The sequence below is a fragment of the Halorussus marinus genome (assembly GCF_004521895.1).
Lineage (GTDB): Archaea > Halobacteriota > Halobacteria > Halobacteriales > Haladaptataceae > Halorussus > Halorussus marinus.
Genome location: NZ_SBIR01000008.1, coordinates 1 through 198,932, shown reverse-complemented (window position 1 = coordinate 198,932; position 198,932 = coordinate 1). Strand labels below are relative to the sequence as shown.

193 protein-coding genes, 2 rRNA genes and 2 pseudogenes are annotated in these 198,932 nt (G+C 69.1%); 102 read left to right on the top strand and 95 right to left on the bottom strand.

Annotated features, from left to right (window positions below; translation table 11 throughout):
* Together EPL04_RS12195 and EPL04_RS12190 are read right to left on the bottom strand one after the other, a co-directional pair.
* A pseudogene (locus EPL04_RS12195) lies at positions 1-380 on the bottom strand (Fe-S cluster assembly protein SufB); the annotation flags it as partial.
* 94 nt (positions 381-474) lie between these two features.
* Positions 475-732 carry a Sec-independent protein translocase subunit TatA/TatB gene (locus tag EPL04_RS12190; RefSeq protein ID WP_134671626.1) on the bottom strand — a complete coding sequence of 86 codons (258 nt, stop codon included), beginning with the start codon at positions 730-732 and terminating at the stop codon, positions 475-477.
* Between the two features lie 106 nt (positions 733-838).
* Between EPL04_RS12190 and EPL04_RS12185 the strand changes: the two genes are divergently transcribed.
* Entirely contained in the window at positions 839-1,582 is a 744-nt protein-coding gene (locus EPL04_RS12185) for a CPBP family intramembrane glutamic endopeptidase (RefSeq protein ID WP_134671625.1), read from the top strand.
* On the opposite strand, the gene EPL04_RS12180 is transcribed toward EPL04_RS12185, so the two are convergent.
* Complete coding sequence (locus EPL04_RS12180) at positions 1,579-1,866, bottom strand: hypothetical protein (RefSeq protein ID WP_134671624.1); 288 nt, start codon at positions 1,864-1,866, stop codon at positions 1,579-1,581. The genes EPL04_RS12185 and EPL04_RS12180 overlap by 4 nt on opposite strands.
* Before the next feature lie 61 nt (positions 1,867-1,927).
* Positions 1,928-2,893: a transcription initiation factor IIB gene (locus EPL04_RS12175; protein WP_134671623.1), complete on the bottom strand. Its 966-nt coding sequence runs from the start codon at positions 2,891-2,893 to the stop codon at positions 1,928-1,930.
* A 145-nt stretch (positions 2,894-3,038) separates the two neighbouring features.
* On the opposite strand from EPL04_RS12175, the gene EPL04_RS12170 reads away from it, so the two are divergent.
* From EPL04_RS12170 to EPL04_RS12155, 4 genes are read left to right on the top strand one after another with little or no spacing between them, the layout of a single operon-like run.
* Complete coding sequence (locus EPL04_RS12170; protein ID WP_134671622.1) at positions 3,039-3,326, top strand: hypothetical protein; 288 nt, start codon at positions 3,039-3,041, stop codon at positions 3,324-3,326.
* Between the two features lie 28 nt (positions 3,327-3,354).
* Positions 3,355-4,491 (top strand): aminopeptidase P family protein, encoded by a 1,137-nt coding sequence (locus EPL04_RS12165; protein ID WP_134671621.1) that lies wholly within the window; start codon positions 3,355-3,357, stop codon positions 4,489-4,491.
* 4 nt (positions 4,492-4,495) lie between these two features.
* On the top strand, positions 4,496-4,756 hold the full coding sequence (locus tag EPL04_RS12160) for a hypothetical protein (RefSeq protein ID WP_167599468.1): 261 nt from the start codon (positions 4,496-4,498) through the stop codon (positions 4,754-4,756).
* Positions 4,757-4,812: 56 nt separating this feature from the next.
* Positions 4,813-5,937: a hypothetical protein gene (locus EPL04_RS12155; protein WP_134671619.1), complete on the top strand. Its 1,125-nt coding sequence runs from the start codon at positions 4,813-4,815 to the stop codon at positions 5,935-5,937.
* A gap of 81 nt (positions 5,938-6,018) precedes the next feature.
* Here the strand turns inward: EPL04_RS12155 and EPL04_RS12150 are convergent, their stop codons facing one another.
* Positions 6,019-6,495, bottom strand: a complete 477-nt coding sequence (locus EPL04_RS12150; protein ID WP_134671618.1) for a cupin domain-containing protein — start codon at positions 6,493-6,495, stop codon at positions 6,019-6,021.
* Between the two features lie 193 nt (positions 6,496-6,688).
* Here EPL04_RS12150 and EPL04_RS12145 point away from each other — a divergent pair, with 193 nt between their 5' ends.
* Positions 6,689-7,363: a CPBP family intramembrane glutamic endopeptidase gene (locus EPL04_RS12145; RefSeq protein ID WP_134671617.1), complete on the top strand. Its 675-nt coding sequence runs from the start codon at positions 6,689-6,691 to the stop codon at positions 7,361-7,363.
* Between the two features lie 2 nt (positions 7,364-7,365).
* On the opposite strand, the gene EPL04_RS12140 is transcribed toward EPL04_RS12145, so the two are convergent.
* Entirely contained in the window at positions 7,366-8,334 is a 969-nt protein-coding gene (locus EPL04_RS12140) for an NAD-dependent epimerase/dehydratase family protein (protein WP_134671616.1), read from the bottom strand.
* A 95-nt stretch (positions 8,335-8,429) separates the two neighbouring features.
* On the opposite strand from EPL04_RS12140, the gene EPL04_RS12135 reads away from it, so the two are divergent.
* Positions 8,430-9,737: an MFS transporter gene (locus EPL04_RS12135; RefSeq protein WP_134671615.1), complete on the top strand. Its 1,308-nt coding sequence runs from the start codon at positions 8,430-8,432 to the stop codon at positions 9,735-9,737.
* A 16-nt stretch (positions 9,738-9,753) separates the two neighbouring features.
* Here EPL04_RS12135 and EPL04_RS12130 read toward each other — a convergent pair whose 3' ends face one another.
* From EPL04_RS12130 to EPL04_RS12120, 3 genes are all read right to left on the bottom strand, one after another.
* A complete protein-coding gene (locus EPL04_RS12130; protein WP_134671614.1) occupies positions 9,754-10,206 on the bottom strand; it encodes a hypothetical protein in 453 nt (150 codons plus the stop codon).
* 49 nt (positions 10,207-10,255) lie between these two features.
* Entirely contained in the window at positions 10,256-11,971 is a 1,716-nt protein-coding gene (locus EPL04_RS12125; protein WP_134671613.1) for a thiamine pyrophosphate-binding protein, read from the bottom strand.
* A 129-nt stretch (positions 11,972-12,100) separates the two neighbouring features.
* Complete coding sequence (locus EPL04_RS12120; protein ID WP_134671612.1) at positions 12,101-13,453, bottom strand: M28 family metallopeptidase; 1,353 nt, start codon at positions 13,451-13,453, stop codon at positions 12,101-12,103.
* Between the two features lie 299 nt (positions 13,454-13,752).
* On the opposite strand from EPL04_RS12120, the gene EPL04_RS12115 reads away from it, so the two are divergent.
* From EPL04_RS12115 to EPL04_RS12095, 5 genes are all read left to right on the top strand, one after another.
* A complete protein-coding gene (locus tag EPL04_RS12115) occupies positions 13,753-15,471 on the top strand; it encodes an ABC transporter substrate-binding protein (protein WP_209019616.1) in 1,719 nt (572 codons plus the stop codon).
* 67 nt (positions 15,472-15,538) lie between these two features.
* The gene (locus EPL04_RS12110) at positions 15,539-16,516 is read left to right on the top strand and encodes an ABC transporter permease (RefSeq protein ID WP_134671611.1); all 978 of its coding nucleotides are present in this window, start codon (positions 15,539-15,541) and stop codon (positions 16,514-16,516) included.
* Between the two features lie 4 nt (positions 16,517-16,520).
* Complete coding sequence (locus EPL04_RS12105; RefSeq protein ID WP_134671610.1) at positions 16,521-17,501, top strand: ABC transporter permease; 981 nt, start codon at positions 16,521-16,523, stop codon at positions 17,499-17,501.
* The gene (locus tag EPL04_RS12100; protein ID WP_134671609.1) at positions 17,498-18,535 is read left to right on the top strand and encodes an ABC transporter ATP-binding protein; all 1,038 of its coding nucleotides are present in this window, start codon (positions 17,498-17,500) and stop codon (positions 18,533-18,535) included. The genes EPL04_RS12105 and EPL04_RS12100 overlap by 4 nt, the downstream gene beginning before the upstream one ends.
* 1 nt (position 18,536) lies before the next feature.
* Positions 18,537-19,634, top strand: a complete 1,098-nt coding sequence (locus tag EPL04_RS12095; RefSeq protein WP_134671608.1) for an ABC transporter ATP-binding protein — start codon at positions 18,537-18,539, stop codon at positions 19,632-19,634.
* Here EPL04_RS12095 and EPL04_RS12090 read toward each other — a convergent pair.
* From EPL04_RS12090 to arsN2, 3 genes are all read right to left on the bottom strand, one after another.
* Positions 19,631-21,091 (bottom strand): metallopeptidase TldD-related protein, encoded by a 1,461-nt coding sequence (locus EPL04_RS12090; RefSeq protein ID WP_134671607.1) that lies wholly within the window; start codon positions 21,089-21,091, stop codon positions 19,631-19,633. The two genes, EPL04_RS12095 and EPL04_RS12090, sit on opposite strands and share 4 nt — an antisense overlap.
* Before the next feature lie 64 nt (positions 21,092-21,155).
* Positions 21,156-21,758: a GNAT family N-acetyltransferase gene (locus EPL04_RS12085; RefSeq protein ID WP_134671606.1), complete on the bottom strand. Its 603-nt coding sequence runs from the start codon at positions 21,756-21,758 to the stop codon at positions 21,156-21,158.
* The gene (arsN2, locus tag EPL04_RS12080) at positions 21,755-22,201 is read right to left on the bottom strand and encodes an arsenic resistance N-acetyltransferase ArsN2 (protein WP_134671605.1); all 447 of its coding nucleotides are present in this window, start codon (positions 22,199-22,201) and stop codon (positions 21,755-21,757) included. The genes EPL04_RS12085 and arsN2 overlap by 4 nt, the downstream gene beginning before the upstream one ends.
* Before the next feature lie 132 nt (positions 22,202-22,333).
* Here arsN2 and EPL04_RS12075 point away from each other — a divergent pair, with 132 nt between their 5' ends.
* The 4 genes from EPL04_RS12075 to EPL04_RS12060 all read left to right on the top strand — a co-directional run bounded on the left by EPL04_RS12075 (position 22,334) and on the right by EPL04_RS12060 (position 26,169).
* Positions 22,334-22,723 (top strand): ArsR/SmtB family transcription factor, encoded by a 390-nt coding sequence (locus tag EPL04_RS12075; RefSeq protein ID WP_134671604.1) that lies wholly within the window; start codon positions 22,334-22,336, stop codon positions 22,721-22,723.
* Positions 22,720-23,703 (top strand): permease, encoded by a 984-nt coding sequence (locus tag EPL04_RS12070; protein WP_134671603.1) that lies wholly within the window; start codon positions 22,720-22,722, stop codon positions 23,701-23,703. The genes EPL04_RS12075 and EPL04_RS12070 overlap by 4 nt, the downstream gene beginning before the upstream one ends.
* Before the next feature lie 100 nt (positions 23,704-23,803).
* Positions 23,804-24,832, top strand: a complete 1,029-nt coding sequence (locus tag EPL04_RS12065) for a threonine ammonia-lyase (RefSeq protein WP_134671602.1) — start codon at positions 23,804-23,806, stop codon at positions 24,830-24,832.
* Positions 24,829-26,169, top strand: a complete 1,341-nt coding sequence (locus tag EPL04_RS12060; protein ID WP_134671601.1) for an amidohydrolase — start codon at positions 24,829-24,831, stop codon at positions 26,167-26,169. Before EPL04_RS12065 ends, EPL04_RS12060 begins: the two co-directional genes overlap by 4 nt.
* A gap of 42 nt (positions 26,170-26,211) precedes the next feature.
* On the opposite strand, the gene EPL04_RS12055 is transcribed toward EPL04_RS12060, so the two are convergent.
* On the bottom strand, positions 26,212-26,454 hold the full coding sequence (locus tag EPL04_RS12055) for a hypothetical protein (protein WP_134671600.1): 243 nt from the start codon (positions 26,452-26,454) through the stop codon (positions 26,212-26,214).
* 78 nt (positions 26,455-26,532) lie between these two features.
* On the opposite strand from EPL04_RS12055, the gene EPL04_RS12050 reads away from it, so the two are divergent.
* The gene (locus tag EPL04_RS12050; protein ID WP_134671599.1) at positions 26,533-28,065 is read left to right on the top strand and encodes a M81 family metallopeptidase; all 1,533 of its coding nucleotides are present in this window, start codon (positions 26,533-26,535) and stop codon (positions 28,063-28,065) included.
* Positions 28,066-28,099: 34 nt separating this feature from the next.
* Here EPL04_RS12050 and EPL04_RS12045 read toward each other — a convergent pair whose 3' ends face one another.
* Both EPL04_RS12045 and EPL04_RS12040 read right to left on the bottom strand, forming a co-directional pair.
* Positions 28,100-28,678, bottom strand: coding sequence for a hypothetical protein (locus tag EPL04_RS12045; protein WP_134671630.1), 579 nt, complete (start codon positions 28,676-28,678; stop codon positions 28,100-28,102).
* Positions 28,679-28,728: 50 nt separating this feature from the next.
* Positions 28,729-29,367 carry a hypothetical protein gene (locus EPL04_RS12040; RefSeq protein ID WP_134671598.1) on the bottom strand — a complete coding sequence of 213 codons (639 nt, stop codon included), beginning with the start codon at positions 29,365-29,367 and terminating at the stop codon, positions 28,729-28,731.
* Positions 29,368-29,611: 244 nt separating this feature from the next.
* Here EPL04_RS12040 and EPL04_RS12035 point away from each other — a divergent pair, with 244 nt between their 5' ends.
* Positions 29,612-30,895, top strand: a complete 1,284-nt coding sequence (locus EPL04_RS12035; protein ID WP_134671597.1) for a hypothetical protein — start codon at positions 29,612-29,614, stop codon at positions 30,893-30,895.
* Positions 30,896-30,991: 96 nt separating this feature from the next.
* On the top strand, positions 30,992-31,675 hold the full coding sequence (locus tag EPL04_RS12030; protein ID WP_134671596.1) for a haloacid dehalogenase type II: 684 nt from the start codon (positions 30,992-30,994) through the stop codon (positions 31,673-31,675).
* Between the two features lie 103 nt (positions 31,676-31,778).
* Here EPL04_RS12030 and EPL04_RS12025 read toward each other — a convergent pair whose 3' ends face one another.
* From EPL04_RS12025 to EPL04_RS12015, 3 genes are all read right to left on the bottom strand, one after another.
* Positions 31,779-32,576 (bottom strand): bacteriorhodopsin, encoded by a 798-nt coding sequence (locus EPL04_RS12025; protein WP_394345875.1) that lies wholly within the window; start codon positions 32,574-32,576, stop codon positions 31,779-31,781.
* Between the two features lie 90 nt (positions 32,577-32,666).
* Positions 32,667-33,173: a cupin domain-containing protein gene (locus EPL04_RS12020; RefSeq protein WP_134671594.1), complete on the bottom strand. Its 507-nt coding sequence runs from the start codon at positions 33,171-33,173 to the stop codon at positions 32,667-32,669.
* A gap of 103 nt (positions 33,174-33,276) precedes the next feature.
* Entirely contained in the window at positions 33,277-34,710 is a 1,434-nt protein-coding gene (locus EPL04_RS12015; RefSeq protein ID WP_134671593.1) for a dihydrolipoyl dehydrogenase, read from the bottom strand.
* A 340-nt stretch (positions 34,711-35,050) separates the two neighbouring features.
* Between EPL04_RS12015 and EPL04_RS12010 the strand changes: the two genes are divergently transcribed.
* Positions 35,051-36,676: a homing endonuclease associated repeat-containing protein gene (locus EPL04_RS12010; protein ID WP_134671592.1), complete on the top strand. Its 1,626-nt coding sequence runs from the start codon at positions 35,051-35,053 to the stop codon at positions 36,674-36,676.
* A gap of 278 nt (positions 36,677-36,954) precedes the next feature.
* Here the strand turns inward: EPL04_RS12010 and EPL04_RS12005 are convergent, their stop codons facing one another.
* The gene (locus tag EPL04_RS12005; protein ID WP_134671591.1) at positions 36,955-38,019 is read right to left on the bottom strand and encodes an outer membrane protein assembly factor BamB family protein; all 1,065 of its coding nucleotides are present in this window, start codon (positions 38,017-38,019) and stop codon (positions 36,955-36,957) included.
* Between the two features lie 419 nt (positions 38,020-38,438).
* Here EPL04_RS12005 and EPL04_RS12000 point away from each other — a divergent pair, with 419 nt between their 5' ends.
* From EPL04_RS12000 to EPL04_RS11985, 4 genes are all read left to right on the top strand, one after another.
* Positions 38,439-39,716: a tyrosine-type recombinase/integrase gene (locus tag EPL04_RS12000; RefSeq protein ID WP_134671590.1), complete on the top strand. Its 1,278-nt coding sequence runs from the start codon at positions 38,439-38,441 to the stop codon at positions 39,714-39,716.
* Positions 39,717-39,886: 170 nt separating this feature from the next.
* Complete coding sequence (gene rdfA / locus EPL04_RS11995; protein ID WP_134671589.1) at positions 39,887-40,513, top strand: rod-determining factor RdfA; 627 nt, start codon at positions 39,887-39,889, stop codon at positions 40,511-40,513.
* 184 nt (positions 40,514-40,697) lie between these two features.
* Complete coding sequence (locus EPL04_RS11990; protein ID WP_134671588.1) at positions 40,698-41,465, top strand: IclR family transcriptional regulator; 768 nt, start codon at positions 40,698-40,700, stop codon at positions 41,463-41,465.
* A 112-nt stretch (positions 41,466-41,577) separates the two neighbouring features.
* Entirely contained in the window at positions 41,578-42,837 is a 1,260-nt protein-coding gene (locus tag EPL04_RS11985) for a CaiB/BaiF CoA transferase family protein (protein ID WP_134671587.1), read from the top strand.
* Positions 42,838-42,932: 95 nt separating this feature from the next.
* Here the strand turns inward: EPL04_RS11985 and EPL04_RS11980 are convergent, their stop codons facing one another.
* From EPL04_RS11980 to EPL04_RS11955, 6 genes are all read right to left on the bottom strand, one after another.
* Positions 42,933-44,732 carry an ABC transporter substrate-binding protein gene (locus EPL04_RS11980; RefSeq protein ID WP_134671586.1) on the bottom strand — a complete coding sequence of 600 codons (1,800 nt, stop codon included), beginning with the start codon at positions 44,730-44,732 and terminating at the stop codon, positions 42,933-42,935.
* 255 nt (positions 44,733-44,987) lie between these two features.
* Complete coding sequence (locus tag EPL04_RS11975) at positions 44,988-45,989, bottom strand: ABC transporter permease (protein WP_134671585.1); 1,002 nt, start codon at positions 45,987-45,989, stop codon at positions 44,988-44,990.
* Positions 45,986-47,047 (bottom strand): ABC transporter ATP-binding protein, encoded by a 1,062-nt coding sequence (locus EPL04_RS11970; protein ID WP_134671584.1) that lies wholly within the window; start codon positions 47,045-47,047, stop codon positions 45,986-45,988. The genes EPL04_RS11975 and EPL04_RS11970 overlap by 4 nt, the downstream gene beginning before the upstream one ends.
* The gene (locus tag EPL04_RS11965; protein ID WP_134671583.1) at positions 47,044-48,084 is read right to left on the bottom strand and encodes an ABC transporter ATP-binding protein; all 1,041 of its coding nucleotides are present in this window, start codon (positions 48,082-48,084) and stop codon (positions 47,044-47,046) included. The genes EPL04_RS11970 and EPL04_RS11965 overlap by 4 nt, the downstream gene beginning before the upstream one ends.
* Before the next feature lies 1 nt (position 48,085).
* Positions 48,086-48,988, bottom strand: a complete 903-nt coding sequence (locus EPL04_RS11960) for an ABC transporter permease (RefSeq protein ID WP_134671582.1) — start codon at positions 48,986-48,988, stop codon at positions 48,086-48,088.
* A 156-nt stretch (positions 48,989-49,144) separates the two neighbouring features.
* The gene (locus tag EPL04_RS11955) at positions 49,145-49,807 is read right to left on the bottom strand and encodes a hypothetical protein (RefSeq protein ID WP_134671581.1); all 663 of its coding nucleotides are present in this window, start codon (positions 49,805-49,807) and stop codon (positions 49,145-49,147) included.
* 184 nt (positions 49,808-49,991) lie between these two features.
* On the opposite strand from EPL04_RS11955, the gene EPL04_RS11950 reads away from it, so the two are divergent.
* Positions 49,992-50,810, top strand: a complete 819-nt coding sequence (locus tag EPL04_RS11950) for an aldo/keto reductase (RefSeq protein ID WP_134671580.1) — start codon at positions 49,992-49,994, stop codon at positions 50,808-50,810.
* Between the two features lie 49 nt (positions 50,811-50,859).
* Here the strand turns inward: EPL04_RS11950 and EPL04_RS11945 are convergent, their stop codons facing one another.
* Positions 50,860-51,648 carry an HpcH/HpaI aldolase family protein gene (locus EPL04_RS11945; RefSeq protein ID WP_134671579.1) on the bottom strand — a complete coding sequence of 263 codons (789 nt, stop codon included), beginning with the start codon at positions 51,646-51,648 and terminating at the stop codon, positions 50,860-50,862.
* A gap of 223 nt (positions 51,649-51,871) precedes the next feature.
* On the opposite strand from EPL04_RS11945, the gene EPL04_RS11940 reads away from it, so the two are divergent.
* On the top strand, positions 51,872-52,645 hold the full coding sequence (locus EPL04_RS11940) for a fumarylacetoacetate hydrolase family protein (RefSeq protein WP_134671578.1): 774 nt from the start codon (positions 51,872-51,874) through the stop codon (positions 52,643-52,645).
* A 355-nt stretch (positions 52,646-53,000) separates the two neighbouring features.
* Here EPL04_RS11940 and EPL04_RS11935 read toward each other — a convergent pair whose 3' ends face one another.
* Positions 53,001-54,536 carry an amidase gene (locus tag EPL04_RS11935; protein ID WP_245154560.1) on the bottom strand — a complete coding sequence of 512 codons (1,536 nt, stop codon included), beginning with the start codon at positions 54,534-54,536 and terminating at the stop codon, positions 53,001-53,003.
* A 214-nt stretch (positions 54,537-54,750) separates the two neighbouring features.
* On the opposite strand from EPL04_RS11935, the gene EPL04_RS11930 reads away from it, so the two are divergent.
* Positions 54,751-55,950 (top strand): ABC transporter substrate-binding protein, encoded by a 1,200-nt coding sequence (locus tag EPL04_RS11930; RefSeq protein WP_134671577.1) that lies wholly within the window; start codon positions 54,751-54,753, stop codon positions 55,948-55,950.
* Between the two features lie 620 nt (positions 55,951-56,570).
* On the opposite strand, the gene EPL04_RS11920 is transcribed toward EPL04_RS11930, so the two are convergent.
* Positions 56,571-56,993: a VOC family protein gene (locus EPL04_RS11920; protein WP_134671575.1), complete on the bottom strand. Its 423-nt coding sequence runs from the start codon at positions 56,991-56,993 to the stop codon at positions 56,571-56,573.
* 166 nt (positions 56,994-57,159) lie between these two features.
* Between EPL04_RS11920 and EPL04_RS11915 the strand changes: the two genes are divergently transcribed.
* From EPL04_RS11915 to EPL04_RS11890, 6 genes are all read left to right on the top strand, one after another.
* Positions 57,160-58,488 (top strand): amidase, encoded by a 1,329-nt coding sequence (locus EPL04_RS11915; protein WP_134671574.1) that lies wholly within the window; start codon positions 57,160-57,162, stop codon positions 58,486-58,488.
* Positions 58,489-58,581: 93 nt separating this feature from the next.
* Positions 58,582-60,000 carry an amidohydrolase gene (locus EPL04_RS11910; RefSeq protein ID WP_134671573.1) on the top strand — a complete coding sequence of 473 codons (1,419 nt, stop codon included), beginning with the start codon at positions 58,582-58,584 and terminating at the stop codon, positions 59,998-60,000.
* A gap of 152 nt (positions 60,001-60,152) precedes the next feature.
* Positions 60,153-60,521 carry a response regulator transcription factor gene (locus tag EPL04_RS11905; protein ID WP_134671572.1) on the top strand — a complete coding sequence of 123 codons (369 nt, stop codon included), beginning with the start codon at positions 60,153-60,155 and terminating at the stop codon, positions 60,519-60,521.
* Positions 60,518-61,609 carry a HEAT repeat domain-containing protein gene (locus tag EPL04_RS11900; RefSeq protein WP_134671571.1) on the top strand — a complete coding sequence of 364 codons (1,092 nt, stop codon included), beginning with the start codon at positions 60,518-60,520 and terminating at the stop codon, positions 61,607-61,609. The genes EPL04_RS11905 and EPL04_RS11900 overlap by 4 nt, the downstream gene beginning before the upstream one ends.
* Positions 61,606-63,015 carry a glycosyltransferase family 2 protein gene (locus EPL04_RS11895; protein WP_134671570.1) on the top strand — a complete coding sequence of 470 codons (1,410 nt, stop codon included), beginning with the start codon at positions 61,606-61,608 and terminating at the stop codon, positions 63,013-63,015. Before EPL04_RS11900 ends, EPL04_RS11895 begins: the two co-directional genes overlap by 4 nt.
* Positions 63,016-63,115: 100 nt before the next feature.
* Complete coding sequence (locus EPL04_RS11890; RefSeq protein WP_134671569.1) at positions 63,116-67,021, top strand: PAS domain-containing protein; 3,906 nt, start codon at positions 63,116-63,118, stop codon at positions 67,019-67,021.
* A gap of 19 nt (positions 67,022-67,040) precedes the next feature.
* Here the strand turns inward: EPL04_RS11890 and EPL04_RS11885 are convergent, their stop codons facing one another.
* Entirely contained in the window at positions 67,041-67,811 is a 771-nt protein-coding gene (locus EPL04_RS11885) for an alpha/beta hydrolase (RefSeq protein WP_245154559.1), read from the bottom strand.
* 84 nt (positions 67,812-67,895) lie between these two features.
* Between EPL04_RS11885 and EPL04_RS11880 the strand changes: the two genes are divergently transcribed.
* Positions 67,896-69,632 (top strand): aldehyde ferredoxin oxidoreductase family protein, encoded by a 1,737-nt coding sequence (locus tag EPL04_RS11880; RefSeq protein WP_134671568.1) that lies wholly within the window; start codon positions 67,896-67,898, stop codon positions 69,630-69,632.
* Positions 69,633-69,650: 18 nt separating this feature from the next.
* Here EPL04_RS11880 and yqeC read toward each other — a convergent pair whose 3' ends face one another.
* From yqeC to fdhF, 3 genes are all read right to left on the bottom strand, one after another.
* Positions 69,651-70,412, bottom strand: coding sequence for a selenium cofactor biosynthesis protein YqeC (gene yqeC, locus EPL04_RS11875; protein WP_134671567.1), 762 nt, complete (start codon positions 70,410-70,412; stop codon positions 69,651-69,653).
* A 40-nt stretch (positions 70,413-70,452) separates the two neighbouring features.
* Positions 70,453-72,168: a formate--tetrahydrofolate ligase gene (locus EPL04_RS11870; protein WP_134671566.1), complete on the bottom strand. Its 1,716-nt coding sequence runs from the start codon at positions 72,166-72,168 to the stop codon at positions 70,453-70,455.
* A gap of 93 nt (positions 72,169-72,261) precedes the next feature.
* On the bottom strand, positions 72,262-74,370 hold the full coding sequence (gene fdhF / locus EPL04_RS11865; protein ID WP_134671565.1) for a formate dehydrogenase subunit alpha: 2,109 nt from the start codon (positions 74,368-74,370) through the stop codon (positions 72,262-72,264).
* Between the two features lie 159 nt (positions 74,371-74,529).
* On the opposite strand from fdhF, the gene EPL04_RS11860 reads away from it, so the two are divergent.
* Together EPL04_RS11860 and EPL04_RS11855 are read left to right on the top strand one after the other, a co-directional pair.
* Positions 74,530-75,090: a hypothetical protein gene (locus tag EPL04_RS11860; protein WP_134671564.1), complete on the top strand. Its 561-nt coding sequence runs from the start codon at positions 74,530-74,532 to the stop codon at positions 75,088-75,090.
* Between the two features lie 611 nt (positions 75,091-75,701).
* Complete coding sequence (locus EPL04_RS11855; RefSeq protein WP_134671563.1) at positions 75,702-76,106, top strand: helix-turn-helix domain-containing protein; 405 nt, start codon at positions 75,702-75,704, stop codon at positions 76,104-76,106.
* Positions 76,107-76,142: 36 nt separating this feature from the next.
* On the opposite strand, the gene EPL04_RS11850 is transcribed toward EPL04_RS11855, so the two are convergent.
* Positions 76,143-77,141: a glutathione S-transferase family protein gene (locus EPL04_RS11850; protein ID WP_134671562.1), complete on the bottom strand. Its 999-nt coding sequence runs from the start codon at positions 77,139-77,141 to the stop codon at positions 76,143-76,145.
* A 56-nt stretch (positions 77,142-77,197) separates the two neighbouring features.
* Complete coding sequence (locus EPL04_RS11845) at positions 77,198-77,911, bottom strand: helix-turn-helix domain-containing protein (RefSeq protein ID WP_167599467.1); 714 nt, start codon at positions 77,909-77,911, stop codon at positions 77,198-77,200.
* Positions 77,912-78,116: 205 nt separating this feature from the next.
* Here EPL04_RS11845 and ctaD point away from each other — a divergent pair, with 205 nt between their 5' ends.
* Complete coding sequence (ctaD, locus tag EPL04_RS11840) at positions 78,117-79,877, top strand: cytochrome c oxidase subunit I (RefSeq protein WP_134671560.1); 1,761 nt, start codon at positions 78,117-78,119, stop codon at positions 79,875-79,877.
* A gap of 1 nt (position 79,878) precedes the next feature.
* Here the strand turns inward: ctaD and EPL04_RS11835 are convergent, their stop codons facing one another.
* Positions 79,879-80,307: a CopG family ribbon-helix-helix protein gene (locus EPL04_RS11835; RefSeq protein ID WP_134671559.1), complete on the bottom strand. Its 429-nt coding sequence runs from the start codon at positions 80,305-80,307 to the stop codon at positions 79,879-79,881.
* A gap of 152 nt (positions 80,308-80,459) precedes the next feature.
* On the opposite strand from EPL04_RS11835, the gene EPL04_RS11830 reads away from it, so the two are divergent.
* Positions 80,460-81,203 (top strand): hypothetical protein, encoded by a 744-nt coding sequence (locus tag EPL04_RS11830; protein ID WP_134671558.1) that lies wholly within the window; start codon positions 80,460-80,462, stop codon positions 81,201-81,203.
* 338 nt (positions 81,204-81,541) lie between these two features.
* Positions 81,542-82,105: a response regulator gene (locus tag EPL04_RS11825; RefSeq protein ID WP_134671557.1), complete on the top strand. Its 564-nt coding sequence runs from the start codon at positions 81,542-81,544 to the stop codon at positions 82,103-82,105.
* 10 nt (positions 82,106-82,115) lie between these two features.
* Here the strand turns inward: EPL04_RS11825 and EPL04_RS11820 are convergent, their stop codons facing one another.
* The 3 genes from EPL04_RS11820 to EPL04_RS11810 all read right to left on the bottom strand — a co-directional run bounded on the left by EPL04_RS11820 (position 82,116) and on the right by EPL04_RS11810 (position 84,016).
* Positions 82,116-82,754: a pyroglutamyl-peptidase I family protein gene (locus tag EPL04_RS11820; RefSeq protein WP_134671556.1), complete on the bottom strand. Its 639-nt coding sequence runs from the start codon at positions 82,752-82,754 to the stop codon at positions 82,116-82,118.
* A 196-nt stretch (positions 82,755-82,950) separates the two neighbouring features.
* Complete coding sequence (locus tag EPL04_RS11815) at positions 82,951-83,502, bottom strand: DUF192 domain-containing protein (protein WP_134671555.1); 552 nt, start codon at positions 83,500-83,502, stop codon at positions 82,951-82,953.
* A gap of 37 nt (positions 83,503-83,539) precedes the next feature.
* Entirely contained in the window at positions 83,540-84,016 is a 477-nt protein-coding gene (locus tag EPL04_RS11810) for a DUF456 domain-containing protein (protein WP_134671554.1), read from the bottom strand.
* Between the two features lie 160 nt (positions 84,017-84,176).
* On the opposite strand from EPL04_RS11810, the gene EPL04_RS11805 reads away from it, so the two are divergent.
* The 4 genes from EPL04_RS11805 (at position 84,177) to EPL04_RS11790 (ending at position 86,758) form a co-directional block, all read left to right on the top strand.
* A complete protein-coding gene (locus EPL04_RS11805; RefSeq protein WP_134671553.1) occupies positions 84,177-85,064 on the top strand; it encodes a ParA family protein in 888 nt (295 codons plus the stop codon).
* On the top strand, positions 85,061-85,447 hold the full coding sequence (locus EPL04_RS11800) for a hypothetical protein (RefSeq protein WP_134671552.1): 387 nt from the start codon (positions 85,061-85,063) through the stop codon (positions 85,445-85,447). Before EPL04_RS11805 ends, EPL04_RS11800 begins: the two co-directional genes overlap by 4 nt.
* A gap of 209 nt (positions 85,448-85,656) precedes the next feature.
* A complete protein-coding gene (locus tag EPL04_RS11795) occupies positions 85,657-86,043 on the top strand; it encodes a hypothetical protein (protein ID WP_134671551.1) in 387 nt (128 codons plus the stop codon).
* Between the two features lie 43 nt (positions 86,044-86,086).
* Positions 86,087-86,758 (top strand): hypothetical protein, encoded by a 672-nt coding sequence (locus tag EPL04_RS11790; RefSeq protein WP_134671550.1) that lies wholly within the window; start codon positions 86,087-86,089, stop codon positions 86,756-86,758.
* On the opposite strand, the gene EPL04_RS11785 is transcribed toward EPL04_RS11790, so the two are convergent.
* Both EPL04_RS11785 and EPL04_RS11780 read right to left on the bottom strand, forming a co-directional pair.
* Positions 86,755-87,057, bottom strand: coding sequence for a PadR family transcriptional regulator (locus EPL04_RS11785; protein ID WP_134671549.1), 303 nt, complete (start codon positions 87,055-87,057; stop codon positions 86,755-86,757). The genes EPL04_RS11790 and EPL04_RS11785 overlap by 4 nt on opposite strands.
* A 102-nt stretch (positions 87,058-87,159) precedes the next feature.
* Positions 87,160-87,894, bottom strand: coding sequence for a minichromosome maintenance protein MCM (locus tag EPL04_RS11780; protein ID WP_134671548.1), 735 nt, complete (start codon positions 87,892-87,894; stop codon positions 87,160-87,162).
* A 202-nt stretch (positions 87,895-88,096) separates the two neighbouring features.
* Here EPL04_RS11780 and EPL04_RS11775 point away from each other — a divergent pair, with 202 nt between their 5' ends.
* Positions 88,097-88,420: a tRNA-binding protein gene (locus tag EPL04_RS11775; protein ID WP_134671547.1), complete on the top strand. Its 324-nt coding sequence runs from the start codon at positions 88,097-88,099 to the stop codon at positions 88,418-88,420.
* A gap of 157 nt (positions 88,421-88,577) precedes the next feature.
* Here the strand turns inward: EPL04_RS11775 and EPL04_RS11770 are convergent, their stop codons facing one another.
* Complete coding sequence (locus EPL04_RS11770; protein WP_134671546.1) at positions 88,578-89,981, bottom strand: NAD-dependent succinate-semialdehyde dehydrogenase; 1,404 nt, start codon at positions 89,979-89,981, stop codon at positions 88,578-88,580.
* Positions 89,982-90,139: 158 nt separating this feature from the next.
* On the opposite strand from EPL04_RS11770, the gene EPL04_RS11765 reads away from it, so the two are divergent.
* Both EPL04_RS11765 and EPL04_RS11760 read left to right on the top strand, forming a co-directional pair.
* Positions 90,140-91,402: an ABC transporter permease gene (locus EPL04_RS11765; protein WP_134671545.1), complete on the top strand. Its 1,263-nt coding sequence runs from the start codon at positions 90,140-90,142 to the stop codon at positions 91,400-91,402.
* Positions 91,403-91,535: 133 nt separating this feature from the next.
* The gene (locus EPL04_RS11760) at positions 91,536-93,137 is read left to right on the top strand and encodes an ArnT family glycosyltransferase (RefSeq protein WP_134671544.1); all 1,602 of its coding nucleotides are present in this window, start codon (positions 91,536-91,538) and stop codon (positions 93,135-93,137) included.
* 19 nt (positions 93,138-93,156) lie between these two features.
* Here the strand turns inward: EPL04_RS11760 and EPL04_RS11755 are convergent, their stop codons facing one another.
* Together EPL04_RS11755 and EPL04_RS11750 are read right to left on the bottom strand one after the other, a co-directional pair.
* A complete protein-coding gene (locus EPL04_RS11755; protein WP_134671543.1) occupies positions 93,157-94,320 on the bottom strand; it encodes a tubulin/FtsZ family protein in 1,164 nt (387 codons plus the stop codon).
* A 303-nt stretch (positions 94,321-94,623) separates the two neighbouring features.
* Entirely contained in the window at positions 94,624-95,157 is a 534-nt protein-coding gene (locus EPL04_RS11750; RefSeq protein ID WP_134671542.1) for a 20S proteasome subunit A/B, read from the bottom strand.
* A 177-nt stretch (positions 95,158-95,334) separates the two neighbouring features.
* Here EPL04_RS11750 and EPL04_RS11745 point away from each other — a divergent pair, with 177 nt between their 5' ends.
* Positions 95,335-96,093, top strand: coding sequence for a hypothetical protein (locus EPL04_RS11745; RefSeq protein ID WP_134671541.1), 759 nt, complete (start codon positions 95,335-95,337; stop codon positions 96,091-96,093).
* Between the two features lie 17 nt (positions 96,094-96,110).
* Here EPL04_RS11745 and EPL04_RS11740 read toward each other — a convergent pair whose 3' ends face one another.
* Positions 96,111-96,413 (bottom strand): hypothetical protein, encoded by a 303-nt coding sequence (locus EPL04_RS11740; RefSeq protein WP_134671540.1) that lies wholly within the window; start codon positions 96,411-96,413, stop codon positions 96,111-96,113.
* Positions 96,414-96,510: 97 nt separating this feature from the next.
* Between EPL04_RS11740 and EPL04_RS11735 the strand changes: the two genes are divergently transcribed.
* Positions 96,511-97,791: a DUF7405 family protein gene (locus tag EPL04_RS11735; protein WP_134671539.1), complete on the top strand. Its 1,281-nt coding sequence runs from the start codon at positions 96,511-96,513 to the stop codon at positions 97,789-97,791.
* 78 nt (positions 97,792-97,869) lie between these two features.
* Complete coding sequence (locus EPL04_RS11730) at positions 97,870-98,601, top strand: fumarylacetoacetate hydrolase family protein (RefSeq protein WP_134671538.1); 732 nt, start codon at positions 97,870-97,872, stop codon at positions 98,599-98,601.
* A gap of 22 nt (positions 98,602-98,623) precedes the next feature.
* Here the strand turns inward: EPL04_RS11730 and EPL04_RS11725 are convergent, their stop codons facing one another.
* A complete protein-coding gene (locus tag EPL04_RS11725; protein ID WP_134671537.1) occupies positions 98,624-99,391 on the bottom strand; it encodes a hypothetical protein in 768 nt (255 codons plus the stop codon).
* Between the two features lie 103 nt (positions 99,392-99,494).
* On the opposite strand from EPL04_RS11725, the gene EPL04_RS11720 reads away from it, so the two are divergent.
* The 5 genes from EPL04_RS11720 to phnE (EPL04_RS11700) all read left to right on the top strand — a co-directional run bounded on the left by EPL04_RS11720 (position 99,495) and on the right by phnE (EPL04_RS11700) (position 104,411).
* Complete coding sequence (locus EPL04_RS11720) at positions 99,495-100,559, top strand: iron transporter (protein ID WP_134671536.1); 1,065 nt, start codon at positions 99,495-99,497, stop codon at positions 100,557-100,559.
* Positions 100,560-100,744: 185 nt separating this feature from the next.
* On the top strand, positions 100,745-101,860 hold the full coding sequence (gene phnD / locus EPL04_RS11715) for a phosphate/phosphite/phosphonate ABC transporter substrate-binding protein (protein WP_134671535.1): 1,116 nt from the start codon (positions 100,745-100,747) through the stop codon (positions 101,858-101,860).
* Positions 101,861-101,984: 124 nt separating this feature from the next.
* Positions 101,985-102,788 (top strand): phosphonate ABC transporter ATP-binding protein, encoded by an 804-nt coding sequence (gene phnC / locus EPL04_RS11710; protein ID WP_134671534.1) that lies wholly within the window; start codon positions 101,985-101,987, stop codon positions 102,786-102,788.
* A gap of 4 nt (positions 102,789-102,792) precedes the next feature.
* A complete protein-coding gene (gene phnE / locus EPL04_RS11705; protein ID WP_134671533.1) occupies positions 102,793-103,611 on the top strand; it encodes a phosphonate ABC transporter, permease protein PhnE in 819 nt (272 codons plus the stop codon).
* Positions 103,611-104,411: a phosphonate ABC transporter, permease protein PhnE gene (phnE, locus tag EPL04_RS11700; protein ID WP_134671532.1), complete on the top strand. Its 801-nt coding sequence runs from the start codon at positions 103,611-103,613 to the stop codon at positions 104,409-104,411. The genes phnE (EPL04_RS11705) and phnE (EPL04_RS11700) overlap by 1 nt, the downstream gene beginning before the upstream one ends.
* Before the next feature lie 48 nt (positions 104,412-104,459).
* Here phnE (EPL04_RS11700) and EPL04_RS11695 read toward each other — a convergent pair whose 3' ends face one another.
* Positions 104,460-105,464 (bottom strand): glycerophosphodiester phosphodiesterase, encoded by a 1,005-nt coding sequence (locus EPL04_RS11695; RefSeq protein WP_134671531.1) that lies wholly within the window; start codon positions 105,462-105,464, stop codon positions 104,460-104,462.
* Positions 105,465-105,646: 182 nt separating this feature from the next.
* On the opposite strand from EPL04_RS11695, the gene EPL04_RS11690 reads away from it, so the two are divergent.
* Positions 105,647-106,420, top strand: a complete 774-nt coding sequence (locus EPL04_RS11690; RefSeq protein ID WP_134671530.1) for an HAD-IIA family hydrolase — start codon at positions 105,647-105,649, stop codon at positions 106,418-106,420.
* 16 nt (positions 106,421-106,436) lie between these two features.
* On the opposite strand, the gene EPL04_RS11685 is transcribed toward EPL04_RS11690, so the two are convergent.
* Positions 106,437-106,865: a universal stress protein gene (locus EPL04_RS11685; RefSeq protein WP_134671529.1), complete on the bottom strand. Its 429-nt coding sequence runs from the start codon at positions 106,863-106,865 to the stop codon at positions 106,437-106,439.
* A gap of 56 nt (positions 106,866-106,921) precedes the next feature.
* Positions 106,922-107,317, bottom strand: coding sequence for a DUF2267 domain-containing protein (locus EPL04_RS11680; protein ID WP_134671528.1), 396 nt, complete (start codon positions 107,315-107,317; stop codon positions 106,922-106,924).
* A 147-nt stretch (positions 107,318-107,464) separates the two neighbouring features.
* Here EPL04_RS11680 and EPL04_RS11675 point away from each other — a divergent pair, with 147 nt between their 5' ends.
* Positions 107,465-107,905: a universal stress protein gene (locus EPL04_RS11675; protein ID WP_134671527.1), complete on the top strand. Its 441-nt coding sequence runs from the start codon at positions 107,465-107,467 to the stop codon at positions 107,903-107,905.
* Positions 107,906-107,939: 34 nt separating this feature from the next.
* On the opposite strand, the gene EPL04_RS11670 is transcribed toward EPL04_RS11675, so the two are convergent.
* The 4 genes from EPL04_RS11670 to EPL04_RS11655 all read right to left on the bottom strand — a co-directional run bounded on the left by EPL04_RS11670 (position 107,940) and on the right by EPL04_RS11655 (position 111,430).
* Positions 107,940-108,542 (bottom strand): DJ-1/PfpI family protein, encoded by a 603-nt coding sequence (locus EPL04_RS11670; protein ID WP_134671526.1) that lies wholly within the window; start codon positions 108,540-108,542, stop codon positions 107,940-107,942.
* Between the two features lie 44 nt (positions 108,543-108,586).
* On the bottom strand, positions 108,587-109,435 hold the full coding sequence (locus tag EPL04_RS11665) for an SDR family NAD(P)-dependent oxidoreductase (protein ID WP_134671525.1): 849 nt from the start codon (positions 109,433-109,435) through the stop codon (positions 108,587-108,589).
* Between the two features lie 117 nt (positions 109,436-109,552).
* Positions 109,553-110,542, bottom strand: a complete 990-nt coding sequence (locus EPL04_RS11660; RefSeq protein WP_134671524.1) for a transcription initiation factor IIB — start codon at positions 110,540-110,542, stop codon at positions 109,553-109,555.
* 258 nt (positions 110,543-110,800) lie between these two features.
* Complete coding sequence (locus EPL04_RS11655; RefSeq protein ID WP_134671523.1) at positions 110,801-111,430, bottom strand: phosphoribosyltransferase; 630 nt, start codon at positions 111,428-111,430, stop codon at positions 110,801-110,803.
* Positions 111,431-111,539: 109 nt separating this feature from the next.
* On the opposite strand from EPL04_RS11655, the gene EPL04_RS11650 reads away from it, so the two are divergent.
* Positions 111,540-112,958: an aryl-sulfate sulfotransferase gene (locus tag EPL04_RS11650; protein ID WP_134671522.1), complete on the top strand. Its 1,419-nt coding sequence runs from the start codon at positions 111,540-111,542 to the stop codon at positions 112,956-112,958.
* A gap of 18 nt (positions 112,959-112,976) precedes the next feature.
* Here EPL04_RS11650 and EPL04_RS11645 read toward each other — a convergent pair whose 3' ends face one another.
* The 3 genes from EPL04_RS11645 to hflX all read right to left on the bottom strand — a co-directional run bounded on the left by EPL04_RS11645 (position 112,977) and on the right by hflX (position 116,115).
* The gene (locus EPL04_RS11645; RefSeq protein WP_134671521.1) at positions 112,977-113,189 is read right to left on the bottom strand and encodes a DUF7576 family protein; all 213 of its coding nucleotides are present in this window, start codon (positions 113,187-113,189) and stop codon (positions 112,977-112,979) included.
* Positions 113,190-113,245: 56 nt separating this feature from the next.
* Positions 113,246-114,577: a cation:proton antiporter gene (locus EPL04_RS11640; protein ID WP_134671520.1), complete on the bottom strand. Its 1,332-nt coding sequence runs from the start codon at positions 114,575-114,577 to the stop codon at positions 113,246-113,248.
* A gap of 239 nt (positions 114,578-114,816) precedes the next feature.
* Positions 114,817-116,115, bottom strand: coding sequence for a GTPase HflX (gene hflX / locus EPL04_RS11635; RefSeq protein ID WP_134671519.1), 1,299 nt, complete (start codon positions 116,113-116,115; stop codon positions 114,817-114,819).
* Between the two features lie 440 nt (positions 116,116-116,555).
* On the opposite strand from hflX, the gene EPL04_RS18800 reads away from it, so the two are divergent.
* The 3 genes from EPL04_RS18800 to EPL04_RS11620 all read left to right on the top strand — a co-directional run bounded on the left by EPL04_RS18800 (position 116,556) and on the right by EPL04_RS11620 (position 119,685).
* The gene (locus EPL04_RS18800; RefSeq protein ID WP_167599466.1) at positions 116,556-118,697 is read left to right on the top strand and encodes a DUF7827 domain-containing protein; all 2,142 of its coding nucleotides are present in this window, start codon (positions 116,556-116,558) and stop codon (positions 118,695-118,697) included.
* Positions 118,698-118,777: 80 nt separating this feature from the next.
* On the top strand, positions 118,778-119,296 hold the full coding sequence (locus EPL04_RS11625; protein WP_134671518.1) for a helix-turn-helix domain-containing protein: 519 nt from the start codon (positions 118,778-118,780) through the stop codon (positions 119,294-119,296).
* Positions 119,297-119,376: 80 nt separating this feature from the next.
* Positions 119,377-119,685 carry a CGCGG family putative rSAM-modified RiPP protein gene (locus tag EPL04_RS11620; protein WP_134671517.1) on the top strand — a complete coding sequence of 103 codons (309 nt, stop codon included), beginning with the start codon at positions 119,377-119,379 and terminating at the stop codon, positions 119,683-119,685.
* Positions 119,686-119,687: 2 nt separating this feature from the next.
* Here EPL04_RS11620 and EPL04_RS18795 read toward each other — a convergent pair whose 3' ends face one another.
* Both EPL04_RS18795 and EPL04_RS11615 read right to left on the bottom strand, forming a co-directional pair.
* Positions 119,688-119,831 (bottom strand): hypothetical protein, encoded by a 144-nt coding sequence (locus EPL04_RS18795; RefSeq protein WP_167599465.1) that lies wholly within the window; start codon positions 119,829-119,831, stop codon positions 119,688-119,690.
* 60 nt (positions 119,832-119,891) lie between these two features.
* Positions 119,892-120,185 (bottom strand): PadR family transcriptional regulator, encoded by a 294-nt coding sequence (locus EPL04_RS11615; protein WP_134671516.1) that lies wholly within the window; start codon positions 120,183-120,185, stop codon positions 119,892-119,894.
* A 232-nt stretch (positions 120,186-120,417) separates the two neighbouring features.
* On the opposite strand from EPL04_RS11615, the gene EPL04_RS11610 reads away from it, so the two are divergent.
* The 8 genes from EPL04_RS11610 to EPL04_RS11575 all read left to right on the top strand — a co-directional run bounded on the left by EPL04_RS11610 (position 120,418) and on the right by EPL04_RS11575 (position 127,882).
* On the top strand, positions 120,418-121,575 hold the full coding sequence (locus tag EPL04_RS11610; protein ID WP_134671515.1) for a DUF354 domain-containing protein: 1,158 nt from the start codon (positions 120,418-120,420) through the stop codon (positions 121,573-121,575).
* Positions 121,572-122,498, top strand: coding sequence for a glycosyltransferase (locus tag EPL04_RS11605; protein WP_134671514.1), 927 nt, complete (start codon positions 121,572-121,574; stop codon positions 122,496-122,498). The genes EPL04_RS11610 and EPL04_RS11605 overlap by 4 nt, the downstream gene beginning before the upstream one ends.
* A gap of 152 nt (positions 122,499-122,650) precedes the next feature.
* Positions 122,651-123,268 (top strand): hypothetical protein, encoded by a 618-nt coding sequence (locus EPL04_RS11600; protein WP_134671513.1) that lies wholly within the window; start codon positions 122,651-122,653, stop codon positions 123,266-123,268.
* The gene (locus EPL04_RS11595; protein ID WP_134671512.1) at positions 123,261-124,775 is read left to right on the top strand and encodes a response regulator; all 1,515 of its coding nucleotides are present in this window, start codon (positions 123,261-123,263) and stop codon (positions 124,773-124,775) included. Before EPL04_RS11600 ends, EPL04_RS11595 begins: the two co-directional genes overlap by 8 nt.
* A 207-nt stretch (positions 124,776-124,982) precedes the next feature.
* Complete coding sequence (locus tag EPL04_RS11590; protein WP_134671511.1) at positions 124,983-125,759, top strand: glycosyltransferase family 2 protein; 777 nt, start codon at positions 124,983-124,985, stop codon at positions 125,757-125,759.
* Positions 125,760-125,763: 4 nt separating this feature from the next.
* Positions 125,764-125,979 carry a hypothetical protein gene (locus EPL04_RS11585; RefSeq protein ID WP_134671510.1) on the top strand — a complete coding sequence of 72 codons (216 nt, stop codon included), beginning with the start codon at positions 125,764-125,766 and terminating at the stop codon, positions 125,977-125,979.
* A complete protein-coding gene (locus EPL04_RS11580) occupies positions 125,976-127,613 on the top strand; it encodes an alkaline phosphatase family protein (protein WP_134671509.1) in 1,638 nt (545 codons plus the stop codon). The genes EPL04_RS11585 and EPL04_RS11580 overlap by 4 nt, the downstream gene beginning before the upstream one ends.
* Positions 127,614-127,678: 65 nt before the next feature.
* The gene (locus tag EPL04_RS11575) at positions 127,679-127,882 is read left to right on the top strand and encodes a hypothetical protein (RefSeq protein ID WP_134671508.1); all 204 of its coding nucleotides are present in this window, start codon (positions 127,679-127,681) and stop codon (positions 127,880-127,882) included.
* Between the two features lie 24 nt (positions 127,883-127,906).
* On the opposite strand, the gene EPL04_RS11570 is transcribed toward EPL04_RS11575, so the two are convergent.
* The 4 genes from EPL04_RS11570 to EPL04_RS18785 all read right to left on the bottom strand — a co-directional run bounded on the left by EPL04_RS11570 (position 127,907) and on the right by EPL04_RS18785 (position 130,081).
* Positions 127,907-128,914: a Gfo/Idh/MocA family protein gene (locus EPL04_RS11570; RefSeq protein ID WP_134671507.1), complete on the bottom strand. Its 1,008-nt coding sequence runs from the start codon at positions 128,912-128,914 to the stop codon at positions 127,907-127,909.
* Between the two features lie 85 nt (positions 128,915-128,999).
* Positions 129,000-129,509 (bottom strand): winged helix-turn-helix transcriptional regulator, encoded by a 510-nt coding sequence (locus tag EPL04_RS11565; protein WP_134671627.1) that lies wholly within the window; start codon positions 129,507-129,509, stop codon positions 129,000-129,002.
* On the bottom strand, positions 129,506-129,871 hold the full coding sequence (locus EPL04_RS18790) for a DUF7471 family protein (protein ID WP_135806574.1): 366 nt from the start codon (positions 129,869-129,871) through the stop codon (positions 129,506-129,508). The genes EPL04_RS11565 and EPL04_RS18790 overlap by 4 nt, the downstream gene beginning before the upstream one ends.
* A gap of 69 nt (positions 129,872-129,940) precedes the next feature.
* Entirely contained in the window at positions 129,941-130,081 is a 141-nt protein-coding gene (locus EPL04_RS18785; RefSeq protein ID WP_167599464.1) for a hypothetical protein, read from the bottom strand.
* Between the two features lie 174 nt (positions 130,082-130,255).
* Here EPL04_RS18785 and EPL04_RS11560 point away from each other — a divergent pair, with 174 nt between their 5' ends.
* The gene (locus EPL04_RS11560; protein ID WP_134671506.1) at positions 130,256-130,813 is read left to right on the top strand and encodes an NAD(P)/FAD-dependent oxidoreductase; all 558 of its coding nucleotides are present in this window, start codon (positions 130,256-130,258) and stop codon (positions 130,811-130,813) included.
* A 22-nt stretch (positions 130,814-130,835) separates the two neighbouring features.
* Here the strand turns inward: EPL04_RS11560 and EPL04_RS11555 are convergent, their stop codons facing one another.
* From EPL04_RS11555 to EPL04_RS11545, 3 genes are all read right to left on the bottom strand, one after another.
* Positions 130,836-132,203 carry a hypothetical protein gene (locus EPL04_RS11555; RefSeq protein WP_134671505.1) on the bottom strand — a complete coding sequence of 456 codons (1,368 nt, stop codon included), beginning with the start codon at positions 132,201-132,203 and terminating at the stop codon, positions 130,836-130,838.
* Entirely contained in the window at positions 132,200-132,898 is a 699-nt protein-coding gene (locus EPL04_RS11550; RefSeq protein WP_134671504.1) for a hypothetical protein, read from the bottom strand. Before EPL04_RS11550 ends, EPL04_RS11555 begins: the two co-directional genes overlap by 4 nt.
* Positions 132,899-132,975: 77 nt before the next feature.
* Positions 132,976-133,506, bottom strand: a complete 531-nt coding sequence (locus EPL04_RS11545) for a DUF6789 family protein (RefSeq protein ID WP_134671503.1) — start codon at positions 133,504-133,506, stop codon at positions 132,976-132,978.
* Positions 133,507-133,602: 96 nt separating this feature from the next.
* Between EPL04_RS11545 and coxB the strand changes: the two genes are divergently transcribed.
* From coxB to EPL04_RS11530, 3 genes are read left to right on the top strand one after another with little or no spacing between them, the layout of a single operon-like run.
* On the top strand, positions 133,603-134,409 hold the full coding sequence (gene coxB, locus EPL04_RS11540) for a cytochrome c oxidase subunit II (protein WP_134671502.1): 807 nt from the start codon (positions 133,603-133,605) through the stop codon (positions 134,407-134,409).
* Complete coding sequence (locus tag EPL04_RS11535) at positions 134,406-136,910, top strand: cbb3-type cytochrome c oxidase subunit I (RefSeq protein ID WP_134671501.1); 2,505 nt, start codon at positions 134,406-134,408, stop codon at positions 136,908-136,910. The genes coxB and EPL04_RS11535 overlap by 4 nt, the downstream gene beginning before the upstream one ends.
* A 2-nt stretch (positions 136,911-136,912) precedes the next feature.
* Positions 136,913-137,173, top strand: a complete 261-nt coding sequence (locus tag EPL04_RS11530; RefSeq protein ID WP_134671500.1) for a cytochrome C oxidase subunit IV family protein — start codon at positions 136,913-136,915, stop codon at positions 137,171-137,173.
* Positions 137,174-137,185: 12 nt separating this feature from the next.
* On the opposite strand, the gene EPL04_RS11525 is transcribed toward EPL04_RS11530, so the two are convergent.
* Positions 137,186-137,479, bottom strand: a complete 294-nt coding sequence (locus EPL04_RS11525; RefSeq protein WP_245154558.1) for a DUF7410 domain-containing protein — start codon at positions 137,477-137,479, stop codon at positions 137,186-137,188.
* Complete coding sequence (locus EPL04_RS11520; RefSeq protein ID WP_134671498.1) at positions 137,476-137,907, bottom strand: hypothetical protein; 432 nt, start codon at positions 137,905-137,907, stop codon at positions 137,476-137,478. The genes EPL04_RS11525 and EPL04_RS11520 overlap by 4 nt, the downstream gene beginning before the upstream one ends.
* Before the next feature lie 164 nt (positions 137,908-138,071).
* On the opposite strand from EPL04_RS11520, the gene EPL04_RS18780 reads away from it, so the two are divergent.
* The 4 genes from EPL04_RS18780 to EPL04_RS11505 all read left to right on the top strand — a co-directional run bounded on the left by EPL04_RS18780 (position 138,072) and on the right by EPL04_RS11505 (position 139,463).
* Positions 138,072-138,221 (top strand): hypothetical protein, encoded by a 150-nt coding sequence (locus EPL04_RS18780; RefSeq protein WP_167599463.1) that lies wholly within the window; start codon positions 138,072-138,074, stop codon positions 138,219-138,221.
* 229 nt (positions 138,222-138,450) lie between these two features.
* Complete coding sequence (locus EPL04_RS11515; RefSeq protein WP_134671497.1) at positions 138,451-138,753, top strand: hypothetical protein; 303 nt, start codon at positions 138,451-138,453, stop codon at positions 138,751-138,753.
* 78 nt (positions 138,754-138,831) lie between these two features.
* The gene (locus tag EPL04_RS11510) at positions 138,832-139,110 is read left to right on the top strand and encodes a hypothetical protein (RefSeq protein ID WP_134671496.1); all 279 of its coding nucleotides are present in this window, start codon (positions 138,832-138,834) and stop codon (positions 139,108-139,110) included.
* 101 nt (positions 139,111-139,211) lie between these two features.
* On the top strand, positions 139,212-139,463 hold the full coding sequence (locus tag EPL04_RS11505) for a hypothetical protein (RefSeq protein WP_134671495.1): 252 nt from the start codon (positions 139,212-139,214) through the stop codon (positions 139,461-139,463).
* A 20-nt stretch (positions 139,464-139,483) separates the two neighbouring features.
* Here EPL04_RS11505 and EPL04_RS11500 read toward each other — a convergent pair whose 3' ends face one another.
* Together EPL04_RS11500 and EPL04_RS11495 are read right to left on the bottom strand one after the other, a co-directional pair.
* Positions 139,484-140,860 (bottom strand): glycerate kinase type-2 family protein, encoded by a 1,377-nt coding sequence (locus EPL04_RS11500; protein WP_134671494.1) that lies wholly within the window; start codon positions 140,858-140,860, stop codon positions 139,484-139,486.
* A 39-nt stretch (positions 140,861-140,899) separates the two neighbouring features.
* Positions 140,900-142,531 carry a potassium channel family protein gene (locus EPL04_RS11495; RefSeq protein WP_134671493.1) on the bottom strand — a complete coding sequence of 544 codons (1,632 nt, stop codon included), beginning with the start codon at positions 142,529-142,531 and terminating at the stop codon, positions 140,900-140,902.
* 91 nt (positions 142,532-142,622) lie between these two features.
* Between EPL04_RS11495 and thiC the strand changes: the two genes are divergently transcribed.
* Positions 142,623-144,035 (top strand): phosphomethylpyrimidine synthase ThiC, encoded by a 1,413-nt coding sequence (gene thiC, locus EPL04_RS11490; protein ID WP_134671492.1) that lies wholly within the window; start codon positions 142,623-142,625, stop codon positions 144,033-144,035.
* A 37-nt stretch (positions 144,036-144,072) separates the two neighbouring features.
* On the opposite strand, the gene EPL04_RS11485 is transcribed toward thiC, so the two are convergent.
* On the bottom strand, positions 144,073-144,354 hold the full coding sequence (locus EPL04_RS11485) for a winged helix-turn-helix domain-containing protein (protein ID WP_134671491.1): 282 nt from the start codon (positions 144,352-144,354) through the stop codon (positions 144,073-144,075).
* A gap of 168 nt (positions 144,355-144,522) precedes the next feature.
* On the opposite strand from EPL04_RS11485, the gene EPL04_RS11480 reads away from it, so the two are divergent.
* Positions 144,523-145,317: a creatininase family protein gene (locus EPL04_RS11480; RefSeq protein WP_134671490.1), complete on the top strand. Its 795-nt coding sequence runs from the start codon at positions 144,523-144,525 to the stop codon at positions 145,315-145,317.
* A gap of 50 nt (positions 145,318-145,367) precedes the next feature.
* Positions 145,368-145,619, top strand: coding sequence for a hypothetical protein (locus EPL04_RS11475; protein WP_134671489.1), 252 nt, complete (start codon positions 145,368-145,370; stop codon positions 145,617-145,619).
* A gap of 66 nt (positions 145,620-145,685) precedes the next feature.
* Here EPL04_RS11475 and EPL04_RS11470 read toward each other — a convergent pair whose 3' ends face one another.
* The 3 genes from EPL04_RS11470 to EPL04_RS11460 all read right to left on the bottom strand — a co-directional run bounded on the left by EPL04_RS11470 (position 145,686) and on the right by EPL04_RS11460 (position 148,395).
* A complete protein-coding gene (locus tag EPL04_RS11470) occupies positions 145,686-146,354 on the bottom strand; it encodes an O-methyltransferase (RefSeq protein WP_134671488.1) in 669 nt (222 codons plus the stop codon).
* A gap of 62 nt (positions 146,355-146,416) precedes the next feature.
* Entirely contained in the window at positions 146,417-147,028 is a 612-nt protein-coding gene (locus EPL04_RS11465) for a DUF7282 domain-containing protein (RefSeq protein WP_134671487.1), read from the bottom strand.
* Positions 147,029-147,141: 113 nt separating this feature from the next.
* Positions 147,142-148,395 carry a M20 family metallo-hydrolase gene (locus EPL04_RS11460; RefSeq protein WP_134671486.1) on the bottom strand — a complete coding sequence of 418 codons (1,254 nt, stop codon included), beginning with the start codon at positions 148,393-148,395 and terminating at the stop codon, positions 147,142-147,144.
* A gap of 125 nt (positions 148,396-148,520) precedes the next feature.
* Between EPL04_RS11460 and EPL04_RS11455 the strand changes: the two genes are divergently transcribed.
* A complete protein-coding gene (locus EPL04_RS11455; RefSeq protein WP_134671485.1) occupies positions 148,521-149,771 on the top strand; it encodes an arginine deiminase family protein in 1,251 nt (416 codons plus the stop codon).
* A 195-nt stretch (positions 149,772-149,966) separates the two neighbouring features.
* Complete coding sequence (locus EPL04_RS11450) at positions 149,967-151,316, top strand: tryptophanase (protein ID WP_134671484.1); 1,350 nt, start codon at positions 149,967-149,969, stop codon at positions 151,314-151,316.
* Positions 151,317-151,361: 45 nt separating this feature from the next.
* Here the strand turns inward: EPL04_RS11450 and EPL04_RS11445 are convergent, their stop codons facing one another.
* On the bottom strand, positions 151,362-153,458 hold the full coding sequence (locus tag EPL04_RS11445) for a histidine kinase N-terminal 7TM domain-containing protein (protein ID WP_134671483.1): 2,097 nt from the start codon (positions 153,456-153,458) through the stop codon (positions 151,362-151,364).
* A 151-nt stretch (positions 153,459-153,609) separates the two neighbouring features.
* Positions 153,610-153,888 carry a DUF7553 family protein gene (locus EPL04_RS11440; RefSeq protein ID WP_134671482.1) on the bottom strand — a complete coding sequence of 93 codons (279 nt, stop codon included), beginning with the start codon at positions 153,886-153,888 and terminating at the stop codon, positions 153,610-153,612.
* 97 nt (positions 153,889-153,985) lie between these two features.
* On the opposite strand from EPL04_RS11440, the gene EPL04_RS18775 reads away from it, so the two are divergent.
* Positions 153,986-154,141, top strand: coding sequence for a hypothetical protein (locus EPL04_RS18775; RefSeq protein ID WP_167599462.1), 156 nt, complete (start codon positions 153,986-153,988; stop codon positions 154,139-154,141).
* Between the two features lie 71 nt (positions 154,142-154,212).
* Here the strand turns inward: EPL04_RS18775 and EPL04_RS11435 are convergent, their stop codons facing one another.
* The 3 genes from EPL04_RS11435 to EPL04_RS11425 form a co-directional block, all read right to left on the bottom strand.
* Entirely contained in the window at positions 154,213-155,298 is a 1,086-nt protein-coding gene (locus EPL04_RS11435) for an SDR family oxidoreductase (RefSeq protein ID WP_134671481.1), read from the bottom strand.
* Complete coding sequence (locus EPL04_RS11430) at positions 155,298-156,872, bottom strand: succinic semialdehyde dehydrogenase (protein ID WP_134671480.1); 1,575 nt, start codon at positions 156,870-156,872, stop codon at positions 155,298-155,300. The genes EPL04_RS11435 and EPL04_RS11430 overlap by 1 nt, the downstream gene beginning before the upstream one ends.
* A 67-nt stretch (positions 156,873-156,939) precedes the next feature.
* Positions 156,940-157,914: an aldo/keto reductase gene (locus tag EPL04_RS11425; RefSeq protein ID WP_134671479.1), complete on the bottom strand. Its 975-nt coding sequence runs from the start codon at positions 157,912-157,914 to the stop codon at positions 156,940-156,942.
* A 117-nt stretch (positions 157,915-158,031) separates the two neighbouring features.
* On the opposite strand from EPL04_RS11425, the gene EPL04_RS11420 reads away from it, so the two are divergent.
* Together EPL04_RS11420 and EPL04_RS11415 are read left to right on the top strand one after the other, a co-directional pair.
* Positions 158,032-159,252, top strand: a complete 1,221-nt coding sequence (locus EPL04_RS11420; protein ID WP_134671478.1) for an ABC transporter substrate-binding protein — start codon at positions 158,032-158,034, stop codon at positions 159,250-159,252.
* 94 nt (positions 159,253-159,346) lie between these two features.
* Entirely contained in the window at positions 159,347-159,730 is a 384-nt protein-coding gene (locus EPL04_RS11415) for a DUF4112 domain-containing protein (protein WP_134671477.1), read from the top strand.
* 3 nt (positions 159,731-159,733) lie between these two features.
* Here EPL04_RS11415 and EPL04_RS11410 read toward each other — a convergent pair whose 3' ends face one another.
* Both EPL04_RS11410 and EPL04_RS11405 read right to left on the bottom strand, forming a co-directional pair.
* On the bottom strand, positions 159,734-161,389 hold the full coding sequence (locus EPL04_RS11410) for an alpha-amylase family protein (RefSeq protein WP_134671476.1): 1,656 nt from the start codon (positions 161,387-161,389) through the stop codon (positions 159,734-159,736).
* 75 nt (positions 161,390-161,464) lie between these two features.
* The gene (locus EPL04_RS11405; protein ID WP_134671475.1) at positions 161,465-161,764 is read right to left on the bottom strand and encodes a hypothetical protein; all 300 of its coding nucleotides are present in this window, start codon (positions 161,762-161,764) and stop codon (positions 161,465-161,467) included.
* A 156-nt stretch (positions 161,765-161,920) separates the two neighbouring features.
* On the opposite strand from EPL04_RS11405, the gene EPL04_RS11400 reads away from it, so the two are divergent.
* Entirely contained in the window at positions 161,921-162,961 is a 1,041-nt protein-coding gene (locus EPL04_RS11400) for an ABC transporter ATP-binding protein (protein ID WP_134671474.1), read from the top strand.
* Entirely contained in the window at positions 162,958-163,800 is an 843-nt protein-coding gene (locus EPL04_RS11395) for an ABC transporter permease (protein ID WP_134671473.1), read from the top strand. The genes EPL04_RS11400 and EPL04_RS11395 overlap by 4 nt, the downstream gene beginning before the upstream one ends.
* 19 nt (positions 163,801-163,819) lie before the next feature.
* On the opposite strand, the gene EPL04_RS11390 is transcribed toward EPL04_RS11395, so the two are convergent.
* Positions 163,820-165,157: a cytochrome P450 gene (locus tag EPL04_RS11390; RefSeq protein ID WP_134671472.1), complete on the bottom strand. Its 1,338-nt coding sequence runs from the start codon at positions 165,155-165,157 to the stop codon at positions 163,820-163,822.
* A gap of 83 nt (positions 165,158-165,240) precedes the next feature.
* Here EPL04_RS11390 and thrC point away from each other — a divergent pair, with 83 nt between their 5' ends.
* Positions 165,241-166,464, top strand: coding sequence for a threonine synthase (gene thrC / locus EPL04_RS11385; protein ID WP_134671471.1), 1,224 nt, complete (start codon positions 165,241-165,243; stop codon positions 166,462-166,464).
* Positions 166,465-166,503: 39 nt separating this feature from the next.
* Here the strand turns inward: thrC and EPL04_RS11380 are convergent, their stop codons facing one another.
* From EPL04_RS11380 to EPL04_RS11370, 3 genes are all read right to left on the bottom strand, one after another.
* Positions 166,504-166,737, bottom strand: coding sequence for a DUF7385 family protein (locus EPL04_RS11380; RefSeq protein ID WP_134671470.1), 234 nt, complete (start codon positions 166,735-166,737; stop codon positions 166,504-166,506).
* Positions 166,738-166,843: 106 nt separating this feature from the next.
* Complete coding sequence (locus EPL04_RS11375; RefSeq protein WP_134671469.1) at positions 166,844-169,936, bottom strand: FAD-binding and (Fe-S)-binding domain-containing protein; 3,093 nt, start codon at positions 169,934-169,936, stop codon at positions 166,844-166,846.
* An 87-nt stretch (positions 169,937-170,023) separates the two neighbouring features.
* Positions 170,024-171,721 (bottom strand): L-lactate permease, encoded by a 1,698-nt coding sequence (locus EPL04_RS11370; protein WP_134671468.1) that lies wholly within the window; start codon positions 171,719-171,721, stop codon positions 170,024-170,026.
* Positions 171,722-171,894: 173 nt separating this feature from the next.
* Between EPL04_RS11370 and EPL04_RS11365 the strand changes: the two genes are divergently transcribed.
* The 6 genes from EPL04_RS11365 (at position 171,895) to EPL04_RS11340 (ending at position 177,685) form a co-directional block, all read left to right on the top strand.
* Entirely contained in the window at positions 171,895-172,404 is a 510-nt protein-coding gene (locus EPL04_RS11365) for an LUD domain-containing protein (protein WP_134671467.1), read from the top strand.
* On the top strand, positions 172,401-174,611 hold the full coding sequence (locus EPL04_RS11360) for an LUD domain-containing protein (protein ID WP_134671466.1): 2,211 nt from the start codon (positions 172,401-172,403) through the stop codon (positions 174,609-174,611). The genes EPL04_RS11365 and EPL04_RS11360 overlap by 4 nt, the downstream gene beginning before the upstream one ends.
* Positions 174,612-174,692: 81 nt before the next feature.
* Positions 174,693-175,244 (top strand): GNAT family N-acetyltransferase, encoded by a 552-nt coding sequence (locus tag EPL04_RS11355; RefSeq protein ID WP_134671465.1) that lies wholly within the window; start codon positions 174,693-174,695, stop codon positions 175,242-175,244.
* Between the two features lie 37 nt (positions 175,245-175,281).
* Entirely contained in the window at positions 175,282-175,839 is a 558-nt protein-coding gene (locus tag EPL04_RS11350; RefSeq protein WP_134671464.1) for a thioredoxin family protein, read from the top strand.
* 172 nt (positions 175,840-176,011) lie between these two features.
* Positions 176,012-177,334 carry an oxidoreductase gene (locus tag EPL04_RS11345; RefSeq protein ID WP_134671463.1) on the top strand — a complete coding sequence of 441 codons (1,323 nt, stop codon included), beginning with the start codon at positions 176,012-176,014 and terminating at the stop codon, positions 177,332-177,334.
* A 111-nt stretch (positions 177,335-177,445) separates the two neighbouring features.
* Positions 177,446-177,685 (top strand): CDGSH iron-sulfur domain-containing protein, encoded by a 240-nt coding sequence (locus tag EPL04_RS11340; RefSeq protein WP_134671462.1) that lies wholly within the window; start codon positions 177,446-177,448, stop codon positions 177,683-177,685.
* Between the two features lie 30 nt (positions 177,686-177,715).
* Here the strand turns inward: EPL04_RS11340 and EPL04_RS11335 are convergent, their stop codons facing one another.
* From EPL04_RS11335 to EPL04_RS11320, 4 genes are all read right to left on the bottom strand, one after another.
* On the bottom strand, positions 177,716-178,936 hold the full coding sequence (locus tag EPL04_RS11335) for a threonine synthase (protein ID WP_134671461.1): 1,221 nt from the start codon (positions 178,934-178,936) through the stop codon (positions 177,716-177,718).
* Positions 178,933-179,703, bottom strand: coding sequence for an HpcH/HpaI aldolase family protein (locus tag EPL04_RS11330; RefSeq protein WP_134671460.1), 771 nt, complete (start codon positions 179,701-179,703; stop codon positions 178,933-178,935). Before EPL04_RS11330 ends, EPL04_RS11335 begins: the two co-directional genes overlap by 4 nt.
* Positions 179,704-179,760: 57 nt before the next feature.
* Complete coding sequence (locus EPL04_RS11325; protein ID WP_134671459.1) at positions 179,761-180,039, bottom strand: DUF7521 family protein; 279 nt, start codon at positions 180,037-180,039, stop codon at positions 179,761-179,763.
* A gap of 63 nt (positions 180,040-180,102) precedes the next feature.
* Positions 180,103-183,111, bottom strand: a complete 3,009-nt coding sequence (locus EPL04_RS11320; protein ID WP_134671458.1) for an FAD-binding and (Fe-S)-binding domain-containing protein — start codon at positions 183,109-183,111, stop codon at positions 180,103-180,105.
* A 151-nt stretch (positions 183,112-183,262) separates the two neighbouring features.
* Between EPL04_RS11320 and EPL04_RS11315 the strand changes: the two genes are divergently transcribed.
* Positions 183,263-183,967: a hypothetical protein gene (locus EPL04_RS11315; protein ID WP_134671457.1), complete on the top strand. Its 705-nt coding sequence runs from the start codon at positions 183,263-183,265 to the stop codon at positions 183,965-183,967.
* Positions 183,968-184,349: 382 nt separating this feature from the next.
* Positions 184,350-185,846 carry a PAS domain S-box protein gene (locus tag EPL04_RS11310; RefSeq protein ID WP_167599461.1) on the top strand — a complete coding sequence of 499 codons (1,497 nt, stop codon included), beginning with the start codon at positions 184,350-184,352 and terminating at the stop codon, positions 185,844-185,846.
* Here EPL04_RS11310 and EPL04_RS11305 read toward each other — a convergent pair whose 3' ends face one another.
* The 3 genes from EPL04_RS11305 to EPL04_RS11295 form a co-directional block, all read right to left on the bottom strand.
* The gene (locus EPL04_RS11305; RefSeq protein ID WP_134671455.1) at positions 185,847-186,872 is read right to left on the bottom strand and encodes a hypothetical protein; all 1,026 of its coding nucleotides are present in this window, start codon (positions 186,870-186,872) and stop codon (positions 185,847-185,849) included.
* A 42-nt stretch (positions 186,873-186,914) separates the two neighbouring features.
* Complete coding sequence (locus EPL04_RS11300; protein ID WP_134671454.1) at positions 186,915-187,361, bottom strand: universal stress protein; 447 nt, start codon at positions 187,359-187,361, stop codon at positions 186,915-186,917.
* A 133-nt stretch (positions 187,362-187,494) separates the two neighbouring features.
* Positions 187,495-189,282, bottom strand: a complete 1,788-nt coding sequence (locus EPL04_RS11295) for an ABC transporter substrate-binding protein (RefSeq protein WP_134671453.1) — start codon at positions 189,280-189,282, stop codon at positions 187,495-187,497.
* Between the two features lie 322 nt (positions 189,283-189,604).
* On the opposite strand from EPL04_RS11295, the gene EPL04_RS11290 reads away from it, so the two are divergent.
* Positions 189,605-190,054 carry a type IV pilin gene (locus EPL04_RS11290; protein ID WP_134671452.1) on the top strand — a complete coding sequence of 150 codons (450 nt, stop codon included), beginning with the start codon at positions 189,605-189,607 and terminating at the stop codon, positions 190,052-190,054.
* Positions 190,055-190,075: 21 nt separating this feature from the next.
* On the opposite strand, the gene EPL04_RS11285 is transcribed toward EPL04_RS11290, so the two are convergent.
* Together EPL04_RS11285 and EPL04_RS11280 are read right to left on the bottom strand one after the other, a co-directional pair.
* Entirely contained in the window at positions 190,076-190,366 is a 291-nt protein-coding gene (locus EPL04_RS11285; RefSeq protein WP_134671451.1) for a DUF7521 family protein, read from the bottom strand.
* Complete coding sequence (locus EPL04_RS11280; RefSeq protein WP_134671450.1) at positions 190,363-190,740, bottom strand: winged helix-turn-helix domain-containing protein; 378 nt, start codon at positions 190,738-190,740, stop codon at positions 190,363-190,365. Before EPL04_RS11280 ends, EPL04_RS11285 begins: the two co-directional genes overlap by 4 nt.
* Before the next feature lie 182 nt (positions 190,741-190,922).
* On the opposite strand from EPL04_RS11280, the gene EPL04_RS11275 reads away from it, so the two are divergent.
* Positions 190,923-192,068, top strand: a complete 1,146-nt coding sequence (locus EPL04_RS11275) for a multicopper oxidase domain-containing protein (RefSeq protein WP_134671449.1) — start codon at positions 190,923-190,925, stop codon at positions 192,066-192,068.
* A gap of 6 nt (positions 192,069-192,074) precedes the next feature.
* Positions 192,075-192,545: pseudogene (locus EPL04_RS11270) on the top strand (halocyanin domain-containing protein); the annotation flags it as partial.
* Positions 192,546-192,711: 166 nt separating this feature from the next.
* On the opposite strand, the gene EPL04_RS11265 reads toward EPL04_RS11270, so the two are convergent.
* Positions 192,712-193,788 carry a M48 family metallopeptidase gene (locus EPL04_RS11265; protein WP_134671447.1) on the bottom strand — a complete coding sequence of 359 codons (1,077 nt, stop codon included), beginning with the start codon at positions 193,786-193,788 and terminating at the stop codon, positions 192,712-192,714.
* Between the two features lie 69 nt (positions 193,789-193,857).
* Between EPL04_RS11265 and EPL04_RS11260 the strand changes: the two genes are divergently transcribed.
* The 4 genes from EPL04_RS11260 to EPL04_RS11245 are packed head-to-tail and all read left to right on the top strand — an operon-like array spanning position 193,858 to position 198,429.
* Complete coding sequence (locus EPL04_RS11260) at positions 193,858-194,913, top strand: DUF4129 domain-containing protein (protein ID WP_167599460.1); 1,056 nt, start codon at positions 193,858-193,860, stop codon at positions 194,911-194,913.
* A complete protein-coding gene (locus EPL04_RS11255) occupies positions 194,910-195,560 on the top strand; it encodes a DUF7269 family protein (RefSeq protein ID WP_134671445.1) in 651 nt (216 codons plus the stop codon). Before EPL04_RS11260 ends, EPL04_RS11255 begins: the two co-directional genes overlap by 4 nt.
* A complete protein-coding gene (locus EPL04_RS11250; RefSeq protein ID WP_134671444.1) occupies positions 195,557-196,966 on the top strand; it encodes a DUF58 domain-containing protein in 1,410 nt (469 codons plus the stop codon). The genes EPL04_RS11255 and EPL04_RS11250 overlap by 4 nt, the downstream gene beginning before the upstream one ends.
* On the top strand, positions 196,963-198,429 hold the full coding sequence (locus tag EPL04_RS11245; protein WP_134671443.1) for a hypothetical protein: 1,467 nt from the start codon (positions 196,963-196,965) through the stop codon (positions 198,427-198,429). The genes EPL04_RS11250 and EPL04_RS11245 overlap by 4 nt, the downstream gene beginning before the upstream one ends.
* A gap of 127 nt (positions 198,430-198,556) precedes the next feature.
* On the opposite strand, the gene rrf is transcribed toward EPL04_RS11245, so the two are convergent.
* Together rrf and EPL04_RS19035 are read right to left on the bottom strand one after the other, a co-directional pair.
* Positions 198,557-198,678: ribosomal RNA gene (rrf, locus tag EPL04_RS11240) — 5S ribosomal RNA — on the bottom strand.
* Positions 198,679-198,811: 133 nt separating this feature from the next.
* Positions 198,812-198,932: ribosomal RNA gene (locus EPL04_RS19035) — 23S ribosomal RNA — on the bottom strand; the annotation flags it as partial.

Genomic DNA, 198,932 nt, shown 5'->3' with positions numbered 1-198,932 from the left:
CCGGAGAGGGCCTTGCGCTCGGCCTCGGGAATGCCGAGTTTTTCGAAGGTGTCCTGGATGTCCTCGGGGAGGTCGTCCCAGCTGTCGGCGCCCTCGCGCTTGTCGACATCGGGGCGGATGTAAGGGACGATCTCTTCGATGTCGAGTTGGGTGAGGTCGGGCTGGCCGGGCCAGTCGGTGGGCAACGGCATGTTCTGGTAGTGCTCGAGCGCACGCAGGCGCCGGTCGAGCATCCAGTCGGGCTCGTCTTTGTCCTCGCTGATCAGCCGCACGACCTCCTCGGTGAGGCCCTTGCCGGACTTGAGCGCGGAGCTCTCCTCTTTTTTGAACTCGAAGCGCTCCTCGGTGTTGGTCTCCTGAAGCTCCTCGTCGGTACTCATACGCGTAACTGCGTACCGAAGCCTCTTAACTTCGTGGCCGAATACGGGCGCGAAGAAACCGAAATCAGTTACGAACGCCGCGAAACGTATGGAACTACGATTCCGTTTCGACGTTGGCGTTGGCGTCGGTGGCGGTCGGGTCGGCGTCGGGTTCGACGTCCGGGTCTTTCATCTCGTCGAGCTCGTCTTCGATCTCCTGGCGGCCCTTCTTGAACTCGCCCATCGCCTCGCCGGTCGAGCGGGCGAGCTTCGGGATCTTGTTGGCCCCGAACAGCAGGACGGCGATGAGGAGGATCACCATCATCTCCATCCCGCCGGGAATCGGGCCGAACAGCGGAATCAGTTGCGTCATCTCTACCTCAACGTTTCCGGCCTCACTTGTAGGCTTTTCCCCTGTCGCGCCCGGCTCGGACCGTACGAGTGGCCTTCAAGTGAGTGGGGTTCGTACTCCCGGCCGAATGGACGTAGCATCCTCCAAGGGCCGGACGATTCTGGCGGCGACCGGCCTCGGGGTCGGCGGCTTCGCGTTCGCGTCGGTCCTAGTCACGGTCGCCTCGCTGGCGCTGATCGTCGCTGGTATTCCGCTGATGGAGCGCCCGACGCTCCTGCTCGGGCTCTCGACCGTCATGGGCCAAGGCGTCGCGTTCGGCACGTTCGCGCTCGCGTACCTCCGGTACACCGACCGCGGACTCGGGTTCGTCCGCGCCCGCGTCCCGACGCTACGGGACGTGGCGTGGTCGATCGGCGGGCTCCTCGCGCTGTTGGGCGGGCTGGTCGCCATCTCGGCGGTGTTCGCGTCGCTCGGCGTCGAATCGGCGTCGAACACGGTCGAACAGTACGCCGAGCAGGACCCCCGGGTCTACCTGTTCTTGATCCCGATGTCGTTCCTGTTCATCGGTCCCGGCGAGGAACTGCTCTATCGGGGCGTGGTGCAGGGCCGGCTCCGGGAGGTGTTCGGCCCCGCGCTCGCCATCGGCGCGGCCAGCGTGATCTTCGCCGGCATCCACATCTTCTCGTTGCAGGGGCAGGGCAAACTGGCGTACCTCGCCATCCTGCTGGTCCTCTCGCCGATCCTCGGGTTCGCCTACGAGGCGACCGACAATCTGGTTGTGCCGTCGCTCATTCACGGCGCGTTCAACGCGGTCCAGTTCTACGGCGCGTACGTGGCCGCCACCGGCGGGGTCGGACTCGCCGTCCTCTAGGCGCCGGCCCACCGGACGACCCGAAACCGATCGTAGCCGCCGTACGCGAGTTCGAGCGCACCCATCCACCAGTTCCACCGTTCGGGAAGCGAGAGCCCGTCGGGCGCGTCGTCGAGGTTCTCGACGACCTCGCCCGCGGTCAGCTCTCGACCCGCGTCAGCTCGGAACTGCCCCGAGTCCGCCAGATCGCGGGCCTGTCGCGCGACCACCCGCGTGCCCGGTGCGTCGGTCCCGAAGGCTTCGCCAAGCAGTCGTTCGAATCGCTCGTCTGTCTCTGTGTTCATCGTTTGGTGTCGTCGACCCCGTCCCGTCGGAGACGGCCGGGCCCACGGTGGCTACGGTCGCTCAGTTGTAAAGTCCGATGGCCTTAATCTGCTCTTGATACCGATTGCGGATGGTGACCTCGGTCACCTGCGCGACGTCGGCGACCTCCCGCTGGGTCTTTTTCTCGTTGCACAAAAGCGAGGCGGCGTAGATGGCGGCGGCGGCGTAGCCGGTCGGGGATTTGCCCGAGAGCAGTCCCTTCTCGGAGGTCACGTCGATGATCTCGTTGGCCTTGCTCTCGACCTCCTCGGTCAGTTCGAGCTCCGAGCAAAAACGGGGGACGTACTTTTTGGGGTCGACCGGCTCCATCCCGAGCGCGAGCTCCTGGGAGATGTACCGATAGGTGCGGCCGATCTCCTTGCGTTCGACCCGCGACACCTCGGCGACTTCCTCGAGGCTTCGCGGGATGCCTTCCTTCCGGCAGGCGGCGTACAGCGCGGCGGTGGCGACCCCTTCGATCGAGCGCCCCCGAATCAGGTCCTCCTTGAGCGCGCGCCGGTAGATCACCGACGCGACCTCCTGAACCGACCGGGGAACGCCGAGCGCCGAGCACATCCGATTGAGTTCGCTCAGGGCGAACTGGAGGTTGCGCTCGCCGGCGTCTTTGGTGCGGATGCGCTCTTGCCACTTTCGGAGTCGGTGCATCTGACTCCGCTTTTTCGAGGAGATCGACCGGCCGTAGGCGTCTTTGTCCTTCCAGTCGATGGTGGTCGTCAACCCCTTGTCGTGCATCGTATTGGTGGTCGGGGCACCGACCCGGGACTTCTCCTGGCGTTCGGAGTGGTTGAACGCCCGCCACTCGGGCCCCCGGTCGACGTTGTTCTCCTCGACGACGAGCCCGCAGTCCTCGCAGACGACCTCGCTCCCCCCGGCGTCGGCCACGAGCGATTTCGACTCACACTCCGGACACGTTTCGACCCCCTCCGACTCCTCTGCGGTGGTCTCGGCGGCTTGCTCTCGCTCGCGCTGGCGAATGGGCCCCGTCATGAGTCTATAACCGTACGCGACTTTGATAGATAAACCCTCCGCGAACTCCGATACCGGTTTCGTGGTTCTCGGGGCCGCGTCGTCGGACCGTTGGTCTCGGCGGTCGAGCCCGGGATTTATACGTGTTCCCGACGCCCTCACGCACATGGCATCGTCACGACCGACCGTCTACGCGGTAGACGAGTACGACCCCCTCGAATTCGACGCGGTCCTCGTCCGGGAGGACGCGCTGGTCTGTCTCGACGGCACCGACTCCGTCCGAGTCGTCCCGATGGACAAGGTCAACCACGTCGAGGCCGACCCCGACTCGATGCTCGTCGAGCGCGAACTCCCCGAGACGTTCTACGGCGGCGGCGAGTACGGCTTCGTCGACGTCGAGGCGTACCCCGACCTCGAACAGCACCTCGAAGAGCTCGAAGCCGAGCAGTACTGATAAGCCGGGCCCCGACCAACGCCCGGCCATGAACGTCTTCGAAGACCGCACCCGACGCTGTCAGCGCCGGCTTGCGGCGGTCGGCGCCGACGCGGCCGTCCTGTTCCCGAGCGCGAACCTCTTTTACGCCGCGGGGTTCCGCGAGGAGCCGATGGAGCGCCACCTGTTCCTGTTCGTGCCGAGCGCCGACGAGGACGACCCGGCGACACCCGGCGACGATCCCGTCTTCCTCGCGCCCGAGATGTACGACGAGCAGATCCGGGACGCCTCGTGGGTCCCGGACGTCCGGCTGTGGGCCGACGGCGAGGACCCCGCCGAACTGACCGCGGAGATCGCCGACGAGCTCGGGCTCCGCGGGGGTCGCCTGCTGGTCGACGACACCATGTGGGCGCGGTTCACACAGGACCTCCGGGCCGCGCTCCCGGACGCGACGTTCGGGCTCGCCAGCGAGGTGTTCGACGACCTCCGGATCCGGAAAGACGAGGCCGAACTCGACGCCCTCCGGCGGGCCGCCGCCCTCGCCGACGAGGTCAGCGTCGCGGTCCGAGAACTGGGCGCCGAGGCGGTCGGGATGACCGAGTCGGCGCTCGCCGACGAGATCGGCCGCATGCTCGCCGATCGGGGCGGCGACGGCGTCGCCTTCGAGACCGTGGTCGGCGCCGGGCCGAACGGCGCCAAGCCCCACCACCGCCACGGCGACCGCGAGATCCGGCGCGGCGACCCGGTGGTCCTCGATTTCGGCGCGTACGTCGACGGCTACCCGGGCGACCAGACCCGGACCGTGGTGTTCGACGGCGAGCCCCCGGCCGAGTACGAGACGGTCCACGAGACGGTCCGGGCGGCCCAGCGGGCCGCCGTCGAAGCCGTCGAGCCCGGCGTCCCCGCGGAGGCGGTCGATCGGGCCGCCCGCGAGGTCATCGAGGAGGCGGGCTACGGCGACCGGTTCGTCCACCGCACCGGCCACGGCGTGGGGCTCGACGTCCACGAGGCGCCGTACGTCGTCGACGGTAACGACGCCGAACTGGAGCCCGGGATGGTGTTCAGCGTCGAGCCGGGGATCTACCTCGACGGGGCGTTCGGCGTCCGGATCGAGGACCTCGTGGTCGTGACCGAGGACGGCTGTGAGCGACTCAACGACTCGCCCCGGACGTGGGAGCCGCTCTGAGCCGATGGCGTACGTGAGCCACGCTGTCCGGTCGATCCGCGAGGAGCCGATTCCGGGCGAGACGGTCCGGCTCGTGGTGACCGCCGCCGACGACGCCGACATCGCCGACCTCCGTGCGGCGCTCGACCCGCTCGGCGAGGTGGTGGACGAACTCCCGTTCGACCGCCTGCTCGTCGCGGTCGACCACGACCGGGTCGGGGCGGTCTGTACCCTCGACGCCGCGAGCGCGGTCGAGACCGACGCCACCATCGGCTTCCCGTCCTAACGCCCGGCAGGCAGTTTGAAGTGACCGTCCGGTGTACGGTGTTGGGGGACCGGGGGATGCACGCAGAGAGCACACCACGAACGGGGGGAATCCACGACGAGCGGGTGTCGACGATGGGGCGACGGCGGTTCATGGACACGCTACGGACGCTCGGGTTCGGCCTGCTGTCGTCGCTGTTTCTGACGACCGAGGACGTACTGGCGGCCGACGACGACGAGGTACCGGTCGTCTACGGGCTGACCCGCGACGACGGCGAGCTCCGACCGCGGCACAAGACCGTCCCGGCCGACTGGTACGACGACTTCCGGGAGGCGTTGGCGGCCCACGACCGACTCGGCGCGATCGCCACGGAGGGCGTGGCGAACTCGGCGGTCGAGCCGGGCGAGTACGGCGGCGCGAACGCCGCCATCCGGGTCGAGGTCACCGCCGAGGAGGCCCGGGGTGCGGTCCCGGAGGCGATCGATCAGGTGCCCGTGGAGGTGACCCGCGTCGACTCCCGGAGCCGGAAGACCGACCCCGAGGAGCTGTCGAACCCGAGCGCGCCGACCGACCCGGGCGTCCCGGGGAGCGTCGCGGTGAGCAACGGCGAGATGTTCGGCACGCTCGCGCCCGCGTTGCGGGACCCCGCGGACGGCTCGACGTACTTTGCGACGGCGAACCACGTCTTCGGCGGGTCGGACAATCAGGGCGAGCCGTTCTACCTCCTCGACGGCGACCGGACCCGGATCGGGACGGTCTCGGCGGGGTTCCCGAAGGCCGATCTGGTCTGTGCCACCCCGGAGGAGGAGTTCGAGCCCCTCCACCGAATTCGGGACGTGTCGCCGGGTCGGGTGCTCGGGCAGTTCACCCGGGCCGGGCTCGCCGATCTAAAGGCCGAGGGCGAACCTCTCCAGAAGATCGGGGTGAAGACCGGCCACTCCGCCGGACAGATTCAGGCCGTCGACGGGCTTACCTGCGCGTACGGCGCCATCTGCAAGAACGGCCAGATCAAGTGGGGTCGCGAGTCGGGGTTCTCGGACGGCGACAGCGGCTCTGTGAACTTCCACCCCGACCCCGAGAACCCCGACGCGGGCGTGCTTGTCGGCGGGCTCAACAACGCTCGGACGTGGTGGCCCGGCGAGAACTACATCTGGGGCACGGGCGCGTATCACATCACCGAGAAACACGGCTACACGTTCTGATAGCGCTCCTCGCGGACGTCGGGTGTCCGGACTGCGGCCGAGGGCTCACCCGCGAGGACGCCGTCAGGGAGGCCGGCCCGATCAGCCCTGCGTGGTCCCGCAGTCGGTACAGGTCAGCTCGAACGCGCCGTCCGCGAGCGCGACGTCGTGGGTCCGTTCGGCCTCGCACTCGGGGCAGTAGGCCCGCGACTGGAGCGCGTCCCAGTCGTGGGTCGGGCCGGGCGCGCCGATCGCCCACCCCTCGACGGTCGCCTCGCCGTCGTTGTACCCCTTCTGGAACTCGCCGGGCCGGAACCGGATCAGCTCGCCGGCCGCGACGGTGACCGATTCGCGGTCGATCCCGACGTCGAACGTCGCGGTGCCCGACTCGACGTAGAACACCTCCTCCTGATCGTTGTGACGGTGGAGCCCGCCCGAAAACGACTCGCCGGCGTCGAGCTCGAAGTAGTTCATCGCGACGTGATCGGTGCCGAGCGCGCGCGAGACGGGCTTTCGCATCCGGTGGACGTTCATCGGATTGGGCTCGTTGTCGACCGCGTCGATCGCGACTTTCTCCATACGCGTTCGTTGGTCGACGCTCGGAAAAAACTGTCCGGTCGACGCGCCTGCGCCCGAAGAGTCCGACGAGCGCGACCGAGAGCGGGGCCGACGGCCGCCGCGTCCGCGACGTCCCACTTAAAAACACGGGGCGGTCGCAGGGCCGGCGACTCGCGTCCCCGCTTTAGGTAGTCGCCGACCCACGGTCGAAGCGATGACAACCGACGTTCGAACGTCGCTCTCGAAGGTCGCACAGGTCCCGCCCGTGACGCTCGCCACCCTCGGGGTCTCGCTCCTCGCCCTGCCGGGATACGCGTGGGCGTCGACCGTCCTCGGACTGAACGCCCCGCCGCTCGTCACCGTGGCCGTCCAGTGGACCGTCGCGGTCGGCGTGGTCGCGGTCGCGGTCGGCGTCGAGGGCAGGTCGCTCGCCAGCGTCGGGTTCCGCCGCGCGAGGCGGGGAGACGCGCTCGCGCTCGCGGGTGCGGCCGCCGCGGCGATGCTCGTCTTCGCGGCCACCGACCCGCTCGTCGCGGCGCTCGGACTTCCGGTTCGAGGCGACTCGGGGACGCTCTCTACGGGCGTCGGTCTCTCGGTCGCGCTCGTACGCGCGGTCACGACCGGCGTCGTCGAGGAGGTTCTCTTCCGGGGGTACCCCATCGAACGGCTCGTAGAGTACGCCGAGAGCCCGCTTCTCGCCGGCGTCGTGACGTGGGGCGCCTTCACCGCCGCCCACGCCGTCGCGTGGCCGCTCGGGAATCTCGTCCAGATCTCGGCCGTGGCGGCGGTGTTCACCGTGATCTATCTCCGCCGCCGGTCGCTGGTCCCGGTCGTCGGGGCGCACGTCGCGGTCTGGGCGCTCTCGGTCCTCGGTCGAGTTTACGGCTGAGACTACGCCACCGGCTCCAGCCCGCGCTCCTCGCGCAACACGCGGACGTACTCCCGGAACCCGGCTTCGAGGTCGTACTCGGGCTCGTAGCCCAGATCCTCTCGTGCGGCGGTCATATCGAGCGTCTGGGTCCACGGGAGTTCGCCCTCGTCGCTCACTTCGAGGTCGGCGTCGGGCACGATGCGCTCGACGGTCTCGGCGGCCTCCCGGATCGTCGCCACCTCGCCCCGGACGTTGTAGACGCGCCGACCGAGCGCCGACTCGGGGGCGAACGCCGCCTTCCGGAACGCCTGGGCGATGTCTTCGACGTACTGCCAGTCGATAACCTGATCGCCGTACTCGACCGCGAACGGCTCGCCGACCGCCGGCTTCTCGACGATGTTCGCGAGGAACGCCGAGCCGCCCGTCTCGCGGTACGGGCCGTACGCGACCGTCGGCCGGAGCCCGACGTGGCTGACGTCGTGGTCCTCGAAGTACACCTTCGCCTGGTGTTCGTTGTACTCTTTGGTCGCGCCGTAGAGGGTGTCAGGGTACACCAGCTCGTCCTCGTCGACCCATTCGCCGTCGTAGTTGGCCGGGGGCGCGTACACCGCCGCCGACGACGCCCACGCCACGCGCTCGATCTGGTCGTCGAGCGTCCGGGCGGCCTCGAACACGTTGTTCGTGCCGAGCACGTTCACCCGGGCGGCGTCCCGCGGGTTCTCGCGCGCCAGCGAGGTCAAAAGCGCCGCGAGGTGGACGACGCGGGTCGCGCCGGTCTCTCGGATCGCCCGGATCACGCTCGTCGGGTCGGTCACGTCGCCGCGGACGACCTCGACGGCGTCGGCGACCCCGAGCTTCTCAAGGATCCGCACGTCGGTCGCGAGGTCGTACGCGACCACGTCGTGGCCCGCGTCCGCGAGGTCTCGTGCAACGTACGACCCGATGAACCCGGTCCCGCCGGTGACCAGCACCGTCTCTGGATCGGCCATGTCTCGACCCACCACCGGCAGCCCCAAAAGCGTGTGCGACGGATTACCGCGAGCGCAGGATACTTGGCTCGGCTCCTCCCAGATTCAGGGAGTCGATGGATCGACTCCCGTCGCTGGCCGACGTGCCCCGCGAGACCGCCGTCGTCGTCGGACTCGTCGGCGGCGCCGAGTTCGTCAACCACACCTACCTCGTGCTGTTTCCGCCCATCCTCGGTATCCTGTCGGCGGAGTTCGACGCGTCGCTCGCACTGCTCGGGGTCGCGATGGGAGTGCAGGGGTTCACCAACACCGCGTTCCAGCTCCCGTGGGGGTATCTCTCGGACAACTACGACCGGCGGCTCACGCTCGGGCTGTCGCTCGGACTCGCGACCGCGAGCGTGTTCGTGGTCGCGGCCGCGCCCACCTTCGAGATACTGCTCGTGGGCCAAGCCCTGCTCGGGATCGGCATCGCGGGCCACCACCCGGTCCACTTCCCGTTACTGGCGGCGGCCTCCCCCGAGCGCCACCGCGGCCGGGCGTTCTCGATCCGGGCGTTCCTCGGGAACCTCGGGTTCGCCGCGCCGCCGGTCGCGCTCACGGCGGTCATCGCACTCCCGGGGCTGACGTGGCGCCACGCGGTCGGGCTTGTCGGGGCGTTCGGCGCCGTCTACGCCGTCTCGATGCTGTTCGTCCTCTACCGGTACGTCGATCCGGCGGTGACCGCGCCGGACGTCGACGACACCGAGGACGCACACGAGTCCGCCGACGGCGAGCGCACGCTGGGAGCGATCCGGGCCGCGGCCCGCCGGGAGGTCCGGGCGATCCTCGGCTCGCCCGCCATCCTCGCGCTGGCGGTGCTCGCGCTCGTGGTCTCGACCGCCAGCTGGGGCATCACCTCCTACGCCGCCGTCCTGTTGCAGGACGGCTACGGGGTCGGCCTCGACGTGGCGAACCTCACGCTCTCGGCGATGTTCGCGGTCGGCGCCGTGATGGTGCTGGTCGGCGGCGACCTCTCGGACCGGTTCTCGCCCGGGCCGGTCATCGTCGCCAGCTACGGCGCGGTCGTCGTCTTCGTGGCGCTGGTCGCGACCATGACACTGCCGCCGCTGGCCGCGGTGGCCTGCATGCTCGTGGTCGGCGGGGTCCGGAGCCTCGGCGGCCCGGCCCGGTCGAAGCTCGCCGACGCGGTGTCGGCCCGGTCGGACCTCGGGCGCAACTTCGCGCTCATCACCGTCGGCATCATGACCGGAAGCTCGATCGCGCCGCCGGTGTTCGGCGCGCTCATCGAGAACCGGGGGCTCGGCGCGACCTTCTGGGCCATCGCGGCGGTCGCGGCGCTCGGGGTCGGGGTGACGCTGTTCGTGCTCCGGCGCCACGGCGACGGGACCGACCCCGCGGCGGCCGGCGCGGTCGAGGCCGAGTGAGAGCGCGCCGGCCGACTCACTCCGATTCGGCGAACAGGAGGTAGGTCAACACGATTGCGAGCCCGACCTCCGAGACGATGGCGAGAAACTCCAGCGGTCCGGCGAACAGGTGCTCGACGACGAACGGAACGACCGCCACGTCGTGGGTCGAGCCCTGTCCGAGGAAAAAGAGCGGCCGGTGGCCGCTCAGATGCCAGCCGAAGTAGCCGAGCACGTACACCACCATCAGGCCGATGCCCCCGAGGTACAGCGGCCGGCGGGGCCACCCCTGGGCGGCGAGGACCATTCCGGCGACGATCGCGATCCCGGACACCGCAAACAGCGGCCACCGGAGATCGCGCGGGAGCAGAAAGCCCGCCCGCGCCCACCGGAACCAGTTGTACAGCCCGAGCGAGACGTGGATCACCGCCGTCACGAGCGCGAGGTGTCCCGCGACGAGGTGGATCGGCGAGGGGAACTCCGAGTCCATTACTCCGATCCGAGACAGGGCGTGGTGAAGGGACTGACGGTTTCGGGCGTCACTCGTGGAGGCCGCCGACCTCCTCGTAGAACGACGACCGGAGCCGGTCGGCCATCTCGACCTCGCGGTCGATCCGAACGTCGACGACCGTCGGCACGTCGTTCGCCTTCGCGTCGCGGAGCGCCGTCGCCAGTTCCTCGGGCGTGGTCGCCCGGATCCCGTCCGCACCGAACCCCGCCGCGACCGTCACGAAGTCGGTGTCGTGGAACTCCACGCCCGCGATGTCGCCCTCGGCGGCCTGCATCTGGCGGACCATCCCGAGGCTGGTGTCGTTGAGCACGACGAACGTTGGCGCGACCCCCTGTTCGACCGCGACCTCGACGTTCGTCATCGTCATCGCGAACCCGCCGTCGCCCGCGACGCCGATCACGTCCCGGTCGGTCGTGATCGCGGCCGAGACGGCCGCGGGCGTCGCCCACCCCATCCCGCCGACTCCGCCCGACCCGAAGTACGTCCGGACGCCGGGCGTCTGGAGGTAGTTCAACAGCCAGAACCGGTTGTTGCCCGAGTCGGCGGTCACGATGGTCTCCTCGTCGACCACCGCCTCGATCTCCTTGACGGCGCGCTGGGGCTTGATCGGCGAGGCGTCGCTCTCGCAGGCCGGCGCCGAGAACGACTCGCGGGCCGTCGCGGCCCGTTCGCGCGCCCAGCCGTCGCCGCCCACCGCTACGCCTTCGCGCCCGCACGCGTTCGCGAGCGCGCGAAGACTTTCGGAGGCGTCGCCGATGAGTCCGACGTCCGCGGGGTAGACCCACCCGGCGTTGCGGGTGTCGACGTCGGCGTGGACGATGGTCTGCTCGTCGGGCCGGACGAACGACGGCGCCTGCCAGTTCGTATCCATCGGGTTCAACCGACAGCCGACCACGAGCAGGGCGTCGGCGTCGCTCACCACTCGGTTCGCCCCCTCGTGGCCGAACGAGCCGATGACCCCAGCCGCGAGGTCGTGTGTCTCCGGGATCGTCGACTTGCCGAGATAGGAAGTGACGACCGGGGCGCCGTAGGCCGCCGCCGCGGCCCGGAGTTCGTCGTACGCCTGTGCGGCGTGAACGCCGTTGCCCGACACGATCACCGGCCGGTCGGCGTCGGCGAGCGCGCGCGCCGCGGTCGTTACGTCGCCGTCGGTCGGCGCGGCGTCCCAGTTGCGGACCTGCTCGTCGGCGTCCCAGACGGGCGGGACCGGATCCTCGGGTACCTCCTCGGTGATCGCGGTGCCGTCGAGGATCACCGCGGTCGGCCCGGGTCGGCCCGCGGTGGCGTGCTTGAACGCCAACTGGACGCTCCGGAGCGTCTCGGTCGGCGACCGGGGGAACCAGTGTTCTTTGGTCACGCCGTCGAGGATCTTCGGGAGGTTCAGCCCGCCGTAGTCGCCGCGGGCCTGCTGGTAGGGCGCCAGCGTCGAGTAGTCTCCGCGCTCGGAGGCCTCGGTCAGCACGACCATCGGCGACGACGACAGCCGGGCCTCCATCTGGCCGATGGCGCCGAGACTCCCGATCCACGGCCCCTGGCCCGCGAGTACGCCCGGCCGCTGGGTGAGCCGGCCGTACATCTCCGCCATCACGCTGGCCTCGCGCTCGTCGCGCGGCCGGACCACGTCCACGTCGGTCTCGGGGAGCGCGTCGAACAGTTCGATGACCCGGCCGCCGGGGTAGCCAAAGACGTACTCGACGCCGAGCGATTCGAGGTGGGCGACCAGCGCCTCGCTGGTCTCGGTCACCGGCGACGCCTCCCGGCTCGCGGGCCCGTTCGCGATGGCGTGGGCATCGGTATCACTGCTGAAACCGACAGGTCCCGGCAACTTTTGCTTGTCGGTCGTTCCAGAACGAGTGAGTCGGCGAGTGCGGGCCTACGCCGCGTCGTCGAACGGCCAGTCGCCGGTGTTTCGCATCCCCTCCTCGTAGCCCTGTTCGATCGTCGCCTCCCGAATCTCCGAGACGGGCTTGTGGTCGACCTCGCGGTCTGCCTCCGCGAGCTTGCAGACGCCGCCCGCGAGCCCGACCGCGAGGTCTCGGAGGTCCCGCAGATCGAGCTTATCGAGGGTGTCGCCGTGGGTGTGGCCCCACCCGCGCCCGCTTCCCTCGGAGGTCGAGCGGGCCTGCGAGCCCGCGATTCCCTCCTGCACGAACGGCCAGTGATCGCTGTGGGGTCGGATGTCGTCGTGGACCTCGATCGGCACCGCGAGCTCGTCGCTGACCTCCCGGAAGGCCTCGCCGATGGGGTCGAAGCCGTGGGTGTACACCGCGAGGTTCCGGGAGTAGCCCGCGCCGTCGACGTTGACGATGCACTTCACCCGGTCGGCGTCGTGGGTCTCGACCCAGTGGTAGGCGCCGAACAGTCCGACTTCCTCGGCGCCGAAGACCAGGAGCCTGACCTTGGTTTCGAGGTCGTCTTCGATCCGGGAGAGGAGCCGGCCGACCTCCGAGACGAGGACCGTGCCGACGCCGTTGTCGTTCGCGCCCTCGCCCACGTCGTGGGCGTCGACGTGCGCGGTGAAAAGCACCTCCTCGTCGGTGTCCGGGCCGATCACCGCTTCGACGTTCCGCGACTGGGCGGGCTCGTTTCGACACTCGACGGAGAGGCTGGCCTCGATCGGGCCGTCCTCGCAGTACCGGACGAGCCGGTCGCCGACCTCCTTCGAGACGCCGACCGCCGGGATCGGGCCGGGACCGTCGTCCTCGCCGATCGAACCGGTCGGCGGGAGACACCCCTCGATGTGGTTCCTGAAGAGGAAGCCGGCGGCGCCGGCCTCGGCGGCCGCGTAGTACTTCTCGGCCCGGTGGATCCACCGGTCGTGGTCGTCCGGCGTCAGACTCGACGCCATCGCGATCTTCCCTTCGAGGTCCGCCTCCGCGAAGTCCGCGGGGAGGCCGTGGCCCACGTCGACGATCTCGGCTTCGATCTCGCCGCTGGGCGTACCGGGGAGTTCGACCAACTGGTAGCGCTCGTCGAAGGTGTGGGTCCGGTCGGGTTCGGCGGTGAGCGAACACTCCCCGCGCCACCATCCCGGAATGTCGAACTCGGTTATCTCGGCCTCGCGGAGGCCGTGGCTCTCGAAGGCGTCCCGGACGAGTTCGGCTCCCTCCGCCTCGCCTCGCTGTCCGGCCATCCTGTTGTCGATGTCGACGAGATCACAGAGCAGGTCCCACGAGTGGGTGCTTGTGTACGCGTCGCCGACGAGATCTGTGGGTACTGTTGGCATCGTGTGAGTTCAATCGCCGATTTGCGGACCATCTACATGGGGGTTTGGTTTCCGGAAGCCCGACCCGGGTAGCGACCGGGGCGGCCGAGCCCCCGCATAAGAATCCCCGCCGCCTGTCGGCGAACCGAACTGTGTCCGGATTGTCACCCGGTCGGAACGCACTCGATTAAACCGGTCCCCGCTATCGGAATTTACGACCGATATGTCATAGAGACTGCAAGTTCCGTTTCCATTAAACAGCCTCAATCTGGGATTAACAGTAGTTTTATATACTCGCTTGTTTAACGATGCCATGTTCCATGGCGAAGCCAGGCAATGATGTGAAACGGCGCGACTTCCTGAAGGCAACGACCGGGGCCGGCGTGGTCGGTATGACCGCGCTCGCGGGCTGTTCCGGCGGCGGTCAGGAAGAGACCACGACCGAAGAGACCACCGAAGACTCCGGCGGGATGGACACCGAGACCACCGAGGAATCCGGTGGCGGCGAAGGCGAGACCCTCCCCACGTACACGTACGTCAACAACGCTCAGGCGTACAATCCCCCGAGACACGACGCGATCAACCTCATCGCGAGCCAGTTCGGCGACGAGCTCGGGCTGGACATGGAGGTCGACGTGCTCGAGTGGGGGACGCTGTACAGCCGCGTCTCCGAGGAGTACGATTACAGCTTCGCGACGTGGCACACCTTCTTCGTCTCGGAGCCGGTGACCGAGCTGAACAACCTGTTCAACTCCAGCAACACCGATCCGGGTCAGGGCAACTACTCGGGCTACGAGAACTCCGAGCTCGACGACATGATGGCGAGCTACCTCGCCGAGCCCGACGCCGACACCCGGATCGACCAGGCACACGAGATCCAGAAGACGCTGATGGACGACGTGCCGACGATGCCCATCACCCACATGCCCCAGGCGGCGATTTACAACAACAACCAGGTGGGCAACTGGCAGGCCGACCTCGCCAACGGCTTCAACTCCTACTGGACGATGATCAACCTGGAGATGAAGAACGGCGAGGACACCCTCAAGGGCTACTGGCCCGAGACGCTCTCGACGATGAACGTGCTTGGTCACAACGACGAGAGCAAGCACGTCTACCAGTTCAACATGATGTACGACTACCTGGTCCAACTCAACAACAACGCCGAGCCTGACCCCGAGGTCAGCCTGGCGACGGACTGGGAGCGCGTCGACGAGACCACGATGGAGTACACCATCCGGACGGACCACTCGTGGCACGACGGCGAGGACCTCACCGCCGAGGACGTCGCGTTCACGTACAACTACATCAACGACAACGAGGTGCCGCTGTACTCCACGCAGTCCCAGTACATCGACAACGCCGAGGTCGTCGACGAGGAGACGGTCCGGATCAACATGTCCGAGCCGCTCGGTCCGTTCAACCTCGCGGTCGCGAATCTCGTCCCGATCATCCCCAAGCACAAGTGGGAGGGCCGGGAGAACCCGAGTCAGGCGAACATTCAGGAGCCGGTCGGCAGCGGTCCCATGAAGTTCGACTACTGGGAGCAAGGCAGCGAGTTCGGGCTCGCGAAGTTCGACGACCACTTCGCGCCCGTCAGCTTCGAGAAGCGCTTCTGGCGGGTCATCCCCGAGGCGTCGACGGTGTGGGAGAACCTCATCAACGGCGACCTCAACTACGAGCCGTTCGGCCGGATCGACCGCAGTCTCAACGAGAACCAGGACAACGAGAACATCGGGACCACGTTCCAGGTCGCCCCGACGTTCTGGATGTTCACGTCGAACGTGCGCCAAGAGGGTCTCGACGACAAGCAGATGCGGAAGGCGCTGGTCGAGGCTATCCCGCGGACGCCCATCGTCGAGCAGATCCTGTTTGGCTTCCCGGACGTCGGCTTCAACATCGTCTCCGAGGCGTTCGGTCCGCTCCACACCGAGGACGTGACCCGCTACGAGGAGAGCACCGACGCCGCGCGGAGTCGACTCGAAGAGGCCGGCTACACCTGGAACGACGACGGCCTCATCCAGGCGCCCAGCGAATAACCGAGGAGCACCGCGCTCCCGATAGAGTTTTTAAGCAGAAACACAGAGAATAACGTGACTTAGTAACATGGGAAAAGCTAGCTTTGTTATACGGCGCTCGCTCCAGCTCGTCGTGACGTTCTGGGCGGTCGGGACGGTGCTGTTTAGCCTGTTCCGGCTGATGCCCGGGGACCCGACGTCGTACGTTGTCTCGTCACAGATGACTCAGGAAGCTCGCCAGAAAATCATCGCGAGCTACGGGCTCGACGAGCCGATGCACATCCAGTACATCAAGTTCATGGAGAACTTGGTCCAACTGGAGTTCGGCCAGTCGTTCCACTCGAACCAGCCGGTCAAGCAGGTCATCGCGACGTATCTTCCGAACACGCTCGTGCTCATGCTCACGGCGTTCATCGTCGCCTACGCCATCGGTATCACCCTCGGCGTGTTGTCGGGCTGGTACCGCGGCTCCCGGTTCGAACGCAGTACCGTCATCACCGCGCTGACCGCCCGGAGCGTCCCGACGTTCTACGTCGGACTGATCGTGCTCTGGATCTTCGGGGCGGGCCTGGGCGTCATCCCGATGAGCGGGATGACCAGCCTCGGGACGCAAAACGCCGGCTTCTGGCAGATGGTGTTCTCGCTGGACTTCCTCCATCACCTCGCGGCACCGGCCGCAGTGCTCGGATTCTACTACATGGGCTACCCGCTGTTGATCATGCGGTCGAGCATGCTCGAAGTCCTCTCGGAGGACTTCATCGACGTGTGCCGGGCCAAGGGGCTCAAAGAACGCACCATCATGTTCAAGCACGCCGCGCGCAACGCCCTGCTTCCGATCGTGACCGCCGCGGCCATCGCGCTGGGCTACGCGGTCGGCGGGAGCGTCCTGATCGAGACGGTGTTCGCGTGGCCCGGGATCGGCCGCGAGATGGTCCGGGCGGTCCTGCGCCGGGACTTCCCGGTCGCCCAGGGGACGTTCATGGTGCTGGCGGCGACCATCATCATCCTGAACTTCCTCGCGGACCTGGCCTACGGCTACCTCGATCCGCGGGTGACCTACGACTAGAACAATGGCACAAGAAGAACAAACCGGTCGGTCGATATTCACCGACCTCGACGACGGCACGTCCGACGAGGAGATCAACAAGTGGCAACGCACGTTTCGGCTCTGGCGCGAGACGCTTCGCGACCACTGGGGGAAACTGACCGACGAGCTGTCGGTCAAGCTCTCGCTGATTACCGTCGCGGCGTTCGTGCTCATCGGCATCTTCGCGCCGTTCATCGCGACTCACGAACCGCTCACCCGCCAGTACCAGGGCGAGGCCGAGATCCTCATCGACAAGTGGGCCGAGCCGTCGATCCTCGGGGCCGATAGCGGCTACATCCTCGGGACGACCGCCGAAGGGTTCGACATCTTCAGCCAGCTCGTCTACGGGACGCGCGCGGCGCTGATGGTCGGACTCATCGCGGCGGTGTTCACCGCGGGCATCGGGACGCTCGTCGGGCTGGTCGCGGGCTACTACGGCGGGAAGGTCGACGACGCGCTGATGCGGCTGGTCGACTTCCTGTACGGGATGCCCCTGCTCCCGACGGTCATCGTGCTCGTCGCGGTGCTGGGCCCGAACCTCTGGAACATCATCTTCGCGCTGATCATCCTCCAGTGGCGCTCGACCGCCCGCGTCATCCGGTCCCAATCGCTGTCGCTTCGCGAACGGCCGTTCGTGAAGGCCGCAGAAGTCGCGGGCGCGGGCGACTGGCACATCATCAGCAGGCATCTGGCGCCCAACGTCCTGCCGCTGACGTTCCTCTACGGTTCGTTCGGCATCGCGTGGGCGATCCTGGCGGAGGCGGGCGTCTCGTTCATCGGACTTGGCGACCCCAACACGGTCTCGTGGGGCACGATGCTCCAGGCCTCGCGGGCGTACTCGGCGCTGCAGTTTGGCGCCTGGTGGTGGTTCGTGCCGCCGGGCATCTGCATCGGACTGCTGGTGATTAGCGGCTTCCTCATCGGCCGCGGCTACGAAGAGATAACCAACCCCAAGCTACAATGAGTCAACTCGAAGTCGAAGACCTCGAAGTCTACTACGAAACCGAAGACGGTCCGGCACAGGCAGTCGACGGCGTCTCGTTCGAACTCGAACAGGGCGAGAACCTCGGCATCGTCGGCGAGTCCGGGTGCGGGAAGACCACCCTCGCCAAGGCGATCATCGGCATCCTGCCCGACGCCGGCTACGTCAACGGCGGCAGCATCAACTTCAAGGGCGACGACCTCACGGAGCTGTCCGGTCCGGAGCGTCGCCGCCTCAAGTGGGAGGAGATCTCGATGATCGCCCAGTCGGCGATGAACTCGCTCGACCCGGTGTACACCATCCGCGAGCAGATCGTGGAGGCCATCGAGACCCACCGGCCCGGCACCGGCCGGGTCGAGTCCAACGAGATCGTGACCGAGATGTTCGAACTCGTGGGACTGGACCCCGACCGGGCCGACGACTACCCCCACCAGTTCTCGGGCGGGATGCGCCAGCGCGCCATGATCGCGATGGCGCTCGCGCTCGAACCGTCGCTGATGCTGGCCGACGAGCCGACGACCGCCCTCGACGTGATCATGCAGGACCAGATCCTCAAGCGTATCGGCTCGATCCAAGAGGAGATCAACTCCTCGATGCTGGTCATCACCCACGACGTGAGCGTCGTCGCCGAGACGTGCGACCGCGTCATCGTGATGTACGCCGGGAAGATCGCCGAGGAGGGTCCGGTCGAGGAGATCTTCAATCAGCCGTACCACCCCTACACCATCGGGCTCAAGCGGGCGTTCCCCAACATCCGGATGCAGGATCAGGACCTGCTGTCGATCTCGGGCTACCCGCCCGAACTGATCGACCCGCCCCAGGGCTGTCGGTTCGCCGAACGGTGTCCGATGGCGACCGACAAGTGCCGCGAGGAAGAGCCCGAGGCCCACCACAACAACGGTCTCCGCTCGTACTGCCACTACGCCGACGAGATCGACAGCGAGCTCCGGCCGTACGCCGACGATCCCAAGACGTGGAACCAGACCGCCGCGGCACAGGAGGCCGGAGGTGACTGAGATGAGCGACGACGTGCTCCTCGAGGTCGACAACCTCAAGAAACACTTCAAGGTCAACGAGGGCTGGATCGCGAGCCTGCTCCAGTCGGTCTCGGGCGGCGAGCCCGACTACGTCCACGCGGTCGACGGCGTCAGCTTCGAGCTCCGAGAGGGCGAGACCCTCGGACTGGCCGGCGAGTCGGGCTGTGGCAAGACCACGACCGGCATGTCGCTGGTGAAGCTCCACGAGCCGACTGCCGGCGACATCGAGTACGACGACAAGCGGCTCTCGGAGGCCAGCGACGCGGAGCTCAAGGAGTTCCGACAGAACGCCCAGATGATCTTCCAGGACCCGTTCGAGAGCCTGAATCCTCGGATGACGGTGTACGACATCGTCGCCGAGCCGCTCCGGATCCACGACATCCGCAACGAGACCGCCCGGGTCCAGCGCGCCCTCGAGTTCGCGGAGCTCGAACCCGCCGAGCAGTACTTCGACCAGTACCCCCACGAGCTGTCGGGCGGCCAGCGCCAGCGGGTCGCGATCGCTCGGGCGCTCGTGCTCGATCCCGACTTCATCGTCGCCGACGAGCCGGTGTCGATGCTCGACGTGAGCCTCCGGGCGGGCGTGCTGTCGCTGCTCGACCGGATGACCGAGGAGTTCGGCCTCTCGGTCGTCTACATCAGCCACGACCTCTCGTTGCTCCGGCACATGTGCGACCGGCTCGCGATCATGTACATGGGCAAGATCGTCGAGAAGGGGCCGACCGATCAGATCATCGAGAACCCCCAACACCCCTACACGCAGGCGCTCATCAATGCGGTGCCGGTCCCGGACCCGGACGTGGGCCGCGAGCGCGTCGAGCTTCAGGGCGAGGTCGGCGACGTGATCGACATTCCGACCGGCTGTCGGTTCAAAGACCGGTGTCCCAAGCACATGGGCGAGGTCTGTGACAAGGTCGTCCCGCCGCTCGAACAGAAGGCCGACGTCGACGCCGATCAGGACATCGCCTGTCATCTCTTCGAGAGCGCGGAAGGCTACGACCCCTACGAGGAGTTAGAGGGCCGCTCGGCGGCGACAGACGCGAGCGACGACACCGAGTCGGCGCCCGCCGACGACTAGTTCTTCTCCCCGACCGTCGCTTCCAGCCGGACCCCCGGCGCCGTCACCGAGAACGGAAGCTGGGACTTGTGTTTCTCACAGACTCCGGTGACCGTCTCCCGGGCCGCGCCGAGCGCCGAGATCGTTTCGAGCGCCTCGGGGACGTAGTCGAGCGCCGCGCTCTCGATCCGCCCGGCGCGGTCGCCGTCTTCGAGCCGGTAGGCCTCCGCGAGCGGGAACTCCGCGGAGCCACAGTCGGGCCGTTCGTCGACTTTCCGCTCGACGTCTCTGGCGTACGAGACGCTCGCGGGGAACACCCCCGACCGCTGGACGCGCTCGTACTCGTCGCGCAGGTACGGGGCGCCGAACCGCTCTACGTACACGTCCGCGTCGGCTCGCAACTGCGCCGGGTCGGCGTCGCCGGCCCCGACTTCGAGGTGGCGGGCGTGGATGCGAGGGGGCTGTTGGCGACCCAGACTCGGGACCGCGTTGCCGGTCGGGTACGTCTCCTGTTCGGCCGCGCTGGTCGTGTTGTGGAGTCGGCGCTCGACTCGGCCGTCCCGCACGAGTCGGGTCGGCGTGGTGGGCCGGACCTCGGCGTCGTAGGCCCGCGAGCCCCACCCGCCGGCGTGGACGGTGTCCTCGATGTCGAGGCCTTCCGGCCCGATTTCGTCGCCGACCGCGTAGGGACTCATCCCCATGTAGTCGGTGTCGGCTTCGAGGTAGTGAGAGACGAAGTGGAACAGCTGGCCGGCGGCCTGCGGGCTCAGCGCGAGCGTCGTCTGGCCGGTCGGCGGATCGGCCGGCTCGGCGACTGCCAGCGCCCGGGCGTCGTCGGCGGCCGCCGCGAACACCTCGGGGAGTTCGTCGAGGAACGCCGTGCCGTCGGTCGAGCCGGCGTGGCGGCGTACCTTCGGTCCGTCTTCGAGCGTGAGGCTGGCGGTCACCTGCGCTCGGTCGAGGGTCGTCCGGATCGTGCTCCCGGTGGTGGTGCCGACCGACTCCTCGAGGTGGGCGTCGGCGTAGTTGACCCACGTCCGGCTGAGATCGAGGTCGTCGGTGGCCGCCAGCCCGTCCTGAACGACGCCGACCTTGGTGTCGAGGTCGACGCCGCCGATTCCCTCGGTCGCCCAGCCGCCGTGAACGCCCCGATGGGTCGTGTAGGCGTCGAAGCGGCCGGGGTCCTCTTGGGCGAGCACCTCGCCGCTCCGGATCGCGCGGTCGGCCTCGTCCTGTAGGCTCTCCTCGTCGAGGCTCGTCGTGTACCGGTAGTCGGCCGCGCCGTCGGCGAACACCCGGACCCACGCGCCGGTCTCGGTGAACGCGACGGTTTCCCGGGGGCCGTCGCCGGTCACGACGGCGTCGGTCTTCTCCTTGTAGACGCCCCCGACCTCGGCGTACGCCACTCGCTCGTCGCTTTCGAGGTAGTCCAACAGCCAGTCCATCGCGTCCAACGCGGCTTCCCGTTCGTCGGTCATGGACGCGTGGTACGGAACCACCACACATGAAACCCCCGCTACGGGGCGACGATATCGGTCGGGCTCACCGGTCGACGCTCGCGGCGCCGCGGTCGAGCGCGGCCCCGACCCGGTCGACGTCGCACACCGCCGACACCGGACGCGGCTCGTCGGGGTCGGCCGGCCGGTCGGCGAGCGACAGTTGCCACAACCCCACGTCGCGCCACTCTCCGCGCTTGTACCCGACCGCTTCGAAGGTCCCGACTCGCTCGAACCCCTTCGACTCGTGGAGTCCGACGCTCGCGGGGTTCGGGAGCGCGATCACCGCCACCGCGAGGTGGAACCGCTGGGCGGCCAGCGTCTCTAACAGCGCCTCGTAGAGTCCAGTCCCGACGCCCCGACCGCGCCAGCCCTCCTGGACGTACGCAGAGACGTCGACCGCCCACCGGTAGGCCGCCCTGTCTTTGTGCGGGCCGGCCTTGGCGAACCCGACCACGGCGTTCGGCTCGGCGTCGCCTTCCTCGGCTTCGCAGACCAGCCACGGGTACCGATCGCCCGCGATCTGCGCTCGGAGGTCGGCGACGCTCGGGGGCGTCTCGGCGAACGAAATCGCGGTCTCGCGGACGACGGGGGCGTAGATCGCCCGGACCGCCGCCGCGTCGTCGGGGGTCGCGAACCGGAGTCTCACGGGTCGACCTCCCGGCGCATGCAGACCGCGGCGTCGGGACAGAGATCGGCGAACTCGGAGGTCTCTCTCAGCGACTCGGGCGCCGACTCGCGTTCGACGCGCTCGAAACCCAGCGACGAGAAAAACCCCGACGCCGTGGTCGTGAGCAAGTAGACGCTCTCGACGCCCTCGTCGGCGGCCTCGGCGAGCAGTCGGTCCCAGAGCGCGCGGCCGTACCCCTCGCCGCGGGCCGACTCCGCGATCGCCACCGAGCGCACCAGCGCGTGGTCGCCCCGACGCTGGAGGCCGCCGACGCCGACGCGCTCGCCGTCGACCTCACAGCAGTAGAGCCACTCGAGGTCTTCGGGGAGGTCTTCGACTGGCAGGTCGTTGGCCGCCAGCAGCGACTCGGCGTACCCGCGCTCGGCGGGGTCGGCCGGCCGGATGCAGATGTCGGTCGCCATGCAGAACGAATCGATCTGATACGATGTAAAAGTTTGGCGTGTAACAGCGTTTCTAGGACCGAAATCAGAATATAGGAACTAGAACGTGGTCGTGGCAAACCTTTATCCGAATACGAATCGTGCTAGCTCGATATGAGTGGAACCGGCGACTCGGCGCCGACCGGCGAAGCCCGCGAGACGCTCGAACGGCTGTACGACGACCCCGACGAAGAGATCCGAGCGCTGTTGGCGAACGGTCCCGACGAGGCCGCCGTCGAGGCCCAGTACCCCGTGTTCCGGGCGCTCGCCAACGAGGACCGACTCCGGATCCTCGATGCGCTCCGGGACGGCGAGCGGTGTGGCTGCGAGCTGATGGTGCTGGTCGAGGCGCCCCAGTCGACGGTCGCGACTCACCTCCGGAAGCTCCGGGACGCCGGGCTGGTCACGAGTCGCAAGAAGGGCAAGTGGAACTACTACCGCATCGCCGACGCCGCGGTGATGGACGTGCTCGATCTGGCGGTCGCGCTCCGGGGTGAGGGATGACCGGGGCGCTCGCGGGCGACCTCGCGGCCGCGTGGGACTTTTTCGTCCACCTCGGGGTGATGCTCGTCCCGCTGTTCGTCGGCGGCGCGTTTCTGGTCGGCCTGCTACAGGAGTACCTGCCCCCCGAGCGAGTCGAGGCCATCCTCGGGCGCCACGACGGCGGGGCGGGGAACGTCGCGGCGGCCGGCATCGGCGCGGTCACGCCGTTCTGTTCGTGTTCGACGGTGCCGGTACTCGCCGGCCTGCTGAGCGCGGGCGCGCCGCTCGGGCTGGCGTTCTCCTTTCTGCTCGCCTCGCCGCTCGTCAACGAACTCGCGGTCCTGCTGTTGGTCGGGCTGTTCGGACTCCGGATCGCGGCCGTCTACGTCGCGGTCACGCTGGTCGCGGCGATCGTCTTCGGGCTCGCAATCGGTCGTCTCGGGCTCGAGGACCACCTCAAGGACGTCGATCTGCTCGCGGCCGACTCCCCGCGGGCCGCGACCGACGGTGGGGTCTCGACGGGCGAGGCGGCCGCCGACTGCGAGACCTGTGGCTGTGGCGCCGACCGGCCCGCCCCGGCGTCTCACCGCGAGCGGGTCCGGCGGGCCGCGACCGGCGCCCGGGAGTTCTTCGTCGACCTGCTCCCGTACCTCCTGCTCGGGATGACGCTCGGAGCCATCGTCCACGGGTTCGTGCCGGCCGAACTCCTCCGGAGCGTCATCGGCCCCGACAACCCCGTGGCGGTCCCCATCGCGGCGGTCGCGGGGGCGCCGATCTACGTGAGCATGAGCGCGATGCTCCCGATCGCGGCGTCGTTCGCCGCGCAGGGCATCCCCATCGGCACCGTGCTGGCGTTCGTGGTCGGGAGCGCGGGCGTCAGCGTCCCGAACCTCGTGTTGCTCAACAAGCTGTTCGACCGGACCCTGCTGGCCGCCTACGCCGCGACGGTCGTCGCCACCGGGATCGGGGTCGGGCTGTTGTTCAACGCAGTCGGGCTCTGAGACCGTCGATCGCGATCCTCCGGCCGGACGGGACGGCGGGCCCCGGCAGTCCGGGCCCCCAAGGTCAACCTTCATGGCCCCGTGCGACAGATGTGGTACTATGACACAGGCCGCATACGAACCCGTCGAATCGCCCGACGCCACGACGGTGTTTCCGTACCACGACCTCACGCCGCCGACGACGAGAGACGTCTACGAGGCCCGCCCGACCGTGCGAGACCACCTGCCGAAGACGCCGCTGGTCCGCAGCGAGTACCTCTCGGCGGAGCTCGACGCCGACGTGTACCTCAAGCGCGAGGACACCCTCCCGACCGGCGCGTTCAAGGTCCGGGGCGGGGTGACGCTCGGCGCCCGCCTCGACGAGGAGTTTCGCGAGCGCGGGCTCATCGCGGCCAGCACGGGCAACCACGGCCAGTCGGTCGCCTACGCCGGCCGGACCTTCGACGTGCCGGTCACCATCGCGGTCCCCGACGACCCCAACCCGGGCAAGGTCCGGTCGATGGAGCGGCTCGGCGCGACCGTCCTTGAGCGGGGCGCGAGCTACGACGTCGCCCGCGAGTGGGCCGAACAGCGAGCCGCCGAGGAGGGCTACCGCTACGTTCACTCGGCGAACGAGCCCGACCTGATCGCGGGCGTCGGCACCGCCGGCCTCGAAGTGCTCGACGAACTCCCCGACGTCGACGCGGTGTACTGCCCGGTCGGCGGCGGGAGCGGCGCGGCTGGCTACTGTCTCACGCTCGGCGCGATCGCCGACGCTCGAATCGTGGGCGTGCAGGCCGCGGGCGCCGACGCGGTCTACCGTGGGTTCCACGAGGGCCACCTCGAACCCGGCGACGGCACCGACACGACCGCCGAGGGGATCGCCTCCCACGTCCCGTTCGCGCTCACGATGGACGTGATGTGCGACCGACTCGACGACCTCGAAACCGTCACCGACGAGGAGATCTGGGACGCCGTGAGGGCGACGTTCCGCGAGGACAACCTCACCGTCGAGGGCGCGACGGGCGCGGGCATCGCCGCCGCGCTCCGGGCCGGCGAGGATCTCGCGGGCCAGACGGTCGTGATCCCGGTCACGGGCCGGAACGTCGCGGCGGACAAACTGGTCGCGGCGCTGGAGGGGGATCGATGAGCGACGCCGCCGACCCCGACTCCGCGGCCGGCCGGACGCCCGTCCGCGAGCGCCTCTCGGCGCTCCGACGGGAGTTTCACCGCTACCCCGAGCCCGCGTGGCGGGAGTTTCACACCACCTGCAAGCTCGTCGAGGAGATCGAGGGGATCGGCGTCGACGACCTGTTCGTCGGCCGCGACGCGATGGCGCCCGACGAGCGCATCGCGGTCCCCGACGACGACGAACTCGTCGAGTGGCGCGAGGCGGCCCGCGACCGGGGCGCGGACCCCGACCGCCTCGACCGGCTGGACGACTGTACCGGCGCGGTCGCGGTGCTCGATCGGGGCGAGGGCCCGACGGTCGCGCTCCGGGTCGACATCGACGGGCTGATCCGGGCCGAATCGACCGCCGACGACCACGTCCCGGCCGCCGAGGGGTTCCGATCGGAGAACGAGGGCGTGATGCACGCCTGCGGTCACGACGCCCACATGACGGTCGGGCTCGCGGTGCTCGAAGCGATCAAAGACAGCGACTTTTCGGGGACGTTCAAGGTGTTCTTCCAGCCCGCCGAGGAGAAGGCCGGCGGCGCGCGCCCGATGGCCAAAGGCCCCCATATCGCGGACGTCGACTACCTGTTCGCGCTCCACGTCGGGCTCAACCACCCCACCGGCGAGGTGGTGGCCGGGATGGTCGAGCCGCTCGCGGTCACCAGTTTCGACCTCGAATTCCGGGGCGAGTCGGCCCACGCCGGTCTCGCGCCAAACGAGGGCCGCAACGCGATGCAGGCGCTCGGCACCGCCATCGAGAACGCCTACGCGATCCCGCGCCACGAGGACGGCGCGACCCGGGTGAACATCGGGAAGGTCGCGGGCGGGACCGCCTCGAACATCGTCGCCGAGCGCGTCGACGCCGAGGCCGAGGTCCGCGGGGAGACCACCGAACTGATGGAGTACACCCGCGAGCGCTTCGAGCGGGCGGTTCGGGGCGCCGCCGAGATGCACGACTGCGAGGTCGAGATCACCGTCGAGGGACAGGCGCCCCGGGCCGACAGCGACCCCGAACTCGCGGGGCTGGTCCACGAGGCCGCGTCGGGCCACGCCGACGTCACCGACCCGATCGAGTCGGCCCCCTTCGGCGCGAGCGAGGACGCCACCTTCCTGATGGACGCGGTCCAGCAGAACGGCGGGGCGGCCGCCTACGCCATCGTGGGCACCGACCACCCGACCGGTCACCACACCGCGACGTTCGACGTCGACGAGGCCACCATCCCGATCGCTGTCGACGTGCTGACCGACGCGGTGCTGGCGGCGTTCGAACGCGATCCCCTCGGACGCGCCGGCCCCGACGGCTCGGCGTAACGTCTCCGGCCGCTTCGGTCGCCGTCGCGCGGTGACCCGGCTCTACCGCTGGTTCTTTCGGCGCTGCTCTTCGGCCTCGGCCTCGTACTTGCGGGCGGTCCGCTCGTCCTGAAGCTTTCGCTTGTACTCCCAGTAGCCGGCCACGATGACGAGCACCCCGAGGGCCGCGCCTCTGAGCGGCGTCCCGGCCAGCGAGAAGTAGGCGAACGCGCCGACGGCGAACAGAATCGAGAGCCCGAGCGTCATCTTCGCCCATCCCTGCCGGGGCACCCGACGGTCGTCCATACCCCGGGCTTCCGGGGCCTCGCGTATCAAAGTTCGCCTTTCTCCGGACTTATGTCGCCGCCCGTCTAACTGACGTGCATGACCGACGAGACGGTCGTCGTGGGGGAGTTCTCCCACGAGACCAACACGTTCGCGGCCCGGCCGACCGACCGGGCGGCGTTCGCCGACCGCCGAGAGTACGTCGGCGCGGCGCTACTCGACGCGCTTCGGGGGACCAACACGACGGTCGGCGGCGTCGTGGACGCCGCCGAGGATCGCGATCTCGACCTCGTGGCGAGCGTCGCGGCGGCCGCCACGCCGGGCGGGATCGTCACCGCCGACGCCTACGACTTCTACGTCGAGGAGATCCTCTCGACGGTCCGGTCGAACGCCGCGGACCTCGACGGCGTCGTGCTCTCGCTCCACGGCGCGATGGTCCCCGAGGACGGCACCGACGGCGAGGGGCCGCTCCTCTCGGCGGTCCGGGAGGCGGTCGGCCCCGACGTGCCGGTGGTCGCCACCCTCGACCTCCACGCCAACGTCACCGACGAGATGGTGGCCGCCGCCGACGCGCTGGTCGCGTTCGAGACCTACCCCCACGTCGACACCGCCGAGACCGGCCGGCGCGCGACCGAACTGCTCGTCGACCTGCTTCGGGACGACCGCGAGCTCTCGATGCGGATCGAGCGCCCCCCGATGTTGCCGTACGGCCCGCTCCAGAACACCCGGTCGGGGCCGATGGCGGAGGTGATGGCGACCGCCCGCCGATTCGAGGGCCGGGACGGCGTCGCGAAGGTCAACGTCTTCCCCGGCTTCCACAAGGCCGACGTGCCCGCGATGGGGTGTTCGGTCGTGTCGGTCGCCGACGACGCCTCGGCCGCCGAGTGGGCCGCCCGCGACCTCGCGGCCGAGCTCTGGGAGATGCGCGAGGCGTTCGTCGGCGAGTTCCCCGACCCCCACGACGCGGTCGGACGGGCGCTCCGGAGCGAGGCGGTCGCCGACCCCGAGGCCGGCCCGGTCGTGCTCGCGGACAGCGGCGACAACCCCGGCGGCGGCGGGACCGGCGACGAGACCGCGATCCTGCGCGAACTCGTCGACCGCGGCGCGACCAACGCCGGCATGGCGCTGCTGGCCGACCCCGAGGCGGTCGCGGCCTGCCTCGACGCGGGCGTCGGCGAGCGAGTCACCGTCTCGCTCGGGGGCCGGGCCGACGGCTCGTTCACCCCGCCGATCGGCGACGTCGACGGCTACGTCGCGGCGATCACCGACGGCGAGTTCCGCAACACCGGCCCGATGGCGACCGGCACCGAGAACCACCTCGGGCGGACCGTGCTGTTCCGGTGTGGCCGCGAGGACGGCGTCTCGGTCGTCCTGACCGAAAAGCGGATCCAGCCCCTCGACGCCGAAATCTGGCGCCACGTCGGGGTCGCGCCTGAGCGCCTCGACGTGATCGCGGTCAAGTCGAACAACCACTACCGGGCGAGCTACGAGCCGTTCGCGAGCGAGATCATCACGGTCAACAGCCCGGGCGTGGCGGCGTTCGACCCCCACCAGTACGACTACCGGCGCATCGACCGGCCGGTGTTCCCCCTCGACGAGATGGCCGCCGACGACTACCCCGACTGGTACTGAGTCCGTCGGCGGGTCGACCTCGCCGGTCGTCGGTCTACCGGTCGCCCGCGAAAAACCGCTCGCGAACCGACTCGGCGACCCCGGTCAGGTGGGCCTGTCCGAAGACCGCGACCAGCAGGGCGCCGAGCGAGTTGAACATCGCGTCCCGAACCGTATCGTCGAGCCCGTGCTGGGCCAGCGGCATGGTGCGCCCGGTCGCGTCGGCGAGGGCGTCGAGGCCGAACTCGAACAGCTCCCAGGCGACGCCGAACGAAAGCACCACCACGAAGATGTAGACCGAGAAGAACCGCCGCGGGATGTGGATGTCGTCGCTGTGGAGGTCGATGGCTCTGGCGGTCGTGTACCCGACCGCCGCGAGGAGCGAGGCCGACATCGCGTGGGTGAGGTGGTCCCACCAGCCGATCCGGGCGTAGAAGCCGGCCGACCCGAGCGTGTGCAACAGCACCGCGGTCGTGATCCAGAGGCCGAGCCACGGGTCCAGCGGGAGATCGTAGTTGCGCTCGAACGCCGCGGGCAGGAACGTGACCACCAGGGCGAGGAGGCCGTTGACGATCGGCTTGGGCTGGCCGGTCAGGCCGCCGTAGCCGACGAGTCCGACCAGCACGACCTGCATCCCGCGAGTGAGTCGCCGCTGGTTCCGGAGCGACGGTCGCGGTAACGGGGTCACCGTCTCACCGTCCGTTTGATCGCCCGCCAGAGCCGGCGGTCGCGCCGTCTGAAGTAGCCGTCGAACAGCACGCCCGCGGCGACGCCGGCCAGCGTGACGTACAGCCACTCGGTCATCAGCGCCTCGTTGTCGGCGAGGTACGCCGTCCTGAGAAACCGGTCTGCGTTCCACCGGAACACCGTCCAGGCCGCGACTGCCGCCATCGTGGTCATAACCACGAGCACGACGGCGAACCAGTGGGTGACCTCCAGCGCGGTGAACATGTGGAGTTCGACGATGACGAGCAACGCGAGCGCCGCGAGCGCGAGGTAGGTGGCGAAGGTACCGACGCTCCCGCCGACGAGCCCGCGGACCAGAATCGGCAGCGTCGCGACCACGAGCAGTTCCCACGGGAGCATCACCCGCCAGTCGCGGTACGCGACCGGCGGCAAGAGGACGACGGCCCCGACGAAGCCGACGAACAGTATCCACTGGTAGTCGACTTCGAGCACGCTGTCGGCGAACACGACCGCGAGGACGCAGACTACAACCCACGCGAGCGCGGCGTTGATCGTCCCGTCCCGAAAGAGCCCCTGGAGCGCGTCCTCGAGGTCGGCTCGCGGGCTGTCCTCGGCTTCCCGCCCCCGATCGCTCATTGCTTTCGAGTAGAGACGGAATCGAGCCATAAGTCCGGCGATGTGCCCACCGCGGCGGCGCCGGACTCGGTCGACGCGCTCGGTCCGGGGATCACATTTTTTGCCCGACCCACCATACATGTGAGCGTGCGACACGATTCGCCGTCCGAACGACTCTCCCGGCTCCGAGCGAGTCCGCGATGGAGCCGTCCACGGGCACCGAGACGGCGGGTGATCCCGAGATGACCGACGACTCGATACCACGATGAGCGACGACACCGACGACGAGGCACTCTACCCGAACCGCGGCCGAGCGACGCGACCGACCGGGGTGTCCCGGCGACGGCTCCTCTCGGGGTCGGCGGCCGCCGGCGCGGCGGTGACGGCGGGCTGTATGGGCTCTACGACCGACGATTCGGGCGGCGACGGCGACGCCGAGGGGACGATCTTCGTGTTCAACACAGACGAGAAGACGGTCAGCGTCATCGACGCCGCGACCCACGAGGTGGTCGCGACGCCCCACCTCGGCGCGACCGCGTCGTTCCCCTCGAACCAGTACGCGCCGGGGCTGACCGACGAGCCGACCAACCCGCTGTGGCTCAACGTCGACCGGGGCGTGCGGGCGATCGAGGTCGGCTCGCTCTCGTCGGTCGCCGCGGTCGAGACCGGCTCGGGCGCCAACTGGCAGGAGCTGACTCCCGACGGCGCCCACCTCGTGGTGAGCGCCCGGGAGCCGGCCCACACCCAGTACCGCATCGACGCCGACCGCGAGTCGGGGTCGTTCGGCGAGGTCACCGCCGAGATCGACCGGGCCGACGAGGGCGGAATCGGCGACCGGGACGGCCCCGGTCCCTGCGACGTGACGATCCACCCCGACGGCGCGTACGCCTACGTCCCCGACATCTTCGGCGACACCCTCTCGGTGATCGACGTCGAGGCGTTCGAACTCGCCGAACAGGTCGCGGTGTCGCCGACCGACGGCGCCGACGCCGCCCGGCCGTGGATGGGGACCGCGGCCCCCGACGGCGAGACTCTGCTCGTCGAGCACGACGAAGGTGCGACCGGGACCGAGAGCGTCTGGGACGTGAGCGACCCGGCCGCCCCCGTCGAGCGCGCTCGGCTGACCGCCGACGACGGGCTCGGTCGCCGGCCGCTCACCAGCGAGATCGGTCCCGACTCGGCGTTCGGCTACGTGTTCACCCCCGGCTCGAACGACGTCACGGTGCTCGACCTCGACGCCCGGGCGGTGGCCGACCGGCTCGACGTCGGCGGGTCGGCGTTCGTCGGGACGTGGGGTCCGAGCCGCGAGCGCCTCTACGTCCCCGTCCAGACGGCCGACGAGGTGGCGGTGATCGACCACGCCGACCGCGAGGTCGTCGAGACGATCCCGGTCGGCTCCAGGCCCTACGGCGCGACCGCCGCGACGGCCCGGCCCGACGGCGACGCCGCGGCGAACGTCCGGGGTACGATGGCGTCGCTCGGGATCGACCTCGACGACGGCGGGACGACCTACTGCATCGGTAACTGCGCGTGTGGCCACCGGCTGTGATCGCCGGCCGTTCTCCCGCTCGCCCTCGCCCGCGCGAACGAGCCCGCTCTCCCGGTGCCCGGAGGGTTATGCGTTCGGGCGTGGTACCGTCGACCGATGACGTTCGACTCCGACGCCGTGAGGACGGTCACGTTTGACTCTTACAGCACGCTGGTCGACGTCGACGCGGCCGAGCGCGCGCTCGACGCTCGCGTCGAGGACCCCGAACCGGTCTCGAAGCTGTGGCGCTCGCGCTCGCTCGAATACACCTTCGTCGCCAACCACGTCGACGCCTACCAGCCGTTCTACAAGATGAACCGCGACGCCCTCCAGTACGCGCTCGACGCCCACGGCGTCGACCTCCCGCCCGACGAGCGCGACGAGATACTCGCGGTGTACCACGAACTCGACGTGTTCGACGACGTCCGAGACGGTATCGAGCGACTCCGCGACGCCGGCTACGACTGCTACGTCGTCTCGAACGGGAACCCCGAGATGCTGTCCTCGATGGTCGAACACGCGGGACTCGGCGACCTGCTCGCCGACACCATCAGCGCCGACGAGGTCCGGACGTTCAAGCCCGACGCGGCGCTCTACCGCCACGCGGCCGGCCGGACCGGGACCCCGATCGACGAGATCGCCCACGTCACCGCCGGGTGGTTCGACGTTCTCGGCGCCAAACACGCCGGCATGCAGGGGGTCTGGGCCGACCGGAAGGGGTCGCCGTGGGAGCCGTTCGACGGCCGGCCGGACCTCGTCGTCGAGACGTTCCACGATCTCGCCGACGAACTCGGCGCCTGACGCCGGCGGCTCTCGCGATCGAGACCGACCGTCTGGCGGGCCCGGTCGGGCGTCGCGACCGGACGGCTCCGGGAGTCGGCGTTCGGGGCCACTCGCGGCCCGGTCAGTCGTCGGCGGGCGCGGCGGCTTCGGCGCCCGTCCGCGTCGCCACCGTCCGTTCGTTCTCGGCGACCCACCGCAGGAGCAGGAACGAGAACACGTACTTTGCGAACACGTCGAGAAGCGAGTACCCCCACGAGGTGACCCCGACCGACTCGATCAGGGCGAACCCCTCGATGCCGACGGCCCAGATGATCGGATAGCCGAGCCACAACACGAGCGTCAGCGCCCGGAGCGTCCCGAATATCTCGTCGGTCCCCGCCTCGGTCGCCGACGCGGGCCACTCGCTGGCAAGCGCGTAGATGACCACCACGAAGAACGCGCAACTGATGAGGTAGAACACCCACCGAAACAGGTACGAGGAGGTCGTGAGAGCGGCCGCGAGCCCGGTCACGCACATCCCGATGTCGGCCGCGACGACGGTGAACAGGCTCCCGGTGTCGACGTCCGCGAGCAGGCCGAGCGCGAGCAGGATCATCGGCGTCGAGAGCGCCCACGTCAGATACCGTCCCCACTGGCTCATGACCTCCTCTCCGGCCAGCGCGTGGCCCGCCGGCATCTCGACGAACCCGACTGTCAGTCCCGAGAGCAGGCCGACGTAGCTCGAAATCGACACCAGCGGGATCATGAGCGTCGCGCCCCAGATGAGTCGCGCGCGCCGATCGACGACGTTCCGTCCCATGTACACGAACAGCAGGATCGCGACGCCCGCGAGCGCGATGTTGATCCACAGCGACGAACTCAACAGGACGTCGTCCTGTATCTGCGAGTACGCGTCCGCCTGTGACACCTGAAACAGCATCTCGAACGAAGCCATGCTAACTCCTCCCATGTTCGAGTGTTAGTTCTCCTACCATAAATAAGTAGAATCGCGCGGTTCCCGGCGCCGGCTCTACGGGACCTCTCCCGGCGTCGAGCCCCGAGTCCACTCGCCCGTCTCCGTCCCGCACGCCGCGCAGATCGCGACCACCGCCTCGTCGCTCGACGACGCTCCGGCGCGCCGCGTGAGATCGTGGTCGGTCCGCTCGCCACACTCCGGGCACTCGCGAAGGGTCGTCTGCTCGCCGTACGAGAGGGGCGCGCCGAGCGCGAGCGCGACCACTCGCTCGTCGCCGCGGTTCCAGCCCCGCTGGAGTTCGCCCGGCGGGAACCGGACGATCTCGCCGGCCTCGACCGCGATGTCGCCCGATTCGGTCTCGAAGGTGGCGGTCCCCGACTGGACGTAGAACAGTTCCTCTTGGATCTCGTGGCTGTGGTACGCGAAGGCGAAGCTGTCGCCGGGTTCGAGTTCGTAGTAGTTGATCGCGAGGTCGGTCGCGCCGAGCGGTTCGGTCAGGCCTCGCATCACCGCGGCGGGCTGGACGTCGTTGTCGACGTCGTCGATCCGGACTTTCTCCATACCCTCCGTGGTGGGCGGGGGATGAAAAAGCCGACCCCGGGCGCGTCCCGACTCCGGGCGAGCGCTTCGACGCCGATCGGGGCGCCGAGAGGTGACCGACGCGTCAGTGGTGGTGATGGTGGTGGCCGTCGCCTCCGCGGGAGAACTGCCCCGCGAACGCGCGCTGGACGACCTCGGGGAGCGCGGGGTGGACGTGGACCGATTCGCGGATGTCCCCGACGGTCCCGGACCCGGCTTTCATCGCCACCACGACCTCCTGAATCAGGGCCGAGGCGTCGGGTCCGAGGATGTGACACCCCAGAATCTCGGCGTCGAGGTCGACGATCGCCTTCACGAACCCCTCGGCGTGCATCGCGTCGCCTCGGGCGGTCTCCTCGTACCGGTAGGTGTTCGTCGCGTACTCGCGGTCGGCCGCCCGAAGGTCGGCCTCGCGGGCGCCGACGCCGGCGACCTCCGGCGATCCGAACACCGCGAACGGTATCGCGTCGTAGTCGACCGGTTCGAGCCCCTCGCCAAACGCGTTCCGGGCGACCGCCCGGGCCTCGTGGTTGGCGGCGTGTTTCAGGAGGTACTCGCCGACGATGTCCCCGAGCGCCCACACGCCGTCGGCGGTGGTCCGCAGGTACTCGTCGGTCTCGACGAAGCCGTCGGCGTCGGTCTCGACCCCCGCGGCGTCGAGGTTCAGGGTGTCGGAGTTCGGGCGCCGTCCCGCCGCGACTAGCAGTTCGTCGCCGGTGACGGTCACGGTCGCGGCGTCCTCCTCGACCGTCCCCTCGTCCGAGTACGGGTCGGCCTCGACGGTGAGTCGGCCGTCGGCCTCCGAGACCGCGGTCGCTTCGTACCCGGTGTGGACCTCGAAGCGGTCCCGGTACCGGTCGGTGAACGCCTCGGCGACCGCCTCGTCGGCCGCCGGGAGCAGATTCGGCCGTCGGCCGACGACCGCGACCTCGCTCCCGAACGTCCCGAAGAAGTGGCTCAACTCCGCCGCGATGTACCCGCCGCCGACCACGACGAGGCGGTTCGGGGGCGATTCGAGTCGGAGGGCCTCTCTGCTGGTGAGATACTCGACCGCGTCGATCCCGTCGATCGGCGGGATCGCGGGTCTGGAGCCGGCCGCGATCAGCACGGTGTCGGCCCGGAGCCGGGCGCCGTCGTCGTCACCGCCCGAGATCTCGACCGTCCGTTCGCCCACAAATCGGGCCTCGCCGTCGTACAGGTCGTGGCGCGACGACGATTCCAGCCCCCCGCGAATCGATTCGGCGTCGGTTCGGACGTCCTCGGTGACCGTCCGGACGATGTCGGCGAACGCCACGTCGGTGATCTCCGCCGAGATACCGAACTCCTCGGCGCGTTCGATCGTCTCGACCACGTCGGCGCGGTAGAGCAACTGCTTCGACGGGATACACCCCCGATTCAGACAGGTCCCGCCGAGTCGGCCCTTCTCGACCACCGCGACCGACTTCTCTCGGTCGGCCGCCACGTTCGCCACGTCGAGCCCCGACCCCGAGCCGACGACGAGAAAATCGTACTCCTCCATACGGCCCGTACCGCGCCGACGGTGATGAACGCTGTTGCCGCCCACGCCCGTCCAGATCGACGGTCTCCGGGCGATCGTGCACCGCCGTCGGTCGATCGCGAGTCACGCTCCGGTAAGTTCTGCTTACCATCGGGACACGTCGCCTTACACATAAATAAACTTATAACAACTATCAACTCCGAGTCACTCGAAACATCCGGCAAGTATCGGTGTATGGCTAAGAGTAAATGCAGTAGGTTGTGAACTAATGGCATAGATACTATAACGCTGTAAACACGTATGCACGGTTCAATTAGGGCGCGGATACGGCGAGACGGCGGGGCGCTCGATCGGGTGGGCCATGTCCTCTGATTCGCCTCGGAACGGGACGGATCCGACTATCTCGAAGTCGGAGCTACTCGCGGAGCTCCGGCGTCTGGCCGACGAGCTCGATACGTCGCCGAGCGTCGATCAGATGGACGAACACGGCGCGTACTCCTCGCGGACGTACCGCAAGCGCTTCGACTCCTGGAACGAGGCGAAAGCCGAGGCGGGCATCGAGCCGACCCGGACCGTCCGGTACTCGAAAGCGGAGTTGCTCGACCGACTGTGCGCGTTCGGCGACGAGATCGACGCCACGCCGTCGAAGGCCCAGATGCGAGAGCACGGCCCTCACGCGCCGTCGACGTACGCCTCCCGGTTCGGATCGTGGACCGCGGCGCTCGAAGCCGCGGGCTTCGAACCCGAGACGGCCGCCACCGGCATCTCGGTGGAGGACCTCTTGGCCGACCTCCGACGGGTCGCCGACCGACTCGACCGCCGGCCCACCTCCGAGGAGTACGACGAGCACGGTCGGTTCAGCGACTCGACGTACTTCCGGCGGTTCGACTCGTGGGACGACGCGCTCGAGCGGGCCGGCGTCGCCGATCGGTACGAGTCGGCGCCGTCGACCCAGCACGCGACCGCGGAACTCCTCGAAGAGCTCTCGCGACTCGGCGAAGTGCTTGGCCGGGCCCCGACCCACACCGAGATGGAACGGCTCGGCGAGTACAGTCCCGGGACCTATCGCCGACGCTTCGGGTCGTGGCGCGACGCCCTCGCGGAGGCCGGCTTCGATCCGGACGCCGGCGAGCGAGCCACGGCGAAACGCCGGATCTCCGAGGAGCTGTTGCTCGCGGAGATTCGTCGGCTCGCCGACGAGAACGGCCGGCCGCCGACCTATCAGGAGGTCGAGTCCGACGGACGCTACGCCGGCGCGACGTACCTCGATCGGTTCGGAACGTGGAACGACGCGCTCGAGGCCGCCGGCTACGACCGTCGGACCTCCCGGCGCGAGAAGATCCCGACGCGCGAGCTGGTCCGAGAGCTCCGGGCGCTCGCGGCCGAGGTCGGCTCGCGGCCGTACCGCAAGACCATGGACGACCGGGGACCCTACTCCGGGATGACCTACTACAACCGCTTCGGGTCGTGGCAGAGCGCCCTCGACGCGGCAGGTCTCGTCGCCGACGACGGCGTAGCCGTCCTGGTCGCGCGATGTGACGCGTGTGCGACTCGCCTGCGCGAGTCGGTGGCCGACGTCTCGGCGGCTGACGGCGTCTTCTGTGATTCGACGTGTCACACCGGCTGGCGACAGCCGGTCGTCCGCGTCGACGCCGACGTGTTCGACGGGACCGACCCCGACGCCCTCGATCGACTGGCGGCGGCGCTTCGCGACGACGTCCTCGTCTCGGAGGTCCTGTACGCGCTCGACCACGCGCTGTCGTTCTTCGAGAGCGGGTTCGAAGCCGCCGAGTTCCCGGACCACCGGATCGCGGCCGACGGCGACGCGGTCGCGATCACCCGGTTCGGCGAGACGCCGCCCGAAGAGATTCGATTCGAGCGCTCGACGCTCCGGGCGCTCGCCGACCGGATCGAGGCGGCTCCCGAAAGCGAGTCCCACGATGCCACACCGGCCGATCCGACGTTGGGTCAGTCCGAGTCCGCTTGACCCGACCGCTTTCGGCCGTCCGGGTCGGATCACCGGCGCCCGGACGGTGACCTCGCGTTCGGACCGGTTCGGTGGCGATTCGTCTGTTCACCGTCTTGGTGGACGAGTTCGTCACCCGCCCTTTCGGGAGCGATCCAAAGCTATCCGATTTAGGATGTCGACGGAAGGGGTGTAGTGGGCGTCCTCGGGCGAGCGTCCGCACTCGGTAGGATCGCTGATAGGATCGGGACGCGTTGCTACACATCGGAAGCGTCTGGGGCAAATGGCTGTCCACGTAGTCAGTCTTTCTCCACGAGCGCGTACAGCTTGCCCGTATCTGTCCCGACGTACACGGTCCCCGACCCGACTGCCGGCGCTGATCGGACGACGCCGTTGGTGTCGAACGTCCATCGCTCCGTGCCCTCGATAAAGTTAACCGAGGATATCCGTCCACTTTCGTCCCCGATGTAGATCGCGCCGTGCGTAACCATCCCCGAAATCTGTGATGAGACTTCAGCGGTCAGCTCGTACGGCCACGCTCCGTCCTCCTTACTGATGTTGTACAGATTAGTCCCGTCTCCCGCCACGTAGACGTAGCCGTCCATATATATCGGATACTGGTTCGGGACGTCGATCGCGCGCTCCCAGTCTCGTTGCCCGGTTCTCAAGTTTATCGCGAATACCGACGACTCTGTCGCACCCACCAGCCCCTCCTCCGGCTTCACGTTCGGCGTGAGTGATACGGGTCCCTCCGTCTCGTGCGTCCACGTTTCGCTTCCCTCACCGGTGTCGACCGCGTAGATGTTTCCTTCGGTGCTCCCGGCGTAGACGGTATTCGTAGCTCCGAGGGCTGGCGACGAGTCGATCGAGGCGTCGCCGGAGAACGTCCACCGCTCGGTGCCATCCGTCGCATCGACCGCGTACAATTCCTTCGCGCCGACGTACACGGTTTTGCCACGCGCTACTGGCGATGACGAAACGGGACCGGCGGTGGAGTACGTCCACTTCTCGTCGCCTGTCTCCGCGTCCACCGCGTACAGGGTTCGTTCGGTATCTCCTACAAAGACGGTTTTCTCGCCGACGGCCGGCGTCGACTGTATCGGTCCACCGGTCTCGAACGTCCACTGTTCGGAGCCCGATTCCACCGCATAGAGCGTACCTGAAGTACTCCCGGCATAGACGGTCGAGTCGGCCGATGCCGGGAACAGTGTCGCGTCGGTGTCGGTCGCGAACGTCCAGAGGTCGCTACCTCGGCCCGCCAACTCCCGTTGGACGCTTATCAGCGAGGAACACCCGGCGAGTCCCGCTATCCCAGCCGTCCCGAGGGTACCGAGATAGGCCCTCCGTGTGTGTTCATTACCCACAAATATCGAAATACGTTAGTATCCGATATGAATTTCGAAACACTCCACGCGCCCGCGTACCCGATCTCTACACGAGGACACCGAGGCTTCGGCCAGAGACAAGACGCGATCGCCGGATCTGTCTGGTCGAGCGGAGTCGGTCGATCTGGGCGGTGTAGACTCGCCGATGTCGAACGATCCCTGTTGTGATCCCGAACTGCCAATTTCTGGCTCGAACTCGGGGGCATTTTGTATAGCAATATTTGATTTATAGATTCTCGCGCTCAGAACCCGCGTCAGGCTTGGAGTTGAGGTGACTCAAACAGTCACCCAAACATCAAGACTTATACGATTGCTGAGTAAACGGCCCTACTGTCCGAGTATGAACGGCTTGAAATCGGTGTTCGACACGGCGACCGTCCTTCCCCCGGCAATCCGGCATGGCTGAGGCGCACCTCGAGCCCGAAAACTGGTCGGCGCCCGACGACGTCCCGTGGACGCTACTGGGCCTCGACGGGCTCGTCGACGCCTACCGGGCGGTCCTCGCGCCCGCGATGCGCGCGGACGGACTCGATCCCGAAGCCGGCCCGCCGAGCTACGAGTGGCTCCGCGAACACGGCTTTCGACAGCTGATCTACGCTCTTCGCGAGCACCACGACCGGACGGTCGGGGAGTTCTGGCACGGGGAACTCGGCGTCGACTCCGGGACCGACGGCTACGACTGGGGAATCGACCACGAACCCACGATCGCGGCGCTGGAGGGGTTTCTCGACTCGAAGCGGTCCCGCGGGGGCCTCTCGGAGTCGTCGATCGACACGCTCCGCTACCGGCTCGCGACGTACGTCCGGGCATACACCAAAGAGCGCGATACGGATGATCTCTTGGCGCCGGTCGCTCGCGACGGCGACGTGGCCCCCCACGAGGCCGTCGATGCGTGCTGGGCGGCCTTCGACCGCATCCACACGGACTTCGACAGCGGCCGGACCAAGCGTCGGATCCACCGAGTGGTCGACGGCTGGTACGCCCACCTGCTCAGGCGCAAGCGCGCCGCGGTCAACCCCGCGGACGGCCTCGACGAGGAGTACCGCTGGGAGGTTTCGGACGGCGATCCCTCGCGGCTGTCTGCCGACCACGTCCGCGCACTCTACGACGCCGCGGACGCCGAGCGCGACCGCCTGCTCGTGGTCGCGCTGTGTGCGTGGGGACTCCGTTCGGGCGAAGTGGCCGCGCTCCACCGGTCGAACGCGGTGCTCGACGACGACGCCGCGGAGGTTCCGTACCTCGACTTCGACGACCGGAAGAACGGGCCCGGGCAGGTGTCGTTGCTGTTCGGCGTCGCGTCGCTCCGGACCCGGATCGCGACCCTCGCCGACCGCCCCGAGTGGAACGGCTACCTCTTCCCGTCTGACCAGTCCGAGACGGGCCATGTGAGCACCCAGACCGTCCGCAACCGATTCGACGCGCTCGCGTCGAGGGCGTCGCTTCCCGACGAGATCGACGGCCGGAAGCCGATCCCTCAGATGGGTCGTCGGTTCTGGTACGACGCCTACTCGTCGTCGCTCGAAATCGTCACCGACGGGCTCGAAGCCGTCGCGGCCGAACAGGGAAGTTCGAGCCCCGAGGTCGTCCTCCGGAACTACCTCTCTGCGGAGCGGGCCCGCAAGCTCCGGCGCGAACACATGCGCGAGCGACTGGCCGACGCGTTCCCGTCGCGATAGCCCCACGAGCGGCTCGAAACGGCGTGGCTGACCCGGACTTCGTGGAACGCTCTCTCGGTCGCGCTACCGCGGCGGTCGCATATATAACATAGTATCATCTGTTATCGACTCGGGGCGTGTCGGCCACCTGATCGCGGGGATTTATCAGGTCGAACCCCCCAATACCGGGTATGAGCGAAGAACCCCTGAACGAGTCTCTCTCGCGGACGAAGGTGGGGCGGCTCATCGCGGAGTACGACCTGCCCGCGGAGTTCGGCGCCCGACTCGAAGCCCGCTGGACCGGCGATGAGACCGAGCGCCTGAGCCTCCGGGACCTCGCGGACCTGTTCAACCGCCGGCTCCTGGAGGCGGCGATGGCCGACGCGGACGTGTCGTCGGTCGCGGGCGAGGTCGAGAACCTCTACGCGCTGTTGACCGGCGACGACGCGAGCGCGGGCGACCGGACCGAGGCCGAGAACCGCCTCGAACGCGCCGGGATCGACGTCGAGGCGCTCCGCGAGGACTTCGTCACCTATCAGGCGATCCGAACTTACCTACAGCGCCGAGGTGCGGAGTACGAACAGCCGACCGACGAGGAACAGGTCCGGAAGGACCGCGACCGAATCCGCGGGCTCCGGACCAAGACGGCGACGATCACGGAGGATCGGATCGCGTCGCTCCGGAACACCGGCCGACTCGACCTCGACGAGTTTCGGGTCTTCGTCGACGTGAACGTCCTCTGTGAGTCGTGTCTCACTCGATACTCGATCGAGGAGCTGTTCGAGCAGGGCGGCTGTTCGTGCCGACAGGAGTCGTAAGGCCGCCGGGGTCGGCTCGCTCGTGTCGGTCCGGAATGTTCGGACCACTCGGCTCAGCTCCGGGCCTCTCGCGCGCTTCCGACCCTTGCGGTCGGGCTGTATCCGGTCGAGACGGCGTCTTTCGGATGTCGGAAACACTGTCCGAATATCCGGGATTTAAGCCGTCGGGCGGCGACCGGGACGTATGGAACGCGACCCCAAATCGGTGGCGACGACCACCGAAACGTCGTTCGCGGTCGTCGAGGCGATCCGGACGCTCGACGGGGCCACGGCCGAGGAGCTCTCCGAGCATCTCGAACTGGCGCCGAGCACGGTCCACCGCCATCTCGCGACCCTGCGCAAACACAGCTACGTCACCAGAGACGCGGGCGAGTACCGCGTCGGCTTTCAGTTCCTCACGCTCGGGGGTTACGCCCAGCGCCGAGTCACCGCGTACCCGATGATCAAGGAGAAAGTCGACGCGCTCGCCGAGGAGACCGGCGAGCGAGCCCAGTTCATCGTCGAGGAGCACGGCTGGCGGGTGTACCTCTACACCGAGGTCGGCCAGAGCTCGGTCCAGACCGGCGCGCACGTCGGCAAGCGGGGCGTGCTCCACGCGAGCGCCGCGGGCAAGGCGATCCTCGCGAACCTCGGTCGCGAGCGCGTCGAGGAGATCGTCGACTGTCGCGGACTCCCCGAACCCGGGACGAACACCATCGCCGACCGCGAGTCGCTGTTCGACGAGCTCGACCGGGTCCGCGATCGGGGGTACGCGTTCAATCGGGAGGAGACGACCGCCGGCGTCCACGCCGTCGGCGCGGCGGTCACGGACGGTGCGGGCGAGGTCGTGGGCGCGCTCAGCGTCTCGGGGCCTGCCAATCGACTGACCGGCGAGGCCTTCACCGAGGCGCTCCCCGAGCGCATCCTCGAAGCCGTCAACGAGCTGGAACTACACATCGAACACTCGATGTGACTCGCCTCTCGGCCCGAACGGTCGGCCGACCGGCCAAGATCCCGCGACGGGGGTCGCGCGCTCGGTCCCGAGTGACCAGTAGACTTATCAAGTAATCCGCGAAGCGTTGGATATGAAGACCGACGAAACGGGACGACACCGACCGCTCGAAGACGTCCTCGTCGTCGATCTGACCACGTTCGTCACCGGCGGGTTCGCGACCATGATGTTGGCCAATCAGGGCGCGGACGTGATCAAGGTCGAGCGCCCGGGGGTCGGCGACGCCTCCCGCTACGCCGGACCGCCGTTCGTCGACGCCGAGGACTACGACGGGCCCGGGCGGGCCGCGGCCGACGAGGGAGAGTCGCCGTACTTCTGGACGGTCAACTACGGCAAGCGGAGCATCGAACTCGACCTCACGGACGCCGACGGCCGCGGGGCGCTGTACGACCTCGTCTCGGAGGCCGACGTGGTCGTGGAGAACTTCCGGCCCGGGACCGCCGCGAAACTCGGCGTCGACTACGAGACGCTCCGCGAGCGCAACGAGGGGCTCGTCTACTGCTCGATCTCGGCGTTCGGCGAGACGGGGCCGTGGCGCGACCGCGCCGGCTACGATCTGCTGGTCCAGGGGCTCAGCGGGATCATGAGCGTGACCGGCGAGGCCGACGGCCCGCCGGCCAAGGTCGGGCTCCCACAGACCGACCTCATCACCGCGATGTGGGCGGCGTTCGGCACGGTCACCGCGCTGTACGACCGCGAACGGACCGGCGAGGGCGAACGCGTCGAACTCGGGATGCTCGACGCCGCGCTCCCGTGGCTCACCAAGCAGGCCGGCAAGACGTTCGTCGGCGAGGAGCCCGAACGCATGGGGACCAAAGACCCCGTGCTCGCCCCGTACCAGATGTTCCCCACCGCCGACGGTCACGTCACCGTCGCCTGCGGCAACCAGAGCCTCTGGGAGGAGTTCTGCGAGGCGATCGACCGCGAGGACCTGCTCGACGACGACCGGTTCGCCACCAACGCAGACCGGGTGGCGCACATGGACGAACTCGAAGCCGAACTCTCGGCGGTGCTCGAACGGCGCCCAACCGACGAGTGGGTCGACCTGCTCGCCGAGGAGCGCGGCCTCCCGGTCGGCCCGGTCTTCGACGTCGGGGCGGCGCTCGACAACGAGCAGGTCGAGGCTCGCGGCGTCGTCGACGCGGTCGAGCACCCCGCGGTCGGCGAGATTCCCGTCGTCGAACACCCGCTCAACTACGACCGGGCCGACGCCGGCTTCGACCGGGCGCCGCCCCTGCTCGGCGAGCACACCGTCGACGTGTTGCTCGGACTCGGCTACGACGAGTCCCGAATCGTCGAACTCATCGAAGACGGCGTCATTCCCGAACCGTAACGGATCGTCCACGATGGGGTGTCGGTCGGCGCGGCTCTCGCCGACCGGTCGTCCGCAGTCGCCGTCCAGGAGAGATCGGAAAGAGAGCGAAGTCCTCAGAAGTTCTCCGGGTTGGGCGTCTCCCCTTCCGGCCAGGCCTCCAGCTCGGCGCCCGGCGGGTAGTGGAGCCTGCCCTGGTCGTCCCAGCCCCAGCCCGCGTCCGAGAGGGCCTGGCGGGCGGCCTCGACGTTGCGAGTCTCCTCGCCCACTTCGGTTAGGTACTGTTCGTCGTACCAGGGGTGTTGCTGGGAGTTGAAGGTGCAGTAGGTGACCTCTTCGGACTCGCCGAATGCGTAGGTCTCGTTGAGGCCCTGGCGGTCGACCGCGTACGACAGCGCCTGACGGAACTCTCGGAACATCCCGGGCGCGAACGACATCTGGGGCATCATCCCGAACGGGAGGAACGCCGCCCCGTTGACGATCTGGGCGGTGTCGCCCATGCTGTCGGCGATCTGGCGGCCCGCGTCCGGAGTCAGCGTCACCGCGATGCTCAGTTCGCCGTTCTCGAACGCTCGGCGGACCGCGGAGACGCTGTCGTAGATCTGCATGACGATCGGCGTCTCCACCTGGAACTGGGGATTCCCGTCGTGGGGCTCCAGCGCGATGTTCTCCTGATTGTTGTACGTCGAGATCCGGTACGGGCCGGCCCCGATCATCGGATCCTCGAAGTCGGTCGGGTTCTCCTCGATGCCCGCCTCGACGTAGGGATCGCGCGGTAGCACGCCGAACGTCGGCAGCTGGGCCGTCACCAGCGTCGGGGCCGGGTCCGGCGTGACGAACCGTGCCGTGCTGTCGTCGACGGCCTCGACGGTCAGCTCCTCGGGCAGCGCCGTCCACTGGTAGTTGCCCGCGTGGTACTGTTCGCTCAGGAACTCGTAGGTCCACTTCACGTCCCCGGCCGTCACCGGGTCGCCGTTGTGGAAGGTCGCGTCACGGAGGTTGAACGTCACCTCCGTCCCGTCGTCGGACACCTCCCAGTCCTCGGCCAGCACGGGCACCCGCTCGTAGTCGGAGTTGTACAGCATCAGCGGCGAGTGGGTCAGTTGCGTGTACAGCCCCAGCGAGTCGGTGTCGCCGACCGTCGGGTAGAAGCTGCTGGTGAGGAACTCGCCGGGCAGGTTCGCCAGGATGGTGTCGGTCCCCGACTGGGTCTGGGCCCCGCTCTCGACCAGCGCCGACCAGTTGACGGCCGAGAGCCCGGCGCCGCCGGCTTCGATCGGCTGGACCATGTCGGTGTTGAGCGCGGCGGTCGTCGGCCGTTCGATCGTCGGCACGAACGGCATGTCCTCCGAGTAGATGCTCATCGCCTCGCCGACGACCTGCCGGCGCTCCTCCGGGACCCCGATCGTGGCCTGCTGGTCCACCAGCTCCGAGAACTCCGCGTTGGCGTAGTTCGAGGGGTTGTACTCACCGTTCGCCCCCGCCCGGTCGATGCTGTACGACTGCAGGAGGTTGTTGGGATCGAGCCGGCCCGGGTCCGGGCCGTGGCTGTTGACCGCGACGTGAAAGTCGCGCACGTCGTCGCCGACCGCGGTGATCCCTTGGGCCGTGGTCATCGGCTGGGTCTCGATCTGGATACCGAGGTCGGAGGCCACCGACTGGATGTTCGAGATGGTCTCCTCGAACAGGACCGTCGGCGGCCCCTGGTCGGACCAGTACTGGAACGTTAGCGTCGGTACCCGTTCGCCTAGTTCGCCGTCATCCGCCGCCGTCCCGGTCTCCTGACCGCCCCCCTCGGTCGTCGTCTCCTGGCGACCGCTGCCGCTACAGCCCGCCAGCCCCGCGGCCGAGGCGGCGCCGATCGCCTGCAGGACTCTCCGTCTGTCGACACTCTCCCGTTTGCCATCTGTTGGCATGGGGCGTAAGTCTCCACGGATGGCTAAAAGAATACCGGTGACATTGAACATATCTCCTCGCTTATTTTCCGGGGACGGTAGAAACTACATTCTGTTTAATTATCAATTATATAGTTAATTTCGATCTTTTCCAAAGTAACTCCGACGCTCGGCGGTCCGTGCCGGCCCGTCTCGATGGCGATCGCGATCTCGGCGGTCTCCCCAGTCGCGTCTCCCGGACCGAAGGCGACCGGAACCGGGAGGTCTCGGACGGGGCTACTCGCCGTCGCTGCCGCTGACCGAGACCCGCGGGTCGAGCACCCCGTAGAGCAGGTCGACGAGGAAGTTCCCGAGGATCACCCAGACGGCGGCGACGAGGAACACGAACTGGATGACCGGGAAGTCCCGCGCGAGGACCGAACTGACCAGAAGCGAGCCGATTCCGGGCCAGTTGAACACGATCTCGATCAGGACGAGCCCGCTGATCGAGGCCGCGAGCGAGATGGGGTAGAGCGTGACGACCGGGAGGGAGGCGTGGCGAATGATCTTGCGCAGCAGCGTCGACTCCGGCAGGCCCTTCAATCGGTGGTAGTGGAGAAACTCCTGGTCGCTGACCTCGACGACGCTGTTGCGCATGATCAGGGCGGGGTACTGCATGAAGTACAGCATCACCGTCGCGAACGGGAGCGCGTAGTGCTTCCAGAACTCCGGCAGGAGGAACCGGCGCCAGTAGGGCTGGTCCTGGATCATGATCGACGTCGGCGTCGAGAGCATCCCCGACGTGGGGAAGATCCCCAGCGTCGAGGAGAACACCGCGATCAGGATGATACCCAGGAAGAAGTCGGGGATCGAGTGGAACGCCGAGACGGTGATGATCCCCGATTTCTCGAGGTAGCCGCCGCGGCGCCGGCCCATGATCGCGCCGAACAGCCCGCCGATGATGTACGTCGCGGTGATCGCGGGCGCGACAAGCACGAACGAGTTGAGGATCCGGGGCGCGACCAGATCCCAGACCGGCTCCCCGTAGCGAAACGACTGGCCGACGTCGGCCGTCAGGAGGTTCACGATGTACCGGACGTACTGGACGTGAAGCGGCGCGGCGAGTCCCCACTTGCGTCGCAGGGCCTCGATCTGCTGGGGATCCATCCCTTGCTGGATCAAAAGCGAGGTGTAATCGCCCGGCATCAGCCGGAAGAACAGGAACAGCGCGGAGGCGACGAGGAAGATCAGCACCGCCGTCACCGCCGTCCGCCGGGCGAAGTACCGCAGGCGGCTCACGGGCGCTCACCCCCGTCGCTCGCGGCCGGCTTGGGTTCGGCGCCCGCCCGATCCTCGTGGTCGTAGTAGAGGTGACAGGCGACCTCGCGGTCCCCGTCGCCGTCCGGCGCGACGTCGAGGGGCGTCTCGTCGCAGACGTCCATCCGTTCGGGACACCGGTTCTTGAACCGGCACCCTTCCGGCATGTCTATCGGGTCACCGGGCTCGCCGCCGATGGTCGCCTGCTCGCGGTCGTAGTGCGGGTCGGGAATCGGAATAGATCGGATCAGCGCCTGCGTGTAGGGGTGTTTCGGGTCGGCGAGCAGCGCCCTGGTCGGGGCCTTCTCGACGATCCGCCCGAGGTACATCACGTTGATGTGGTCGCAGATGTACGACACCGTCGACAGATCGTGAGAAATGTACACCATCGACACCCCGAACTCGTCTGTCAGCTCGTTCAGCAGGTTCAGGATCTCGGCCTGGGTCGACACGTCGAGCATCGACGCGGGCTCGTCGGCGAGGATCACGTCGGGCTCGGTGATCAGCGCCCGCGCGATGGCGACCCGCTGTTTCTCCCCGCCCGAGAGCTGGTTCGGGAACTGCTGGATGTACTGGCTCGCGGGCGTCAGTCCGACGCTCTCTAGCATCTCCTCGATGTCGGTCCGGTCGTAGTCGATGCCGTGGATCTCCAGGGGCTCTGCCAGCGTGCGGCGCACGCTGAACTTCGGGTCGAGCGAGTTGAACGGGTCCTGGAAGACGATCTGGACGTGCCGGCGGAACTCCTTCCACTCGTCTTTGGTGAACTCCGAGGTCGGTCGGCCGTGGAACCGCATCTCGCCGCCGGTCGGATCGTAGAGCCCGATGATCGTCCGCAGCAGCGTCGTCTTCCCACAGCCGCTCTCGCCGATCACGCCCTGGACCTGATTTTCCGCCAGCGTCAGGTTCAGGTCGTCGACCGCCCGCACCAGCTTGGGCCCCTCGCCGACGAGCCGATTTCTGATGGTCTCGGTGATCCCCGAGGTCGTGTCGAAGTGCTTTTCGAGCGACCGCAGTTCGAGGACCGGCGCCCCGTCGCTCACTGTCCTCCCTCCAGAATGCTCGTCGACTCGGTCGAGCGTTCGAGGTGGTTCGCGGCGAGCTCCGACATCTCGCCGGCTCGGACGCACCACGCGAGGTGGTCGTCGTCGCCGGCGACCGGGGTGGCCGGCGGCGCGCCCTCCCGGCAGGCGGGCTCGGCCCACGGACACCGATCGGCGAACGTACAGAAGTCAACTTCGTCGCGCAGTTGGGGCGGGTGGCCGTCGATCACGGCCAGCTCTCGGTCCGGGAAGCGCACGTCGGGAAACGCGTTCTGGAGCAAGATCGCGTACGGGTGGCGCGGCCGGTCGAACACGTCGTCGACGGTGCCGGTCTCGGCGATCTGGCCCCCGTGCATCACCGCCATCGAGTCGCAGTTCTCGAACACCAGCGAGATGTCGTGGGTGATCAACAGCATGCTGACGTCCCAGTCGTCTTTCAGGCCGTTGATATAGTCCATGATCTGATCCTGCATGATCACGTCGAGCGCGGTCGTCGGCTCGTCGGCGATGATCAGACTCGGCTGCAGAAACAGCGCGAACGCGATGATCGCCCGCTGTTGCATCCCGCCGGAGAACTGGTGGGGGTAGTCGCTTATCCGGGACTCCGAGAGCCCGACCACGTCGAACAGCTCCCGGAGGCGGTCGAGCGCCGCCGGCTTCGAGAGGTCGGTGTGGTACTTCGCCATCTCGACGGCCTGCTCGCTCAGTTTCATCACGGGATCGAGGCTGTTCATCGACGACTGGGGGATCACCGAGACCTCCTTCCAGCGGACGTTCTCGTTGAACTCCGACTCGGAGTAGTCCTGAATCTGCTCGCCCTTGAACCGGATCTCCCCGGAGACGACTTCCCCGTTGTCGTCGAGGCCGCCGACGATCGAGTCGGCGATGGTGCTCTTGCCGCACCCGCTCTCGCCGACCAGCCCGAAGTAGTCGCCCTCGTCGATCGCGAACGAGGCGCCGTTGACCGCGCGGACGTCGTCGCCGTCGGTCCGGTAGCGGATGTCGACGTCGTCGAATTCGAGTATGGGTTCGGCCATCTCAGACCACCACCTCGTCGTCGCCGCCGCCCTCGTAGCCCCGCCCGAGCAGGTACAGCGACAGGACGGTCAGCGCGATCATGATTCCCGGCGGGAACGACCACCACCACGCGTCCGCGACCCGCCCGGCCTGATTGGCGTTGCGGATCATGATCCCCCACGTCGGCGTGAACGGGTCGGTGACGCCGATGAACGACAGGCCCGCCTGCTCTAGGATCGCCAACCCGACGCCCATCGCGAAAAACAGCGCGGCCATGTTGGCGATGTTCGGCAGGATGTGCTTGCGCATGATCCACGGCGTACTCGCGCCGGAGGCCCGCGCGGCCATGATGTATGGCCGCTGTTTGATCTGGAGCACCTGCGAGCGTATCACCCGAGCGATGAACCGCCAGAGCACGAGCCCGAGGATCGCGATCGTGGTGTAAAAGCCCGCGCCGAAGAACGTGATGAGGACGATCGCGAACGGGATGAACGGGATACCGTACATGAAGTCGACCAGCCGCATGAGGAGGCTCTCGGTCTTCCCCCCGACGTAGCCGGCGGTCATTCCCACCGACAGCCCGACCGTCATCATCAGCCCCCCCGCGAGAAGCCCGGTGATCAGAGTCGTCCGGGCCCCGATCAGAAGCCGCGAGAGCACGTCTTCTCCCCGATCGTTGGTCCCCAGCGGGTGTTCGAGCGACGGCGGCTCGTACCGCATCAGCTCCCCGCTCGCGGTCGTCTGTTGCTCGTTGTACGGGTACGGCGCGATCATCGGTCCGATCACCCCGAGGATCAGGATCGCCACCAGCACCCCGAACGCGAACCGGGTGATGCGCTCGGAGAGGAGGTTCCGCATCGTGCGCCGAGCGATGATCGCGAAGTCGCTGTTCCGGTACGCTCGGACCCGCTCCGCGACGCTCATCGGTACCCCCACGGCCCCACGGCGCAGTAATCACACTCTCCGTCGACGGTCATGATTTGCCATGTGTAAACACACCGCAACTGGTAAAAAGATTGTGCTGGGGCCGTCCCCGTCCGGATTCCCCACGGGAGTCGGTCCCGATCCGCGCCCGGGGGTTCATGCGCGGTGGCGCTCCAGCTCCGCCTCGACCGTGGCGGGCCCGTGAGCGCCGTAGAGGCGCGCCTCGACCGCCCCGTCGCGCACGAACAGCAGTGCCGGTCCCGCTGTGAGGTCGTACTCCCGGTCGAGGAACTCCCGGTCGGCCGGCCCGTACACGGCGAACGGCATCACGCCCCGGGGCTCCTCGAAAACCGCTTCGAGGTCCCGCCGGGCCAGTTCACAGCTCTCCGAGTCGTCCAGCCAGACGTAGACCACCGCCGGCGAGTACACCCGCGTCAGGTGCGACAGATGAGTCGCCGGCACCGGGACGAACGCCGCCGGGACCCCGTCGGTCCTGACGTCGTAGTCGTCGCCCCGAAACAGCCACAGCGGGGGGAGCAACTGGAGCCACTCGTCGTCGGCCGCCGGCTCCAGGCGGTCGGCGAGCGCGCACAGCTCGGCCACCGTCCGTGGATCGGTCGCGCCGAGCGCCGCGAGCGGCTCGACCACCGTCTCCTCGTCGACCCGGCGGCGAACCGCGGGGAGGAGGTCGTCGGCGTCCCGACCCGCGAACTCGGCGGTGTAATCTGTGACAGCCTCCTCGAACTCCCCTGTCGTTGTCGCGGCTTCGCCGTCGACGGTCAGTACGCCGGCGTCGAATAGCACGCTTTTTGCTGGCATCTCACACACCTATCGGCGGTCTGCACGGTGATAAAACCTCCGCGGCCGGCGTGGGGGCCGTGCGGTTCCGGCGGTCCCGGCTGACCGTTTAGACCGCGAACCCCGGTCGCGCGCTTCGCTGTGCCCCGCCGCCGAGGCCGCGGCGGGGAAACGCTTTTTTGACCTGTTACCGATTACCACGGCCATGACCGCGCGCACACAGATCCCGGCGCTCGGGCTGGGCACGTACCGGAACACCGACCCCGAGCGGTGCCGGGACAACGTCCGAACCGCGCTGGACGTGGGATACAGGCACGTCGACACCGCAGAGGCGTACGGCAACGAGGAGGCGGTCGGTGAAGGAATCGCGGCGGCCGACGTCGACCGCGAGGACGTGTTCCTCGCGACGAAAGTGCTCCACCCGAAGTTCGCCGACGGGTACGCAACCGACGACGTCCTCGACAGCGCGCGAGACTGCCTCGACCGGCTCGGCCTCGAGCGGGTCGACCTGCTCTACGGCGTCCACTGGCCGGGCGGCGACTACGACCCCGAGGCGACGTTCGAGGCGTGCGCGGAGCTCCGCGAGGAGGGCGTCGTCGACCACATCGGGGTCTGCAACCTCACCCCCGAGCTGTTGGACGAGGCCCGGGCGGCCTCCGAGGCGCCGATCCAGGCGTTGCAGGTCGAGATGCATCCGCTCCTACAGCAAGAACGGCTCCGGGAGTACTGCGAGACCCACGACATCACGCTCGTGGCGTACGCCCCGCTCGGCTACGGCGCGGTGTTCGAGAATCGGGTGATCGGGGAGATCGCCGAGGAGCGCGGCGTCAGCGAGGCGCGGGTGAGCCTGGCGTGGCTCCGCGAGAAGGGCGTCGCGACGATCCCGAAGGCGAGCACCGACGAGCACATTCGCGACAACTGGTCGTCCCTGGAGTTCGACCTCGACGAGCCCGAGATCGCGGCGATCGACGGCATCGAGCAGGAAGACCGCCAGTACGATCCGGACTACGCGCCGGCGTGGTGACCGTCCGATCGCTCGATCTCGGTCGGTCTCTCAGATCGCTCGATGGCGATCACTCCGAGCCGGCGCGCAGCGAGTCGAGCCGCGACCCCAGCACGGCCCGCGCCGACGCGACCTCGTCGCCGAGTCGGAGCAGTCGGTACCCCCGATCGATCGCGGCCTCGGCGTCCGCCGCGTCGTCGGTGACCCACCCGAGGGGGACGCCGGCGTCGAGACACGCCTCCCGTATCTCCGCGATCGCCCGCCGAACGTCGGGATGATCCTTCTCGAATGGACGACCGATCGAAACCGAGAGGTCCGCGGGCCCGACGAACGCGAAGCCGAGCTCCGGCACCGCCGCGATGGCGCCGAGGTTCTCGACCGCGGTCCGTGTCTCGATCATACAGCCCACCGACACCGCCTCGTCGTGGGCGGACGGATCGATCGACGAGGCGTCGCCCCACCCGCTGTCGCGTCCGGCGCCGGCGCCGTAACTGCCCGGACGACCGTCGTAGGCGAACCGGGCGGCCTCGATCGCCTGCCTGATCTCGTCGGCCGACTCTACGCGCGGAATCAGGAGCGTCTTGACGCCGGTGTCGAGCACCTTCCGGACGGCCGCGGGATCGCCGGACGGGAGCCGTACCACGAGGTCGATCTCGGCCGCGTCGGCCGCCCTCGCCAGTCGGTCGAGGACTCGGCTGTCGAACGGGCTCGCCCCGGCGTGTTCGAGGTCGATCCACGCGAAGTCCAGTCCCATCTCGCCGTACACTTCGACGACCGACGGTGACGTCGTCGCGGCTCGGGCGCCGAGGATCGGCCCCTGTTCGTCGAGCAGGTGACTCACGCGACGCTGTTTGCCCATAGGTGTCACACATCACCGAGAGTATTCAGTATTCGGGACGGACCGGACGATCACACGTTCGGTCCGTGAGGCCGCTCGCGGCCGGCGGGAGCTGACTGCTTTGCTCGTCCGTCTCGGTCTGAAATCTGCGAGAGAATTACACTCACCGGCGCGTCAGTCGCTGACCGCCACGGTTTCCGGAGCAAAAATCTTTTTACGTATTCCCGCACCACTTCATGTCGCTATGCAACGAGTTCGATTCCGCGACCCGGCCGGCTCCGTGCGGGTCGGCGAGTGGACCGACGAGGGGGTCGCCTTCGCCACCCGGCAGTTCGACCTCGACGAGGTGACGGTACTGTCGCCGGTCGAGCCGAGCAAGATCGTCTGCGTCGGGCTGAACTACGCCGACCACGCCGAGGAGACCGACTCCGAGATTCCGGAACGCCCGCTGTTGTTCCTGAAAGCGCCGAACACGCTCGCGGCCCACGGCGACACCATCGCGCTCCCGGACGACAAAGAGCGCATCGACCACGAGGCCGAACTGGGGGTCGTCATCGGCGAGCAGTGTCGGAACGTCCCGGCCGACCGGGCCGAGGAGGTCATCGCGGGCTACACCTGCGTCAACGACCTCTCGAACCGGGACGACCAGCGCCAAGAGCAAAACTGGGTTCGGGGGAAGTCGTTCGACAACGCCGCCCCGATCGGGCCGGTGGTCGCGTCGCCTGACCGCGTCCCCGAGGACGCCTCGATCAGGCTCCGGAAGAACGGCGAGATCCAACAAGAGTCGACCATCGACAACCTCATCTTCTCGGTCCCGGAACTGATCGAAGAGATCACCACGCTGGTGACCTTAGAGGAGGGCGACGTGATCGCGACCGGGACGACCTCGGGCGTGAGTCCGATCAGCGACGGCGATTCTGTCGAGATCGAGATCGAGGGCGTGGGGACGCTCCGCAACGAGTTCGTCGCCGAGGAGTTCTCCGGGGAGGTCGAACACGACTTCATGCCGGACCACTGAGTAGACGGTCGAGTTCGGCGCCCGCTCGACCCGGCGCGTCTCGGTTTGCCTGACTGAAGCCTCTCGTCGGGCGATAGTATAATTGTGTATTATTGTGTGTATGAAACAATACTATATGCTTACCATCTACTTACTCTGTGTGCGATACGACTCGCGGATCTATCGACTAATTTAACTATGTTGTTGAAGGTGCCAAAAATAGAAACAATCGTATTTTAAACTCTTTCTTGCGAATTATCGGGTGCAATATATACTGTCTCTTGGCTACCGCCCGTCTTGTTTGGTTCACTACCGCCGCCGTGACGGGATATAGAATTGTTCAAATAACAAAATACTACCCGCCCGCCTGCCCCGGCTACTCCGAGTCGAGCGCGCCGAACCCGGCCGGCGGTCGCCGGTGGTCGGTCGCCTGCTCGTACGCGTAGGCGAGTTCGAAGAGTCGCGGCTCGGCGAACTCCCGGCCGAGCAGTTCGACGCCCACCGGGAGACCGTCGTCGGTGAACCCGGCCGGCACGACCATCGAGGGCAGACCCGTGTGGGCCGACAGCTCGCAGTTCAGCTCCTCGAACGGCTGGTGGTCGGGAATCTCGACCGGCGGGATCGTCGACGGCGGGTACAGCAGGGCGTCGAGGTCCCGTTCGACCATCCGGCGCTCGGTGTCGATCTTGAGCCGGCGCCGCCGGTCGAGTCGCCGGAGGTAGCCGAGGTTTCGGTCGAGCGACTCCACGTCGGTGTCGAGGATGTCGCTACCCTCCAGTCGGGAGGCGACCGCCGGTGCGACCTCCCCGGACGCGACGATCTCCGCGAGCGAGTCGTACGCCACCGCGTCGTCGAGCCCCGCCAGATACGCGTCGAAGTCGCGTTTGAACTCGTACGGGATGACGCGAGCCGACCCGAGTTCGTCCGTGTCGGCGACCGCCACGGAGTCGACGATCGTCGCGCCCGCCGCCGCCATCTCCGCGATCGCGGAGTCGACGATCTCGGTCACTTTCTCGGCCGCTTCGGCGGGTGCGCTCTCCTCGTCTTGTAGACCGAAGAACTCCCGAACGACGCCGATCCGAGCGCCGTCGAGGCCGTCCGCGTCGAGGTGCGAGACGTAGCCGCCGTCGGGGACGCGGCCGACGCCCCGCGCGGTGACGGGGTCCTCGGGGTCGTAGCCGGCCATCGCGTCGAGCAGTCGGGCGGCGTCGGCGACGCGCCGGGCGATGGGCCCCGCGGTGTCCTGGGACTCGCTCAGCGGGACGACGCCGGTGCGGCTGACCAGCCCGCGGGTCGGTCGGACTCCGACCAGATCATTGAACGCGGGCGGAGACCTGACCGACGAGCAGGTGTCCGAGCCGGTCCCGACCGCCCCGAGGTTCGCGGCGACCGCCGCGGCGGTCCCCCCGCTGGAGCCAGACGGCCGCCGGTCGAGGTCGTAGGCGTTGTGAGTCTCCCCGCCGAGCGAGCTGATGGTGTCGACGCCGTACGAGAACTCCTGGAGGTTCGTCTTCCCGACGATCACGCCGCCGGCCTCCCGGAGCCGGCGGACGACGAACGCGTCCTCGTCGGGGACCGACTCCGCCAGCGCGGTCGACCCCGCGGTGGTCGGCATGTCGCGGGTGTCGTGGTTGTCCTTCAGCAGGATCGGGACGCCGTGGAGCGGGCCGACGAACCCCGAGTCCTCGAACTGGGCGTCGAGTTCCCGGGCGCGCTCGCGGGCGGCGTCGTTCAGCGTCAGTATCGCGTTCAGGTCGCCGTCGTACTCGTCGATCCGGGCCCGGTAGCGTTCGACGAGCTCTGCGGCGGTGACCTCGCCCGCCTCGATGGCGGCGCGGATGTCGCCGATCGTCGCTTCGAGCACGTCGAACGAGTCGGCGTCGCCAGTCGAATCCATGTCTTGGAAGCGCATACCAATTCCAACACCTAACAACCATCGGTGTGACGGGTGCGTCGCCGGACCGAACGGTCGCGAGCCGACCGTCGCTTGCTCCCGGTGGCTGGCAGTCGTATCACCCTATCGATCTCGGTCTGACGTGAGTCAAATCGCTCCCGTCGCTGGTGGTACTACGAATCAACCGCTGCGTTCCGAAACCCTTTTCAATTTTTAGGCTGGCCTAAACAATATGGCAGACGAAGTCAACGAACGACGATCTACCACGCGGCGTAACTACATGAAGTATGGCGGCGCTCTCGTTGGTAGCGGGTTGCTTGCCGGTTGTACCGGTGGAGACGATTCCCAAAACACCGTAACAGAATCGGATTCCACGCCGACTGCGACGGAGACGACGACCGCCACACCGACCGAGACAACCACGGAAGACAGTTCGTACTCCGTGACGATAGAACCTGTTGGCGACGTCACCTTCGAGTCTGTTCCCCAAACGTGGGTCGCAGAAAATGCCAGTTGGGGGGACATGGGTGTTTCACTCGGATTGGAGAAGCCGAGTGCAATCGTCCTCACAGGCGAGTACCGGACGTGGGCATACGAGGACATTCCGGGGCTCTCCACTGGCAAGGAGGATATGATTTCGCTCTGGCAAGACGGGATTTCCAAGGAGACCTTGTTAGAAATTGACGCCGACGTACACTTTATCGACCCGAACTATATGACCAACCTCATCCCCAACTGGAAGCGCGCGGATGTCACGGAGATGGCCGAGCGTCTCTCTCCGTTCTGTGGCAACACGAGCTTCTCGACGTATTCGTGGCACGAGGACTACCCGTACTACTCGCTGTACGAGGCCACCGAGAAGGTCGCACAGGTATTCCAGCGAATGGACCGTTTCGAGGCGCTTCAGGCGCTCCACGACGAGACCGTTTCGAGCATACAGGAACGACTGCCACCCGAGAGCGAGCGCCCGGCAATCGGGCTTCTCTCGCCAGCATCGACGCAACCGGAAAAGTACTACCCCTATCGGCTCGGTGAGACGACTGCGTACAAACACTGGCACGACCTCGGTGTAAGCGATGCGTTTGAAGGCTCAGACATCCAGAGCTTTACGTCCGATCGCGGCACTATCGATTACGAGACGCTGCTGGACGTCGATCCCGAGATCATACTGTTCTACACCGACGAGCACTGGACGCGCTCAGAGTTCCGCGAGACGTACCTCACGTTCCTCCAAGACCACGACGTAGCGAGCCAACTACGCGCAGTTCAGAACGGTGAGGTTTATCCGGCAGGCGGGATGTACCAAGGCCCGATTATCAACCTCGCAAAGACCGAACGTGCCGCGAAGCAGTTGTTCCCCGACGTTTTCGGCCAAGACGAGCAACTGTACAGTCGCCAACGAATCGCCGATATTCGGGACGGAGACGTGTGAACTACCCCACCCTACTCGCTCACGGCTGACACCGCTCGCCCCTTGAGTGTGGGACGTCCTGTTTCCACGACGCGCTTTACAAACACCGAATCGGTATTCGGAGTGCGTCCAGAAGTCTAAGTACTCGCGGAGGCTACGGTTTACGATAAGTTCCCGGTCAGCATAGGCGCCGCTACCCCTCTAACCCGTTGGTGCAGGATCGTCAGAGACCGCGCGTTTCGCTACTCGTAGGAGTCGATTCGTGATATTCTCTACAGCGTCTACGACCTCCGTTTCAGCATAGCACACGAAGTGTCGCGACGTGTACACGGCGCGAATTGAACACTGTCGCCGATTCACTGGCCCCCAACGAAGTCGGAGGTGAGTTCTACGACGATCCACAACGGAAGGAGATACATTAGCAGGAGGGAGCCGATCTCGATTGCGCTAAATATCGGATTATCAGCCCCGGGAGCTGTAACAATAAAGGTCATAACTACGAACCAGAGCGTGAGGACTTGGACCAATTCGCTTCTATCCATCGTCACGCGCATGATGAAAGTGTGAACAAGAGTGCTTTCTGGTTAGTCGACGATCCGTACTTGCCGCTCGGCCCGCGGGACCGTATAAATAGACGCCCGCTACGCTTCGATCAGTTCGATCAGATTGCCCTCCGGATCGCGAACGAACAGGATCGTGGCTCCGCTCTCGGTCGTTCGTGGGTCGCTGATCGTCTCGATGTCGCTCGGGAGCCCCTCGTGGAACGCCTCGACGTCCTCGACCGCGAGCCCGAGGTGCGTGGCGCCCGGCCGATTGACGGCGCCGGCGTCGGCGTCGTCGCCTTCCGGCTCGTACTCGACGAGTTCGACGCGGGCCGATCCGGCGTCGAGGTGCGCGAACCCGCCGGTCGCGCCGTCGACGCCGACCGCGTCGGCGAACGCCGGTCCCGAGACGGCGAATCGGTCGAGCACGTCGAGTCCGAGGACGTCCCGGTAGAACTCGATCGCGCGGTCGAGGTCGGCGACGGTGATTCCGTAGTGGTGGGCCGTTAGATTCGAACTCACGTCCGTGGCTGTGCGCCCCGGCCACAAGCCGGTTTCGCTCGAATCGGCGACGGCGCCGGCGGGCGAGTCCGATTGTCCCTCGCGGCGGGCCGCCCCGGCGGCTCCTGACACCCGGTAGCACAACCTTCAATTCGGTCGTCCGCGTTGTGGCTCCCACGACGAACCCATGAGCGACGAATCCGCCGAGCCGACTCTGACAGCGACCGACGCCGCGGGCCTGACCGACGCCGCGAGCGCGTTGCGAACCGGCGATCGCGACCCGCTGGCGTACGTCGACGGGCTGGTCGACCGCGCCGAGGCCGTCGAGCCGACGGTTCGGGCGCTGGTGGCCGAGTCCGACCGCCGCGAGCGCGTGACCGCCGCCGCCGCGGCGCTCCGCGATCGGTACCCCGATCCGAACGACCGGCCGCCGCTGTACGGCGTCCCGGTCGGGGTCAAAGACATCTTCCACGTCGACGGGTTCCCGACGCGCGCGGGCTCGGAGCTCCCGATCGCCGAGCTGACCGGCGCGGAGGCCGGCGTCGTCTCCGCGCTCCGGGACGCCGGCGCGATCGTGCTGGGGAAGACGGTGACGACGGAGTTCGCCCACTTCGAGCCGGGGCCGACCCGGAACCCCCACGACCCCGACCGAACGCCCGGCGGCTCCAGCAGCGGCTCGGCGGCCGCGGTCGCGGCGGGCGAGACGCCGCTCGCGCTCGGGAGCCAGACCATCGGCTCGGTGATCCGTCCCGCCGCGTTCTGCGGGATCGTCGGGTTCAAGCCGAGCTACGGCCGCGTCCCGATCGACGGCGTGATCCCGCTGGCCGAGTCGGTCGACCACGTCGGCGCGTTCGCCCGCGACGTGGCCGACGTCCGGGCGGCCGCGCCGGTGCTGTGCGAGACGTGGGAGCCCGTCGAGACCCCCGACGAGCCGGTCCTCGGGGTCCCGGGCGACCCGTACCTCGCGCAGGCGTCGACGGTCGGCCGCGAGCGATTCGACGCGCAGGTCGACACGCTCGAACGGGCTGGATACGAGGTCAGACGCGCCGACCCGTTCGAGGATATCGACGCGCTCAACGAGCGCCACGAGCGGCTCGTCGCCGCGGAGGCCGCGCTCGCGCACGCCGAGTGGTTCCGCGACTACGAGGACAGGTACGCCGAGGGCACCGCCGAACTCGTCCGCGAGGGCCGGTCGGTCGGGGTCGGCAAACTGGCCGACGCCCGAGCGAGTCGGCGCGACCTCCGGGCACGGCTGGCGGACGTGATGAACGAGGAAGGGATCGACGTCTGGCTCAGTCCGTCCGCGCCCGGGCCGGCGCCGGCGGGGATCGGCGACACGGGCGACCCGGTTATGAACCTCCCGTGGACTCACGCCGGGGTGCCCGCGATTTCGCTCCCGGGCGACCGCGCGGACGGCCTGCCGGTCGGGCTCCAGTGCGCGACGGCGTTCGGGGACGACGAGCGCCTGCTCGCGTGGGCCGAGTCGCTCGCGGCGGTACTCGCGGACGCGCGCTGACCGACCGCGTCGTCCGGTGGGGGTCGCCGGCGGAACCGGCGAGCGCGGTCGGTGAGCCGAACGTTGATGGTCGGGCCCTGCGACTCCACGACCGTGTCAAAAGATACCGTGTTTCAGGACGTGGCCGAACAGCGCGACCGGCTGACCTCGATGGCCCGCCGGATCTGGGAGACGCCCGAACTCGGGCTCCACGAGGAAGAGTCCTCGCAGGTCCTGATCGACCGCCTCGAGGAGGCGGGGTTCGACGTCGAGGTCGGCGTCGGCGGGATGCCGACCGCGTTCGTGGCGTCGTACGGCGAGGGCGATCCGACGATCGGAATTCTGGGCGAGTACGACGCGCTTCCGGACCTCTCCCAGACCACGACCGCCGAGCGCGACCCCGTCGAGGAGGGCGGCCCGGGCCACGGCTGTGGACACAACCTCTTCGGAGTCGCGGGCGTCGGCGGCGCGATCGCGGTCAAGTGCGCCATCGAGCGCGGCGACGTCGAGGGGACGATCGAGTTCTTCGGCTGTCCGGCCGAGGAGACGCTGGTCGGGAAGGTGTTTATGGCCCGCGACGGCGCGTTCGACCACCTCGACGCCGCGATTACGTGGCACCCCGCCGACCACACCACGCCCACGCTCAAGCGGTCGCTCGCGCTCGACTCGATGCAGTTCACCTTCGAGGGCGTCTCGGCTCACGCCGCCGCCTCCCCCGAATCGGGTCGGTCGGCGCTCGACGCGGTCGAACTCCTCAACGCCGGGGTCGAGTACATGCGCGAGCACGTCCCCGAGGAGGCCCGGATCCACTACGTCATCACCGACGGCGGCGAGGCGCCGAACGTGGTGCCCGCGGAGGCGACCGTCTGGTACTACGTCCGGGCGCCCACCCGCCCCGAGGTCGAGCGCATCAGCGACTGGGTGAGCGACATCGCAGGTGCGGCCGCCGCGATGACCCGGACCGAGGTCGACCGGCGGTACGTCACCGGCTGTTACGACTACCTCCCGAACCGGACGGTAACCGACGCGATCTGGGAGACGATGGAGGAACTCGGCGCGGTCGGCTACGACGAGGCCGACCGCTCGTTCGCCGCCGACCTCCGCGAGACGCTCGACCCCGAGCAGATCGAGGCGAGCGTCGAGGGGATGCCGACCGACCACGCCGACGCGATGCGCGAGGCGAGCCTCTACGACGAGCCGATCCCGCCCCACGGCGAGGGCGAGGTCGGCGGCGGCTCGACCGAGGTGGGCGACGTGAGCTGGATCGCGCCGACCGGCCAGTTCCGCGGGGCGACGTGGGCGGTCGGCACGCCCGCCCACACCTGGCAGGCGACCGCCGCCAACGGCGACTTCGGCGAGGAGGGCGCGGTGTACGCCGCGAAGGTGCTCGGCGGGACCGCGTACGCGTTGCTCGACGATCCGAGCATCGCCGAGCGCGCGAACGAGGAGTTCGACGAGGTGACCGGCGACCGGAGCTACGAGACGCCGCTCCCGTCCGACGCCGAACCGCCGTTCGACATCACCGGCGAGTGAGCCTCGGGGGTCACCGCTCTGGCCGAAGTCGAACGCCGGTCGGCCGCGGTTCTCGGGGCTCCGGGTCGGGTCGACGCGTCGCGTCCGAGGTCGTCACGAACTATCCAAACGCATTTCATCGGCGAGTAACTACCTTCAGAAATACACTACGGATGCATTCTGTCCTGATCGCCGACGACGACGAGGAGATGCGCGAACTTCTCACCTTCAAACTGCAGAACGGATACGACGTGACGGCCGTCTCCGACGGCGCCGAGTGCTGGAACCGGCTGGATACGGCCGCCGACGACCTCCCCGATCTGGTGGTGCTCGACGTCATGATGCCCGGACTGAACGGGTATCGGGTCCTCGACCGGATGGACGGCGACGATCGGTTCGACGACCTCGAAGTCATCATGCTCACCTCCCGCGGGAAAGAAGACGACATCGTCCGCGCGCTCGAAGCCGGCGCGACCGACTACATGACGAAACCGTTCTCGGCGAACGAACTCCTCGCGCGAATAAAGAGAGTACTCGAATGAACGGTACCCCGGCCGTCTCCGTCGAGACGCTCTCTCTGATCGGCGCCGTCGTGACCAGCCTCCTCGCCGTCGTCGGCCTGATCACGATCGGTCGATCCGTCCTGACCGCTCGACGCGACCGACGAACCGCGCAAGCGCGCGGGCAGATTCGTCGGGCGTTCCTCGAACGGATGGAGGCGACCGACCCGGCGTGGGACGACTGGGTGACAGAGCTGAACGAGACCGAACGACGCGTCGCACAGGATCTCTTACGGGAGTACCTCGAACGGGTACGCGGGCGCGATCGGCAGTCGCTTCAGCGCCTCGGCTACGCGCTCGGCCTCGATCGGCGGGCCCGGCGCAAACTCCGCGAGGGAGACCGGTTCGAACGGCGGTGGGCGCTCAACTGGATCGCCCGCCTCGACGTCGACGTCCCGACGGCGTCGCTCGAACGGACGTGTGAGGAGCATCCGGACGCGAGCGCCCCGGTGGCCCGGGTGCTCTACGAACAGGACCGCCCGGAGGCGGCGCGCATCGGGACAGAGCTGTTGCTACGCGGGTCCCGGCCGCTGTCAGTGCTCGGCGTGGACTCGCTCTACCAGCTCAACAAGCTCTCGCCCGCGCCGCTGTTCGAACGCGCGACGAGTTCGTACGACGAGTGGTCCGAGTCGCGACTCATCCAGGTACTCAGGGTGATCGGCGAAGCGGGCCCGGCGAACCCCGACACGTCGCTGGGGTGGATCGGCTTTCTGTTCGTGAGCAGTTCACCGGCCGTCAGAGCGGCGGCGGCCGAGTCGCTCGTCGGATACGGCTGGCACGAGGACGTTCGGGCCGCGGTCGACGTCGAGCGGATCCGAACCGACGAGTCGCCGCGGGTCCGAGGGGCGATCTACCGGATGCTCGGCACCTGGCAGGACGAGGCGTCGACGGCGGCGCTCCTCGCGGCCATCGGCACCGAGACGGACCCGCGGTCGGCGATCGACGCGATTTCGGCGCTGGGCGAGCGTGCGAGAGACCTCGACGAGACCGAACTGAGCGCCGCCAGCGCCGCCGCCAGAGAGTGGGTGCTGGCGTCGACCGAACCGACAAAGACCGAGGCGGTGCGATGACGTCCGTCGGCGACGCGCTACTCCTGATCGGGTGGGTGGTTCTGGGGTACTACCTGGTGGTCAACGGCGTCTATCTGATCGTGCATATCGCGGCGCTGTACGGCGTCCGGACCGACCTAAAAAAGCGTGCCGCGGGGACGATGTACCAGCGGTTCGCCTCGCCTTTCTTCCCCGGCGTGACCGTCGTCGTTCCGGCGTACAACGAGGAGGCAGTCATCGTCGAGAACGTCCAGTCGCTGTTGAACCTCAACTACCCGGAGCTCGAGATCGTGGTCGTCAACGACGGCTCGGACGACGCGACGCTCTCGGAGCTCCGTTCGGCGTTCGACCTCCGGCGGATCGACGCCCCGGTCCCGTTCGACGTCCCCAGCGAGCCGATCGAAGCGGTGTATCGGTCCGACGACGCCCCCACCCTCCGGGTCGTCGATAAGGTAAACGGCGGTCGGGCCGACGCGGTGAACGCGGGAATCTGGCTCGCCGACCAGCCGCTGTTCTGTACGATCGACGCCGACTCGATCATCGACAGGGACGGGCTCTTGCAGGCGGTCGAACCGTTCTTGGATCGCCCGGAGGAGACCGTCGCGACCGGCGGGACGATCCGCGTCGCGAACGGCTGTTCGATCGATAACGGGACGATCGAATCGGTCGACCTCCCGGAAAGCAGGCTGGCGGGCCTTCAGACGATGGAGTACCTGCGGGCGTTTTACTCCGGGCGACTGGGGCTCGATCGGCTGAACGCCCTGATGTTGATTTCGGGCGCGTTCGGCGTGTTCCGGACCGACCTCGTCCGCGAGGTCGGCGGGTACGAGACCGCGAGCGTGACCGAGGACTTCGAGCTGACCCTGCGTCTGCACCGGTATCTCCGGGAGCGAGACCGGGAGTACAACGTCGAGTTCGTGCCCGAGCCGGTCGTCTGGACCGAAGTCCCAGAGTCGCGGGCCGCGTTCAGCCGACAGCGACGCCGGTGGTATCGAGGACTCCTCGACACGATGGCTCGCCACCGGCGGATGCTCGGTCGTCGACGGTACGGCTCGCCCGGCGTGTTCGGCTACCCCGCCTTCCTGCTCGCGGAGGTCTTCGGACCGCTGGTCGAGGGGTTCGGGTACGTGATCGTGCCCCTGGCGTTCGCGGTCGGGGCCGCGGACGCGTCGTTCATGCTCCTGTACTTCGGGCTCACGGTCGGGGTGGGCGTGCTCCTGTCGTGGTTCGGAATCCTCAGCGAAGTCTGGAGCTTCAGGCGGTACGACCGACCGATGCAGGTCCTCCGTCTGCTTGGCCACGGCGTTCTGGAGAACTTCGGGTTCAGACAGTGGAAGACCCTGATCGCGTGGCGGGGGCTCTACGAGTATCTCCGCGGCGAGACGTCGTGGGGTGAGATGCGCCGCTCCGGGTTCGACGCCGACTGAGCCGATTCATCCGGGACGACGACAACCGAAATTCAGCCGTCTTGTCACCGAACAGAACTAAGACAAACGATTGATAACACTCGGCTCTTTACTCGGGGTAATGGCTCGTACAGATGTCGGGATCCCTGACTCCATTCACGTTCTGTACGTGAACGACGACGAGGGGTTCGCGGAGTTGACCGAGACGAAACTCCTGAGTCTCTCGTCGTCCTTCGAAGTCACGACCGTCGACACCGCGGCCGCGGCCATCGACCGGGTCGACTCGGCCGCAGTCGACTGCGTGGTGACCTCTTACTCGCTGGCGGACGGGACAGGGATCGACCTCCTCGAACGACTGGGAGCCGACGGCTACGAGCTTCCGACGATCCTGTTTACCGGTCGTGGAAGCGAGCGGATCGCGGGCGAGGCGACACAGGCGGGCGTCTCCGATTACATCCCGATCCGGTCCGACCACGACAGCTTCGAGTTGCTCGCGCGCCGCGTCCGGACGCTCGTCGAGGCCGCCCGGAAGGAAGCGGTCGCCGAACGGATCTCCGACCGCTTCGAGCGGACGCTCGAACGCGCGACCGACGCGATCTACGCCGTCGACGACGAGTGGCGCATCGAGTACATGAACGAGAAGATGGCCGACCGCGTCGACTGCGACCCGGACGCCGTCGTCGGGACGACGCTCTGGGAGTCGTTCCCGTCGATCGTGGGCACGGAGCTCGAACGCCGATACCGAACCGCGATGCAGACCGGCGAATCCCGGACGTTCGAACACCGGATCGGAGCCCCGTTCGACTACTGGGTCGAGATACGGGTGTTTCCCGACGACGACGGCCTGACCGTCTTCTCCCGGGAGATAACGGCCGAGCGCGAGCGAGAACTCGATCTGGAGCGGAGCGAGACGATCCTCCGGAACATCCACGACGCCGTGCTCGTCCTCGACGACGAGGGGGTCGTGCAGTTCACGAACGCGGCCGCCGAACGGCTTGTCACCGGCGAGCAGTCGACCCAACTCGAGGGCCGAGCGCTCGAGGCGGTCGTCGGCGACCGGCTGGCTGAGTCGGACGCCGAGCGGTTCTCGGCCGCCGTCGAGTCGACGCTGAACGAGATCGAGAGCGACGGCGGGGTCACCGGCCTGTACGATTCGGACCTCAAACTCGACCTCGAAGTCGGCGGCCGCGACCGCTCGTTCGACGTCCGCTTTACGCCGTTCCGGAGCCGAGAGACCAAACGCGTGCTCGTCGTCGCCCGAGACGTCACCGAACAGCGCGAGGCCAACCGACGGTTAGAGCGCGAACGCGACTCGCTCAGGGAACTCCAGTCGGTCATGGCCGAGACCGACGTCGCCGCCGAGACCCGCCTCCGCAGGCTGTTGGAAGTCGGCTGTCGGACCCTCGATCTCGAAATCGGGATCGTCTCGCACGTCCGGGGCGACGACTACGCGGTCAGGGCGGCTCACGCGCCCGACGCCGAGATCGAGGCCGGGGATCGGTTCGACCTCGAATCGACGTACTGCGAGGAGGTCGTCGGGACCGACGCGGTCTGTTCGTTCGCCGACGCGGTCGCAGACGGAAAGGAGACCCATCCCGCCTATCGCGAGTTCGAACTGGCGTCGTACATCGGCGCGCCCCTCGTCGTCGACGGCGAGCGCTACGGGACGGTCAACTTCTCGAGTCCGACCGTGCGGGACGCCGAGTTCGGGCGGCTCGAACGGACGTTCGTCGAACTGCTGTCCGAACTCGTCAGCGCGGAGATCTCTCGGGGGCGGGACCGCACCGAACTCGAACGCCAGGAGTTCCTGTTCGAACGCGTCCAGGACATCGCGGACATCGGCGTCTGGGAGTACTTCCCGTCGACGGGCGACGTCCGGTGGTCGGCGGGCGTCCGAGAGATCCACGGCGTCGACCCCGAGTACGAGCCCACGCTGGACGACGCCATCGAGTTCTACCACCCCGCCGACAGGGAGACGATATCGGCGGCGGTCGACCGGGCGATCGAGGAGGGCGAGTCGTACGATCTCGACCTCCGGGTGGTCCGGACCGACGGCGAGGTGCGCGACGTCCGCGCGTGGGGCGAGTGTGTCGATGCCACCGCACGCGGCGACGTCGTGCTTCGCGGAGTGTTTCAAGACATCACCGAGCGAAAGGCCCGCAAGCGCGGCCATCAGGAACTCGCCGAGGAGTACGAGGCACTGCTCGACACCTCCGGGGACGCGATCTTCCTGCTCGACGTCGACGAGACCGAGGGGGACCCGTCCTTTGAGTTCGCTCGGCTCAGTCCGGGCTACGAGACCCAGACCGGGCTCACGACCGAGCAGGTCCGGGGCCAGTCGCCCCGAGAGGTGTTCGGCGACGAACGGGGCGCCGAGCTCGCGTCGAACTACACCGCGTGTGTCGAACAGGGCGGCCCGATCTCGTATCGCGAAGAGCTCGACATCGACGACGACGCGCGGTTCTGGGACACCAGCCTCGCGCCGGTCGTCGTCGACGGCGAGATCGTCCGTATCGTCGGCATCGCTCGGAACGTGACCGAACAGGTCGAGCGAGAGCGCGACCTCGAGACGACCAACGAGCGACTGGAGTCGCTCATCGAGGCGACGCCGCTGACCGTGATGGAGATCGACACCGACGGAACCGTCGTCCGGTGGAACGACGAGGCCGAGCAGATGTTCGGCTGGTCGCGCGAGGAGGTGCTCGGCGAACTCAATCCGATCGTCCCGGACGAGCGCCAAGCGGAGTTCGCGTCCCACCGACAGCGCGCCCTGAACGGCGAGCGAATTCGGGGCAAAGAGATACGACGGGAGACCAAAGACGGCGAGGAGCTTAATCTGCTCCTGTCGGTCGCCCCGATCACCGACCCGGACGGCGAGATTTCGAGCATCCTCGCGGTCCTCGAAGACATCACCGAACAGAAGCAACTAGAAGCGAAGCTCCGCTCGCTTCAGGAGACCGCCCAGCGGCTCAGCGGCGCCCAGTCGAGCGACGAGATCGGCGCCATCGCCATCGACGCCGCCGTCGAGATTCTCGGATTCGACCTCACCGCGATCTGGGAGTCGGCCGACCAGTCGGACGCGCTCGTCCCGCTGGCGGCCAGCGACGCCACGGAAGACGCGATCGACGAGTTGCCGCGATTGGAGGCCGGCGAGAGCCTCGCGTGGGACGCGTTCGAGCAGTCCGATCTCCGGGTGTACGACGACCTGCAGGCCGAGCCCGCCCTCGATGAGTCCGCTTCGGATCTCGTGAGCGGCCTGTTCGTTCCCCTCGGCGAGTTCGGGCTCCTCGGGGTCGGGACGCCGGAGAAAGACGCGTTCTCCGAGACCGACGCCGATCTCTTCCGGATACTGGGCGCGACCGTCGAGGCGGCGTTCGCGCGGGCGAGCCGGGAGGTCCAACTCCAGCGCCAGAACGAACGGCTCGACGAGTTCGCGAGCGTCGTGGCCCACGACCTCCGAAACCCCCTGTCGGTCGCCAAGGGCTTTCTCGACGTGGTCGGCGAGACGGGCGAGCTGGAGCATCTCGATCGGATCGAATCGGCACACGACCGCATGGAGCGGCTCATCGAGGACCTCCTCACGCTGGCTCGCGGCGAGTCGACGGTCACGGACCCCGAGCGCGTCGACCTCCGGAGCGTGACGACCGAGGCGTGGGGGTACGTCGACACCGACGAAGCGACGCTCACGGTCGCAGATGGCGTTCCCACGGTGGTCGGGGACGGCAGTCGGCTGACACAGCTGTTCGAGAACCTCTTCAGAAACGCGGTCGAACACGGCGGGGCGGCCGTCACGATCACCGTGGGCCCGCTCGACGCGGCGGAGGGGTTCTACGTCGAGGACGACGGCGAGGGGATCGCGCCAGAGAAACGCGACGAGATATTCGACTACGGCGTCACGTCCACCGAGGGCGGGACCGGCTTCGGGCTCTCGATCGTCGCCGACATCGCGGCGGCCCACGGCTGGACGGTGTCGGTGACAGACGGCTCGGACGGCGGCGCCCGCTTCGAGTTCGTCGCGGCCGAGTGACCCGTCGGCTCGCCGGCGCTCACGCCGCCGCCGCCGACGTGTCGGGGCGGGGCGTCTCGGCCGTGGCGTTCGCGAACCACGGGACGACGACCTCGGCCAGCCGCCGATGGGCCGCCTCGTACGAGAGCGGGGCGGACGCGTCGCCGCGCTGGCCCCGATAGGCGCCGAACTGCGTGTGGTTGATCCCCGGAACCTCCCGGACGGTCGCGTCGGGCGGCAGGCGGCTCCGGGCCGCGCGGTACGCGTCGCGGTCGAGGACGGCGTCGGCGCTCCCGGTCACGCTGAGGACCGCCAGCCCGCGGTCGCTCACGTCGCCGTCGCAGTACGAGGCGAACAGGACGAGCCCCCGGACGTCGTGGGACGCGGCGTACCGACACGCCGCGACGCCGCCAAGCGAGTGCCCGCCGACGACCCACGTCCGAACGTCCGGGTTCCGGGCCCGGATCTCGCCCGCGGCGTCGGCGTCGAGGAGCGCGACGTTGAGCGGCATCTTCGGGACGAACACCACGGCCCCGGTCCGGGCCACCAGCGGCGCGAGCGTCTCGAAGTAGGCGTCGGGCGCGACCCGGGCGCCGGGGTAGAAGACGACGCCGACGCTCGCGTTTCGGTCGGCCGGGGCCAACACCGCCACGTCGCCGTCGGTCGAGACCGACACCCGCGGGTCGTCCTCGACCGACTGGATCGAGGCGGGCGTCGCGTGGAACGGCGTCGAGAGGTAGGCGACCGCGCCGACGGCGCCGACGAGTACCACCGCCAGCACCACGACGACCGCCAGTTTCAGTCGGCGCATACAGACGCTGGGCGGGGCTCGCTCAAAGCGCTGTCCGTTCGCCCTCGGGAAACGTTTTTGTCCCGGCCTCGCTTCCTTCCGGTGATGTCACGTCGCCCTCCGGATCGACTGCTCCGCGTCGACCTCTCGGCCGGAAGCGTCGTCTCCGAGCCGATCCCCGACCGGTGGCGCCGCCGGTATCTCGGCGGAAAGGGGCTGGGCGCGCGGTATCTCTACGAGGAACTCGACCCGGGGGTCGATCCCCTCGGGCCCGACAACGCCTTGCTTTTCGTGCTCGGGCCGCTCACCGGCCTCCTCCCCGGAGAGCAACGCTACGCCGCGATCACCAAGTCCCCGCTCACCGGAACGTTTCTCGATTCGTACGCCGGCGGGGCGTTTCCGGGGGCGCTGGCGGGCGCACTCGGCGACCACCTCGGCGTGCTCGTCGTCGGTCGGGCCCCGGAGCCGGTCCGGCTCGTCGTCGAGGACGGCGACGCCCGCATCGAGCCGGCCGAGACGTGGGGCGAGGACGCGGTCGAGACCGCCCGGGCGTTCCCCGACGCCGCCGTCGCGTGCGTCGGTCCCGCGGGCGAGCACCGCGTCTCGTACGCGACCGTCGCCTCCGACGAGGCAGACCACCACGCCGGTCGCGGCGGCGCGGGCGCAGTGATGGGCTCAAAGCGCCTGAAGGCGGTCCTCGCACGGGGAGACCCGCCGTCTTCCGACGGAGCCCTCGCGGCGCTCCGCGAGCGCGACGAGCGCCGCCACGCCGCGGGCGACACCGGCCGGTGGCTCGCGGCCTCCGGGACGCTCGAAACGGTCGAATTCGCCGACGAGACGGGGGTGCTGGCCGCGCGCGGGTGGCGCGAGCGGGGCTTCGAGGGCGCCGAGGAGGTCGGCGTCGAGGCGGCCCGCGAGGCCGCCGCCGGCCGCGAGAACGACGGGCCGCTCCCCGGCGGGTTCCGTGTCGAGACCGACGAGGGCGAGACTGTCCCCCGAGGCGCGACCGGCATGAGCCTCGGCGCGGGGCTGGGGATCGAGGACTTCGACGCGGTCGCCGCGCTCGGCGAGCGGTGCAACCGGCTCGGACTCGATCTCATCGGGGCGGGCAACGCCGTCTCGCTGGCGATCCGGGCGGCCGACGACGCCACGCTCGACCGCGAGCTATCGTTCGGCGACCCCGACGGCGCCCGACGGCTCCTCGACGAGATCGCGACCCGGGAGACCGCCCTCGGCGACGCGCTGGCCGACGGCGTCGAGGCCGGCGCCGACCGGCTCGACGCCGACCGACTCGTCCCGGCGGTCAAGGCGCTGTCGCTCCCCGCCTACGACCCCCGGGGCGCCCCGAGCATGGCGCTGGCCTACGCGACCAGCGACCGGGGCGGGTGTCACCGCCGGGCCCGGCCGGTCGAACGCGAGGTCTTCGACGGGGAGTGGCGCCCCGAGCGCGCCGCCGCGGCGGTCGCGGCGGCCCAGAACGCCCGGTCGGTCCGGTGGAGTCTCGTCGCCGACGACTTCGCCGGTGAGTCGGTCGCGGTCGGAGCGTGGCTCGACGCCGCGGGCGTCGACCACGACGACCTCGACACCGCCGGCGAGCGCGTCTGGAACCTCGTCCGGCTGTTCAACGTCCGGGAGGGGCTCGATCGGGACGACGACGCGCTCCCGCCGGCGCTCGCCGGCCCGGACGGGGTGTCGTCCGATCGGTTCGAGGCGATGCTCGACGCCTACTACGCCCGCCGCGGGTGGAGCCCGGCGGGACGGCCGACCCCCGAGACGCTCGATCGGCTCGGGCTCGGGTCGGTCCGAGACGCGGCGACGCCCGCCGGCGACCCCCGACACTGACCGGGCGGCTGGCGGGGGTCACTCGACGACATCGACCACCGGGTCCGGGGCGTTCATCCGGGCGAGCACCACCCGCGAGACGGCGTCGGTCCGGTCGAGGACGCCCGCCGCGATCTCCTCGCCGACCGCCCGGAGCGACTCGTCGTCGACCATGTTGACCAGCGGGACCGGGGTCGCGCCGTCGGGGACGCCGCTCAGTCCGCCCCGCCGGCTCGCGAGGACGCTCGCGACGTCGTCGGCCCGGATGCGGTCGCCGGGTCGCAGGCCCGTGAGCTCCGCGACGCGCTCGGGCCGGTGGACGTGGTCGTCGGCCAGCGGTTTCCCGACGGCTCTCGCGCTCGCGATCGGGACCACGGTGTCCGCGCAGGTCGGAAGCTGGGGCTCGCGGTCGCCGGGAGCCTTGAACAGTCTGGTCCGGGCCCCGTCGGCCTTGACGAGGACCGGACCGACGCCGTCAACGTCGGCGACCTCGCCGACGACGCTCGGGTCGTAGCCCCGGTAGCGGTCCGAGCCCTCGCGCTCGGGCACCACGCCGAGCGGGCCGGTGTCGCCGGCACTCGCGGCCGCCTCGACGGCCGCGGCCGGGTCCTCGGTCACCTCGACGCGGTCGACCTGCGGATCGAAGATCGGGATCCGGACCGTCGCGGTCACCACCGGCAGGGTCCCGTCGCGCCGGTCCGCGGCGCGGTCGGCGAGCGCGTAGAGTGTGGTTTTCTTCCCGCCGGCCCCGACCGCACAGACGACGCCCGAGTCGGCCCGCAGCGCGGTGAGAACGTCCATGCCGGGTGATGTCGCCCCGCGAGGCTAATCGTTTCGGTTCCTAAAACAGCCCCGAGACGTTGCCGTCGGCGTCGACGTCCATGTCGGCGGCCGACGGGCGCTCGGGCAGGCCCGGCAGGGTCAGCACGTCGCCGGTCAGCGCGACGAGGAACCCCGCGCCCGCCGACGGGTAGATCTCCCGCACGTCGAGCGTCCAGTCTTCGGGGACGCCCTTCTCGCTCGGATCGTCGCTGAGCGAGTGGAACGTCTTCGAGACGACCACCGGCGTCTTGTCCATCCCGAGCGCCGCCATGCGCTCGATGTCGTCGCGGGCGCTCGCGCTGAACTCGACGCCGTCGGCGCCGTAGATCTCGGTGGCGATGGCCTCGATCTTCTCGTCGATGGGGTCGGACAGCTCGTAGAGGTGCTGGACGTCGGGGTCGTCGTCGGCGGCGTCGACGACCTGCTCGGCGAGGTCGACGCCGCCCGCGCCCCCGTCGGCGAACACGGTCGAGGCGGCCGCCCTGATCCCGCGGTCCTCGCAGTGGTCGAGGACCGCCTGCACCTCGGCGTCGGTGTCCTGCGGGAAGCGGTTGAGCGCGACGACGACCGGGACGCCGAACTTCCGGAGGTTCTCGACGTGTTTGTCGAGGTTCGCGAGCCCGGCCTCGACGGCCGCGACGTCGGGGGCTTCGAGCGCCTCCATCTCGACCGGCCACATCTCCTTGCCGTGGTGTTTGAGCGCCCTGACGGAGGCGACGAGGACGGCCGCCGCGGGCTCGACGTCGCCGAACCGACACACCACGTCGAGGAACTTCTCGGCGCCGAGGTCCGACCCGAACCCGGCCTCGGTGACCACCCAGTCGGCCATGCCGAACGCCGCCTCGTCGGCGATCAGCGAGTTCGTTCCGTGAGCGATGTTGGCGAACGGCCCGCCGTGGACGAGCGCGGGCGTGCCCTCGGTGGTCTGGACCACGTTGGGCTTGAGCGCGTCCCGGAGCAGGGCGCTCGCCGCGCCCGCGGCCTCGATGTCCGCCGCGGTGACGGGGTCGCCGGCGTCGTCGTAGCCGACGATGATCCGGCCGATCCGCTCGCGGAGGTCGGCGAGGTCCTCGGCGAGCGACAGGACCGCCATCAGCTCCGAGGCCGCGGTCAGTCTGAAGCCGTCCTCGCGGGGGACGCCGCCGCCGGCGCCCCCGAGCCCGACCACCGTCTCCCGGAGCGCGCGGTCGTTCATGTCGATGGCACGGGGCCACTCGACGCGGTTGACGTCGATCTCGGGGTCGGCGCCCGTCTTGATGTGGTTGTCGACCATCGCGGCGATCAGGTTGTGGGCGGCGGTCAGCGCGTGGATGTCGCCGGTGAAGTGGAGGTTGATGTCCTCCATCGGAAGCACCTGCGAGTAGCCCCCGCCCGCGGCGCCGCCCTTGACGCCGAACACCGGCCCGAGCGACGGCTCGCGGATCGCGACGATCGCGTCCCGCCCGGTCCGGTTGAACGCCTGCCCGAGCCCGACGGAAGTCACGGTCTTGCCCTCGCCCATCGGGGTCGGCGTCATCCCGGTCACCAGTACGAGCTTCGAATCCCGGTCCCCGCGGTCGGTGAGTCGCTCGACGGCGTCGGTCCCGATCTTGGCCTTGTGGTCGCCGTAGCGTTCGAGGTCCTCGGGGGCGAGGCCGAACGGCTCGACCACTTCCTCGATGGGGTCGAGTTCGATCGAGCGAGCGATCTCGTCGTCGGACGGAATCTCGGGCTCGCCGGTGTCAGACGATGTCATAACGGCTCGGGCTTCGGCGCGACGGCTAATGAAGGATGCGCCGATTGCGGCGGGCTGAGAAGGCCCGCGGGGTCGGTCCGCACCGACGCGGCGTCAGTCGTCGGCGGCGCCGCGATCGGCGGGCTCGATCCCGACGTCTATTTCGGCGGCCGCGGCCTTGTACTCGGGAATCTTCGCGCGCTCGTCGAGCACGTCGTTCGTGAGCCGGTTCGCGGACGCCGCCGCGAAGTGGGGCGTGGTCCAGACGACGCCCTCCTTGATGTCGTCGGTGACCTCCGCCCGGACCTCGATCTCGCCGCGCCGCGACCGGAGCCGCACCGTCTCTCCGTCCTCGATCCCGTAGCGCTCGGCGTCGGCGGGGTGGACGTCGACGAAGTTCTCGGGGTGCTGGCGGTTCAGCGTCGGCGACCGCCGGCTCATCGTCCCCGTGTTGTAGTGTTCTTCGAGCCGGGCGGTCGTCAGCACCAGCGGGTACTCCTCGTCGGGCACCTCCTTCGGGGGCTGGTGGGTCACGCCCTCGATCTTCCCGAGGCCGTTTTCGGTGTCGAACGACTCCTCGTAGAGGAACGGATCGCCTTCGTCGCCGGGCTCGTAGCAGGGCCAGTGGACGCCCTCCTCGCCGAGCACGTCGTAGCTCATCCCGTGGTAGCTCGGACAGACCTGTCGCAGTTCCTCGAAGACGGCCTCGGGGTCCTCGAAGTCGAACCCCTCGCCGAACAGCCGGGTGCCGACCTCCGAGAGGATGTCGAGGTCGTGTTTGGTGTTGTCGTGGACCTTCTGGACCGGCCGCATCCGCTGGACGCGTCGGTCGGTGTTGGTGACGGTGCCGCCCCGTTCGGCCCAACTGGTCGCGGGAAGGACCACGTCGGCGTACTTGGCGGTCTCGGTCATGAAGATGTCCTGAGCGACCATGAACTCGAGCTCTTCGAGGCGCTCCTCGACGCGGTTGCCGTCGGGCTCGGACATCACCGGGTTCTCGCCCATGACGTAGAGGCCGTGGACCGAGTCGCCGGCGGCGTGAGAGATCTCGACGTTCGTCAGCCCCGGCTCGTCGGGGATCTCGAAGCCCCAGACCTCCTCGACGCTCTCGCGGGCCTCGTCGTCGTCGACGAGCTGGTAGCCCGGCAGGACGTTCGGCATCGCGCCCACGTCGCAGGTCCCCTGAACGTTGTTCTGGCCCCGGAGCGGGTTCACGCCGGTCCCGGGTCGGCCGAGGTTGCCGGTCGCGAGCGCGAGGTTGATCTCGTTCTGGACGTTGTCGACCCCGCAGGCGTGCTGGCTCATTCCCATCCCGGTGAAGATGGCGGCGTTGTTCGCCTTCGCGTACTTCCGGGCGGCGAGCTCGATGTCTTCGAGCGGGACGCCACACTCCTCGGCGGCCGCTTCCTTGTCGAAGTCTTCGAGCGTCGCTTCGAGGTGTTCGAAGCCTTCAGTGCGCTCGGCGACGAACTCCTCGTCGACCCAGCCGTTCTCGAGCACCGTCTTGAGGACGACGTTCAACAGCGGGATGTCGGTTCCGGGGTTCAGCTGGAGGTGCATGTGGCGGTCGGTGTCCTCGATCTCGAACGACCGCGTGGTCTTGTTGGCGTGGGGGTCGACCTGGATCACGGTCGCGCCCTCGAGGACGGCCTGCCGGAAGTACTGGCTGTTGGCGATGGGGTGTTGCTCGCCGGGGTTCGCGCCCTGAATCCAGAACACGTCGGCCGCTTGCTCCAGGTCGGCCATGCTGTTGGTCATCGCGCCCGCGCCGAGCGAGGTCCGGAGCGCCCAGACGGTCGAGGCGTGACACATCCGCGTGCAGTTGTCGACGTTGTTGGTGCCGTACCGGCGCGCGAGCTTCTGGAGGAGGTAGTTCTCCTCGTTCATCGTCTTCGACGAGCCGAAAAACCCCATCGCGTCGGGGCCGTGCTCCTCGCGGATCCGCTCCATCTCCTCGACGATCAGCTCGTAGGCCTCCTCCCACGTCGCCTCCCGGAACTCGCCGTCTTCTTTGAGCAGGGGCTCGGTCAGCCGGTCCTCGTGGTCGACGACCTCGGTCGCCGCACCGCCCTTGATGCAGACGCGGCCCTCGTTGACCGGCGCGTCGGCCCACGGTCGGAACTGCATGTCGCCCGGTTCCTCGCCCGGCGCGACCTGAATGCCGCAGCCGACGCCGCAGTACGGGCAGATAGTCTTGACGGGGTCTTTGCTTTCACCTGACATAATTGGATCGCTCGCTCGGTCGCGAGCCTATAGTTGGAGGATGCTCCCGCCACGATAATGTATCTTCCCCCGACAGCGGGGCCTCGCCCCGGCGCCCTCGGCCGAACGCCCGTTCTCGGGGGGAAACTTTCACCTCGGCGGCCGGTCTACTCGCCGGTCATGGAGCTGACCCCCTCGCTCGTCGAGTCGACGGCCGCCGAGTACCGTGACGCCGAGCCGCTGTACGCGGTCGAGCGCGAGCACGTCGAGATGCTCCCCGGGACGTTCCGTGGCGACGAGTACGGCTGGCGCGACGTCGAGTGGGTGGTCCAGTGGTACTTCCGGCGCCACCTCGGGGGCTACCCCGACGCCGAGCGCCGGGCGACCGAGTCGGCGTTTCGGGACAACGACTTTGGGGCGGTCGCCGACGCGCTCGACGCGGTCACCGGAGCCGAGTCGGTCGCCGACCGACTCGATCACCTCACGGCGCTGGCGGGCGTCGACGCGCCGGTCGCCTCTGCGTTCCTGTTCTTTCTGTTCCCCGATACCTGCGTCTCGATCGGCCGCCGGGAGTGGGTCGCGCTCCGGGCGGCCGGCGAGGTCGACCGACCCTATCCGGAGGCGGTTTCGGCCGAGGAGTATCTCGCGTACCACCGGACCACCGCCGATCTGGCCGACCGCTTGGGCGTCGACGCGTGGACGCTCTACCGCGCGCTCTGGCGGCTCGGTGAGACGGCCTGAGACCGACGACGGTCTCGCCCCGCCCGGCCCGCGTCGACCGTATCTTTCGTATTAGTGGGATGAAGGCACAATACATTGCCGGCCGTCCGTCTCGCAGGCACCGGGGAGGCGCCGGTCCCGCCACGGCGCGGCGCGACGATCCCGCTCGGTCGGGATCGGGCGAGTCGCCGACCGGCACTCGGTTCGGAGTCCGACCCGGCGGTCTGTCCCGTCGAGCGAACGATTCGCTCGGGCGAGTCCCTCCCAGATAGGTTTGTAATATTCGGGCAATACCGGTGGGGTCGGCTCCGTCGGCGCTACGCCGCCCGATCGAGGGCCTCGCGGTCTCGGAACGCCGCTCGATTTCGCGCGTTTGGCGTCGAGAACCCGCTCGGTCGCCGAGGTCTGGCGATCGCCGACACGGCCTCCGTGACGCCGGTCGACGCGCCACTCCGGCCGGATCTGACGACCCCGTTCGGCCCGTTCGTTCGCGTTCGGCCCGTTCGGCGCGCCGTCCGACCGACCGTCGGCTCGGTCCGGGTCCGCGCTCGCCGCCGCCCGGACTGGCGCGCGATTGTGCGTTTTCTACACAAGTCTTTTAACCGCGTGGTGTCTACGTTCTGGTGAGACAAATGCCAGACTCGATGTCCGAACAACTCCAGCAAGACATGGAGTGTGAGGGGCTGTTAGAGTGCTTCCACGGCCTCAAACAGCTCGACAAGGAGTGTTTCCAGTCGCTCGTCGACGCCGACGAGCCCCTGACCGTCGACGAGATCGCCGAGGCCGTCGACCGCGAGCGCTCGACCGCCTACCGGGCGGTCCAGCGCCTGCTCCAGACCGGATTCATCCAGAAAGAACAGGTCAACTACGATCAGGGCGGCTACTACCACGTCTACTCGCCGACCGACCCGACCAAGATCGCAAACGACATGCAGCGGATGCTCAACGACTGGTACGCCAAGATGGGCCAGCTCATCCAGGAGTTCGAGACCAAGTACGACCGGACCGACGCGACGGCGCCGTCGGCCGAGAGCTGATCTCGGTCGCGGTCGACTCGCGTTCTCTCTGCGTTCTCAGCGCGCGATAGCGTCGAGTTCCTCGGGCGGACCGCCCGGGAGCGCATCGCGGTCGTGGGCCGCCTCGAAGTCGAGGTCCGGGCCCTTCGGCACGATCCGCTTCGGGTTCAGGTCGGCGTGGCTCCGGTAGTAGTGCTCGGTGATGTGATCCATGTTCACCGTCTCTGCCACGCCGGGCGTCTGATAGAGGTCCCGGAGGTACGGTCCGAGGTTCTCGTAGTCGGCGATCCGGCGCACGTTACACTTGAAGTGCGTGTGATAGACCGCGTCGAACCGGACCAGCGTGGTGAACATCGCCACGTCGGCCTCGGTGACCACCGGTCCACAGAGGTATCGGCGGTCTTCGAGCAGGTCGTCGTAGCGATCGAGCGCGTCGAACAGTTCCGTGACCGCCTCGTCGTAGGCCGCCTGTCCGCCCGCGAACCCCGCGCGATACACCCCGTTGTTGATGGGCTCGTAGATGTCCTCGATGGTCGCGTCGATCTCCTCGCGGTAGCCCTCGGGGTAGAGGGTCGCGCCGTTCCCGATCCCGTGGAACGCGGTGTCGAGCATCCGCATGATCTCCTCGGACTCGTTGTTGACGATCGTCTCACGCTCGCGGTCCCACAGCACCGGCACCGTCACCCGGCCCGTGAACTCGGGGTCGGCCGCGGTGTACACCTCCCGGAGGTAGTCGGAGCCGTGAACGTGGTCCTCGGTACAGCCCTCGCGGTCGGGCGAGAACTCCCAGCCGTCGTTCTCCCGGAACGGGTCGACGACCGACACCGAGATCGCGTCCTCCAGCCCCTTCAGGCTCCGGGTGAGGAGCGTCCGGTGGGCCCACGGACACGCCAGCGAGACGTAGAGGTGGTACCGTCCGGCCTCGGCCGGGAATTGGGCGTCGGGATCGGTCTCGACCCAGTCGCGAAACGACGTCTCCTGGCGATCGAACTCGCCGTCCTCGTTCGTGCTCTCGTACGCGTCGGTCCGCCACTCGCCGTCGACGAGCATGTTCATGGCTCCGAGTAGGCGCGCGCGGCGTAAAGGCCTACGCCTCGCGGTCGACTCGACCGTTACTCCCGGACGAATCCGGTCGCCAGTTCGGCCTCCGCGCGCCGGAGGCGGTACGAGAGCGTCGACCGGGGCACACCGAGTTCCGCGGCTAACTCCTCGACGCTGATCTCCCGGGGCGTCTCGTAGTAGCCCCGCTCGACCGCCGCCCGAAGCGTCTCGTACTGCTCGTACGGCAGGCCGGGCCGACCGCTGTACGCCGTGAGCCACGCCGACGCGTCGGTGACTCGCCGGAGGGTGAGCCCCACGTCGTCGTCGCCGCGGGCTCGCAGGTCGTCGTAGAGTCGACCGAGCGACTCGTCGCTGGGCACCAGAACTCGCCATGTGTACTCGTCGGCCCGTCGCTCCGTCGCGAACAGCACGCCGGGCCCGAGGTGCGCGAGCGCGAGGTGCGGGATCGACACGCACCGGGCGGTCCGGCGCCACGACCTGAACAGGATCCGGCTGGTCGGGTCCCGGTAGAGGACGTCGGTCCGGTAGTCGCGCGCGCAGTCGCCCGGCCCCAGACAGTCGGCGGCGTGGCCGTGGGCGTCGAGCGTGGCGGCCGCCTCCTCGACCGACCCCTTCGGCCCGACCAGCCGGTCCACGCGCCACCAGTGGTCGGGCGTGACCGCACACGCCAGCGAGTGGGCCGAGAGGTCCGGCTCCTCGCGAAAGGCGTCGGCGACCGGATCGACTCCCGGTTCGTAGTCGAGCCTGAGCGCGAACGCGCGCATACGACCGGGTATCGACCTCCACGGAGTTAGTGTCGGCGGCCCGAGGTGCTCGACGGACGCACGACCGACTCCGTCGATCTGTCGCCGAAACTGAACCGAGCGGCGCCTCGCTTGCGGGCGGATTCGCGCCGAACGGTCCCGACAGAGGGGGATTTCGGCGTGCGCCAACCGAGGACACAGGTGCGTTTCCGTCGACGGTCGGGGTATGGTCCAAGTCGGACTGCTCGTGCTCACCGTCGTGATGGGACTGCTCTTGTTGGGCGTGGCCGCGTACATCCTCCGCGCGGAGAACTGGCGGTCGTACGCCGCCGCCGGCGGGGGGTACGGGGCCGGCGAACCGGTCACACACCGGGAGAAACCCGGCGGACTGATCCGGTGGCTGACCACGGTCGACCACAAGGACATCGGGCTCCTCTACGGGCTCTACGGCCTCACCGCGTTCGCGTGGGGCGGGATCAACATCGTACTGATGCGGACCGAACTGCTGACGCCCGAGACCGCGGTCATCGGCGCGAACTTCTACAACTCGCTTCTGACCTCCCACGGGATCACGATGCTGTTCCTGTTCGGAACGCCGATCATCGCGGCGTTCGGCAACTACTTCATTCCGCTCTTGATCGGAGCCGACGACATGGCGTTTCCCCGGATCAACGCCATCGCGTTCTGGTTGCTCCCGCCCGGAGCGATCCTCATCTGGTTCGGATTCTTCGCCGCGCCGCTGGGCATCGGTATCGAGCCCTCCCAGACGAGCTGGACGATGTACACGCCGCTGTCGGTCGAGCAGGCCAACCCCGGGGTCGACCTGATGTTGCTCGGACTCCATCTCACGGGCGTCTCGGCGACGATGGGTGCGATCAACTTCATCGCGACCATCTTCACCGAGCGCGGCGATGAGGTCGGCTGGGAGCGCCTCGACATCTTCTCGTGGACGATGCTGACCCAGTCCGGAATCATTCTGTTCGCGTTCCCGTTGCTGGGGAGCGCGCTGGTGATGTTGCTCCTCGACCGGAACTTCGGGACGATGTTCTTCGCGGTCGAGGGCGGGAGTCCGTTGCTGTGGCAACACCTGTTCTGGTTCTTCGGCCACCCCGAGGTGTACATCCTCGTGTTACCGCCGATGGGACTGGTGAGCCTGATCCTCCCGCGGTTCTCCGGGCGAAAGCTGTTCGGGTTCAAGTTCGTGGTCTACTCGACGCTGGCGATCGGCGTCCTCTCGTTCGGGGTGTGGGCCCACCACATGTTCTCGACCGGGATGGATCCCCGCATTCGCGGGTCGTTCATGGCGGTGTCGTTGGCGATCGCGGTGCCGTCGGCGGTCAAGACCTTCAACTGGATCACCACCATGTGGAACGGAACCCTGCGGTTGACCGCCCCGATGCTGTTCAGTATCGGGTTCGTCCAGAACTTCATCATCGGCGGGGTGACCGGCGTCTTCCTCGCGTCGGTCCCCGTCGACCTGCTCGTTCACGACACCTACTACGTGGTCGGACACTTCCACTTCATCGTGATGGGCGCGATCGCTGTCGCCGGGTTCGCAGGTATCTACTACTGGTTCCCGCTTTTCACCGGCCGGATGTACCAGAAGACCCTCGCGAAGATACACTTCTGGACCACCATGATCGGGACGAACATGGTGTTTTTCGCCCTGATCCTCCTCGGGTACGACGGGATGCCCCGGCGGTACGCCACCTACCTCCCGCAGTTTCAGGACCTCCACGTCGTCGCGGGCGTCGGCACCTTCATCCTCGCGTTCGGCCAGTTGGTCTTCGTCTGGAACCTCGTGACCTCGTGGCTCGAAGGCCCTCGCGTGGAGTCGGGCGACCCGTGGGCCCTCGAAGACGACGGGCTCAAGACCCGCGAGTGGACGTGGTTCGAGCGCAAGCGCGAGACCGCCGTCGCCACCGACGGCGGCGACGACGCGATCGCCGACGGCGGGGAACCCGAGGGCCCAGACGCCGGGGAGTGACTCACTCGTCGGGCGAGAACGGGCCGACCCCGTCGACCGGGATCACGGAGTAATCGACCGTGAGCGTGTCCTGGGTCGCGCGGATCTTACCGACGAACGTCGAGATGTCCTCCAGCGACCCTTCGAGGGTGAAAAGCTCCATGCAGTAGTGGTCGCCGACGTGGTTGTGGACGTTCGAGGCGACGAGTCCCTCGTACTCGTGGCGGAGGTGCATCATCCGCTCTTCGACCGTGGTGTTCTCGTAGTTGAACAGGACGGTCACGACGCCCATCAGCTCGCGGTCTTCGAGCTTCCTGTCCTCGAACTCCCCGAGGAGGTTACGGGCGGCCTCCCGGAACACCTCGCTTCGGCCCGTGTACCCGTGTTCGTCCGCGAACCCGTCCACGCGTTCGAGCAGTTCGTCCGGCATCGAGATACTGACGACGGTCATGTATTAACTCACGCCCCTCGATATATTAGAACTTATTATTCGAGCTCTTCCCGACCCGGTCGTGACGACCGCGTTCGCGTGTCGGCGCCGCTGGAACGCGCCGTGCGCGGTCGCGTTGTTTTAAGTGACCCCGGTGCGATCGGTCCGGACGAATGACTCTCGCCCCGTTCGCGGCCGCCGCGTCGGCCGCCGACACCGTTGTCGTCGACTTCCTCGGGGCGGTTCTGATCGCGGTCGCGGCGTCGTTTTTCGCGTTCTACGCCGGGCTGAACCGCCGACTCAACCGCCTCGAATCCCAAGACGTGTTCTGGGGCTACCTCGTGTTCGCCGGGGCGGCGGCCGCGGTCTACGGGGTGGTCGGCGTCGCCGAGACGATCGTCCGGGCTCGACTCCTGACCGCGTTCGGCCACGGCGCGCTGTTGCTCTGTACGGTCTTTCTGGCGTTCTCGATGCGGGAGGTGTACTACAACTCCGCGCTCGCACCCCCGCCCGGGGAGAGTCGGGTGTCGCTGGGGACCCTGCGTCGGATCGAGGCGGGGTTCGTCGCGGTGGTCGTCGTCGAGTGGGTCGCGGTCGCGCTCCTCGATCAGGTCGCGATCGCCCGGTTCGTCAAGGCCGGCGGGAGCCTCGCGTTCGCGACCTACGGGGCGGTATTCGCCGAGAAACTCGAATCCGTGACCCGCGGGACGCCGCTCGACACCCTCCGGCGCCACCTGCTCCCGGTGGTGGTCTGTCTGGGCGCCATCGGCGTGGTGGACCTCGGGACGGCCGCGGGGGTCCCGCCGGTCGTCGTCGACGGCGTCCGGAGCGTGTTCGTCGTGCTGGTCGCGGGCTTTCTCACCACCGCGACGATCCGGCTCCAGCAGAACGTCGAGGGGCTGTCGACGTCCGAGTAGCTCGACCTATCGAGGGTGATCTGCTCGTCCGGTCGTCGCTCGCGTCCCGCGGCGCCGGCGCTGTCGAGTTCGAATCAGGGCGGCGAGGCGTTGACCGCCCGTCTTGTCAGAGGCACAGTTGTTTCACCGCAACGCCTGCGCGTCGAATGTACGAATCGCCCAGGCGTATATTCAGTGGGACGGAGACACGGATAGAGGTGTTGCATGATAATACGGTTCTTTTAATACTCTCCGTCGTCGACCGCGGCGTCGGTTTCCTACGCTAACCAAAATCTATAAGTGTATCATATCACATGATTCATTCAGCACCAGCGAGGCCACAAGAACGGCGCCTGACCATGTCCCCCAACCAATCGACTGTTCTCGTCGTCGACGACGAGCAAGACGTTGCAGACCTGTACGCGATGTGGCTTCAGGACGACTACCACGTCCAGAACGCCTATCAGGGTCAGGAGGCGCTCGACATCCTCGACGAATCTGTCGACGTCGTCCTCCTCGACCGGCGGATGCCGGGCCAGTCCGGCGACGAAGTCCTCGAACGAATCCGCGAGCGCGAACTCAACTGTCGGGTGGTGATGGTGACGGCGGTAAAGCCCGACTTCGACATCCTCGAAATGGGGTTCGACGACTACCTCGTCAAGCCCGTCTCGGCCGACGAACTCCACGAGACGGTCTCGACGATGCTTGCGCGCGTCGACTACGACTCGAAACTCCAAGAGTACTACTCGCTCGTCTCGAAGAAGGCGGTCCTCGAAGCCGAAAAAGACGAGCAGGCGCTCGAAGCCAACGACGAGTACGTCGAACTCCGCGAGAACGTCGACCAGTTGCGAGAGGAAGTCGACGCCAGCCGCGACGAACTCACCGACCACGACGACTTCGTGGGCGCGTTCGAAGACCTCTGAGCCGCCCGGATCACTCGCCTCGCACGATCTCGAACGTTCGCCGTATCGCCGTTTCCTGTGTTTCCAGCGCCACGCTCGGTTCCACGTCGCCGCCGCTCGGGGCGTCTTCGCGGGCGCGCGCCGCGGCCGCTTCGGGCGTCAGCGGCAGGTGGACGAACCCGGCCGGCACGCGTCTGTCCTCGGCTTCCAGATACGCCCGCGTCCGGTAGAGGACGTTGTTGCAGAGGTGGGTTCCGGCGGTGTTCGATAGCCGGGCGGGGATCCCGTCGGCCACCAGCGCCTCGACCGTCTCGACGACGGGGAGGGTCGCGAAGTACGCCGCCGGCCCGCCGGCCGCCACGCGCTCGTTTCTGGGCGCGGCGTCGGCGTTGTCGGGCACGCCCGCGCAGTCGGCGACGTTGAGGCCCACCCGCTCGACGCTGATCGCCGAGCGCCCCGCGGCCAGCCCCGTCGCGACGATGGCGTCGGGGTCGAGCGTCTCGATCAACTCGATCATCTCGTCGCCGGCGCGGTCGAACGCGACGGGCAGGACCCGACCCGCGATCTCCCGATCGCCGATCCGCTCGCTGTCGAGTCGGCGCGCGATCGCGGCGCTCGGATTCCGATCGTTGTCGCCGAACGGTTCGTACCCGGTGAGCAACAGACACATGCGTTCGCGTGAGCGCCCGACCGCCTTGGAGTTTGCTCCCGGACGCAAACGTTTGCGTTTACGGTTCCGTAGACGTGTTCGTAAACACCGGCGCCCGCGGCGTTCTCTCTGGCGACGTTGCTTCGAAAGAATGTACCTCGTGTACCCCTACCCGAGGTAATTTTAGCCACTCACCCCCTACGTATATGTTTTGTGCTTACCGAGCCGATTGCGGGCCCTCGACGGCCTCGACGGCGGTCTGAGTCGGCCCGTCGAAGACGAACTCGGTCCCGTGCCCGACGCCGGTCTCGTTGGCGAACCCGCGTTCGAGTTCGACTACGTATCGGGCGTCGCCGTCGCTCCGGTACCGATCGAGTTCACCCTCGTCTTCCGGCCCGGGCGTCGCGTGCTCGACGTTCAACACCGTGCCGTCGGGCGCGACGAAGATGATGTCGAGGGCGACGAGCGTGTTTTTCATCCAGAACGAACGTCGGTCGGCGCCGTCGTAGACGAACACCATGCCGTGGCGGTCCGGGAGCGACTCGCGGTTCATGAGCCCCTCGCGGCGCTCTGGCTTCGTGGCGGCGACTTCGAGGCTCACCGTGACGTTCCCGCGGTCGGTGACGAAGGTTCCGGTGACGTTGCCGCCGTCGGTCGTCGTGGCGTCGGGGAGCGACGCCTCGCCCCCGAACGACTCGCCGATCCCGAGACCCAGACAGCCTCCAAGCACCACGAGCGCTCCGAGCGCGACCCCGCCGAGCAGTTTCATACCCACGAATTCGCCCGTGCGACCAAAAAACTGCACCTCAAATCGCGACCAGCGCGAACCCGACGACCAGCGAGACGGTGACGAGCAACTGGACCGCCGCGGAGCCGAGCACGCCCGCGGTCGCGAACAGCCCGGCCCTGACGCTCCGGGTCGGCTCGCGAGTGCGGTAGAACTCGGCGAGAAACACCACGACGGTGATGCCGACGACGAGCCCCGCGGGGCCGGCGACCACCGCGAGCGGGAGGCCGGCGACCGCGGCCAGCACGGTGGTCTTGGTCGAGGCGCCGCCCGCCTTCGCCGCGAACGCGCCGGCGAAGTGATCTGCGACCATCGCGCCGACGCCGACGAGCGTGAACGCGACCAGCGCGAGCGGGCCGGGCGTCGCGTACCCGGTCGACCACCAGTAGAGGTAGATTCCCACCAGCGATAGCCCCGCGCCGGGGACCATCGGGACGACGCTCCCGACCACGCCCGCGAGCAATAGCGCGACCGCCACGACGAGCAGGAAGTCCATGGTGTTACGTAGGAGGTGGCGACCGTTAGCGGTTCCGCAAAACCGCCATCAATCACGCATACGTTTGCGTTTTCGTTTACGCTATCGGAAACTATCATCTTCCGCGGAGATGTCTGACGAAGGATTAAGTGAGGTGTTTGCGTTTGCGCAAACGCAAATCATGTCTCGGTCCATTCGCGCCTGTACCTTCCTCGACAAGGGCGGCACCGGGAAGACGACCACGGCGGCCCACCTCGGGGTCGCGCTCGCCGAACGCGGCAAAGACGTGTTGCTCGTGGATCTCGCGGGCAAGCAGGGCGACCTCGTCAAGCACTTCGGCCGCTGGGCGGCGGTCGAAGATCAGATCGCCGCCGAGGACGACTGGCCGAACATCTCGACGGTGTTCCAGGACCAGTGGGACGCCATCGCCGAGAAACTGGGCGAGGCCGCGGTCGAGGATCTGATCCTCGACACCGAGGAGGGCGTGGACCTGATTCCGGCCCACCCGGGACTCGACAGCCTCGACGCCGAACTGGGCAACGTCGACGACGCACAGGACCGCTACTCCCGGTTCGACGCGTTCCTCGACGAGTACATCGAACCGCTGGGCTACGACGCGATCCTCATCGACCTGCCGGGGCTGACCAACAACGTCAGTTACAACGGCCTCTGGGCCGCCCGGAACGTGATCGTCCCGGTCGAGATGGGACCGTTCGAGTCCGAGCAAGCCGAGGCGCTCCGGGCGGACCTCGACAAGATCGCGACCAACTTCGACGTGGACGTCGACCTCGCGATGGTGCTCCCGAACAAGGTCGACAGCCGGACGAAACTCGCCGAGGAGTACCTCGACGCGTTCGCCGAGGCCTACCCCGACGCGGTCGCGCCGGCCCACGTCCCGGTGAGCCAGGACATCCGGAACGCGGCCGATCGGGGCCAGACGGCGTTCGCCCTCGACGAGCCCTCGACCACGGCCGAGCGTGCCCGCGAGGCGTTCCTCGAAAACGCCGACGCGCTTCTCGAGCGCCTCGACGCCGAGCCCGCGGCGCCCGTCGGGGGTGAGCGCGCGTGAGCGACCCCGACCTCGAAGAGCTCCGCCAGCAGACCCAGCGCACCGACCGCCTCGACCAGTCGACGACCGTCGACGACGGCGATCTGGTCGAGGACCTCGTCGACGCGCTGGCGGCCATCGAGTCGGGCGAGCAGGCCAAGACGTTCGCGGCCCGCGACGAGTCGGTGACCGCGCTGCTCACGATGCTGGCCGACCGCGAGGACGAACTCGCCGACGTCGGCACCTCGCTTCAGGAGGCGCTCGGCCGGGACGTCGACCCCGAGGCGCTCGATCGTAGCGAACTCGTCCGGCTCGCGGTCCGGCTCGGGCTCCGGGAGGCCGCCCCGGAGTACCTCGAACTGCTCGCCGACGCGTCGGCCGAACACGCCCGCCGCACCGTCTGAGTTCTCGACACCGTTCCCAGCCCCGCCCGCGCTCGTTTCTGATCGTCCGTCGGATCAACGCGCTTACAATCCGTCGCAACCACTAAACGAAATCGTAAACGAGAACGCAAACACAAACGCAAACGCAAACGAAAATAATTCTGGAAACGGATTCGTAAACACTGTTCCCCGCGATTAATAACCGATGACGGCGTATCGTTCGACGGCCGATGACCGACGACCCGCCGAGCTTCGACATTCCTCGCCGCCCGGAGCGACGCTTCCCGCAGGAGGGCGGCGTCGAGTACGAGGGCGGGACGGTGTTTCAGCTCACGCCCGACGCCGAGCGCTCGAACGACGAGCTCGCGACGCTGGTCGAGCGGGTGCTGGGCGCCGACCGGTACACGTACGGCGACTGGTTCGAGCTCCCCGCGCCGGTCTATCTGGTCCACGACGAGCGCCACGGGACGGCGTTCCGGGTCGTGGTCCGGTACGGCACCGTGGAGTTTCACGTCCTGCCCGAGACGGCGTCGGCCGCCCTCGAAGCGCTCCACGGCCGGCTCCGGGACGCGAGCGACGTCGGCTGGCGGGTCGACTGCGAGACGTCGTCGGGCTGACCTCGCGGTACCTTTTTGTCGGCTCCCCGGCTGCTCAAACGTAATGAGCCTCCCGACCACCGACGACGACTGCCAGCTCCGGACGGTCGACACCGAGTCGAACATGTGGGACCTCGCCGAGGAGTCGGACGTGTCGACGGCGCGGCGGGCGTACCCGAGCGGCTGGCTCTGGCTGACCGGGCAGGGGACGGTCACCGCGCTGGTCGATGCCCTCGCTGGGGCCGACTCCGACGCCAGATACGGCACCGACGACCTCGCGTCGATGGCCGACTGCGACCCCGACGCGGTCGACGAGGCGGTCGAGTCGCTCATCTCGCTCGGCGTGCTGATCGCCGAGGAGGGGACCTACCGGGTCAACGACTGCGGCGTGGTGTTCGACGCGGTCCGGGCCCTCTCGTCGGCCGTCGAGTCGACCGGCGCCCCCGACGACGAGTCGGGCCTCCGATATCTCGCGGACCGCGACGCGGTCCGGGTGATGGTCGACGCCCTGCTCGGCGCGAGCCCGGACCAGACGCTCACGCAGGAGGACATCCACCGCCTGACCGGCGTCTCGCGGAAGGCGGTGTGGGTACACGTCGAGAAACTGGTCGACCTCACGGTACTGCGCGCGACCGGCGACGAGTACGAACTCGTCACGGACAGCACGGTGCTCCGTCGAGTTCAGGCGCTCGACGCCGCGGTGGTCGGCGCGGCGCTGGCGCCGTCACACCCCTAGTGTTCCGCGGGCGCCTGCTGGCCGTCCGGATCGACGTACTGGGCTTCCCACTCGCGGCGGGCCTCGATCTCCCGGGTCCCCCGGCGGGTGAGCGTGTAGTAGTTGGTGCGGCGATCGCGCTGGCCCTTCTCGACGAACCCCTTGTCGACTAACGTGTCGAGGTTCGGGTAGAGTCGGCCGTGGTGAATCTCCTTCTCGTAGTAGGTTTCGAGTTCGTCTTTGATCGCGAGCCCGTGCGGTTCGTCCAACCCCGCGATGACGTACAGCAGGTCGCGCTGGAACCCTGTGAGGTCGTACATCGTTTCCCCTGCTACATGGAAGTCATCGAACCGACATAATACTGGTGGCCGTTTCGTTCCGCCGAACGTGTCACGGCCGAACAACTCGAAAATCGCGGGACGCTATCGGCTCGGATCGGTTAAGCGTTCCATACTCACGGATTCGATCCAGACGTCGGCGACCGTCGAATCGCCCGACCGGTTCGCCCGAGGGATGCCGACGACCCGGACGGTCTCGCCCGTCGACACCGACCCGGCGAGATCGTGTTCGAGCAGTGCGGTCGTCGTCTCGTCGGGGCGGTCGGGATCGCGGAAGACGACCTCTTGGGCGTCGACGTACTCGCTTGCCTCCGGCGCGAACGAGAGGTAGCCGACCGAGTTACACCGCGGACACTTCTCGTGGGCGCGAAGCCGCCGGCCCGGTTGGGCGACGTGTTTGGTGACCGCCTCGCACTTGCCACATCGGAAGCCCGCCCGGATCACCTTGGGTCGGATCGGCGCCGTCTCGGCGACGATCCCCCGAAGCGTCCGGAGTTCGTTGAGGTGGTCGGCACCGAGGTCCGCGAGCGCGAGTTCGCTCTCGGCGGGGAGATCGGTGAGCCGCAGGTAGACGTCTTCGAGGTCCCGGTCGTGGTCGTGGCCGGCCACGCGGCGGAGCGCCGCCTTCCCCGCGCACAACACCTCGTCGGGGTCGGCCAGCAGCGGCCGGACGAACTGGTAGTCGTGGCCCACACGGTCACAGCTCACCGACAGCGAGCGCCGGTCGGGGTACGCCGACACGAAGCGCCGCACGTCCGACCGGTCGCGGTACGCGTACTCGTACCACTTTTCGGTCAGGTCGCCGCTACGGGCTAACATGAGTGGTCACACTCGCTTGGCGGTCTTTGTTACGCGCCACCTGTTCGGGCGCTCGCGGCGATAGCGCCGGCCTGAAGCCGGGGGCACCGACGGAGACGGGCGTCCGACCGGACTCATTTTCGTTTACGTATACGTTTACGAAAACGAATCCGTCTTCGGAACCGGTCTCGAAGCTTATCACGCCGACCGGCGTACGCCCGGTATGGTCGAGAGTCCCTTCGACACCACGTTCCGGGTCGGCGAAGTGGTCGACGCCGAATCGTTCCCCGAGACGAACAAGCCCGAGATGGCGAAGCTCCGGATCGACCTCGGCGACGAGACGGTGGGGTCGGTCGCCCAGACGGGCTACAACTACGAGCCGGCCGACCTCGTCGGCCGGCAAGTGCTCTGTGCGACCGATCTGGGCTCGGTCCGGATCGCGGGGTTCGAATCGGAGGTGCTGACCGTCGGCGTCCCCGACGCGGACGGCCACCCGGTGCTCGTCGGACCCGACGAGGCGGTTCCGGTCGGCGGGACGCTGTACTGACCTGTCACTCGCCGTGGGCGGGTCATCGGCGAGTCGGGGAGCGCGGTCGTGTGGCGAGCGACCGGCCAGTCGTCCCCGCCCGAACGCCGGCAATCGGGGGTACGGGCCGGGTAGGACTCGCGTAACTCGGGGCGGGCCACCGCCACGCGGTGGGTGTTCACTCGGTCACGTCGTCGACGTCGCCCTCGCTCGCGCCGGCCTCTTGGGCCCAGACCGTCTTCGCGTTGACGAACTCCCGGATGCCGTGTCGGGAGAGCTCTCGACCGTACCCCGAGTCGCCCACGCCGCCGAACGGGAGCCGCGGGTCCGACTTGACCAGTTCGTTGACGAACGTCATCCCGGCCTCGAGGCGGTGGGCGACCCGCTTGCCCCGGTCGAGGTCGTCGGTCCAGACCGAGGCCCCGAGCCCGAGGTGGTGGTCGTTGGCGAGTTCGACCGCCTCGTCCTCGTCGGCGACCTCGAACACCGCCGCCGCCGGGCCGAACACCTCCTCGATCGCGGCCGGCGAGTCGCGGGGGACCTCGGTCAGCACGGTCGGCGGGTAGTAGAACCCCTCGCGGTCGAGCGGCTCGCCCCCCAACTCGAGGGTCGCGCCCGCCTCGACGGTGGCTTCGACCTGCTCGTGGACGCCCGCCATGAGGTCCTCGCGGGCCTGGGGCCCGAGGTCGGTGTCCTCGTCGGTCGGGTCGCCGACCGTCAGCGACTCCATCTCGTCGACGAACCGGTCGACGAACTCGTCGTAGACGTCTGCGTGGACGACGAATCGCTTGGCCGCGATACACGACTGGCCCCCGTTGATGGTCCGGGCGACCGCGGCGGTCTCGGCCGCCCGATCGAGGTCGGCGTCCTCCAGCACGACGAACGGGTCCGAGCCGCCGAGTTCGAGCACCGACTTCTTGAGGTCCGCGCCCGCGGTCTCGGCCACCGATCGGCCCGCGGCGGCGCTCCCGGTCAGCGTCACCGCGACCACGCGGTCGTCCTCGATCACGCCCTCGGCGCGCTCGGAGTCGACGAGCAACGACTGAAAGACCCCCGCGGGGTAGCCCGCTTTCTCGAACACGTCCTGGATCGCCTCGGCACACCCCGGCACGTTCGAGGCGTGCTTGAGCAGGCCGACGTTGCCCGCGGTGAGATGGGGCGCGGCGAACCGGAACACCTGCCAGAACGGAAAGTTCCACGGCATCACCGCCAGAATCGGTCCCAGCGGCTCGTAGGAGACGTACGTCTCGGCGAACGGCTCGCTCCCCAGCCGCTCGTCTTGGAGGTGTTCGGCCGCGCGCTCGGCGTAGTAGTCACAGACCCACGCGCACTTCTGGACCTCCGACCGAGCCGACGCGACGGGCTTTCCCATCTCGGTGGTCATCAGTTCGGCGTACTCGTCGACGTTCTCCCGGAGCACCTCGCCGGCGGCCGCGAGCAACTGCTGGCGCTCGCCGATCGGGACGGTCCGCCACTCCGCGAACGTCTCGACCGCGCGATCGAGGGCGTCGTCGACGGCCTCGGCGTCGTCGTTCGCGACCGGGTCGAGCGCCTCGCCGGTCGCGGGGTTGATTCTGTCCATGAGCCACGGTGGTACGCCTCCCGTCGGCTTGTAGCTTCGGGGCGGGACGCCGACAAACCCCGCCGAGGGCGCCCGAACGACCCCGGTAACGACGCGTTTCGGCTCGTGGGTTTTTGTCGCTGGACGCGGTACTCCGGCCAACGGGGACGGGGCCGTAGATGAACGTCTTGGAGAGCTTTCGAATCAGTTGGCGCAACATCCGCGAGCACAAACTCCGCTCGACGCTGACCACGCTCGGGGTCATCATCGGCGTCGCGGCCGTCATCACGTTCGTCACGCTGGGGGCGAGCCTCCAGCAGGACATCGTGAGCACCGTCGCCGGCGGGAACGCCGCGACGATGTACGTGAGCGCCCAGTCGCCCGGCGACAGTCAGGTGCCCTCGCTCGGGGGCGCCGGACAGGTAGTGTTCACCGAACACGACGTCGAACGGATCTCGTCGCTCGACGGCGTCGCCGTCGCGGTCCCGGAGAGCGGCATCGCGGCCGCCTCGATGAGCTACAACAACTCCTCGGTCGCCCGCCAGTGGGTGACGGTCACCTCGCCGGGCTACTTCCGGGTCCGGGGCCTCGACTTCGTCGCGGGCCGGCCGTTCAGGCGGGGCGAGCGCGAGGTCGTTTTGAACCGCCCCGCCGCCCGGATGTTCGGCGGCGGCAACGTCTCGGTCGGCGAGAACGTCAGCTTCACGCGCGCCGCCAACGGCGAAGTGCTCAACGCGACCGTGGCCGGGATCATCGAGCCGACCGGCGGCGGGAGCGTGCTCGGAATTCAACAGGGGCCCCAGCCCCAGATCTTCGCGCCGAGCGATCCCTACTACATCCGGACGGCGTACAGCCCGAACGTCCGCGACCAACAGCAGGTGTTCGGCCGGATCCTCGTGATGGCCGACTCGACGCGACGCGTCGAGGCCGTTCAGGGACGCGTGTACAGCTACCTCGGCCAGAGCTCCGACGCCCGGAGCCACAAGCCCGACACCTACGAGTTCCGAGTCACGACACAGGACCAGATCATCAAGCAGGTCGAACAGCTCACCAGCACCTTCACCGCCTACATCACCGGGATCGCGCTCATTTCGCTGATCGTCGGCTCGATCGGGATCGCCAACATCATGCTGGTGAGCGTGACCGAGCGGACCCGCGAGATCGGGATCATGAAGGCGGTCGGCGCCCAGAAGCGCGACGTCCTCCAGCTGTTCTTGCTGGAGGCGGTGTTGCTCGGCGTTCTCGGGTCCGCGCTCGGGGCGGCGGTCGGCCTCCTCGGCGGGTATCTGGGCGCGCGCGCCATCGGACTGCCGCTGTCGTTCCAGCCGGTGTGGTTCGCGGCGGCCGTCCTCGTCGGCATCGTCGTCGGCGTGCTCGCCGGGCTCTACCCCGCGTGGGACGCCTCGAAAACAGACCCAATCGACGCGCTCCGCTACGAGTGACCCGACCCCGAACGGTCACCAACCGTTTACGACTCGACGCCGAACGGTCGGCGTAATCACTGGATAACAAAGACCGGCCGCGACCAATCGCCACCGAGAGCGCGCGTCCGACTCGGACGCAGGATCACCTCCCATGACCGAACAGAACCTCGCAGGCGAGACGACGGTGCGAGAGCGCGGCGTCGCGAGCGAGCTGTTCTGGCTCGCGCCCGCGGTGCTGTCGGCGGTCTGTCTCGTCGTCGTCTATCTGGAGACCCACCCGTACCCCTCGTTCGGGGCAGGGCTCTACATGCTCATCGCCGAACGGATCGCCGAGAACGGGTACGCACTGCCCGAGACCATCCCCCACTACACCGACGAGGGCGTCCCGTTCGCGTACCCGCCGCTGATGTTCTACGTGACCGCGGTGATCCGGGAGCTGTCGGGCGCCGGTCCGTTCGCGATCAGCCGGGTGATCCCGGGCGTGGTGACCGTCGCGTACCTCGTGCCGCTGTATCTGCTGGCCCGAGACCTGCTCGAGTCGCGGCCGCAGGCGGCGGTCACCACGCTGATCGTCGCGGTCAGCCCGCCGGTGCTCCGGTGGCACATCTCGGCGGGCGGCATCGTCCGCGCGCCCGCCTTCCTGTTCGCGCTGTCGGGACTCTACGCGGGACTGCGCCTCTACCGCGACCGCGACAGTCGGTGGGCGGTCCCGTCGCTGGCGCTGTTCGCGCTGACCGCGCTGACCCATCCCGTCTACACCGTGTTCTTCGCGCTGTCGTACGTCCTGCTGTACCTGCGGTTCGACCGGACCGCGTGGGGGCTCAAGCGCGGGCTAATCGTCGGAGTCGGCGGCGTCGCCCTCGCCGCCCCGTGGTGGACGCAGGTGATGGCCGCCCACGGCGTCGGGGTGTTCACCGGCGCGGCGGGCACCCACGGCGGCATCGGCGGCGGCCTGCCGACGGTGTCGGACTTCATGAGCGTCGACATATCGCTGGTGGAGATGCTCTGGCAGGCGATTCCGCTCGCGGGGCTCTTCTACCTGCTCCGTGAGCGTCGGTACTTCCTGCCGGCGTGGTTCCTCGGGGTCACCGTGACGCTCGGTAAGCCCCGGTTCTCGTTACTCGTCGGCGCGTTCGTCGTGGCGGTGCTCCTGATCGAGGGCGTCGGCGGATGGCTGGCTCGCGGCTCCGGACCCGCGGTCGGGAGTCGGAGCGTCGTCACGGTCGCGCTCGTCGTGCTCGCGGCGGTCGGGGTCGCGTCCGGCGCGATGTACGTCTCCGGCGAGGTGAACGCTCACTCGGGCAGTCCCTCGCTCCCCCAGTTCGTCGACGGGACCGACGAGGCGGCGATGGCGTGGGTCGAGCGCTCGACGGCTCCCGACGCCACCTTCGTCGTGCAGGGCGACGCCGCCGAGTGGTTCCCCCAGCAGACACACCGGACGATGCTCGTCGGGCCGTGGGGCGTCGAGTGGAAGGGCGACGAGCCTTACACCCGACAGCTGGAGCTGTTTCGGGACATCTCCTCGTGCAACAGCGCCCAGTGTATGACCGCGACGCTGTCGACCGCGGGGGTGAGCCCCGACTACGTCTACCTCCCGAAGGGCCGGTTTACGGTCCGCGGGATGGAGTTCCAGCGAACGAGCCAGCTGGCGATGTCGATGCACCTCTCGCCGCGCTACGAGATCGTCTTCGAGAACGACGGCGTCATCGTCTTCGAGACGCTGGACGACGCCGACGGCGGCGGCCCGGCGTGACGGCGGCGCGCGGCCGCGCTCAGAACAGCGGGTCGAGTTCGCCGTCCTCGTCTTCGATGAGGTCGGTCGTCTGCTCGTCGCTCTCGGCCCGGAGCTCGTCGATGTTGTCCTGGGCCTCGATCGCGACCGACTGGAGTTCGTCGACCCGCGGCACCTCCGAGACGCCCGACAGCAAGACGACGCCCGCGACGTGGTCGGCGTCTCCGACCGGGTAGTCGCCGCCCCGGACCTCCATCGACTCGGTCTCGCGTTCGAGCCACTTGCGGCTCTTCTCGATCCCCTTCCGATTGAGGTACCGAGAGGGGCCGCTGGCGACGAACAGCGACCGCTCGGCGCTCTCGATCTCGCAGGGTAGGGTGAGCCGACCGAGCGCCGCCTTCCGGACGAGGCTGGTGAGCCGGTTGGTGGCGTGGGTCGCGTCGACGCCGTCGTCGCTCGTGAACCGCGAGAGCAGGCCGGTGTCGTTGTCGACCGCCTCGGCGGCGTAGCCGACGGTCGAGACGCCGCCGGTCGAGAGCGTGTTGATGATCTCGCTCGAATCGACGACGCTCTCGCCGACCTCGCCGCCGTCGCCGACTTCGCCCGCGCCGAACAGGATGCCGAACCGTCGGACGATCTCCTCGTTGATCCGGTCGTAGCCCGACCCCATGCTCTCGCCGGACTCGCGCCACGCGTCGTTGTCGAACACCAGCAGATTGTCGACCTCGCGGGTGAACGTCTGGAACGACCGGGCGGCGTTCAGGGTGTAGATGCCGCCCTCGTCGCGGGCCGGCAGGACGCCCAGCCCGTACACCGGTTCGGTGTAGATCCGTTTGAGGTACTTCGCGAGGACGGGCGCGCCGCCCGACCCGGTGCCCCCGCCCATCCCCGCGACGATCAGGAACGCGTCGATGTCGTGGATCGGGACGTTGTCGATGGCGCTCTGGACCTCGTCGATGTCCTCTTCGGCCAGTTCGGCGCCGAGTTCGTTGTCGGCGCCGACGCCGTGGCCTTTCACCCGCGACTGGCCGATCAGGACCTGATTGTCCTCGGGGACGTACTCCAGTCCCATCAGGTCGGCCTTCGCGGTGTTGACCGCGACCGCCGAACGGACGGCCTGACTCCCGGTCCGTCGGTCGTACTCGATGAACTTGTCGACGATCTTCCCGCCGGCCTGCCCGAAGCCGATCATCGCGAGTTTCACGCCGACCACCCCCGCGCGGTCAACGGACTCCTGTCGATCGGGTGGACGCCGCCTGCGGTCGATACACGCGCCCCGTACTGAGTGATACTCATTCCGTAGCCCCCGAACTCCGGGACCACGCCCCGCGGTATAAATCCTCAGTACGGTTTTGCCCCGCGAGCCGGGGCGCCGTCTCACAGGTCCGACGTAACCCGAGTAGGGTCGGCCGACGGTCGACCGACGCCGCGGCTCGCCCCGGCCGCCCGATCGCCGGCTTCGCGTTGCGCCCGCCAGTGGGACCCTCGGATCGGACGTAGGCGGGGCTTATCCGTCGCCGAGCCGGTACGCGTCGACTTCCTCGCCCGTCCCCGTGTCGCGCTCGGCCGCGGTGTCGAGCGCGTCCCGAAGGAGTCGTTCGCCCGCGTCGAGATCGACGTTCCGGTCCGCGCCGTCGAGGATGCCGACCGCGAACTGCGCGCCGCTCCCGAGCGCCGCAGTCGGATCGGTGCGGACGCCGCCGTCGGCGCCGATCGCCCGGATCCGGGGGACGCCGTCCTCGTCGCGGGCCGCGACGACCGCCTCGACGCCGAGTTCGCCGGCGAGGTCGGACGCGACGCTGGCGAGGCGGGTGAGAGCCATGGGGTCGTCGTCCCGGGTCTCGTGGTCGCGTACCTCCGACCGGAGCCGGCGCTCGAACTCCTCGACGTCGCCGCCGTCGCCGACGGCCGCCGCCCCGACCTCGTCGAAGTCGAAGACGTAGCGCTCGTTTTCGGTCTCGACGGTGCCGCCCTCGCTCCGGAGCCGGTCGCCCGCGAGGACCGCGCCCCCGTCCACTTCGACGCCGAGAATCGTAGCCATACAGACCCGTTCGTCGGCGTCGGGCAAGTGCGTTGTTGCCGACCGTCCGGCTTGCGGGACCGTCGTCCGGATCGGGGACCTGCCGGACGGCGATCGATTCGACGCCTGCGGACCCGCGAAGCGGCCTCGCTTGCCGGAAGATACATATCTAAGTTGTAAATACAACTGGTGGGATACATGTCGACGGCGACGATCCGCGGTACCATCTCCGGGCTCGGCCGGCGGGCGAACCCCGCCTTTGCGGTGGCGGTGGTCTTCGTCCCGCTGGCGGCGCTCGGCTACGCCGTGACGGTCGCATCGATCCAACAACACACCTACGTCCACGTCATGACGGGCGTGCTCTGGACCGGCATCGACATCTTCATCGGCGCGGTGCTGGGTCCGGTCGTCGGCGGCCTCGACGACGAGCAAAGCGCCGCGGTGTTCCGGCGGCTCACTCCAAAGACCGCGTTCTTGCTCCCGTCGCTGGCGTTCGTCACCATCGCGGGCGGCATCACGCTGGCCCAGCGCATCGGAATGTTCCCCCACGCCGAGCCGTGGCTCGCGCTGTTCACCGCCGCGAACCTCCTCCCGATCCTGCTACTGCTCGGCCGGCGCCTCGACGCCTACGGCGACCGGCGGTGGCAGGCGGCGTTCGCGCTCGCGGCGGTCGGATCGCTCTCGTGGGTCGGGGTCACCGTCGGCGACCTCCAGATGACCACCCCGACGATCGCGGTCGCGCTCGGCATCGTGACGATCCTCTCGGTTCAGGGCTTTGGCTTCCTGATGCCGGGCGAACTCCGGATGTACCGGGAGATGAAGTCGGCGAACCCCGACCCCTCGATCATCGCCGCCATCGGCAAGCAAAACGCGATGCTCGGGGGCGTCCAGGGGCTCTTCCAGTTGCTTCTCATCCTCGATATGGTGTATCTCCGGTACGGCGGCTTCCCGTTCTGAGGGCGTTGGCGGGCGGGCTACAGCATCGCGCCCGCGACGCCGAGCGCGAACGCGACCGCCGCGAGCGCGACGAGGCGGGCGTTCGCACCGTCGCGCCTCGGCTCGCGGTCGCCGTCCGTCCCGAACGACCGCCACCCGAGCAGGATCCCCGCGCCGACCGCGATCGCGGCGAGCGACCCGACCGCGCCGGCGAGCGCCGCGAGGTCGGCGACCGATCCGACGCCGGTCCCGAGCGCGTCGAGCGCCGACTCGCCCGTCGTCCCGAGGAGCGCGAGGCCGGTGAGGAGGGGCGCGATCCCGACCGCATTTCGTGACTCCATGCTAACACGTTCCCGCCCCGGCGGGGAAAGCGTTGGGGTCGACCTTTCGACGCGCGAACCAGAATCCCCTTTCACCTCCGGTCCCTAGGGTCGGGCGATGGACGACACCGGACGCCTCTCCCGGCGGCAGTTCGCCAAGGCCGCGGTCGCCATCGGCGGCGCGTCGGCGCTCTCGGCGTGTCTGAGCCGTTCGGACTCGCCCGACGTGCCGGCGGGCCCCGAGGACCTCTCGTCGGTGCCCGCCCGCCAGCACGCGTGGAGCGACGCGCTGGCGACCGACGACCACGGCAACGACCGCCCGCCGCGCCACCACGTCCTGTTGTTGCTGGACTACGCCGGCGACGGCCAGCCGACCGACGCCGACCGCGAGACGGCCGCGTCGGCGTTCGAGAGCCTCGAACGCGCCTACGCCCGGCGCCACGACGGCCTGCTTTTCACCGTCGGCTACTCGCCGTCGTACTTCGAGCGGTTCGACGCCGACCTCCCCGAGTCGGTCGACCTCCCCGAACCGGGACCGCTCGCCCCGTTCGAGGACCCCGAACCAGACACCCGCGACGCCGCGGTCCACCTCGCCAGCGACCACCCGTCGGTCGTGCTGGCGGCCGAGGAGGCGCTGGTCGGCGAGGCGTCGTCGGCCAACGGCGTCGAGATGGCCGCCGACCTCTCGGGGGTGTTCGACCGGGGCGACCGCCGGACGGGGTTCGTCGGCGACGGCCTGCCCGCCGACAATCAGGACGTCCGGGGCGTCCCCGACTCCGAGCCGGTGCCCGAGGACTCGCCGCTCTACATGGGGTTCAAGTCGGGGTTCGAGAAGTCTCAGGCCTCCGAGGACCGGGTCACGATCGAGTCCGGGCCGTTCGCCGGCGGGACGACGATGCACGCCTCCCGGATCCGGCTCCAGCTCCAGCAGTGGTACGAGCAAGACAGCCGGGACCAGCGCGTGGGCAAGATGTTCTGCCCGGTCCACGCCGAGGAGGGCCTCGTGGAGGGGCCGGGCGACAACCTCGGTACCTCCGCCGGGATGGACGAGCGGGGCTGTCCCGCCCACGCCACCGACCACGCCCGCGAGAAGGGGATGGTCGGCCACTCCCAGAAGTCCGCCCGCGCCCGTGAGGACGGCGACCCGATCATCCTCCGGCGGGACTTCGACTCGACCGACGACGACGAGGCCGGTCTCCACTTCGTCTCGCTCCACCGCTCGATCGCCGACTTCGTGGACACCCGCGAGGCGATGAACGGCACCGACATCGCCGACGAGTCGGCGGTCGGCCAGAAGAACAACAATGGCATCCTCCAGTACATGGAGGTGCTCCGGCGCGGGAACTACCTCGTCCCGCCCCGACAACTGCGTGCGTTGCCGCCGGCGCGACCGGCGTGAGCCGTCCGGCGTCCCCACCATCCGGACACATTGGCCGCACGCCGAACCTCTTTATCCCCGGACTTCCCACGCACCCTCATGCGCAAAGTGCGATTTCGCGACCCGGCCGGGAGCGTCCGGACCGGCGAGCGGACCGACGACGGCGTCGCGTTCGGAAGCCGAACGTACGACGAGAGCGAGGTCGAGATCCTCCCGCCCTGCGAGCCCTCGAAGATCGTCTGCGTCGGGCTGAACTACCACGACCACGCCGACGAGCGCGGCAAGGACGTGCCCGACCGGCCCCTGCTCTTTCTCAAGCCGCCGAGCGCGCTGTCGGGCCACGGCGACACCGTCTCGCTCCCCGACGGGAAAGAGCGCGTCGACCACGAGGCCGAGCTCGCGGTCGTCGTCGGCGAGCAGGCCCGGAACGTCGACGCCGACGAGGCGATGTCGTACGTCGAGGGATTCACCTGCATGGACGACGTCTCGAACCGCGACGATCAGGACCGCGAGCAAAACTGGGTCCGCGGGAAGGCGTTCGACAACTCCGCGCCGCTCGGCCCCGTCCTCGCGACCCCCGACGAGATACCCGACGACGCGAGCGTCGAGCTCCGGGTGAACGGCGAGACCCGCCAGTCGTCCTCGCGGGCGGAGTTCATCTGGTCGGTCCCGGAACTCCTCGAAGAGATCACGACCTACCTCACGCTCGAACCCGGCGACGTGGTCTCGACCGGGACGCCCGCCGGGGTCGCGCCGCTGTCGGACGGCGACGAGGTCGAGGTCGAAGTCGAGGGCGTCGGGACCTTGCGCCACGGCGTGCGCTCGGAGTGAGCCGGCGACCCACGCCCGTCGGTCAGCGCCGACTCCCCGCGTAGGACATCTCGATTCGTCCCCAGAGCCGGTAGCTCAGAAGCAAGCCGACCAGCGGACCGAGCCACGAGAGCCCGGTCCGGAGCAGTCGCCCGAACGGGTTCGGCTCGGTCGTCCGCGCCCCGTAGACCCGGTAGTAGCGCCCGTTGTCGACCCGGATCGGCGTCTGCGGGACTTCGATCTCACGGGGGGCGACGGCGCGTCCCTCCTGCGCGGCCTCGACCGCGACCGAGGGGGCGTCCGGGCGCTCGGTCGAGGCGTCGATCGAGACGCTCCGGAGCGCCTCCTCGGCTCCGACCGGTTCGAGCGCGAGGTCGAGCCGATACATCCCGTCCTCGTTGCGCGCCGACCGGTTGGCGACGTAGGCGGTCTCGTAGACGACGCCGTCGGCCTGCGCGTAGCCGTATGGCTCTATCGGGACCGAGTGGCTCGTCCCCGGATTGCTGGTGTAGATCTCGGAGGGGACCGTGTTGTTCGACGCGAGGTACTGCTCGAACGCGCAGGGTCGGACCGCCCACGCGGTCGTGCAGGCGATCTCGTCGCTGACAGACGCCCCGAGCGGGACGCCCGTGTCGTTCGCGTACGCGATTCCACTTTCGTCGTCGATCACGACCTCGGCGCGCTCGTAGACGTACGTCTCCGCGCCGAGGCTCGTCGCGGTGAGCCACAGCGGCGCCGTCAGTAACGCGAGCGCGAGGATCGCGAGGAGCGCGTCTCGCTGGAGGGTCGAGAGGCGGCGTTCGGCGGGCACGTTCGAACGACGGTGGTCGGGCGCCCAAGTAACTTCCCGAACTCATCCGGTTTCGACGCGCGTACCAGAATCCGTATTTCCCCGAGGCCGCTACGCTCGGATGATGGACAGACGCGACCTACTGGCCGCCGGCGCGGCGCTCGGGACAGCGGGGCTCGCCGGCTGTGCCGGGCTCTTCGAGACCCAGTCGGCCCGGCGCGGGCAGTTCACGACCGTCGAGGACCGCGGGCCGCAGGTGTATCATCCCACCCACAGCGACGGCATGACGATGATCGGATCGGGCACCGACGGCCGGTATCGGCTCGGGCTGATGTACAGCTACGCCCACGCCTTCTGGACGATTACCGGCTCGGACACCAACCGCGCCGACGTGGGCGACGAGGAGACCGTCCACCTGATGGCGACCGTCTGGGACGACGAGACCGGCACCGTCCTGCCGAGCGCGAACGTCTCCGCGGAGGTGCTGAAGGGGGGCGAGACCGTCGACTCGCGGAGCCTCTGGCCGATGCTCTCGCAGAACATGGGGTATCACTTCGGGGACAACATGGTCCTCGACGGCGACGGCACCTACACCGCCCGGATCGAGGTGGGCGCGATGCAGGCCCGCCGACTGGGCGCGCTCCGGGACGCTTTCGACGAGGGGGCGACGATCGAGGTCGAGTTCGACCACGAGCGCTCGACGATCGGCGACCTGCCCTACGAGGAGTTCCCCGACGAGAAGGGAAACGCCGGGGCGCTCGATCCCGCGGAGATGGACGCCCCGATCGCGCAGGTCCCCGAACCCGACGCGCTCCCCGGAACGGTGCTCGGATCGGCGACCAGCGGCGACGCCGAGTTCGTCGCGTTCCGCCCGGACGACGCCCCCGAGTTCGTCGACGGCGGGGCGTACCTCGCGGTGTCGCCCCGGACGCCGTACAACCGCTATCCGCTGCCGTTCATGGGGTTGGCGGGAACCCTCTCGCGGGGCGGCGAGACCCTGTTCGAGGACAGATTCGAACCCGCGGTCGGTCCCGAGATCGGCTATCACTACGGCGCGGGCGTCGAGGCCGTCGAGTCGGGCGACTCGCTCGCGCTGACGGTCAACACCCCGCCGGGAGTCGCGCGCCACGAGGGCTACGAGACCGCGTTCATCGACATGCCCGAGATGGACCTGACGCTCGAAGCCTGATCGGTAGGCGTTCGGCGTAGTCGTCTCTGGATATGACCGCGTCTCGCGCCGGCGTCGATGGCCGAACCGACCCGGGCGCGGCGACGCCGGCGGTCTCGGCTCGGACGGGCGCCGATAAATAGGCAATATTTGCCTATAAGAAAAGAAGAAATTGCACATTCATTGCAACCCCGGTGGGGGTTCCGATGCCAAACGACACTACGCGCCGCGCGTTCCTCGTGGGGACGGGGACCGCGGCGACGGCGTTTCTGACGGGGCGTGCCGGGGCGACAACGAGCCAAGAGACTACCACGGCCGGGGGCCAAGAGACCACCACCGGCGACGGCGCCGACCAGCAGTTCGACTTCCCGGTGACGACAGACGTGCTTCTCGACGAGGGGTTCGAGACCGGGAACATCGAGGATCTCGAACGGATGGAAGAGCGCGAGGAGCCGCGATACGGCGGGCCGGTCGAGGAGACGCCCGAGTCCGAAGGCGATCTCATCGATCCCGACCGGCTGACGTTCTCGCTCGCGCCGACCGAGGACCCGGCGGTGTATCAGGACACGATGCAACCGCTGCTCGACAACATCGCCGAGGAGACCGGGAAGACCGTCGAGTTCTTCCCGCTGAACTCCTACGCCGCACAGGTGGAGGCGATGCGGTCCGAACGGCTCCACATCGGCGGGTTCTCGACCGGAACGGTGCCGTTCGCGGTGAACCTCGCGGGCGCGGTGCCGTTCTCGATCCAGGTGTCCGACGAGGGCGACTTCGGCTATCGGCTCTGGGCCATCACGCAGGCCGACAACGACGAGATAAACAGCGTCGAGGACTACGCGGGCAACACCATCGCCCACACCGAACCCACATCGAACTCGGGCAACCTCGCGCCGCGGGCGATCTTCGAGGACCAGTTCGGCGTCGTGCCGGGCGAGGACTACGAGGTCGAGTTCTCCGGGGGTCACCAGCAGAGCGCGCTCGGGGTCGCGAACGACGACTACGCCGGCGCGCCGGTGTGTAGCACCTGCTACGCCCGCGTGGTCGACGCCGACCAGATCGATCCGACCCAGATCAAGTGCGTGTTCGCGAGCCGGCCGTTCCCGACCACGGGGTTCTGTTACCGGTACAACCTCACGCCGGAGCTTCAGGAGGGGATCCGGGCGGCGTTCCTCGAGTACGACTACTCCGATACCTCGATCGCCGAGCAGTTCGAGGGCCGGGGCCAGTGGATCGACGTCGACTACGCCAGCGCGTGGGACGTGATCCTCACGATCCAAGAGGCCAACGAGGTCGAGTACGAGGAGGGCGAGATCGGCGAGTGACCGCCGGGCGGTCACCGCGGTCGGGGCCGAGGCCCGGCCGCGACGGATGCAACTTATTTATCATAGAAGAGCATTACGTTTCGGTAGCTGCCGAGAGCCGTATCGGGAGCGGGGGAGTGGACGCATGCTTACTGTCAGTGACTTACACAAGACCTACGAGACCGGCGACGAGGCGCTCGGGGGCGTCTCGATGGAGGTGTCGGGAAACGAGATCGTCGCCATCGTCGGCCCGAGCGGCGCCGGAAAGAGCACGCTCATCAGGTGTATCAACCGTTTGACCGAGCCGACCGCCGGGGAGGTGTGGCTCGACGACACCGAGATCACGGGCCTCGACACCGCCGAACTCCGGAAGGCACGGCGGGACATGGGGATGATCTTTCAGGAGTTCAACCTCGTCGAGCGGCTCACCGTGATGGAGAACGTCCTCTCGGGGCGACTCGGCTACACCAGCAACTGGAAGGCGCTCCGTCGGAAGTTCGCGGGCGAGGACGTCCAGCGCGCCTACGAAATCCTCGATCGAGTCGGGCTCGGGGGGTACGACAACAGCCGCGCCGACGAGCTGTCGGGGGGCCAGCGCCAGCGGGTCGGCATCGCGCGGGCGGTGATCCAGCGCCCCAAGATACTGCTGGTCGACGAGCCCACCAGCAGTCTCGACCCCGAGACCTCCCGGTCGGTGATGGAGCTACTGACCGACATCGCGACCGACGACGACATCCCCGTGCTGATCAACATCCACGAGATCGATCTCGCGATCGACTACGCCAACCGGATCGTCGGGCTCTCGGACGGCGAGGTCGTCTTCGAGGGGCCGCCCGAGGCGCTCGACGAGGAGGGTCGGGACGTGATCTACCGCGGCGGGGAGTCGCGAGTCGGCCGGGCGGCGCCCGACGAGACGACCGACTCGCTCACCACCGAGAAACGGGAGTGATGGGATGTCGCTCGAAGAGCAAACGTCGACCGAGTACGGCTCGTGGGAGCGTCCGAGCGCCTTCTACAACAAGTACATCAAGTGGGTCATCTACGGACTCATCGTGGTGTTCGTGGTCTGGAGCATGTGGGACATCCGGATCTCGTTCGCCCGGTTCGTCGCGGGGATCGACGCCGCGGTGGATCTGGTCCAGAACATGGTGCCGCCCGAGCTCACGCCCCGCAAGCGCGAACTCCTCGTCGAGGGGCTCGTCGAGAGCATCAACATGTCGATCGTGGCGACGGTCATCGGCATCCTGATCAGCCTCCCCGTGGGGTTTCTCGCGGCCGAGAACCTGATGCCGTCGTCGGTGTACTACGCCAGCCGCGGGGTGATCTCGATTTCGCGGTCGTTCCACGAGCTCATCGTCGCCATCGTCGCGGTCAAGGCGGTCGGGTTCGGCCCGCTGGCGGGCGTGATCGCGCTGTCGTTCAAGACCATCGGGTTCTTCGGGAAACTGCTCGCCGAGGAGCTCGAAGACATCGACAGCGGCCAACTCGACGCGATACGGGCGGTCGGCGGGAGCCGGTTTCAGGTGTTGCTGTACGGCGTCCTCCCGCAGGTGTTGCCGCGGATCGTCGGACTCAGCATCTACCGGTGGGACATCAACATCCGCCACAGCACCGTGGTCGGCATCGTCGGGGCGGGCGGGATCGGCGTGACCCTGCTCAACTCCTTCCAGAAGTACGATTACGACTTCAGCCTCACGATCATCCTCGCGATCGTCGCGATCGTTCTCGTGGGCGAGGCCGTCAGCGCGATCGTCCGCAGGAGGGTCCAGTGATGGCCGCAGAATCAGACGATCGCGAGTGGCGGCGGTTCTCGCCGACCCAGCGGGCGCTCCGCGCGCTCGGGGTCGGACTCGCCGTCGCCGCCTTCGCGGTCTCGTGGCGGGCGCTTGACATCAACTACGAGTACGCCGCGACCGCGCCGCGGGAGACCTACGATCTGCTCAGCCGGATGTACCCGCCCGACCTCGGGTACGTCACCGAGATCCTCCCGCCGCTGATCGAGACGATCCACATCTCGATCCTCGGGACCGCGTTCGCGGTCCTGATCTCGCTCCCGATCGCGTTCCTCGCGGCCGAGAACACCTCGCCGAACCGGGCGACCTACTACCTGGGGAAGTTCATCGTGTCGTTCACCCGGTCGGTGAACGTCATCATCTGGGCGCTCATCTTCGTGGTGCTGTTCGGGTCGGGCGCGCTCGCGGGCGTGCTGGCGATCGCGGTCCGGTCGATCGGGTTCACCGCGAAGCTCATCGCAGAGGGAATCGAGGAGATCGACCACGGGCAGGTCGAGGCGATCCGAGCCACCGGCGCGAGCCCGTTTCAGGTGCTGATGTACGCCATCGCGCCCCAGATCAAGCCCGCGTTCGTCGGCGTCTCGACCTACCGGTGGGACATCAACGTCCGGGCCTCGACCATCATCGGGTTCGTGGGCGCCGGCGGCATCGGAGTGGCGCTCACGACCAGCATCAACTCCTTCGCGTGGGACAACGTGCTGACGATCCTGATCGCGATCCTCGGCGTGGTCGTCTTCAGCGAGGTCTTCTCGGCGTACATGCGCCGGAAGGTCCGGTAGCGAGACCGCCCCGGACTCGGTCCCCGGCCCCTCGCGGGCCGGCGGAACTCAGACCGCGCCCGCGCCGTATCGCTGAAGCCCGTCGTAGTCGGCGATGAGCCCGTCGACCCCGGCCTCCTGTAACTGCTCGGCCTGCCGCCACGTCTGGACCGTCCAGACGTTGACCGCCCGGCCGGCGTCGTGGGCCTCCGCGATCAGGTCGACGTCGGCGAACGTCTCGGGTTCCTGACCGTCGTAGTATTCGTTCCCGAAGAAGTCGGTACCTCGGATCATGTTGCGCGGCGGGTGAAGCGCCTCGCAGTCGTACTCCTCGGTGATTGCCAGCCCCTCCTCGATGGAGTCCCAGAACAGAAACGCGATCGGGACGCCGTCGTCGACCTCCCGGACCGCCGCCAGCGCGCCCTCCTGGAACGACGAGACGAGCACCTCGTTGTCGTGGTCCGCGGCGATCGCGAGCGCGTCCTCGGCGAGGTCCATCCACAGTTCCGTCTGGGTCTCGAGCGCCTCGCCGTCGAGGTTCTCCGCGAAGCGGATATCCGCAGAGCCGGGGTTCTTGAACTCGATGTTCACGCCCACCTCCGACGGGATCGCCCGCATCGCCTCCCCGAGTCTGGGGATGGGCTCGTCGGTTCCCAGTACCCGGAGCTCGCGGAGCCGATCGGTCGGGGTCTCCCAGACGTACTGGTCGGCCATCCTCTCGGGGGCGTCGGTGAGCCGCCCGAGCGTGTCGTCGTGAAACACCATCACGTCGCCGTCGGCCGACGGCATGATGTCGATCTCGATCATGTCGGCCTTCACCCGGTCGGCGGTCGGCGGCGACTGGCCGGCGACCGACCCTCGGATCGCCCCGAGGGTGTTCTCCGGGTAGAGCCCGGCGAACCCGCGGTGGGCGACGAGCGACGCGGCGTCCGCGCCGCCTTGGGTCGGCGGCCGTCGCTCGGCGTCCGTCGACTCGTCGGCCCCGCTCGTAGCGCTCGCCGCTCCACCCACGAGAGATGCACCCGTCACTTTGAGGAACGTCCGTCGGGACAGTTCTTGTATTTTCCCCAGCATGACGCCCGAGCTACGCCGTCGCCGATAAAAGTAATTATTAATTCATAGTTTCGTGACCGGGCCGAATCTAACCCCGGACGCGGAGCGCGGTCGGGACCGGCGCGCCGAACGCTTATCCACTCGCGACCCGTACCGGTGGCCCAACGGATGAGCGACTACTCGGGGACGGACGGGAGTTCCCCATGACCTACGACGGTGCGGTGATCGACCTCGACGGCACGGTGTACCGGGGCGGCGACCTGCTCGCCGGGGCCGACGTCGGCATCGAGGCGTTGCGGCGCCGGACCGCCGTCGCGTTCGTCTCGAACAAGGCGATCGAGCGGCGCGCGGACTACGCCCGGAAGCTCACCGACCTCGGCGTCCCGACCGAGCCCGGAGAGGTGCTCAACTCCGGCGCGATGACCGCCGACCTGCTCGCCCGGGAGTACCCCGACCGCGCGGCGCTGGTGGTCGGCGAGGCGCCGCTGGTCGCCGACCTCGAAGCCGCCGGCGTCCGGGTCACCGAGACGCCAGCCGACGCGGGGGTCGTGGTCGCCTCGATGGACCGGTCGTTCGACTACGAGACGCTGACCGCGGCGATGAACGCCCTCGACGGCGACGCCGCGTTCGTCGCGACCAACCCCGACCGGACCTGCCCGGTCGCGGACGGCGAGATCCCGGACGCCGCGGGCATGATCGGCGCGATCGAGGGCGTCACCGGCCGCGAGCTCGACGCGGTCGCGGGCAAACCCTCGCCGACTGCGATGACCGCCGCGACGAACCTGCTCGAGGCCGACCCGGCCGACTGCCTGCTGGTGGGCGACCGGCTCGAAACCGACATCGAGATGGGCGAGCACGCCGGCATGACGACGGTCCTCGTGCTGACCGGCGTGACCGACGAGGCCGACCTCCGGGAGGCGACGGTCGAACCGGACTACGTGCTCGACTCGCTCGCGTCGATCGAGACGGTGCTGTGAGCCCGACCGACCGAACTCACTCGTCGGCCAGCGGCACCGTCAGGACGGGCACGTCGGCGGTCCGAACCACCTTCTCGGTCACGCTCCCGATGAGATACCGCTCGACCCCGCGGCGGCCGTGGGTCCCCATCACGACCAGATCGACGCCGTACTCCTCGATGTAGTCGAGGATCGTCTCGTAGGGGTCGCCCTGCAACACCACGTCCTCGACGTCGACGCCCCGGGCCTGGGCTCGCTCGACGACGTCGCCGACGATGTCCTCGCCTTCCTCGACCAGCACGTCGCGAGCACCGTCGTCGAGCGTGGTCGTGCTGTACTGGTTTGTGTCGGCGACGTACAGCGCGTGGACCGACGCGTCGTACGTCGACGCGATGTTGAGCGCGTTTTCGAGGGCGGCCTCGGTCCCCTCGCTACCGTCGGTCGGGAACAGAACTGTCTCGTACATGGAGGGTCATTCGGGTGATAGCCTTTTGACTGTTTCGCGCCGGTCGGTCCGGACGATCATTCCTCGATTTCCTCGGCGTCGACCAACTGGAACAGATCGTCGTAGTCGTCGGGGAGCTGGGCCCGGACCTGTTCGAGCTCGCTGCGGGCCACGAGCTCGCTCACCAGCCCGACCACCACGCGGCCGTAGTAAGCCGCGTCGGACTCGTCGACGTTCGCGCGGTCGGCGACCCGCTCGACGAACTCGCCGTAGTCGAAGCGCTGGCCCGAGTCGGCGGCTTCGAGGTAGTAGTCGACCTCCATCGGGAGCGGGCCCGCGAGGTCGGTGGCTTCGCCCGGCTGGAGGCGCTCGCCCAGCGTGGTCAGCACGGCTCGCGTCGCCCGAACGGCTCGGCTCTGCTCGGGCAGTTCGAGGCGGTTCTGGACCTGCCCCATGAACTCGTTGTACTGCATGCGTCCCGGTACCACTGTCGGGGTGAAAGGCGTGGCGGCAGGTCGAGGTCGGGACGGCGACGGTAAACCGGTATAAAGCCCGGTTACGGCTCTCGACGACCGAGAACGCCCGAATCGTTTTCCCGAGCGGGAGACGAACGATCTAGTATGTACGAACGCATACTCATTCCGACCGACGGAAGCGATGCGGTCGACCCCGCCGTCGAGCGAGCCATCGACCTCGCGTCGACGTACGACGCGGAGCTCCACGCGGTGAACGTCGTGAACCTCGCGTCGCTGTCGACCGAGATACACACGCCGGCGGTCATCGAGTCGTTCGAAGAACAGGGCGAAGTGGCGGTCGAGGCTATCGCCGAACGGGCGGCCGACGCCGGCGTCGAGGACGTGGCGACCGAAGTGATCCACGGCACGCCACAGCGGACGATCCTCGACTACGCCGACGACCACGACGTCGACATGATCGTGATGGGGACTCACGGCCGGTCGGGGCTGAATCGCTACCTCCTCGGGAGCGTGACCGAGAAGGTGGTTCGGACCGCCGACGTGCCCGTCCTGACGGTGCGAACGAGCGAGTCGACCGAGGAGTAGCCCGCCGTCTCGGCGCCGGGGCCGACCCGCCGGCTCAGTCCTCGGCGGCCTCGGCGACCGCGGGCTCGCCGTGTTCGACGTCGGTGCCGAGCACGTCGAGGAACTGCGAGAGCCACTCGACGTGGTCGCCCCAGTCCCGGCCGGTGACGAGGTTACCGTCGGTGGTCACGCCGTCGTAGTACTCGCCGCCCGCGCCCTCCACGTCGGCTTCGAGCGCGGAGTACGCCGAGCAGGTCCGACCCTCGATCACGTCGGCCGCCGCGAGGATCTGGGCGGCGTGACAGATGGCCGCGACCGGCTTGTCGGCCTCGAAGAAGTGGCGGACGGTCCCCAGCACCTCGTCGTGGGTCCGGAGGTACTCGGGCGCGCGCCCGCCGGGCAACACCAGTCCGTCGTACGCCGCCGGGTCGATCTCGTCCATCGCGGCGGTCACCCGAAAGTCGTGGCCCCGCGACTCGACGTACGTCTGGTCGCCCCGGAAGTCGTGGACCGCGGTCTTGACCGTGTCGCCCGCGTCTTTCTGGGGGCAGACCGCCTCGACCTCGTGGCCGACCGCCTGAAGCGCCTGAAACGGCACCATTATCTCGTAGTCCTCGCCGTAGTCGCCGACGATCATCAGTAGCCGCTTGCCGGACATAGTGACAGGTACTACCACCCACAGGACATAATAGCTATCGCCGGTCACCGCTCGCGTCCGGAGAGCCACCGCGCCAGCCGACCGATCCCCACCGAGAGCCGCCCGAACAGGAGCTTGAGCCGGTCCTCGATCGGATCGGGGAAGTACCGGGCCGAGGCGACGAAGCGCGCGATCGGACCCACGGGGTACCGGGCCCTCGGGTCGGCGTCAGTCGCCGCCCGGAGGATCTCGGCGGCGACCCGCTCGGGGGTCACCGCGAACCGCTCGCTACCGACCCCGACGCCGCGTTCGAGCACGGCGTACGTCCCGGCGTACTCCGCGGTGCGGTCGTCGGGGTCGGGGAGCCGATCGCGGGCGGCCGCCGCGAAGTCGCTCGACACCCACGCCGGTTCGACCGCCGCCACGCCGACCGCGTCGGTCTCCATCCGGAGCGCGTCGGTCAGCCCCCGAAGCCCGAACTTGGCGGCGCTGTACGCGCCGAGCCCGGGGAACGCCGACCGCGAGACCACGCTGGAGACGTTCACGATCGTCCCGCCGGTCGCCCGGAGGTGGGGCAACGCCGCCCGGGCCATCCGGCGCGGGCCGTGGAGCACCACGTCGACCTGCCGGACGGCGGCGGCCTCCAGGACGTCCTCGATCGGCCCCGGCGCGGCGTAGCCCGCGTTGTTGACCAGACAGTCGAGCCGACCGGCGGCCTCGACCACGCGCTCGACGCCGTCGCGACACGCCTCGGGGTCGGAGACGTCGAGCCGGAACGTCTCGCAGTCCGGGAGGCCCGCCAGCCCCTCGGCGTCGACGTCGGTCGCGTACACCCGCCAGCCCGCCTCGCGGAACGCCCGCGCGGTCGCTCGCCCGATGCCCGACGCGGCGCCCGTGATGAGGACCACTCGCATACCCGCGATTCGGGCACGGTCGGTTAGGACCTTCCGGAACGGAGCGGTCGCTCGCGGACTATCGTTCGAAAAAAACGGACAGCGCCGCCGACCGCCGACCACCGTCGAGAGAACAGCTCAGGCCGCCGCGTAGGCGTCGTCGTCGGCTTCGAGCAGTTCGTGGTAGCGGTTTCGGATCGTGACCTCGCTGACCTGCGCGACCTCGCTGACCTCGGCCTGGGTGACCTTCTCGTTGGTCAGGAGCGGCCCCGCGTAGATGGCGGCCGCGGCGAGCCCGACCGGCGACTTCCCGCTGTGGAGCCCCTTTCGCTTCGCGTTGCGCAGGAGCTCGCGGGCCCGGCGCTCGCTCTCGTCGGAGATGCCGAGGTCGCTGGCGAACCGCGCGACGTAGTCTTCGGGGTCGGCCGGCTGGATCTGGAGGTTGAGTTCGCGGACGATGTAGCGGTAGGTCCGCTTGAACTCCATCTCGTCGATCCGGCTGACGTTCGCGACCTCGTCGATCGACCGAGGCGTCCCGGTCTGTCGGGCGGCGGCGTACAGCGACGCGGTGGCGACGCCCTCGATCGAGCGGCCGGGCAGGAGATCCTCGTCGAGCGCGCGCCGGTAGATGACCGAGGCGGTCTCCCGAACGTCCTCGGGAAGGCCGAGCGCGGAAGCCATCCGGTCGATCTCACCGAGCGCCTGCTTGAGGTTGCGCTCTTTGGAGTCGCGGGTCCGGAACCGCTCGTTCCACTTGCGGAGCCGTTGCATCTTCTCGCGCTGGCGCGAACCGAGCGAGTTGCCGTAGGCGTCTTTGTCCTGCCAGCCGATGTTGGTCGACAGCCCCTTGTCGTGCATCATCTTCGTGGTCGGGGCGCCGACCCGGCTCTTCTGGTCTTTCTCGGCCGCGTCGAACGCCCGCCACTCGGGGCCGCGGTCGACGGAGTCCTCTTCGACGACGAGGCCGCAGGCCCCACAGACGGTCTCGCCGTGCTCGCTGTCGGCGACGAGATCGCCGCCACACTCCGGACAGGTTTCCTCGCGCTCGGGGGCCCGCTCCTCGTCGGTTCGTTCCTCGTTCGATACGTCGGTCTGCTCGCTGTAGCTCTGGATGCGTGTACTCGTCATGGTGGTGATGGGTGGGCGGGGACTACCGGGAGGAGGAGAAACCCTGAAGAATCTCCGGGAGTCCTGCTTCCTAACTCTCAGTAAGGGCGACAACTACTTAAAGATTTCGCCCATGTGTGTGAGTGGCGCACAGTATCGGACCCGCGAGACGCCGGCGTCGTGGCGGATTACTTCGGGATTTAGAGGCATTTCAGGCCGGTATCTCTGAGTCGACCGTCCTCGGAAGCCCGAACGCAGTTGTGTTCTTATTATGCAAAACTACCCCTCGTCGCGGAGCGACGCCATCGCGGCCTCGTCCGAGACCTGCTCGAACGACCGGTAGAACCGACCGACGGCGTCGAACTCCGGCGGCGACTCGACGCAGACGACCTCGTCGGCTTCCGCCCGGACCGTCGCCAGCGAGCGCGGCGACGCGACCGGAACCGCGAGGGTCACGCGGTCGGCCCCCGCCGCCCGGACCTGCCCGAGCGCCGCGATCGCGGTCGCCCCCGTCGCGAGGCCGTCGTCGACCACGAGGACGCGCCGGCCGTCCAGATCCGGGAGTTCGTCGGTTCCCCGATAGCGAGAGAGCTTCTCGCGGGCGAGCTCGGCTTCCCGGCGGCGCTCGCGCTCGAAGTACGCGTCGGTCGCGCCGGTCGCCGCCACGAGATCGTCGTTGCGCCACGCCGTGCCGTCGCTCGCCACCGCGCCGAGCGCGACCTCGGGGTCGTCCGGGGCGCCGATCTTCGAGGCGACCACCACATCGAGGGGCGCCCCGAGCGCGTCGGCCACGGCGCGCGCGACCGGGACGCCGCCCCGCGGGATTCCGAGCACCACGTCAGCGGTCACGCCGCGGTCGGCGAGCGCGTCTGCGAGTCGCCGTCCAGCGTCGGTTCGGTTCTGGAACATCCTATCTGTGTGTCGCGGTACCGATTCGCATAAATCTGAGCGTGCTGGCGACGCTGGTGGCCGTCGAGAGGACAAAACCCATATAACCTAATTCGATGTACACGAGTGCATGGCGTCTGACCAGACCGGGTTCTCGCGGGCGTGGTTGGTACGCGGCGTGGTGTTGGTTCTCATCGTGTCGCTGATCGCCCCCTCCGCGGTCTCCGCGTTCACCTACGAACCGACGAACCTCCAGAAAGGAACGATCGAATCGCCGGCCGACGGAACGACCGTCATCTCGATACAGGGATTCAAGTTCGCCGGGCAGTCGAACGGCAAGAAGCCCGCTCGCCTCGTCGGGGTGGGGCCGCAGGGCGACGTCGAGTGGATCCACAACGGGTCGAACAACGACGTGACGTGGTTCTACGACGTCGACCCGCTCGACAACGGGAACCTGCTGGTCACCGGCACCAGAAAGGGCGGAACCACCATCTACGAGTACAACCCCGAGACCGACGAGCGGGTCTGGGCCGAGCGCTTCGACGACGTTCACGACACCCACGACGCCGACCTCATCAACAACGGCACCGAGTTGCTGGTCGCGAACATGCGCAACTACAACACGACCAGCGAGACCAACGAGGATCGGATCTTCATCTACGACCGCGAGCAAGGAGAGATTACGTGGGAGTGGCAGTTCGACGACCACACCGACTGGACCGAAGATCAGGGCGGGACGTACGCCGCCGAGGCCCCGAACAACGACTGGACCCACGTCAACGACGTCGACAAGATCGACGACGGCCGGTATCTGATCTCGCCGCGCAACATGGATCAGGTGATGGTGATCAACCGCTCCACCAAGGCGATCGACATGCGCCTCGGGAGCGACGACGACTACGACGTGATGCACGAACAGCACAACCCCAAGTACCTCGAAAGCGAGAACGGGACGCCGACCATCACCGTCGCCGACAGCGAGAACGACCGGATCGTCGAGTACGCCAAGCGCGACGGCGAGTGGAAAGAGACCTGGAAGCTGGGGTCGAGTCAAGTGTTCAACTGGCCCCGCGACGCCGACCGGCTCCCGAACGGGAACACGCTGGTCGTCGACTCGAACAACCAACGCATCATCGAGGTCACGCCGACCGGCGAGGTCGTCTGGGAGTTCTACGCGCCGTGGGCCCCCTACGACGCCGAGCGCATGCATCTGGGCGACGAGCCCGACGGCCCGACCATCGCCGATCAGGACGCCGAAGGCGAGTACACCGTCAACGGGAGCGCGGGACTGACCCCCGGCACCGGCGACCGGCTGACCTTCTCGCAGTGGATGAGCAGTTCGTTCGCCGGCACCGCCATCAGCGGCCCGGTCGACGCGTTCGCGAACCGCTGGTCGAAGATCGCGCCGTGGATCCGGCCGGTCTGGATGGGACCGTGGGACTTCGTGGGCGTGGTCGGCGCGGCCCTCCTGCTGGTCGGCTGGGGGCTGGCCGAACTGCTCTACAACCGTAATCGCATCACGAACGGCGTTCGCGAGCGGCTCGCGTAGCCGCCCGCCGGCGGGTCGTTACTCCCCCGTATTTCGCTGTCGAAGCCACGAGTCGAGACAGCCGTCGCTACAGAAGTGGTACGTCGTCGCCGTCACGTCGCCGAACTCGTTCACCGCGTCCTCGCGGAACATCGGGTGGGCCTCGAACAGATCGGTGAGTTCGCCGCACCCCACGCAGGCGGCGTACTGCGAATCGGCCTCCCCGTCGAAGGCGCCGTACAGTTCTGGCATGCGACCGCTACGCCGGCCCCGGCCGTAGCTCTGTCGCCCGGGTCGGTCGCCGGCGGTCAGTCGGTCGCGGGCTCGGCCGGCTCCTCGGACGCCGGATCGGACTGGCGCCGGTCGAGAAACTCCATCACGGGGTAGGCCGCGATGCCGTGGACGAACACCGACGTGAGCACGACGAACCCCAGAATCGCCCAGAGCTTCTCCTGGGCGATGAGGAGCTGAATCTCGCCGAACGACGCCTCGTTCAGCGCGTACGCGAGGTAGTAGAACGACCCGATCCCCCGGATGCCGAACGACGAGATGACCAGCCGTTCGCTCCACGGGACCGACGCGCCGAGCAGGCCCACGAGCCCCGCGAGCGGCCGGACCACGAACAGGATCGCCAGCCCGACCCCGGCGTCGGTGAGCGTCAGGGGGTCGAGCAGTCCGCCGACGATCGCCCCGCCGAACAGCACCAACACCACCGCCATCAGCAGTCGCTCGATCATCACGCCGAAGTCGTGGAGATCGACGTAGTAGTCGTGTTCCCACTCGTAGTGGCGCAGTTCGAGGGCCGCGACGAACACCGCGATGAAGCCGTATCCGCCGAGGATCTCGGTGACGCCGTAGGTCACCAGCGTCGCGGTGAGCGCCTCGGCGCCGGCCATCACGTCCGCGAGGTCGGTGGTCGTGGTGAGTTCGAGGTCCGTCTGGGTCCCGAAGACGACCCGGGCCAGTAGCTGTCCCAGCACGTAGCCCATCACGACGCCGACGAGGATCTCGTAGGCGACCGCCAGCACCGCCCAGTCGACCAGCCACCCCAGCGACGCGGTGCCCGATGCGCCCGCCATCGCGATGGCGAGGTAGGTGAACGGGAACGCGAGCCCGTCGTTGAGCCCCGCCTCCGAGGAGAGCGCGAACCGGACCTCGTCTTCTTGGTTCCCCGGATCGATCTCGTCGTCGGTCTCCTCGGTCGGCTCGGTCGCGCCCACGTCGGAGGCCAGCACGGGGTCGGTGGGTGCGACGATCGCCCCGAGCAGGACCGCGGTCGCGGGGAGAGTTCCGACGACCCACAGCCCGAGCGCGGCCGTGACGAAGATCGTCAGCGGCATCACGATCAGGAGGAGCCGCCAGGTCAGCCCCCACGACCGGAAGCTGAACGGCCGATCGAGCTTCAGCCCGGCCCCCATGAGCGCGACGATGACCACGAGTTCGGTGAGCCGCTCGGTCACCGCCGGGTTCGCGACCGGGTCGGGCGCCGGGACCCCGATCGGGAGCGCGAACAGCACCATCCCGGCGATCACGTAGAGGATCGGGAACGACAGCGGCTTGTCGGAGACGAGCCGCGGCAACACGACGGCGCCGAGGACCGCGAGCCCTACGAGTATCTGGACGATTGCGTAGGTGGCCATTTTTCTCTCAGTGTATTACAGATCCGGGTAAAGCTCCGTCGGCCGTTCGAGCCCCGAGCAGGAGGCCCACCGCGGCGAGCACTTCGGCACCCGGATCGCCAACCCCGACTTCCGGACGTTCGCCGAGAGCTTCGGCGTCGAGGCCTACCGCCCCGACGACTGGCCGGGGCTGACCGCGGCCCTCGGAGCCGGGGTCGAGGGCGACGAGACGACCCTGATCGAGGTGCCCTTCGAGTGAGTCAGCGGTCGGCGTCCAGCGCGGCCGCCCGCGACTCGGCGGTCGCGGCGATCGACGCCGGCGCCGTGAACGCGATCCGGACCTCGTCGCCGCGGTAGTCGACGTCGTCGACCGACGCCCGCTCGTAGAGCCACGACACGAGTCGCATCGCGTCGTCGCCGCTCGGCGCCGCGATCTCGACCGATCGGCGCTCGGAGAGCGCTTCGGAGATCCGGGCCCCGAGCGCGTCGAGGTTCTGGCCCTCGATTGCGCTCACCGCGACCGGGTCGGCCGGGAGCGGGGCGTCGGACGCGGCCGCCACCTCGGCGACCGCCTCGCGGCGCGCGGCCAGCTCGTCGGGATCGAGCAGGTCGGCCTTGTTCAGCACCGCGACGAGTTCGCCGTCGGCGTCGGCGAGGCGGTCGCAGGTCGTCGCTAATTTCGTGCGGAGCCGGGCGGGCGGGTCGCCGGCGTCGGCGACGACCGCGACGCACTCGGCGCTCGCGGTCACCGACAGCGTCCCGTGAAACGACTCGACCAGCTCGTGACTCAGTCCCTCGACGAACCCCACGGTGTCGGTCACTAGCGTCGGGCGGCCGTCGATCGTCGCCCGCCGGGTCGTGGTGTCGAGCGTCTCGAACAGCCGGTCTTCGATCTCGGCCGTGGCGTCGAGGTCGGCGTGGTCGGGGTCGCGGGCCGAAAAATCGAGGTCGTCGGCGAGCCGGTGGAACAGCGTCGACTTGCCGGCGTTGGTGTAGCCCGCCAACGCGACGTACTCGAACCCCTCCTCGCGGCGCCGGTCGCGGCGCGCGGCCGCCTCGTCTCCGAGCGCCTCGATCTTCCGGGTCAGTTCGTCGAGTCGGTCGAGCACGTCGTAGTACCGGGTGCCCGACTCGGTGCGTCGGTTCATCGCCTGTTCGTCGCTTCGCTCGCGGATGCGCGGGAGCCGCCACGCCAGTTTGGCGCGCTCGACCTGCAGGGTCGAACGCCTGTCGCCGGCCCGCGCCTCGAAGATGTCGAGCACGAGCCGATGGCGGTCGAGCACCCGCGTGCCCTCGGGGCACAGCGCGGCGAGTTCGACCGTCTGGGTCGGCGTGAGTTCGTTGTCGAAGACGACGGTGTCGGCGCCCGTCGCCGCGACCGTCTCGGCCAACCGCTCGGCCTTGCCGCGCCCGAACTCGTAGGTCGAGTCCGACCCGCGGCGCTGGGTCAGTTCGGCGACGACCGCGTAGCCCGCCGACCGGGCGAGCCCGCGGATCTCGTCGGTGTCGATGGTGCCGGCGTCTGCGCGCTTCGCGACGACTGCGTCTCGTGATTGCATGGATGTGTGGTGTGCGGTGGCGTTCGCTCGTCGCTACCCCGACAGTTCGCTACGACCGACTGGACCTGCGGACTCAGACCGGGGTCCGCGAGGGGAGGCGACGGCGCCACGCGAGCGACTCGACGGAAGTCACGGACGCGGCGCTCGGGCCTCGGAGCCACGGATGAACCCGGTCACCGCGAGAGGAGAACGGTCTTCATACGACCTGTCACGGTGTTGTCGGGTGACCGGGATAAGCGTTGGGGCGACTGCCGGCCGATCGGGAACTGCGGCGGCGTCGGGACCGCGCTCGGTGGCCGACGTTTCTCCGCGGACTCGGGTGATAGGCACTCTTTGTCGGGTCGCAAGCCGTCACTACCGTCAAAAGATACTTAGCCGATTTCGCCGAACGTTCCCACGAGATTCCGCGCGGGGGGTCGCGCGGGGGAGTGGGGAATTTCATGACACGAACACGAACGAGTGTACTGTTGACGGTGCTTCTCGTCGGTGCGTCGCTGACGGCGGGAGTAACGAGTGCCGGAATCGGGTATCAGGCGCAGGACGACGACGCCGACGAGGTGGCCGTCGAATCCGACGAAGTGTTCTGGCAGGGCCAGTTCCTGGAGCTGAGCGCCGGGGAGGCGAACGCCAGCGAAGTGTGGTCCGTGCGGAACGTCGACGACGGCGAGGTCGGCGGACTCGTCACGCAGGTCTTGCTCGACGACTCGGGCTCGGCGACGTTCGGCACCAGCGGGCTCGACGGCCAGTACGTGGTCGTCGACGAGCAGGGCGAGCCCGTCGCCTTCGAGAACGGCACCGCCGTCGGACGGGCGGACGTGAGCGGCGCCGACTGGGAGGTCGCGGTCCAGACGCTCAACGCCACCTTCGACGAGACGACGGTCCGCAACGACGACAGCGACGACGCCAGAGCCGACCTGCAGATCGAGTCCAACCGGGCGGAGTACCCGCTCCGGTTTTTCTCCGAGGACATGAGCGCCGAGGAGCTCGCTGACGTGTTCGCCAACGTCGAAGTGCGGGACGGACAGGCGGTCGCCACCCGGACGGTCGGCGACGACACCGCCTTCGACGCGAACTTCAGCGGCGTCGAGGCCGGCACGTACAACGTGACGGTGGCGGCGGCCGACGCCTCGGCGCGCGACACCGCCGGCATCGTCGTCTCCGAGCCGGTCGAGGGCTCGGCGTCGCTCGCGAACGCGACCGTCGTCGAACAGCGCGGCGACGTGGCCCGGTTCAACGTCACGCTCGACGGTACCGACGAGGCGACCGTCACGGTCGGCTCGCGCGACCTCGGTTACCTCGCTCGGTTCGGCGTCGTCGACGAGGACGACGACGGGGAGGTCGCGGTCGACCTCAACACCTATCTCGCGGGCCAGCAGAACCAGTCTGGCGTCTCGGCGGTCGGCGAAGACAACGTGACCGGCTACGAGCTTCAGACCGATCCGATCCCCGGCCGGCTCGACGCCGCGACGTATCCGATCCGGACGTACGTCGGCGGCCAGCAGACCGGTGTCGGGACGATGATCCTCGAAACCGCGTCGGTCGACGGCGTGCGGGTGTGGACCGCTCCGGACGTGGGCGAGATCGAGAGCGCCTCACAGCTGACCGACGTCGTGGCCGAGGACGACGACATCGCCTATCAGGACTTTGCGATCGTGGAGCTCCGGGCCTCCGGGATCGGGGGGTACGTCGAGAACGTCTCGGAGCTCAACAACGAGGAGACGGGGCTCTCGATGGCGCTCACGCGCGGCGTCGAGATGAACGTCCCCGAGACCGAGGTGTCGCTCGATCGGGCGACCCTGATCCGGGCCGAGGACACCGATCAGCTGTTCCTGGTGTTCGACACGACCCGGCTCGAAGAGGGCGCCAGCTACACGGCGAACTTCACGGTGACCGAGCGGAACCCGTACGTCTCCGCGGAGAACGCGAGTTCGTACACCGCCAACTTCAGCGTCGTCGAGCGAACCGCCTCGTTCGACGAGCCCGTCCGAGTGTCGGCGTCGAGCGACGCCGCCGTCACCGGTAGTAGCACGGTCGCACCGGGCACCGAGCTGACCGTCGCGGTCGAGAGCGTCGGCGCCGAGCCCTTCTTCGACCGCCAGACCGTCGAGGTCGGCCCGGACGGCGCGTGGGAGGCCGCCTTCGATCTCTCGGGGGTCGCGAACGCCACCGAGTTCACCGCGACGATCGACGAGCCGGCCGCAAACGCGACCGGTGTCGTCGTGACCGACGCTGACGCCGACGCCGAGGAGACGACCACCGAGGCCGAAGACGAAGACGCGACGGAGACGACCGCGGCCGACGGTGAGGAAGACGAGACGACCGAAGCAGAGGAAACGACCGAAGCAGAGGAAGCGGAAGACGAGACGACTGAAGCCGACGCCGAAGCTGAGGAGACGACCGAAGCAGAAGAAACGACCGAAGCCGACGCCGAAGCTGAGGAGACGACCGAAGCCGACGCCGCCGAGGAGACGACCACCGAGGAGGAGGTCGCCAGCGCGTCGACGCCCGGGTTCGGTCCCGTGGCCCTCGTGATCGCGGGCGCGCTCGCGCTCGTCGTCGCGGCGCTCGTCGGCCGGCGCTGACCGCCGCGTCTCCGAGCGCCCGATTCACGCGGGGGTCGGCTCACCGAACGGTCTTGTAGGTCCGGACCGAACACCGACCCATGGGGGAGAGTACCACGAACGCGACGGTGTTCGAATGCCGCGAGTGCGGGTCGGTGTCGCTGGGCGACTCGGAGACGACCTGCTGTGGCGCCGAGATGGTCTCGGCCGACGCGACGCCGGTCGAGCACCCGGAGCTCGCGGTCGTGCTCCGGGAGGTGTTCGGCGTCTCGCGGACCGGTCTCACGATCTGTGTCTGCCTGATGGAGGCGGGCGACTCGACCGCCGCCGAACTGGCCGATCGGCTCGATCTCGATCGCAGTACCGTCGCGAGACAGCTCAACCACCTGGTCGAGATCGGCCTGTTGGACAAGCGCCAGCGACTGCTGACCGGCGGCGGCTACGTCCACGTCTACTCGCCGGTCGAGGTCGAGGAGGTGCGAGAGCGCCTCACCGTCGGTCTCTACGCGTGGGTCGCGGAGGCGCTCGATCTGGTCGAGGAGATCGACCGCCGAAAGGTGAAGGCGCTTGCCCGGTCGGACGGCGGCGAGGAGGCCGCCGGCATCTACTGGGACGGGTAGCGCTTTCGCCGGCGGTGCGCCCGCGATCGACCGAACGTGTTCGGGCATGTGCTTTCGGTGACGGCGCTCGTAGGGGACGTATGGGAACGACCGAGCACGACCACGACGGCGTCGAACCGATAACCCAGACGGTCCACGACAACTCGTGGTCGGCCAACTTGGAGCATCCCCGCCACGCCGAGAGCCGGGGCCTGCTCGTCGAGCAGGCGCTGTCGGCGATCGAGCACACCGCGCCGGGCCACCACGTCAACCTCGTGACCCACGGCGACCACGGCCACCCCGAGACGTACCTCTACGAGGCCCTCGACGCGGCCGAGGCCGATCTCGACTGGGAGTACGTCGAGCAGTGTGGTTGTGGCGGCCACGTCACGCGGGTCCACGTCGAGTAACGCTACTGGCGGACGTACAGGATCGCGATCCCGGCCACGAGGAAGAGGAGCCCCCAGTACAGCGAGTCGTACGGGAGCACCTTGAGCAGGAGGGTGACGATGCCCGAGGAGAGCAACGACCAGCCGACCGTCGTCTGATATGCCATACGAGGTAATCGGCCCGGAACACATTAGGCTTCACGGGCGCGCGAACGGATCTGACCGCCCTACGCGGAGACCGACGAGGCGGTTTCGAGGTGGTCGTCTTCCCACTCGCGGCGGGCCTCGATCTCGCGGTGGCCGCGTTCGGTCAGCGCGTAGTAGTTGGTGCGGCGGTCGCGCTGGCCCTTCTCGACCAGTCCCTTGTCGACTAACGTGTCGAGGTTGGGGTAGAGTCGGCCGTGGTGAATTTCTTTCTCGTAGTAGGTCTCGAGTTCCTCTTTGATCGCGAGCCCGTGCGGTTCGTCTTTGCCGACGACGGCGAACAACAGGTCGCGCTGGAAGCCCGTCAGGTCGTACATGATGTCTCAATTCGTATTAGTAATCGTATAATTATAAACCTGACGGCCGTTAAAATCTGTTGTTCGAGTCGGCTCGACGAAGGGGAGCGACGCCGACCGCGGCGCGCGCCCGACGGCCGCGACCGGGAGCGGGCCGAGCGTTCAGGCACCGTATAACAATACCCCGCTGTGGTGTCGTCGCTGGTAGGAACTGTCGGAGCCGGAACGTCCGGCGACCACTCACGAGTCCACCATGAAGTACCTGTTCTTCACGAACACGCCGGCGCAGGTCCACCAGTACCGCAACGCGGTCGCGGAGCTCCGGGACCGCGGTCACGAGGTGCTGGTCCTCGCGCGGGAGTACGGCTGTACCGAATCGCTTCTCGACTACTACGACGTGCCCTACGAGCGCTACGGGAGCGCCGAGACCGCGAAGTTCTCGCTGTTGCGCCAGCTCCCGAAACACTACGCCCGGATCGCGATCGCGGCGCGGCGGTACGACCCCGACTGCGTCTTCGGTCGCGGGTCGTACGCCGCGCTGGCGGGGGCGGTCGCCCGCGCCCCGGTCGTCCTCGTCGACGACTCGGAGACGACCGACCTCGACCACGCCGTCTCGAAGCCGTTCACCGACGCCTTCCTCACGCCCCACACCTTCGAGAAGGACCTCGGCGAGAACCACTACGAGTTCCGCGGGTTCAAAGAGCTCGCCTACCTCCACCCCGAGACCTACGAGGCCCAGACCGACATCCGCGAGGCGCTCGGGGTCGGCGACGACGAGCCGTACGTCCTCGTCCGGCTCAACGCCTTCGGCTCGCACCACGACGTGGGCCGCGAAGGGTTCGGCCCCGACCAGCGCCGGCGACTCGTCGAGGCGCTCGCCGAGCGCGCGACGGTGTTCGTCTCCGACGAGGGCGGCGAGATGGACCTCGCGGAGACTCCGGCCCGCCCGTACGACCTCCACCCGGCCCTGCTCCACGACGCGCTCGCGGAGGCCGACCTGCTGGTCGCCGACACCCAGACGATGGTGACCGAGGCCGCCCTGCTCGGGACGCCGGCGATCCGATCGAACTCCTTCGTCGGCGACGACGACATGGGGAACTTCGTCGACCTCGAACGCCACGGGCTCGTCTACAACCTCCGGGAGTTCGACGCGGTGCTGGCGGCCGCCACCGACCTGCTCGACGACCCCGACACGGGCGCGCGCTGGCGGCGGATCCGCGACGACTACCTCGAAGACAAGGTGAACCTCACCGCGATCGTGGTCGGCGTCGCCGAGAACCTCGATCGGCTCGAGACGGCCGCGGTCGGCGGACTGGAGCGGGTCGGGGACCTGACCCACCGCGGCGGCGCCCGCGAGAGCCCGCTCCCGTTCGACCCCGAGCGGGTCCGAAGCGACGGTGGCGAGCGATGAACGTCCTCAACCTCGTCTCGAACGCCGACGCCCGGTTTTTCGAACAGCAGACCGCGGCGCTCGAAGCCCGGGGCGTCGACTGCGAGGTGACGACGCCGCCGGGCGACCACCGCGCACGCGAGGACGTGACCGAGCGGTCGCCGGCCGACTACCTCCGGTTCGTCCCGCTGGCGGTCCGGGAGTCGCTCGACGGCTACGACCTCGTCCACGCGAACTACGGGCTGACCGCGCCGATGGCGCTCGCGCAGGTCCGTCTCCCGGTGGTGCTCTCGCTGTGGGGCACGGACCTGATGGGCGGGTACGGCTGGCTCTCGAAGGCCTGTGCGCGGTTCTGCGACGCGGTCATCGTGATGACCGACGAGATGGCCCGGGAGCTCGAGGCGCCGTGCTACGTGATCCCCCACGGCGTCGACACCGACCGGTTCGCCCCCGAGCCGACCGCGGCGGCGCGCGAGGCGGTCGGCTGGGACCGGGACGCCCGACACGTCCTCTTCCCGTACCCGCCCTCCGACGACGTGAAGGATCTGCCCCGCGCCGAGCGCGTCGTCGAGCGCGCGAGCGACCGGGTCGACGCCCCCGTGGAGTTGCAGGTGGTGTACGGCGTCCCCCACGCGGAGGTGGCGACCTACATGAACGCCGCCGACGCCCTGCTGTTGACCTCGAAGCGCGAGGGCTCGCCCAACGCGGTCAAGGAGGCGATGAGCTGTAACCTCCCGGTCGTCTCGACCGACGTGGGCGACGTGCGCGAGCGCCTCGACGGCGTCTCGCCGGCGACGGTCAGCGACGCAGACGAGGAACTGATCGCGGGACTGGCCGACGTCCTCGTGGACCCGCGGCCCTCCGACGGCCGGGCGGTGGCGCGCGAGATCAGCCTCGAACGCATGGGCGAGCGCATCGAGACCGTCTACGAGTCGGTGCTGTAGCCGGGCGGACGCCCCCCGGGCCTCGACGAGCGCCGCGGCGACGCCGACGACCGTTCTACCGAACATATTTATACCGTAAATGGTATTCTTGGGACGACTGAAACGAAGCGAGACACGGACCGTTCGCCGACCGACACGCTGTTCGACCCACTATGACCGAGCTACTCGACGACTGGACTCCCGACGAAGCGGCCACGCGCATGGCCGATCAACTCTGTGCGGGGTTTCGGGCGCACGATCGCGGGGACCGCGAGGAGGCGATCGAGGCCTTCTGGACGGTCGACTCGCGGCAGTTCCCGCACCTCGACAGAGAGACCGCCCGCCGCGCCGCGGTCGCGTACGTCGACGCCCTCTGGGCGAAAGACGAGATCGAACGCGCCCACTCAGACGGCGAAGCGATAGACCGGTCGTCGCTGGCCGACGCCGACTGGCAACCGGTCTACTCGCGATTTCGCGATCGGGCCTCGATCGCCGGGATCGACCCGACGTACGCCGACGCGAGCACGCGCGCCTGGAAGAACCACAAGATCGGCGGCGACTACTGGACGCCGATCCAGCGCGCCCAGATGTACGAGCTCCGGGCGGCGATCGGAGACCCCGAGTACCCCCACAAGCCACGCCACGGCCAGTCGGGGTTCGGTCCAGAACCCAGCCGGTACGCGCTGGCTGTCGAACTCCACGACATGCACTCGGCGGACCGCTGGAGACAGGCAAAGCGGACGATGGTGCCGTACTTCGAGCGGATACTGAGGGGCCACGACGATGTCTGAGTTCACGTCCTCGCCGGGCGAGCGCGATACGGACGGCGCCGAGCCGTCGGCCCAGGACGACCCGATCGCGATCCTCGTGGTCGACGACGACGAAGACCTCGCGGAGCTGACCGCGACGTACCTCGAACGCGCCCGAGACGACTTCGACGTCGGGACCGAGACCGGGGTCGCTCCGGCGCTCGATCGACTCGAAGACGACCGGATCGACTGCGTGGTCAGCGACTACGACATGCCCGGGATGGACGGGCTGACGTTCCTCGACGCGGTCCGGGACCGATACCCCGACCTCCCGTTCGTGCTGTTCACGGGCAAGGGAAACGAGGAGATCGCCTCGGAAGCCATCTCGGCCGGCGTGACCGACTACCTCCAGAAGGGGTCTGACACCGGTCAGTACTCGGTGCTGGCGAACCGCATCGCCAACGCCGTCGAGCAGTACCGGGCGAAGCGGGCGGTCGAACACACCCGCAAGCGGTTCGACAAGCTGGTGCACAACTCCACCGACGTCATCTCGATCATCAGCGCCGACGCCCGGTTCGAGTACCTCTCGCCGTCGGCCGAGCGAATCCTGGGCTACGACCCCGAGGAGATGGTCGGCGAGTACATCTTCGACTACGCCCACCCGGAGGACCGCCAGCAGGCGATGGAGCGGTTCTTCGAGTCGGTCCAGGACCCCGACCAGCGCCCGGTGGTCCAGTTTCGGTTCAAACACCCCGACGGCTCGTGGCCGGTGCTCGAATCCCGGGGTCGGAACCTCCTCGACGACCCCCACATCGAGGGGTTCGTGGTCAACAGCCGGGACATCACCGAGCGCAAGCGACGCGAGGAGGAGCTCCAGCGCCACAACGAGCAGTTAGAGGAGATCACGAGCGTCATCTCCCACGACCTCCGCAACCCCCTGAACGTGGCCCAAGGGTCGCTCGACATGGCGCGCGAGACGGGCGACGACGACCACTTCGACCGGATCGACCGATCGCTCCGGCGGATCGACGAGATTATCGACGACGTGCTCACGCTGGCCCGCCAGAGCCGGGACGACCCCGAGACCGAGGCGGTGTCGCTCGCGTTGGTCGCGGAGTCGGCGTGGGAGATGGTCGACACCGGCGACGCCGACCTCCGGATCGAGGAGTCGGCCGGCCTCGAAGCCGACGAGAGCCGGACCCAACAGCTACTCGAAAATCTCTTTTCGAACGCGATCGAGCACGCCGCCGACGACGGCGACGTGACGGTCCGAGTGGGACTGCTCGACGCCGGGGCCGGACGGTGCGACGACGCGCCCGCTCCGGTCGGTCGGGGGTTCTACGTCGCCGACGACGGCCGCGGAATCCCGGCCGACGACCGCGAGGCCGTGTTCGAGTCGGGGTACTCGACCGGCGAGTCGGGCACCGGGTTCGGGCTCGCGATCGTCAAGCAGATCGCCGCGGCTCACGGCTGGGACATCTCGCTGACCGACAGCACCGACGGCGGCGCGCGCTTCGAGTTCTCCGGGGTCGAACCCGCCGACGAGTAGCCGTTAGCCCGGGATTGTGGGCGGCGTACGCGCCACCAACCGCGGTCGACGAACCGACTCCTTTGCTCGACGAGCCGACGCTGTCCCCGTAGGGTGAGCCGTACCCGAGCCGCACGGTCGGCTTATACCGGCACAGACGCCGTCTACCCGACGTATAGGGAATGGAGAACAAAGGGACCGGAAACGGACCAATAACGCGAACAAATCATGAGTTTCCAGGTCCCGGAGGACGGGCGCGCGGCGCCGGCCGCCGACGCCGCCGACTCCCTCGCTACCGACCGAGTGGTCGTCGGCGTGCCGGCGTACAACGAGGAGAACGCGGTCGGAAGCACCGTCCTCGGCGTCCAGCGATACGCCGACGACGTGGTGGTCGTCGACGACGGAAGCACGGATCGGACGCCCGAACTTCTCGACCAGACCGACGCGACGGTGCTCCGCCACGACCGGAATCGCGGGAAGGGAGCCGCGATCCGGACGCTGTTCGAACACGTCGGGTCCCTCGAATGCGACGTGCTGGTCGTGCTCGACGCCGACGGCCAGCACGACCCCGCCGACATCCCGTCGCTCGCCGAGCCGGTGGTCGAGGGCGAGGCCGACATGGTGATCGGGAGCCGGTATCTCGCCCCGGAGGACGTCGACGAGACGCCGGTCTACCGCCGGGTCGGGCAGGTCGTCCTCGACTACTGTACCACGCAGGTGACCGGCACCGAGCTGACCGATACCCAGAGCGGCTTTCGAGCGTTCTCGCCCGAGGCCCTCGAGCGCCTCTCGCTGACGACCGACGGGATGGGCGTCGAGTCCGAGATGATCGACTCCGCGACCAGCGAGGGGCTGGCGATGACCGAGCGCGCGATCGACGCCCGCTACGAGGACCTCGAAGGACAGACGTACAACCCCGTCAAGCACGGCCTCGCCGTGATGGTGTTTCTCGCGCGCCTCGCGCGGCGACGCCGTCCCAGCGCCTCCCGCTCGGGGAGGAACTGATACCATGAGTCTGGAACTTCCCACCGACATCAGCGACCGCTACGAACTGCTCGCCGACGAACTCGATGGCTTCGACGACGCCGAGTCGCTCGCCCGATACGTCCTCGACGGCGCGGCCGCCGAGCTCGAACGGGGCGACGGCGTCGGCGACGCCGCCGACAGCGCCGACGACGGCGTGGTCGAAGACCGCCTCGAACAGCTTGGCTACCTCGAAAAATGACCGGCTCGGTCTACGTCTTCGGGCTCGACGGCGTGCCCCCCGAACTGGTCGAGCGCGGCATCGACGCCGGCCGACTGCCGAGCTTCGCGCGGATGGCCGAAGAGGGCACCGACGGCACCACGCGCTCGACGGTGCCGCCGCTGTCGATGATCGCGTGGAGCTCGTTCGCCACCGGGCGCAACCCCGGCAACCACGGCGTCTACAACTTCATGCTCAAGGGCGAGGGCGAGTACGGCACCGAGTTCGTCAACGCCGACACCCTCCGCGAGCAGTCGGTCCCCGTCTGGGAGTACCTCGACGCCGAGGGCCGACGGTCGGGCGTGATGAACGTGATGCCGGGGTACCCGCCCTCCGAGACCGCCGGGTTCCACATCTCGGACAACATCACCACGCCATCGACGGGGTCGTACGCGTTCCCCGAGGAGTTGCAGACCGACATCGAAGAGCGGGTCGGCGGCTACGACATCGACCCCTACGAGGGGTACGACGACGGCACCGACGAGGACAGCCTCCGGGGACTGCTCGACAACTTCTTCGAGATCGAGCGCAACCGGATCGAGGTGGCGAAGCTACTGGTCGCCGAGTACCCCTGTGAGTTCTACTCGCTGGTGTTTCAGGGCCCGGACAACGTCCTCCACGTCCTCGGCCACGTCCTCGACGAAACCCACCCCAAGCACGATCCCGAACTCGCCGAGCGCTACGGCGACAAGCCGATGGAACTGCTCAAACTGTACGACGAGTTCGTCGGGTGGGTGATGGACCGGATCGACGAGGAGGACGCCCTGATGGTGCTTTCGGACCACGGTCACGGCCCGATCTACCGGACGATCAACCTCAACTCCTGGCTCTATCAGGCCGGCTACCTCGACCTCGAATCGCGACCGTGGACCCGGCTCAAGCAGTTCGGCTACAACCACGTCTACGACGCGGTCGAGTCGGTGATGAGCGACCTCAATCTCTTCTCGAAGCTCAAGATGGGGGTCGCTCGGACCAGCGGCGACGGCGCCGGCCCGGACCTCGCCGAGTTGCTCACCATCTCTCGGAAGGACGTCGACTGGAGCCAGACGGCGGCGTTCACCGTCGCCAGCGGCGGCCAGATCTACCTCAACACCGACGACCACGACGAGGGCGCGATCCCGCCGGGACGGTACGAGGCGGTGCGCGAGCGTCTGCGGGAGGAACTGCTCGCGATCGAACACCCCGAGCGCGGCGACCGGGTGATCGACTCGGTGCTGTACGGCGAGGACGTCTACGGCGACGAGTACGACGCCACCCGGCCCGATCTGGTCTGCATGCCCGCACCGGGCTACCAGATCCAGTATCCCCAGACGATGAAGACCGACCGGGTGTTCGGCGAGCCGCCAAAGACCGGCTCGCACACCTCGATGAACGAGATGCAGGGGATCTTCTACGCGTGGGGCGGGCCCGCCAGAGACGAGTCGGGCGTGACGGTCGAGCTCCCCGACTTCGCGCCGACGGCCTGTTCGCTACTCGACGTGCCGGTCCCCGAGGGGATGGACGGGAGCGTCCGGCGGGACGTCTTCGACGTGCGGGGCGAACGCGGGCGCCTCGGCGGCAGAGTCGAGGCCAAGCGCGCGGTCCGGTCGGTCGTCGGCGACCTCTCGGCCGACTGAATCGGCCGCTTCCCGGGCGGTCGGAAACGTAATGGGTCTCCCCCACAGCCTGAGAGACGAACGACATGTCTGGGCTCTACCGCCGCCTCGACGAGTGGACCCGCGCCCGGTCGCGCCTCGAGTACGCCCTGCTGGCCGGCGTCATCACCGCGATGACGGCGCTGGCGGTCGGCGCGGTGCTCGGCGAACCGACGGCGGTCAAGGCCGTCACGCTGGGCGCGACGATGACCGTCGTCTACTACGCGTTCGATCCGAACCGGACGGGCTGAGCCCCGATCGCGGCCGAAATCGGGTCACTCCAGTTCGACCGCGACGCGTTCGCCCCTCCGCGCCGACTCGTAGGCGGCCTCGGTCAGCGCGGTCACCGCCAGCGCGTCCCGGGCGGTCGCGGGCGGCGTCTCGCCGGTCTCGACGCAGTCGACGAACGCCTCGGCCTTGTCGCGGCGCTGGTCGCGGTCGACGTACGGGAGCACCGTCGTGCTGTCGGACTCGACGCGGCTGATCTCGCGGGGCTCCCACTGGCGGCCTTCGAGGTACACCGCGCCCTCCTCGTCCCAGACGTGGACGTGCTCTCGGACGCAGGGCGCGTCGCTGTGGACCGCGATGGTGCCGTGGGCGCCGTTGTGAAACTCCACGGTCAGGATGGCCCGCTCGTCGATCCGCGAGGCCTCGTCGGCGAACACCATCTCGGCGCTGACCGCCTCGGGGACCAGCCCCGTCGTCCAGAGCACGCCGTCGACGAGGTGGCTTCCGGTGTCGTAGAGGTTCCCGCCGCCCGAGAGGTCCGGATCGGTCCGCCACTCGTCGGCAAATCGGGAGATCCAGTCCTGAGTGATCTCGGCGCTCACGTAGTCGGGGTCGAGATCGCCCGCCCACCGCTCGCGGGCCCGGATGAACGCGGGGTTGAGGTGGCGCTGGTAGCCGACCATCAGCACGCGGTCGCTCGACTCGGCGCGGTCGGCGAGTTCGCGGGCGTCGTCGAGGTCGGTCGCGAGCGGTTTGTCACAGAAGACGTGGAGTCCCCGGTCCATCGCCGCCGTGACCTGCTCGTAGTGGAGCGTGTGGGGCGTGCCGACGAGCACCGCGTCGAGGCGCTCGGTGTCGAGCATCTCGGCGTAGTCGTGGTACTGCGATCCCTCGCCGACGTGGAGGCTCTCGCCCGCGGTGTGGCGGGTCTCCGGGTCGATGTCGGCCAGCGCGGTCACCGCCGCGCGCGGATGCTGATTGAACTGGCGTCCCACCGTGGTGCCGATGTAGCCGCCGCCGATAGCACCGACTCTGAGCACGTCCGAGTTCGACATGGGGACAGCGACAACAACCCGAGTGGTAACTGCTTCGGCGAGGCGGTTCGGCCGGCCGGTCGCCGGCGGGGCCCCGCCTCGGGACTCACTCCTCGACGAAGCCGTCGACCAGACGGGTGAACCGATCGACCAGTCGCTCCGGTAGCGAGGGCGTGATCTCGGCGAGCAGGTCGGCGGTCGCCCCGGGCCGGGCGAGTTCGAGGAACACGCGGCCGTTCTCGCGGCGCTTCTCGACCAGATCGGCCGCGACGAGGTTGTCGAGGTGCCACTCGACGGTGCTCCGGGCGAGGTCGAGGTCGGCCGCGAGGGCCGCGGGCGTCGTCTCGCCCGCCGCGAGCAGGTGCGCGAGCACGTCCCGGGCGGTCTCCCGGCGGAACATCGCGAGCGCGGTCCGCTCCCAGTCGCCGTACCCCGGCGGGTAGTAGTGGGTCCGGCCGTTGATCTCCTCGGCGACGACCGACTCGGCGTCCCGGAGCCGGCGGAGGTGGTACTGGACCTGTCCCGGCGCGAGGTCGAGGCCGCGGACCACCGCGTTGAAGTGGACGCCGGGGTTGGCCCGGACGTGGTCGGCGATCGTCCGGCGGGTCGCGTTCACGACTCCCCACCCCGCGAGCCGTCGTCGCGGGCCGCCTTCCGGACGCTCCGGGCGTCGTACACCGCGGCGATCACGAGCGCGGCCATCGCGGCGTCGAGACCGTGTTCGAGGACGTGGTGGGACTCGGCGCCGACCGCGCCGGCGGCCGACAGCGCGGCCACCCCGGTCCGAGCGAGGAGCGTCGAGAGCGCGAGCGCGACCAGCAGGTACGACCGCGAGCGCCGCCGGACGAGCGCGGCCAGTGCCAGCGCGAGCACCAGCGTCGACCCGAGCGCCGCGAGGCCGAGCAGGACGATCAGTTCCGGCGACGGCCCGCCGCCGGCGTGGGCGACCACGAGCGTCCACTCGTCGGCGAACGTCATGCACGACCGTTCGGACCGCGGTCGTTTACCCGTTCCGGGTCCGGGCGCGAGACAGCGGAAACGCCGGGGTCACGCGAGCCGCGGGTCCGGGGGCTCGATCTCGGTTCCACACCGGGGACAGACGTACCGACGGCCGTCGCCCGCCGCGAACCGCCGGGTCGGACCGACGTACCAGCAGTCGGGACACCGCCGGACTGGGAGTCTGAGCATCCGTCTCCGCCGACGCGGCCGACGCCCAAAACCCCGTCGCCGACCGGGGAAGACACCGGAAACGGCGGTGTGGCTGGAGACGGAAATCGGGGACGCCGGCCGGAGCCTGAGAGAAAGCGGCAGGACCGGCCGGCCCGGCGAACACTTACCTGACTGGTCGGCGAAAGCGGTGGTATGCCGAAAGTCGCAATCATCGGCGGCGGCCCCGCCGGACTGAGCGCCGGACTGTTCACCGCGAAAAACGACCTCGACACCGTCGTGTTCGACACCGACGAGACGTGGATGCACAAGGCCCACCTGTTCAACTACCTCGGGATCGAGTCGATCGACGGCACCGAGTTCACCGAACAGAGCCGCGAGCAGGTCGAGGGCTTCGGCGCGGACCTCCGGGTCGGCGAGGAAGTCACCGCCGTCGAGGCCGACGGCGAGGGCTTTGCGGTCACCACCGACGACGGCGAGTACGACGCCGAGTACGTGATCTTCGCCACCGGAACCGACGCCGACCTGCTCGAAGACCTCGGCGCGGCGTTCACCGACGAGGACCTCGTGGACGTCGACCTCTCGATGGAGACCAGCGTCGAGAACGCCTACGCCACCGGCGCGCTGATCCGGAATCAGGAGTGGCAGGCGGTCATCTCCGCCGGCGACGGTGGCGCGGCCGCGCTCGACATCCTGAGCAACGAGAAGGGCGAACACTACCACGACTTCGACACGCCCGCCGACGCGGAGTGAGAGCGGCCTCCGATCCCGGAACTCAGAGCTCTGACCCGATCGCCTCCGCGACCGTCGCGCTCGCGGCCGGAACTTCGCGGGCCCTCGCCTCGATGGCCACGTAGTAACTGAGGTCCGGGACGAGCCAGTCGACCGGCACTTGATCCCTGTCGGCGTACTCTTCTATCTGGCGGTCCGCATACCCGAAGTCGCCGAGCGACGCCAACAGGCGGCGGTCGAGACGGGAGTGGCGCTCCGAGTCGGCGGCCGCCGCGACGGCGTCGACGGCCGCGTCCCGGATCGTTCGCACGTCCTCGATCGTCTCGACCCTGACGAACTCGCCGTCGGCGACCCGCTCGCGCAACCGTTCGAACGCGCGGACCTGCGCCAGCGTGTCGTGGACCGAGAGGACGACGCTCGCCCGCCGCCCGGTCGCCAGTTCGTCGTCGAGTCCGTCGGCGTACTCCGCGTCCCGGAGCCCCGTCAGCGCCTCGGCGATCGGCGTCCCCTCGACGTCTCGGTCGACCAGCGACGAGGCCTCGGCGTGGGGTTCGCCCGGTAGCGCCTCGCGGCGCTCGTCGAGCGTCTCGACCAGCGACTCGCCGACAGCCCGGAGCCCCTCGCCGATCGGCCGCGGGTCGCCCAGCGACGCCACGTACCGATCGTAGACGTACGCGGCGTCGTCGATCGCGGCCCGGGCGGACTCGACCTCGCCCGCGAACTCGCCGATCGCGAGCGGGTTGTCCGGACGCCGACGATACCGGCGGTGGTGTTCGCCGGCGCCCCGGAGCCGACGGCCCGCGAACCCCACCCGCTCTTCGATCTGGGCGTGGGCGAGCACCGCGCGCACCGGCGCCTGTCCCACGTAGCGCCACCGGAACTGGAACTCCTCGAGGGCCCGACGGACCGTCGGAATCGACGCCCGAACCGCCTCGCGATCGAGGTCGCCGTCGATGGCGGCCCACGCCGCCGCGGCCGCCCTGGCATCCTCGCGGGCGTCCCGGAGCCGGCCCATCGCGTCGGCGGTCGTGGTCGCCTCGGCGGCGTCGGCGAGCGCCTCGTTTGCCTCCTCGTAGAGCCGACTCACCTCCTGTCGTATCACGCCGTTCGGCACGTCGCTCTCGTCGAGCGGCGCCGGCACCGCCGAGAGGTGCTCGCGGGCTGTCGCGGCCGCCTCGTCGAGGTACGACTGCTCGACCTCGACCGGGAACCGCTCGGTCACCGTCGGCGGGTCGGTCGAGGCCACCTCCGAGAGCGCCGCGCCCTCGACCGTCGGCCCCCTGTCGTCCGAGAAGTAGCCGAACCCGTTACAGCCCGCGAGCCCGGCGCTCGCCGCGAGCGCGAGGAATCCCCGCCTCGTCGTCCGGGCGCGAGCGCCTCGCCGGGTCCGGTCGGTGGCCTCGGGGCTCATCGCTCGGCCTCCGTCGTCTCGGTCGCGTTCGTCCGGGTCTTTGGCCCGTAGTCGGGCGCCTCGGTCGTCGTTCGGTCCTCGGCGGGCGGTCGCCGCCTCACCCGACACGGCCCGGAGCCCCACGAGGAGCCGTAGCTGTTGACCTCGTCGGGGTCGAGGGGCTCGGGGATCCGGATCAGCACCGAGACGCCGTCGTGGGCGTCGGCGCGACACGACACGTCGGCGTCGCGGTGGCGGCTCCCGAAGTCGACTTCGACGTCGCGCTCGGACCACGAGACGTTACACAGTTCGAGCGTGAGACACTCCCGGACCGGCCGGGCGAGGACGTACACCGTCGCCTCGCCGAAGTCGGTGTCCGCGACGAACTGCCGGGCCGCCTCGGCGCCCTCCACGTCGGCGTATCGGAGTCGGTCGGCGTCCTCGGTGCCGGCGACGAAGCCGCGTCCGTCGCGGTGGGTCGGCGGGTCGTCGTCCGACGCGGTCTCGGTCGTAGCGTCCACGTCGCGAAACCAGACGGGCGGTCGGTTCTCGGCGTTGCGCACCGTGCGGTGGTCGGGGATCGTTCGATCGCCGTTCTCGGGCGGGACCGACGCGCTGTCGGTCGCGGTGTCGGTCACCGACTCGCCACAGCCGGCGAGTCCGGCCATCGCGGCCGTCGCTCCCTGGAGGAGGCGTCGTCGCGTCAGCGGGACCATGTTCGAGACAGGCGAACAACACTACGTTAATGCTTGGGTTCGGTCGCCGCCGAGTAGCCGGTCCCGATCGGGACGCGCTACACCAGCGTCGACGGCCGGTTCCCGAGGTAGTCGAACACCGCCCCGAGCGTGAACCCGTACGAGAAGTGCGCGCCCAGCGTCACCACGAGGTAAAGCACCAGCGCCAGTCCGGTGTAGCCCTCGTAGAAGGCGGGCGCGAACCCGGTCCAGAGGGCGAACCCGAACGGGACTCCCTTGGTGGCGTACTTCTCGCCCGGCAGGTACGACCCGATGGACGCGAACAACAGCGGCCACATCACCATCCCGGTCAGCAAAAACAGGATGTACCCGACGGCGGTCGGACTCAGCGGCAACAGGAAGTCCAGCCCCGTGAGTTCGGTCAGCGTCCCGAAACTGCTGAGCCGGAACGCGCCGAACGAGGTCGCGATGAGCAACCCCACGGTCAGCGCGCCCGTCCCGACGAGACCGCCCACCGCGCCGATGAGCCCGTCGGTGACGATCCCGCTCAGGTGGTCGAAGTCCGGTTCGGCCGGTTCGGCCCGCTCCTCGGGCATCTCGACTGTGACGTCCCGTTTCTCCCCATCCATGTTTATTGGTACCACTCAACGAGGTAAAAACGTTCGCCACAGCGCCCGGGTAATTCTGCACAACGGATAAGTGTGTGGGCGTTGTTGACGCGTAGCATGAATTGGGGGGTCGAGCAGTTCGCCCGCGCCGTCGGCCTCGCCCAGTCCGGGGGCGGACTCGTCCCGCGGGGCACCCGCGTCGACGTGTTCGAGCAGATCTTCTGGCTGTTTCTCGCGTTGGGGACGCTGGTGGGCGCGGTCGTCATCGGGTACATGCTGTACAACGCCTACAAGTATCGCGACGGCGACGCGCGGGCCGATCCCGACCGGTCGACGCGAGTCGGCGAACTCCCCGGGGGCGGCGACGGCGGGCGGAAGCTGTTCTACTCGTTCGGCGCGAGTACCCTCATCGTGATCTCGCTTGTGGCGTGGTCGTACGGAACGCTGTTGTACGTCGAACAGGACGTTCCCTCCGAGGCGGAGGGCATCGAGGTCGAGGTCGTCGGCTACCGCTTCGGGTGGGACTTCGTCTACCCGAACGGCCACACCGCGAACGCGCTCCGGGTCCCGCGCAACGAGACCGTTCAGTTGTCCGTGACCTCACGGGACGTGTTCCACACGTTCGGGATCCCCGAGCTACGGGTGAAGACCGACAGCATCCCCGGCCAGTACACGAGTTCGTGGTTCCGGGCCGAGGAGACCGCCACCTACCGGGCGCGGTGTTTCGAACTCTGCGGGGCCGGCCACTCGTACATGACCGCCGAGGTGATCGTGATGGAGCCCGCCGAGTACGAGGCGTGGTACGCGAACACGACCGGAGAGGCCGGTAGCGAGGCGATCGGCGCCCGGGACGAAGACCGAATCGGCGCGCCCGCGACGCCCGGCGGGCCCGCGACGGTCGCCGCCCGAGGGGTGGTCGGATGAGCGCCGAAACCGACTCCGGCGGCGATCACGGCCTGCCGGACTCCTCGACGATAACGCGGTGGCTCGTCACGACCAACCACAAGGACGTCGGCATCCTCTATACGGTCACGGCCCTGTTTTTCCTCGTGTTCGGGGGCGTGCTGGCGCTGTTGATGCGGATCCAGCTCTGGACGCCGGGCGCGGGCTTTCTCGAAGCCGTCTCGTACAATCAGGCCGTCTCGGCCCACGGGCTCATCATGGTGTTCTGGTTCCTCTCGCCGTTCGCGTTCGGGTTCGCGAACTACGTCGTCCCGCTCCAGATCGGCGCCCGGGACCTCGCGTTCCCGCGACTCAACGCGCTGTCGTACTGGCTCTATCTCTTCTCGGGGCTGTTGTTCGCGGTGTCGTTCTTCCAGGGCGCCACCTTCGCGGGCGGGTGGACGATGTACGCGCCGCTGAACGTCCCGGTCTACACCCCCGACATCGGCGCGAGCACCGCGGTGCTGGCGCTGGTGCTTTTCGTCGTCTCCGTGACGGTGTCGTCGGTCAACTTCCTCACCTCGATGCACCGGATGCGCGCCGAGGGGCTGACGCTCCGGCGGATGCCGATCTTCTCGTGGACCATCCTGCTCACGGTGTGGATGATGCTGTTCGCGTTCGCGGCGCTGCTGGCCGCCCTGCTCATCCTCTCGTCGGACCGACTGCTCGGCACCCAGTACTTCGCCGCGACGGGCGCGGGCGGGTCGCTACTGTGGGCCCACCTGTTCTGGTTCTTCGGCCACCCGGAGGTGTACATCGTCTTCTTCCCGGCGCTTGGCGTGATGGCCGAGTGCTTCCAGACGTTCACCGGCCAGCGGCTCGTCGGCCGGAAGTGGTTCATCGCGGCGATGGTGCTGGTGGCCCTCCAGAGCTTCGTCGTCTGGATGCACCACATGTTCCTGACCTCGATCAACCTCGAGATCAAGACGCTGTTCATGGCGACCACCATCGGCATCTCCTTGCCGTTCGATCTGATGGTGTTCGCGCTCATCTACACCCTCATCAAGGGTCGGATCCGGTTCACCACTCCCTTCCTGTTTTCGTTCGGCGCGCTGGTGCTTTTCATCATCGGAGGGATCACCGGCGTCTTCCTCGGGGCGGTCGTCCTCGACTACGAGTTCCGGGGGACCTACTGGGTGGTCGCACACTTCCACTACGTGATGGTGGGGGGCGTGACCGCGCTGTTTGGCGGCCTCTACTACTGGTTCCCGAAGATGACCGGGAAGATGTACGACGAGTTTCTGGGCAAACTCCACTTCGGGCTCTACTTCGTCGGGTTCAATCTGCTGTACTTCCCGATGTTCCTCTCGTGGGAGACTCCTCGCCGGGACTTCGTCTACCCCGAGGCGTTCGTCTCGTGGCACCAGCTCTCGACGGTCGGCGGATTCGTGCTCGGGATCTCGTTTCTGGTGATGTTCTACAACCTCGCAAAGAGCCTGGTCGCGGGCGAGGCGGCCGACGACAACCCGTGGGCGTTCTCGACGACCACCGAGTGGGCGCTCCCCTCCCCGCCGCCGATCGAGAACTTCCCCGGCGTCCCGACGTTCGCCAGCGGCGCGTTGGAGTTCCGATCCGCGGAAGCGGGCGACCGGTCGGCCGTCGAGATCGCCGACGGCGGCGGGGAGCCCGCGCCCGACGGCGGGCCGGCCCACGCGGCCGGGACCGACGCCGCCGACCACGAGGAGGACCACGCCAGCCCGTGGCCCCTCGCGGTCGGCGTCGCGTCGTTCGTCCTGTTGCTCGGGCTCTCTGGGCTCCAGCGCGGCGGCTTCCCGTCGGGCGTCGAGGGCGGGTTCTACGTCGCGACGACCGGGGTCGGGCTCGCGGCGCTCGGGTGGACGCTGGTCCGGCTCGCCCGCGAGCGGTTCGTCGGCCCGTCGGGGCCGTTCGGCGAGAGCTGGCCGTTCGAGGCGGTCGAGAACACCAAGCTCGGCGTCTGGATCTTCCTCGCGTCCGACGTGGTGCTGTTCGGGGCGTTCATCGGCTCGTACGTGTTCATCCGGGTCGCCCACGGCTGGACCGACTGGCACGAGCTCGTCCCCGAAGCCCACGTCGTCACGCCCGGACTGGTCAACACCTACCTGCTTCTCACCAGTAGCTTCGCGGTCGTGGTCGCGCTGGTGGCCGCCGAGCGCGAGAGCCGATGGGGGCTGGTCGGGAGCCTCGGGCTCACGTTCGGGCTCGGGGTCGCGTTCCTCGTCAACAAGGCGATGGAGTGGCAACACCTGTTCCACGTCCACGGCGAGACGTTCGCGAACGGCTGGGTGCCCAGCACGAACGTCGCCGCCTCGACGTTCTACCTGACGACCGGGCTCCACGGCCTCCACGTAATCGGCGGGCTGTGTATCGCGCTGTACCTCGTCGCCCGGGCGTGGAACGGGGCGTACCTCGACGACGAGCGCCCCATCGAGTACTTCGGGCTGTACTGGCACTTCGTCGACATCGTGTGGCTGTTCCTGTTCCCGCTGTTCTACATCCTGTGACAATGAGCAAGCTCAGACTCTACACGGCGATCTACGTGGTGCTGTTCGGGCTCGCGACCGCCCAGACGCTCGTGGAGTTCGCGGGCCTCGACTACTGGGTCGGCCTCTGGACGATCGTCGGCCTGTCGTTCCTGAAGGCCGCGATCGTCGCGGGCTACTACCAGCACCTCCGGTGGGAACCCCGGTCGATCTCGTTCGTGTTGCTGGTCGGACTGCTGGCGGCGCTCGCGCTGACGGTCGCGTCGTCGTACTCGATCACGTAGCACGCGGGGCGCTCACCCCGGCGCCTGGACCGCGGCCACCGCCATGTACGAGAACACGAAAAAGGCGTACAGCCCCACCAGCGCGCCGACCACCTTGAGGTGGTAGACGAACAGGTCGTCGGCCTCGGCCTCGCGGGCGGTTTCGTACGCCGCCCGCTCGTCGGCCGAACAGCGTTCGGGATGGGACTCGCCGAGGTGGAGCGCCCGGAGGCGCTCGCTCCGGAAGGGTCGGCCACAGTGGGGACATCTGGCGGGCGTCTCGGCGTCGGGCACCCGGAGGTCGCGTTCGGAGACGGCCACGCTCACCACCCCACCACGAGGTCGGCGACGATCGCCGCGAGGACGAGCGTCCCGAACAGCCACGCGCTCAGGAGCGCGGCCTGGGAACTCCGGAGCCCGCGGACCCGCGCCGACTGGTAGGTCCCCCACAGCAGGTAGCCGACCAGCAACGCGCCGAACAGGCCGACGAACGCGGCCGGACCGATCGCGGCGGGCACCGACACGTCGCTGACCGACGCCACCGCGACGCCGCCGGCGGCGAGCAACAGCCCGAAGAATCCGGCCGCCCACGCCGCGATCGAGTCGCCGTCGGTCGCGTCGCGCTCGTGGTCGTGGTCGTGGTCGCCCCCCACCTCGTACCGGGGGCGTTCGCCCGTCCGTGCCAGCCCCACCCAGACCGCGACGAGGAGGGCGCCGGTCGCGAGCACGCTCGCGACGTATGCGGATTCGACCATCTGAGCCACTCCGTGACGCAGTCGTGTTAGATATTAACAACCATAAAGGTTGGCTCGTCGAGAGTGTGACGAACGGTATCACTGCTCAACCAATTTTAATACTCAACCCGCTGAACGGACGAGTACGTCAGTCGCCCGGCACGACCGGGCGCGAGGTGAACCCCATGAAACGTCCACGCAACCGGTTCGACGCGGTCGGCGCCCAGTCCGACAGCGTCGGCTCCGGGATTTCTGCTCGGTGTGCGCTCGCCGGGCGGGTGGACGCCATGGGTGAGAGTATCTATCACCTCACTCGGACCGCTCCGGCCGCGTAAGGCGTCCGCCGACGCCGACGGGGTTCGCCCCTCGGCGGACGCCGGGGTCGCTCGCTTCCTGCGTGTCACCACACCCGGAAGCCGGCGGCGTGTGCCGGTCGAGGCGGTCCGAGCGACCACTTCTCCGGCGCATCTCCCGGCGAGGCGCGGCGTCTCGCGGTTCGAACCGACCAGCAGACGCTCCGCTCCCGACGCGGGCACCGACCCGCGGGGGGCACCACAGCCACCAATGACGGACTCCACAATCGACGCGACCGCCGACCTCGAACTGCACGTTCCCCGCGGCGGCGACGGCACCTTACAGGAGGGCATCGCCGCCGTCCTCGCCCGAAGCGCCGCGGTCGACCGAACCGAAGTCGTGGCCATCTCGGGCGTTAGGCCCACGCTGAACGACCTCCGGGTCGACGCCTCGGTCCGACTGCGCGTCCGCGCCGACGCCGACGAGGACGCGCGGGCCGCGGTCCGGGACGCCGTCACCGACCAGTTCGGCGTCCGCGAGGTGACCGATATCGAACCCGCGCGCTCGGCCTGAGACGGCCGCGACCCGAACGCACAGCCGACGACCGACGCGAACGGGCGACGACCCACCGTCGCCCACTGAGACCAGACCATGCGACACACCGAATCCACGCGACGCGACGCATCGACCCGACTCACCGCCGAGACCACCCGACGACCGACCGCCAGCGCCGCGGCCGTCATCGGCGCGCTGGCCGGGACGGTCGCGGGTCTGGTCGCGTTCGCCGTCGGCGCCGCCGCGGCGCTCGCCGTTGCCTCCGCTCACCCGCTGGCGGTGGTCGGCCTGACGGCCGCCGGCGTCGTCGCACCGTTCGCGCTCGCGCTGGCCGCGGTTCGGGGTGCGAGCCGAGCGCTCGTCGCGGTCGAGTAAGTCGACCCGCGGCCCGCGGGGCGAGACGACTATAGGCGCTCCGTACGACGCCGAAGGTCCGACATAACAATAGATAGGCCGACCGGACGGTACGGTGACGCATGGACTTCCTGAACGGCATCACCGAGGAACTGGGCGGTCGCGGCGACCGCGAGGCGCCGAACGACACCGACCGGCCGGCTCCCGAATCGGCACCCGACGACCAGCCCCCGACGAGAGACCCCGAACGCGATTCGCACGCGACCGACCGCGACGACGAACACGTCTGTGACTTCTGTGGCTCGGACTTCGAGGCGAGCCGCGGGCGGTGTCCCGACTGTGGCGCCGAGATAATCGTCCGCGGCGCGCGGTAGCGCCGACCGCCGACCGCGGACTACTCCGAGGGCTCGCTCGGGTCCGCGATCGCGAGCACGCGCAGGTCGTTGACGTTCGTTCCGGTCGGGCCGGTCCGGACCGCGCAGTCGGCGGCGTCCAACGCCGCGAGCGCGTCGTTGTCCGCGAGCGCGTCGCGGGCGTCGTCGGCCGAGAGCCGGTCGCCGACCGTCTCGGCGTCGACGATGCCGCCCGCCGCGTCGGTCCCCCCGTCGCGGCCGTCGGTGTCGACGCTGGCGATCGCGACCCCCGAGGCGTCTATCGACGCGGCGGCCGACAGCGCGAACTCGAGGTTCGGCCCGCCCTCGCCGTCGCCGGTGACTGTCACCGTCGTCTCGCCGCCCGAGAGCACGACCGCGGGCGGAGCGACGGGATCGCCGGTCAGGAGGCTCTCCTCGGCGACCGCGACGTGGGTCTTTGCGGCCTCTCGGGCCTCCCCGCGAACCCGCGAGGACAAGATCAGCGGCTCGTAGCCCGCCTCCCGGGCGGTCTCGGCCGCGGCGTCGAGTGCGGTCCGCGCGCTCGCGAGGAGGTGGACCGACACGCGCTCGAAGACCGGATCGCCCACGGAAGGCGTCTCGGCGACCTCGCCGCGCGCGCCCGCGGTCAGCCGATCGCGGACGCTCGCTGGGGCGTCGAGGTCGTACCGGTCCAGCACGCCGAGCGCGTCCTCGTACGTCGAGTCGTCGGCCACGATGGGTCCGCTGGCGACGACGCCGAAGTCGTCGCCGACCACGTCGCTCAGGACCAGTCCGACGACGGTCGCCGGGGCCGCCCGGGCGGCGAGCCGGCCGCCCTTCAGCGCCGAGAGGTGTTTGCGGACGGCGTTTATCTCGCCGATGGCCGCGCCGCTGTCCAGCAGGGCGTCCGTGGTCGCTCGGAGGTCGGCGAGCGAGATTCCGTCGGCGGGCGCGGGCAACAGCGCGCTCGCGCCGCCGGTGATCGGCGCCAGCACGAGGGTCTCGTCGTCGGCGCCGTCGGCGAGTTCGAGCACGCGGCGCGCGCTCTCGACGCCGCGCTCGCTCGGCACGGGGTGGTCGCCGGCGAGCGCGTCGACGCGTTCTAGGGGGTCGGCGTCGTCGGCGCCGTCGGTCACCACCGCGCCCCGGTCGATCCGGTCGCCGAGGGCGGCTTCGAGGGCCGCCGCGACGCCCCGGGCGGCCTTCCCGCCGCCGAGGACGACGAGTTCCTCGTAGTCGCCCAGATCGTAGCGCGTCCCGGCGACCGTCAGGACATCGCCGTCGATCCCGACCGCCTCGCGGACGACTCGACGGGGGTCGGCCGCCGCGATCCCGGCGTCGAGGCACTCGAGCGCGAGCGCTCGGGCGGGCGTTCCCGCGAGCGCCGCCCGGTTCCGAATCGCGGACTCGTCGGTCATACGTCCGCGTTCGACCGAGAGGCTCCTAACTTCTGGGGATCAGTTCGCGAGCGTCGTGAACCTGTTTACCCCCTCGTCGGTGCCCGCCACCACGACGTCGTCGCCGTCCCGCAGACGGAAGTCCGGGTCGAGGTCGGTGATGACCGCGCCGTCGCGCTCGACGGCGACCACCGTACACCCGGTCCGGGCGCGCACGTCGGCCCCCGCGAGGGTCTGGCCGGCGAGCGCGGGCGCGGTGGTCCGGACGACCTCGATCTGTTTGTCCATCGAGATGACCTCCTCTTCTTCGAGGATGGTCGAGGCCAGCATCCGGCCAGAGATCCGCGAGAGCGCGAGGACGTAGTCGGCGCCCGCCCGATAGATCTTCCGGACGCTCTCGGTCTCCTCGGCGCGCGCGAGGATCTCGACGTCGGCGTCGAGGTCCCGGACCACCAGCGTGGCGAAGCTGGTGAGGGTGTCGTCGGCCAGCGACAGCACGACCGTCCGAGCGTTCTCGATGCCGGCCGCCCGAAGCGTCTCGGGGTCGGTCGCGTCGCCGACCACGTCGACGCCGGGGTTGTCCTCGACGTCAACGGTGGTGTAGGGCACGTCGGCGGCGGCCAGTTCGGCGGCGACCGTCGAGCCGACCTCGCCGTAGCCGACCACGAGCACGTTGCCCCGGCGGGACGGTCGGACCGACGAGCGCGTCAGCGCCTTGAGCCGTTCGAGCCTGTCCTCTCGGCCCGCGACCAGCAGGATGGTCCCGGCGTCGATCTCGGCGTCGGGCGGCGGGGGCGTCTCGAACTCCCCGCGGACCCACGCGCCGATCACGTTCGCGCCCGCCCGCTCGCGGATCCCGCTCTCGGCGAGCGTCCGGCCCACGAGATCGCTACCGCGCTGGACCGGGAGTTCGGCCACCTCGAAGTCTTCGCCGATCTCGACGCCGCCGTCGATCTCCGCGTTGACTCCGGTCGTCACCTTGTCGGCGAGGCTCTCGCCGAGGAGTTCGCGGGGCGACAGCACCGCGTCGACGCCGGCGAGTTCGTGGTACGCCGAGAGGTCGGGGTCCTCGACCACGCTGACCACCCGGACGTCGGCGAACGCCTCGCGGGCCGTGAGCACGATCCCGACGTCCTCCTCGTCGCTCGCGTCGGCGACCACCGCGGTCGCCTCCTCGACGCCGGCCGCCCGTAGCGTCTCGACCGATTGGGGGTCGCCGTGGATCACCTCGTAGCCCGACTCGTAGAGGTCGATCGCGCGCTCGCGGTCGGCCTCGATCACGACGTAGTCGACGCCCCACGAGCGAAACTCCTCGACGAGGGTCTCGACTCGCGGGGAGAACGTGCAGACGACGACGTGGTCTTCGAGGTCCTCGACGGCGGTCGGGACCGTTGTCGAGACGGCTTCCTCGAACAGCGGCACGACGAAGACGGGCAACGCCATGAAGATGAGCACGACGCCGGTGAGGTCCATCACCACCACGAGCGCGGTCATCTCCGGGCTCGTCCACGGCGCGTTCGAGCCGTAGCCGGTCGTCGTGAACGTCTCGACGACGACCTGAAGCGAGTGATAGAACGGCTGGGGCCGCCCCTCGAAGGCGGCCATCCCGTAGTCGTACACGACAGCGAAGCTCAGGATGATCACCACGAGCGTGGCGAGATAAGAGGCGGTTCTGCGCTGCCACGAGTTCATCGGGTTTGGGTTTTCAGTCCCCCGTTAAACGTGTTCGGGACGAGACTCGACGCCCACAGAGTTATTACCAAGTAGTATTACTAGGTGATTGATGACGCAACTACGTGCCGCCAGACGCGGAACAGTGACCGAAGCCATGGAGCGGATCGCCGAGCGCGAACGGGTGAGCCCCGAGTTCGTCCGCGAGGCGGTCGCGGACGGGCGGGCCGTGATCCCGGCCAACGTCAACCACGACCGGCTCGATCCGATGGTGATCGGTCGGGAGTTCGCCACGAAGGTCAACGCCAACATCGGCAACAGCGAGACCGACAGCGGGGTCGACGAGGAGGTAGAGAAACTCCACACCGCGGTCCACTACGGCGCCGACACCGTGATGGACCTCTCGACCGGCGGCGACCTCGATCGCATCCGGACGGCCAACGTCGACCGGTCGCCGGTACCGATCGGCACCGTCCCGATCTACGAGGCGGTCAAGCGCGCCGAGAGCGTCGCCGACATCACCCCGGAGTTGCTCCTCGACGTGATCGAAAAGCAGGCCAAACAGGGCGTCGACTATCAGACGATCCACGCCGGCGTGCTGGCCGAACACCTCCCGCTGACCGACGGCCGCAAGACCGGCATCGTCTCGCGGGGCGGGTCGATCCTCGCGGAGTGGATGGAAGAGAACGGCGAGCAGAACCCGCTGTACGTCCACTTCGAGGACATCTGCGAGATTTTCGCGGAGTACGACGTGACGTTCTCGCTCGGCGACGGGCTCCGGCCCGGCTGTCTGGCCGACGCCAGCGACGAGGCGCAGTTCGCCGAACTGGAGACGCTGGGCGAACTCACTCGGGTCGCACAGGACCGCGGCGTGCAGGTGATGGTCGAGGGGCCGGGCCACGTCCCGATGGACCAGATCGCGGCGAACGTCGAGCGCCAACAGGAGGTCTGTGACGGCGCGCCGTTCTACGTGCTCGGGCCGCTGGTGACCGACGTCGCGCCCGGCTACGACCACATCACCAGCGCCATCGGCGCGACCGAAGCCGCCCGGGCGGGCGCGGCGATGCTCTGTTACGTCACGCCGAAAGAACATCTCGGGCTTCCGGACGCCGAGGACGTTCGGGAGGGGCTTGCCGCCTATCGCATCGCGGCCCACGCCGCCGACGTGGCGAACGACCGGCCGGGCGCACGCGACTGGGACGACGCCCTCTCGGAGGCCCGGTACGACTTCGACTGGGAGCGCCAGTTCGAGTTGGCGCTCGACCCCGAGCGCGCCCGGTCGTACCACGACCAGACGCTCCCGGGCGACAACTACAAGGAGGCCCGCTTTTGCTCGATGTGCGGCGCCGAGTTCTGCTCGATGCGCATCGATCAGGACGCCCGCGAGGCCGACGGCGAGATGAACGCGATCAGCGACGAGACCGACCTCGATGGCTCCGGGGCGGCCGAGGCGAACCGGCCGCCGACCGGCGCCCACGAGGTCGATCTGGATCTCGACGTGGAGTACCCCTCGGCCGACGACTGATCGACGGGGCGACCGCGGCACCGACGGTCGGCCGCGATCAGACCGCTTCGACGCCCTCGACGCCGGCCTCGCCGGCCTGCAGGCACTCCTCGACCGATTCGGAGAGGAGATAGAGCTGTTTGCGCGCGTCGGGAATGTAGACGCGCTCCTCGATCACGTCGTCGTCTTTGAGTCGCTTGATCGAACTCCGGACCGTTCGCGGAGAGAGCCGCGTCCGGTCGGCGATCTGTTGCTGTGTCAGCGGATCGTCGGCGTACTCCAGTACCTTGACGATGAGCTTTGCGCTGGGCGGCGCTTCGGGATCGAGACACTCAGTCATTCGTCTCCAACGTGACGCGCCACCCAATTATACGTTTGCTAACCCTGGTGAAACGAGGTTACCGCGAGGTAACCCCGTGACGGCAGTGGCGGGCGAGTTCGCGACGCCCCGAATCGAAGGCAGTTCCGGCTTGAGAAGAACTAAGCGGGTTCGTCCCGGTTATCCGATATGTACCTTGCCGACCAGACGTGGCCCGAGTTGGGCGACTACGTCGCCGAGGAGTCGCTCGCGATCGTCCCGCTTGGCTCGACCGAACAGCACGGCCCGCACCTCCCGCTGTCGACCGACCACCGCATCGCCGAGTCGCTGGCCCGCGAGGCCGCCGACCGGACGGGATATCTCTGCACCCCGACGGTCGACGTCGGAGTCAGCCCCCACCACAAGCAGTTCCACGGCACGATGTGGGCCGACCCGCCAGAGTTCCGCGACTACGTCGAGAGCTTCTCGCGGAACCTCGCGTACCACGGGATCGACCGCATCGTCTACGTCAACGCCCACGGCGGCAACCAGACCCACCTCCGGGAGGTGGGCCGGCGCCTCCGGCGCGAGGAGGTCGCCTACGCGGTCGAGTGGATGTGGGACGAGTCGATTCCGGACCTCGTCGACGAGGTCTTCGAGACCAACGGCCCCCACGGCGGCCCGAAGGAGACCGCGATGATGATGCACATCGACCCCGACCTCGTGCGCGAGGAGAAGCTGACCGACGCCCGCGACGGCGGGGCCGCCGACTGGCCCGACTCCGAGACGTACGTCCACGGTGCGCGCAACTTCTACGACTCGATCGACAACACCGACAACGGCGTGCTCGGCGACCAGACCGACGCCACTCCCGAGAAGGGCGAGCGCCTCTTCGAGGCCGCCAGCGACCAGTTGGCCCAGTTGCTGGCGTGGATCGACGACCGGCAGTTCGAGGACCTGATGGCCAAGCCCCACGTCGACCCCCAGCCCGGGAGCCGGCGGTAGCGCCGGCCTCGGCCCCAACGCATACCCCCTCCGCCGTCGATCGGGTGGGCATGAGCCACGACCCGAACCGCGACCGCGCCGGCGCCGCCGACCGACGGCGCGACGACGAGTTCGACGGGGGCGTGTACGGCGAGGCGGGAACCGCCGACGCCGACGAGAGCTGGTGGGAACGAGAGCTGGCCTCGCTGGCGCTCGTCGTCGGTCTCGTCCTCTTTCTGTTCCCCGAGCCCGCCACCTCGGCGATCGGCATCTTCCTGATGGGCGCGGGCGTCGAGGCGTGGCTGGTCGAGTGGGCGCGGTGAGCCCGACCCGGCCGGCGGTCGCGGGCCGCGTCTCGGCGGCGGCGAGACGGTCGTCGAATCCGAGCGTCACGCCCGCTTGTAGCTGACCGTCAGTCCCTGTCCGAGCGGGACCGCCGCGGTCTCGAAGTCGTCGCTGTCCCGCACCTCGAGGAGGTAGTCGGCGACCCCGCGGGTGTCGGCGTCGAGGGCCTCTTGGTCGGTGCCTTCGACGGCGTCGAGGATCGCCTCGAAGTCCTGCGCGCCGCTCTCCATCGCGTTGTCGGCGATCACCACGCCGCCGTCGGCGACCTTCCCCCGGACCGCGTCGAGGGCGTCGGGGTAGCCGCTCTTGTGGCAGTCGATCAGCACCACGTCGAACGGGCCGTCGTAGCGCTCGACGGTGTCGAGGGCGTCGCCCGACTCGAAGGCCGCGCGGTCGGCGTAGCCGCCGCGTTCGAGGTACTCGCGGGCCGATTCGAGCTCGTCGTCGTCGTGTTCGGTCAGCACGATCTCGCCGTCGGCGGGCAGGGCCTCGGCGAACCAGTAGGCCGAGTAGCCGAACCCCGAGCCGAACTCGAAGATCCGTCGGGCGTCGACCATCCGGGCCGCGAGCCGGAGGAACGCGCCCACCTCCGGTCCCACGGTCGGGAAGCCGATCTCGTCGCCGTGGGCCGCCATCTCGGCGAGGGTCTCGTCGCGGTCGCCGACCATCGCGGTCACGAACCGCTCGGTCTCGTCGGGCAGTAGCTCGAACATGGCGAATCGAACGCACGAGAGGCAGTTAACCGTTGGCGTCGGGGCGGACTCGTCCGAGCCGGCTACGGCCGGACCGCCGACCGATCGGCGGCCGTGGTCTCGGTGGCGTCGGCCTCGACGGTGACGAACGCGATGGCGCTCACCGGGAGATCGTTCTGGGTGTACGGAGCGTCGGTGACGTTGGTCACCGAGACGTCTCCGCCCTCCTCGATCGTGGTGGCGGCCTCCTGGGCGGCGCTCGTGTTGAAGTCGAACGTCTCGTTTTCGTTGGTGTCCATGTGCGGGACCGCGACGACGACCTGCGAGCCGTTCAGCGGCTCGGAGAGGTCGACCGTCACGTTCTGGCTCGTCCCGGGATCGAGGTACGAGGAGTTGCCCAGCACGGTGCCCCCCTGCGAGTAGAGCACGACGAATCCGCCCGAAGAGAGGTTCGCCTCGTCGACGACTACCGTCGATCCGTTCGAGGTCTGATCGCCGAACGCGACCGACGCGGTCCCGGTGGGAGAATCGTCGGACGCGTCGGTCGTCGTCCCGGCGGTCGTCGTCTCCTGGGCGAGCGGCGCTCCGTCGTTCGATTCTGCGACGCCGTCGGCCCCGACGGCGAGCCCGGCCAGCCCGGCCAGCGCGACGAGCAGTGCGACCGCGACGGCGCCGAGCGTCTCGTTTCGTGACATTCTCGGCCGGACAGTCGGTGCGACGCCGGATAAACGAACCAAACCGTTCTGAGCGTTTCACCCGCGTAACGCCCGACAACTGCGGACGTAAGCCCGGCTTATCGGCCCCGTCCTCACCGAGCGCCCGCCAGATCGGCGAGCGCGCCCGCCATCACCCGCGTCGCGGCGGCGCAGTCGTCCCAGTCGGTCCACTCTCGGGGGTTGTGCGAGATACCGTCCCGGGAGGGCGCAAAGAGGAGCGACGCGTCGGTCACGCCCGCGATGCGCTGGGTGTCGTGGGCCGCCCCGGAGTGGAGGTCCATCGTCTCGATACCCGCCCGGTCGCCGGCCTCGTGGGCCGCCCGCCGGGTGCGCTCGGTCATCGGCGAGGGTTCGAGGTCGAACGGCCGGTCGAAGTCGGTCTCGACCCCGCGTTCGCGTTCGAGGCGCGCGAGGCTCCGGCGCGCGCGGGCGACGATCTCCTCCATCGACTCGTACTCGACGTCCCGGACGTCGACGCCCGTCTCGACCCGTCCGGGGACGACGTTGGTCGCGTTCGGCCGGACGTCGAGCTTGCCGACCGTTCCGACCGCGGTGTCGCTGGCGTCGGCGACGACCTCGTTGGCGGCCCGCTCTACGTCGAGGACGAACTCGCTCGCGGCCGCCAGCGCGTCGGTCCGGTCGTCCATCGGGGTCGCGCCGGCGTGGTCGGCCTCGCCCCGGATCGTCACCTCGCAGTGGGTGATGCCCGTGATGGCGGTCACGACGCCCGCCGGGACGCCGGCGTCTTCGAGGCGCTCGCTCTGCTCGACGTGGAGTTCGAACCACGCGTCCCACTCGCGGGCGTCGAGGCGGCCCTCGCCCCGAAAGCCCATCGAGTCCAGCGCAGACTCAAGCGTGGTCCCCGCGTCGTTTTCGAGCGCGAGCGCTTCCTCGACCGACCGGTCGCCGACCGCGACCGACGAGCCGAGCAGTCCGCCCGCGAACTGCTGGCCCTCCTCCTCGGTGAACGAGACGACCTCGATCGGTCGCTCGGGGTCGAGGCCGGCGTCCTGCATCGCCCGGACCGATTCGAGCGCGGCGTACACGCCGAGCGGCCCGTCGAAGATGCCGCCTTCGGGCACCGAGTCGAGGTGGCTCCCGGCCGCGACCGGCGCGGCGTCGGGGTCGGCGCTGTCGGGAGTCCACCGCCCCGAGACGTTTCCGACCGCGTCGATCCGGACGTCCAGCCCGGCGTCTTCGAGTCGCTCGACGAAGTGCTCGCGGGCCCGGCGGTTCGGTTCGGTCCCTGTCAGGACCGTCCGGCCCCGGCCCTCCTCGGCGTCGATGTCGCCGAACTCGGCGTTGGCTTCGATGTCGGCGCGGAGTCGCTCGCTGTCGACGTTCATGCGCAGGCCCACGGAGCCACGGGTAATCAGTGTCGCGGGACCGGCAAGCCGGCGCCGCGTCGATCCGACGGCCGCGACCTGTCGGCCCGACAGCTATTAGTCGGCCGCGGGAGACCCCCGACTCGATGACCGACAACGCCGTGCGCGCCGAGTGGGAGCCCCTAGAGTCCGTCCGGGTCCACACTCCCGGCATCGAACTGTGGAGCGGGAGCCTCGACCCGGGACCGAACCTCTTCGAGAACCACGTCCCGCCGGATCAGGCCCGGGCCGAGCACGAGCGCATCGTCGCCACGCTGGAGGACGCCGGCGTGGAGGTCCACCAGCTCGCGGACGACCTCGCGGCCGCCGACGCGCTCGAGGACCTCGTCCGCGAGTCGGTGTCGGTCCGGACCGACGACGGCGAGGAGCCGGGCGACGTCGAGGGCGTCCTGTCGTCGTTCGACGCCCGCGAGAAGCTCCAGCTCGCGCTCGCGCGGGTCACGATGGAGCCCCACGCCGAGACCGGCGCGCCCGGCGACGGCGTGCCGGGCGGCGCCGCCGACCGCGACCGCAGTCCCGCGACCTCACTGCGGATCGACCGGCCGATCTCGAACGTCTACTTCCAGCGCGACACCACCATCCTCGGCGACCGCGGCCCGATACTCTGTGAGATGTACGAGCCGGTCCGCCGGCCCGAGATCCCCATCGTCCGGGAGGCGTGGGACGGCGTCGGCGCCGACATCCACTACGAGATGACGGGCGAGCCCGTCGAGGGCGGGGAGTTCATGCCCGCCGGCGAGTTCGCGTTGCTCGGCGTCTCCGCGGAGGTCGACGGCGAGGAGAAGGTGATTCGGACGAGCTACGGCGCGGGCGAGCGCCTCATGGCGGACGGCGCCGTGGGCTACGAGGAGTTCGGGCTGGTGCGGGCGCCACTAGAGGCCGACCGCCGGCTCCGCGAAAAGCACGACGCCGGCTCGCGGGTGATGCACCTGCTCGGGTGGTTCAACATCGCCGCCGAGGGGCTGGCGATCCTCGACGAGGACCTCGCGCGGGCGGCCGAGGTCGACGTGTACGCGAGACGCGGCGACGGCTACGAGTTCGACCACTCGACGAACACCCTCGAATACGTCCGCGACGAGAAGGGGTTCGACGTGATCGACGTCTCGTGGGGCGAACGCTGGCCGACCAACTTCCTCGCGGTCGACGACGGCGTCGTCGTCCCGCTGTACGAACCCGACGAGGACGGCGCGTACCGCCCGGAGGACAACCCCACGATCGAGGCGATGAAGGAGGTGGGCGTGACGGTGTTGTCCGACGGCGAGGGCCTGCCCCGGGACGCGCTCACCAACGGCGCCGGCGGCATCCACTGCATGACGACCCCGATCCGGCGGGGGTAGAGCCGCGCCGATCCGGCGAAGCCGGCGTGGCTGGACCGCCCATTTTCGTTTACGTAAACGCAAACGGCGTTCCGAGCGGCCCGCCGACAGCCTCGTCCGTCGCTGTGCAGTTCCGTCCCGAATCCCCCGCGAGCGGCCACCATCCCCCCGAACTGTCGCGACAGCGATATGTCGCGGGGCGCCGACGGTCCGACCATGCGAGCCTACAAGTCGAAAGTCGTCGCGCCGATCCGACTCCCCGACCGCGAGGAGCGGGCGGCCAACCTCGAACGAGCAGGGTACAACGCCTTCGAACTCGACTCGGCCGACGTGTTCGTCGACCTGCTGACCGACAGCGGGACGGGAACGATGAGCCAGGACCAGTGGGCCGCGATGATGCGGGGCGACGAGGCGTACGCCGGCTCCGAGAGCTTCGACGAACTGGAAGCGGCGGTCTCGGACGTGATGGGCTTCGATCGCATCCTCCCCGCCCATCAGGGCCGGGGTGCCGAGAACGTCCTCTACGGCGCGCTGGTCTCGGAGGGCGACTACGTCCCGAACAACACCCACTTCGACACCACGCGGGCCCACATCGCGAACGCGGGCGCCGAGCCAGTCGACTGTCCGGTCGAGGGCGCGCTCTCGGGCGACCGAACGTTCGCGGGGAACCTCGACGTGGGGAAGGTCCGGGATCTCGCCGACGACGTCGGCGCCGACCGGATCCCCGCGATCGTCGTGACGATCACCAACAACTCGCTGGCGGGCCAGCCGGTGAGCGTCGAGAACCTCCGGGCGGCCCGCGACGCGGCCGACGACCTCGACGCGACGCTCGTCGTCGACGCCTGCCGGTTCGCCGAGAACGCCTACTTCGTCCGAGAGCGCGAACCCGAGTTCGCCGACGCCTCGATCGCCGAGATCGCGCGCGAGCAACTCTCGTACGCCGACGCGGTCGTCATGAGCGGCAAGAAAGACGGACTGGTCAACGTCGGCGGGTTCGTCGGCCTGCGACCGGGCGATGACGACCTCTTCGAACGCGCCCGCGAGCGGGCGATCCTCTACGAGGGCTTTACCACCTACGGCGGGATGGCTGGCCGGGACGTGGCCGCGATGGCGGTCGGGCTCCGAGAGGCCGTCGAGTCGTCGTACCTCGACGACCGCATCGGGCAGGTCCGGCGGCTGGGCGACATGCTGGCCGACAGGGACGTGCCGGTCGTCCGACCGACCGGCGGCCACGCGGTGTACGTCGACGCCGGGGCCTTCCTGCCCGAGATTCCCGCCGAGCGGTTCCCCGGGCAGGCGCTGGTCTGTGAACTCTACCGGGAGGGCGGCGTACGCGCGGTCGAACTCGGGAGCCTCGCGTTCCCCGACACCGACCGCCCCGAACTCGTCCGGCTGGCCCTGCCCCGGCGGACCTACGGCGCCGACCACCTCGAACACGTCGCCGAGACGTTCGGGGCGGTCGCCGAGCGCCGCGACGCCGGCGAGATCTCCGGCCTCGAAATCGTCGACGAGCCCGAGATGGCCGAGCTCCGCCACTTCAGCGCGTCGCTCCGGCCGGTCGCGTAGCCGTCACCGACTGCTACGACGGCCGCACGCGACGGCGGTCGACGCTCACACCGCGCCGGGTTGCTTCTCGACCGGCGTCTCGTAACACTCGACCTCGAACCGGGCGCCGCCCTCGTCGCTTTCCGCGACCGAGAGCCGCCAGCCGTGGGCTCTGACGATGTCTTCGACGATGGCGAGGCCGAAACCCGTCCCTTCCTGATTGGTGGTGTACCCCTGTTCGAGCACCTTCTCGCGCTCGTCTTCGGGGATTCCCTCGCCGGTGTCTTCGACGTAGAAGCCGTACTCGTCGGACAGCGCGTCGACCCGGACGGTCAGGTCCGTCGACTCGTTGTGCTCGACGCTGTTTCGATACAGGTTCTCGAAGACGTTGCGCAGTCGGTCGCTGTCGCTTTCGACCCGGAGCGACGCCTCGACGACGAGCGTCGCCTCGCCGGTGTCGACGCTCTCCCAGGCGTCGCGGGCGACGGTTTCGAGCCTGATTTCGGTGGTCTCGGTGATCGTCTCGCCCGACCGGGCCAGCGTGAGGGCGTCCTCGATGATCGCCTCCATCCGTTCGAGCTGGTGGCTGACGTTTTCGACCGACTCCGCGTGCTCGTCGTCGATGCTCGCCTCGAGGAGGTCGGCCCGGCCGATCGCGACGTTCAGGGGGTTCCGGAGGTCGTGGGCGACGATGCCGGCGAACCGATCGAGGCGCTCGTTCTGGTGTTCCAGTCGGCGTTCGCGCCGCCGGCGCTCGGTCACGTCTCGGGAGTTGAGGACGATCCCCTCGACGTACGGGTCGTCGAGCAAGTTCGCCGCGCGGGCCTCCATGATCCGCCAGTCGCCGGCCGCGTCGAGGATCCTCGCGGCGTGGCTCCCCGCGTAGCTGTAGTCGTCGACGTGCTCGGACAGTTCGGCGAGGATGTCCTCCCGGTCGTCGGGGTGGACGTGCTCGACGAGGTTCACGCCGATCAGCTCCTCGGGCTCGTAGCCGAGCACCTTCTCGACCGACGGACTGACGTACGTGATGGTGCCGTCTTCGTCCAGCACGGTCACGAGGTCCGAGGACCGCTCGATGAGTCGCTGGAACCGCTCCTCGACGATGTGGCGGTCGGTCACGTCGCGGTAGATGAGCAGCGATCCGACCGCCGACCCGGCCCGGTCGGTCAGCGTGGTTCGGCTGGAGTCGAAGTAGCGTTCGCCGTCGTCGGTCTCGACGACCACGTCCGAGCCCGACCCGCTCCCGTCGTCCGCGACCGAGCCGTACGACGGGACGACCTCCGAAGCGGGCCGGCCGATCGCGGCCTCCTCGGCGTCGAGCAGGTCGGTCGCGGCCGGGTTCACGTCGACGAGCCGTCCGTCGAGATCGACGACGAAGATCGGGTCTGTGATTTCGTCGACGAGCGTGTGTCTCGCGACGGGCATCAGATCGAGGAGGTCGAACCGGAACAGCGCGATCACGAAGACGATGCCGGAGATCGTAAACGCGAACGACGTCGGGTCCGCCGACCCCCGGGGTGCGACGTCGAGCATCCAGAGGTCGAGCGCATCGAGCGGCGCGAACCCGAACACGAGGAGCAGGCTCGACACCAGCGGCACGAGCCCGCCGATCAGCATCAGCCCGACCTGGACCCGATACCGGCGGTGGCGTCTGATCCCGACGAGCGCGAGGAGGAAGTAGCTCGCGAGTATCATCCCGTACGTGTACGCGAGGTTGAGCCAGAACACCGGGCCGTTCGTGCGGTCGGCGATCGCGAGCGGCGCCGCTCGCGTGAACCCGTCGAGGGTCCACATCAGGTCGTGGGCCGGCGCGGTCAGGACGACCGCGAAGACGACGAGCGGTTCGACGAGCAGGAGGGCGGCGAACCGCCGGTCGAGAAGCGAGTCGCGCCCCGAATACCCGAGCACGAACCACAACTGCGTCGGCGGGAGCCCGAGAAAGCCGACGTAGTTGATGAGAGAGCCGATCCGGTAGGTCGCGAGAGTCGTGCTGCCCGCCCGGACGGCGTTGCCCAGCGCGTACAGCGAGACGCAGATGAGGATCGCCGCGAACGGGATCGCCCCCCGGACCTCGCGACGCCGAACGGCGATGGTCGCGAGTCCCAGATTCAGCACCGAGACCGCGAGCAGGACCCAGGTCGGGACGCCGGGTACGAAAGACACACCGACAGGTTGTCATAATGGATAATGAAACCTTCGAAGCCGGGGGTAGTTTCCGTGACGGCGCCGCCCCGCCGCGTGGTTCTCGATTGTAGCGAATCTGATAGTTCGGCCTCGGGCAGTCGCCGCCCCGGGGCCGGACGACCCCGGACCGCTATACGCCCTCGACGGTCTCGCGGTACGCCCTGACGCGCGCGAGTGCCTCGTCGACCAGCGACGCCGCCTCGGCGTCGAGGCCCTCGCGAACGTCGTGCAGGCCGTGCTCGAAGCGCGCCAGTCGGCCGTGGTCCGGGCCCCGGGCGGCCGCGGCCATCGACTCGACCTGCTCGGCGTAGGTCGCCAACCGCTCGCTCGCCGCCGGGTCGTCGGTCGTCTCGCGGGCCTCGGTGAGCGCGTCGCTCGCTCGCTGGAGCGCGGTGTCGTCGTCGGACATGCGTGCGAGTACGGGAGAGGCTCCCAAATGGTTTCGGTCGCACGCGCGGGTCGGCCGAATCGGTGTCCTCATTTGCCCGTAGCGCGTAGATTCGAGTATGGCCTCCACGCTCAAACGCGGCCTGTACGGTCTCGTCGGACTGCTCGCGGTCGGGTTCGCGGTCCACTACGCCCTGTTCGGATCGCTCCCGCTCGGGAAGCCAGAACTGCTGAAAGACGACGACGCGTCCGAGTGGGACGAGGTCGAAGCGTAGCCGGCCGCCCGCCCGACGCCCGATTCTGCGAGTCGGCGATCCCCGGAGCCGACGGTGCGACCGCCGGCGGCTCAGACCATCGCCTCGGCCGAGACCGACGGGTGTTCGCGGAAGTACGCCACCAGTTCCTCGACGTAGCTCTCGAACGGCGGGCACGCGACCCCCGATCCCCGGAGGTCCCGGACCGCGTTCGCGGCGGTGTAGCTCGTCGGGTGGACGAAGTAGTCGAGCACCGCGGGTTCGACGCCCAGCGCGTCGGCGACCCCCGGGAGCGAGTCGAGCGCCCGGCGGGCGACCCGCCGGGAAGCCGGCACCGTGAGGACGCGTTTGTCGAGCGCCGAGCCGAACGCCCGGAGCATCCCGCCGGCCGTCGGCGGATTCGGGTCACAGAGCTGGTACACCTCGCCCGCCGAGTCCTCGCGGGCGCTCAGGTAGTCGATCGCGTCGATCACGAAGTCTCGCGGGACGACGTTCACCTCCGCGGCGTCGAGGTCGCCGAACCGCGGCACCACCGCGAGGCGGGGCTGGCGCGCCAGCAGTCTCAAGACGTTGTATGGCCCGTCGTACTTTTGGGTCGCGCCGGTCCGGCTGTCGCCGACGGTGATCGCCGGGCGGTAGACCGTGGCCGGGAGCCCCTCGTTCATCCGGCGCTGGACCTCGACCTCCGCGAGGTACTTGGTCTCCTCGTAGCGGTTGTTGAACGACTGGCCCACGTCGAGGTCCTCGTGGGTGAACACGCCGTCGTGGCGGCCGCTGACGTAGCAGGTGCTGACGTAGTGGAACCCATCCAGATCCGGAACGCCCTCGGCGAAGTCGAGGACGTGGCGGGTCCCCGCGACGTTGACCGCCATCCCGACCTCGCGGGCGACCCCGAGGTCGTACACCGCCGCGAGGTGGTACACCTCGGTCGCGTCGGCCCGGAGATCCTCGTAGTCGTCGCCGAGCCCGAGGTCCGGGTCGGTAACGTCGCCCTCGTGGAGGTCGATCCGGTCGGCGTCGTCGCCGGCGATCTCGACCGCCCGGGACTCGGCGGCGGCGCGGTACTTCGGCTGGACCAGACACCGAATCCGGGCGTCCGCGGGGAACCGATCGAGGAGGCGCTCGACCAGCGCCGAGCCCAGAAACCCCGGGAAGCCCGTGAGGAAAACCGACCCCATCACCGGACCCCCGGCAGGCGCGCCATCGCCCGGAGCGCCAGCGTCATCCCCTTGGCGTACCACCCCTTGGGGACGCCCTCGGGCGGGTGGAGCGACCCGGCGCGCTGTTCGGCGACCGTCTGGGACTCGGTGTACCGGAGCAGGCCCTGCCGACCGTGGCGTCGACCGAGTCCCGAGTCCTTCATCCCGCCCATCGGGGCGTCGGTCGAGGCCCACGCCGCGGCGTAGGCGTCGTTGACGTTGACCGTCCCGCAGTCGATCCGGCGGGCCAGCCGCCGGCCGCGCTCGGCGTCCTCGGTCCAGACGCTCGCGTTGAGCCCGTACTCGGAGTCGTTGGCGCGCTCGATCGCCTCGTCGGCCGAGTCGACCGCCGTGACCGCGACCACCGGCCCGAACGTCTCCTCGCGGGCGAGGGCCATCTCCTCGGTCACCCCGGTCAGCACCGTCGGCTCGTAGAAGTACGGCCCGATATCGGGGCGCGCCCGGCCGCCGGTGACCACGTCGGCGCCCTTCTCGACGGCGTCGTCGACGTGGGCCTCGACTTTTTCCAGCTGATCCGACCCGACGAGACTGCCGACGTCCGGCGTCCAGTCGTAGCCCGCCGCGAGGTCGAGCGCGCGGGTCCGCCGGACGAACCGATCGAGAAACGGGTCGCGCACGTCGCGGTGGACGTAGAGGCGCTCCATGGAGAGACAGAGCTGGCCGGCGTTCGCGAAACACCCCCTGACCGCCCCCGTCGCGGCCGCGTCGAGGTCGGCGTCGCCGAGCACGAGGAGGGGGTTCTTGCCGCCGAGTTCGAGCGAGCAGTCGACGAGGTTCTCGCCCGCCCGGCGCGCGACCGCCCTGCCGGTCTCGGTGCTACCGGTGAAACAGACGTAGTCGACCGCGTCGACGAGCGCCCCGCCGGCCTCGCTCCCGGTGCCGGTCACCACCTCGAAGGCGGCCTCGGGGACGCCCGCCGTCCGGAGCAGATCGCGGATCGACAGCGCGGCGAACGGCGTCTCGCTCGCGGGCTTGAGGACGACCGCGTTGCCCGCGAGCAGTGCGGGGATCGCGTCCGACACCGCGAGCGTGAGGGGGTAGTTCCACGGCGAGACGACGCCGACCACCCCGACCGGACGGCGGTGCTCGACGGTGCGAGTCATCAGCGGAAAGGCGCCCTTCCGGCGCTCGGACGCGAGGTACTCGGGCGCCCGGTCGGCGTAGTGGCGCGCGGTCGAGGCCACGTCAGCGACCTCCTCGAAGGCGTCGATCCGGGCCTTGGCGCTTTCGAGTTGGATCACGTCGAGCAGTTCGTCCCGGCGATCCAGCACGAGGTCGTGGAACCGCGAGACGACCTCGGCGCGCTCGGCCGCCGAGCGGTCGGCCCACGACGGCTGGGCGTCGCGAGCGCGCTCGACCGCCGCGTCGACGTCCGCGCGCGAGCAGGCCGGAATCTCGCCGATCGGCGCGCCCGAGTAGGGGGCCTCGACCTCGATTCCGGGCCGGTCGTCGCCGGCGGGGACGGTCCCCGACAGCGCCGAGAGCGAATCCGGGCCGACTCGCGCCGGAAACGCGTCCGCGTGTGGCTTCATGCCGAGGCGTTGGGGCGCCCGACGTATCAGGATTCGCCAACGCGGTCGACCCGATCGGTCGACGTCGCTACTCGTGGCCCGACACCCGAACGGGCTCGTAGGGCTCTTCGAGGTACGCGAGATCGCCCGACGTGAGGTCGATGTCGAGCGCCTCGACCGCGTCTTCGAGGTGCTCGACGCTGGTGGTGCCGACGATCGGCGCGTCGACCCAGTCCTTGTGGAGGAGCCACGACAGCGCGATCTGGGCCATCGTGACCCCCTTGTCGGCCGCGAGCTCCTGGACCCGCTCGTTGATCTCCGTGCCGCCGCCCTCCCGGTAGGGGTGTTCGTACATGTGTTCCTCGGTGTCTCCCCGGGTGGTCGCGTCGATCTCCTCGTGGGGCCGGGTGAGGTACCCCCGCGCGAGCGGGCTCCACGGGATCACCCCGATCCCCTCGTTCTCACAGAGCGGGAGCATCTCGCGTTCTTCCTCGCGGTACGCGAGGTTGTAGTGGTTTTGCATGGTGGCGAACCGTTCGAGCCCGAGCCGATCGCTGGCGTGCAACGCGTCGGCGAACTCGTGGGCCCACATCGACGACGCCCCGACGTACCGGGTCTTGCCGCGGCGGACGGCGTCGTCTAACGCCTTCAACGTCTCCTCGATGGGCGTCTCGTGGTCGAGCCGGTGGATCTGGAGCAGGTCGACGGCGTCCATCCCGAGCCGGTCGAGGGAGTTGTCGAGTTCCTGTTCGATCGCCTTCCGCGAGAGCCCGCCGGAGTTGGGGTCGTCGTCGTCCATCTGGAAGTACACCTTGGTGGCGACGACGTTCTCCTCGCGGCGACCCTCCAGCGCGTCGCCGAGCACGCGCTCGCTCTCGCCGTTCGAGTACATGTTGGCGGTGTCGAAGAAGTTGATCCCCAGTTCGATCGCGCGGTCGATGATCTCTTCGCCCTCCTCGGGGTCGAGCACCCACGGCCGCCAGTCGCTCGATCCGAAGCTCATACAGCCCAGACAGAGCCGGCTCACCGTCGTCCCCGTGTCGCCGAGCGTGGTGTACTCCATGCGCGAACGGTCGCTCGCGGAGCGTATAAAGGTGGGTTCGCCGGCAGGCCGTCGGCGGGCCCCGTCCGCTCGCGGCGTACCGAAAGGAATAACCCATTGTTTAGGTTTGCCTAAAACATGGACGGAGCGAGATTGGATCCGGCGACGCGGCGCGAGTACCTGAAAGGCGGCGCCACGCTCCTCGGGACGGGACTGCTCGCCGGCTGTACGGGCGAGACAGACGCTGAGTCGACCGCGACCGAGTCGGAGGCGACCGAGACGACGACCGACGGGACGACCACGACCGCGGACGAATCGCACTCGGTGACGATGGCGCCGATGGGCGAGGTGACGTTCGACGCGCCGCCCGAGAGCGCGTTCGTCGCGTTCCCCCAGTACGCCGACATGGCGGTGGCGCTCGGCCACGGCGACGCCGTCAACACGGTCTACGTCCCGGAGATGTCCGGGACGACGATGAACCACTACTACCACCACCTCGACGGCGTCTCCTTCGAGTGGGAGGGGCTCGTCGACCCGCTGGCGGACGGGCTGAACAAAGAGGAGCTCTACGACCTCGACAGCGACGTCCACTTCCTCGACCCCGCCTACGCCGTCAGCGACTCGAACTGGGCGGAGAGCGACGTCGAGGACGTCGCCGAGGACGTGGGGCCGTGGTTCGGGAACTTCTACAGCGGGACCCGGGCCGAGCCGCCGGGCTATCGGGACGTCTACGAGTACTACGACCTGTGGGACCTGTTCGAGAAGGTCGCCGCGGTGTTCCGAGAAGGAGAGCGCTATCGGGCGCTCGAATCGGTCCACGCCGACCTGCTGGCGACGATCGAAGAGCGGCTCCCGCCCGAGGACGACCGGCCGACCGCCGTGCGGGTGACGGTGAGCGAGGACCAGTTTTACACCTACCACCTCAACGAGCCGGGGTACTGGCTCGCGGACACCCGGCCGCTCGGCGCGACCGACGCCTTCGCCGACGAGGAGTGGTCGAATCTCTGGGGCACGGTCGGCCACGAGGCGATGGCCGAGGCCGACCCGGACGTCATCCTCCACCTCTGGGGGATGACCCCGCGGTACGCGACCAGCGAGGCCCGCCGGACCTTGCGAGACCACCCTGTGGGGAGCCAGCTCTCGGCGGTCAGGAACGACCGCGTGTACGCCCACGGAATGCGGTATCAGGGCCCGATCATGAACCTCTTCCAGTTGGAGATGACCGCCAAACAGCTCTACCCCGAGGCGTTCGGCGAGTGGCCCGGGTACACCGACGGCGAGCCCTACCCCGAAATCCCCGCCGACGAGCAGTTGTTCGACCGCGACCGCGTCGCCGCCGCGGTAAACGGCGAGGTCTGAGCGCCCACCCGAGCGACCGCCCCGCCGACCGCCCTCGACACCCCCGAGCCGGCGGGCCAGCGACCTTTTGGCCGCCGACGTGCTACGTCGTCGTATGGGTACAGACATCGACGGAGAGCCGGTCGACGTATCGGTCGCGGCCGAACCGCCGGGGATGGAGCGAGTCCGAGCGATCAGCGACCTGCTCGACGAGGCGTTCGAGATCCCGGGGATCGGGTACGAGATCGGACTCGACCCGATTCTGGGGATCCTGCCGGTCGGCGGTGACAGCGTCTCGGCGGCCATCTCGCTGTACATCGTCGCCGAGGCCGCCCAGATGGGCGCCTCCCGGGAGACGCTCGCGAAGATGCTCGTCAACATCGGCGTCGACGCGGCCGTCGGCTCGATCCCGGCGATCGGCACGATCTTCGACGCGGTGTTCAAGGCCAACAAGCGAAACGTCTCGATTCTCGAAGAGGAATTCGGCGCCAGCGAGTGACGCTCAGTCGGGGCGCACCCAGCAGTAACCGTAGCCGTCGAGGTCGAACCGCCACGCGCGCGCTCGTTCGCTCCCGTCGGTCGCGTCGTCGGCCGGCCGGACCGACGCTCCGTCCCGACCGAACGCCACGGTCGGGTCGCCGTCGAGCGCGATCGAGACCGCCGTCGGCGAGTCGTCGAGGTTGTGGACCGCGACGACCGCGCCGTCGTCGCCGGCGATCCGGTGGGCGAACACCGCGGGATCGTCGACGTCGAGCACCTCGCAGGCGCCGGTGCCGATCGCCGGACACGCGTGGCGGGTCCGGATCAGCCGGCCGAACCACCGGAGCAACGAGTCGGGATCGTCGCGCTGGTCGGCGACGTTGACCGCCTCGTAGCCGTACCCGCCGCCGGCGATCACCGGCCGGACGAGGTCGTCGGCGTCGGCCGGCGAGAAGCCGCCGTTGGGCTCGTCGGCCCACTGCATCGGCGTCCGGACGGCGTCCCGACCGGGCAACGAGAGGTCCTCTCCCATCCCGATCTCGTCGCCGTACACCAACAGGGGCGCGCCGGGTAGCGAGAACAGCAGGCTGTACGCGAGTTCGATCCGGTCGCGGTCGCCGAGCATCGGCGCGAGCCGCCGCCGAATCCCCCGGCCGTAGATGCCCATCGCCTCGTCGGGCGCGAACGCCTCGAAGACGGCCTCCCGATCGGCCGTCGGCAGGCGCCCGAGGTTGAGTTCGTCGTAGTTGCGCAGGAAGTTCGCCCACTGGCCCTCCTCGGGGATCGCCGGGAGGAGGTCGAGGACCCGCCGGAGGGGGTCGGCCCGGCGCTCGGCCAGCGCGGCCACGAGGTACGCGTCGAGCAGGAAGTTCAGCAGGACGTTGCACTCGTCGCCGTCGCCGAAGTAGTCGGCGAGCCGATCGGGCTCGTCGTCGGCCTCCGCGAGGAGCACGGCGTCGTCGCCCCGGCGCGCGACGAACCGCCGCAGGTCCCGGATGACGCCGTGAGGGTCGTCGAGCCGCGTCGATTCGAGCCCGCCCTTGTTGTCGATCATGAGCGTGGCGGCGTCGACCCGGAAGCCGTCGACGCCGAGCCGGAGCCAGAAGTCCATGACGTTGCGGATCTCCGTGCGCACGTCGGGGTTGGCGACGTTGAGGTCGGGCTGGAAGTGGTAGAACCGGTGGTAGTAGAACGCCTCGGCCGCCTCGTCGTAGCTCCAGACGGTGTCCTCCTCGCCGGGGAACACCGGGCCGCGGTCGGGGTCGGGCCACTCGGGCGGGTCGTCGACCCAGACGTAGTAGTCTCGGTACGGCGAGTCGGGGTCCTCGCGGGCGCGCCGAAACCACGGGTGCTGGTCGGAGGTGTGGTTGACCACGAGGTCGACGAGGACCCGGATTCCCCGGCGGTCGGCCGCGCGAACGAACGCCACGAAGTCCCCGAGCGTGCCGTGGCGGTCGTCGACGCCGTAGTAGTCGGCCACGTCGTAGCCGTTGTCCCGGTTCGGCGACGGGTAGAACGGGAGGAGCCACACGCAGTCGACCCCGAGGGCGTCGAGGTGGTCGAGTCGGTCGATCAGTCCCGGGAAGTCGCCGACGCCGTCACCGTTCCCGTCTGCGAACGCCTCGACGTCGACGGCGTAGAACACCGCGTCGTCGTACCACCGTTCGTCGGTCGCCATGCGCGGTTGCCCGGGACGACGCCGACGCGGAAAACTCCTCGGGCGGCGGCGCTCGCGGGCCGGGGTCGTCGCGCGCTACTCGGGCACGGTGTCAGCGTACCGCCGGAGGCTCGCGTTCGTTCGGTCGGCCAGATAGCGCCGGATCCGGCGCTCGCGCCAGCCGACCGGCGAGAGCACGTCTCGGCCGCCCGGATGAGTTCGTCGGCGTCGTAGGACGCCGCCTCGTCGGCCAACGCCACCCGGTCGCGCGAGCGCGACAGGGTCGACCTCGCCGGCTCGGAGTCGGTCGAGCGCCCGCCCGAGCCGATCGCAGACCGCCTCGGGCGAGCGAGCCTCGTCGAACGTCGCGATCAGCGCGCGCTGGACGTCGGTCACGAACGCCGGGGTGGGTCGCTGGCGACACTCGATGGCGCGGTACTTGTACGCGTCCTCGCCGGCGACCGCGCCGAAGTACTTCGTCAGCGCGCCGGCCCGACTGTCCGGACGGCGACGGTAGCTGTGTTTTTACGCGTCAAACCCCTACGGCGAGTGATGACTGCCCAGCGACATCGGGAGGGGTCGGGTCGAGCCGACGCGGCCGGCGGCGCGACCGACGACGACGCGCCGCCGGCCGCGATCGCGGTCGACGGGCTGGTCAAGCGGTTCGGGACCGGCCCCGACGCGGTCACCGCGGTCGACGGCCTCTCGTTCGAGATCGAGCCGGGATCTGTCGTCGGACTGCTCGGGCCGAACGGCGCGGGCAAGACGACGACCATCAAGTCGATCCTCGGGATGGTGCTCCCCGACGCGGGCACGGTCCGGATTCACGGCCACGACGTGGCCGAGGCCCCGCGCGAGGCCTACGCCCGCGTCGACGCGATGCTGGAGGGCGCACGCAACGACTACTGGCGGCTCACCGTCCGGGAGAACCTCCGGTACTTCGCGACGATCGGCGGGGTCGATCCCGACTCGGTCGCCGACCGCCACGACCGACTGCTGGAGAAGCTCGACCTCGCGACGAAGGCCGACGAGCCGGTCCGGAGCCTCTCGCGAGGGATGAAACAGAAGGTCTCGCTCGCCAGCGTGCTCGCGAGCGACGCCGACGTGGTCTTTCTCGACGAGCCGACGCTTGGCCTCGACGTCGAGAGCTCCCGGACGCTCCGGCGCGAACTCCGCCGGATCGTCGACGAGCGCGACCTGACCGCGGTCGTCAGCAGTCACGACATGGACGTCATCGAGGCGGTCTGTGACCGAGTGATCATCATGAGCGAGGGCCGGATCGTCGCCGACGACACCGTCCCGGCGCTCCTCGACGGCTTCGAGACGCGGGGCTACCGGCTCGCGAGCCCGGATCTCACCGACGAGGTGGTGGCCGGCGTCCGCGAGCGGTTCGAGGTGACCGACCGCGAGCGCGTCGGCGAGAAGACCGAGATCGAGGTCGCGACCGACAGCGACGGTTTCTACGCGCTGGCCGCCCACCTCCGGGAGCGCGACGTGGCGCTGGATTCGGTCGAGACGGTCGAGCCCGATCTGGAGGAGGCGTTCGTCGAGATGACGGGCGACGCCGGGGCGGCCGGCGGAGGTGAGCCGTGACCGCCCGCCGATCGGACCCGGTCGCGACCGACCCGGGGGAGGCCGGCGACGCGACCGATCGGCGACGCGCGGGCTACCGCCAGCTCGCGAAGGCGGTCCTCTACCGGGAGTATCTGATCTTCGTGCGCTACCCCGCGAACGCGATCGGCGGCATCGTGGTCTCGCTGTTTTTCTTCGGGCTGTTGTTCTACGGCGGCCGGATGCTCGCGGGCCGGGCGCTGACCGACTCGATCGAGGGGATCGTGGTCGGATACTTCCTCTGGACGCTGTCGGTCGGCGCCTACAGCGCCATCTCCAACGACATCGGGAGCGAAGTCCAGTGGGGGACCCTCGAACGCCACGTCATGACGCCGTTCGGGTTCGCGCCCGTCGCCTTCCTCAAGGGCGTCGCGAAGGTGATCCGGACCTTCGTCACCTCCGCGGTCATCCTGGCGGTCATGCTCGTGCTCACCGGGACCACCCTCGAACTGAACGTCCTCACCGTCGTCCCGGTCGCGGTGCTCAGCATCGCCTCGGTGCTGGGGCTCGGCTTCGCGGCCGGCGGGATCACCGTCCTCTACAAGCGGGTGGGCAACTGGCTCAATCTGCTCCAGTTCGGGTTCATCGTGCTCATCTCGGCGCCGGCGTTCGACCTCGGGTGGACGAAGTACCTCCCGCTCGCGCAGGGTAGCGCGCTCCTCCAGCGCGCGATGATCGACGGAACCCGGCTGTGGGAGTTCCCCGCGGCCGATCTGGCGGTGCTGGGCGGGGTCGCGGTCGGCTACGTGGCGCTTGGCTATCTGGTGTTCGAGTACGCGACCCGGCGGGCCCGGCGGCTCGGGGTCCTCGGCGACTACTGATCGGGCGACGGTCGGGCGCTCACCGCTCGCGGACGCGCATCGGCATCCCGTTTCGCGGGTGCATCGTCAGCGACGGCAGGAGGTCGAGACCCTCCTCGCCGGTGTACTCGAGGCTGTACCGCTGGGCGGTGCGTGCGAGGATGAGCTTGGCCTCGAGTTTGGCGAGGTGCTTGCCGATGCAGTGGCGGGGACCGCCCCCGAACGGGAAGTACGCGAACCGCGGGCGGTCGACGTCGCGGTCCCACCGGTCGGGGTCGAACGCGTCCGGTTCGTCCCAGTAGCGCTCCGAGCGGTGCATCGCCCACTGAGAGAGCATGATCGCGGCGTCCTCGGGGACGCGATACCCGCCCAGTTCGACGGCCGACTTCGGCTCGCGGAACATGGTGTACACCGGCGGGTACAGCCGCATCGACTCGTCGACCACCTGCTCGACGAACGCGAGGTCGCCCACGTCGTCTATCGTGGGCCGGTCGTCGCCGAGCACCTCGTCGACCTCGGCGTGGACCCGGCGCTCGGCCTCGGGGTGTTGGGAGAGGAGATACCACGCGTAGGTCAGGGTCAGCGCGGTGGTGTCGTGGCCCGCCAACAGCATCGTCATCACCTCGTCGCGGATCTGGCGGCTCGACTGCTCGCCCCGATCCTGCGCGCGCAGGAGGATCGACAGCAGGTCGTCGGGGCCCTCGTCGGCGGCAGCGTCGCCGTGGGTCCCGCGTCGCTCGGTCACGATGTCGTCGATGACCGACTCCATCGTCCCGACGGCGGCGTCGTACTCGCCGTCGCCGGGCATCGGTAGCCACCGCGGGGCGGCGAACCGGACGGGGTCGGGCTCGAACCGCGCGCCCAGCGGCACCAGCGACTCCCGGATGGTCCGGACCCGCTCGTCGTCGAGGTCGGTGCCGAGCATCAGGTCGACGATGACCGCGAGGGTCACCTGCGTCATCTCCTGTTCGACGTCGACGCCGGCGCCGTCGGCCCAGTCGGCGAGCAGGTCGTCGTGGTGGTCGACGATCCGGTCGGCGAACCCCATCAGCCGACCCATGTCGAACGCGGGGTTGGCGAGCTGGCGCTGTTTCCGCCACGTCTGGCCCTCACTGAGCAACAGCCCCTTCCCGAGCAGGTCGCCGAGCGCGTCGCTCTGGAAGTCGGGCTTGCGGAACTGGTCGGCCTCCGAGACCAGCACCCGCTCGACGTCGGCGGGGTCGGTCAGGAGGTAGGTGTTCAGCGGCCCGAGGTCGAACTGCACGACGCTCCCGTAGGCCCGTTCGCACGCCGAGAGGAAGCGAAACGGATCGCGGGCGTATCGGCGGCTACTGCCGAACAGCGGTTCTCCGCTCGGCCCCGGCGGTGAGGAGCTCATTAGCGGTGCTTAGGAGTCGAACGTCATGAATCCGGCGGCGATCGGGGCGTGCTATTATATCCCGCGAGGCGGAGTGGTCCCACATGGACCACGTCACGGCGCTCGAATGTACGCTGTGCGGCGAGACCTACGACCCCGAACGGGTCGTCTACACCTGCCCGAACCACGAGGGAGTCCGCGGGATCCTCGAAGTGACCTACGACTACGACGTCGTCCGCGAGCGGTTCGACGCCGACCTCGACGGCGCGATTCCCGACCAGTGGAAGTATCGCGCGTTCTTGCCGGTCGCCGACGACGTCGACCCGGTGTCGCTCGGCGAGGGCGGCACCGACCTGCTCGAGGCACCCCGGCTGGGCGCGGAACTGAGCGTCGACCTGCGGATCAAAGACGACGGGCGCAACCCCACGGGCGTGCTGAAAGACCGCGCGACCAGCGTCGCGGTCACGAAGGCGAAGGCCGCCGGCCGCGAGGTCGTCACCTGCGCGTCGACCGGGAACGCGGCGGCGTCGCTCGGCGGGTACGCCGCCCGGGCGGGGCTCGACTGTCGGATCTTCGTCCCCGAGGACGCCCCGGAGGGAAAGCTCGCCCAGCCGCTCGTCTACGGCGCCGACGTGCTCGGGGTCGCGGGAAGCTACGACGAGGCCTACGACCTCTCGCTCGACGCGACCGAGGAGTTCGGGTGGTACAACCGCAACGCCGCGATCAATCCGTTTCAGGTCGAGGGCAAGCGGACGGTCGGCCACGAACTCGCCGAGCAGACTCGGGGCGACTGTCCCGACTGGCTCGTCTTCTCGATGGGCGACGGCTGTACGATCGCCGGCGGCTGGAAGGGGTTCCGGGAGTTCGCGGAGCTCGATCTGGTGGCCGAGACGCCGAAAATGCTCGGCGTCCAGGCCGAGGGCGCAAGCGCCATCCACGACGCGTTCCGCGAGACCGACGACGCCGACGAAGTCGCCGACACGGTGGCCGACAGCATCGCGGTCGGGCGCCCCCGGAACACGGTCAAGGCGTGCCGGGCGCTCGAAGACAGCGGCGGTGACTCGGTGCTCGTGACCGACGAGGAGATACTGGCGGCCGAAGCGACGCTCGGTCGGACCGAGGGCCTGTACGCCGAGCCCGCGGGAGCGGCCCCGATCGCGGGGCTTCGGAAGGCCCGCCGGAAGGGTATCGTCGAGGCCGGCGAGTCGGTGGTGGCGGTCCTCACCGGCAACGGGCTGAAAGACGCCGCGAGCGCGATGCGGGCGGCCGGCGAGATCGAGCGGATCGACGCCGACCTCGACGACGTGATCGCGCGGTACGGCGCGTGACCGCCGGCCGCATCCGACGAGGGCCGGGGCCGAACGCGGTCAGTGCTGGTGGGTGAACAGCAACACGTCGTCGTCGGCGGTCGTCACGCAGAGGTCGAGCACCTGACTCAGTTCGAGGCTGTCGTACTCGCCCTCGCAGACGACCAGATCGTCGAACGGCTCCTCGCAGGCCGGACACGCGATGCTGACCGTGTTCCGGTACGTGTTCACGGTGTCGGCCGACTCGTGGGGCGTCAGCGACGAGAGCAACTCGTCGAGCTCGCTCCGGTTCATGGCTCGCGATTGCGATTGGGCGGCGTCCGGATAACTGTATCGCTCGAACACCCCGAGCCCGGCCCCGCGGTCGGCCGTCCGGCGCGCGACGGCGCCGGTCGCGGAGTCACTCCGCGACGGCCTCGGCGACCTTCTCGATCGGGTGGGGCGGCTCGGGGGCGTCGCCATCCCGGTCGCCGAGCTGGGTCCGACACGACGCGCCGGGCGCGACCACCACGTCGCCGTCGCTGTCCTCGACCTGCTCGAACAGGATCTCGCCGATGGCCTCGCTCATCGAGAAGTGTTCGGCCTCGTAGCCGAAGCTCCCGGCCATCCCGCAACACCCCGAGTCCAGCGGGTCCACCTCGTAGCCCGCCCGCCGGAGGACCCCGACCGCGTGGTGGTCTTTCTTGGTCGCCTTCTGGTGGCAGTGACCGTGGTAGGAAAGCGACTCGCCGGGGGCCTCGAACGCGGCGTTCTCGTCGAGCCCGAACGCGTCGAGATACTCACAGACGCCGTACGCGCTGGCGGCGACGGCGTCGAGGTCCGACCCCGAGACCGCGGGGTCGTCGCCGAGCAGGTCGAAGTAGTCCGACTGGAACATCACGGCGTCGGAGGGCTCGGCGACGACCACGTCCCAGCCGTCCGCGACGCGGGGCGCGAGCGCGGCGACGTTCTCGCGGGCGGTCTCGCGCGCCCGGTCGAGGAGGCTCTTCGAGAACGCGGGGCGACCGCTGTCGGTGACGTCGTCGGGGACGCGGACGTGGACGTTCGCGGCTTCGAGCGCCCGGACCGCCGCCTTCCCGACCTCGGGGTGGCTGTAGTTGGTGTAGGGGTCGGCGACGAGCAGCGCCTTCCGGTCGGCCGCCTCGGGGTCGACCCGCGGGCCGCGGTCGGCGAACCACTCGCGGAACGTCTCGCGCTCGAACGACGGGAGCGTCCGGTCGCGCGCGATGCCCACCGTCTTCTCGACGAGCGTCCGGGCGCCCGGGAGCTTCGTCGCCCAGTTCGAGAGGGGCGCGAACGCGCTCCCCAGCGACAGCAGCGTCTCGGGGTCGCCGAACAGCCGGTCGCGGATCGAGACGCCGTCCCGGCGGTGGTTCTCGTGTTCGATCTCGGCTTTGAGCTTCGCCATGTCGACCCCACTCGGACAGTCGTGTTTACAGCCCTTACAGCCGATGCAGAGGTCCAGCACCTCGTCGGCGAACTCCTCGGAGAACAGTTCCTCGTCGGGCAGGTCGCCGGTCATCGCGCGCCGGAGCATGTTCGCCCGGCCTCGGGTCGAGGTGATCTCCTCGTCGGCGGCCCGGTAAGTCGGACACATCACGCCGCCGGTGGTCTCCTGCTCGCCCCGACAGCCCGCACAGCCGTGACAGAGCTCGACCATCCCCTGAAAGCCGTTCTCGTTGTCCCAGTCGAGCGCCGGGTCGAACGGCGCGTCGAACTCGTAGTCGGGGTCGAATCGCAGATTCTCGGTCATGTCGACGTCGCCACACACCTGCCCGGGGTTGAGAAGCCAGTCGGGGTCGAACGCGGTCTTGAGATCGCGGAACGACTGCCAGAGGCGCTCGCCGTAGAGCTTGCGGTTCCACTGGGTCCGGGCGCGGCCGTCGCCGTGCTCGCCCGAGACGCTCCCGTCGTATTTCACCACGAGGTCGGTCACCGCGTCGGCGATCGAGCGCATCGTCTCGACCCCGTCGTCGGTCTTGGTGTTGACCAGCGGTCGGATGTGGAGCACGCCCGGCCCGGCGTGGGCGTAGTAGCTCGCGAACGTGTCGTGGTCGTCGAGGATCGCCTGAAACTCCGCGACGTACTCCGGGAGGTTCTCGGGCGGGATCGCGGTGTCTTCGAGGAACGCGAAGTGCTTCTCGTCGCCGGTCCGGGACAGCAGGATGGGGAGCCCGGACTTGCGCATCTTCCAGAAGCGGGCGCGCTCGTCGTCGGCGTGGGCCTCCATCGCCGCGACCGCCCGCCGGGCCGCGTCGGTGGTCGCCGCCGCGCCGTCGCTCGGGGCGGCCGCGGTGGTCGCGTCCGGCACCCGATCGGCGACGAGGTCCGCGACCTGCTCGCGGCCGTGGGCGTCGTCCTCGGCGTAGAACTCCACGAGCAACACCGAGTCGGTCCCGTCGGGGAGCATCGCGACCACGTCCGCGAACTCGTCGGTCTCGGCCGCGAGGTCGAGCAACACGTCGTCCATCACCTCGACGGCCGCCGGGTCGTGTTCGAGGATCGGGGCGACGTCCTCCATCGCGTCGATCACGTCGTCGTAGGCGAGGAGCGCGACCGCCTTGGTCTCGGGGACGGGTTCGAGCGAGACCGTCGCCTCGGTGACGATCCCGAGGGTGCCCTCGCTCCCGGCGAGCAGTTTGGCGAGGTTGATCGAGCCACCGTCGCTCGGGGCGCCACCGCTCGCACGTTCCGAGCCGCGCTGGGCCTCGCGGGCCTCCTCGACGAGCACGTCGAGGTTGTACCCCGAGACGTTGCGCTTCATGTCGGGGAACCGGGCCTCGATCTCGTCGGCCTCCTCGTCGATGAGACGGACGAGTTCGGCGTAGATGCGGGCTTGGAGGTCCTCGGCCGCCGGGTCGGCCCGGGCTCGGAGTTCGTCGAGCGAGACCTCGCCGAACGTCGTCACGGTGCCGTCCGCCAAGACGACCTCGCACGACTCGACGTACGCGTCGGTCTTGCCGTACTTCAGCGAGTGAGCCCCCGTCGAGTTGTTCCCGATCGCGCCGCCGAGGACGCTCTTGTCGCCCCACGCCGGGTCGGGCGCGAACTTCAGGCCGTCGGGCGCGAGCGCGGCGTTGAGTTCGCCGAGCGTGATGCCCGGCTGGGCGACCGCGAGCGCCTCGTCGGGGTCGAACGAGACCAGCCCGTCCATGTGGCGGGTGAAATCGAGCACGACCGCCTCGTTGACGGTCTGGCCCGCGAGGCTGGTGCCCCCGCCCCGCGGGAGGACCGGTATCTCCCGCTCGGCGCAGTAAGTCATCACCGCGGCCACGTCGTCGGTCGAGGTCGGGAACACGACGCCGATCGGGGTCTGCTCGTAGATGCTGGCGTCGGTCGCGTACAGCTGGCGGGTGTACGAATCGAAGCGCACGTCGCCCGCCACGCGGGCGTCGAGATCCGAGACCAAGCCGGGGCGATCGACGTCGTCGCTACGGTAGTCGTAGTCCCCGCCGTCTGCGGGGTCGCGGGAGCCGGTCGGTCTGCTGGCCATGTCGGAGTATTGGGAGTTGAGAGGGATAAAACGCCGCGATCCCGAACCGGTTTGCCGGCTCGGGGCCGGCGACGAGGGCCGGCGGGCTCAGAACAGCCCCGGAACGAGCACGTAGGCGAACGCCATCCCGAGCAGGCCGGCGACCACCGCGAAGATCGCGGTCGGGACGACGGTCTTGCGGAGCATGTCGCCCTCCCGGCCCGTGATACCGACGACCCCGCAGATCGCGGCGACGTTCAGCACCGACACCATGTTACCGATGCCGCCGCCGACGTTCTGGAGCGCGACGACGACGACCCGCGAGATGCCCACGTCGCCCGCGGCGTCGAACTGGAGCGCGCTGAACAGGATGTCCGAGGAGGTGTTGCTCCCGGTCATGAACGATCCGAGCGCGCCGATCCACGGCGAGACCATCGGCAGGAGTTCGCCCGCGCCCAGCGCGAGCACCCGCGAGAGCGCCTCCATCATCCCGATCACGCCCTCCGGGTTGGTCGCCGACTGAATCATGACCTGGCTCATCGACACCGCGACCACGAGCGTGACCGCCGCCGAGGAGACCTGCGAGATGGAGTCGCGCCACGCGTCGACCATCTCGTCGGCGTCCATCCGGTGGAGCGCCCCGGTCAGGATCGCGACCGGGATGAACGGCATCGTCCCCGGCAGGTAGAGATACCGGATCGAGAACGAGAGCTCGGTGCCGAGGATGCTGTCGATCCCGACCGTGTACTGCTGGATGGCGTCGAGCAGGCCGAGGCCGGGCCACCGCGTGACGAGCAGGACCCCCGCCACGAGCAGGTAGGGCGTCCACGCGAGCACCACCGACATCTCCTTGCGCGGGCTGTCGGTCTGTATCTCGTCGAGGTCGAGGCCGCCGCGCCACGAGTCGGTCCACGACTCCTCGTCGGGGAACTCCCAGTCGTCGTCGGGCACCAGCACTCCGCGGTTGGCCATGAGCACCCCGACGCCGAGCGCGACGAACCCGGAGGCGATGTCGGGCAGTGCCGGGCCGAGGAACCACGCGACCGCGGCCTGCGAGACGCCTGCGACGACGCCGAGCACGAGCGCGAACGGCACCGCCGGGAGCGCGACTCGGAGCGCGCCCGCGAACGAGCGCTCGTCCTCGTCGCCGAACCAGTAGCCGAGCAACACGACCGCGAGAACGCCCCAGAACGCGAAGGTGAGCCCGGTGACGACGCCGGTCCACGCAGACACCAGATTCAGAAACTCGATCTGGGACATCCCGGCCGGGAGCGACTCCGCGCCGATGACCGACCCGACGCCGCCGAGGACGGGGGTCCCCGCGGCGCCGAACGGCGGACTCGGGGCGTTGAACAGCAGGCCGAACACCGCGGCGGCCAGCGGCGGGAAGCCCAGACCGATGAACAGCGGCGCGGCCAGCGCGCCGGGCGTCCCGAAGCCCGCCGCGCCCTCGATGATCGTCTCGAAGCCGATCCCGATCAGGAGCAACTGGATGCGGCGGTCCTCGGCGATCTGGGTGAAGTACCACCTGATCGTCGAGATGGCCCCGCTCCCGTCGAGGTAGTTCATCAGGAGTATCGCCCCGAAGACGATGAGGATGATGCTGACCGCCTGGAGCGCGCCGTAGATCGCCGACGCGGCCCACCACGTCGGCTCCATCCCCCAGAGGGTCAGACCCAGTACCGTCGCGAGCACCCATCCGACGCCCATCGCCCGGGCCGCCGACCACCTGAGGCCGACGAGCAGGGCGAACGCGGCACCGATGGGCACTGCTCCAGCGAGCGCGAGCACAGCGACGCTTACCATTGGCGTGCCTCCATGTTTTAACCGATCGATAATGTCGGTAAGTAACTTTCTACATAAAGCTAATTAAAAATAATTATTTTCCCGGAGCGTTCCTGCCGTTCGAGCCGTCGAGCCGCCGACGAGGGGCGGTCGGTGACACAATACCTAATTGGATCCCCTCACAAGATCCAGCCATGAGCGCGCAGGCGACCGACGAGTTCGAGGAATCGCTGGATGGACTCGGGGTGACGTGGTCGCGGACGACGGCCGCGGCCTTCGAGGCGACGCTCGCGGACGCCGTCACCGGGCCGGCGGTCGGTGTCGCCCTCCCGTTCGAGGGCGTCTCGCTGGCCGGGACCGACGTGACCAGCGACCCGACGCCGGCCGAACTCGACGCGGCCGCGACGGGCGTGACCGCCGCCGAGTTCGCCATCGCCGACTACGGGTCGGTCGTCCTGCGACCGGACGCGCCCGGCACCGAGCCGGTCGCACTCTACCCCGAGCGCCACGTCGCGGTGCTCGCCGAGAGCGACGTAGTGCCCGACATGGAGACCGCCTTCGGGCGGCTCGCCGACGCGATGACCGACGAGGCCGGCGACGCCATCATCGCGACCGGGCCGAGCGCGACCGCCGACATGGGCTCGCTCGTGAAGGGCGCCCACGGGCCGAAAGACGTCCACGTCGTCGTGCTGGAGGACCGATGAGCTCCGAGTCACGGGCGGCCAAGGCCGCGAAGATCCGCCAGACCCTCGCCGCGGAGGGCGAGGCGGTCGCCGCGAACACCAAGGGGTTCAACGAGGGCCGGTACGAGTCGGTCGGGGGCCTCGACGACTACGAGGGGCTGAAAGAGCGAGCGCGGGCGATCAAGGAGGACGCCATCGAACGGCTCCCGGAGCTGATCGAGCAGGTCCGAGCGAGCGTCGAGGCCAACGGCGGGACGGTCTACCTCGCCGACGACGCCGCGGACGCCAACCGCTACATCGCGGAGGTCGTCGCGGACCGCGACGCCGACACGCTGGTCAAGAGCAAGTCGATGACCACCGAGGAGATCGAGGTCAACGACCACCTCGAAGCGAGGGGGACCGACGTCTGGGAGACCGACCTCGGGGAGTTCGTCCTTCAAGTCGCCGACGAGGCCCCGAGCCACATCGTCGCGCCCGCCATCCACAAGTCCCGGGAGGGGATCGCCGAGCTGTTCAACGCCCACTTCGAGCCCGACGAGCCCCTCGAAACCGCCGAGGAGCTGACCCAGTTCGCCCGCGAGTACCTCGGCGAGCGCATCGAGGAGGCCGAGGTCGGGATGACCGGCGCGAACTTCGTCGCGGCCGACACCGGCACCCTCGCGCTCGTCACGAGCGAGGGCAACGCCCGCAAGACCGTTCAGGCGACCGACACCCACGTCGCGGTCGCGGGCGTCGAGAAGCTGGTACCGAACCTCCGGGACCTCCACCCGTTCGTCGAACTCATCGGCCGGTCGGGGACCGGCCAGGACATCACCTCCTACATCTCGCTGTTCTCGCCGCCCGGCGAGTCGCCGACCGTCGAGTTCGACGGCGAGGCGACCCTCTCCGAGCAGGACGCCAACCGGGAGTTCCACCTCGTGTTGCTCGACAACGGCCGGATGGCGATGCGCGAGGACGACCAGCTCCGCGAGACGCTGTACTGCATCCGGTGTAGCGCCTGTGCGAACTCGTGTGCGAACTTCCAGCAGGTCGGCGGCCACGCCTTCGGCGGCGAGACCTACTCGGGCGGCATCGCCACCGGGTGGGAGGCCGGCGTCCACGGCGAGGACAGCGCCAGCGAGTTCAACGACCTCTGTACGGGCTGTTCGCGCTGTGTGAACCAGTGTCCGGTGAAGATCGACATCCCGTGGATCAACACGGTGGTGCGCGACCGGCTCAACCGCGAGGGCGCCCCCAGCGAGTTCGAGTTCCTCGTCGACGGGCTCTCGCCCGACGCGGAGCCGTCGGGGCTGGACATCCAGAAGCGCTTTTTCGGCAACTTCGGCACCCTCGCGAAGCTCGGGAGCGCGACCGCGCCGCTCTCGAACTGGCTGGCGAGCGCCGACCCCTCCCGTCGGCTGTTAGAGCGGTTCGTCGGGATCGACAGCCGGCGCGAGCTCCCGTCGTTCGAGCGCGAGACGCTCGTCGAGTGGTTCGCCGACCGCGGCCCGCGGGTCGGCCCCGAGGCGGCCGACCGGGAGGCGGTGCTGTACCCCGACGTGTACACCAACCACATCCAGACCGAGCGCGGGAAGGCCGCGGTCCGGACCCTGGAGGCGCTGGGCGTCCGGGTCCGGGTGACAGAAGCCCCCGAGAGCGGGCGCGCACCGCTCTCGCAGGGGATGGTCGCGACCGCCGACGAGCTGGCGAGCGAGACCTACGCGGCGCTTGCCGAGCACGTCGACGCGGGTCGGGACGTCGTGGTGATCGAGCCGAGCGACCTCGCGATGTTCCACCGCGAGTACGAGCGACTGCTCCCCGAGGCCGCCCACGAGCGACTCGCCGACGCCAGCTACGAGGTGATGGAGTACGTCTACGGCCTGCTGGAGAACGGCGCGCCCGGCGACGCGCTGGCGGGCGGGGACGGCGAGCGAGTCGCCTACCACAGCCACTGCCAGCAGCGCACCCTCGGGCTGGCGGGCCACACCGAAGCGGTGCTGGAGGCGCTCGACTACGACGTGCTCACCTCCGACGTGGAGTGTTGCGGGATGGCGGGGAGCTTCGGCTACAAGTCCGAATACTACGATCTGAGCCGGGCGGTCGGCGAGGACCTCGGCGAGCAGTTCCGCGAGCCAGACGCCCGCGACCGGACGGTGGTCGCCAGCGGCACCTCGTGTCTCGAACAGCTCGACTCGCTGCTCTCGCGACCGTCGCGCCACCCCGTCCAGCTCGTCGACCCCGGACGGTGAGGGCGACGGCGGGACGGAGTGGTTGGCACTGATTCGCACGCTCGCGGTAGCTTTTTTTCGGCCGCCGGACAAGCCCGGGCCATGCCGGGACCCGTCTTTCTGGAGGCCGACGCGGTGACGCTTCGGCCCGTCGAGGCCGCGGACGTCGAGTTCGTCCAGCGTTGCATGAACGACCCCCGCGTCTGGCGGCCCGCGCTCGACGCGACCCCGATGAACCGCGAACAGGGAACGGAGTTCTTCGAGGACGTGCTCTCGGACGAGGATCACGTCCACTGTCTGATCTGGGACGGCGACGCGCCGGTCGGGGTCGTCTCGCTGACCGGCACCGAGTACGGGCCGGGCGCGACCGATCGGTCGCGGGCCGCCGAGATCGGCTACTACGTCGCCCCGGAACACCACGGAAACGGGTACGGCTCGGACGCGGTCGCCGAACTGGTCCGGTACGCGTTCGAGGATCTGAACCTCCGGCGGGCGAGCGCGCGGGTCGGGGCGTTCAACGACGCCTCGATCGGCCTGCTGGAGTCGCTCGGCTTCGAGCGCGAGGGCCGGTTGCGCGAGGCCGCGTGGTTCCGCGGGGAGTACCGCGATATGCTGTGGTACGGGCTGTTGCGCGCCGACTGGCGGACCGAGTAGAGCAATTTACTTTGGGACGGCCACCCAAACGCCGCGCATGGTGATGAAAGAATCCGAGACGGAACTGGAGCGCGAGGATCCGGTGCCGAACTTCGAACTGGAGGGGACCGACGGCGAGACGTACACGCTGGAGTCGTTCGCCGACTACGAGGCGGTCTTGCTGGTGTTTACCTGCAACCACTGCCCGTACGCGCAGGCGAAATTCGAACTGCTCAACGACGTGGCCGCCGAGTACGACGACGCCGCGGTCGTCGGGGTCAACCCCAACGACGCCGAGGAGTACCCCGACGACTCGTTCGAGAAGATGGTCGAATACGTCGAGGACGGTACGATCCGGTACGACGCCTACCTCCGCGACGAGACACAGGCGGTCGCCGACGCCTACGGCGCGGTCTGTACTCCCGATCCGTTCGTCCTGCGCAACGAGGGCGACACCTTCACGCTAGCGTACCACGGCCGGCTCGACGACGCGCTCAACCCCGACGACGAGGCGACCGAAGTGTACGTCCGGGACGCCATCGACGCGGTGCTGGCGGGCGAGGACGTGGACCTGGAGTTCATGCCCTCGCGGGGCTGTTCGATCAAGTGGAAGTGAGACCAAGCGTTCGGAGTCGGGCGCGGGCGAGTCCCGGCGCCGCCCGCCGACGCCGCGGCGGCCAGCGAGAACGTCCCGCGAGGAGCCGACCCCGCCAGCGAGGGCGGCTGTCACGCCGGATACCCGCCGCGGGGGGACAACGCTTTCCTCACCGGGCGTCGAACGCCTCGTCGTGTCAGCGCTCGAAGACCCCCTCGAAATCGGGGGACTCCGCCTGCCGAACCGGCTCTACCGCGCGCCACTGCTCGAATGTGCGGGCAACGGCCCGGACGCGGTCGACACCCTGATCCGGGAGCTCGAACCCGCCGCGGCGGCCGGCGCCGGCCTCGTCTGTCAGGGCGCGACCATCGTCCGCGAGGAGGGCGGCTGTGCCGCCCCGGGGATGACCAGCGTCGCCGATCCCGAGTTCGTCGCCCGACTCGCCCGGCTGACCGACGCGATCCACGACCACGGCGGCCGGATCTTCGTCCAGCTCGAACACGGCGGGCTCCGGAGCATGGAGACGTGGCACGCCGAGTACCGCCGCGAACACCCCGAACTGCGCCAGCTCGCGGTCTCGCGGCCGCCCCGAGTCCTCCGGGCGCTCGACCGGCTCGGGTTTCTCAGCTACGACCCGGAAGTGCTCACCACGGAGGCGGTGTACGACCTCGCCGCCGACTTCGGGCGCGCGGCGGCGTCCGCGGTCGAGGCGGGCTACGACGGGGTCCACATCGCGGGCGCGAACATGGGGCTGGTCCAGCAGTTCCTCTCGCCGTTCTACAACCGTCGGGACGACGAGTTCGCCGACGGCGTCCGGTTCCTGTCGGTCGTCCACGACGAGATCCGGGCGCGGGCCGGCGACGTGGCGCTGATGGCGAAGGTGCCCGCCGAGACCGAGGCGCCGCCGTTCGTCCGCAGGCGACTCGGCGCCGACGACGCGGTCGAGATCTGCGCCCGCCTCGACGAGATCGGCTACGACGCCGTGGTGCCCGTGACGGCCTCGACGTTCTGGGACATGAGCATCGTCCGCGGGGAGTTCCCCGAGCGAGCGTGGCGCGACGACCGCTTCCGGTCGGGGTACGCCGCGGCGTTCGGCGGCCGGTGGCGGGCCGCGGCGGTGGCCGCGGCAAACCGGCTCGAAGCGCTCGCCTACGACTTCGAGCCCGGGTGGAACGCCGACCTCGCTCGACGGGTGCGCGAGCGCGTCTCGATCCCGGTGTTGCTCGAAGGCGGGATCCGCGACCACGAGCAGATCGACCGGCTGGTGGGCGAGGCCTGCGACGCGGTCGGGATGGGCCGGCCCTTCTACGCCGAGCCGCGACTCCCCGCCCGCATCCTCGACAGCGAGGACGCCGGCGCGCTCTGCGAGAACTGCAACAACTGCACCGTCCCGCAGGCGACCGGCGCCCGCGGCGTCTGTCGGACCCCCGCGGTGCTGGCCGAGCGGGGCGAACTCGACCGGGCGGGCGCGTACGAACTGCCGGGCGACGCCGAAACCGGCGCGCGCGAGGAGTGAGCGCACGAACCGGTCGGCGGTCGAAGCCGACGGGAGCGACGCGCTCGCCCCGGAGGCGACCCGTACGCGAGAGGACGCCAGCGTTAGGTGACGGGCGGTCCAATCGCCGCCATGGCTCGCGAGATCACCCACGAGGCGACCGGCCCGCTCAAGCTCGACGAGAGCGACCTCGACGAGGAGAAAGGAGACGTCGCGGTCTGCCTGTGCGGCCTGTCGGGATCGTACCCGTTCTGCGACGGCTCGCACCGCGCGACCGACGACGAGGCGGCCGAGACCGTCTACAAGTACGACGGCGACGACGCCGACGGCGAGCGCCGCGAGATCGAGGAGATCGTCTTCGCCGACGAGTGAGGAGAAGCGGCCGACTCGTCTCCGGGCGAGCTACTCCGCGAGCGCCCGGAGGCGCTCGGGGAGGGTCCCGAGATCGACCGCCTCGGGCGTCTCGCCGTCGGCGTCGAGCTCCCTGAACCCGGTCCCGGTCAGCACCGCGACCACCGCGTCGTCGGCCGCGAGTTCGCCCGCCGCCGAGAGCCGCCGGATCCCCGCGAGCGTCGTCGCGGAGGCGACCTCCGCGCAGAAGCCGGCCTCGGCCGCGAGCGTCGACTGAGCGTCGAGTATCTCCTCGTCCGGGACCGAGACGACCGCCCCGCCCGTCGCGCGGACCGCGGCGAGCGCCCGAGTTCCGCTCGGGGGGTCGGCGTTGGCAATCGAGTAGGCGACCGTCTCGCCGGCGTCGACGGCGGTCACTTCCTCGCGGCCCTCGCGGTAGGCTTCGGCGATGGGGTCGCAGGCCGCCGCCTGCACGAGACAGAGCCGCGGGAGCGAGTCGGCGTCGAGCAGGCCCGCGGCTTCGAGCTCCCGAAGCGCTTTCCACGACGCGCTGGCGTGGCCGCCACTGCTGGTCGGTAACACGATCGCGTCGGGCGCCGTCCGGTCGGGGTCGCCCGCGCCGGCCGCGAACGCCGCACAAATTTCGAGCGCGGTTGTCTTCTGGCCCGCGACCCGGAGCGGGGTGTCGGAGTTGACGAACTCGACCGGGACGTCGGCGTCGAGCGCGTCGTAGTAGAGCCGGCCGTAGTCGCCCGAGACCCGCAGGATTCGGGGGTCGTACTGCGCGATCGCGGCGAGTCGCTCGGCCGAGATGTCGTCGGGGACCAACACGACGCAGTCGGCGTCGGTGCCCGCGGCGTGGGCCGCGGTGCTGATCGCCATGTTGCCGTGCGAGACCGTACCGACCCACGGGCGGTCGTTCGCGGCGGCCCACGCGACCCCGACCGCGCTCCCGCGGTCCTTGAAGCTCCCCGTCGGATTCTGGCTCTCGTCTTTCAGCCAGAGCCGACAGCCCGCGTCGTCGTCGAGGCCGGCGGCCCGGACCAGCGGGGTGTCACCCGCGCCGGCGCCGACGCCGTCGCGGCGCTCGACCGGTAGCAGGTCTGCGTAGCGCCACGGCCCGCCGGTCCGTCCCGGGGCGTCCCCGTCTGGCCACGCGAAGCCCGCGGCCGCGCCGTCGGTGTCGAACCACAGCGGTTCGCCACACTCACACCGCTTGCGCTCGGGAAACGCGGCGGTCTCGCCGCAGCGATAGCAGACGAGCCGCGTCATTCACCCATCGCGTCTTCGTACGCGTCGGTCGCGCGTTCGACGCCCGCCGCGACGTAGCCGGCGTCGACGCCCACGAGCTGGTAGTCGTAGCCGTAGTCGGCCCATAGGTCGATCTCCTCGACGGTCGTCGCGAGCGTCCCGACCGGGGTGTCGACGCCGTGGGCCGCATCGAGCACCTCGGTCACCGCCTCGCGGAACCGGGCGGACTCGTAGGCCCCGAACACGTCGAGCGACGCCGAGAGGTCCGCCGGACCCACGAGCAGGGCGTCGATCCCCTCGACCGCCGCGATGTCGCGGGCGTTCCCGACCGCGCGCTCGGTCTCGACCTGCACCACCGTCACCAGTTCCTCGCCGCCGTCCTCGACCGCCGCGGCGAGGTCTCGACCGTAGTCGTTCGCGCGCGAGCCGGCGATTCCCCGGACGCCCTCGGGTGGATACCGGACCGCCTCGACGGCCTCGCGAGCCTCCTCTGCGGTCTCGACCATCGGGACGAGGACACCGGAAACGCCGGTGTCTAGCACGCGCTTGACCCGGACCGGATCGTTCCACGCCACGCGGGCGAGCGTCGCGGCCGCGCCGTCGCTGGCGGCCTCGACCGCGCGGGCCGCGTCGGCGACGGCTTCGACGTCGGTCTGGGCGTGTTCGGTGTCGATCACGACGAAGTCGGCGTCCCGACCGCAGAGCTCCGCGACGGTGGGATCGCCGATCGAGAGCCACTGGCCCGTGACGGGGTCGCCCCGCCGGAGCCGGCGTTTGAACTCTGTCACGGACCTATCGTCGCGGGCCCGCGGCAAGTAGGTTTGCGAGCCGGCAGGCGACAGCGGTCAGTCGGCCCGGACGCTGGCGACGATGAACAGGTACCCGACCGTAGTGACCGCGTAGTTGACCGTCAGCAGGATTTTGCTGTTCGAGAAGTCCGTGAGAAACGCGCTGAACGTGGTGGCGGCCGCGGCGGCGACGACGAGCGAGAAGCCGACCATCAGCAGCAACATCGACCGGCGCTCGGTCTCGACGTACGCGCGGGCCGCCTTCGCGACGAGCGTGAGCCCGACGACGACGAGGGCGGCGCTGAGAGCGACGTAGACGATTTCCATCGGTTGCATTCGGTCCCCTGAGCCTACTCAACACAGCCTGTTAAAGCTATCCGGCGGTATCAGCGAGGATAATCAGCGATCGAGCGCGGTCGCCAGCCGCTCGATCGGGTGGGCCGGCCGCCGGTCGGCGAGCTGAGTCCGACACGACGCGCCGGGCGCGACCACCGCGTCGGCGTCGGCGTCCCGGAGCTGATCGCCCAATAGTCCCGCGATCGACTGCGAGAGGTCGTAGTGCTCGGCGCGGTAGCCGAAGCTCCCGGCCATCCCGCAACACCCCGAGTCGACGGCCTCGACCTCGTAGCCCGCCCGCCGGAGGACCTCGGCGGCGTGGCCGTCGGTGCCGAGCGCCTTCTGGTTGCAGTGGCCGTGGTAGGCCAGCCGGTCGTCGGGCGCCTCGAAATCGAGTCGGTCGAGGGCCGACTCGCGATCGAGGTACTCACAGACCCCGTAGGCGTTCCGGGCGAGCCGGTCCGCGTCCGGGTCGTCGATCAGATCGAGGTACTCGTCGCGGGTCATCGCGGCGTCGGAGGGCTCGACGTAACAGACCGACCAGCCCTCCCGGACACGAGGTGCGAGCGCCCCCACGTTGGCCTCGGCGCGCTCGCGAGCGAGGTCCAGAAACCCCTCCGAGTAGGCCGCCCGACCGCTCGGGGCGAGGTCTGGGACCGCGACTCGGACGCCGGCGGCTTCGAGGACCGCGACCGCGGCCCGCCCGGTCTCGGGGTAGACGTAATTGGTGAACGTGTCGGGGACGAGCACCACCCGGTCGACGGCGTCCTCGGGCGCGATTCGGGGGCCGCCCCGGGACCCGAACCACGACGCGAACGACTGGTCGGCGAACTCGGGGAGGTCGCGCTCGCGGGCCACCCCGGCGACCTTCTCGGCGATCAGCCCCGTCCCCGGCGCGTTCGCCAGCCAGTTCGAGACGGGCGCGAGCGCCGACCCGACCCGCAACAGCCGGTCGGCCTCGGCGAACAGCCGCTCGCGGAGCCCCGCGCCCTCCCGCTCGTGGTAGCGGTGTTTGACCTCGGCCTTGAGCTTCGCGAGGTCGACGCCAGTCGGGCAGTCGCTCTGACACCCCTTACAGCCAAGGCAGAGGTCTAACACCTCCCGCTGGAAGCGCTCGGTGAAGATCTCCTCGGGCGGGAGTTCTCCCGAGATGGCCGCCCGAAGCATGTTCGCCCGGCCCCGGGTGGTCGCGATTTCCTCGTCCATCCCCCGGTAGGAGGGACACATCACGTCCGAATCGGTCTGGCGACAGGTGCCACAGCCGTTACACAGCTCCACGAGGTGCGAGAAGCCGCCCTCCTCGGAGAACTCCTGCTCGGTCGACGGTTCGAGCGAGGCGTAGGCGGGCCCGTACCGGAGGTGTTCGCGCATGTCGGCCCCGACCCCGCGGTCGGCGTCCGGGCCGACGTCCGCCGGCGACTCGCGGAACACCACCTTGCCGGGGTTGAGCCGCCAGTCGGGGTCGAACGCGGTCTTGAGCTCCTTGAACGCCGTCCAGAGCTCCGGGCCGTACAGCTTCGGGTTGAACTGGGTCCGGGCGAGGCCGTCGCCGTGCTCGCCCGAAAAGGATCCGCGGTGGTCGAGCACGAGCGAGGTCACGTCCTCGGCGATCGACTGCATCTTCTGGATCCCCTCGTCGTCTTTGAGGTTCAACACGGGCCGGATGTGGAGGGTGCCGCTCCCGGCGTGGGCGAAGTACGCCGCCGAGGTGTCGTGGGCCTCCAGCACGCCCATAAAGCCCTGCACGTACTCGGCGAGTTCCTCGGGCGGGACCGACGCGTCCTCGATGAACGGGTAGGGTTTTGGGTCGCCCTCCATGCTCATCAACAGCGGGATGGCGGCCTTCCGGAGCTTCCAGAGCCGGGCCTGCTCGGCGTCGTCGTGGGCCCCCAGCGCGTCGAACGCCGCCCCGGAGTCGACGAACTCGACGGCGGCGTCCGCGACCGCGGCCTCGAGGTCGTCGTGGCCCTCCGAGTCGAACTCCACCATCAGCGCCGCGGCCGCGTCCGCCGGGATCGGCTCGGCGTACGCGGCGTACTCGCTCGACTCGCGGGCGAGCCGGAACACCGCCTCGTCCATGAGTTCGACCGCGCTGGGGTCGAGATCGAGCGCGTCGGGCACCGCCGCCATCGCCTCGACCAGATCCGAGAAGCAGTAGAGCCCGAGCGCGGTCTCCTCGGGCACCGACACCAGCGAGAGGGTCGCTTCGACGACCACGCCCAGCGTCCCCTCCGCGCCGACGAACAGCTTCGCGAGGTTCAGACACCGCTCGCCCGCGTCGTTCTCGTAGACGCACTTGTGGAGGTTGTACCCCGACACCGACCGCTTGAGTTCGGGATAGCGGGCGTCGATCTCCTCGGCGTTGTCCTCGACGAGCCCCCGGACGGTGCGGTAGACGCGGGCCTCCCGGTCGTCGCGGGCGACGATCGCCTCCCACTCGGGGCCGTCGAGGACCACCTCGCGGGCCCGGATCCGGGTGCCGTCGGCCAGCACCGCCTCGCAGGACTCGACGTACGCGTCGGTGATGCCGTACCGGACCGAGTGGGCGCCGGTGGAGTTGTTGCCGATTCCGCCGCCGACCGTGGCGCGGTTCGAGGAGGCTGGGTCGGGCGCGAACTTCAGTCCGTGCTCGGCGAGGCGGGCGTCGAGGTCGTCCTGAACGACTCCGGGCTGGACCGTCGCGCGCTCGGCGTCTGGATCGACGTCGAGGATCGCGTCCATGTGCCGCGAGCAGTCGAGTACCACACAGCCCGGACCGACCGACTGGCCCGCGAGCGACGACCCCGCGCCGCGGGGCAGGACCGGCGCTCCGTGGTCGGCCGCGACCGACATCGCGGCCCGCACGTCGCCGGCGTCGGTCGGAAAGACGACGCCGGCGGGCCGGGCCTGATAGACGCTCCCGTCGGTCGCGTAGAGGATCTGGGTGTACTCGTCGAAGCGGACCGCGCCGTCGCAGGCCGCCCGCAGGTCGTCGGCCAGCGCGGCGTGGACGGGGTCGTCGGGCGCGTCGATCCCGAGCGACTCCCGGTAGTCGTCGAGGCCGACCGGTCCGACGTCGGTGGGGGATGACATGCTACCAGTTGGCACTCCGGACGGCTTAAATCCGGCGCGCGACCGACTCGGCGGCCCCACGGGCGCGGGCGGCGACTCCCACCGGTCGGCGCGCCGACCTGTCACCCGTCGGTTGCGCCGGCTTTATGCGGTGGCCTCGGCGTTTCCCGCCATGGGACGATGGGGTGCGCTCGCCGGACGGGCGGGCGACGACGACCGCGACGCCGACCGAGGACCGCCGTCGCTGGAGGCGTTCATCGAGTCGAACCACCAGTTGTTCACCATCATCGGGATGTTCGGGGCGCTCTCGGTGTACCTGATGGAGTTTCAGGCGTCGGCGTCGACCGCCCGCGGCTCGGTCGGCGCGGTGCTGTTGCTCTTTTTGGTCTCGTCGGGCCTCGCCGTCAGGAACTCCTATCGGTGCACCGAGCGGGCCCGCGAGCACGGCGAGTACCTGCTCGTGTTCGGCTACGCGGTGTTCATGTACTCGTTCGTCACGCTGACCGTCTCGGTGGTGCTCGTTATCGCCAGCCGGTACGCCGAGGGGGCCGAACACGTCCTCGGGTCGAGTTTCGTGTACGCGCTGGTGTTCATCTACGTGCCCTTCGTGTTCGGCGCCGAGGCGTTCGCCGACTTCGACGGATCGACGCGACTGGCGGCCGCGGTCCGGCACGCGCCCCACGTCGGCGCGCTCGCGATGGCGGCGTGGTACGGCCGCAAGTGGGCGCTCGGGGCGTTGCCGAGCCCCGAACTGGTGAGCGCGGCCCGCGGAATCGGGTTCGTGACGAGCCTGCTCGGCAACCACCTCGTCGTCACCGGCGCGGTGTTCGGCGCGCTGTGGACCCTCGACCGGGTCGCCGGTCACCTGCTGCGGTGAGCCGGCAGGACGCGGTTGCCCCTCTGTTTCTGGGCCCGACGCCGCGATCGCGGTCGAACCGACGGCCCGATCAGTCGGCCGCCCACACCGTAGATGCTTTCGTCGTCGACCCCGTACGGTCGACCACGGAGTTCAACGCCGTTCGAGTCGACATCGCATCCCCGCGCACCGACACGTAGAGCCGGCGATCGCCGGGGCGACATGCAGATTTAAATAACTTCGAATATATGTTAATCAAAACATCATTCGCACGCCGGGCCGATCCGAGCGTTCCGACCCGCGGGACCTCTGCGGGATGACCGCCAGCCCGGACCCAGAGCGTACCGCGGGCCGCGAGGAGTCAGTCGATCGAGACCGCCGCCGCACAACACGACACGAAGGTATGACCGACGAGCTACGCGACGAAAACCGGAAGATAGAGGAGCTACACGAGGTCGCCTCCCGGATGCAGGCCTGCGACTCCAAGCCCGAGGCGTACCGCCTCGGCGTCGAGGCCGCCGAGGAGATCCTGGAGTTCGACATCTGCGGGATCGACGAGGTCGAAGACGGCTCGCTCGTCCCGCAGGCGACGTCGACCGAGATGCCGGCCGACGGGTACGACACGATCGATACCGATACCGGGCTGGCCGGCCGGACGTACCGGCGCGGCGAGTCGTTTTCCATCCCCGACGTGCGAGCCATGGACGCGGCCGAGCCGATCCAAGACGAGTACCGCTCGATCCTGAGCGTCCCGGTCGGCGACCGCGGGGTCTTTCAGGCCGGGTCCCGGGAGACCGACGCGTTCGACGAGGACGACGTAAGGCTCGCGGAACTGCTGATGTCCCACGTCGGCGAAGGGGTCGACCGGATCGAGTCTCAGGCGGCGTTACGCGAGAGCGAACAGAAGTACCGGACGCTAGTCGAGGGGAGCCACGACGCGATCTTCATCCACGGCGACGGGTCGTTCGAGTTCGTCAACGACCGGGTGGCCGAGCTCACCGGCTACGACCGCGAGGAACTGCTCGGGCTGTCGGTCTGGGAGCTCGTCCACGAGGACGACCGCGAGCGGGCCCGCGAGTTCTTCGAGGGCACCGAGAGCGAGGACGGGGCGCCCCACGAGGAGATTCGGATCCGAACCGACCGCGGCGAGGTCCGACACCTCGACGTGAGCGTTCAGACGATCAGCTACGGCGACGACACGGCGTACCTCGGATCGGCTCGGGACGTGACCGACCGCCGCGAGCGCGAGCGAACCGTCAAGCGCCAAAACGAACAGCTCCGGGAGTTCACCAGCGTCGTCAGCCACGACCTCCGGAACCCGCTCAACGTCGCGCAGGGCTACCTCGACCTCGCGCGCGAGACCGGCGACCCCGAGCACTTCGAGAAGGCCGAGCGGGCGCTCGACCGGATGGAGTCGCTCACCGGGGAGCTGTTGGAACTCGCCCGACAGGGCCACGACGTCGACGAGACCGAGCGCCTCGACCTCGAATCGGTGGTTCGGCGCGCGTGGGCGGTAGTCTCGACCGGCGAGGCCGACCTCGTCGTGGCGGACGGACTCGGCCGGCTCGACGCCGACGAGAACCGCCTCCGCGAGCTGTTCGAGAACCTGTTTCGCAACTCGATCGACCACGCCGGCCGCGACGTCACCGTCGAGGTCGGACCGCTCTGCGGGCCCGCGGCCGCCGACCGGCCGGCCGAGGGCTTCTACGTCGTCGACGACGGGCCGGGGATCACCGAGTCCGAGCGCGAACTGGTGTTCGAGCGGGGCTACACCACCGCCGAGGACGGCTCGGGGTTCGGGCTCGCCATCGTCGACGACATCGTCGACGCCCACGGCTGGGACGTCGCGGTCCGCGACGGCGACGCCGGCGGCGTCCGGTTCGAGATAACGACGGGGTAGCTACCGGAAGCCCTCGACGTCCGAGATCGAGAGCGGGCTGGTCGGCAGGTCGGCGGGCGGCTCGGGGTCGTTGTAGCCGCCGGGGGCGACGTCGTTCGGCGCGTCGGGGTAGAACACCGACGCGATCAGTTGGATCTGTCGCCGACCCGCGTCGAGTTCGAACTGACCCCCGCCGTACATCCGAACGTCGCGCTCCTCGCAGTGCTCGACGACCGCGAGCAGCGACTCGATCGACCCGAACCGCGAGGGCTTGACGTTGAGCCACGCGGGCTCGAACGGGAGGTTCCGGACGCTCGCGAGGTCGGTGATCGGGTAATCCCACGAGACGCGATCGCGGGCGGCGTCGAGCGCGGCGCTGGTCTCGTCGGTCCACGCCGGATCTTCGAGGACGGCGTCCGGGAACGCCTCGGCCACCCGTCGGTATCGGTCGGGGTCGACGCTCCCCGCGACCTCGCTGTCCTCGTAGTGGGCCTTGAAGTCGACGGTCCGCACGCCGGCGTCGGCCAGCGCCGCCAGCAGTTCGTCGGTCCAGTCGTCGCCGACGTCGAGTTTGAACGCCGCGTCGGGGTCGCGCTCGCGGAACCGATCGAGCGCGTCGGCGCTCGGCGGGTCGCCAAGCGAGGGGCTGATCACGAACCGAACCGGGTCGTAGCTCCGGTCGAGCGCGGCCCCGAGGTGGGTGTCGGCCTGCCGGAGCGCCAGATCGAGCGCGGCGCTCTCGAACGCCCACCGGCGGTAGTTTCGAAACACCGCGTGGTCGGGGTCGCTATCCGGAAACAGATCGCGGTCGGCCAGCGTCTCCGAGAAGGAGTCGACGGTGTACTCGCCCGCGAGGTCGAATCGGTCGGAGATCGGGTGCTCGTCGGCGTCGTACGTCACGTCTTCGCCCCGGCCGATCTCGCCGTCGCCCGACAGCGAGACCGCGGTGGTCGCCCGGGTGAACGCCGGCGTCTCGCGCTCGCGACGCTCGTAGTCGACGGCGTCGACGGTCACCGGCAGGTCCGCGAGTCGATCGTAGTAACTCATGGCCGATCGTTCGCGGGCGGGGGACGAAAAGGTATCCCGCGCTCACTCGGTGACGACCGTCACCGGCCCGTCGAAGTTGAGGATGACCGACTGGGTGAGGTCGCCAAACAGCGCCTTCCCGGTTGGCGAGCGCTTCTCGCCCGCGATGAACAGGTGATCGCAGTCGTGTCGGTCGGCCGTCTTGAGGATCTGCTCTTGCTCGTCGCCGAGCGCGCCGACCGCTTCGTAGGAGACGTCGATCCCGTCGAGGGCCTCCCGACCCACGTCGGCCGCGAACTGCTCGGCGCCGCCCTCGACCTGCTGGGCGGAGTACTGGACCCCGCTCTCGGGGATCTGTTCCATCGCCTGGCGCTTGCTCTCGTACTCCTCGTCGGTGGTGACGTGCAACAGTACGAGCTCCCCGCCGACTGCGGCGACGAGTTCGCCCGCCTCTCGAACGAGTGCTTTGGTGGACTCTTTGGCGTCGACGACCGCGAGTGCTCGGTCCATGTGCCGGCCAAGACCCGTCTCGAACTTAAATAAACCGGTTATTGTATCAATATTCGTTTCGTTTCTCGGCGGTCGGCGACGCGACTTTCGGCGACCACTGGGAAAAAAGGATGCGATCGCGTACCGACGCGCGCTATTCGAGCCGAGCGCCGTTGTACATCTGTCGGCTCGGGCCGGCCGCACCGTACGCCGGGATGTCGAGACCCTGGTACCAGAACCGCTCGTCGAGTTCGTGGTACGTGTTGAGGAACACCACGTCCTCCCAGTTCGCCTCCTCGATCTCGACGTACGCCTCGTTGCGGGCCTGCTCGGCCTCGTCGGTCGGCGCGGCGTTCTGTTCGACGGTCTGCCACGCTTCCTCGGCCCGGTTGGCCGCGTCGGTCTCGGACCAGTTCACGTACGAGATCGGCGCGGGCTGGGACGTGTCGGTCTGGGGCGGATTGAGCAACTGGAGGAAGTTGTCCGGTGCGGGCCAGTCCATCACCCACCCGAGGGTGTAGGCTTCGAGGTTGCCGTTCCGGCCGCGCTGGAGCAGCGTCGAGAACGGCGCGCGCTCTATGTTCATGTCGATGTGCGCGCTCGCGAGCTGGTCGCGCAGGAGTCGTCCGACGCTCGCCCAAGTGTCAGACGACTGGTAGGCAGTGAACGTGAACTCGTAGCGGTTGTTCGGCCCGTAGCCGGCTTCTTCCATCACCTGTCGGGCCTGATCGAGGCGAGTCTCGTTGTAACCGTACGGGTAGTTCTCCTCGGCGTGTTGCTGGTAGGCGTCGGGGCCGCCGGGGTAGATGGCGGGCGGCGTGAAGTGGTAGGCGGCCTCGCCGCGCTCCTTGAAGATCTGCTCGACGACCTGCTGTTGGTTCATCGCGTACGCGGCGGCCTGCCGGACGGCCTTCTCGACCTGATCGGTGTTGAATCCGACGTAGAAGGCGTTGATCGTCGGGACCCCGACGTAGTTGAGCGTCTCGCCGTTCCGGACCGGACCGTACGTCCCGGTCTGGACCCCGCTGTCGTCGGTGTTCTCGACGCTGAGGTTGGCCGGGTCGTAGAACTGCGTCGGGATGCTGAAGTAGTCGGCGTTCTGGTTCATCGCGTACGTCCAGTGGGCGTTTGGGTCCGAGATGATGGCCCAGTGGACCCGCTCGACGTTCGCGGTCTCACCGTAGTAGTCGTCGTACCGGGTGACGGCGGCCTCGTCGTTGGTCGTCCAGAGTTCGAACTCGAACGGGCCGGCGCCGACGGGGTCGTTCGTCCCGAACTCCTGTTGAGTGATCTCGCCGTCGTAGCCCTCGATGTCGCCGACCAGCCCCTCGGGGACCGCGGCGAACGACGTGTACGCGAGCATCGGGAGCGTCGCGTGGAACGGCTCCGAGAGCGTCATCTCGATGGTGTAGTCGTCGACGGCCTCGACCGCCATGCTCCCGGGGACGTAGTTGCCCTCGTCGTCGGTCTCGTGTTCGATGCCGATCGAATCGAGGATGAAGTACGCGCGCCGAGAGCTCTCGGAGGCCGCGAGCCGCTCCCACGCGTACACGAAGTCCTGTGCGGTGACCTCCTCGCCGTTGTGGAAGGTCGCGCCCTCCCGAACGGTAAACGTGTACGTCGTGAAGTCCTCGGACTGCTGATAGTCGGCCGCGAGTAACGGTTCGACTTCGAGCGCGGCGTCCGGATAGTTCATCAGCGGGTCGAAGACCTGCTGGATCACCGTCCCCGAGGCGGTGTCGGTCGCGGCGACCGGGTCCATCGTCGTCATCGATCGGTTGATGAGATCGAGCTGGCCGCCGTCCCCACCCCCGTCTTGCCCGTCGCCCCCTTCGGTCGTGGTCTCTTGGCCCGCGGCGGTGCCCGTGAGCGCTGTCGCCGTCGCGACCCCGCCCGTCGCTTCGAGGAAGCGACGGCGGGACATGTTGGATTTCTCGGACATCCCAACGGAGAGACGACGAACGCACATTTGTATCTAATTATTTATCGTGTAGTATATGGTGATTGGTAAAACTAGACAGCACTCGTGCGTGTTTGGCGTACACCGCTCGAATACAAGTGGGCTCTGGCGGCCTGCGGGCGATGTCGTCGACGTTCGAACGCCGGGCGTCGGGCGCCGAATAATTGTGGGGTTCGTTATCGTCTCACAGTGACAGTAGGTCGCTGTTACCGCCGCGTAGTCGGCCCGAGAATCGGGACAGTCGCGGGCTGAGCCGAGACATTCCGCGTATAACAAAGTGGAAATCCGACGTTCCGGCCGAGTAATGAGACGACTCGCGGCCGCCCTCCCCGACGAGCGCGCCACGTCCCCGGCGATCGGCGCGACGCTACTGGTCGGCGTCACGGTCCTGCTGGCGACCGCCGCCGGCACCGGCATGTTCAGCCTCGCCGACAGCGCGACCCAGGGCGCGTTCGCCAGCGCCTCGATCAGCCACGAACCCGCCGAAGACAGAGTGAGCGCGACCTGGATGGCGAACGCGAACGCCGATCGCCTCCGGGTGACGGTCCGGGTCGGCGACGACCGCCGGACGGTGAGTCTGCAGGCGGTCGGCGACAGCGTCGTCGTCGACCACGGCGGCGTGACCGTGAACTCGGGGGCGGTCCGCGCGTGGGACGATCCGAACCTCGACGACGGCGACCGGGTGGCGGTCACCGTCGTCGCGGTCAAAGGCGGCGAGACGCTCGTCGTCGCCGAGCGGAGCGCCACGATATAAAGAGCGCGCGGAACGGGCGGTTCAGTCGACGTACATCGAGTAGGTGATGACCGCGAACCCGACCGCGGTCAGCCCGCTCTCGATGACCAAGACGAAACTCCGGTCGAGTCCGACCGCCTGATCCGCGAGGCCGGCGAGGAACGCCCCGAGGGTCACGACGGCGAACCCGATCGAGAGAGCCCGGAGCGCGGGCGACGCCGTCCGACGGTAGGCTTTGAACGCGAAGTAGCTGATGAGGCCGCCCAGCATGAGCGTGACGGTCTTGAGGACGACGACGAGCGTGGCGACGAGTGGAGTAGCCTCGTGAGTCATGTCTGTTTGCGCACCTCCGACCACATGTCCGCGAGTCGCTCTTCGGCCGACCGAGAGGGTCTGGAGACCGTGACGTCGAACTCCCGGGCGTCGGTGACCGCCAGCGTCACGTCCTCGAAATCGAGGTCGTACCGGGTGGTGTGGTGACCGTCGCTCCGGACCTCGGTGAGCTCTCTGAGGAGCGAGGCGTCGCTCAGCAGGTCCAGCTTCCGGTACACCGTCGAGAGCGGGATGTCGGTCGCCTCCGCGAGTTCGCTGGCTGTCATGGGTTCGTCTAGCTGTTTGACGATGGCCCGGCAGTCCGGGTCGTCGAGTGCGTCGAGGACCGCCTGGAGATCCGGGTCCTCCTCGGCTCCCACCGGGTCTCGTACCATCCAAGTTGACCTTGCCCCACCCGACACATAATACGTTCGACCTGGGCCGACCCCGGAGCGAGGCGCTAACGACCGAACCGGTTCGGGTCCGGAGCGCGGGCGAACCCGTTCGGATCCGTTTTCATTTCGTGGGAATCGCTTCGCCAACGTTTAAGTGGTGGTGTCCAAGGTTCAATTGCATCATGACCACTTTCGGCGCCCCCGGAAACGGACCGTCTCGACGCGACTTTCTGAAGGCGACCGGTGCTGGCGGCCTCGCGGCGACCGCAGGCTGTGCAGCCCCGAGTCAGAACGAACAGACCGCACAGACGACCCGACAGGAAGCGATGCAGAGCGACGACTCGCTTCCGACCACGAGCCCGCCCCAGATCGTCAACGTCGACGAACAGGGCGGACAGGTGACGATGAAGACCCTCCCCGCGCGCCACGACGTCCACCCCGGCGAGTCGATGGGCGGTCCCGTCGAACTGCCGCGAGTGTGGGCGTTCCAGGCCGACGATCTGGACCCGAGCGTCCCCGGTCCCATCCTCCGAACCACGAAGGGCGAGGACATGGAGGTAACGCTCGACAACACCGAGGGCAAGCGGGCCCACACCATCCACTTCCACGGCGTCACGAAGACGTGGAAGAACGACGGCGTCCCGACCACGACCGGGATCACCGTCAAGCCCGGCGAGAAACACACCTACGACATCCCCGCCAACGTGGCCGGCACGCACCTCTATCACTGCCACTTCCAGACCCAGCGTCACATCGACATGGGGATGTACGGCATCCTCCGAGTCGACCCCGAAGGCTACGAGGAGGCCGACAAAGAGCACTTCCTGACGTTCAAAGACTGGGACTCGCGACTCCCCCGCCAGATGGCCGGCGAGGACGTCAACTACAACCCGCGGAACCGCCGCCCCGACGTGTTCACGGTCAACGGCAAGAGCGCGCCCCGCACGCTCCACCCCGAGAAGGGCTCGCCGATCATCGTCCAAGAGGGCGACGACGTCCGGCTCCACCTCGTGAACGCCGGCTACATGTCCCACCCGATGCACATCCACAACCACCGGTTCCAGCTGACCGCGAAGGACGGGGGGACGATCCCCGAGGCGGCCCGCTATCCCGAGGACGTGACCAACATCGCGCCCGCCGAACGCCACACCATCGAGTTCACGGCCGACGCCGACCCCGGCGCCTACCTGATGCACTGCCACAAGGTCAATCACGTCATGAACGGCCGGTCGTACCCCGGCGGGATGCTCACCGGCATCGTCTACGAGTCGGTGATGGACACCGACATCTTCGCACAGCTGATGGACTACGCCGGCTACGAGGGCTAATCGACGATGTCAGACACCACGAGACGCGACTTCCTGAAAGGCGCGGCGACGGCGACCGCGGCGACCGTCGGCGCCGGCGCGGCCGCGGGCGGAGCGACCGCCCAGTCGGACGCCAACCTCTCGGCGTGGTTCGAGGACGTCGGCAACTACGACGGCGTCGTCGACGAGACCGGCTCCGACGAGGTGACGATTTCGGTCGGCGCGCAGGGCAACGGCGGCGGGTTCGCGTTCGGCCCCGCGGCGGTTCGGGTCGACCCCGGAACGACGGTCGTCTGGGAGTGGACCGGCGACGGCGGTAGCCACAACGTCGTCGCCGAGAACGGCGACTTCGAGAGCGAGCTGACCGACGAGACGGGCCACACCTTCGAGTATACGCCCGAAGAGTCGGGGATCGTCACGTACGCCTGTTCGCCCCACAAGACCATGGGGATGAAGGGCGCGCTCGTGGTCGGTGACGTCGAGATCGGCGGCGCGTCGGAGTCGGGCGGACTCCTCGGCTCGGTGCTCGGCGACCCGTGGACGGCGGCCGCGGGCGGTAGCATCCTGCTCGGACTGCTGTCGCCCATCGCGTTCGCGGCGTTACTGTTCGGCCGCGATCCCGACCGCCCGACGCCGAAGTGATCGAGCGCCGCTCCGAACCGACTCACGAACGCTGATACGCCGCTTCTCCTCGCGCCGCTACGTCTCGGAGTCGAGCCACTCGCTCCTCGGTCGGCGGATGGGTCGCCACGGCCAGCGGTAGTTCCGCCAGCGGGTCGCCCGCGCCGAGGCCGCCGCCGTCGTCGGCTTCCCGCCGGCGGTCGCCGAGGCCGTGGGGCAGAAAGCAGAGCTCGCGGATCCCCGCGGCCCGGAGATCGACCGACGGCCGACCGTCCGCCCCGGCGTCGAGTCGCTCCAGCGCCGACGCCATCGCCGCGGGCTCGCCCGAGATGAGCGCCCCCGCCCGGTCGGCGGCGAACTCCCGCTCGCGCGAGAGCCGACCGCTCAGGACGACCGCGGGGATCGCGAGCACCCCGAGCGCGACGCCGCCGAACAGCGCGGTGAACGCGACCAGTCCGCCGAACGCGAGCACCGAGGCGGGGCTGAACGCCGGCGCCGACGCGAGCGAACTGCTGACCGCGTAGCCGACGACCAGCGCGAGCCCGACCGCCAGCCGGCGCTCGACCGGCCCGCCGAGGGCCGAGAGCGTCGAGCGGTCCTCGCTGGCGAGCGCCGGTAGGAAAGTCGCAAGCGTCATCACGGTCGCGTCGCGGTTCCGGAGGTGGGCGAGCTCGTGGGCCAACACCGCGTCGAGTTCGTCGCCGTCGAGCCGATCGAGCAGGCCGGTGGAGACGACCACCGTGGCCCGCCCGAGGCCGCCGACGGTGAGGCTGTTCGGCGCGTCGGTCTCGGCGATCGCGAGCTCGGGCACCCGGGCGTCGGCTGTCCGGGCCAGCCGAGCCAGTCGCGCGCGAAGCTCCGGGCGCTCGCCGTCGTCGAGCGGTCTGGCGTCCGCGGCGGCCAGCGTCTCGCGTCTGGCGTACCGGAGCTGACCCGCCGCGAGCGCGGCCGTCGCGGGAACGACCGCCGCGGCGGCGACGAGCCCGGCCCGATCGCCGACGACGGGCCCGAGCCACGGTCGGAGGAGGTACGCGAGGACCGCGACAAGGGCGGCGTCGGCGGCGAGCAACCCCGCGAGCGTGAGAGCGACGCGCCGAGACCGAGCGGAGGTTCGTATCATAGTCGCGGAGACGTGGCGGGCTACGTGGAGAGCCAAGATATATTTGGTGAACGGTTTATCATGTTAGGCGTGAAACGCGCACGCCGCCGCGCCGCCCTCGCCACCCTCTGCGTGTTCGCGGTCGCCCTCGCCGCCTCGCTGTTCCCCGCGGGCGGGTTCGGAAGCCAGCCCGCGGGCGTCGGAGTCGGCGAGAGCCCCGACGCGCCCGCCGGCGGGCCGGCCCCCGACCCCGCGAGCGATTCGCCGACCGCGAGCGCCCCGGCCGATTCGACGACGACCACCGCCGACTCGGAGCCCGCGACGACGGCCGAACCGACCGCGACCGAGACGACGACCGCCGCGGCCGCCACCGACCCCGCGAACGGAGCCAGCGGTCCCGGTGCGGGCGCCCTCTTCGGCGCGGTGTTCGCGCTTTTCGGCGCGATCACCGCGGTCGGGCTCTGGACCGGCGCGCTCGCGGTCACCGCGACGACCGCGGGCGCGATCCCGATCACGATCACCGTCGGCGACACTCCGATCGGCTCGCTGATCGGCGCGATCCCCGCTCGGACGATGGCGCTCGTGGTCGGTTTCTCGGCGTCGGTGCCCCGAATCGTCGACGACGCCGCCGCGCTGAGCCGCGAGGTCGCCCGCGGCCTCTCGACCGCGACGGGCGCGCTCGCTCGCACGACCGCCGGCGCGCTCCGGGTCGGCGCCGCGGGGCTAGCCGCGATCGCCGTCGCCGTCCCGCGTGCGCTCGCGGGCCTCGGAGGCGGCGCGAGCCTCCTCTCGCGGATCGGCGGATCGGGGCTGGGGAGCCTCGGTCTCGACCGCCGCGAGCGCGACGACACCGCACGGACGGTCGCCAGTTCCGAGGCCGACGGGGGGGACGCCGGCCCGCCGTCGGTAGAGGAGGCGTGGCTCGCCATGGCCGAGCGAGTCCGGCTTCGGAACCCGGACGCCCGGACGCCCGGCGAGTTCGCCCGCGCCGCGGTCGAGCGGGGCTACCCCGACGACGCGGTCGGGCGACTGACCGACGCCTTCCGCGAGGTGCGGTACGGCGACCTGGCGCGGACCGACCGCACGTCCATCGCCCGATCGGCGCTCGACCGCATCCGGAGCCACCGGGAGGGCGACAACGAATGATTCCGCGACTGCTCGGGCGCGCGAGCGCTCGTCTCGGCCGACCGCGGACGCTCTCGCTGGTCGGGGGTCTCGCGCTGGCGCTGGCGCTCGGGGTGGTCTTTCTCCCCGGACTGTTCGTCGCGTCGGTGTTCCGGCCGGTCGCGGACGTCGCGGCCGCCCCGGCGCTCGTCGCCCTGTTCGGCCTCGCCGCCGGGGGGCTTGGCGCGCTCGCGCTCGGGCGGGAGGCGACCGGCGAGAGCCGCGCCGAGACGTGGGTCCCCGAACGCGTTCCCGAGCGCGCCCACTACGACGACCACCGGACCACCGGCAGTGCGATCGATTCGGCGCTGGCGGTCGACCCGGAGGCAGACGCCGACGAGCGAGAGCGACTCGCCCACCAGCGGACCGTCGCGCGCGGACGCATCCGCGAGCGAGCTATCGAAGCGATCGCGGCCGCCGAGCGGTGTGATCGCGAGCGGGCCGCCGAACGGGTCGACGCCGGGACGTGGACAGACGACCCGCGAGCCGCGGCGTTCCTCGGGGGGGCGACACACGCCCCGCTCGGGCTCCGAATCCGGGACTGGGCGAGCGGCGAGCGCTTCGAGCGGTGGGCGACCCGGGCGGTCGCGGAGACCGAGTCGCTGGCCGACGGGGAGGGTCGCCGATGAGCGACCGGATCGTCGACTTCGAGCCGGCGCTGGGCCGGAACCGATCGGCCGACGGCCCGGACCGCGAGTCAGATCGCGAGTCGGCTCCCGACGCGGCCGACGCCGACCGCGCCGCGTCCGGCGAGGACGAAAGCGTCGCCGCCGGGTCGCGGTGGGATCCGGGGGTCACCGTGGCGCTGCTCGCGGGCGCGGTCGGCGTGCTCACCGGGACCACCGCGGCGTTTCTCGCCGGCGCGGTCGGGTTCACCTACGCCGCGTACCGGTACGCCTCGCGTGCGCCCGACACCCCGCTGGTCGTCGACCGCGAGATCGACGACCGCTCGCCGCTCCCGAGTCGGACGGCGACCGTGACCGTCACAATCCACAACGAGGGCGAGGAGTCGCTGCCCGACCTCCGGATCGTCGACGGCGTCCCCGAGCGCCTCGCGGTCGTGTCGGGGTCGCCGCGCCACTGTACGAGCGTCCGACCCGGCGAGACGGTCTCGTTCTCCTACGCCGTCCGCGCCCGGCGCGGAAGCCACGAGTTCGGGCCGACGACGCTCGTCGTCCGGTCGCTCGCGGGCGCCACAGAGCGTCGCTTCGAGGTCCGCGTCGACGACTCGATCGCGTGCGAGACTCTGACCGAGACGCTCGCGCTCCCGGCCGACACCTCGTCGTATCCGGGCCACGTCACCACCGACTCGGGCGGCGAGGGCGTGGAGTTCTACGCCACCCGTGAGTTCCACCCCTCGGACCCGCTGAGCCGGATCGACTGGAAGCGCTACGCACGTACCCGCGAACTCAGTACCGTGGAGTTCCGCGAGACGCGGGCGGCGACGGTCGTGCTCGTGGTCGACGCCCGAACCGCGGCCCACGTCGCGCGGCGGGACGGCGAGCCCGACGCGGTGACCCTGAGCGAGTACGCCGCCGAGCGACTCGCCGCCGCGCTGTTGGATCGGAACGACCGGGTCGGACTCGGGTTCTACGGCCCGTCAGAGCGGTACCTCCGGCCGGCCGGCGGCGACGAGCAGGCCGCCCGAATCCGGGCGGCGCTCGACTCGACCCCCGAGTCCCGCGAACGCGAGGTCGGCCTGTTCAGCGAACAGCGGCGCGAACGCGCCAACGACGCGCGGTTCGACGCCCTGCGCAGGCGCCTCCCCGACTCGGCACAGATCGTCTTCCTCTCGCCGCTGGCCGACAATCGGGCCGCCGACGTCGCGAGGCGGTTCCGGGCGTACGGCCACGCGGTGACAGTCGTCAGCCCGGACGTGACGGGGACCGACACCCCCGGCGGCGCGGTCGAGCGCATCGAGCGCGACGACCGCGTCGCAACCGTCCGGGGCGGCGACGTCCGGGTCGTTAGCTGGTCGCCCGACGAGCCGATCCGGACGGCCGTCTCGACTGCGACCGCGAGGTGGTCGCGGTGAGCGCTCCGGCGCGGCGCGCGACCGCGTTCAGCGCGACGGTCGCCGTCCTCGTCGCGGCGCTCGCGGGCCTCGGGGTCGGAGCGGCCGCCGGCGCCCGGTGGGCGACGGTCGCGAGCCTGCTCGGCGCCGGGATCGCCGCGCTCGGCGTCCGGGCATCTCAGGCCCGATCGAACGACCGGCGGGCGGCCGGGAGCGCGGGCATCGTCGCCGGCGCGCTCGTCGTCGCCGGGGTCGCGGCGGTCGGCGAGAGCGCGGTCGCGCTCCTCGCGGGCCTCGCCGTCGGAGCGGCCGCGGTCAACGCGACGGTCTCGCTCGACGCCGACGTCGCCCGTCCCGTCGGTCGAACGGTCGCGCGATCGGCGTCCGTGCTCGTGGCGGGGTCGATGCTCGCGGCCGGCCTCTCGACCGGAGCGTTCGGCGCGTTCGGGCGAATACTCGCCGGACACGTCTGGGCGCTCACTACCGCTCACGACCTCGCGCGTCTGCTCGCCTTCCAGGTCGAGTTGCTGGTCGGTCTCGGACTCCTCCACTGGGCGGTGCCGGTGCTCGACGACTGGCTCCCCGACCGGCGCGAACACCGAGCGGCGACCCTCGGGCGCCTCGAGTACCGGATCGCCGACCTGCCGCGAGGCTACTGGCTGTTTCTCGGACTCCAGTTCGCGCTCGCGCTCACCGCGTGGGGACCGCGGTGGTTCGACCGCTTTCTCGAATCGCTGTCGACGCTCGGGGCGGGCGTCCGACTGGTGCTCCGATCGGGCGTCCTGCACGGGGCGGCCGGCGTGCTGGTGGCGCTCTCGGCCGCGGTGCTGGTCGGGCGGGGGCTCCAGCGGCTGTTCGTCGCGTGGGCGGGTCGCGATCCGCCCCGGGCGCTCTCGCACGCCGCCGGCGGCGTCGGTGCGCTCGTCGGGGCCGCGATCGTGGGCGCGTCTCCGCTCGCGGACGTCGTCGCCGCGGCCGCAGGCCCGGCATGGAGCGAGCCAATCGCCGCCGTCGGCGTCACGCCGATTTTGACCGGCGGGGTCGCGGTCACGCTGTTCGCCGTCGCGGTCGGACAGGCCGTCATCGGCAGACTCGTCCGGCCGTGGATCGAGAGCGACGCGGCCGCCGGGTTTGCGGCCGCCGCGGCCGCGCTCGTCGTCGCCGCGCTCCTCGCGGCGCACGGCGGTGCGTCCGCGCTCGCAGTGTTCACGGCGGTAGCCGGCGCGCTCGCAGTGCTCGACGTCGGCTCGAACGCGGTCGCGCTCGGTACCCAGATCGGGCCCGTCGCCGAGACGCGGGCGGGCGAGGCGACCCACGCCGTCGGAAGCCTGCTGGTCGGTGCGGCCGGCGTCGCGGTCGCGACGCTGACCGGGTTCGTCATGGGATCGGTGTCGATCTCGGTACCGGCGTGGCGGGCACGCCTCGCGGTCGCGCTGTTGCTCGTGAGCGTGCTGTGTTTCGCGATCCGACTGGGTCGTGAGTGATTCTCGGCCGGAAATTCGCGCTTGAAACGTCGTACGATCTGCTTGTGTGACGGGTGCTGTAGCTCGCGATCGATATGAAAAAAGCCCACACGGACACGATGTCCGTGCGGGCTTAACACCTATGAATGGCAGGCGGCGAATCGAATTTCCCAGAGGGTCGCCCACTCCAGTACTCCTCGATACGCAGGCGGGCTTAACTTCCGTGTTCGGGATGGGTACGGGTGTCGCCCCGCCGCTCTGGCCGCCTTAACGCCGACTCGCGGAATCGAACCGCGACCAACTGACCACAATCGGTGATTCGACGATTCCTAACAACCGTATGATACGTGCAATCCAGTTTGCGCCTGGATCCGAGCAATCCGGATCCCAGTGCGAGTCAAATGAGTGTGTGGCTTCGACCTGTTAGTGCTCGCGGACTCAACGCCTCGTTGCCTCGGCGCGTACATCCCGAGTCTATCGAACTCGTCTTCTACGAGTGGTCTCAGTGGTATCTCTTTTCCAGG

What these genes read in the sequence shown, in the direction of transcription:
- EPL04_RS12190 (WP_134671626.1), bottom strand. Translation starts at nt 732, where the DNA reads ATGACGCAACTGATTCCGCTGTTCGGCCCGATTCCCGGCGGGATGGAG.
- EPL04_RS12185 (WP_134671625.1), top strand. Translation starts at nt 839, where the DNA reads ATGGACGTAGCATCCTCCAAGGGCCGGACGATTCTGGCGGCGACCGGC.
- EPL04_RS12180 (WP_134671624.1), bottom strand. Translation starts at nt 1,866, where the DNA reads ATGAACACAGAGACAGACGAGCGATTCGAACGACTGCTTGGCGAAGCC.
- EPL04_RS12175 (WP_134671623.1), bottom strand. Translation starts at nt 2,893, where the DNA reads ATGACGGGGCCCATTCGCCAGCGCGAGCGAGAGCAAGCCGCCGAGACC.
- EPL04_RS12170 (WP_134671622.1), top strand. Translation starts at nt 3,039, where the DNA reads ATGGCATCGTCACGACCGACCGTCTACGCGGTAGACGAGTACGACCCC.
- EPL04_RS12165 (WP_134671621.1), top strand. Translation starts at nt 3,355, where the DNA reads ATGAACGTCTTCGAAGACCGCACCCGACGCTGTCAGCGCCGGCTTGCG.
- EPL04_RS12160 (WP_167599468.1), top strand. Translation starts at nt 4,496, where the DNA reads ATGGCGTACGTGAGCCACGCTGTCCGGTCGATCCGCGAGGAGCCGATT.
- EPL04_RS12155 (WP_134671619.1), top strand. Translation starts at nt 4,813, where the DNA reads ATGCACGCAGAGAGCACACCACGAACGGGGGGAATCCACGACGAGCGG.
- EPL04_RS12150 (WP_134671618.1), bottom strand. Translation starts at nt 6,495, where the DNA reads ATGGAGAAAGTCGCGATCGACGCGGTCGACAACGAGCCCAATCCGATG.
- EPL04_RS12145 (WP_134671617.1), top strand. Translation starts at nt 6,689, where the DNA reads ATGACAACCGACGTTCGAACGTCGCTCTCGAAGGTCGCACAGGTCCCG.
- EPL04_RS12140 (WP_134671616.1), bottom strand. Translation starts at nt 8,334, where the DNA reads ATGGCCGATCCAGAGACGGTGCTGGTCACCGGCGGGACCGGGTTCATC.
- EPL04_RS12135 (WP_134671615.1), top strand. Translation starts at nt 8,430, where the DNA reads ATGGATCGACTCCCGTCGCTGGCCGACGTGCCCCGCGAGACCGCCGTC.
- EPL04_RS12130 (WP_134671614.1), bottom strand. Translation starts at nt 10,206, where the DNA reads ATGGACTCGGAGTTCCCCTCGCCGATCCACCTCGTCGCGGGACACCTC.
- EPL04_RS12120 (WP_134671612.1), bottom strand. Translation starts at nt 13,453, where the DNA reads ATGCCAACAGTACCCACAGATCTCGTCGGCGACGCGTACACAAGCACC.
- EPL04_RS12115 (WP_209019616.1), top strand. Translation starts at nt 13,753, where the DNA reads ATGGCGAAGCCAGGCAATGATGTGAAACGGCGCGACTTCCTGAAGGCA.
- EPL04_RS12110 (WP_134671611.1), top strand. Translation starts at nt 15,539, where the DNA reads ATGGGAAAAGCTAGCTTTGTTATACGGCGCTCGCTCCAGCTCGTCGTG.
- EPL04_RS12105 (WP_134671610.1), top strand. Translation starts at nt 16,521, where the DNA reads ATGGCACAAGAAGAACAAACCGGTCGGTCGATATTCACCGACCTCGAC.
- EPL04_RS12100 (WP_134671609.1), top strand. Translation starts at nt 17,498, where the DNA reads ATGAGTCAACTCGAAGTCGAAGACCTCGAAGTCTACTACGAAACCGAA.
- EPL04_RS12095 (WP_134671608.1), top strand. Translation starts at nt 18,537, where the DNA reads ATGAGCGACGACGTGCTCCTCGAGGTCGACAACCTCAAGAAACACTTC.
- EPL04_RS12090 (WP_134671607.1), bottom strand. Translation starts at nt 21,091, where the DNA reads ATGACCGACGAACGGGAAGCCGCGTTGGACGCGATGGACTGGCTGTTG.
- arsN2 (WP_134671605.1), bottom strand. Translation starts at nt 22,201, where the DNA reads ATGGCGACCGACATCTGCATCCGGCCGGCCGACCCCGCCGAGCGCGGG.
- EPL04_RS12075 (WP_134671604.1), top strand. Translation starts at nt 22,334, where the DNA reads ATGAGTGGAACCGGCGACTCGGCGCCGACCGGCGAAGCCCGCGAGACG.
- EPL04_RS12070 (WP_134671603.1), top strand. Translation starts at nt 22,720, where the DNA reads ATGACCGGGGCGCTCGCGGGCGACCTCGCGGCCGCGTGGGACTTTTTC.
- EPL04_RS12065 (WP_134671602.1), top strand. Translation starts at nt 23,804, where the DNA reads ATGACACAGGCCGCATACGAACCCGTCGAATCGCCCGACGCCACGACG.
- EPL04_RS12060 (WP_134671601.1), top strand. Translation starts at nt 24,829, where the DNA reads ATGAGCGACGCCGCCGACCCCGACTCCGCGGCCGGCCGGACGCCCGTC.
- EPL04_RS12055 (WP_134671600.1), bottom strand. Translation starts at nt 26,454, where the DNA reads ATGGACGACCGTCGGGTGCCCCGGCAGGGATGGGCGAAGATGACGCTC.
- EPL04_RS12050 (WP_134671599.1), top strand. Translation starts at nt 26,533, where the DNA reads ATGACCGACGAGACGGTCGTCGTGGGGGAGTTCTCCCACGAGACCAAC.
- EPL04_RS12045 (WP_134671630.1), bottom strand. Translation starts at nt 28,678, where the DNA reads ATGCAGGTCGTGCTGGTCGGACTCGTCGGCTACGGCGGCCTGACCGGC.
- EPL04_RS12040 (WP_134671598.1), bottom strand. Translation starts at nt 29,367, where the DNA reads ATGAGCGATCGGGGGCGGGAAGCCGAGGACAGCCCGCGAGCCGACCTC.
- EPL04_RS12035 (WP_134671597.1), top strand. Translation starts at nt 29,612, where the DNA reads ATGAGCGACGACACCGACGACGAGGCACTCTACCCGAACCGCGGCCGA.
- EPL04_RS12030 (WP_134671596.1), top strand. Translation starts at nt 30,992, where the DNA reads ATGACGTTCGACTCCGACGCCGTGAGGACGGTCACGTTTGACTCTTAC.
- EPL04_RS12025 (WP_394345875.1), bottom strand. Translation starts at nt 32,576, where the DNA reads ATGCTGTTTCAGGTGTCACAGGCGGACGCGTACTCGCAGATACAGGAC.
- EPL04_RS12020 (WP_134671594.1), bottom strand. Translation starts at nt 33,173, where the DNA reads ATGGAGAAAGTCCGGATCGACGACGTCGACAACGACGTCCAGCCCGCC.
- EPL04_RS12015 (WP_134671593.1), bottom strand. Translation starts at nt 34,710, where the DNA reads ATGGAGGAGTACGATTTTCTCGTCGTCGGCTCGGGGTCGGGGCTCGAC.
- EPL04_RS12010 (WP_134671592.1), top strand. Translation starts at nt 35,051, where the DNA reads ATGTCCTCTGATTCGCCTCGGAACGGGACGGATCCGACTATCTCGAAG.
- EPL04_RS12000 (WP_134671590.1), top strand. Translation starts at nt 38,439, where the DNA reads ATGGCTGAGGCGCACCTCGAGCCCGAAAACTGGTCGGCGCCCGACGAC.
- rdfA (WP_134671589.1), top strand. Translation starts at nt 39,887, where the DNA reads ATGAGCGAAGAACCCCTGAACGAGTCTCTCTCGCGGACGAAGGTGGGG.
- EPL04_RS11990 (WP_134671588.1), top strand. Translation starts at nt 40,698, where the DNA reads ATGGAACGCGACCCCAAATCGGTGGCGACGACCACCGAAACGTCGTTC.
- EPL04_RS11985 (WP_134671587.1), top strand. Translation starts at nt 41,578, where the DNA reads ATGAAGACCGACGAAACGGGACGACACCGACCGCTCGAAGACGTCCTC.
- EPL04_RS11980 (WP_134671586.1), bottom strand. Translation starts at nt 44,732, where the DNA reads ATGCCAACAGATGGCAAACGGGAGAGTGTCGACAGACGGAGAGTCCTG.
- EPL04_RS11965 (WP_134671583.1), bottom strand. Translation starts at nt 48,084, where the DNA reads ATGGCCGAACCCATACTCGAATTCGACGACGTCGACATCCGCTACCGG.
- EPL04_RS11960 (WP_134671582.1), bottom strand. Translation starts at nt 48,988, where the DNA reads ATGAGCGTCGCGGAGCGGGTCCGAGCGTACCGGAACAGCGACTTCGCG.
- EPL04_RS11955 (WP_134671581.1), bottom strand. Translation starts at nt 49,807, where the DNA reads ATGCCAGCAAAAAGCGTGCTATTCGACGCCGGCGTACTGACCGTCGAC.
- EPL04_RS11950 (WP_134671580.1), top strand. Translation starts at nt 49,992, where the DNA reads ATGACCGCGCGCACACAGATCCCGGCGCTCGGGCTGGGCACGTACCGG.
- EPL04_RS11945 (WP_134671579.1), bottom strand. Translation starts at nt 51,648, where the DNA reads ATGGGCAAACAGCGTCGCGTGAGTCACCTGCTCGACGAACAGGGGCCG.
- EPL04_RS11940 (WP_134671578.1), top strand. Translation starts at nt 51,872, where the DNA reads ATGCAACGAGTTCGATTCCGCGACCCGGCCGGCTCCGTGCGGGTCGGC.
- EPL04_RS11935 (WP_245154560.1), bottom strand. Translation starts at nt 54,536, where the DNA reads ATGCGCTTCCAAGACATGGATTCGACTGGCGACGCCGACTCGTTCGAC.
- EPL04_RS11930 (WP_134671577.1), top strand. Translation starts at nt 54,751, where the DNA reads ATGGCAGACGAAGTCAACGAACGACGATCTACCACGCGGCGTAACTAC.
- EPL04_RS11915 (WP_134671574.1), top strand. Translation starts at nt 57,160, where the DNA reads ATGAGCGACGAATCCGCCGAGCCGACTCTGACAGCGACCGACGCCGCG.
- EPL04_RS11905 (WP_134671572.1), top strand. Translation starts at nt 60,153, where the DNA reads ATGCATTCTGTCCTGATCGCCGACGACGACGAGGAGATGCGCGAACTT.
- EPL04_RS11900 (WP_134671571.1), top strand. Translation starts at nt 60,518, where the DNA reads ATGAACGGTACCCCGGCCGTCTCCGTCGAGACGCTCTCTCTGATCGGC.
- EPL04_RS11895 (WP_134671570.1), top strand. Translation starts at nt 61,606, where the DNA reads ATGACGTCCGTCGGCGACGCGCTACTCCTGATCGGGTGGGTGGTTCTG.
- EPL04_RS11890 (WP_134671569.1), top strand. Translation starts at nt 63,116, where the DNA reads ATGGCTCGTACAGATGTCGGGATCCCTGACTCCATTCACGTTCTGTAC.
- EPL04_RS11885 (WP_245154559.1), bottom strand. Translation starts at nt 67,811, where the DNA reads ATGCGCCGACTGAAACTGGCGGTCGTCGTGGTGCTGGCGGTGGTACTC.
- EPL04_RS11880 (WP_134671568.1), top strand. Translation starts at nt 67,896, where the DNA reads ATGTCACGTCGCCCTCCGGATCGACTGCTCCGCGTCGACCTCTCGGCC.
- yqeC (WP_134671567.1), bottom strand. Translation starts at nt 70,412, where the DNA reads ATGGACGTTCTCACCGCGCTGCGGGCCGACTCGGGCGTCGTCTGTGCG.
- EPL04_RS11870 (WP_134671566.1), bottom strand. Translation starts at nt 72,168, where the DNA reads ATGACATCGTCTGACACCGGCGAGCCCGAGATTCCGTCCGACGACGAG.
- fdhF (WP_134671565.1), bottom strand. Translation starts at nt 74,370, where the DNA reads ATGTCAGGTGAAAGCAAAGACCCCGTCAAGACTATCTGCCCGTACTGC.
- EPL04_RS11860 (WP_134671564.1), top strand. Translation starts at nt 74,530, where the DNA reads ATGGAGCTGACCCCCTCGCTCGTCGAGTCGACGGCCGCCGAGTACCGT.
- EPL04_RS11855 (WP_134671563.1), top strand. Translation starts at nt 75,702, where the DNA reads ATGCCAGACTCGATGTCCGAACAACTCCAGCAAGACATGGAGTGTGAG.
- EPL04_RS11850 (WP_134671562.1), bottom strand. Translation starts at nt 77,141, where the DNA reads ATGAACATGCTCGTCGACGGCGAGTGGCGGACCGACGCGTACGAGAGC.
- EPL04_RS11845 (WP_167599467.1), bottom strand. Translation starts at nt 77,911, where the DNA reads ATGCGCGCGTTCGCGCTCAGGCTCGACTACGAACCGGGAGTCGATCCG.
- ctaD (WP_134671560.1), top strand. Translation starts at nt 78,117, where the DNA reads ATGGTCCAAGTCGGACTGCTCGTGCTCACCGTCGTGATGGGACTGCTC.
- EPL04_RS11835 (WP_134671559.1), bottom strand. Translation starts at nt 80,307, where the DNA reads ATGACCGTCGTCAGTATCTCGATGCCGGACGAACTGCTCGAACGCGTG.
- EPL04_RS11830 (WP_134671558.1), top strand. Translation starts at nt 80,460, where the DNA reads ATGACTCTCGCCCCGTTCGCGGCCGCCGCGTCGGCCGCCGACACCGTT.
- EPL04_RS11825 (WP_134671557.1), top strand. Translation starts at nt 81,542, where the DNA reads ATGTCCCCCAACCAATCGACTGTTCTCGTCGTCGACGACGAGCAAGAC.
- EPL04_RS11820 (WP_134671556.1), bottom strand. Translation starts at nt 82,754, where the DNA reads ATGTGTCTGTTGCTCACCGGGTACGAACCGTTCGGCGACAACGATCGG.
- EPL04_RS11815 (WP_134671555.1), bottom strand. Translation starts at nt 83,502, where the DNA reads ATGAAACTGCTCGGCGGGGTCGCGCTCGGAGCGCTCGTGGTGCTTGGA.
- EPL04_RS11810 (WP_134671554.1), bottom strand. Translation starts at nt 84,016, where the DNA reads ATGGACTTCCTGCTCGTCGTGGCGGTCGCGCTATTGCTCGCGGGCGTG.
- EPL04_RS11805 (WP_134671553.1), top strand. Translation starts at nt 84,177, where the DNA reads ATGTCTCGGTCCATTCGCGCCTGTACCTTCCTCGACAAGGGCGGCACC.
- EPL04_RS11795 (WP_134671551.1), top strand. Translation starts at nt 85,657, where the DNA reads ATGACCGACGACCCGCCGAGCTTCGACATTCCTCGCCGCCCGGAGCGA.
- EPL04_RS11790 (WP_134671550.1), top strand. Translation starts at nt 86,087, where the DNA reads ATGAGCCTCCCGACCACCGACGACGACTGCCAGCTCCGGACGGTCGAC.
- EPL04_RS11785 (WP_134671549.1), bottom strand. Translation starts at nt 87,057, where the DNA reads ATGTACGACCTCACAGGGTTCCAGCGCGACCTGCTGTACGTCATCGCG.
- EPL04_RS11780 (WP_134671548.1), bottom strand. Translation starts at nt 87,894, where the DNA reads ATGTTAGCCCGTAGCGGCGACCTGACCGAAAAGTGGTACGAGTACGCG.
- EPL04_RS11775 (WP_134671547.1), top strand. Translation starts at nt 88,097, where the DNA reads ATGGTCGAGAGTCCCTTCGACACCACGTTCCGGGTCGGCGAAGTGGTC.
- EPL04_RS11770 (WP_134671546.1), bottom strand. Translation starts at nt 89,981, where the DNA reads ATGGACAGAATCAACCCCGCGACCGGCGAGGCGCTCGACCCGGTCGCG.
- EPL04_RS11765 (WP_134671545.1), top strand. Translation starts at nt 90,140, where the DNA reads ATGAACGTCTTGGAGAGCTTTCGAATCAGTTGGCGCAACATCCGCGAG.
- EPL04_RS11760 (WP_134671544.1), top strand. Translation starts at nt 91,536, where the DNA reads ATGACCGAACAGAACCTCGCAGGCGAGACGACGGTGCGAGAGCGCGGC.
- EPL04_RS11750 (WP_134671542.1), bottom strand. Translation starts at nt 95,157, where the DNA reads ATGGCTACGATTCTCGGCGTCGAAGTGGACGGGGGCGCGGTCCTCGCG.
- EPL04_RS11745 (WP_134671541.1), top strand. Translation starts at nt 95,335, where the DNA reads ATGTCGACGGCGACGATCCGCGGTACCATCTCCGGGCTCGGCCGGCGG.
- EPL04_RS11740 (WP_134671540.1), bottom strand. Translation starts at nt 96,413, where the DNA reads ATGGAGTCACGAAATGCGGTCGGGATCGCGCCCCTCCTCACCGGCCTC.
- EPL04_RS11735 (WP_134671539.1), top strand. Translation starts at nt 96,511, where the DNA reads ATGGACGACACCGGACGCCTCTCCCGGCGGCAGTTCGCCAAGGCCGCG.
- EPL04_RS11730 (WP_134671538.1), top strand. Translation starts at nt 97,870, where the DNA reads ATGCGCAAAGTGCGATTTCGCGACCCGGCCGGGAGCGTCCGGACCGGC.
- EPL04_RS11720 (WP_134671536.1), top strand. Translation starts at nt 99,495, where the DNA reads ATGGACAGACGCGACCTACTGGCCGCCGGCGCGGCGCTCGGGACAGCG.
- phnD (WP_134671535.1), top strand. Translation starts at nt 100,745, where the DNA reads ATGCCAAACGACACTACGCGCCGCGCGTTCCTCGTGGGGACGGGGACC.
- phnC (WP_134671534.1), top strand. Translation starts at nt 101,985, where the DNA reads ATGCTTACTGTCAGTGACTTACACAAGACCTACGAGACCGGCGACGAG.
- phnE (WP_134671533.1), top strand. Translation starts at nt 102,793, where the DNA reads ATGTCGCTCGAAGAGCAAACGTCGACCGAGTACGGCTCGTGGGAGCGT.
- phnE (WP_134671532.1), top strand. Translation starts at nt 103,611, where the DNA reads ATGGCCGCAGAATCAGACGATCGCGAGTGGCGGCGGTTCTCGCCGACC.
- EPL04_RS11695 (WP_134671531.1), bottom strand. Translation starts at nt 105,464, where the DNA reads ATGCTGGGGAAAATACAAGAACTGTCCCGACGGACGTTCCTCAAAGTG.
- EPL04_RS11690 (WP_134671530.1), top strand. Translation starts at nt 105,647, where the DNA reads ATGACCTACGACGGTGCGGTGATCGACCTCGACGGCACGGTGTACCGG.
- EPL04_RS11685 (WP_134671529.1), bottom strand. Translation starts at nt 106,865, where the DNA reads ATGTACGAGACAGTTCTGTTCCCGACCGACGGTAGCGAGGGGACCGAG.
- EPL04_RS11680 (WP_134671528.1), bottom strand. Translation starts at nt 107,317, where the DNA reads ATGCAGTACAACGAGTTCATGGGGCAGGTCCAGAACCGCCTCGAACTG.
- EPL04_RS11675 (WP_134671527.1), top strand. Translation starts at nt 107,465, where the DNA reads ATGTACGAACGCATACTCATTCCGACCGACGGAAGCGATGCGGTCGAC.
- EPL04_RS11670 (WP_134671526.1), bottom strand. Translation starts at nt 108,542, where the DNA reads ATGTCCGGCAAGCGGCTACTGATGATCGTCGGCGACTACGGCGAGGAC.
- EPL04_RS11665 (WP_134671525.1), bottom strand. Translation starts at nt 109,435, where the DNA reads ATGCGAGTGGTCCTCATCACGGGCGCCGCGTCGGGCATCGGGCGAGCG.
- EPL04_RS11660 (WP_134671524.1), bottom strand. Translation starts at nt 110,542, where the DNA reads ATGACGAGTACACGCATCCAGAGCTACAGCGAGCAGACCGACGTATCG.
- EPL04_RS11655 (WP_134671523.1), bottom strand. Translation starts at nt 111,430, where the DNA reads ATGTTCCAGAACCGAACCGACGCTGGACGGCGACTCGCAGACGCGCTC.
- EPL04_RS11650 (WP_134671522.1), top strand. Translation starts at nt 111,540, where the DNA reads ATGGCGTCTGACCAGACCGGGTTCTCGCGGGCGTGGTTGGTACGCGGC.
- EPL04_RS11645 (WP_134671521.1), bottom strand. Translation starts at nt 113,189, where the DNA reads ATGCCAGAACTGTACGGCGCCTTCGACGGGGAGGCCGATTCGCAGTAC.
- EPL04_RS11640 (WP_134671520.1), bottom strand. Translation starts at nt 114,577, where the DNA reads ATGGCCACCTACGCAATCGTCCAGATACTCGTAGGGCTCGCGGTCCTC.
- hflX (WP_134671519.1), bottom strand. Translation starts at nt 116,115, where the DNA reads ATGCAATCACGAGACGCAGTCGTCGCGAAGCGCGCAGACGCCGGCACC.
- EPL04_RS18800 (WP_167599466.1), top strand. Translation starts at nt 116,556, where the DNA reads ATGACACGAACACGAACGAGTGTACTGTTGACGGTGCTTCTCGTCGGT.
- EPL04_RS11625 (WP_134671518.1), top strand. Translation starts at nt 118,778, where the DNA reads ATGGGGGAGAGTACCACGAACGCGACGGTGTTCGAATGCCGCGAGTGC.
- EPL04_RS11620 (WP_134671517.1), top strand. Translation starts at nt 119,377, where the DNA reads ATGGGAACGACCGAGCACGACCACGACGGCGTCGAACCGATAACCCAG.
- EPL04_RS18795 (WP_167599465.1), bottom strand. Translation starts at nt 119,831, where the DNA reads ATGGCATATCAGACGACGGTCGGCTGGTCGTTGCTCTCCTCGGGCATC.
- EPL04_RS11615 (WP_134671516.1), bottom strand. Translation starts at nt 120,185, where the DNA reads ATGTACGACCTGACGGGCTTCCAGCGCGACCTGTTGTTCGCCGTCGTC.
- EPL04_RS11610 (WP_134671515.1), top strand. Translation starts at nt 120,418, where the DNA reads ATGAAGTACCTGTTCTTCACGAACACGCCGGCGCAGGTCCACCAGTAC.
- EPL04_RS11605 (WP_134671514.1), top strand. Translation starts at nt 121,572, where the DNA reads ATGAACGTCCTCAACCTCGTCTCGAACGCCGACGCCCGGTTTTTCGAA.
- EPL04_RS11600 (WP_134671513.1), top strand. Translation starts at nt 122,651, where the DNA reads ATGACCGAGCTACTCGACGACTGGACTCCCGACGAAGCGGCCACGCGC.
- EPL04_RS11595 (WP_134671512.1), top strand. Translation starts at nt 123,261, where the DNA reads ATGTCTGAGTTCACGTCCTCGCCGGGCGAGCGCGATACGGACGGCGCC.
- EPL04_RS11590 (WP_134671511.1), top strand. Translation starts at nt 124,983, where the DNA reads ATGAGTTTCCAGGTCCCGGAGGACGGGCGCGCGGCGCCGGCCGCCGAC.
- EPL04_RS11585 (WP_134671510.1), top strand. Translation starts at nt 125,764, where the DNA reads ATGAGTCTGGAACTTCCCACCGACATCAGCGACCGCTACGAACTGCTC.
- EPL04_RS11580 (WP_134671509.1), top strand. Translation starts at nt 125,976, where the DNA reads ATGACCGGCTCGGTCTACGTCTTCGGGCTCGACGGCGTGCCCCCCGAA.
- EPL04_RS11575 (WP_134671508.1), top strand. Translation starts at nt 127,679, where the DNA reads ATGTCTGGGCTCTACCGCCGCCTCGACGAGTGGACCCGCGCCCGGTCG.
- EPL04_RS11570 (WP_134671507.1), bottom strand. Translation starts at nt 128,914, where the DNA reads ATGTCGAACTCGGACGTGCTCAGAGTCGGTGCTATCGGCGGCGGCTAC.
- EPL04_RS18790 (WP_135806574.1), bottom strand. Translation starts at nt 129,871, where the DNA reads ATGACGTTCGCCGACGAGTGGACGCTCGTGGTCGCCCACGCCGGCGGC.
- EPL04_RS18785 (WP_167599464.1), bottom strand. Translation starts at nt 130,081, where the DNA reads ATGCTCAGACTCCCAGTCCGGCGGTGTCCCGACTGCTGGTACGTCGGT.
- EPL04_RS11560 (WP_134671506.1), top strand. Translation starts at nt 130,256, where the DNA reads ATGCCGAAAGTCGCAATCATCGGCGGCGGCCCCGCCGGACTGAGCGCC.
- EPL04_RS11555 (WP_134671505.1), bottom strand. Translation starts at nt 132,203, where the DNA reads ATGAGCCCCGAGGCCACCGACCGGACCCGGCGAGGCGCTCGCGCCCGG.
- EPL04_RS11550 (WP_134671504.1), bottom strand. Translation starts at nt 132,898, where the DNA reads ATGGTCCCGCTGACGCGACGACGCCTCCTCCAGGGAGCGACGGCCGCG.
- EPL04_RS11545 (WP_134671503.1), bottom strand. Translation starts at nt 133,506, where the DNA reads ATGGATGGGGAGAAACGGGACGTCACAGTCGAGATGCCCGAGGAGCGG.
- coxB (WP_134671502.1), top strand. Translation starts at nt 133,603, where the DNA reads ATGAATTGGGGGGTCGAGCAGTTCGCCCGCGCCGTCGGCCTCGCCCAG.
- EPL04_RS11535 (WP_134671501.1), top strand. Translation starts at nt 134,406, where the DNA reads ATGAGCGCCGAAACCGACTCCGGCGGCGATCACGGCCTGCCGGACTCC.
- EPL04_RS11530 (WP_134671500.1), top strand. Translation starts at nt 136,913, where the DNA reads ATGAGCAAGCTCAGACTCTACACGGCGATCTACGTGGTGCTGTTCGGG.
- EPL04_RS11520 (WP_134671498.1), bottom strand. Translation starts at nt 137,907, where the DNA reads ATGGTCGAATCCGCATACGTCGCGAGCGTGCTCGCGACCGGCGCCCTC.
- EPL04_RS18780 (WP_167599463.1), top strand. Translation starts at nt 138,072, where the DNA reads ATGAAACGTCCACGCAACCGGTTCGACGCGGTCGGCGCCCAGTCCGAC.
- EPL04_RS11515 (WP_134671497.1), top strand. Translation starts at nt 138,451, where the DNA reads ATGACGGACTCCACAATCGACGCGACCGCCGACCTCGAACTGCACGTT.
- EPL04_RS11510 (WP_134671496.1), top strand. Translation starts at nt 138,832, where the DNA reads ATGCGACACACCGAATCCACGCGACGCGACGCATCGACCCGACTCACC.
- EPL04_RS11505 (WP_134671495.1), top strand. Translation starts at nt 139,212, where the DNA reads ATGGACTTCCTGAACGGCATCACCGAGGAACTGGGCGGTCGCGGCGAC.
- EPL04_RS11500 (WP_134671494.1), bottom strand. Translation starts at nt 140,860, where the DNA reads ATGACCGACGAGTCCGCGATTCGGAACCGGGCGGCGCTCGCGGGAACG.
- EPL04_RS11495 (WP_134671493.1), bottom strand. Translation starts at nt 142,531, where the DNA reads ATGAACTCGTGGCAGCGCAGAACCGCCTCTTATCTCGCCACGCTCGTG.
- thiC (WP_134671492.1), top strand. Translation starts at nt 142,623, where the DNA reads ATGACGCAACTACGTGCCGCCAGACGCGGAACAGTGACCGAAGCCATG.
- EPL04_RS11485 (WP_134671491.1), bottom strand. Translation starts at nt 144,354, where the DNA reads ATGACTGAGTGTCTCGATCCCGAAGCGCCGCCCAGCGCAAAGCTCATC.
- EPL04_RS11480 (WP_134671490.1), top strand. Translation starts at nt 144,523, where the DNA reads ATGTACCTTGCCGACCAGACGTGGCCCGAGTTGGGCGACTACGTCGCC.
- EPL04_RS11475 (WP_134671489.1), top strand. Translation starts at nt 145,368, where the DNA reads ATGAGCCACGACCCGAACCGCGACCGCGCCGGCGCCGCCGACCGACGG.
- EPL04_RS11470 (WP_134671488.1), bottom strand. Translation starts at nt 146,354, where the DNA reads ATGTTCGAGCTACTGCCCGACGAGACCGAGCGGTTCGTGACCGCGATG.
- EPL04_RS11465 (WP_134671487.1), bottom strand. Translation starts at nt 147,028, where the DNA reads ATGTCACGAAACGAGACGCTCGGCGCCGTCGCGGTCGCACTGCTCGTC.
- EPL04_RS11460 (WP_134671486.1), bottom strand. Translation starts at nt 148,395, where the DNA reads ATGAACGTCGACAGCGAGCGACTCCGCGCCGACATCGAAGCCAACGCC.
- EPL04_RS11455 (WP_134671485.1), top strand. Translation starts at nt 148,521, where the DNA reads ATGACCGACAACGCCGTGCGCGCCGAGTGGGAGCCCCTAGAGTCCGTC.
- EPL04_RS11450 (WP_134671484.1), top strand. Translation starts at nt 149,967, where the DNA reads ATGCGAGCCTACAAGTCGAAAGTCGTCGCGCCGATCCGACTCCCCGAC.
- EPL04_RS11440 (WP_134671482.1), bottom strand. Translation starts at nt 153,888, where the DNA reads ATGTCCGACGACGACACCGCGCTCCAGCGAGCGAGCGACGCGCTCACC.
- EPL04_RS18775 (WP_167599462.1), top strand. Translation starts at nt 153,986, where the DNA reads ATGGCCTCCACGCTCAAACGCGGCCTGTACGGTCTCGTCGGACTGCTC.
- EPL04_RS11435 (WP_134671481.1), bottom strand. Translation starts at nt 155,298, where the DNA reads ATGGGGTCGGTTTTCCTCACGGGCTTCCCGGGGTTTCTGGGCTCGGCG.
- EPL04_RS11430 (WP_134671480.1), bottom strand. Translation starts at nt 156,872, where the DNA reads ATGAAGCCACACGCGGACGCGTTTCCGGCGCGAGTCGGCCCGGATTCG.
- EPL04_RS11425 (WP_134671479.1), bottom strand. Translation starts at nt 157,914, where the DNA reads ATGGAGTACACCACGCTCGGCGACACGGGGACGACGGTGAGCCGGCTC.
- EPL04_RS11420 (WP_134671478.1), top strand. Translation starts at nt 158,032, where the DNA reads ATGGACGGAGCGAGATTGGATCCGGCGACGCGGCGCGAGTACCTGAAA.
- EPL04_RS11415 (WP_134671477.1), top strand. Translation starts at nt 159,347, where the DNA reads ATGGGTACAGACATCGACGGAGAGCCGGTCGACGTATCGGTCGCGGCC.
- EPL04_RS11410 (WP_134671476.1), bottom strand. Translation starts at nt 161,389, where the DNA reads ATGGCGACCGACGAACGGTGGTACGACGACGCGGTGTTCTACGCCGTC.
- EPL04_RS11400 (WP_134671474.1), top strand. Translation starts at nt 161,921, where the DNA reads ATGACTGCCCAGCGACATCGGGAGGGGTCGGGTCGAGCCGACGCGGCC.
- EPL04_RS11390 (WP_134671472.1), bottom strand. Translation starts at nt 165,157, where the DNA reads ATGAGCTCCTCACCGCCGGGGCCGAGCGGAGAACCGCTGTTCGGCAGT.
- thrC (WP_134671471.1), top strand. Translation starts at nt 165,241, where the DNA reads ATGGACCACGTCACGGCGCTCGAATGTACGCTGTGCGGCGAGACCTAC.
- EPL04_RS11380 (WP_134671470.1), bottom strand. Translation starts at nt 166,737, where the DNA reads ATGAACCGGAGCGAGCTCGACGAGTTGCTCTCGTCGCTGACGCCCCAC.
- EPL04_RS11375 (WP_134671469.1), bottom strand. Translation starts at nt 169,936, where the DNA reads ATGGCCAGCAGACCGACCGGCTCCCGCGACCCCGCAGACGGCGGGGAC.
- EPL04_RS11370 (WP_134671468.1), bottom strand. Translation starts at nt 171,721, where the DNA reads ATGGTAAGCGTCGCTGTGCTCGCGCTCGCTGGAGCAGTGCCCATCGGT.
- EPL04_RS11365 (WP_134671467.1), top strand. Translation starts at nt 171,895, where the DNA reads ATGAGCGCGCAGGCGACCGACGAGTTCGAGGAATCGCTGGATGGACTC.
- EPL04_RS11360 (WP_134671466.1), top strand. Translation starts at nt 172,401, where the DNA reads ATGAGCTCCGAGTCACGGGCGGCCAAGGCCGCGAAGATCCGCCAGACC.
- EPL04_RS11355 (WP_134671465.1), top strand. Translation starts at nt 174,693, where the DNA reads ATGCCGGGACCCGTCTTTCTGGAGGCCGACGCGGTGACGCTTCGGCCC.
- EPL04_RS11350 (WP_134671464.1), top strand. Translation starts at nt 175,282, where the DNA reads ATGGTGATGAAAGAATCCGAGACGGAACTGGAGCGCGAGGATCCGGTG.
- EPL04_RS11340 (WP_134671462.1), top strand. Translation starts at nt 177,446, where the DNA reads ATGGCTCGCGAGATCACCCACGAGGCGACCGGCCCGCTCAAGCTCGAC.
- EPL04_RS11335 (WP_134671461.1), bottom strand. Translation starts at nt 178,936, where the DNA reads ATGACGCGGCTCGTCTGCTATCGCTGCGGCGAGACCGCCGCGTTTCCC.
- EPL04_RS11325 (WP_134671459.1), bottom strand. Translation starts at nt 180,039, where the DNA reads ATGCAACCGATGGAAATCGTCTACGTCGCTCTCAGCGCCGCCCTCGTC.
- EPL04_RS11320 (WP_134671458.1), bottom strand. Translation starts at nt 183,111, where the DNA reads ATGTCATCCCCCACCGACGTCGGACCGGTCGGCCTCGACGACTACCGG.
- EPL04_RS11315 (WP_134671457.1), top strand. Translation starts at nt 183,263, where the DNA reads ATGGGACGATGGGGTGCGCTCGCCGGACGGGCGGGCGACGACGACCGC.
- EPL04_RS11310 (WP_167599461.1), top strand. Translation starts at nt 184,350, where the DNA reads ATGACCGACGAGCTACGCGACGAAAACCGGAAGATAGAGGAGCTACAC.
- EPL04_RS11305 (WP_134671455.1), bottom strand. Translation starts at nt 186,872, where the DNA reads ATGAGTTACTACGATCGACTCGCGGACCTGCCGGTGACCGTCGACGCC.
- EPL04_RS11300 (WP_134671454.1), bottom strand. Translation starts at nt 187,361, where the DNA reads ATGGACCGAGCACTCGCGGTCGTCGACGCCAAAGAGTCCACCAAAGCA.
- EPL04_RS11295 (WP_134671453.1), bottom strand. Translation starts at nt 189,282, where the DNA reads ATGTCCGAGAAATCCAACATGTCCCGCCGTCGCTTCCTCGAAGCGACG.
- EPL04_RS11290 (WP_134671452.1), top strand. Translation starts at nt 189,605, where the DNA reads ATGAGACGACTCGCGGCCGCCCTCCCCGACGAGCGCGCCACGTCCCCG.
- EPL04_RS11285 (WP_134671451.1), bottom strand. Translation starts at nt 190,366, where the DNA reads ATGACTCACGAGGCTACTCCACTCGTCGCCACGCTCGTCGTCGTCCTC.
- EPL04_RS11280 (WP_134671450.1), bottom strand. Translation starts at nt 190,740, where the DNA reads ATGGTACGAGACCCGGTGGGAGCCGAGGAGGACCCGGATCTCCAGGCG.
- EPL04_RS11275 (WP_134671449.1), top strand. Translation starts at nt 190,923, where the DNA reads ATGACCACTTTCGGCGCCCCCGGAAACGGACCGTCTCGACGCGACTTT.
- EPL04_RS11265 (WP_134671447.1), bottom strand. Translation starts at nt 193,788, where the DNA reads ATGATACGAACCTCCGCTCGGTCTCGGCGCGTCGCTCTCACGCTCGCG.
- EPL04_RS11255 (WP_134671445.1), top strand. Translation starts at nt 194,910, where the DNA reads ATGATTCCGCGACTGCTCGGGCGCGCGAGCGCTCGTCTCGGCCGACCG.
- EPL04_RS11250 (WP_134671444.1), top strand. Translation starts at nt 195,557, where the DNA reads ATGAGCGACCGGATCGTCGACTTCGAGCCGGCGCTGGGCCGGAACCGA.